The organism is Sphingomonas melonis DAPP-PG 224, assembly GCF_000379045.1.
Taxonomy (GTDB): Bacteria; Pseudomonadota; Alphaproteobacteria; order Sphingomonadales; family Sphingomonadaceae; genus Sphingomonas; species Sphingomonas aquatilis.
In genome coordinates this window covers 1-225945 of the sequence record NZ_KB900605.1, presented here as the reverse complement: position 1 = coordinate 225945, position 225945 = coordinate 1, and the positions used below count along the sequence as shown (strand labels likewise).

At 66.3% G+C, this 225945-nt stretch carries 221 protein-coding genes, 3 tRNA genes, 1 other RNA gene and 5 pseudogenes (1 of these 230 only partly in view); 119 read left to right on the top strand and 111 right to left on the bottom strand.

Features of this window, described 5'->3' with window-relative positions; all coding sequences use genetic code 11:
* Window positions 1-863: the 5' portion of an AI-2E family transporter gene (locus tag SPHME3_RS0101180; protein WP_017977684.1), read on the bottom strand. It extends 250 nt beyond the left edge of the window; the window shows 863 of its 1113 coding nt (coding positions 1-863); it begins with the start codon at window positions 861-863; its stop codon lies off the left edge, out of view.
* A gap of 235 nt (window positions 864-1098) precedes the next feature.
* Here SPHME3_RS0101180 and SPHME3_RS0101175 point away from each other — a divergent pair, with 235 nt between their 5' ends.
* Window positions 1099-1773: a response regulator transcription factor gene (locus tag SPHME3_RS0101175; protein ID WP_017977685.1), complete on the top strand. Its 675-nt coding sequence runs from the start codon at window positions 1099-1101 to the stop codon at window positions 1771-1773.
* A gap of 3 nt (window positions 1774-1776) precedes the next feature.
* The gene (locus SPHME3_RS0101170; RefSeq protein ID WP_017977686.1) at window positions 1777-3141 is read left to right on the top strand and encodes a HAMP domain-containing sensor histidine kinase; all 1365 of its coding nucleotides are present in this window, start codon (window positions 1777-1779) and stop codon (window positions 3139-3141) included.
* Window positions 3142-3313: 172 nt separating this feature from the next.
* On the opposite strand, the gene SPHME3_RS0101165 is transcribed toward SPHME3_RS0101170, so the two are convergent.
* Window positions 3314-5815 (bottom strand): TonB-dependent receptor, encoded by a 2502-nt coding sequence (locus tag SPHME3_RS0101165; RefSeq protein ID WP_017977687.1) that lies wholly within the window; start codon window positions 5813-5815, stop codon window positions 3314-3316.
* Between the two features lie 265 nt (window positions 5816-6080).
* On the opposite strand from SPHME3_RS0101165, the gene SPHME3_RS0101160 reads away from it, so the two are divergent.
* Complete coding sequence (locus SPHME3_RS0101160; RefSeq protein WP_017977688.1) at window positions 6081-6665, top strand: pyridoxamine 5'-phosphate oxidase family protein; 585 nt, start codon at window positions 6081-6083, stop codon at window positions 6663-6665.
* 30 nt (window positions 6666-6695) lie between these two features.
* Here SPHME3_RS0101160 and SPHME3_RS0101155 read toward each other — a convergent pair whose 3' ends face one another.
* The 13 genes from SPHME3_RS0101155 to rimP form a co-directional block, all read right to left on the bottom strand.
* Complete coding sequence (locus tag SPHME3_RS0101155) at window positions 6696-6878, bottom strand: hypothetical protein (RefSeq protein WP_017977689.1); 183 nt, start codon at window positions 6876-6878, stop codon at window positions 6696-6698.
* A 219-nt stretch (window positions 6879-7097) separates the two neighbouring features.
* Window positions 7098-9467 carry a polyribonucleotide nucleotidyltransferase gene (pnp, locus tag SPHME3_RS0101150; RefSeq protein ID WP_017977690.1) on the bottom strand — a complete coding sequence of 790 codons (2370 nt, stop codon included), beginning with the start codon at window positions 9465-9467 and terminating at the stop codon, window positions 7098-7100.
* 226 nt (window positions 9468-9693) lie between these two features.
* Window positions 9694-9963, bottom strand: coding sequence for a 30S ribosomal protein S15 (rpsO, locus tag SPHME3_RS0101145; protein WP_017977691.1), 270 nt, complete (start codon window positions 9961-9963; stop codon window positions 9694-9696).
* A gap of 16 nt (window positions 9964-9979) precedes the next feature.
* Entirely contained in the window at window positions 9980-10987 is a 1008-nt protein-coding gene (truB, locus tag SPHME3_RS0101140) for a tRNA pseudouridine(55) synthase TruB (protein WP_017977692.1), read from the bottom strand.
* Window positions 10987-11676 carry a site-2 protease family protein gene (locus tag SPHME3_RS0101135; protein ID WP_017977693.1) on the bottom strand — a complete coding sequence of 230 codons (690 nt, stop codon included), beginning with the start codon at window positions 11674-11676 and terminating at the stop codon, window positions 10987-10989. The genes truB and SPHME3_RS0101135 overlap by 1 nt, the downstream gene beginning before the upstream one ends.
* A gap of 156 nt (window positions 11677-11832) precedes the next feature.
* Window positions 11833-12411, bottom strand: coding sequence for a thymidine kinase (locus SPHME3_RS0101130; protein WP_017977694.1), 579 nt, complete (start codon window positions 12409-12411; stop codon window positions 11833-11835).
* Entirely contained in the window at window positions 12411-13163 is a 753-nt protein-coding gene (locus SPHME3_RS0101125) for a hypothetical protein (protein WP_017977695.1), read from the bottom strand. The genes SPHME3_RS0101130 and SPHME3_RS0101125 overlap by 1 nt, the downstream gene beginning before the upstream one ends.
* A gap of 105 nt (window positions 13164-13268) precedes the next feature.
* Window positions 13269-13667: a 30S ribosome-binding factor RbfA gene (gene rbfA / locus SPHME3_RS0101120; RefSeq protein WP_017977696.1), complete on the bottom strand. Its 399-nt coding sequence runs from the start codon at window positions 13665-13667 to the stop codon at window positions 13269-13271.
* Window positions 13668-13822: 155 nt separating this feature from the next.
* Window positions 13823-16672: a translation initiation factor IF-2 gene (gene infB / locus SPHME3_RS0101115; protein ID WP_017977697.1), complete on the bottom strand. Its 2850-nt coding sequence runs from the start codon at window positions 16670-16672 to the stop codon at window positions 13823-13825.
* Window positions 16669-17391, bottom strand: coding sequence for a DUF448 domain-containing protein (locus tag SPHME3_RS0101110; RefSeq protein ID WP_017977698.1), 723 nt, complete (start codon window positions 17389-17391; stop codon window positions 16669-16671). The genes infB and SPHME3_RS0101110 overlap by 4 nt, the downstream gene beginning before the upstream one ends.
* A gap of 213 nt (window positions 17392-17604) precedes the next feature.
* Window positions 17605-17835, bottom strand: coding sequence for a tautomerase family protein (locus SPHME3_RS0101105; protein WP_017977699.1), 231 nt, complete (start codon window positions 17833-17835; stop codon window positions 17605-17607).
* Window positions 17835-19466 (bottom strand): transcription termination factor NusA, encoded by a 1632-nt coding sequence (gene nusA / locus SPHME3_RS0101100; RefSeq protein WP_017977700.1) that lies wholly within the window; start codon window positions 19464-19466, stop codon window positions 17835-17837. Before nusA ends, SPHME3_RS0101105 begins: the two co-directional genes overlap by 1 nt.
* A 1-nt stretch (window position 19467) precedes the next feature.
* Window positions 19468-20037, bottom strand: a complete 570-nt coding sequence (rimP, locus tag SPHME3_RS0101095) for a ribosome maturation protein RimP (RefSeq protein ID WP_017977701.1) — start codon at window positions 20035-20037, stop codon at window positions 19468-19470.
* A gap of 173 nt (window positions 20038-20210) precedes the next feature.
* On the opposite strand from rimP, the gene SPHME3_RS0101090 reads away from it, so the two are divergent.
* Entirely contained in the window at window positions 20211-21350 is a 1140-nt protein-coding gene (locus tag SPHME3_RS0101090) for a PQQ-dependent sugar dehydrogenase (RefSeq protein WP_017977702.1), read from the top strand.
* Between the two features lie 160 nt (window positions 21351-21510).
* Here the strand turns inward: SPHME3_RS0101090 and SPHME3_RS0101085 are convergent, their stop codons facing one another.
* Both SPHME3_RS0101085 and SPHME3_RS0101080 read right to left on the bottom strand, forming a co-directional pair.
* Complete coding sequence (locus SPHME3_RS0101085; protein WP_017977703.1) at window positions 21511-21906, bottom strand: PaaI family thioesterase; 396 nt, start codon at window positions 21904-21906, stop codon at window positions 21511-21513.
* The gene (locus tag SPHME3_RS0101080; protein WP_017977704.1) at window positions 21903-22328 is read right to left on the bottom strand and encodes a PaaI family thioesterase; all 426 of its coding nucleotides are present in this window, start codon (window positions 22326-22328) and stop codon (window positions 21903-21905) included. Before SPHME3_RS0101080 ends, SPHME3_RS0101085 begins: the two co-directional genes overlap by 4 nt.
* Window positions 22329-22498: 170 nt before the next feature.
* Between SPHME3_RS0101080 and SPHME3_RS0101075 the strand changes: the two genes are divergently transcribed.
* On the top strand, window positions 22499-23278 hold the full coding sequence (locus SPHME3_RS0101075) for a crotonase/enoyl-CoA hydratase family protein (RefSeq protein WP_017977705.1): 780 nt from the start codon (window positions 22499-22501) through the stop codon (window positions 23276-23278).
* A gap of 130 nt (window positions 23279-23408) precedes the next feature.
* Here SPHME3_RS0101075 and SPHME3_RS0101070 read toward each other — a convergent pair whose 3' ends face one another.
* Together SPHME3_RS0101070 and SPHME3_RS0101065 are read right to left on the bottom strand one after the other, a co-directional pair.
* Window positions 23409-24191, bottom strand: coding sequence for an SDR family NAD(P)-dependent oxidoreductase (locus tag SPHME3_RS0101070; RefSeq protein ID WP_017977706.1), 783 nt, complete (start codon window positions 24189-24191; stop codon window positions 23409-23411).
* Between the two features lie 227 nt (window positions 24192-24418).
* The gene (locus SPHME3_RS0101065; RefSeq protein WP_024310448.1) at window positions 24419-25588 is read right to left on the bottom strand and encodes an acetyl-CoA C-acetyltransferase; all 1170 of its coding nucleotides are present in this window, start codon (window positions 25586-25588) and stop codon (window positions 24419-24421) included.
* Window positions 25589-25662: 74 nt separating this feature from the next.
* On the opposite strand from SPHME3_RS0101065, the gene SPHME3_RS0101060 reads away from it, so the two are divergent.
* Window positions 25663-26328, top strand: coding sequence for a nitroreductase (locus tag SPHME3_RS0101060; RefSeq protein ID WP_020486370.1), 666 nt, complete (start codon window positions 25663-25665; stop codon window positions 26326-26328).
* 351 nt (window positions 26329-26679) lie between these two features.
* Here the strand turns inward: SPHME3_RS0101060 and SPHME3_RS0101055 are convergent, their stop codons facing one another.
* From SPHME3_RS0101055 to SPHME3_RS0101045, 3 genes are all read right to left on the bottom strand, one after another.
* Window positions 26680-26946 carry a hypothetical protein gene (locus SPHME3_RS0101055; protein WP_017977709.1) on the bottom strand — a complete coding sequence of 89 codons (267 nt, stop codon included), beginning with the start codon at window positions 26944-26946 and terminating at the stop codon, window positions 26680-26682.
* A gap of 116 nt (window positions 26947-27062) precedes the next feature.
* Window positions 27063-28418, bottom strand: coding sequence for a DEAD/DEAH box helicase (locus SPHME3_RS0101050; RefSeq protein ID WP_017977710.1), 1356 nt, complete (start codon window positions 28416-28418; stop codon window positions 27063-27065).
* 354 nt (window positions 28419-28772) lie between these two features.
* Entirely contained in the window at window positions 28773-29927 is a 1155-nt protein-coding gene (locus tag SPHME3_RS0101045; protein WP_017977711.1) for an acyl-CoA dehydrogenase family protein, read from the bottom strand.
* 270 nt (window positions 29928-30197) lie between these two features.
* Here SPHME3_RS0101045 and SPHME3_RS0101040 point away from each other — a divergent pair, with 270 nt between their 5' ends.
* The 6 genes from SPHME3_RS0101040 to SPHME3_RS0101015 all read left to right on the top strand — a co-directional run bounded on the left by SPHME3_RS0101040 (window position 30198) and on the right by SPHME3_RS0101015 (window position 36726).
* Window positions 30198-31199: a fumarylacetoacetate hydrolase family protein gene (locus tag SPHME3_RS0101040; protein ID WP_017977712.1), complete on the top strand. Its 1002-nt coding sequence runs from the start codon at window positions 30198-30200 to the stop codon at window positions 31197-31199.
* Window positions 31200-31496: 297 nt separating this feature from the next.
* Window positions 31497-32783 (top strand): 3-methyl-2-oxobutanoate dehydrogenase (2-methylpropanoyl-transferring) subunit alpha, encoded by a 1287-nt coding sequence (locus tag SPHME3_RS0101035; protein WP_020486371.1) that lies wholly within the window; start codon window positions 31497-31499, stop codon window positions 32781-32783.
* 187 nt (window positions 32784-32970) lie between these two features.
* A complete protein-coding gene (locus tag SPHME3_RS0101030) occupies window positions 32971-33978 on the top strand; it encodes an alpha-ketoacid dehydrogenase subunit beta (RefSeq protein ID WP_026189055.1) in 1008 nt (335 codons plus the stop codon).
* A 1-nt stretch (window position 33979) separates the two neighbouring features.
* Complete coding sequence (locus SPHME3_RS0101025) at window positions 33980-35350, top strand: dihydrolipoamide acetyltransferase family protein (protein ID WP_017977715.1); 1371 nt, start codon at window positions 33980-33982, stop codon at window positions 35348-35350.
* Window positions 35350-35781 (top strand): c-type cytochrome, encoded by a 432-nt coding sequence (locus tag SPHME3_RS0101020; RefSeq protein WP_017977716.1) that lies wholly within the window; start codon window positions 35350-35352, stop codon window positions 35779-35781. The genes SPHME3_RS0101025 and SPHME3_RS0101020 overlap by 1 nt, the downstream gene beginning before the upstream one ends.
* A gap of 168 nt (window positions 35782-35949) precedes the next feature.
* Window positions 35950-36726, top strand: coding sequence for an enoyl-CoA hydratase/isomerase family protein (locus SPHME3_RS0101015; protein WP_017977717.1), 777 nt, complete (start codon window positions 35950-35952; stop codon window positions 36724-36726).
* Window positions 36727-36777: 51 nt separating this feature from the next.
* On the opposite strand, the gene gorA is transcribed toward SPHME3_RS0101015, so the two are convergent.
* The 4 genes from gorA to pgi are packed head-to-tail and all read right to left on the bottom strand — an operon-like array spanning window position 36778 to window position 40280.
* Complete coding sequence (gorA, locus tag SPHME3_RS0101010; RefSeq protein WP_017977718.1) at window positions 36778-38124, bottom strand: glutathione-disulfide reductase; 1347 nt, start codon at window positions 38122-38124, stop codon at window positions 36778-36780.
* A gap of 4 nt (window positions 38125-38128) precedes the next feature.
* Window positions 38129-38542 (bottom strand): type II toxin-antitoxin system VapC family toxin, encoded by a 414-nt coding sequence (gene vapC, locus SPHME3_RS0101005; RefSeq protein WP_017977719.1) that lies wholly within the window; start codon window positions 38540-38542, stop codon window positions 38129-38131.
* Window positions 38533-38745: a type II toxin-antitoxin system VapB family antitoxin gene (locus SPHME3_RS0101000; RefSeq protein WP_017977720.1), complete on the bottom strand. Its 213-nt coding sequence runs from the start codon at window positions 38743-38745 to the stop codon at window positions 38533-38535. The genes vapC and SPHME3_RS0101000 overlap by 10 nt, the downstream gene beginning before the upstream one ends.
* Window positions 38746-38789: 44 nt before the next feature.
* Complete coding sequence (gene pgi / locus SPHME3_RS0100995; RefSeq protein ID WP_020486372.1) at window positions 38790-40280, bottom strand: glucose-6-phosphate isomerase; 1491 nt, start codon at window positions 40278-40280, stop codon at window positions 38790-38792.
* Window positions 40281-40411: 131 nt separating this feature from the next.
* On the opposite strand from pgi, the gene lepB reads away from it, so the two are divergent.
* The 3 genes from lepB to era all read left to right on the top strand — a co-directional run bounded on the left by lepB (window position 40412) and on the right by era (window position 43015).
* The gene (lepB, locus tag SPHME3_RS0100990) at window positions 40412-41266 is read left to right on the top strand and encodes a signal peptidase I (protein ID WP_020486373.1); all 855 of its coding nucleotides are present in this window, start codon (window positions 40412-40414) and stop codon (window positions 41264-41266) included.
* Entirely contained in the window at window positions 41263-41931 is a 669-nt protein-coding gene (rnc, locus tag SPHME3_RS0100985) for a ribonuclease III (protein ID WP_024310451.1), read from the top strand. Before lepB ends, rnc begins: the two co-directional genes overlap by 4 nt.
* A 184-nt stretch (window positions 41932-42115) precedes the next feature.
* Window positions 42116-43015: a GTPase Era gene (gene era, locus SPHME3_RS0100980; RefSeq protein WP_017977724.1), complete on the top strand. Its 900-nt coding sequence runs from the start codon at window positions 42116-42118 to the stop codon at window positions 43013-43015.
* Between the two features lie 122 nt (window positions 43016-43137).
* Here era and SPHME3_RS0100975 read toward each other — a convergent pair whose 3' ends face one another.
* The 3 genes from SPHME3_RS0100975 to SPHME3_RS0100965 all read right to left on the bottom strand — a co-directional run bounded on the left by SPHME3_RS0100975 (window position 43138) and on the right by SPHME3_RS0100965 (window position 46160).
* Window positions 43138-43860, bottom strand: coding sequence for an NAD-dependent deacylase (locus SPHME3_RS0100975; RefSeq protein ID WP_017977725.1), 723 nt, complete (start codon window positions 43858-43860; stop codon window positions 43138-43140).
* A 76-nt stretch (window positions 43861-43936) separates the two neighbouring features.
* On the bottom strand, window positions 43937-45778 hold the full coding sequence (locus tag SPHME3_RS0100970) for a methyl-accepting chemotaxis protein (RefSeq protein WP_017977726.1): 1842 nt from the start codon (window positions 45776-45778) through the stop codon (window positions 43937-43939).
* Window positions 45779-45968: 190 nt separating this feature from the next.
* Window positions 45969-46160, bottom strand: coding sequence for a hypothetical protein (locus tag SPHME3_RS0100965; RefSeq protein WP_017977727.1), 192 nt, complete (start codon window positions 46158-46160; stop codon window positions 45969-45971).
* Window positions 46161-46298: 138 nt separating this feature from the next.
* On the opposite strand from SPHME3_RS0100965, the gene SPHME3_RS0100960 reads away from it, so the two are divergent.
* From SPHME3_RS0100960 to SPHME3_RS0100945, 4 genes are all read left to right on the top strand, one after another.
* The gene (locus tag SPHME3_RS0100960) at window positions 46299-47648 is read left to right on the top strand and encodes a methyl-accepting chemotaxis protein (protein WP_017977728.1); all 1350 of its coding nucleotides are present in this window, start codon (window positions 46299-46301) and stop codon (window positions 47646-47648) included.
* A 192-nt stretch (window positions 47649-47840) separates the two neighbouring features.
* A complete protein-coding gene (gene dapB / locus SPHME3_RS0100955; RefSeq protein WP_017977729.1) occupies window positions 47841-48569 on the top strand; it encodes a 4-hydroxy-tetrahydrodipicolinate reductase in 729 nt (242 codons plus the stop codon).
* 13 nt (window positions 48570-48582) lie between these two features.
* A complete protein-coding gene (nth, locus tag SPHME3_RS0100950) occupies window positions 48583-49239 on the top strand; it encodes an endonuclease III (protein WP_017977730.1) in 657 nt (218 codons plus the stop codon).
* 44 nt (window positions 49240-49283) lie between these two features.
* A tRNA-Arg gene (locus SPHME3_RS0100945) sits at window positions 49284-49360 on the top strand.
* 232 nt (window positions 49361-49592) lie between these two features.
* Here SPHME3_RS0100945 and SPHME3_RS0100940 read toward each other — a convergent pair.
* The 3 genes from SPHME3_RS0100940 to SPHME3_RS20580 all read right to left on the bottom strand — a co-directional run bounded on the left by SPHME3_RS0100940 (window position 49593) and on the right by SPHME3_RS20580 (window position 52446).
* On the bottom strand, window positions 49593-50939 hold the full coding sequence (locus SPHME3_RS0100940) for a glycoside hydrolase family 3 C-terminal domain-containing protein (protein ID WP_018250500.1): 1347 nt from the start codon (window positions 50937-50939) through the stop codon (window positions 49593-49595).
* Between the two features lie 49 nt (window positions 50940-50988).
* Window positions 50989-52160 (bottom strand): IS3 family transposase gene (locus SPHME3_RS0100935; RefSeq protein WP_156002604.1). Its coding sequence is split into 2 segments (ribosomal slippage): window positions 50989-51896 and window positions 51896-52160, totalling 1173 coding nucleotides; the frame shifts between segments, so codons are not numbered across the junction.
* Window positions 52111-52446: an SRPBCC domain-containing protein gene (locus SPHME3_RS20580; RefSeq protein WP_081614851.1), complete on the bottom strand. Its 336-nt coding sequence runs from the start codon at window positions 52444-52446 to the stop codon at window positions 52111-52113. The genes SPHME3_RS0100935 and SPHME3_RS20580 overlap by 50 nt, the downstream gene beginning before the upstream one ends.
* Window positions 52447-52811: 365 nt before the next feature.
* Here SPHME3_RS20580 and SPHME3_RS20575 point away from each other — a divergent pair.
* Window positions 52812-53093, top strand: a pseudogene (locus tag SPHME3_RS20575) (transposase); the annotation flags it as partial.
* Window positions 53094-53366: 273 nt separating this feature from the next.
* Here SPHME3_RS20575 and prpB read toward each other — a convergent pair.
* From prpB to SPHME3_RS0100895, 5 genes are read right to left on the bottom strand one after another with little or no spacing between them, the layout of a single operon-like run.
* Window positions 53367-54287 carry a methylisocitrate lyase gene (gene prpB / locus SPHME3_RS0100915; protein WP_017977772.1) on the bottom strand — a complete coding sequence of 307 codons (921 nt, stop codon included), beginning with the start codon at window positions 54285-54287 and terminating at the stop codon, window positions 53367-53369.
* A 14-nt stretch (window positions 54288-54301) separates the two neighbouring features.
* Window positions 54302-55465, bottom strand: coding sequence for a bifunctional 2-methylcitrate synthase/citrate synthase (prpC, locus tag SPHME3_RS0100910; RefSeq protein WP_017977773.1), 1164 nt, complete (start codon window positions 55463-55465; stop codon window positions 54302-54304).
* A gap of 16 nt (window positions 55466-55481) precedes the next feature.
* Window positions 55482-56642, bottom strand: coding sequence for a 2-methylaconitate cis-trans isomerase PrpF (gene prpF / locus SPHME3_RS0100905; protein ID WP_017977774.1), 1161 nt, complete (start codon window positions 56640-56642; stop codon window positions 55482-55484).
* Window positions 56639-59263 (bottom strand): Fe/S-dependent 2-methylisocitrate dehydratase AcnD, encoded by a 2625-nt coding sequence (acnD, locus tag SPHME3_RS0100900; RefSeq protein WP_018250499.1) that lies wholly within the window; start codon window positions 59261-59263, stop codon window positions 56639-56641. Before acnD ends, prpF begins: the two co-directional genes overlap by 4 nt.
* Entirely contained in the window at window positions 59260-59592 is a 333-nt protein-coding gene (locus tag SPHME3_RS0100895) for a hypothetical protein (RefSeq protein WP_231291979.1), read from the bottom strand. The genes acnD and SPHME3_RS0100895 overlap by 4 nt, the downstream gene beginning before the upstream one ends.
* Window positions 59593-59686: 94 nt before the next feature.
* On the opposite strand from SPHME3_RS0100895, the gene SPHME3_RS0100890 reads away from it, so the two are divergent.
* From SPHME3_RS0100890 to SPHME3_RS0100870, 4 genes are all read left to right on the top strand, one after another.
* Window positions 59687-61090: a short-chain fatty acyl-CoA regulator family protein gene (locus SPHME3_RS0100890; RefSeq protein WP_017977777.1), complete on the top strand. Its 1404-nt coding sequence runs from the start codon at window positions 59687-59689 to the stop codon at window positions 61088-61090.
* Between the two features lie 567 nt (window positions 61091-61657).
* Window positions 61658-62089: a DUF4383 domain-containing protein gene (locus tag SPHME3_RS0100880; protein WP_024310458.1), complete on the top strand. Its 432-nt coding sequence runs from the start codon at window positions 61658-61660 to the stop codon at window positions 62087-62089.
* Entirely contained in the window at window positions 62086-63156 is a 1071-nt protein-coding gene (locus tag SPHME3_RS0100875; RefSeq protein ID WP_017977779.1) for a hypothetical protein, read from the top strand. Before SPHME3_RS0100880 ends, SPHME3_RS0100875 begins: the two co-directional genes overlap by 4 nt.
* Window positions 63140-63451, top strand: a complete 312-nt coding sequence (locus SPHME3_RS0100870) for a hypothetical protein (protein ID WP_231291980.1) — start codon at window positions 63140-63142, stop codon at window positions 63449-63451. Before SPHME3_RS0100875 ends, SPHME3_RS0100870 begins: the two co-directional genes overlap by 17 nt.
* Here the strand turns inward: SPHME3_RS0100870 and SPHME3_RS0100865 are convergent.
* From SPHME3_RS0100865 to SPHME3_RS0100845, 5 genes are all read right to left on the bottom strand, one after another.
* Entirely contained in the window at window positions 63379-65001 is a 1623-nt protein-coding gene (locus SPHME3_RS0100865) for an FAD-binding oxidoreductase (protein WP_017977781.1), read from the bottom strand. The two genes, SPHME3_RS0100870 and SPHME3_RS0100865, sit on opposite strands and share 73 nt — an antisense overlap.
* On the bottom strand, window positions 64998-65954 hold the full coding sequence (locus SPHME3_RS0100860; RefSeq protein ID WP_070240672.1) for an alpha/beta fold hydrolase: 957 nt from the start codon (window positions 65952-65954) through the stop codon (window positions 64998-65000). Before SPHME3_RS0100860 ends, SPHME3_RS0100865 begins: the two co-directional genes overlap by 4 nt.
* Before the next feature lie 232 nt (window positions 65955-66186).
* Window positions 66187-67347: a tyrosine-type recombinase/integrase gene (locus tag SPHME3_RS0100855; protein WP_017977783.1), complete on the bottom strand. Its 1161-nt coding sequence runs from the start codon at window positions 67345-67347 to the stop codon at window positions 66187-66189.
* Window positions 67348-67637: 290 nt separating this feature from the next.
* A complete protein-coding gene (locus tag SPHME3_RS0100850; protein ID WP_020486385.1) occupies window positions 67638-68228 on the bottom strand; it encodes a DUF1826 domain-containing protein in 591 nt (196 codons plus the stop codon).
* A complete protein-coding gene (locus SPHME3_RS0100845) occupies window positions 68225-69460 on the bottom strand; it encodes a GTP-binding protein (RefSeq protein WP_172436188.1) in 1236 nt (411 codons plus the stop codon). The genes SPHME3_RS0100850 and SPHME3_RS0100845 overlap by 4 nt, the downstream gene beginning before the upstream one ends.
* 140 nt (window positions 69461-69600) lie before the next feature.
* Between SPHME3_RS0100845 and SPHME3_RS0100840 the strand changes: the two genes are divergently transcribed.
* Window positions 69601-70686 (top strand): CobW family GTP-binding protein, encoded by a 1086-nt coding sequence (locus SPHME3_RS0100840; protein ID WP_026189054.1) that lies wholly within the window; start codon window positions 69601-69603, stop codon window positions 70684-70686.
* 116 nt (window positions 70687-70802) lie between these two features.
* On the top strand, window positions 70803-71267 hold the full coding sequence (locus SPHME3_RS0100835) for a hypothetical protein (protein ID WP_020486387.1): 465 nt from the start codon (window positions 70803-70805) through the stop codon (window positions 71265-71267).
* Window positions 71268-71321: 54 nt separating this feature from the next.
* Here SPHME3_RS0100835 and SPHME3_RS0100830 read toward each other — a convergent pair whose 3' ends face one another.
* The 5 genes from SPHME3_RS0100830 to SPHME3_RS0100810 all read right to left on the bottom strand — a co-directional run bounded on the left by SPHME3_RS0100830 (window position 71322) and on the right by SPHME3_RS0100810 (window position 74961).
* Window positions 71322-72800: a PepSY-associated TM helix domain-containing protein gene (locus SPHME3_RS0100830; RefSeq protein WP_017977788.1), complete on the bottom strand. Its 1479-nt coding sequence runs from the start codon at window positions 72798-72800 to the stop codon at window positions 71322-71324.
* Complete coding sequence (locus SPHME3_RS0100825) at window positions 72797-73357, bottom strand: hypothetical protein (RefSeq protein ID WP_017977789.1); 561 nt, start codon at window positions 73355-73357, stop codon at window positions 72797-72799. The genes SPHME3_RS0100830 and SPHME3_RS0100825 overlap by 4 nt, the downstream gene beginning before the upstream one ends.
* A 202-nt stretch (window positions 73358-73559) precedes the next feature.
* A complete protein-coding gene (gene tmk, locus SPHME3_RS0100820) occupies window positions 73560-74219 on the bottom strand; it encodes a dTMP kinase (protein ID WP_017977790.1) in 660 nt (219 codons plus the stop codon).
* Complete coding sequence (locus tag SPHME3_RS0100815; protein ID WP_017977791.1) at window positions 74216-74623, bottom strand: DUF2147 domain-containing protein; 408 nt, start codon at window positions 74621-74623, stop codon at window positions 74216-74218. The genes tmk and SPHME3_RS0100815 overlap by 4 nt, the downstream gene beginning before the upstream one ends.
* 23 nt (window positions 74624-74646) lie before the next feature.
* Window positions 74647-74961: a chorismate mutase gene (locus tag SPHME3_RS0100810; protein ID WP_043060426.1), complete on the bottom strand. Its 315-nt coding sequence runs from the start codon at window positions 74959-74961 to the stop codon at window positions 74647-74649.
* 66 nt (window positions 74962-75027) lie between these two features.
* Here SPHME3_RS0100810 and SPHME3_RS0100805 point away from each other — a divergent pair, with 66 nt between their 5' ends.
* Window positions 75028-76038: a polyprenyl synthetase family protein gene (locus SPHME3_RS0100805; RefSeq protein ID WP_017977793.1), complete on the top strand. Its 1011-nt coding sequence runs from the start codon at window positions 75028-75030 to the stop codon at window positions 76036-76038.
* A 403-nt stretch (window positions 76039-76441) separates the two neighbouring features.
* Here SPHME3_RS0100805 and SPHME3_RS0100795 read toward each other — a convergent pair whose 3' ends face one another.
* Complete coding sequence (locus tag SPHME3_RS0100795; protein ID WP_017977794.1) at window positions 76442-77380, bottom strand: cation diffusion facilitator family transporter; 939 nt, start codon at window positions 77378-77380, stop codon at window positions 76442-76444.
* A gap of 615 nt (window positions 77381-77995) precedes the next feature.
* Window positions 77996-78316 carry a hypothetical protein gene (locus SPHME3_RS0100790; RefSeq protein WP_018250495.1) on the bottom strand — a complete coding sequence of 107 codons (321 nt, stop codon included), beginning with the start codon at window positions 78314-78316 and terminating at the stop codon, window positions 77996-77998.
* A gap of 94 nt (window positions 78317-78410) precedes the next feature.
* On the opposite strand from SPHME3_RS0100790, the gene hrpB reads away from it, so the two are divergent.
* Both hrpB and SPHME3_RS0100780 read left to right on the top strand, forming a co-directional pair.
* Entirely contained in the window at window positions 78411-80876 is a 2466-nt protein-coding gene (gene hrpB / locus SPHME3_RS0100785; protein ID WP_017977796.1) for an ATP-dependent helicase HrpB, read from the top strand.
* A gap of 10 nt (window positions 80877-80886) precedes the next feature.
* Window positions 80887-81168, top strand: a complete 282-nt coding sequence (locus SPHME3_RS0100780; RefSeq protein ID WP_017977797.1) for an ETC complex I subunit — start codon at window positions 80887-80889, stop codon at window positions 81166-81168.
* Between the two features lie 305 nt (window positions 81169-81473).
* On the opposite strand, the gene SPHME3_RS0100775 is transcribed toward SPHME3_RS0100780, so the two are convergent.
* Genes SPHME3_RS0100775 through SPHME3_RS0100760 form a run of 4 tightly spaced genes read right to left on the bottom strand, consistent with a single transcriptional unit; the run spans window position 81474 to window position 84175 of the window.
* Complete coding sequence (locus tag SPHME3_RS0100775; RefSeq protein WP_018250494.1) at window positions 81474-82001, bottom strand: NUDIX hydrolase; 528 nt, start codon at window positions 81999-82001, stop codon at window positions 81474-81476.
* On the bottom strand, window positions 81998-82669 hold the full coding sequence (locus SPHME3_RS0100770) for a TPM domain-containing protein (protein ID WP_017977799.1): 672 nt from the start codon (window positions 82667-82669) through the stop codon (window positions 81998-82000). Before SPHME3_RS0100770 ends, SPHME3_RS0100775 begins: the two co-directional genes overlap by 4 nt.
* 1 nt (window position 82670) lies before the next feature.
* Complete coding sequence (locus SPHME3_RS0100765; protein ID WP_018250493.1) at window positions 82671-83564, bottom strand: TPM domain-containing protein; 894 nt, start codon at window positions 83562-83564, stop codon at window positions 82671-82673.
* A gap of 5 nt (window positions 83565-83569) precedes the next feature.
* The gene (locus SPHME3_RS0100760; protein WP_017977801.1) at window positions 83570-84175 is read right to left on the bottom strand and encodes a LemA family protein; all 606 of its coding nucleotides are present in this window, start codon (window positions 84173-84175) and stop codon (window positions 83570-83572) included.
* 112 nt (window positions 84176-84287) lie between these two features.
* Between SPHME3_RS0100760 and mscL the strand changes: the two genes are divergently transcribed.
* Window positions 84288-84728 carry a large conductance mechanosensitive channel protein MscL gene (mscL, locus tag SPHME3_RS0100755; protein WP_017977802.1) on the top strand — a complete coding sequence of 147 codons (441 nt, stop codon included), beginning with the start codon at window positions 84288-84290 and terminating at the stop codon, window positions 84726-84728.
* A gap of 624 nt (window positions 84729-85352) precedes the next feature.
* Here the strand turns inward: mscL and SPHME3_RS0100750 are convergent.
* A complete protein-coding gene (locus SPHME3_RS0100750; protein WP_024310459.1) occupies window positions 85353-85784 on the bottom strand; it encodes an RrF2 family transcriptional regulator in 432 nt (143 codons plus the stop codon).
* Window positions 85785-85826: 42 nt separating this feature from the next.
* Here SPHME3_RS0100750 and ssrA point away from each other — a divergent pair.
* Both ssrA and SPHME3_RS0100745 read left to right on the top strand, forming a co-directional pair.
* Window positions 85827-86205: a transfer-messenger RNA gene (gene ssrA, locus SPHME3_RS20570) on the top strand.
* Window positions 86206-86339: 134 nt separating this feature from the next.
* Window positions 86340-87212, top strand: a complete 873-nt coding sequence (locus SPHME3_RS0100745; RefSeq protein ID WP_017977804.1) for a pirin family protein — start codon at window positions 86340-86342, stop codon at window positions 87210-87212.
* A gap of 16 nt (window positions 87213-87228) precedes the next feature.
* On the opposite strand, the gene SPHME3_RS0100740 is transcribed toward SPHME3_RS0100745, so the two are convergent.
* The 15 genes from SPHME3_RS0100740 to hisG all read right to left on the bottom strand — a co-directional run bounded on the left by SPHME3_RS0100740 (window position 87229) and on the right by hisG (window position 103250).
* A tRNA-Phe gene (locus SPHME3_RS0100740) sits at window positions 87229-87304 on the bottom strand.
* Between the two features lie 41 nt (window positions 87305-87345).
* A complete protein-coding gene (locus SPHME3_RS20565) occupies window positions 87346-87519 on the bottom strand; it encodes a DNA gyrase inhibitor YacG (RefSeq protein ID WP_017977805.1) in 174 nt (57 codons plus the stop codon).
* Complete coding sequence (locus SPHME3_RS0100730) at window positions 87516-88457, bottom strand: hypothetical protein (RefSeq protein ID WP_017977806.1); 942 nt, start codon at window positions 88455-88457, stop codon at window positions 87516-87518. The genes SPHME3_RS20565 and SPHME3_RS0100730 overlap by 4 nt, the downstream gene beginning before the upstream one ends.
* Window positions 88450-89019: a Maf family protein gene (locus SPHME3_RS0100725; protein ID WP_017977807.1), complete on the bottom strand. Its 570-nt coding sequence runs from the start codon at window positions 89017-89019 to the stop codon at window positions 88450-88452. The genes SPHME3_RS0100730 and SPHME3_RS0100725 overlap by 8 nt, the downstream gene beginning before the upstream one ends.
* A gap of 32 nt (window positions 89020-89051) precedes the next feature.
* The gene (infA, locus tag SPHME3_RS0100720; RefSeq protein ID WP_017977808.1) at window positions 89052-89297 is read right to left on the bottom strand and encodes a translation initiation factor IF-1; all 246 of its coding nucleotides are present in this window, start codon (window positions 89295-89297) and stop codon (window positions 89052-89054) included.
* A 308-nt stretch (window positions 89298-89605) separates the two neighbouring features.
* Window positions 89606-91054, bottom strand: coding sequence for a DNA methyltransferase (locus SPHME3_RS0100715; RefSeq protein ID WP_018250492.1), 1449 nt, complete (start codon window positions 91052-91054; stop codon window positions 89606-89608).
* 137 nt (window positions 91055-91191) lie between these two features.
* Window positions 91192-92622 (bottom strand): sensor domain-containing diguanylate cyclase, encoded by a 1431-nt coding sequence (locus tag SPHME3_RS0100710; protein WP_017977809.1) that lies wholly within the window; start codon window positions 92620-92622, stop codon window positions 91192-91194.
* 163 nt (window positions 92623-92785) lie between these two features.
* Window positions 92786-94732, bottom strand: coding sequence for an alpha/beta hydrolase family protein (locus SPHME3_RS0100705; protein ID WP_017977810.1), 1947 nt, complete (start codon window positions 94730-94732; stop codon window positions 92786-92788).
* Window positions 94733-94796: 64 nt separating this feature from the next.
* Window positions 94797-95993: a TraB/GumN family protein gene (locus SPHME3_RS0100700; RefSeq protein ID WP_017977811.1), complete on the bottom strand. Its 1197-nt coding sequence runs from the start codon at window positions 95991-95993 to the stop codon at window positions 94797-94799.
* Between the two features lie 219 nt (window positions 95994-96212).
* Complete coding sequence (locus SPHME3_RS0100695; RefSeq protein WP_017977812.1) at window positions 96213-98399, bottom strand: sodium-translocating pyrophosphatase; 2187 nt, start codon at window positions 98397-98399, stop codon at window positions 96213-96215.
* A 317-nt stretch (window positions 98400-98716) separates the two neighbouring features.
* Window positions 98717-99616 carry a thiamine-phosphate kinase gene (gene thiL / locus SPHME3_RS0100690; protein ID WP_017977813.1) on the bottom strand — a complete coding sequence of 300 codons (900 nt, stop codon included), beginning with the start codon at window positions 99614-99616 and terminating at the stop codon, window positions 98717-98719.
* A gap of 178 nt (window positions 99617-99794) precedes the next feature.
* Window positions 99795-100247 carry a transcription antitermination factor NusB gene (nusB, locus tag SPHME3_RS0100685; protein ID WP_017977814.1) on the bottom strand — a complete coding sequence of 151 codons (453 nt, stop codon included), beginning with the start codon at window positions 100245-100247 and terminating at the stop codon, window positions 99795-99797.
* 95 nt (window positions 100248-100342) lie between these two features.
* On the bottom strand, window positions 100343-100897 hold the full coding sequence (locus tag SPHME3_RS0100680; protein WP_017977815.1) for a fasciclin domain-containing protein: 555 nt from the start codon (window positions 100895-100897) through the stop codon (window positions 100343-100345).
* 401 nt (window positions 100898-101298) lie between these two features.
* Window positions 101299-102594 carry a histidinol dehydrogenase gene (hisD, locus tag SPHME3_RS0100670; protein ID WP_017977817.1) on the bottom strand — a complete coding sequence of 432 codons (1296 nt, stop codon included), beginning with the start codon at window positions 102592-102594 and terminating at the stop codon, window positions 101299-101301.
* Window positions 102591-103250 (bottom strand): ATP phosphoribosyltransferase, encoded by a 660-nt coding sequence (gene hisG, locus SPHME3_RS0100665; RefSeq protein WP_024310460.1) that lies wholly within the window; start codon window positions 103248-103250, stop codon window positions 102591-102593. Before hisG ends, hisD begins: the two co-directional genes overlap by 4 nt.
* 61 nt (window positions 103251-103311) lie before the next feature.
* Here hisG and SPHME3_RS0100660 point away from each other — a divergent pair, with 61 nt between their 5' ends.
* Entirely contained in the window at window positions 103312-104424 is a 1113-nt protein-coding gene (locus tag SPHME3_RS0100660) for a DUF2332 domain-containing protein (RefSeq protein WP_017977819.1), read from the top strand.
* A 122-nt stretch (window positions 104425-104546) separates the two neighbouring features.
* Here the strand turns inward: SPHME3_RS0100660 and SPHME3_RS0100655 are convergent, their stop codons facing one another.
* Window positions 104547-105029 (bottom strand): RcnB family protein, encoded by a 483-nt coding sequence (locus tag SPHME3_RS0100655; protein WP_018250490.1) that lies wholly within the window; start codon window positions 105027-105029, stop codon window positions 104547-104549.
* A gap of 274 nt (window positions 105030-105303) precedes the next feature.
* Window positions 105304-106188 carry an alpha/beta fold hydrolase gene (locus tag SPHME3_RS0100650; RefSeq protein ID WP_017977821.1) on the bottom strand — a complete coding sequence of 295 codons (885 nt, stop codon included), beginning with the start codon at window positions 106186-106188 and terminating at the stop codon, window positions 105304-105306.
* 161 nt (window positions 106189-106349) lie between these two features.
* Between SPHME3_RS0100650 and SPHME3_RS21230 the strand changes: the two genes are divergently transcribed.
* From SPHME3_RS21230 to SPHME3_RS0100600, 10 genes are all read left to right on the top strand, one after another.
* On the top strand, window positions 106350-106544 hold the full coding sequence (locus SPHME3_RS21230) for a hypothetical protein (RefSeq protein WP_172436189.1): 195 nt from the start codon (window positions 106350-106352) through the stop codon (window positions 106542-106544).
* A 96-nt stretch (window positions 106545-106640) separates the two neighbouring features.
* Window positions 106641-106970, top strand: a complete 330-nt coding sequence (locus SPHME3_RS0100640; protein WP_017977823.1) for a hypothetical protein — start codon at window positions 106641-106643, stop codon at window positions 106968-106970.
* 34 nt (window positions 106971-107004) lie between these two features.
* Entirely contained in the window at window positions 107005-107436 is a 432-nt protein-coding gene (locus SPHME3_RS0100635) for a CsbD family protein (RefSeq protein ID WP_017977824.1), read from the top strand.
* A gap of 10 nt (window positions 107437-107446) precedes the next feature.
* Window positions 107447-108958 (top strand): PAS domain S-box protein, encoded by a 1512-nt coding sequence (locus SPHME3_RS0100630; protein ID WP_017977825.1) that lies wholly within the window; start codon window positions 107447-107449, stop codon window positions 108956-108958.
* On the top strand, window positions 108955-109122 hold the full coding sequence (locus SPHME3_RS21225) for a hypothetical protein (protein WP_017977826.1): 168 nt from the start codon (window positions 108955-108957) through the stop codon (window positions 109120-109122). The genes SPHME3_RS0100630 and SPHME3_RS21225 overlap by 4 nt, the downstream gene beginning before the upstream one ends.
* A gap of 33 nt (window positions 109123-109155) precedes the next feature.
* A complete protein-coding gene (locus tag SPHME3_RS0100620) occupies window positions 109156-110037 on the top strand; it encodes a hypothetical protein (RefSeq protein ID WP_017977827.1) in 882 nt (293 codons plus the stop codon).
* A gap of 70 nt (window positions 110038-110107) precedes the next feature.
* Window positions 110108-110251 (top strand): entericidin A/B family lipoprotein, encoded by a 144-nt coding sequence (locus SPHME3_RS20560; RefSeq protein WP_018250489.1) that lies wholly within the window; start codon window positions 110108-110110, stop codon window positions 110249-110251.
* Window positions 110252-110586: 335 nt separating this feature from the next.
* The gene (locus tag SPHME3_RS21220; protein ID WP_017977829.1) at window positions 110587-110751 is read left to right on the top strand and encodes a hypothetical protein; all 165 of its coding nucleotides are present in this window, start codon (window positions 110587-110589) and stop codon (window positions 110749-110751) included.
* 160 nt (window positions 110752-110911) lie between these two features.
* Entirely contained in the window at window positions 110912-112378 is a 1467-nt protein-coding gene (locus SPHME3_RS0100605; RefSeq protein ID WP_026189053.1) for an HWE histidine kinase domain-containing protein, read from the top strand.
* Window positions 112379-112395: 17 nt separating this feature from the next.
* Entirely contained in the window at window positions 112396-112701 is a 306-nt protein-coding gene (locus SPHME3_RS0100600) for a hypothetical protein (protein ID WP_017977831.1), read from the top strand.
* A 190-nt stretch (window positions 112702-112891) separates the two neighbouring features.
* Here SPHME3_RS0100600 and SPHME3_RS0100595 read toward each other — a convergent pair whose 3' ends face one another.
* The 6 genes from SPHME3_RS0100595 to SPHME3_RS0100570 form a co-directional block, all read right to left on the bottom strand.
* Window positions 112892-113080, bottom strand: a complete 189-nt coding sequence (locus SPHME3_RS0100595; protein WP_017977832.1) for a ComEA family DNA-binding protein — start codon at window positions 113078-113080, stop codon at window positions 112892-112894.
* Entirely contained in the window at window positions 113077-113571 is a 495-nt protein-coding gene (locus SPHME3_RS0100590; protein WP_017977833.1) for a nucleoside deaminase, read from the bottom strand. The genes SPHME3_RS0100595 and SPHME3_RS0100590 overlap by 4 nt, the downstream gene beginning before the upstream one ends.
* 50 nt (window positions 113572-113621) lie before the next feature.
* Window positions 113622-114521 carry a pirin family protein gene (locus tag SPHME3_RS0100585; RefSeq protein WP_017977834.1) on the bottom strand — a complete coding sequence of 300 codons (900 nt, stop codon included), beginning with the start codon at window positions 114519-114521 and terminating at the stop codon, window positions 113622-113624.
* Window positions 114514-114972, bottom strand: a complete 459-nt coding sequence (locus tag SPHME3_RS0100580) for an NUDIX hydrolase (RefSeq protein WP_017977835.1) — start codon at window positions 114970-114972, stop codon at window positions 114514-114516. The genes SPHME3_RS0100585 and SPHME3_RS0100580 overlap by 8 nt, the downstream gene beginning before the upstream one ends.
* Before the next feature lie 137 nt (window positions 114973-115109).
* Complete coding sequence (locus SPHME3_RS0100575) at window positions 115110-115835, bottom strand: glutathione S-transferase (RefSeq protein WP_017977836.1); 726 nt, start codon at window positions 115833-115835, stop codon at window positions 115110-115112.
* 13 nt (window positions 115836-115848) lie between these two features.
* On the bottom strand, window positions 115849-116139 hold the full coding sequence (locus SPHME3_RS0100570; RefSeq protein ID WP_017977837.1) for a BolA family protein: 291 nt from the start codon (window positions 116137-116139) through the stop codon (window positions 115849-115851).
* Window positions 116140-116252: 113 nt separating this feature from the next.
* Between SPHME3_RS0100570 and SPHME3_RS0100565 the strand changes: the two genes are divergently transcribed.
* The 8 genes from SPHME3_RS0100565 (at window position 116253) to SPHME3_RS0100530 (ending at window position 124034) form a co-directional block, all read left to right on the top strand.
* A complete protein-coding gene (locus SPHME3_RS0100565; protein ID WP_017977838.1) occupies window positions 116253-116792 on the top strand; it encodes a J domain-containing protein in 540 nt (179 codons plus the stop codon).
* 95 nt (window positions 116793-116887) lie between these two features.
* Complete coding sequence (locus SPHME3_RS0100560; protein WP_017977839.1) at window positions 116888-117502, top strand: TadE/TadG family type IV pilus assembly protein; 615 nt, start codon at window positions 116888-116890, stop codon at window positions 117500-117502.
* Window positions 117499-118059 (top strand): TadE/TadG family type IV pilus assembly protein, encoded by a 561-nt coding sequence (locus tag SPHME3_RS0100555; RefSeq protein ID WP_017977840.1) that lies wholly within the window; start codon window positions 117499-117501, stop codon window positions 118057-118059. The genes SPHME3_RS0100560 and SPHME3_RS0100555 overlap by 4 nt, the downstream gene beginning before the upstream one ends.
* Before the next feature lie 4 nt (window positions 118060-118063).
* A complete protein-coding gene (locus SPHME3_RS0100550) occupies window positions 118064-119383 on the top strand; it encodes a pilus assembly protein TadG-related protein (RefSeq protein ID WP_017977841.1) in 1320 nt (439 codons plus the stop codon).
* Between the two features lie 111 nt (window positions 119384-119494).
* A complete protein-coding gene (locus tag SPHME3_RS0100545) occupies window positions 119495-121939 on the top strand; it encodes a TonB-dependent receptor (protein ID WP_017977842.1) in 2445 nt (814 codons plus the stop codon).
* Between the two features lie 64 nt (window positions 121940-122003).
* Window positions 122004-122687, top strand: coding sequence for a Fe2+-dependent dioxygenase (locus SPHME3_RS0100540; protein WP_017977843.1), 684 nt, complete (start codon window positions 122004-122006; stop codon window positions 122685-122687).
* The gene (locus SPHME3_RS0100535; RefSeq protein WP_017977844.1) at window positions 122680-122931 is read left to right on the top strand and encodes a ribbon-helix-helix domain-containing protein; all 252 of its coding nucleotides are present in this window, start codon (window positions 122680-122682) and stop codon (window positions 122929-122931) included. The genes SPHME3_RS0100540 and SPHME3_RS0100535 overlap by 8 nt, the downstream gene beginning before the upstream one ends.
* Window positions 122932-122978: 47 nt before the next feature.
* Entirely contained in the window at window positions 122979-124034 is a 1056-nt protein-coding gene (locus SPHME3_RS0100530) for a PepSY-associated TM helix domain-containing protein (RefSeq protein WP_017977845.1), read from the top strand.
* A gap of 352 nt (window positions 124035-124386) precedes the next feature.
* Here SPHME3_RS0100530 and SPHME3_RS0100525 read toward each other — a convergent pair whose 3' ends face one another.
* Together SPHME3_RS0100525 and SPHME3_RS0100520 are read right to left on the bottom strand one after the other, a co-directional pair.
* The gene (locus tag SPHME3_RS0100525) at window positions 124387-128991 is read right to left on the bottom strand and encodes an NAD-glutamate dehydrogenase (RefSeq protein WP_017977846.1); all 4605 of its coding nucleotides are present in this window, start codon (window positions 128989-128991) and stop codon (window positions 124387-124389) included.
* Window positions 128992-129117: 126 nt separating this feature from the next.
* Window positions 129118-130464 (bottom strand): PAS domain-containing protein, encoded by a 1347-nt coding sequence (locus tag SPHME3_RS0100520; protein ID WP_017977847.1) that lies wholly within the window; start codon window positions 130462-130464, stop codon window positions 129118-129120.
* Between the two features lie 191 nt (window positions 130465-130655).
* Between SPHME3_RS0100520 and SPHME3_RS0100515 the strand changes: the two genes are divergently transcribed.
* Window positions 130656-130731: transfer RNA gene (locus SPHME3_RS0100515), tRNA-Thr, on the top strand.
* Between the two features lie 15 nt (window positions 130732-130746).
* On the opposite strand, the gene SPHME3_RS0100510 is transcribed toward SPHME3_RS0100515, so the two are convergent.
* The 6 genes from SPHME3_RS0100510 to SPHME3_RS20555 form a co-directional block, all read right to left on the bottom strand.
* The gene (locus tag SPHME3_RS0100510) at window positions 130747-132090 is read right to left on the bottom strand and encodes a site-specific integrase (RefSeq protein ID WP_017977848.1); all 1344 of its coding nucleotides are present in this window, start codon (window positions 132088-132090) and stop codon (window positions 130747-130749) included.
* A gap of 160 nt (window positions 132091-132250) precedes the next feature.
* Window positions 132251-132427, bottom strand: coding sequence for a hypothetical protein (locus SPHME3_RS21215; RefSeq protein ID WP_017977849.1), 177 nt, complete (start codon window positions 132425-132427; stop codon window positions 132251-132253).
* Window positions 132424-132633, bottom strand: coding sequence for a hypothetical protein (locus SPHME3_RS0100500; RefSeq protein WP_017977850.1), 210 nt, complete (start codon window positions 132631-132633; stop codon window positions 132424-132426). The genes SPHME3_RS21215 and SPHME3_RS0100500 overlap by 4 nt, the downstream gene beginning before the upstream one ends.
* A complete protein-coding gene (locus SPHME3_RS0100495) occupies window positions 132630-133061 on the bottom strand; it encodes a hypothetical protein (protein ID WP_017977851.1) in 432 nt (143 codons plus the stop codon). Before SPHME3_RS0100495 ends, SPHME3_RS0100500 begins: the two co-directional genes overlap by 4 nt.
* Window positions 133062-133153: 92 nt before the next feature.
* Window positions 133154-133630 carry a hypothetical protein gene (locus SPHME3_RS0100490; protein WP_017977852.1) on the bottom strand — a complete coding sequence of 159 codons (477 nt, stop codon included), beginning with the start codon at window positions 133628-133630 and terminating at the stop codon, window positions 133154-133156.
* 160 nt (window positions 133631-133790) lie between these two features.
* Window positions 133791-134021, bottom strand: coding sequence for a hypothetical protein (locus tag SPHME3_RS20555; RefSeq protein ID WP_081609116.1), 231 nt, complete (start codon window positions 134019-134021; stop codon window positions 133791-133793).
* Window positions 134022-134107: 86 nt separating this feature from the next.
* Between SPHME3_RS20555 and SPHME3_RS21495 the strand changes: the two genes are divergently transcribed.
* The 5 genes from SPHME3_RS21495 (at window position 134108) to SPHME3_RS0100465 (ending at window position 139566) form a co-directional block, all read left to right on the top strand.
* Window positions 134108-134887, top strand: coding sequence for a S24 family peptidase (locus SPHME3_RS21495; protein ID WP_231291984.1), 780 nt, complete (start codon window positions 134108-134110; stop codon window positions 134885-134887).
* 57 nt (window positions 134888-134944) lie between these two features.
* Entirely contained in the window at window positions 134945-135364 is a 420-nt protein-coding gene (locus SPHME3_RS0100480; RefSeq protein WP_017977854.1) for an HIRAN domain-containing protein, read from the top strand.
* A 21-nt stretch (window positions 135365-135385) separates the two neighbouring features.
* The gene (locus tag SPHME3_RS20930; protein ID WP_145957896.1) at window positions 135386-136042 is read left to right on the top strand and encodes a hypothetical protein; all 657 of its coding nucleotides are present in this window, start codon (window positions 135386-135388) and stop codon (window positions 136040-136042) included.
* 286 nt (window positions 136043-136328) lie between these two features.
* The gene (locus SPHME3_RS0100475; protein ID WP_017977855.1) at window positions 136329-136994 is read left to right on the top strand and encodes a helix-turn-helix domain-containing protein; all 666 of its coding nucleotides are present in this window, start codon (window positions 136329-136331) and stop codon (window positions 136992-136994) included.
* 526 nt (window positions 136995-137520) lie between these two features.
* Window positions 137521-139566, top strand: a complete 2046-nt coding sequence (locus tag SPHME3_RS0100465) for an ATP-binding protein (protein WP_018250486.1) — start codon at window positions 137521-137523, stop codon at window positions 139564-139566.
* A gap of 440 nt (window positions 139567-140006) precedes the next feature.
* Here the strand turns inward: SPHME3_RS0100465 and SPHME3_RS0100460 are convergent.
* Window positions 140007-141178, bottom strand: a protein-coding gene (locus SPHME3_RS0100460; RefSeq protein WP_156002604.1) for an IS3 family transposase whose coding sequence is annotated in 2 segments (ribosomal slippage) — window positions 140007-140914 and window positions 140914-141178 — 1173 coding nt in all. Because the reading frame shifts where the segments join, the coding sequence is not laid out codon by codon here.
* 247 nt (window positions 141179-141425) lie between these two features.
* Here SPHME3_RS0100460 and SPHME3_RS0100450 point away from each other — a divergent pair.
* Window positions 141426-141677 carry a hypothetical protein gene (locus SPHME3_RS0100450; protein WP_097352035.1) on the top strand — a complete coding sequence of 84 codons (252 nt, stop codon included), beginning with the start codon at window positions 141426-141428 and terminating at the stop codon, window positions 141675-141677.
* Between the two features lie 24 nt (window positions 141678-141701).
* Window positions 141702-142181 (top strand): annotated as a pseudogene (locus tag SPHME3_RS19925) (DUF7146 domain-containing protein); the annotation flags it as partial.
* A 147-nt stretch (window positions 142182-142328) separates the two neighbouring features.
* On the opposite strand, the gene SPHME3_RS20925 reads toward SPHME3_RS19925, so the two are convergent.
* A complete protein-coding gene (locus tag SPHME3_RS20925; protein WP_126014483.1) occupies window positions 142329-143153 on the bottom strand; it encodes a hypothetical protein in 825 nt (274 codons plus the stop codon).
* Window positions 143154-143173: 20 nt separating this feature from the next.
* Entirely contained in the window at window positions 143174-143755 is a 582-nt protein-coding gene (locus SPHME3_RS0100440; RefSeq protein WP_007406331.1) for a recombinase family protein, read from the bottom strand.
* 164 nt (window positions 143756-143919) lie between these two features.
* Here SPHME3_RS0100440 and SPHME3_RS0100435 point away from each other — a divergent pair, with 164 nt between their 5' ends.
* Window positions 143920-146886 carry a Tn3 family transposase gene (locus tag SPHME3_RS0100435; RefSeq protein ID WP_018250482.1) on the top strand — a complete coding sequence of 989 codons (2967 nt, stop codon included), beginning with the start codon at window positions 143920-143922 and terminating at the stop codon, window positions 146884-146886.
* Between the two features lie 107 nt (window positions 146887-146993).
* Here SPHME3_RS0100435 and SPHME3_RS0100430 read toward each other — a convergent pair whose 3' ends face one another.
* The 5 genes from SPHME3_RS0100430 to SPHME3_RS0100410 all read right to left on the bottom strand — a co-directional run bounded on the left by SPHME3_RS0100430 (window position 146994) and on the right by SPHME3_RS0100410 (window position 150884).
* Window positions 146994-147257 (bottom strand): DksA/TraR family C4-type zinc finger protein, encoded by a 264-nt coding sequence (locus tag SPHME3_RS0100430; protein ID WP_024310576.1) that lies wholly within the window; start codon window positions 147255-147257, stop codon window positions 146994-146996.
* Between the two features lie 127 nt (window positions 147258-147384).
* Entirely contained in the window at window positions 147385-148281 is an 897-nt protein-coding gene (locus SPHME3_RS0100425) for a bestrophin family protein (protein WP_017980832.1), read from the bottom strand.
* A 67-nt stretch (window positions 148282-148348) separates the two neighbouring features.
* On the bottom strand, window positions 148349-148465 hold the full coding sequence (locus SPHME3_RS20550; RefSeq protein ID WP_017980833.1) for a DUF2474 domain-containing protein: 117 nt from the start codon (window positions 148463-148465) through the stop codon (window positions 148349-148351).
* A complete protein-coding gene (gene cydB / locus SPHME3_RS0100415) occupies window positions 148465-149475 on the bottom strand; it encodes a cytochrome d ubiquinol oxidase subunit II (protein ID WP_017980834.1) in 1011 nt (336 codons plus the stop codon). Before cydB ends, SPHME3_RS20550 begins: the two co-directional genes overlap by 1 nt.
* The gene (locus SPHME3_RS0100410; RefSeq protein ID WP_169863546.1) at window positions 149472-150884 is read right to left on the bottom strand and encodes a cytochrome ubiquinol oxidase subunit I; all 1413 of its coding nucleotides are present in this window, start codon (window positions 150882-150884) and stop codon (window positions 149472-149474) included. Before SPHME3_RS0100410 ends, cydB begins: the two co-directional genes overlap by 4 nt.
* Before the next feature lie 324 nt (window positions 150885-151208).
* On the opposite strand from SPHME3_RS0100410, the gene SPHME3_RS0100405 reads away from it, so the two are divergent.
* Both SPHME3_RS0100405 and SPHME3_RS0100400 read left to right on the top strand, forming a co-directional pair.
* Window positions 151209-151499, top strand: a complete 291-nt coding sequence (locus tag SPHME3_RS0100405; RefSeq protein ID WP_017980836.1) for a metal/formaldehyde-sensitive transcriptional repressor — start codon at window positions 151209-151211, stop codon at window positions 151497-151499.
* Window positions 151500-151764: 265 nt separating this feature from the next.
* On the top strand, window positions 151765-152685 hold the full coding sequence (locus tag SPHME3_RS0100400) for a LysR family transcriptional regulator (protein ID WP_017980837.1): 921 nt from the start codon (window positions 151765-151767) through the stop codon (window positions 152683-152685).
* 44 nt (window positions 152686-152729) lie between these two features.
* Here the strand turns inward: SPHME3_RS0100400 and SPHME3_RS0100395 are convergent, their stop codons facing one another.
* Window positions 152730-153404, bottom strand: a complete 675-nt coding sequence (locus SPHME3_RS0100395; protein ID WP_024310570.1) for an SDR family NAD(P)-dependent oxidoreductase — start codon at window positions 153402-153404, stop codon at window positions 152730-152732.
* A gap of 402 nt (window positions 153405-153806) precedes the next feature.
* On the opposite strand from SPHME3_RS0100395, the gene SPHME3_RS0100390 reads away from it, so the two are divergent.
* From SPHME3_RS0100390 to SPHME3_RS0100340, 11 genes are all read left to right on the top strand, one after another.
* Window positions 153807-155018 (top strand): glutathione-independent formaldehyde dehydrogenase, encoded by a 1212-nt coding sequence (locus SPHME3_RS0100390; RefSeq protein WP_020486678.1) that lies wholly within the window; start codon window positions 153807-153809, stop codon window positions 155016-155018.
* A gap of 344 nt (window positions 155019-155362) precedes the next feature.
* Window positions 155363-156472: an S-(hydroxymethyl)glutathione dehydrogenase/class III alcohol dehydrogenase gene (locus SPHME3_RS0100385; protein ID WP_017980840.1), complete on the top strand. Its 1110-nt coding sequence runs from the start codon at window positions 155363-155365 to the stop codon at window positions 156470-156472.
* 51 nt (window positions 156473-156523) lie between these two features.
* On the top strand, window positions 156524-156922 hold the full coding sequence (locus SPHME3_RS0100380; RefSeq protein ID WP_017980841.1) for a VOC family protein: 399 nt from the start codon (window positions 156524-156526) through the stop codon (window positions 156920-156922).
* A gap of 147 nt (window positions 156923-157069) precedes the next feature.
* Window positions 157070-157900, top strand: a complete 831-nt coding sequence (gene fghA / locus SPHME3_RS0100375) for an S-formylglutathione hydrolase (protein WP_017980842.1) — start codon at window positions 157070-157072, stop codon at window positions 157898-157900.
* A complete protein-coding gene (locus SPHME3_RS0100370; RefSeq protein WP_017980843.1) occupies window positions 157897-159252 on the top strand; it encodes an NAD(P)/FAD-dependent oxidoreductase in 1356 nt (451 codons plus the stop codon). The genes fghA and SPHME3_RS0100370 overlap by 4 nt, the downstream gene beginning before the upstream one ends.
* Complete coding sequence (locus SPHME3_RS0100365) at window positions 159249-160571, top strand: DUF3422 family protein (protein ID WP_021233328.1); 1323 nt, start codon at window positions 159249-159251, stop codon at window positions 160569-160571. Before SPHME3_RS0100370 ends, SPHME3_RS0100365 begins: the two co-directional genes overlap by 4 nt.
* 62 nt (window positions 160572-160633) lie before the next feature.
* Window positions 160634-162610 (top strand): excinuclease ABC subunit UvrB, encoded by a 1977-nt coding sequence (uvrB, locus tag SPHME3_RS0100360; protein WP_017980845.1) that lies wholly within the window; start codon window positions 160634-160636, stop codon window positions 162608-162610.
* Window positions 162611-162893: 283 nt separating this feature from the next.
* Entirely contained in the window at window positions 162894-165287 is a 2394-nt protein-coding gene (locus tag SPHME3_RS21485; protein WP_269146960.1) for an excinuclease ABC subunit UvrA, read from the top strand.
* Window positions 165288-165431: 144 nt separating this feature from the next.
* Window positions 165432-166517, top strand: a complete 1086-nt coding sequence (locus SPHME3_RS0100350; RefSeq protein WP_026151879.1) for a Dyp-type peroxidase — start codon at window positions 165432-165434, stop codon at window positions 166515-166517.
* Window positions 166510-167331 (top strand): family 1 encapsulin nanocompartment shell protein, encoded by an 822-nt coding sequence (locus tag SPHME3_RS0100345; protein ID WP_017980848.1) that lies wholly within the window; start codon window positions 166510-166512, stop codon window positions 167329-167331. Before SPHME3_RS0100350 ends, SPHME3_RS0100345 begins: the two co-directional genes overlap by 8 nt.
* A 52-nt stretch (window positions 167332-167383) precedes the next feature.
* Window positions 167384-167965 (top strand): PRC-barrel domain-containing protein, encoded by a 582-nt coding sequence (locus SPHME3_RS0100340; protein WP_017980849.1) that lies wholly within the window; start codon window positions 167384-167386, stop codon window positions 167963-167965.
* Window positions 167966-168724: 759 nt separating this feature from the next.
* On the opposite strand, the gene SPHME3_RS21480 is transcribed toward SPHME3_RS0100340, so the two are convergent.
* From SPHME3_RS21480 to SPHME3_RS0100310, 4 genes are all read right to left on the bottom strand, one after another.
* Entirely contained in the window at window positions 168725-169204 is a 480-nt protein-coding gene (locus SPHME3_RS21480; RefSeq protein WP_231376736.1) for a hypothetical protein, read from the bottom strand.
* Window positions 169205-169687: 483 nt separating this feature from the next.
* On the bottom strand, window positions 169688-169834 hold the full coding sequence (locus tag SPHME3_RS20920) for a hypothetical protein (protein WP_018250478.1): 147 nt from the start codon (window positions 169832-169834) through the stop codon (window positions 169688-169690).
* Window positions 169834-170508 carry a putative quinol monooxygenase gene (locus SPHME3_RS0100320; RefSeq protein WP_010408781.1) on the bottom strand — a complete coding sequence of 225 codons (675 nt, stop codon included), beginning with the start codon at window positions 170506-170508 and terminating at the stop codon, window positions 169834-169836. Before SPHME3_RS0100320 ends, SPHME3_RS20920 begins: the two co-directional genes overlap by 1 nt.
* A 365-nt stretch (window positions 170509-170873) precedes the next feature.
* The gene (locus SPHME3_RS0100310; protein ID WP_018250476.1) at window positions 170874-172049 is read right to left on the bottom strand and encodes a zinc-dependent alcohol dehydrogenase; all 1176 of its coding nucleotides are present in this window, start codon (window positions 172047-172049) and stop codon (window positions 170874-170876) included.
* Between the two features lie 673 nt (window positions 172050-172722).
* On the opposite strand from SPHME3_RS0100310, the gene SPHME3_RS0100300 reads away from it, so the two are divergent.
* On the top strand, window positions 172723-174891 hold the full coding sequence (locus SPHME3_RS0100300; protein WP_018250473.1) for a catalase: 2169 nt from the start codon (window positions 172723-172725) through the stop codon (window positions 174889-174891).
* Window positions 174892-174986: 95 nt separating this feature from the next.
* On the opposite strand, the gene SPHME3_RS0100295 is transcribed toward SPHME3_RS0100300, so the two are convergent.
* The 4 genes from SPHME3_RS0100295 to SPHME3_RS20535 are packed head-to-tail and all read right to left on the bottom strand — an operon-like array spanning window position 174987 to window position 178175.
* The gene (locus tag SPHME3_RS0100295; protein ID WP_018250472.1) at window positions 174987-175583 is read right to left on the bottom strand and encodes an SAM-dependent methyltransferase; all 597 of its coding nucleotides are present in this window, start codon (window positions 175581-175583) and stop codon (window positions 174987-174989) included.
* The gene (locus SPHME3_RS20540; RefSeq protein ID WP_081614850.1) at window positions 175580-176233 is read right to left on the bottom strand and encodes a PIG-L deacetylase family protein; all 654 of its coding nucleotides are present in this window, start codon (window positions 176231-176233) and stop codon (window positions 175580-175582) included. The genes SPHME3_RS0100295 and SPHME3_RS20540 overlap by 4 nt, the downstream gene beginning before the upstream one ends.
* A complete protein-coding gene (locus tag SPHME3_RS0100285; RefSeq protein WP_018250470.1) occupies window positions 176230-177216 on the bottom strand; it encodes an acyl-CoA dehydrogenase family protein in 987 nt (328 codons plus the stop codon). Before SPHME3_RS0100285 ends, SPHME3_RS20540 begins: the two co-directional genes overlap by 4 nt.
* On the bottom strand, window positions 177213-178175 hold the full coding sequence (locus SPHME3_RS20535) for a glycosyltransferase (protein WP_231376735.1): 963 nt from the start codon (window positions 178173-178175) through the stop codon (window positions 177213-177215). The genes SPHME3_RS0100285 and SPHME3_RS20535 overlap by 4 nt, the downstream gene beginning before the upstream one ends.
* Before the next feature lie 248 nt (window positions 178176-178423).
* Here SPHME3_RS20535 and SPHME3_RS0100275 point away from each other — a divergent pair.
* From SPHME3_RS0100275 to SPHME3_RS19915, 4 genes and pseudogenes are all read left to right on the top strand, one after another.
* Window positions 178424-178549: pseudogene (locus SPHME3_RS0100275) on the top strand (hydroxyisourate hydrolase); the annotation flags it as partial.
* Window positions 178550-178669: 120 nt separating this feature from the next.
* A pseudogene (locus SPHME3_RS0100270) lies at window positions 178670-178828 on the top strand (IS3 family transposase); the annotation flags it as partial.
* 67 nt (window positions 178829-178895) lie between these two features.
* Window positions 178896-179924, top strand: a complete 1029-nt coding sequence (locus tag SPHME3_RS0100265; protein ID WP_020493465.1) for an IS110 family RNA-guided transposase — start codon at window positions 178896-178898, stop codon at window positions 179922-179924.
* A 204-nt stretch (window positions 179925-180128) separates the two neighbouring features.
* A pseudogene (locus SPHME3_RS19915) lies at window positions 180129-180794 on the top strand (IS3 family transposase); the annotation flags it as partial.
* A gap of 126 nt (window positions 180795-180920) precedes the next feature.
* Here the strand turns inward: SPHME3_RS19915 and SPHME3_RS0100255 are convergent.
* From SPHME3_RS0100255 to SPHME3_RS0100245, 3 genes are all read right to left on the bottom strand, one after another.
* Complete coding sequence (locus SPHME3_RS0100255) at window positions 180921-181292, bottom strand: response regulator (RefSeq protein ID WP_018250464.1); 372 nt, start codon at window positions 181290-181292, stop codon at window positions 180921-180923.
* Window positions 181292-184051, bottom strand: coding sequence for a PAS domain S-box protein (locus SPHME3_RS20440; RefSeq protein ID WP_018250463.1), 2760 nt, complete (start codon window positions 184049-184051; stop codon window positions 181292-181294). The genes SPHME3_RS0100255 and SPHME3_RS20440 overlap by 1 nt, the downstream gene beginning before the upstream one ends.
* Window positions 184052-184526: 475 nt before the next feature.
* Window positions 184527-184709 carry a CsbD family protein gene (locus SPHME3_RS0100245; protein WP_018250462.1) on the bottom strand — a complete coding sequence of 61 codons (183 nt, stop codon included), beginning with the start codon at window positions 184707-184709 and terminating at the stop codon, window positions 184527-184529.
* A gap of 164 nt (window positions 184710-184873) precedes the next feature.
* On the opposite strand from SPHME3_RS0100245, the gene SPHME3_RS0100240 reads away from it, so the two are divergent.
* The 16 genes from SPHME3_RS0100240 (at window position 184874) to SPHME3_RS0100165 (ending at window position 200039) form a co-directional block, all read left to right on the top strand.
* Window positions 184874-189109: a strawberry notch family protein gene (locus tag SPHME3_RS0100240; RefSeq protein ID WP_018250461.1), complete on the top strand. Its 4236-nt coding sequence runs from the start codon at window positions 184874-184876 to the stop codon at window positions 189107-189109.
* 69 nt (window positions 189110-189178) lie between these two features.
* Window positions 189179-189538, top strand: coding sequence for a hypothetical protein (locus SPHME3_RS0100235; RefSeq protein ID WP_018250460.1), 360 nt, complete (start codon window positions 189179-189181; stop codon window positions 189536-189538).
* 114 nt (window positions 189539-189652) lie between these two features.
* A complete protein-coding gene (locus SPHME3_RS0100230) occupies window positions 189653-191884 on the top strand; it encodes a ParB/RepB/Spo0J family partition protein (RefSeq protein WP_018250459.1) in 2232 nt (743 codons plus the stop codon).
* A 141-nt stretch (window positions 191885-192025) separates the two neighbouring features.
* Window positions 192026-192976 (top strand): ArdC family protein, encoded by a 951-nt coding sequence (locus SPHME3_RS0100225; RefSeq protein WP_018250458.1) that lies wholly within the window; start codon window positions 192026-192028, stop codon window positions 192974-192976.
* 30 nt (window positions 192977-193006) lie between these two features.
* Window positions 193007-193618 (top strand): DUF6927 domain-containing protein, encoded by a 612-nt coding sequence (locus tag SPHME3_RS0100220; protein WP_020493463.1) that lies wholly within the window; start codon window positions 193007-193009, stop codon window positions 193616-193618.
* Window positions 193619-193662: 44 nt separating this feature from the next.
* Window positions 193663-193854 (top strand): hypothetical protein, encoded by a 192-nt coding sequence (locus tag SPHME3_RS0100215; RefSeq protein ID WP_018250456.1) that lies wholly within the window; start codon window positions 193663-193665, stop codon window positions 193852-193854.
* Entirely contained in the window at window positions 193845-194378 is a 534-nt protein-coding gene (locus SPHME3_RS0100210) for a thermonuclease family protein (RefSeq protein WP_018250455.1), read from the top strand. The genes SPHME3_RS0100215 and SPHME3_RS0100210 overlap by 10 nt, the downstream gene beginning before the upstream one ends.
* 106 nt (window positions 194379-194484) lie before the next feature.
* The gene (locus SPHME3_RS0100205) at window positions 194485-195129 is read left to right on the top strand and encodes a DUF7007 domain-containing protein (protein ID WP_051076120.1); all 645 of its coding nucleotides are present in this window, start codon (window positions 194485-194487) and stop codon (window positions 195127-195129) included.
* 68 nt (window positions 195130-195197) lie between these two features.
* Window positions 195198-195677, top strand: coding sequence for a hypothetical protein (locus SPHME3_RS0100200; protein WP_018250453.1), 480 nt, complete (start codon window positions 195198-195200; stop codon window positions 195675-195677).
* 59 nt (window positions 195678-195736) lie between these two features.
* Window positions 195737-196036 (top strand): CCDC90 family protein, encoded by a 300-nt coding sequence (locus tag SPHME3_RS0100195; RefSeq protein WP_018250452.1) that lies wholly within the window; start codon window positions 195737-195739, stop codon window positions 196034-196036.
* A gap of 83 nt (window positions 196037-196119) precedes the next feature.
* Window positions 196120-196761 (top strand): hypothetical protein, encoded by a 642-nt coding sequence (locus tag SPHME3_RS0100190; RefSeq protein WP_018250451.1) that lies wholly within the window; start codon window positions 196120-196122, stop codon window positions 196759-196761.
* Between the two features lie 13 nt (window positions 196762-196774).
* Complete coding sequence (locus SPHME3_RS0100185) at window positions 196775-197071, top strand: hypothetical protein (RefSeq protein ID WP_018250450.1); 297 nt, start codon at window positions 196775-196777, stop codon at window positions 197069-197071.
* A 16-nt stretch (window positions 197072-197087) separates the two neighbouring features.
* A complete protein-coding gene (locus SPHME3_RS0100180) occupies window positions 197088-197399 on the top strand; it encodes a hypothetical protein (RefSeq protein WP_018250449.1) in 312 nt (103 codons plus the stop codon).
* Between the two features lie 78 nt (window positions 197400-197477).
* Window positions 197478-197981: a hypothetical protein gene (locus SPHME3_RS0100175; protein ID WP_018250448.1), complete on the top strand. Its 504-nt coding sequence runs from the start codon at window positions 197478-197480 to the stop codon at window positions 197979-197981.
* A 52-nt stretch (window positions 197982-198033) separates the two neighbouring features.
* On the top strand, window positions 198034-198732 hold the full coding sequence (locus tag SPHME3_RS0100170) for a hypothetical protein (RefSeq protein ID WP_018250447.1): 699 nt from the start codon (window positions 198034-198036) through the stop codon (window positions 198730-198732).
* Window positions 198729-200039, top strand: a complete 1311-nt coding sequence (locus SPHME3_RS0100165) for a hypothetical protein (RefSeq protein WP_018250446.1) — start codon at window positions 198729-198731, stop codon at window positions 200037-200039. The genes SPHME3_RS0100170 and SPHME3_RS0100165 overlap by 4 nt, the downstream gene beginning before the upstream one ends.
* Here the strand turns inward: SPHME3_RS0100165 and SPHME3_RS0100160 are convergent.
* A complete protein-coding gene (locus SPHME3_RS0100160) occupies window positions 200036-200329 on the bottom strand; it encodes a hypothetical protein (protein WP_097352038.1) in 294 nt (97 codons plus the stop codon). The two genes, SPHME3_RS0100165 and SPHME3_RS0100160, sit on opposite strands and share 4 nt — an antisense overlap.
* A 125-nt stretch (window positions 200330-200454) precedes the next feature.
* On the opposite strand from SPHME3_RS0100160, the gene SPHME3_RS0100155 reads away from it, so the two are divergent.
* The 5 genes from SPHME3_RS0100155 (at window position 200455) to SPHME3_RS0100135 (ending at window position 204451) form a co-directional block, all read left to right on the top strand.
* A complete protein-coding gene (locus SPHME3_RS0100155) occupies window positions 200455-200994 on the top strand; it encodes a hypothetical protein (RefSeq protein ID WP_018250444.1) in 540 nt (179 codons plus the stop codon).
* Between the two features lie 91 nt (window positions 200995-201085).
* Window positions 201086-201370, top strand: a complete 285-nt coding sequence (locus tag SPHME3_RS0100150; RefSeq protein ID WP_018250443.1) for a hypothetical protein — start codon at window positions 201086-201088, stop codon at window positions 201368-201370.
* A 42-nt stretch (window positions 201371-201412) separates the two neighbouring features.
* Window positions 201413-201931, top strand: coding sequence for a hypothetical protein (locus SPHME3_RS0100145; protein ID WP_018250442.1), 519 nt, complete (start codon window positions 201413-201415; stop codon window positions 201929-201931).
* A gap of 22 nt (window positions 201932-201953) precedes the next feature.
* Window positions 201954-203180, top strand: coding sequence for a helicase HerA domain-containing protein (locus SPHME3_RS0100140; RefSeq protein WP_018250441.1), 1227 nt, complete (start codon window positions 201954-201956; stop codon window positions 203178-203180).
* Window positions 203177-204451, top strand: coding sequence for a hypothetical protein (locus SPHME3_RS0100135; protein ID WP_018250440.1), 1275 nt, complete (start codon window positions 203177-203179; stop codon window positions 204449-204451). The genes SPHME3_RS0100140 and SPHME3_RS0100135 overlap by 4 nt, the downstream gene beginning before the upstream one ends.
* Here SPHME3_RS0100135 and SPHME3_RS0100130 read toward each other — a convergent pair.
* Window positions 204433-204786: a hypothetical protein gene (locus SPHME3_RS0100130; RefSeq protein ID WP_156021344.1), complete on the bottom strand. Its 354-nt coding sequence runs from the start codon at window positions 204784-204786 to the stop codon at window positions 204433-204435. The two genes, SPHME3_RS0100135 and SPHME3_RS0100130, sit on opposite strands and share 19 nt — an antisense overlap.
* A gap of 83 nt (window positions 204787-204869) precedes the next feature.
* Here SPHME3_RS0100130 and SPHME3_RS0100125 point away from each other — a divergent pair, with 83 nt between their 5' ends.
* The 8 genes from SPHME3_RS0100125 to SPHME3_RS20915 all read left to right on the top strand — a co-directional run bounded on the left by SPHME3_RS0100125 (window position 204870) and on the right by SPHME3_RS20915 (window position 210298).
* The gene (locus SPHME3_RS0100125) at window positions 204870-206546 is read left to right on the top strand and encodes an ATP-binding protein (protein ID WP_018250438.1); all 1677 of its coding nucleotides are present in this window, start codon (window positions 204870-204872) and stop codon (window positions 206544-206546) included.
* Between the two features lies 1 nt (window position 206547).
* Window positions 206548-206742, top strand: coding sequence for a hypothetical protein (locus SPHME3_RS0100120; protein WP_018250437.1), 195 nt, complete (start codon window positions 206548-206550; stop codon window positions 206740-206742).
* Window positions 206739-207701 carry a hypothetical protein gene (locus SPHME3_RS0100115; protein ID WP_026189049.1) on the top strand — a complete coding sequence of 321 codons (963 nt, stop codon included), beginning with the start codon at window positions 206739-206741 and terminating at the stop codon, window positions 207699-207701. Before SPHME3_RS0100120 ends, SPHME3_RS0100115 begins: the two co-directional genes overlap by 4 nt.
* A 41-nt stretch (window positions 207702-207742) precedes the next feature.
* On the top strand, window positions 207743-208102 hold the full coding sequence (locus SPHME3_RS0100110) for a DUF3768 domain-containing protein (protein ID WP_018250435.1): 360 nt from the start codon (window positions 207743-207745) through the stop codon (window positions 208100-208102).
* A complete protein-coding gene (locus tag SPHME3_RS0100105) occupies window positions 208099-208923 on the top strand; it encodes a Mom family adenine methylcarbamoylation protein (RefSeq protein ID WP_018250434.1) in 825 nt (274 codons plus the stop codon). Before SPHME3_RS0100110 ends, SPHME3_RS0100105 begins: the two co-directional genes overlap by 4 nt.
* A gap of 18 nt (window positions 208924-208941) precedes the next feature.
* Complete coding sequence (locus SPHME3_RS0100100; RefSeq protein WP_018250433.1) at window positions 208942-209349, top strand: response regulator; 408 nt, start codon at window positions 208942-208944, stop codon at window positions 209347-209349.
* Window positions 209350-209539: 190 nt separating this feature from the next.
* A complete protein-coding gene (locus SPHME3_RS0100095; protein WP_018250432.1) occupies window positions 209540-209734 on the top strand; it encodes a hypothetical protein in 195 nt (64 codons plus the stop codon).
* Window positions 209735-210097: 363 nt separating this feature from the next.
* The gene (locus tag SPHME3_RS20915; RefSeq protein WP_097352040.1) at window positions 210098-210298 is read left to right on the top strand and encodes a hypothetical protein; all 201 of its coding nucleotides are present in this window, start codon (window positions 210098-210100) and stop codon (window positions 210296-210298) included.
* A 122-nt stretch (window positions 210299-210420) separates the two neighbouring features.
* Here SPHME3_RS20915 and SPHME3_RS0100080 read toward each other — a convergent pair whose 3' ends face one another.
* Complete coding sequence (locus SPHME3_RS0100080) at window positions 210421-210915, bottom strand: hypothetical protein (protein ID WP_018250429.1); 495 nt, start codon at window positions 210913-210915, stop codon at window positions 210421-210423.
* Here SPHME3_RS0100080 and SPHME3_RS20435 point away from each other — a divergent pair.
* Window positions 210886-211392: a hypothetical protein gene (locus SPHME3_RS20435; protein ID WP_196801615.1), complete on the top strand. Its 507-nt coding sequence runs from the start codon at window positions 210886-210888 to the stop codon at window positions 211390-211392. The two genes, SPHME3_RS0100080 and SPHME3_RS20435, sit on opposite strands and share 30 nt — an antisense overlap.
* A 9-nt stretch (window positions 211393-211401) precedes the next feature.
* Here the strand turns inward: SPHME3_RS20435 and SPHME3_RS0100070 are convergent, their stop codons facing one another.
* Window positions 211402-211977: a MucR family transcriptional regulator gene (locus tag SPHME3_RS0100070; RefSeq protein WP_018250427.1), complete on the bottom strand. Its 576-nt coding sequence runs from the start codon at window positions 211975-211977 to the stop codon at window positions 211402-211404.
* A complete protein-coding gene (locus SPHME3_RS0100065; RefSeq protein ID WP_145957898.1) occupies window positions 211967-212899 on the bottom strand; it encodes a hypothetical protein in 933 nt (310 codons plus the stop codon). The genes SPHME3_RS0100070 and SPHME3_RS0100065 overlap by 11 nt, the downstream gene beginning before the upstream one ends.
* Before the next feature lie 55 nt (window positions 212900-212954).
* Between SPHME3_RS0100065 and SPHME3_RS0100060 the strand changes: the two genes are divergently transcribed.
* The 5 genes from SPHME3_RS0100060 (at window position 212955) to SPHME3_RS0100040 (ending at window position 217653) form a co-directional block, all read left to right on the top strand.
* Window positions 212955-213530 (top strand): competence protein CoiA family protein, encoded by a 576-nt coding sequence (locus SPHME3_RS0100060; RefSeq protein ID WP_018250425.1) that lies wholly within the window; start codon window positions 212955-212957, stop codon window positions 213528-213530.
* Window positions 213531-213548: 18 nt separating this feature from the next.
* Complete coding sequence (locus SPHME3_RS0100055; RefSeq protein ID WP_018250424.1) at window positions 213549-214031, top strand: hypothetical protein; 483 nt, start codon at window positions 213549-213551, stop codon at window positions 214029-214031.
* A gap of 789 nt (window positions 214032-214820) precedes the next feature.
* Window positions 214821-215339, top strand: coding sequence for a DUF736 domain-containing protein (locus tag SPHME3_RS19900; RefSeq protein WP_018250423.1), 519 nt, complete (start codon window positions 214821-214823; stop codon window positions 215337-215339).
* An 81-nt stretch (window positions 215340-215420) separates the two neighbouring features.
* Window positions 215421-216485, top strand: a complete 1065-nt coding sequence (locus SPHME3_RS0100045) for a DUF2493 domain-containing protein (RefSeq protein ID WP_018250422.1) — start codon at window positions 215421-215423, stop codon at window positions 216483-216485.
* 586 nt (window positions 216486-217071) lie between these two features.
* A complete protein-coding gene (locus SPHME3_RS0100040; protein WP_018250421.1) occupies window positions 217072-217653 on the top strand; it encodes a hypothetical protein in 582 nt (193 codons plus the stop codon).
* A 135-nt stretch (window positions 217654-217788) separates the two neighbouring features.
* Here the strand turns inward: SPHME3_RS0100040 and SPHME3_RS0100035 are convergent, their stop codons facing one another.
* Window positions 217789-218013 carry a hypothetical protein gene (locus SPHME3_RS0100035; protein WP_018250420.1) on the bottom strand — a complete coding sequence of 75 codons (225 nt, stop codon included), beginning with the start codon at window positions 218011-218013 and terminating at the stop codon, window positions 217789-217791.
* A gap of 597 nt (window positions 218014-218610) precedes the next feature.
* Here SPHME3_RS0100035 and SPHME3_RS0100030 point away from each other — a divergent pair.
* From SPHME3_RS0100030 to SPHME3_RS19895, 6 genes are all read left to right on the top strand, one after another.
* Window positions 218611-218871, top strand: a complete 261-nt coding sequence (locus SPHME3_RS0100030; RefSeq protein ID WP_018250419.1) for a hypothetical protein — start codon at window positions 218611-218613, stop codon at window positions 218869-218871.
* Window positions 218858-221251, top strand: coding sequence for a type IV secretion system DNA-binding domain-containing protein (locus SPHME3_RS0100025; protein ID WP_018250418.1), 2394 nt, complete (start codon window positions 218858-218860; stop codon window positions 221249-221251). The genes SPHME3_RS0100030 and SPHME3_RS0100025 overlap by 14 nt, the downstream gene beginning before the upstream one ends.
* Window positions 221252-221255: 4 nt before the next feature.
* A complete protein-coding gene (mobF, locus tag SPHME3_RS0100020; protein ID WP_018250417.1) occupies window positions 221256-224738 on the top strand; it encodes a MobF family relaxase in 3483 nt (1160 codons plus the stop codon).
* Window positions 224738-225058: a hypothetical protein gene (locus SPHME3_RS0100015; RefSeq protein ID WP_018250416.1), complete on the top strand. Its 321-nt coding sequence runs from the start codon at window positions 224738-224740 to the stop codon at window positions 225056-225058. The genes mobF and SPHME3_RS0100015 overlap by 1 nt, the downstream gene beginning before the upstream one ends.
* Window positions 225018-225749: a type IV secretion protein gene (locus SPHME3_RS0100010; RefSeq protein WP_051076119.1), complete on the top strand. Its 732-nt coding sequence runs from the start codon at window positions 225018-225020 to the stop codon at window positions 225747-225749. Before SPHME3_RS0100015 ends, SPHME3_RS0100010 begins: the two co-directional genes overlap by 41 nt.
* Window positions 225746-225945 (top strand): hypothetical protein (locus SPHME3_RS19895; RefSeq protein ID WP_037476419.1); only part of this gene is annotated, 200 nt, incomplete at its 3' end. The genes SPHME3_RS0100010 and SPHME3_RS19895, both read left to right, overlap by 4 nt.

Sequence of the window (225945 nt, the reverse complement as noted above, 5' to 3'; positions counted from 1 at the left end):
GCCTGGACGTAGGGGGTGATGAAATTGGTCTGAATCAGACGCACGATCGCATAGGTGGCGAGCGCGCCGATCAGCGCGCCATCGCCCTGCGTCGCGGCGAGGCCCAGCGCCGGGATCATCGCAGCGGTCGGGCCGACATAGGGAATGAATTCCGACAGGCCGGCGAGCAGGCCGAGCGCCGCGGCGGAGGGCACACCCGATATCCATAAGCCGATGCCGATCAGCAGCCCCATCGTCGTCATCAGGATCAATGACGAGCGCAGCCACAGCCGCAGCGTCGAGCCGACGTCGAACAACGCATCCTCGATCGCCGGGCGCTTCGAGGGCGGGATCAGGAACAGGAAGCCGCGCTGGTAGATGCCGGGATCGGCGGCGAAAAAGGCCGCGCCGACGAGCAGCAGGATGCTGTTGAGAATGAGTTCGCCCGCGCCCTGCACCAGCCCGCCGACGTCCTGCGCCGCCTTCGACCCGGCATAGGCCTGTTGCACCGCATCGACGATCTTGGCGCCGACCGGGCTTTGCGAGGCCCAGGCGGCGAGCTGGTCGAGCAGGTTGGGCAATTGCGTGACGAGCACGTTGACCTGCTCGCGGAACTGCACCCCGAACAGCCAGACGAGGAACGCGACGACGCCATAGGCGGTCGCCATGCCGAGGCAGAAGGCGGTCCGGTCCGACACGCGCAGGTGATCGCGGTAGAGGTCGGCGAGCGCGTGAATGGCGATCGCGCCCAGCATCGACCCGAAGGCGAGGATCAGCAGATTGCCCGCGCGCAGCAGCGCCGCGGCGACCGCCGCGATGATGAGGACGTAAAAGATGCGCCGGATGAAGCGCGCATCGTCGGGATCGGGGGCGAGACGGTTCACGCGGGTCGGGGGGTGCTGGACATGGGCTATCCTGACAGGATCGGGGGGCAATGGACAAGAGGTGGGGGCAGTACTGCCGTGGGGCCGGATCGGTTCCGGTTGCAGGGTAGCGGAGGTGGGGGATGCGGGGCATCGCGAATGCCGCCCGCGCGCACCTTACACCTTTGTCATTTGATCTTTATCCGCCGACACGGCAGCCCTTTGGACGTAACAGCGTCGAGCGGACCCGAGCCCCATGAAGATCCTCCTGGTTGATGACGACCCCGTCCTGGCCGATTCGCTGGCGGATGAACTGACCGGCTTCGGCCACGCGCTGTCGACCGCGAGCGACGGGCGGGCGGCGCTGGCGGCGATCGATCAGGATGCGTTCGATGCGGTGGTGCTCGACCGGATGATGCCGCGGGTGGACGGCATCGCGCTGCTCGAGCGGCTGCGCGGCGACGCGCGATCGGTGCCCGTCATCATGCTCAGCGCGCGCGGCCAGTCCGACGACAAGATCAGTGGCCTAGCCGCCGGCGCCGACGATTATGTCGTCAAGCCGGTCGAGGCGGCCGAACTGCACGCGCGGCTGCAGGCGGTGGTGCGCGGCCGGCAGTGGACGCGCGAGGCGAGCGATACGCTGCGCGCGGGCGATATCGTGGTCAGCCCGTCGCGCTTCCGGGCGTGGCGCGACGAAAAGCCGCTCGACCTCGCCAAGCTGGAGCTGAAGCTGCTCGCCGAACTGGTGCGCAATGCCGATACGGTGCTGACGCGTGCGATGCTGATCGAGCGGGTGTGGGGGTACGATTTCGAGCCCGACACCAATCTGGTCGACGTCTACATCCGCCGCCTGCGCCAGAAGCTGACCGCGCATGGCGGCGACGATCCGATCCAGACGATGCGCGGCGTCGGCTACCTGTTGCGCAGCTGACGCATGCCGCGGGGCCGGCGGCTGCGTGCGCCGCGATCGCTGCGGGCGCTGACCTGGATCTTCGTCGCGGCGATGATCGCGGCGACGCTGGGCACGGGCGTCGCCATCTATACCGCGCAGCGCCGGGCGATCGTTCAGCTGGTCGACCAGCGGATCGCCACGGCGGTCGACGCGATCGCGCACGAGGGCGAGCGGCCGATGCCGACGCCGGTGCTGGTCAAGCGGCTGCGCATGCTGGCGAGCGATCGCGACACGGGCGATATCGGCGCGATGCTGGTCGATGCGCAGGGGCGGCAGATCGGCGGCAACATCCGGTTGCGCCAGGTGCCGCCGCGCGGCTTCAGCTCGCTGCACAGCGACGACGGGATCAAGGGGCTGACCGCGGGGCGCGCCTATACGGGTGACGTCGGCGATGGGCGGCGGCTAACGATGATCGCCGAGACCGAGCCGTTCGACGATTCGGGCACGGCACGGCTGCGCAGCTACCTTGCCGGTTTCGGGTCGATCCTGCTGGTCGTCGGGCTGGGGCTCGTGATGTTTTCGCGGCTCGTCGAGCGGCGGATCGGTGCGATGCGCGCGACCGCGGCGGCGATCGTCGATGGCGACATGCAGCGCCGCGTGCCGACCGAGGGCGATGGCGGCGCCTTCGACGCGCAGGCGCACGCCTTCAACGCGATGCTCGACCGGATTGCCGAGCTGATGCGCGGGATCGCCGAAGTGTCGAGCGATATCGCGCACGACCTGCGCAGTCCGCTCGCGCGGTTGCGCGGCCAGCTCGTCCAGCTCGAACGCCGTGCCGAGACGCCGGCGATGCGCGATGGCCTGTCCGCGGCGATCGCGCAGAGCGACACGATCCTCGGCATGTTCGCCGCGATCCTGCGCATTGCCGAAGTGGAGGGCGGCGCGCGGCGGGCGGGCTTCGCGCGCTTCGACCTGGGCGAACTCGTCGCGGAGGTCGGCGAGATGATGGCGCCGGTGGTCGAGGACGATGCGCACATCCTCGTCTGCGATCCCGTCGCCGCGCTGCCCGTCCACGCCGATCGCCAGTTGCTGACGCAGGTGCTGGTCAATCTGATCGTCAATGCCGTGCGCCATACGCCGCCGGGCACGCGCATCACGTTGTCGGCCGTGGCGGCGCGGGGGCAGGCGATCGTCCGTGTGGCCGATAACGGGCCCGGCATCGCCGCGGCGGATCGCGCCACCGCGCTGCGGCGCTTCGGCCGGCTGGATGCGAGCCGGTCGACCGGCGGGTTCGGCCTGGGCCTGCCACTCGCCGCGGCGATCGCGCGGCTGCATCATGGCGAGCTGTCGCTGGAGGATGCGGCGCCGGGCCTGCGCGTGGTGTTGAGCGTGCCGCTGATTGGGTGATCGATCCCGACAGTTCCGTCGCCCCGGCGGAGGCTGGGGGCCCTCGCGTTTTCTGCTGTGCCCGTCACTTGAAGATCCCAGCGTCCGCTGGGATGACGTTTGTGTAAGGGGCAAACGAAAGGGGCGGCGCCGTCGCCGGCACCGCCCCTACGCAGTCGGACCTGTCGCCCGCTTAGAAGTTCACCGATCCTTCCAGACCGATCGTGCGGGGCGGGTTGAAGTTCGCATACGAGCCCAGCACCGCGATGTTCGCGTCCGAACGGCGATAGATATGCTGTTCGTTCAGAAGGTTGCGCGACCAGAGCGACAGCGTCGCCTTCTGGCCCTGTGCGCTCAGCGGGATGTCCGCCAGCGCGATGCGGCCGTTCACGATGAAGCTCGAGTCGGTCTTCACGCTTTCCGACTGGAAGCTGTACTGCGGCGCCGCATAATTGGCGTCGAGGTGGAAGCGCGCATGCGTGCTGCCCGTGCCGACCGGCAGATCGTAATCGATCGCTGCCGATGCCGCGTGCGGCGGCGTGTAGACGGTGTAGACCTGCGTGAGCACGCCGAAGGTCGGACCCGGGTTCGGGTTCGCCGTCGCCGGCACCTTGGTGTAGGTGTAAGCGTAGGAGGCGGTCAGCGTCAGGCTGTCGATCGGGCGCGCGCTGACGTCCAGTTCGATACCGCGGATCTTCGACGTGCCCGGCGCATTCGCCGTATTTTCGGTGTGCAGGTTGAAGTTCGGGTTGGCGATCGTGGTGCCCGGCAGGAACTGGTTGGTATCGACGTTGTCGAAGTCGATCTGCGTGTTCTTGCGGTCCATGATGTAACCCGCGACGTTCACGCGCACCTTGTGGTTCAGGAAGTCGGTCTTCGCGCCGATTTCATACGCCTTCACCGATTCCGGCCCGAACGCGCCGAAGTTCGACGAGCGGTCGTTGGCGCCACCGGCGCGGAAGCCGCTCGAATATTTGGCGTACAGGTTGATGCCGGGCGCCGCGTCGGCGGCCAGCGTCACCATCGGGTCGAACCGGCCGCGATCGTAGTTGAGTACGTAATTGGTGGGGACGCCCGACACGAGGTACAGCGTGCCGTCACGCTTGTCCTTCGAATAGCGGCCACCGACGGTCAGGTGCAGCATCTCCGCCGCGGCGGGGGTCCAGGTCGCCTGGCCGTACGCGGCATAGCTGCGGGTGCGGGCGACGCTGGCGCGCTGCAGGAAGCGGGAGTTATAGTCCCAGCCCTGGTTGGACGAGCTGATCGTGCCGAACACCTGCGAGGGCAGGATGGTGTAGGCGGTGCCGTCGGCGTTCCACTGGTTCGACGAGGGCGTCGCGGCGGATTCGCGGGCCTGTTCGTTGAAATAATAGAGGCCGGCGACCCAGTCGAGCTGGTCGACGCTGCCGATCGCCTGGAATTCCTGGCTGAACTGGCTCTGGTACAGATCCGACAGGCTGTAGCGGCTGAACTTGCCGTTGGGGGCGTAGGCGACGCGCTCAGGACCGCCCGAATTGTCCCACTGGTTGGTCGCCACGCGGCGCCATGCGGTGATCGACTTCAGCGTGATAGCCGGATCGACCTTGTACGACAGCGTCGCGCTGACGCCCTGCGTCTTGTCGACGCTGTACTGCTGCGGCACGCCGACGTCGGCGACGCTCTGGCGGTTCGGATGGACGCCGACCAGCGCGGGCAGCGGCGCGATGCAGGTGGTGGCCGAGATCGTGCTCGACAGGCAGGTCGGTGCGCCGGCCGCGCTGCCCGGCAGGACGATGCGGTTGGTGGTTCGGTCCAGCACACCGACGGTGCGGCCCAGCGGGTTGTAGTTGATCAGCTGGCTGAAGAACGGCGTGTTCTCGTCACGCGCCTTGTCGAAGGCGACGTCGGCGGTGAAGCTGTCGGTCGGCTTCCAGCGCGCGGCGATGCGGCCGCCGACGCGGTCATAGGCGTTCCAGCCGAGCTGGCCGGCGAGCGGGTTGCGCGTCGTCGCATCCTGATGCTGGTACACGCCGTCCAGCTTGATCGAGATGTTCTGATATTCGGGCAGGTCGATATGCGCTTCGCCGTTGCGCGCCCCGTAATTGCCGAAGCCTGCGGTGACGCGGCCACCGAATTCCCCGGTGGGCGCCTTGGTGACGATGCTGAGCGCGCCGCCTTCGGTGTTGCGGCCGAACAGCGTACCCTGCGGACCACGCAGCACTTCGATGCGCTGCACGTCGAACAGCGCGGCGTTCAGGCCCTGCGAGCGGCCGAGGTAGACGCCGTCGATATAGACGCCGACGCCCGAATCGCGCGCGGTCTGGTTCTGGTCGAACGGCACGATGCCGCGGATGCCGATCGTCAACGCCGATTGGCGCGCTTCGAAGGTCGCGACGCGCAAGCTGGGCACCGCGCCGTCACCCAGGTCGAGCAGGCTCTGGACGTGGCGGTCCTTGATCGCTTCGGGATCGAGCACGCTGATCGCGATCGGCGTCTTCTGCAGGTTGGTTTCGCGCTTGGTCGCGGTGACGACGATGTCCTGCAGCTGGTCCGGCTCGGCCGCGGGGGTCGGGTCCGTGGCGGGCGTGGGATCGGCGGCCGGCGCGGTGGTGGCCGTCGCCTTGGCGGCATCGGCGGCGAACGCCGGTGCAGCGGCGAGGGCGGATGCGGCGACGCCGATCATCAGCAGCGCGCGGCTGCCGGACATCTTCATCATGACGAAATATTCCCCTTCGAGGCAATGTGCCTTCCTGGGGCGCGCCTACCGCCGGGCTGTGGCGGGCGTGTTGCGATTCGATGACGCCGCCGGCGAGCGGGACTTCATCTTGGCGTCATGTTTCTCATACGCAGCATTGAACTAGCCTAGCCAACGCTGGTAGCCGCGATCAGATTGCGTCTGCCGACCAAGTGGGGCAGGTATGGACTCATTCTGCAGGGGGCATCAACGCACGAAGGCGGGGCGTGTCGGCACGATAGAGGACTTGGCTGCGCTGTATGGCGAGGTCGCCGCGCCTTCGATCGTCAAGGAGGTGGATCACATTCACCCGGTTTACCGTCCTTTCATCGAAGCGGCCCCCTTTGCCGTGCTGGCGACGGCGGGACCGGGCGGGCTAGACGCGACCCCGCGTGGCGACCCGGCCGGTTTCGTTCATATAGAAGACGACCGCACATTGCTGTTGCCCGATCGGCGCGGCAACAACCGTATCGACAGTTTGCGAAACATCATCGCCGATCCGCGTGTAGCCTTGCTGTTCCTAATACCCGGCGTCGGTGAAACCCTGCGTGTCCACGGCACTGCCGAAATCCGCGCCGATGACGACCTGCTTTCCCGCTTCGCGGTCGCGGGACAGCGCCCCCGCACGGTGTTGCGGATTACCGTCAGCAGCGTTTTCTTCCAGTGTAGCCGGGCGGTCATCCGCGCCGGGCTTTGGAATCCGGACAGCCGGATCGATAGGTCGCACTTGCCGAGCGTCGGCACCGTGTTCCGCGCCTTGTCCGAAGCGGCGATCGATGGCGAGGCTTATGATCAGGCCTTGCCCGACCGTGTGGCCAATACGCTGTATTGAAAAGACATCGTAAGGACGGGCAGGACAGACTCAGCCGTCTGTGTAGGACGCTTCGCTACCGTTCTGCGCTTCTCCCTCGGCGATCAGCTTGGCGTAGCGTCGGGCCATGTCGAGGTGGACGCGGCGGCCGTCGCTGTTTGGCGTGCGATCGGCGAGTGCGCGTTCCTGGCGCTCGCGGTGGATATAGAATTGGGTTTCGGCATGAGTCGGCATGAAGGCCTCCCTCATTGGGGTGATGCTTGTCGCCAACGGGCAACACGTCACAAGCCATGACCCTTTAGCACGATAGGGCGCGTTTGGCCTTCATCTGCATCAATCCGCCTCGGGCCGGCGCCGCGGCTCTCGAACGGCAAAAAGCCGATCGGTCTCCAAACGAAAAAGGGGCCCGGCATCGCTGCCGAACCCCCCATTTCATCAGCCGTTGGCCGATGATCAGTCGCGATCACCGGTCAGGAAGGCCGGCGCGAATTCCGGCGCGGGGCCGTCATCGTTGCCGCCGCCGTTACGCGGGCCACGGTCGCCGCCTTCGCCGCGGGGGCCACGGTCACGGCGCGGGCCGCGATCGCCGCGGTCGCCGCCACGATCGCCGCCGTCGCGACGGGGACCACGGTCGCCGCGATCGCCACGGTCGCCGCGCGGGCCACGGCTGCCACGGTCGCCGCCTTCACGCGGTTCGCGCGCCGGACGCGTATCTTCCAGCTCGGCGCCGGTTTCCTGGTCGACGACGCGCATCGACAGGCGAACCTTGCCGCGCGGATCGATCTCGAGGACCTTCACCTTGACTTGCTGGCCTTCCGACAGGACGTCCGAGACCTTCTCGACGCGCTCGTTCTTGATCTCGCTGACGTGGACGAGACCGTCCTTGCCGCCCATGAAGTTCACGAACGCACCGAAATCGACCAGGTTGACGACCTTGCCGTCGTAGATCTTGCCGACCTCGGCCTCTTCGACCAGGCCCTTGATCCACTTGATCGCGGCTTCGATCTGCGACGAATCCGACGACGACACCTTGATGACGCCCTCGTCGTCGATGTCGACCTTGGCGCCGGTGGTGGCGACGATCTCGCGGATCACCTTGCCGCCCGTGCCGATCACTTCGCGGATCTTCGACTTGTCGATCGTGAAGGTTTCGATGCGCGGCGCATGCGCCGACAGCTCCGAACGGGTCTCGCCCAGCGCCTTGGCCATTTCATTGAGGATGTGCGCGCGGCCTTCGTGGGCCTGCTTCAGGGCGACCTTCATGATCTCTTCGGTGATGCCCGAGATCTTGATGTCCATCTGCAGCGCGGTGATGCCCTCGCTGGTGCCGGCGACCTTGAAGTCCATGTCGCCGAGGTGATCCTCGTCGCCCAGGATGTCCGACAGGACGGCGAAGTCCTTGCCTTCCAGGATCAGGCCCATCGCGATGCCCGACACCGGGCGCTTCAGCGGCACGCCCGCGTCCATCATCGACAGCGAACCGCCGCAGACGGTGGCCATCGACGACGAGCCGTTCGACTCGGTGATGTCCGACGTGACGCGGATCGTGTAGGGAAATTCCTCCTTCGACGGCAGCACCGGGTGCAGCGCGCGCCAGGCGAGCTTGCCGTGGCCGACTTCGCGACGACCCGGCGCACCGAAGCGGCCGACTTCACCGACCGAATAGGGCGGGAAGTTATAGTGGAGCATGAAGTTCTGGTACGACAGGCCGTTGAGGCCGTCGATCATCTGCTCCGCGTCGCGGGTGCCGAGCGTGGTGGTCGCGATCGTCTGGGTTTCGCCACGCGTGAACAGCGCCGAACCATGGGCACGCGGCAGGAAGTGAACTTCCGATTCGATCGGACGGATCTGCGTCGTGGTACGGCCGTCGATGCGGCGACCGGTCTTCAGGATCGCGGTGCGGACGATGTCGGCTTCCAGCTTCTTCACCAGCTTGAGGCTGGCGAGATACGCCTGCGGATCGCTGTCCTTCAGGTCGGCCATGCCGTCGCGGGCCTTGGCGCGCGCGTCGTTGATCGCGGTCTGGCGGGCCTGCTTGTCGGTCAGCTTGTAGGCCGCCTCCAAGTCCTTGCCGATCAGCTTCTTCAGCTTCGCCTTCACACCTGCGCTGTCGGCCTGGACCTTGAGTTCCCAAGGCTCCTTGGCGGCCTGTTCGGCAAGGTCGATGATCGCGTCGATCACCTGCTGCGACGCCTTGTGCGCGAACATCACCGCGCCGAGCATGACGTCCTCCGACAGCTCCTTGGCTTCGGATTCGACCATCATGACGGCGTCATGCGTCGCGGCGACCATCAGGTCGAGCTCGCCGGTCAGCACCTCGGCGTCCGACGGGTTGAGGACGTATTCGCCGTCCTTGTAGCCGACGCGCGCCGCGCCGATCGGGCCCATGAAGGGCACGCCCGACAGCGTCATCGCGGCCGAGGCGGCGATCATCGCCAGCAGATCGGGCTCGTTCTCGCCGTCATACGACAGAACCTGCGCGATGCAGTTGATCTCGTTGTAGAAGCCTTCGGGGAACAGCGGGCGGATCGGACGGTCGATCAGGCGGCTGACCAGCGTCTCACGCTCGGTCGCGCCACGCTCGCGCTTGAAGAAGCCACCGGGGATGCGGCCCGAAGCCGAAAACTTTTCCTGGTAGTGGACGGTGAGCGGGAAGAAATCCTGCCCTTCCTTCACCGACTTGGCGGCGGTCACGGCGCAGAGCACCACCGTCTCGCCGAGCGTCGCGATCACCGCGCCGTCGGCCTGGCGGGCGACCTTGCCCGTTTCGAGGGTGAGCGTCTGGCCGCCCCACTCGATCGATACCTTCTTGGCATTGAACATGTATTTTCCTTCACTCCCCACGCCAAATGCGTCGGGGGGCCTATCTGCGAGCTAAGCCGGCTCGCGCGGTGTGGAGCGTCTTGTCGCTCCGATGGATCGGGGCCGAATTGCCCGTCTTCCGCTTACCCGGCTCGTGCCGGTATTCGTGAAACGTATGGCGCGCCCATAGCACGGATATACGAAAAGGGCGACCCGAAGGCCGCCCTCTCGTTTCACCCGCTGGGGGTTACTTGCGAAGACCCAGCTTCGCGATCAGGTCCAGATACCGCTGGCCATCGGTCTTGCGCAGATAGTCGAGCAGCGAGCGCCGCTTGTTGACCATCATCAGCAGCCCGCGGCGCGAATGGTTGTCCTTCTTGTGACCCTTGAAGTGCTCGGTCAGGTTCTTGATGCGCTCCGACAGGATCGCGACCTGGACTTCCGGCGAACCCGTGTCGCCTTCCTGGCGGGCGTGAGCCTTGACGAGTTCGTTCTTGCGCTCGGCGGTAATGGTCATGTGTTCATCCTCGACATCACAGATTGAAACCGCGGACGACGCGGACCTGTTGGTCCTCGACCGATACCAGCGCGACCGGCGTGTCGCCGTCGCATGCGAAGTATGGGCCATCGTCCGTGGCGATCCCGGTCAGAACACGCCCCTGGCGGAGCGCCCCTGCCTGATCGGGGGTGAGGGGTAGAGCCGGGATGTCGTCCAGCCCCGCCCTCAACGGCAGGAGTATCTGTTCAAGGGTGCGCCCCATACCGGCTTCCGCCAGATTGTCCAGCGTTATCGCCGGCGCGAGAGTGAAGGGGCCGGCCTTGGTACGGCGAAGCATGGTGACGTGCCCGACCGTGCCGAGCGCGAGCGCGATGTCGCGGGCGAGGGAGCGGATATAGGTGCCCTTGGAGACGTGGGCGGTGAGGGTGATGTCCTGCAATTCCTCCCTCGCGTCAGCGGGGGAGGGGGACCGCTCGCCGCAGGCGAGTGGTGGAGGGGGCGTGTCCGCAGACGGGACGTTCGCCGTATCCGCCCCCTCCGTCAGCGCGTCGCGCTGCCACCTCCCCCTGGCGGGGGAGGAATGGAGGGCATGCACCGTCACGTCCCGGCTCGCCAGCACCACCTCCTCGCCGGCGCGCGCCAGATCATAGGCCCGCTCGCCGTCGACCTTCAGCGCCGAATACGCCGGCGGCACCTGGGTGATCGGGCCGGTGAAGCGCGGCAGCACCGCCTCCACGTCGCTGAGCGTCGGCCGCACGTCCGACGTCGCTACACTCACGCCTTCCGCATCCAGCGTATCGGTCTGCTCGCCAAAGCGGATGGTGAAGTCGTACACCTTGTCGCTGTCGAGCATCCGCCCGGCGAGCTTCGTCGCCTCGCCGAGCGCGACCGGCAGCACGCCCGTCGCCAGCGGATCGAGCGTGCCGCCGTGGCCGACCTTGAACTTGCCGTATCCGCCCTGCCGCAGCGCGCGCTTTACCGCAGAGACGACCTGTGTGCTGCCGAGCCCCAGCGGCTTGTCGACGATGATCCAGCCGTGCATCAGCCGATCGCCTGCGCCAGTTTCAGGAACAGGCCGATCACCGCATCGGCCGGTGGGCCGACCAGCCGCCCGACGACATCCGCCTTGGGCGCGATCATCGGCAGCACGACGAGGACAAAGAGCAGCAGCAGGAAGCCGAACCGCCCGATCTTCGCCCATTGCGCCGCGAGCGGGCGGGGCAGGATACCCTCGACGACATGCCCGCCATCGAACGGCGGCATCGGGAGCAGGTTGAAGATCGCGAGGAAGACGTTGACCAGCAGGAAGTTGACGAGGTTCGCGAAGACGAACGCCGCGACACCGGTCGGCTGTGCGCCATGCAGTAGCGCAACCGCGGTGCCGATCAGGATCGCGGCGATCGTGGCGAGGATCAGGTTCATGCCCGGTCCGGCGAGCGCCACCGCGACCATGCCCCATCGGGGGTTGCGCAGGCGCTGCGCGACGACCGGCACCGGCTTCGCCCAGCCGAACACCGGCGCGCCCGCGATGGCGAGGCCGAGCGGCAGGATCAGCGTGCCGACCGGATCAACGTGGCGGAGCGGGTTGAAGCTCAGCCGTTTCCGCTCCGCGGCGGTCGGATCGCCGAGCCATTTCGCCATCCAGCCGTGCGCAACTTCGTGAAAGACGATCGCGATGACGAGCGGGATGATCCACACGGCCGTGCGGTAGACGATGTTATCGGGGTTCATGGCGCGCGATATGGCGCGGGGAAGGGGAGAGCGCCACTCCCTGTTCGTCATCCCGGCGTACGCCGGGATCCATGGACGCGTGACGCCGATGGCAGCTCGCCCTCGTTTGCGGCCCCGGAACCATGGATCCCGGCGTGCGCCGGGATGACGACGATATCAGCCGGCCAGTGCCTCCGAAAAATGCCGCCGGCACAGTGCGATATAGCGATCGTTGCCGCCGATCTCAGTCTGCGCGCCCTCGGCGATGGCGCGACCCTCGCCATCGACACGCAGGTTCATCGTCGCCTTACGCCCGCATACGCACACCGATTTGATCTCGATGAGCGCATCCGCGATCGCGAGCAGCCGCGCCGATCCTTCAAACAACCGTCCCTGGAAATCGGTGCGCAGGCCATAAGCGAGCACCGGCACGTTCAGCACATCGCAGATATGCGCCAGCTGCGCGACCTGTGCGGCGGAGAGGAATTGCGCCTCGTCAACCAGTACGCAGGCGAGCGGGCCGCGCGCCTGCCGATCCGCGACACAGGCCGCGAGATCGGTCGTGCCCTCGAACGGCGTCGCCGGTGCCTCCAGTCCGATCCGGCTGGTGATTGTGCCGTGCGCAAAGCGATCGTCCACCGCCGCGGTGAACAGCATCGTCTCCATCCCCCGCTCACGATAGTTGAAGTCCGCCTGCAACAGCGTGGTCGACTTCCCCGCATTCATCGAGGCGTAGTAGAAATAGAGCTTGGCCATCAGAAGCGGCGGTACAGGGGATCGCGGGGTTCCTGTAAAGCGCCTTCTGCCTTATCGACCCTCACCGACTTGGCGTCGATCCGCCCCGTAGCGACGTCGCCGATCATCCACAGCGGCCACCAGTCGCCGGCCTTCGCGTTCTCGCTACAGGCGTAGGGCGAACTGATCGTAACGATCATGAGATGCCGGCTGTCCTTCGACCAGCGCATCGCCGATGGTAGGACGGCGTCCGGAGTAAGGCAGCGGAACCGACTAACTGCCTGCCGTTTCGCTGCTGTGACAAGCTGACGGCGCCGCACGACCCGGCGGTCGACGATTTCGAAGAGCTCAAGCTCATCCATGAACGAACCGACATGATGGTTCACCGCAAGCCAGTGGGCATCAGGCGACCAGAGCACCGTGAACGGCATATCATCGGACAGAGAGCTCAGACGGGCGAGTATCTTGCCGTGCGAATCCTGAAGCTCGATCGGCGGCTGGCGATCTCGATATGCCCGTTGGACAATAATCAAGCTGCCATCCGGGGATGGCGCCCGACCGCGGCATGTCGCAACGAATTGATAGACGGTCTTGGTGCGATTGAACCCGCTGGATTTGCAGTTGGTGGTCAGCGCACCGATCTGCGCTTGGACGAACGACGCCTGGCTGAGTGCCGTTACGATGGTGAGCGCACAAAGCCATAGACCATGGCGCCTAACGGTCGTGCGAACCCGATACGCTTTGCCCTTCCGTCCCACCGACACCTCGAGCATTGAACCACTGGCGCATGTAGGGCGATCCGGCGGTAGCATTCGGCCGTCCGCCTACGTGATGACGGTCGCCGTCGTGCACCAACGTGACCTGCCGCCGTCCAGCCGTCAATCCTCGCCCGCGTCGCCCAGATCGCGTGCCACTTCCGGCCGGCGGAGCAACTGGTCGATGTGGCTGCCCTCGTCAAAGCTTTCGTCGGCCAGGAACTTCAGCTTGGCGGCGTATTTGTTCTGGATGCGATGCGCCACTTCGCGTTGCAGATAGGCGGTGTTGGTGCGCAGGGCCTTCAGCACAGCCTCCTCGTCACGCCCAAGCAGCGGCTTCACGAAGACGGTTGCGTGGCGCAGGTCGGGGGACATGCGCACTTCGGTGATGCTGACCATGTGTTTGGCCAGCGTTTCGTCATGCACGTCGCCGCGCTGGAGGATTTCCGACAGCACGTGGCGCACCTGTTCGCCGACGCGCAGCGTGCGAACCGATTTTTCCTGGGGGTCTTTGTTCATCATGCCTCCAACCCCTCTCCCGCCGGGAGAGGGAGGGGCCCGCCGCCGTCAGGCGGTGGGAGGGTGAGGGTGGGGGTGACGGACGGCGCCCTCACTCTCACCCCTCCGCTGCCTGCGGCAGCTCCCTCCCTCTCCCAAAGGGGAGAGGGACGTCAGGATTAGAGGGTCCGTTCGCGCATCTCGACTTCGAACGTTTCGAGGAAGTCGCCGGCCTTGATGTCGGTGAAGTTCTGCGTGAACGTCACACCGCATTCCAGACCCGCGCGAACCTCAGCGACATCGTCCTTGAAGCGACGCAGTGACGCGATCTCACCCTGGTAGATGATGACGTCGTTGCGCGTGATGCGGGCCTTGAGCGCCTTGCGGATGACGCCTTCGACGACCAGCAGACCGGCGGCCTTGCCATGCTTGCCCGCCGAGAAGACCTCGCGGATTTCCGCACGACCGACGACGGTTTCGAACGCTTCCGGCCCGAGCTCGCCCGCCATGCCCGCCCGGATCTCGTCGATCAGGTCGTAGATGACGTCGTAATACTTGAGCGCCACCTTCTGCCGATCGGCGATCTCGCGCGCCTTGGCATTGGCACGGACGTTGAAGCCGATGATCGGCGCGCCGCTGGCACCCGCCAGCGTCACGTCGCTTTCGGTGATGCCGCCGACGCCCGAATGCAGCACGCGCGCCTTGATGAGGTCGGTCGAGATCTTGTTGATCGACGCGACGATCGCCTCGACGGTGCCCTGCGTATCGGCCTTGACGACGAGCGGATATTCCTTCGCCGCATTGGCCTTCAGTGCCGAGAACATGCTCTCGAGGCTCGCCGGCGCGGTCGTGGTGCGCTTCTGCGTCAGCACGCCCTGGCGATATTCGGCGACCTCGCGGGCGCGCGCCTCGTTCTCGACGACCTGCAACGGATCGCCCGCCGACGGCACGCCCGAGATGCCGAGCACCTCGACCGGCATCGCCGGACCGGCCTGCTTTACCTGACGGCCCTTGTCGTCGACGAGGGCGCGGACCTTGCCGCTTTCCGCGCCGATGACGAAGACGTCGCCGACCTTCAGCGTGCCGCGGTTGACCAGGATCGTCGCGACCGGGCCGCGGCCCTTGTCGAGCTTCGCCTCGATCACCGTGCCCTCGGCCGGACGGTCGGGGTTGGCGCGCAGTTCGAGCAGTTCGGCCTGCAGCTGGATCTTCTCGATCAGCTCGTCGAGGCCGGTCTTCTTGAGCGCGGAGACTTCGACGTCCTGGACGTCGCCGCCCATTTCCTCGACCACCACCTCATGCTCCAGCAGGCGCTCGCGCACGCGCTGGGCATTGGCCTCGTACTTGTCGATCTTGTTGATCGCCACGATCATCGGCACGCCGGCCGCCTTGGTGTGGTTGATCGCCTCGATCGTCTGCGGCATCAGCCCGTCGTCGGCCGCGACCACCAGCACCACGATATCCGTGACGTCGGCACCGCGCGCACGCATCTGCGTGAACGCCTCGTGGCCCGGCGTGTCGAGGAAGGTGATCTTCGACTTGTCCTTCAGCGTGACCTGATAGGCGCCGATATGCTGCGTGATGCCGCCGGCCTCGCCGCGCACCACGTCGGTGCCGCGCAGCGCGTCGAGCAGGCTGGTCTTGCCGTGATCGACGTGACCCATGATCGTGACGACCGGGGGACGCGGCTTCATCGCCTCTTCGGCGTCCTCGACCGTGTCGATCGCCAGATCGATGTCGCTGTCGGAGACGCGGACGATGTTGTGGCCGAATTCGGTCACGAGCAGCTCGGCCGTATCCTGGTCGATCGTCTGCGTCATCGTGACGGGCATGCCCATCTTGAACAGCGTCTTGACGAGGTCGGCGCCCTTTTCGGCCATACGGTTGGCGAGTTCCTGGACGGTGATCGCCTCGGGCACCTGCACGTCGCGGACCTGCTTGGGCTGCGCTTCACGCGGGCCGCCGAAGTGACGCTTTTCCTTTTCGCGCGCACGCTTCAGCGCGGCGAGGCTGCGGCTGCGCGCACCATCGTCGCCCAGCGCGCGGTTGACGGTCAGCTTGCCGCCGCGACGCTCGTCGCCCTTGCGGTCGCGCTGAGTCGGACGGCTCGGCGGCGCGTTGCGCGGCGTGGCCTGGCCCGAGGGCAGGTTGCGGTTGACGCCACCCGAGGCGCTGCTGCCCGACGCACTCGCGGCCGGAGCCGCCGCAGGGGCGGGCGCCGGCGCCGGCTTGGGCTGCGGCTTGGGGATTTCGGGACGCGCGACTGGCGAGAAGCGACGCGGCGCGGGCAGCGACGGGTCGCGACCCAATTCCACCGTCGGCGCAGGCGCCGGAGCGGGTGCCGCCGGACGCGGCGCAGGCTGGGCGACCACTGGAGCCGGGGCCTGAGCGGGCGCCGGTGCAGGCGTGGGGGCCGGCGTCGGTTCGGGGGCGGCAACGGGTTCCTCGACCGGCGTCGGCGGCACGGGCCGCTCGACCGGGCGGAAGCCACGGCCGGCCGGGGTCGGCACGGTCACGGTCGGCGCGGCAGGCGCTGCCGGGGCGGCTGCGGCAGGCGCAACCGGCTCGGGCGCGGGCGTGGGCTCGGGCGCAGCCGGGGGAGCGGCAGCGGCTGCCGCAGCAGCGGCGGCCTTTTCGGCGGCGCGACGGCGCTCGTCCTCGGCGGCTTGCGCACGCGCAGCTTCCTCACGGCGACGGATGTCCTCCGATGCCTGGATGCGCTGCTCCTCGGCCTCGCGCAGCATGCGGGCCTGGCGCTCCTGCGGCGTCTCGTTCGACGGCGCCGGGCGCGGGGCAGGGGCCGCCGGAGCCGGCGTCGGCGCGGCGACGGGCGCCTGCACCGGCTGCTCGGGTGCGGCCTGCGCCTCGCCCGGGCGGCCCAGCACGCGCCGCTTCTTCGTTTCCACGATCACCGTATTGGACCGGCCATGGCTGAAGCTCTGCTTCACCTGGCCGGTCTCGACCGTGCGCTTCAGCCCCAGGGGCGCGCGCATGCCAAGTTTCGGCTTATCGTTGTCGGTGTCGCTCACTCAAATTCCTCGTTCACGTCTACGGCCGGTCGCGTCCCGCCGGGTTCGGCGCCGGATAACCGGTGCGCCGATGCGCCTTGCGGGGCCGTTTCGCAAGGCACGGGAGTGGGTTCAGGTCCGATAAAATGCAGCCAGCGGTCGAGCGCGTCGCTCACCCGCGCGGCGGCAGCGCGGTCGGTCAGGGCGATGTGTACCACATTTTCGCGGCCCAGCGCCAACGACAATATGGTGCGCGAGACCGGCAATACCAAGCCCCGGATGTCCGATCCTTCGCGATCCGATCCGATCCGCCACGCCTGATCGAGCTTGCGGTTGCCGTCGGTGCCGGCGTCGGCAGCATGATAGAGCGCGTGGAGCTGTCCCGATCGTGCCGCCGTCTCGATCTTTTCGGAGCCGGTCAGCAGCAGGCCGGAGCGCGATTCGAGGCCGAGCCGGTCGAGCGCATTGCGTTCGAGTGCCGCGGCGATGCGCGCGGGCAGGTCGTCGGGGATCACGAGTTCCGCGCCCTTGAATGCGCGGGCGAGCGCGCCGCGCAGGCGCTTCTTCGCGATCGCTTCGTCCAGTTCGGCGCGGGTGACGCCGATCCACGCGCCGCGGCCGGGGGCCTTGGCACGCACGTCGGGCAGCACCTGTCCGTCCGGCGCGATCGCGAGTCGCACGAGGTTGTCGCGGACGTCGCGGTCCTGCGTCAGAATGCATTTGCGGATGGGGTCGGTCATGCGGCGACCTCCGCCAGACCCACTCCGTCATTCCCGCGCAGGCGGGAATCCAGACGCGCTACCGCCAACGACGAAATCGCCAGGTCAGCCAGTCTGGATCCCCGCCTAGGGTCCCATCGAAGTAATACTTCGATGGGGGCCCTGCGCGGGGATGACGGATAGGGAAGGGCGAACGAGTCGCCCCTCACAAAGCGTCGTTGAACCGTCAGCGTCTCATTGCGAGGGAACCGCATCAGCGTCCTCCCGCACTTGGGGCGCATCGCGGTCGGCGATCAGCTGACCGCCGGCGCCGTAATTCTCCGTCGACACTTCCTCGATCACGATCTGGACCGCGGCGGGGTTCTTGCCGAGGCGCGTGACGAGGCTGGCCGTCACGTCCGCGACGACCCCTGCCTTCTGCTCCTTGGTCGCGGAGCCGGCCAGTCGGATCGAGACGAAAGGCATCAGGCCTCCTCACCCTCCGACGCGTCGGTCGAGGCGGGGGCATCGGCGGCTGCCGGCGCTTCGTCCTCGAACCAATGCTGGCGCGCGGCCATGATGATCTCGTTGCCCTGCTCGTCGCTGAGACCGTATTCGGCGAGGATACCGCCCTTCGGTTCGGGGCGCTTGGGCGCGTCCTCGTTGCGGCGACGCGGCTCGGCGCGCTTCTTCTCGACCAGTTCGTCGGTGGCGAGGTCGGCGAGGTCATCGAGCGTCTTGATGCCCGCCTTGCCGAGCGTGACCAGCATCGCTTCGGTCAGGTACGGCATGTCGGCGAGCGCGTCCTCGACACCCAGCGCACGACGTTCGTCACGCGCGGCGGCCTCGCGGCGGTCGAGCGCTTCCTGCGCACGGCTCTGCAGTTCCTGCGCCAGGTCCTCGTCGAAGCCCTCGATGCCGGCCAGTTCGTCCAGCTCGACATAGGCGACCTCTTCCAGCGCGCCGAAGCCTTCGGCGACCAGCAGCTGCGCCAGCGTCTCGTCGACGTCCAGTTCGTTCTGGAACATCTCGGAATTCTGGACGAACTCCTTCTGGCGCTTTTCGCTCGCATCGGCTTCGGTCAGGATGTCGATCGCCTTGCCGGTCAGCTGGCTGGCGAGGCGGACGTTCTGGCCGCGGCGACCGATGGCGAGGCTGAGCTGGTCGTCGGGCACGACCACCTCGATCCGGTCCTCTTCCTCGTCGATCACGACGCGGCTGACCGAAGCAGGCTGCAACGCGTTGACGACGAAGGTCGCGGTGTCGGGCGACCAGGGGATGATGTCGATCTTTTCGCCCTGCATTTCCTGCACGACGGCCTGGACGCGGCTGCCCTTCATGCCGACGCAGGCGCCGACCGGATCGATCGACGAATCGCGGCTGATGACGCCGATCTTGGCGCGGCTGCCCGGATCGCGCGCGGCGGCCTGGATGGTGATGATGCCGTCGTAGATTTCGGGCACTTCCTGCGCAAACAGCTTCTTCATGAAGTCGGGGTGCGCGCGGCTGAGGAAGATCTGCGGTCCGCGGTTCTCGCGGCGGACGTTGAGGATCAGCGACCGGATGCGGTCGTTGACGCGGACGACTTCGCGCGGGATCTGCTGGTCGCGGCGGATGACGCCTTCGGCGCGGCCCAGATCGACGACGATGTGGCCGAACTCGACGCGCTTGACGACGCCGGTGATGATCTCGCCCTGACGATCCTTGAACTCTTCATACTGGCGCTCGCGCTCGGCGTCGCGGACCTTCTGGAAGATGATCTGCTTGGACGCCTGCGCCTGGATGCGGCCGAATTCGATCGGGGGCAGCGGATCGACGATATAGTCGCCGACGGTCGCGCCCTTTTGCAGCTTCTGCGCCTGGTTGACGTCGACCTGCTTGAAATAATCGTCGACCGCCTCGACCACCTCGACGACGCGCCACAGGCGCAGGTCGCCGGTCTGCGGGTCGAGCTTTGCACGGATGTCGTTCTCGATGCCGTAGCGGGTCTTGGCCGCACGCTGGATCGCTTCCTCAAGAGCCTCGATCACGATGCTCTTGTCGATCATCTTTTCCGATGCGACCGAATTGGCGATCGCGATCAGTTCCGCGCGGTTGGCGGTGGCGACGGTGGCCATCTTACTGCTGTCCTTCGTTGGATGCGTCGGTGTCGTCTGTTTCTTCGAATTCGTCCGCGCCTTCGCTGGAAAGCGGCGCGGTGGCGGCGAGCAGGCGATCGGTGATCGTCAGCTTCGCGTCATGGATCTGGTCGAGGCCGACGGTCATCGGCTGATAGCCGCGCACGTCGATCGTCACCTTGTCGCCCTCGATCCCGACCAGATCGCCGGTCAGGATCTTGCGGTTGTCGATCTTCTCGACCAGCGTCACCTTCGCCTCATGCCCCGCCCAATTGACGTAATCCTGCGGGCGGGTGAGCGGGCGGTCGATGCCGGGCGACGACACTTCGAGGCGATAGGCGTCCTCGATCGGATCCTTGCCCTCGGCCTCCAGCGCGTCGAGCACGTCCGAGATGCGGCGCGACAGATCGGCGCAATCGTCGATCGTCAGCTGGCCGGTGTCGGGCCGTTCGGCCATGATCTGGAGCGTGGGGTCGGATTTGCCGCCGAACATCTTCACGCGCACGAGGTCGAAACCCAGCGCTTTGGCTTCGGGTTCGATCAATGCGGTCAGAAGGGCGATGTCCGCCATGCGGGCTCCAAAACAGATATGCGTGTTCGCCGCCGCGGAAGGGGTCCCCCGCAGCCTCTTTCACCTGACGATGTTAGAGAAGGCAGCGGCTATATACGCCGGCCCCCGCATAGAAACAAGCATCCATCGTGCGGGCCCGTGCGTTCGCTGCACCGATAAAAAGGGAGACTTTCATGCGCCTGCACCTGCTCGCCGCCCTGCCAGTGGTCCTGATCGCCTGTTCGGGCAACGCCCCCGCGACCGGGGAGGGCGCGCAGGCCGGTGAGACGCCGCCCAGTGCCAAGCCGTTCCGCGAGACGGTGGTCGCCGATTTCGTCTCCCCCTGGGCGCTGGCGTTCCTGCCGGACAATCGCATCCTCGTCACCGAAAAGGCCGGGCAGATGATCCTGCTGTCGGCCGACGGCAAGCGCCGCCAGACGATCGCGACGCTGCCCGTCGATTCGGCGGGGCAGGGCGGGTTGATGGACGTGGTGCCCGCGCCCGATTTCGCGACCAGCAAGCGCATCTATTTCAGCTATTCGACCGCCGGTCAGGGCGGCAAGGGCGTGGTGCTCGCGCGCGGCCGGCTGCGCGGCGAAGGGGCGAGCGAACGGCTGGGCGAGATCGAGGCGCTGTTCCAGGCGCGGCCCTTCGTCGAGGGTAACGGCCATTATTCGGGCCGCATCGCCTTCGCGCCCGATGGCCAGAGCCTGTTCTTCACCAATGGCGAGCGGCAGAAGTTCACGCCGGCGCAGGACCCGCAGGCGACGCTGGGCAAGGTGCTGCGCCTGACGCTCGACGGCAAGCCCGCGCCGGGCAATCCGCTGGTGGCGAAGGGCTTTGCGCCGGAGGTGTGGAGCTATGGCCACCGCAACCTGCTCGGCATCGCGTTCGACGCGCAGGGGCGGTTGTGGGAGCAGGAGATGGGGCCGAAGGGCGGCGACGAGTTGAACCTCATCATGCCCGGGCGCAACTACGGCTGGCCCAATGCATCGAACGGCAGCCATTACGACGGCCGCGACATTCCCGATCACCGCCCCGGCGACGGCTACGAACCGCCCAAGGTGTGGTGGAACCCGGTGATCTCGCCGGGCGGGCTGATGATCTATTCGGGCAACCTCTTCCCGGCGTGGAAGGGCGATGCCTTCATCGGTGGCCTGTCGTCCAAGTCGCTGGTCCGCGTCGACCTCGACGGGCAGACTGCGAAGAAGGCCGACCAATGGCCGATGGGCGCACGGATCCGTGACGTGGAGCAGGGGCCGGATGGCGCGATCTGGGTGATCGAGGACGGCGGCGAATCGCAGGGGCGGCTGATCCGGCTGACGCCGCGGTAAGGGGCGTAGATAATTCCTCCCCCGCCAGGGGGAGGTGGCGCCGCGAAGCGGTGACGGAGGGGGAGGATACGGTGAGCGTGGCGTTCGCGGAAACGCCCCCTCCACCACGGCCTGACGGCCGCGGTCCCCCTCCCCCGGCTGCGCCGAGGGAGGAATTGGCTCAGTCCCGCACCACCAGATAGTTCATCCGCGCGTGCGCGATCGGCTTGTCGCGGTCGTCCTGCCAGGCGATCGCTTCGACGTTCGCGACGCGCGTGCCGAGCCGCGTCACGATCCCCTCAGCATGCGTCGGCTTGTCGCGGCCGCCGCGCATGAAGTCGACGGTGACGTTGACCGGCTTGATCCGCCCGCCACCCTCTTCGGCCAGCGCATGCTGCAACGATACGATCGCCGCGACCTCCAGCAGGCCCGAAATCGCACCGCCGTGCAGGAAGCCGGGCCGCCCCAGCACCTCGTTGCGGAAGGGCATCACCAGCAGGGGTGCGGCGCCGTCGCGTGGCTCCAGCGTTACGCCGAGCATCTCGGCATAGGGCGGCAAAGCGTGCTGCGTGTTCATGCCATCTGGTCCATCAGCATGAAGGTGCCGGCGACATGCGCCAGCGGATCGTCGGGCGTTTCATCATACGCGATGCCGCGGACGAAGGCGATCGAGCGGGTCAGCTTCAGGCATTCGCCGCGCCCGATCACGGTCCGCCCCGGCACCGCGGGCCGCAGATAATCGACGCGCAGGTCCAGCGTCGCCTGGGGCGCGAACTTGTCGCGCTTGATCCAGACCGCGACGCTGGTCGCCATGTCCATCAGCGCGATGATCGGGCCGGACGCGAGGACGCCGCTGTCGACATCGCCGATCAGCCGCGCATCGTAGGGCAAGGCCAGTTCGACCCAATCGTCGTCCCTGCCGTGATAGGTGATACCCACTGCGCCGCCATGGCCGCCGAAGCGATGCGCCATGAACGCCTCTAAGTTGAAACCGCTCATGCCCCGTCTCTACACGCCGCGCCCGGTGGCGCAACGCGGGGCGAGCAGGTAGCGTGCGGTAAAGCATGAACGCATCTGCACGCCGTTCGTGCTGAGCCTGTCGAAGCACGGTGGCCGCCACCTGCCCTTCGACAGGCTCAGGGCGAACGGGCAGGATTTGGGAGAGAGCCATGAACGACCGCGTCACCACGACCATCACCGACGGCATTGCCGACGTCCGCCTGACGCGGGCCGACAAGATGAATGCGATCGATCCTGCGATGTTCGAATCCATCGGCGCGGCGATCGACGCGCTGCACGATCGCACCGACGTGCGCTGCGTCGTGCTGTCGGGTGAGGGGCGGGGGTTCTGCGCCGGCCTCGACATGGCGAGCATGGCGCGCGGCGGGTCCGGCACGGGGATCGCACGCAACGACCAGGGCAGCATCCTGCCGCAGCATGTCACCTGGGGCTGGCGCCAGCTGCCGATGCCCGTGATCGCCGCGGTGCATGGCGTCGCCTTCGGCGGAGGGTTCCAGATCATGTCGGGCGCCTGCATCCGCATCGCTGCACCGGACACGCGCTTTGCGATCCGCGAGACGCATTGGGGGCTGGTGCCCGATATGGCGGGCTTCCCGATCTGGCGCGGGCTGGTGCGCGACGACGTGCTACGCGAGCTGGTCTATACCGCGCGCGAATTCGATGCGGCGGAGGCGCTGCACCACGGCTTCGTCACGCGGCTGGCGGACGACCCTTACGAGGCCGCCATGGCGTTGGCGCGCGAGATCGCCGGTCGCAGTCCGCATGCGATCCGCGGGGCGAAGCGCCTGCTCAACATGGCGCACGACGCCGACCCGCGCGCGATGCTGGAGGCAGAGACGGCCGAACAGCTGAAGGTGATCGGCAAGCCCAATATGATGGAGGCGGTCGCGGCGAACATGGGCAAGCGGGCGCCGGTGTTCGTGGATTGAGGGGCGACGTCCCGCAGCCGCCCTCACCCTTCCGGCGCTGCGCGCCTCCCTCCCTCTCCCGGCGGGAGAGGGAAGGGGCCCGCGGCCGTCAGGTCGTGGGAAGGGTGAGGGTGGGTGCGGGACGGCCGCCTTACCGCGGCGCCATGCGGATACCGCCGTCGAGCCGGATATCCTCGCCGTTGAAATAGCCGTTCTCGATCAACGTCATGGCGAGGTGTGCATATTCCGCTGGATCGCCCAGCCGCTTCGGGAACGGCACGCTGGCCGCCAGTGCACTCTTCACCGGCTGCGGCGCGCCCTGCAGCAGCGGCGTGTCGAAGATCCCGGGCAGGATCGTGTTCACGCGGATGCCTTCGCCCATCAGGTCACGTGCGATGGGGAGCGTCATGCCGACGACGCCGCCCTTCGATGCGGAATAGGCCGCCTGGCCGATCTGGCCGTCCTCCGCCGCGACGCTGGCGGTCATCACGATCGCGCCGCGTTCGTTATGCTCGCCCGGATCCAGCGTCAGCATGCCGGCCGCGGACTTGGCGACGCAGCGGAACGTGCCGACGAGGTTGATCTGGATGAGCCAGTCGAACGCCTGGAGCGGGAAGTGCTTGATGCTGCCGTCTTCCTTCGATCGGCTGGCGGTCTTCACCGCATTGCCCGTGCCGGCGCAGCAGACCAGCACCGATTCCTGCCCATGTGCCTCGCGCGCCTTGGCGAAGCCGGCGTCGACGCTGTCGTCGCTGGTGACGTTCACTTCGCAGAAGATGCCGCCGATCTCCGCGGCGAGCGCCTCGCCCTTGTCGCGTTGCAGGTCGAAGATCGCGACCTTCGCGCCCTTTGCCGCCAGCGCGCGTGCGGTGGCGGCACCGAGGCCGGATGCGCCACCGGTGACGACCGCGGCGGTGGTGTTCGTGATATGCATAGACCCTGTCCTTCTTTCAGTCCTTCCCCGCCAGGGCGTGTGAGGATGAACGGCCCCCGGCCGTTCAAGATCATGCCGGGGGCATGATCGACCTCGCACGGTGGCAGCGCAGCTGACGGAGGGGGAGGGTGACGGCGCCTTTCGTTTCGGAACGTACCGCCGTCCGCCCCCTCCACCATTCGGCTGACGCCGAACGGTCCCCCTCCCCCTGGCGGGGGAGGACTGGGTTACAGTCGCTCGACGATCGTGACGTTGGCGATGCCGCCGCCTTCGCACATCGTCTGCAAGCCGTACCGCCCGCCGCGCGAGTGCAGCGCATGGACCAGCGTCGCCATCAGCTTCGTGCCCGACGCGCCGAGCGGATGGCCGAGAGCGATCGCCCCGCCATTGACGTTGAGCTTCGCCGGATCGCCGCCGGTATGCTGCAACCAGGCGAGTGGCACCGGCGCGAACGCCTCGTTCACCTCGTACAGGTCGATGTCATCGATCCGCATGCCGGCGCGCTGCAAGGCGCGATCCGTGGCGAACAACGGCTCTTCCAGCATCACGACGGGATCGCCGCCGGTGACGGTCAAATTGTGGATGCGGGCCAGGGGCGTCAGGCCATGCGCCTTCAGCGCTGCCTCGCTCACAACCATCACCGCACTCGCGCCGTCGCAGATCTGGCTGGCGTTGGCCGCGGTGATCGAGCCGCCCTCCTGCAACAGCTTCACCGCGCCGATGCTTTCCGGCGTCGCGTCGTAGCGGATGCCCTCGTCGCGGTCGTGGATCACCGTTCCCTCAGGCGTCTCCACCTCCAGCCCGACGATCTCGTCGGCAAAGGCGCCAGCCTCGGTCGCCGCAGCAGCGCGGCGATGGCTTTCGAGCGCATAGGCGTCGAGCTGCGCCCGGTCGAAACCGTATTTGCGCGCGATCATCTCCGCGCCCATGAACTGGCTGAACTGCACGCCGGGAAAGCGCGCCTCCTGTCGCGGGCTCTTCGCCTTGCCGAGGCCGGCTTGCGCGAACAGCGCGCCGGTCGATCCCATCGGCACGCGCGTCATGCTTTCGACGCCCGCGGCGATCACGACGTCCTGCGTCCCGCTCATCACCGCCTGCGCGGCGAACTGGATCGCCTGTTGCGACGATCCGCACTGGCGGTCGATCGTGACGGCGGGCACGCTGGTCGGCAGCGACGAGGCGAGCACCGCGCCACGCCCGACCTGGAAGCTCTGCTCGCCGCCCTGGCTGACGCAGCCCATGATGACGTCTTCGATCGCGGCGGGATCGATGCCGCTCCGTCCGACGATCGCGTCGAGCGTCGCCCCCGCCATGTCTGCCGGGTGCCAGCCTGCCAGCCGCCCGCCGCGCCGTCCGCCCGCGGTCCGCACCGCCTGGACGATATAGGCCTCCGCCATCGCTTCGCTCTCCATAACTCTTGTTATTGTGGCGATGTGTCGCGTAATCCATGGCAAAGCGCAAGAGGGTGACGATGGACGTTCGACAAGCGGTGGCGGCACGACGATCGGTGCGCGGATTCCTCGATACGCCGGTGCCGCTGGCGCAGTTGCGGGACCTTGCGGAGGCCGCAGCACGGGCGCCCTCGGGCGGCAACCTTCAGCCATGGCACGTGCAGATCGTGCAGGGCGACGCGATGGCGCGGCTGAAAGCCCTCATGGCCGATCGACTGGCGAGCGGGGCGAGCGAGGCACCGCAATACGCCATCTATCCGCCGGAGCTCGACGACCCGTGGCGCGGCCGGCGCTTTGCGGTGGGGGAGGCGCTGTACGATCGGCTCGGCATTCCGCGGGAGGATAAGGCAGGGCGCCGGCGCTGGTTCGCCGCCAATTATCGCTTTTTCGGGGCACCGGCGGCGTATTTCTGCTCGGTGGACCGGCGCATGGGGCCGCCGCAATGGTCAGACCTCGGCATGTATCTGCAAACGCTGATGCTGCTCGCCGTCGAGGCGGGGCTGGCGACCTGCCCGCAGGAATGCTGGGCCATGTATCCCGAGACGGTGGGGCGGTTTCTGGACTTGCCCGAGGGCCGGATGCTGTTCTGCGGCGTGGCGATCGGATTCGAGGATACGGAGGCGCTGGCCAATGCGCTACGCAGCGAGCGGGCGCCGGCGGACGAGTGGCTGAGCGTGGTGGCGTAAGGGGATTTTTGTCGCCCCGGACTCGATCCGGGGTGACGTTCCTTACCGGCTTTCTTAGGACCGATCGACATTCACTGACGCCAAGATACGAAGAGGTGAAGACAAGACGGTTCGCGCGGAGGCGCGGAGGACGCGGAGGTGTCGCGCGCGTGGCAACGCTCCGCCTTGACCTCGACCGAGATAGACAGGCCGCTCGCGCGGCAAACGCGACACCTCTGCGTCCTCCGCGCCTCCGCGCGAACAAAACTCCCTTTTCTTCATGTCTTTCCGCTCGTCGAAAACTTCATCACGACGGTGAATGTCGATCGGCCCTAGAAGCGGGACCCCGGATCAAGTCCGGGGTGACGGGGGCTACAGGACCACTCGCTCCGGCTTCGACTCCTTGATCGCCGCCAGCACCATCCGTTCCCACACCGCCGGGTCGCCTGCCGCGGCCATGCGCTGGTCCGGCTCGCGTAATGTGCGCAGCACCGCCAGCGCATCGGGCAGGTAATCGCGCCACGCGCTATCCACCTGATCGCTCGCGCTTTCGGTATCGCCGCCGGCATTCACGCTGATCCGCTGCCCCGCCAGCACGCGGGCGATCCGTTCGGCGACGGGAGTGGTCGACACGTCCATGGCTGCTCTCCTTTGACATGGACAATGCGCGAACGGCCGCGGCGGTTGCCGGATACGACAACGGCCCGGCGAGGGATGCTCGCCGGGCCGTCATTAAAATCGCGAAGGGAGGGGGATCAACGCGCGGCGCCGGCACCCTGTCCACGGCCACCGCCGCCCGAGCGGCCGCGGCCGCCACCGCCGCCACGACGGCTGGCGTTGGCGTAATTGCGCGTCGCGGTCGGCGCATGCGTCGCGCGCGGGCGGGCCGGCTGGCGCTGGCCGCGCGGCAGGTCGGCGCGCGGTGCGGGGTCCGCACCGATCGCCTTGACGCGCGTCGCCTTGATCTCGTTGGCGAGGCCGGTGAAATTGTCCGGCAGCGGACGCACGGTCACCTTCTGGCGCGTGATCTTCTCAATGTCCTTCAGGTACGGCCGCTCGTCATCGGCGCAGAAGGCGATGGCGATACCGCTGTTGCCCGCGCGCGCAGTGCGGCCGATGCGGTGGACGTACTGTTCCGCGACGTTCGGCAGCTCGAAGTTGACGACATGGCTGACACCCGACACGTCGATGCCGCGCGCGGCGATATCGGTGGCGACCAGTACCTTGGTCTTGCCGTCCTTGAACTCACCCAAGGCCCGTTCGCGCTGGCCCTGGCTCTTGTTGCCGTGGATAGCGTTGGCCGCGATACCGTTGCCGGCGAGCAGCTTCACGACACGGTCGGCGCCATGCTTGGTGCGCGTGAAGACGAGCGCGCGGTCGATCGCCGGGTCCTGCAGCACCAGCGTCAGCAGCGCCTGCTTCTCCGTCTGGTTGACGAAGGTGACATATTGGTCGACGCGCTCGGCGGTGGTCGATTCCGGCACCACCGACACGGTCTTCGGGTTGGTGAGGAACTGGCCGGCGAGATCGCGGATCGCTGTCGGCATCGTCGCCGAGAAGAACAACGTCTGGCGCTTGCGCGGGATCATCCGCACGATCTTCTTGAGCGCGTGGATGAAGCCGAGGTCCATCATCTGATCGGCTTCGTCGAGGACCAGGATCTCGATCATCGACAGGTTGCACATGCCCTGCTCGACCAGGTCGATCAGGCGGCCCGGCGTCGCGACGAGAATGTCGACGCCGCGGCTCAGGTCCTGGCGGTTCTTATTGATGCTGGTGCCGCCGAACACGGTCGCGACGCTGAGCTTGGAAAACTGGCCATAGCCGCGCGCATTGTCGGCGATCTGGCTGGCGAGTTCGCGCGTGGGCGCGAGGACGAGCATGCGGACATGCGTCGGCAGAACGCGCTTCTGCGCGGCGACTAGGCGCTGGATCGACGGCAGCACGAACGCCGCGGTCTTGCCGGTGCCGGTCTGCGCGATACCGAGCAGATCATTGCCTTCCAGCAGGATCGGAATCGACTGCGCCTGGATCGGCGTGGGGGTGGCATAGCCCTTGGCCTCGAGCGCACGGACGAGCGGCTCGGCGAGGCCGAGATGAGCGAATGACATGGATTAACAACCTTCAAAAACGGCCTCGCCAGCGCGCCGTCCGAAGGAGAGGGCACGCCGGTGCGGCGGGGGAAACCGACACCCCGCGTGAAAAGGGAAGCCTTCAGCTAACGACCGAGGCGGAGCCGGGGGTGGCAGGGCCAACCCGTTCACGCTGCATGACGCCTCGATGGCCCGGCATGTGCGCTGCACTGCCGCAAAAGTCAAGATGGCTGGCCTTGGTTTGCGCGCCACGTCGCACCACAGACCGCGTCATTGCGAGGAGCGAAGCGACGCGGCAATCCAGAGCGTATCGCGCGCGGCTCTGGATTGCTTCGCTGCGCTCGCAATGACGGGCAGGCTATCGGGACGACATTACAATGCCCGCCCGATCACCTCTTTCATGATCTCGTTCGTGCCGCCGTAGATTCGCGTCACGCGCGCCGACCGCCACGCCCGCGCGATCGGATATTCGTTCATATAGCCCGCGCCGCCGTGCAGCTGGAGGCAGGCGTCGAGCACCTCCCATTGCAATTCGGTGTGCCACAGCTTCGCCGCTGCACCTTCCTCGTTGGTCAGCTCGCCCGCAAGATGCCGGCGGATCGCCCAGTCGAGATGCGCCCAGCCGACCTGCAACTTCGTCTTGATGCCCGCCAGCACGAAGCGCGTGTTCTGGAAGTCGAACACCACGCCGGCGAACGCCTTGCGGTCCTTGGTGAAGGCGACGGTATCGTCGAACGCCTTCTGTGCCGACGCCTGCGCGCCGACCGCGATCGACAGCCGTTCCTGCGGCAGCTGGCTCATCAGATAGACGAAGCCCTTGCCCTCTTCCCCTAAGCAATTGGTGATCGGCACGCGCACGTCGTCGAAGAACAATTCGGACGTGTCGGCCGCTTCCTGCCCGATCTTGTCGAGCTTGCGGCCGCGCCGAAAGCCCTCGCGTTCCGCCTCGACCAGGATGATCGACATGCCGCGCCACGCGGGCTTGGCGTCGGGATCGGTCTTGGCGACCACCAGCACCAGATCGGCGTTCTGCCCGTTGGTAATATAGGTCTTGCTGCCGTTGAGGACGTAGTGGTTGCCGTCGCGCTTCGCGGTGGTGCGGATTGACTGGAGGTCGCTGCCCGTGCCCGGCTCGGTCATCGCGATCGCGGTGATCGTCTCGCCCGACACCATGCGCGGCAGCCAATGGCGTTTCTGCTCCTCCGATCCGTAATGCTCCAGATAGCCGACGACGATGTCCGATTGCAGCGTGAAGCCCGCGGGCACGCCATTGTAGGTCAGCTCTTCGTTGACGATCGCGTTATAGCCGAAATCGAGGCCCAGCCCGCCATATTCCTCCGGCACCGTCGGGCACAGCATCCCGACCGCCCCCGCCGCGCGCCAGAAAGCGGGCGGCACCAGCCGGTTCGCTTCCCACTCGGCGACATGGGGTACGCCTTCCTTGCGCAGGAACTGGCGTACGCTCTGCCGGAACGCCTCGTGATCCCCATCATAGGCGCTGCGGCCCGCGACATCGTCCAGCGTCATGATCCTCTCCTTGTGTTTGGGTTGAGGCTGCGGGCGAGAGGCGCCCCCGTCAAGTCAAAATAACAAATGTTACGGACAGCCTCGGAAACCCCTGCCGTTCGCCCTGAGCCTGTCGAAGGGCGGGTTTCCCCTAGCGCAGCGCCTGGGGCCACCCGTGCTTCGACAGGCTCAGCACGAACGGATGGAGGAGATCGTAACGCCTGAGACTTTTTCGGTGCATCCCGTCACCGCCGACGATAGCATGGGCGCCCAACCAAAAGAGGATGCCCGATGAAACTCGCCAGTCTGAAGCACAAGCGTGACGGCAGGCTCGTCGTCGTCTCGAACGACCTCGCCTGGTGCGCGGACGCGGGCCATATCGTGCCGACCTTGCAGGCGGCGCTCGACGATTGGGATCGGTATCTGCCCGATCTGCAGAATCTGGCGACCGACCTGGAGCATGCGGTGATCCCGCGCGAACGCTTCCACGAACATGACGCCGCCTCGCCGCTGCCGCGCGCTTATCAGTGGGCGGACGGGTCGGCCTATGTGAACCACGTCGCATTGGTGCGGCAGGCGCGCGGGGCCGAGATGCCGGACAGCTTCTGGCACGATCCGCTGATGTATCAGGGCGGATCGGACGGCTTCCTCGCCCCCCGCGATCCTATTCCGCTCGGCGACGAGAGCTGGGGCTGCGACATGGAGGCGGAGGTCGTCGTCGTGACCGGCGACGTACCCCTGGGCGCCAGCCGCGAAGAAGCACTCGCGGCGATCCGCCTCGTCGGCCTGACCAACGACGTGTCGCTGCGCGGGCTGATCCCCGGCGAGTTGGCGAAGGGCTTCGGCTTCTTCCAGTCCAAGCCGGCCAGCGCGTTCTCGCCTGTGTTCGTGACACCCGATGCGCTGGGCGACTGGTGGCGGGACGGCAAGCTCCACCGCAAGCTCAACGTCGACCTCAACGGCCAGCCCTTCGGCCGGGTCGAGGCGGGCGAGGACATGACCTTCGACTTCGGCACGCTGGTCGCGCACGCCGCCAAGACGCGCGCGCTGGGGGCGGGGACGATCGTCGGATCGGGCACCGTCAGCAACCGCGGTGCCGACGGTGGCCCCGGCAAGACGATCGCCGATGGCGGCGTCGGCTATTGCTGCCTCGCCGAGCTGCGCACCGTCGAAACGATCGCGACCGGCAAGGCGACGACGCCGTTCCTCAAGGCGGGCGACACGGTGCGCATCTGGGCGGAGGACGACAAGCACCACCCGATCTTCGGCGTCATCGAACAGACCGTGGGGTGATAACTCCTCCCCGGCACGGAGCATCGGGTTGCGCATGCCCCGCATGCTCAAGGATCGTCCTGGGGACGATCCGACCCGATGCTGGGACCCCCACGCGCCAGCGTGGGGGTGGAGGACAGGGTGAATCCCGATTAGCAGGACCACCGCCGTCCACCCCTCCGTCACGGCTTCGCCGCGCCACCTCCCCCTGGCGGGGGAGGACTGAGCCAAAATCTCGCTTGAAATCTAATTACAACGGCGCGAAAGTATCGATCAACGGTGCCGGCGACTCCCGCGGGGCACGGACAGGAGAGAAACGTGGCCGGCGAGCATCCTCGCGCCAATTTGCAGCCCCTGCGGCTGCACGTGCCGGAACCCAAGTTCCGCCCCGGCGATCCCGTCGATTTCGTCGGCGTGGACATCCCCCCGGCCGGTGCCGCACGACGGCCCGACACCGCCGAATCGGCGCACGATTTCACCGACCTCGCCTATACGATGGTCCGCGTCCTCGACGAGGACGGCCGCGCGGTCGGCCCGTGGGACCCCAAGCTGTCGCCCGACATGCTGCGCCGCATGCTGCGCAACATGGCGCTGCTGCGCGCGTTCGACGAGCGGATGTTCCGTGCGCAGCGCCAGGGCAAGACCAGCTTCTACATGAAGGCGACCGGCGAAGAGGCGGTGGCGATCGCCGCGGCGCAGGCGCTGGACGCCGACGACATGTGCTTCCCGTCCTATCGCCAGCAGGGGCTGCTCATCGCGCGCGGCTATCCGTTGGTCGAGATGATGAACCAGATCTACTCGAACACTGGTGACAAGCTGCAGGGCAAGCAGCTGCCGATCATGTATTCGGCGAAGGATTTCGGTTTCTTCTCGATCTCCGGCAACCTCACCACGCAATATCCGCAGGCCGTCGGCTGGGCGATGGCCTCGGCGGCGAAGGGCGACACGCGCATCGCGGCGACGTGGTGCGGCGAGGGGTCTACCGCGGAGGGCGACTTCCATTCCGCCTGCACCTTCGCATCCGTCTATCGCGCGCCGGTGATCTTCAACGTCGTCAACAATCAGTGGGCGATTTCGAGCTTTTCCGGCTTCGCGGGCGCCGAATCGACGACCTTCGCGGCGCGTGCGATCGGCTATGGCATCGCCGGCCTGCGCGTCGACGGCAATGACGCGCTCGCGGTCTATGCCGCGACATTGTGGGCGGCGGAGCGCGCGCGCACCAACGCCGGTCCGACGTTGATCGAGCATTTCACCTATCGCGCGGAGGGCCATTCGACCTCTGACGATCCGACGCAATATCGCAGCGCGGGCGAACCGACCGCATGGCCGCTCGGCGATCCGATCGCGCGGCTGAAGCAGCACCTCATCGTCATCGGCGAATGGGACGAAGAGCGCCACGCCGCGCAGGACCGCGAGCTGGCCGAATATGTCCGCGCGCAGCAGAAGGACGCCGAGAAGAACGGCATCCTCGGCCACGGCCTGCACCAGCCGTTGGACAGTCTGTTCGACGGCGTGTTCGAAGAGATGCCGTGGCATCTGCGCGAGCAACAGGCGCAGATGATCGCCGAGGAAGAAGCGAGCGGGCGGCCATGGGCGCGCAAGTGATGTATCGCCCTCTCCCAGCGGGAGAGGGAAGGGGCCCGCTGCCGGAGGCAGTGGGAAGGGTGAGGGCAGCCTGCCTTTCGACCCTCACCCTTCCGCCGCTTCGCGGCTCCCTCCCTCTCCCGCCGGGAGAGGGATTATGAGTGACGCCATGACCGACACCACGATCGACACGCCTGCCACCACCCGCATGAACATGATCCAGGCGATCAATTCCGCGCTCGACGTCTGCATGGGGCGCGACGCGGACGTGATGGTGATGGGCGAGGACGTCGGCTATTTCGGCGGGGTGTTCCGCGCGACCGCGGGGCTCCAGGCGAAATACGGCAAGACCCGCGTGTTCGACACGCCGATCACCGAAATCGGCATCATGGGCGTCGCGATCGGCATGGGCGCCTATGGCCTGCGTCCCGTCCCCGAAATCCAGTTCGCGGATTACATCTATCCCGCGCTCGACCAGCTGGTCAGCGAGGCGGCGCGGCTGCGCTATCGATCGGCGGGCGAGTTCACCTCGCCGATCACGATCCGCTCGCCCTATGGCGGCGGCATCTTCGGCGGCCAGACGCACTCGCAGAGCCCTGAGGGTATCTTCACGCACGTATCGGGCATGAAGACGGTGATCCCGTCGACGCCCTATGACGCCAAGGGCCTGCTGATCGCGGCGATCGAGGACAACGACCCCGTCCTGTTCCTCGAACCCAAGCGCATCTACAACGGCCCGTTCAACGGCCATTGGGATCGGCCGGCCGAAAATTGGTCGAAGCACCCCGGTGGCGAGGTGCCGACCGGCTATTACCGCGTCGACCTGGGCAGGGCGAAGGTCGTGCGTGCGGGTGAGGCGCTGACGATCCTCGCTTATGGCACGATGGTCCACGTCTGTGCGCAGGTGGTCGCTGACGAAGGCGTCGATGCCGAGATCATCGACCTGCGCACGCTCGTGCCGCTCGACATCGAGACGATCGAGGCGTCGGTGAAGAAGACCGGCCGCTGCATGATCGTCCATGAAGCCACGCGCACGTCTGGCTTTGGCGCCGAACTGTCCGCGCTGGTGCAGGAACGCTGCTTCTACCACCTCGAAGCCCCGATCGAGCGCGTGACCGGCTTCGACACGCCATACCCGCACAGCCTGGAATGGGCGTATTTCCCGGGTCCGGTCCGCATCGGCCAGGCGCTCAAGAAGATCATGAAGGACGCATAAGATGGGCCGCTTCACCTTCCGCCTGCCCGATATCGGCGAAGGCATCGCCGAGGCCGAGATCGTCGCCTGGCACGTCGCCGTCGGCGACCGCGTCGAGGAAGACCAGAACATCGCCGACATGATGACCGACAAGGCGACCGTCGAGATGGAATCGCCGGTGTCGGGCGTCGTGGTCGAACTGGCGGGCGAGGTCGGCGATCAGGTCGCGATCGGCGCGGCGCTGGTCGTGATCGAAACCGAGGATGCGGGCGCCGAAGATGCGGGGGGCGAGGTCGTCGCCGCGCCCGCGACCGCGGAACAGGCCGAAGTCGCGCAGCAATATGAGGCCGAGAACCCCGGCGTCGAGGCGGTCGACGCGGTGGCCGTGACGCCGCCGGCGGGATCGGGCGATACGCCATCCCCCGTTGGTGCTGAGCCTGTCGAAGCACAGGCCGCAAGCGCACCGCCCGCGGCGACCAGCCCTTCGACAGGATCAGGGCGAACGGCGGAGAAGGCACCCGTCGCCGCCCACGTCCTCGCCTCGCCCGCGGTGCGCGCTCGTGCCCGCGATCTCGGCATCAATCTCGCCCAGGTGAAGACCGACGCCGATCGCGTCCGCCACGCCGACCTCGACGCCTTCCTCCGCTACAATGCCGGCCAGGGCTATCACGCCCCCGGCGCGTCGCGTGCGCGCGAGGACGAACAGGTCCGCGTCATCGGCATGCGCCGCCGCATCGCTGAGAATATGGCCGCCGCCAAGCGCCACATCCCGCACTTCACCTATGTCGACGAAGTCGACGTGACGGCGCTTGAGTCTATGCGCGCCGATCTCAACGCGCACCGCGGTCCGCGGCCCAAGCTTACCATGCTGCCGCTGCTGATCGTCGCGATCTGCCGCACGCTGCCGCAATTCCCGATGCTCAACGCGCGCTATGACGACGAGGCAGGCGTGGTGACGCGGTCCGGCCGGGTCCACCTCGGTATGGCGGCGCAGACCGACGCCGGGCTGACCGTGCCGGTCATCCGCGACGCGCAGGACAAGAACGTCTGGCAGCTCGCTGCCGAGATATCGCGCCTTGCGGAAGCCGCCCGCGCCAACAAGCTGAAGCCAGAGGAACTCGGCAACGGCACGATCACCGTCACGTCGCTCGGGCCGCTCGGCGGCATCGCGACGACGCCGGTCATCAACCGGCCGGAGGTCGCAATCATCGGGCCGAACAAGATCGTCGAGCGCCCCGTCTTCACCGGCCGCGGCGACGAAATCCGTCGGGCGAAGCTGATGAACGTGTCGATCAGCTGCGACCATCGCGTCGTCGATGGCTGGGACGCCGCAAGCTATATCCAGGCGCTCAAAACGCAGCTCGAGACGCCGGTCCTGCTGTTCGCCGACTGATGCGCGGGGCCGCCGCCGTCGTGCTGCTGCTGCTCGCCGGCTGCGGCGATGGCGGTGCGGACCGCGCGGCCCGGCTGCGCGCGGCAGGGACGAATCCCGATGTGGCCGCCCTGCTGCGGGTGGCGGATGCCGGGACGGGCGAGCGGTTGTTCAACGCCTGCGCGGCCTGCCACGCGATCCGCAAGGGCGCGCCCGATCGCAACGGCCCCAATCTGTTCGGCGCGATGGGCGCGCCGGTTGCCGGCGTCAGCCCGCGCTTCGGCTACACCGCCGCGCTTCAGCGCATCGGCGGCCGCTGGACGCCGGAGCGGATGGATGCGTGGCTCACCAACCCGCGCCGCTTCGCCCCCGGCACGTCGATGGGCTATCCCGGCCTTGCCGACCCGCTCGCCCGTGCGGACCTGATCGCCTATCTCAGCGCGCAACATTGAGCGCGTGAACCTCGTCACCCCAGCGCAGGCTGGGGTCTTCCTGTAACCGGCTGTGGCGTCCGGCAAGCGAAAGCTCCCAGCCTGCGTTGGGATGGCGGATATAGCTGCAAAGGCTACCCGGTAAGCCACCCACTGGCGCGCAAACCCGATCCGCGCCACTGTCGCGCCATGACCCAGCCCCTCGTCCACACCGCCCGCGACGGCCATGTCGCCATTCTCACCTTCGCGCGCCCGCCGCACAATTTCGCCGATCTTGCGCTGATCGAGGCGATCGGGAGCGCCTTTGCCGCGGCGGATGCCGATCCGCAGGTGCGCGCGATCGTGCTGCAATCGGACGGCCGCATCTTTTGCGCCGGTGCCGACCTTGCCCGCGACAATCCGGTCGAAAAGGACCAGCCCGCGGGCACGCGCAACCCCTTCTACGTCGCCGCCGCGCGGCTCTATGCGGTGAAGACGCCCGTCGTTGCCGCAATCCAGGGCGCGGCGGTGGGAGCAGGCCTCGGCCTCGCGCTCGTCGCCGATTTCCGCGTGGCGGCGCCGGAGGCGCGCTTCGTCGCCAATTTCGTCGCGCTGGGTTTCCACCCCGGCTTCGGCATTTCGGCGGTGCTGGAGCGGGTGATCGGGGGGCAGCGCGCGCTGCTGATGAATCTCACCGCGCGTCGCATCAAGGCGGAGCAGGCGGCGGACTGGGGTCTTGTCGATCTGCTGGTGCCCGCCGACCGCCTGCGCGCCGACGCACTGGCGCTGGCGCAGGAGATCGCGGCGGGAGCGCCGCTCGCGGTGCAATCGACGCGGGCGACGATGCGCGGCGATCTGTTCGCGCTGGTCGAGGCGCAGACCGACCACGAACTCGCCGAACAGGCCTGGTTGCAGAAAACGGCCGACTTTGCCGAAGGCGTGCGCGCCGTGAACGAACGCCGTCCGGGACGGTTCGTCGGCGCCTGACCCCGCCCCATACACACCGTCACCCCGGAACGAGTCCGGGGTGACGGGCGCTTACTTCATCAGCACCAGCTCTTCCGCCATCGTCGGATGCAGCGCGACCGTGTCGTCGAACTGCGCCTTGGTCAGCCCCGCCTTCACCGCGATCGCCGCGGCCTGCAGGATCTCCGGCACGTCCGGCCCGATCATGTGCAGCCCGACGATCTTCCCCGACACGCCATCGCACACCATCTTGTACAGCGCGCGCTCATTGCGCCCGGCGAGCACGTTCTTCATCGGCCGGAAGTCGGACGAATAGACCGCGACCGACCCCAGCTTCTGCTTCGCCTCGCTCTCGGTCATGCCGACGCCCGCCATCGGCGGATGGCTGAAGACGGCCGACGGGATGTTGGCGTAATCGACCGTGGTGGGCTTGTTGCCGAAGAAGGTGTCGGCGAACGCCTGGCCCTCTCGGATTGCCACGGGGGTCAGTTGGATGCGATTGGTGACGTCGCCGATCGCGAAGATGCTATCGACGCTCGAACGGTTCTGCTCGTCGACGACGACCGCGCCCTTTTCCAGCGCGACGCCAGCCTCTTCGAGCCCGAGACCTTCGGTGTTGGGCACGCGACCGGTCGCGAACATCACCATGTCGACGGTCACGGGCTCGTGGTTTGACATATGGACGGTCAGGCAGCCGTCTTCGCCCTTCTCGAGGCGTTCGAAATTGGCGTCGAATTTGAACTCCAGCCCCTTCATCATGCTGATCTGGAGCAGGCGATCGCGGATCGACAGGTCGTAACCGCGCAGGATGTCCTGCGTGCGGTTCATGATGATCACGTGCGCGCCGAACTGGTGGAAGATGCCGGCGAATTCATTGGCAATATAGCCCGCGCCCGCGATCAGGATGCGCTTGGGGATCGCATCGAGGTGGAACGCCTCGTTGCTGGTGATGCCGTGTTCGGCGCCGGGGCAGGCGGGGACGGCCGGATGCGCGCCGACCGCGATCAGGATGCGCTCGGCGGTCTTCTCGGTGCCGTCGGCCAGCCGCACGCTGTGCGGGCCACTGACGGTGGCGCGCTGGTGGATGATCTCGACGCCATGTGTTTCCAGCGTCTGCGTATAGGCACCGTTGATCCGGTCGACCTCCTCCAGCACATTGTCGCGCAGCGTCTTCCAGTCGAAGTCGCACTGGTCGGGCACCTGCCAGCCGAAGCGCTTGGCGTCCTTCAGATCCTCGGCAAAGTGCGCGCCATAGACGAGCAGCTTCTTGGGCACGCAGCCGCGGATCACGCATGTGCCGCCGACGCGATACTCTTCGGCCACTGCCACGCGCGCGCCATGCGCCGCTGCGACGCGGCTCGCGCGCGTGCCACCGGACCCTGCGCCGATGACGAAGAGGTCGTAGTCATATTGGGGCATGGTGTTACTCCGGGGTGGCGAGCGCCGGGCGAAGGCCCAGATGCTGCACGAAAGGGTCGAAATCGCGATCGCTGTATAACAAGGGAAGCCGGTCGAGGATGCACCGCGTCGCGATCAATGTATCGATCGTCTTGCGGATGGTGATGCCGAGGCTGCGCAGGTGCCGGTAATTGCGGGCGGCCTGTACGGCGACGCGGTGGTCGGCGATTTGGACTTTGTTGAACTTGGCGAAGAAGCGGATTGCATCATCGGCGCTCCGTTCGCTGCGGGCGCCCTGCAATACCTCCATCAACACCAGGTCGCCGATCGCGAGTGGGTCGCCACGATCAAGGCACTGCGTCAGCGCGCGGGTCTGTACAGTTGAGCGGTTGGCCAACAGGTCGATCCATACGCTCGAGTCGACGAGCGTCAGCCCCATTCGCGCACCGGGTCGTCGGTCCGCATGGCGTCGAGATCACCGTCCCAGCCCAAGCCACGTAAACCTTCGAGCGCTTCACGCTGCCGCTCGATGTTAACGTAGCGGTTCAGCACGAACTGCACGACGTCACGCTTGGTCTTCAAGCCGCTGCGCTGGATGGCCTCCGCCATCAGAGCATCGTCAATCTCGATATTCGTCCGCATGTGTATGGCTCCGCAGAGCCATACACATAGCGTTTACGCCCGGCTCAATCCAGACCGGCGCGGCGGATCAGGTCTTCGGTGGAGGGGTCGAACTCCTGCCCGCCCTGGTCGGCGGCCTTGGCCATTTCCTTGCCCAGCTCGACGCCGAACTGGTCGAAGCTGTTGATGCCGAGCAGCACGCCGTTCACGAACACGCGGTGTTCGTAGAAGGCGATCAGCGCGCCCAGCGTGCGCGGGTCGAGCACGTCGAGCAGGATCGTCGAGGACGGGCGGTCGCCGCTGTAAGACCGCGCGGGATCGTCCACCTGCTTGCCCTTCATCAGCGCCGCGCCCTGCGCGAAGGCATTGAGCAGCAGCTGGCGATGGTGATCCTCCGCCAGCGTATCGCCCGGCTCGATCACCGCGATGAATTCGACGGGGACGAGGTGCGTGCCCTGGTGGAGCAGCTGGAACACCGCATGCTGCGCATCGGTGCCGACGCCGCCCCAGGTAATCGCCGCGGTCGGCCGCCCGACCGGCTGGCCGTCCACCGTCACGCCCTTGCCGTTCGACTCCATCTCCAGCTGCTGGAGATAGCTCGGCAGCAGTCGCAGCCGCTCGTCATAGGCGAAGGGTGCGCGCGTTTCGGCGTGGCGGACCTGCGTGTAATAGAGGTCGGCGAAGGCGGCGAGCGCCGGCGCATTTTCGTGCAGCGCGGTCAGGCGGAAATGGCGGTCCATCTCGGCGGCGCCTTCCAGCAGTTCCTCGAACGCGCCCCAGCCGAGCGCCACCGCCGCCGGGAAGCCGATCGACGACCACAGCGAATAGCGGCCGCCGACGCCCTCGCTGAACGGCAGGATGCGGGTTTCGTCGACGCCCCATTCCATCGCCTTGTCGGGGGCGGCGGTCAGGGCGATCACCTTGCCGTACGGATCTTCGACGCCATGCTCGCGGAACCACTGCATCGCCGATTCGGCGTTGAGCATGGTTTCCTTGGTGGTGAAGGTCTTGCTGGCAATGACGAGCAGCGTCGCCGACGGATCGAAATCCTTGATCGCCTCTTCCAGCGCGACGCCATCGACGTTGGAGACGATCGCGACGTCGTAGCGCTTGTCTTCGCGCCCCAGCGCATCGACCAGCAGGTCCGGCCCCAGCGCCGATCCGCCGATGCCGATGTGGAGGACGTGGCGGATGTCGCCCAGCGCGCCCGCCTCGATCGCGTCGATCAGCGCGCGCATCCGCTCGTGGAAGCGGCGGGCGCGGGCGACGCTGTCGGGGTTGCCCTCGCCGCGTTCGGCGGTGTGCTCGACCGGGCGATCCTCGGTGACATTGACGTGTTGGCCGCCGAACATCGCGTCGCGCTTGCCGGCAAGGTCCTTGGCCTTGGCCAGCGCTTCGAACGCCGCGACCGCGTCGCGCGTCAGATGCGTCTTCGACCAGTCGAAATGGATGCCGGAGACGTCCAGGCTGAACGTCTTCAGCCGGTCGCCGTCCTTGGCGAACAAGTCCATCAGCTTGGGGGAGGGCAGGGCTTCGATCGCAGACCAGTCGCTCATATGTCCGTCCTTCATGGGGAGGGGTAAGTCGTGACCGTCCCGTATCGATCCTGCGCCGGGCGACAAGCCCGTTTCCGCCGACACCGGAACGACTGGTGAGGACGCACGGGGGCGGCTAAAGCTCCGCTCCTATGGCCGATACTCCTGCCCCCGCGACACCCAAGCCGGTACAGCCCCGCTCGGAAACCAGCGAGACGATCCGCTTCCTCGTGAAGCTGGCAGTCGCCGTGTTCATCCTGCGCAGCTTCATCTTCGCGCCCTTCTCGATTCCCAGCGAATCGATGCTGCCGCGGTTGCTGATCGGCGACTATCTGTTCGTCACGAAATGGAATTACGGCTATTCGCGCTGGTCGCTGCCCTACGGCTTCCCACCAATCCCGGGCCGCCTGCTCGGCCGCAATCCGGCGCGTGGCGACGTCGTCGTGTTCCGCTCGCCCGATCCCGCCCCCGGCGACACCGATCCGGAACACGCCGATCATGACGTCATCAAGCGCGTCATCGGCCTGCCCGGCGATACGATCCAGATGCGCCGCGGCCAGGTGATCCTGAACGGCGTGCCCGTCCCCAAGCAGCGCGTCGCCGACTTCGTCCTGCCGCTGACCGCCAATTTCAACGAGCAGAAGTGCGGCGCGACCTTCGTCGACGTCGATGCGAAGGGGCAGCCGATCTGCCGCTACCCCCAGTTCCGCGAGACCCTGCCCAACGGCAAAAGCTATATGGTGCTCGACCAGGCGGACATCCCGCAGGCGGACGACACCGGCCTCTACACCGTGCCCGCCGGCAGCGTGTTCCTGATGGGCGACAATCGCGACGACAGCGCCGACAGCCGTTTCCCCGCGCCGATCGGCATGGGTTACATCCCGATGGAGCGGATCGAGGGCAAGGCGGTCGTCACCTTCTTCTCGACCAACGGCAACTATCGCTGGTTCAATCCCGTCAGCTGGTTCACCGCCGCACGCTGGAACCGGATCGGAGAAGGCTTCTGACCCCCGATCTCGCCAGCTGGATCGCGCAGACCTTCGGCCGGGCACCCGCCGACCTCGCTCCCTTCGCGCGTGCGCTGACGCATGGCAGCCAGGCGGCGGAGAATTACGAGCGGCTCGAATTTCTCGGCGACCGCGTGCTGGGCCTCATCATGGCGGAATGGTTGTGGGAGCTGTTCCCCCGGGAGACCGAAGGCAGCCTGTCGAAGCGCCTGAACGCGCTGGTGACCGGCGCGGTCTGCGCCGACGTCGCCCGGTCGATCGGCGTGCGCGCGCATCTGAAGCTCGGCAAGCAGGCGCGCGATGACGGCGCGTACGAAAGCGACAATATCCTGGGCGACGTGATGGAGGCGCTGATCGGCGCCTGGTATCGCGAGGCCGGCCTGGACGCGGCGCGCACCTTCGTCCGCATCGCCTGGGGCGACCGCGTCCGCCGCAGCGACAAGGCGCCGCAGCACCCCAAGTCGGCGTTGCAGGAATGGGCCGCCGCGCACGGCCGCCGCACGCCCGAATATGTCGTGGTCGACCGCTCCGGCCCCCACCATGCGCCACGGTTCACGGTGCAGGCGAAGATCGGGACGTTCGCGGAAGCCACTGCGACGGGGGCGAACAAGCAGATCGCCGAAACCGCGGCGGCGAAGGCCCTGCTGGCAAAGGTGGCGTCGTAAATTCCTCCCTCGGCGCAGCCGGGGGAGGGGGACCGTTCGCGCCAGCGAATGGTGGAGGGGGCGGTTCCACAAACGACACCGGTGCCGTATCCTCCCCCTCCGTCGGCGCAGCAGCGCCGCCACCTCCCCCTGGCGGGGGAGGAGTGACTTGCCCAACGCCCGCCACCCAACCAAAAGAAGCCCCATGACCCAAACCCAACATTGCGGCCTCGTCGCCGTCGTCGGCGCGCCCAACGCGGGCAAGTCCACGCTCGTCAACGCGCTCGTCGGCCAGAAGGTCGCCATCGTCAGTCCCAAGGCGCAGACAACGCGCACCAAGCTGCTCGGCGTCGCGATCCAGGACGCGGCGCAGATCCTGCTGGTCGACACGCCCGGTATCTTCGAACCGCAGCGCCGTCTCGACCGCGCGATGGTGTCGGCCGCGTGGAGCGGCACCGAGGGCGCAGACATGATCGCGCTCGTGGTGGACGGCAAGGGCGGCATCGGTCCCAAGGTGGAGCGTATCGCCGAGGCGCTGAAGGACCGGCCCGAGCCTAAGATCCTGATCCTCAACAAGGTCGACGTCGCGGACAAGCCCAAGCTGCTGCTCCACGCCGAAAAGCTCAATGCGCTGATGCATTTCGCCGACACGTGGTTCGTCTCGGCGCAGACCGGCGATGGCCTTGCCGAGCTCAAGTCGGCGCTTGCCGCGGCGATGCCGGAGGGGCCGTGGCATTATCCGGAGGATCAGGTCTCCGACGCCACCGAACGCGCGCTCGCCAGCGAGGTGACGCGCGAACAGCTCTACCTTCAGCTCCACGCCGAACTGCCCTACGCCAGCACGGTCGAGACGGAAAAGTATAGCGAGCGAGAGGACGGATCGGTCGAAATCCACCAGCAGATCCTGGTCGAACGCCCGACGCAGCGCGCGATCGTGCTGGGCAAGGGCGGCGTCCGCATCCGCGACATCGGCGCGCGCGCGCGCACCGAACTCGCCGGCATCCTGGGCGTGCCGGTCCACCTCTACCTGCACGTCAAGGTCAAGCCCGGCTGGGACGAAGACCGCGAGATCTACCGCGACATCGGCCTCGACTGGGTGGAGTAAAGGCTTCCGTTCGCGCTGCCGGGGACGCGCCCGTATGGTGCGGCGGAGGGCGCCCTATGCTCTCCGTCACCGCCGCGTGGTGCCACCTCCCCCGGCCGGGGAGGCATGAGGAGGGCGCTGGGCTATCCCTCCGCTGGGCTGCCAGCCTCCGCCAGCAGCGCATCCACCCATGCCGGCACCAACTCCCCCGCCGGCCCCAGCCGCGTCTCGGCAAAGAAGCCGCTGCCCGCCGATCGCTCCAGGTTCAGCTCCAGCGTGTCGGCGCCATAGGCCTCCGCCATCTGCACGAAGCCGGCGGCAGGATAGACCGCGCCCGACGTGCCGATCGACACGAACAGATCGCACGCCGCCAGCGCCGCCTCGATCCGGTCCATGTGATAGGGCATCTCGCCGAAGAACACGATGTCGGGCCGCAGCGCCCGCTCGCCGCAATTGGGGCATTCGGTGTCGGGCGGCAGCGCGCCGTCCCAATCCTCGCGGATGCCGCATACCGCGCACAGCGCCGATCGGAGCTCGCCGTGCATGTGCAGCAACCGCGTCGCACCGGCACGCTCGTGCAGGTCGTCGACATTCTGCGTCACGATCAGCAATTCGCCCGTCCACGCGCGATCCAGTCGCGCCAGCGCGATATGCGCGACATTGGGCGCGACCGCGGCTAATGCCGCCCGCCGCAGGTCGTAGAAGCGATGCACCAGCGCCGGGTCCGCCGCCAGCGCCTCCGGCGTACAGACGTCCTCGACCCGATGTCCCTCCCACAGCCCACCCGGCCCGCGGAAGGTGGCGATGCCGGATTCGGCGGAGATGCCGGCGCCGGTCAGGACGACGATGTTGCGGATGGCGGTCATGATCCGCGACGATAGGGCCGGAACCGGGTGGCGGGAAGGTGGTGGCCGGCGATCGGCGCACCACCTCCCCCCGCGGTCAGAATTCCGACCAGTCGTCGTTGCTCACCGCCAGCGCGGTATTGCCGACCGCGCGCGGCGGCGCGGGGCGGGCGATACGCTGTGCGGCCGGAGGGGCGCGGTGGTGCAGCATGGCCACGGGCGCGACGGTTCCCACCGGGGCCTCGCCCACCCGGAACCGAGCGATCTGGCGGCTCATCTCCTCGACTTCGGATGCCAGGCTGCGTGCGGCGGCGGTCGCCTCCTCCACCATCGCGGCATTCTGCTGGGTCACGCCGTCCATCTCGGACACGGCGGTGTTGATCTGCTGCAAGCCGGTTGCTTGCTGCTCGGCCGACGCCGCGATCGCGGAGACCAGGCCGTTGATCTCGCCGATCTTGCCGATGATGCGGCCGAGCGCGTCGCCCGTCTCGCCGACCAGTTGGACGCCCGCCGTCACCTGGACCGAGGACGCGGTGATCCGCGCCTTCACATCCTTCGCCGCTTCGGCGGAGCGCTGCGCCAGCGCGCGCACTTCGGATGCGACCACGGCGAAGCCCTTGCCGGCATCGCCGGCGCGTGCGGCCTCGACGCCGGCGTTCAGCGCCAGCAGGTTGGTCTGGAAGGCGATGCCGTCGATGACGCTGATGATCTCGGAGATTTCGTGCGAGGTGCGTTCGATGCCGCCCATCGCATCGACCGCGCGCTGCACGACCTCGCCCGAACGCTCGGCTTCGACGCGGGCGTCGCGCATCGCGGCGTCGGCGCGACCGGCACGCTCCGCCGTCGATCGGACGGTCGCGGTGATCTCGTCCATCGCGGCCGCGGTTTCCTCCAGGGATGCCGCCTGTTGCTCGGTCCGCTGCGACAGATCGTCCGAAGCCTGGCGAATGTCGTTGGCGCCGCTGTTGATGCCGCTCGCCGACTCCGTGACCTGCGACAGGGCGCTGCGTAGCGATGCGGCCGCGTCGTTGAAGTCCGACTGGAGCTTGGCATAGGCGGGCGGGAAGCTGCCGTTCAGCTGGCAGGTGAGATCGCCGTCGGCCAGGGCGGCCAGCCCGGTCGCCAGCGCCTCGGTCGCCTGCGCGGCGGCCGCGGCCTTGTCCTGCTCGGCCCTGACGACGGAGTCGCGGAAGATGTCGACCGCCCGCGCGATGTCGCCGATCTCGTCCTGCTGATCCAGATGCGGCACGGTGGCCGTGCCATTCTGTGCGGCCAGCCCGCGGATCGTTCCGGACAGGCGTTTGACCGGCGCGACGACCTTCGACGCGATGATGAACAGCGACACGGCAAGCACCGCGATTCCGGCGAGCACCAGTGCGATCATGATCGTGCGGTTCGTTTGCGCGGTGACGGTGGCGTTGGTGCCGGTTTGCTCCGCGATCTTCAGTTGCAGGTCGACGAGCTTGCCGATCGAGTCGGACACCGGATCGATGGCTCGATACAGAGAGGTGACGACGAAATGGTCGAGCGCGGCGCGATCGCCGCTATCCAAAATCGTCTGGAGTTCGGCGACGCGCTCGTCCGCGACGCGCATGCGCGCCTCCGCCTCGTCGGCCAGCGCGGCTTCGTCGCCGGTGATGCGGGTGGCGCGATAGGCCTTCCAATGCTCATGCAAGGTGCGCAATCCGGCGCGCACTTTTGCCGACGATTGGGCGAAGCTGAGATTGCCGTTGCGCGCCTTGTGCGACGCATCGACGATATCGACGGCATATTTGTCTGCGACCATCTTCAGATCGCGCATCGGCACCACCCGATCCTTCAGGATCGAATCGAGCGCCGTCTTACTGTTGTGCATGCTCCACAGCGACACGCCTGCGAGCAGCACGATCGCCACGGCGAGGGATGCGAGGCAAGAAAAGAGCTTGTTGCGGATAGTCATGCGATCCTCCTAAGAGGACCCGATAAGCAACATGGGTTAATAAAACGGTTCACTATGGCCATAAACCAGATGTCGGAAAGCGGCCTGCAAAACCTCCTTAGAGCAGTGACTTATTGGAGTAGGGCGCCGAGCGGACGTAACTGAGCACTTGAAAAGACTGAAAAATATCGGCCGTTGCAAACCGATGTGATCACTGTCCGGCGAACAGTAAGTCTACCTTGATGGCGTTAGTCGGAATCGGAATAAGGAACAGCAGTACAGCACTGAACACTCCGATCAGGCCCCAGCCATAACGGCGGGCGCGCAGATCGACGATCCCTCTCGCAAGACAGTAGAGCACGGGGATGGTGATCGCGATGATCGTCAGGACGGTGGTCCACATCAGGGCGGATTAGCTTGCGCGACTTTCGCAGGCAACGGTTGCGGGGGGCGAGGCCGTCATGTCCGCGCGTCACGGATGAAGCGATAGTGCCGATCCGGGTCAACCGCATGTTAAGAAACGGTCGATATCGGTTTAACCATGCTGTTCAAACGCCCTTCCGACACGCTCGAAGCGCGCACTGCGCTCGCCGTCTTCCGCCATTCGCCCGACGCGATGATGCTGTTGCGTGATAACCGGTTCGTCGCCTGCAACGCGGCGGCCGAGCAGGTGTATGGCGCGCCGACCGCCGCGATCCTCGGGCAGAATCCCGTGGTCTTCTCGGCGCCGGAACAGGGCGACGGGCGTCCGACGATCGAACATGTCAACGAACGCGTCTCGCAGGCCATCCGTGACGGCCATGCCCGGTTCGAATGGCTCAACATGCGTAACGGCCAGATCGTGCGCATGCTGGTCACGCTGATCCCGGTGGCGATCGACGGCGGGGCGGAGGTTCTGGTGCTGGTGCAGGACATGACCGCGACGTCGCAGGTGGTCGATGCGATTGGCGAGGGCCTGGAACGCCTGGCGGGGGGCGACCTCACCGTGCGGATCGACGCCGCATTCACTCCGGAATTCGAACCGCTGCGCGCCAGCTTTAACAGCGCCGCCGCGACGATGCAGGATTCGCTCCAGACGGTGGTCGCGGTCGGCAACGGCCTTGCGTCGGGTTGCGGCGACATCCGCACCGCGGCGGACGACCTGTCGCTGCGCACCGAGCGTCAGGCGGCAAGCCTCGAAGAAACCGCCGCGGCGATGGACGAGATCACCAGCAACGTCCGCGTGACCGCCGACACCGCCGGCCGGGCGGAGACGATCGTCGCCGGCGCGCACCGCGCGGCGGAGGAATCGAGCGTTGTCGTCGAGCGCGCCATGCAGGCGATGGCGGGAATCGAACGCGCGTCGAACGAGATTTCCGAAATCATCAGCGTCATCGACGGCATCGCCTTCCAGACGAACCTGCTCGCGCTCAACGCCGGGGTCGAGGCGGCGCGCGCGGGCGATGCGGGCAAGGGCTTCGCCGTCGTCGCCTCCGAAGTGCGCGCGCTGGCGCAGCGCTCGGCCGATGCGGCGCGAGACGTTAAGGCGCGGATCACCGCCTCGACGCTACAGGTCGACAATGGCGTCGGCCTCGTCTCCGAAACCGGCGCTGCGCTCCAGCGGATCATCACGCAGATGGCCGACATCAGCAGCTCTGTCGCCAGCATCGCATCCGCCGCGCGCCAGCAGGCCGGCGGGCTCAGCCAGATCAACACGGCGGTCGGCGAGATGGACGCGATGACGCAGCAGAATGCCGCGATGGTCGAGGAAACCACCGCCGCCGCCCGCAATCTGGCGGCGGATGCGGAGCGCCTTGCCGATGCAGTCTGCCGCTTCCGCGTCGGCGAGGCGCGGCACGAGCCGGCGATGACCGGCCGGGTCGTAGCCCTCGCCGGCCGCGCCCGCCGCTGACGCTCGGCGCGCGGGGCTGACCCCGGTCGCGCGCGGGTGGCGTCGGGCGCCGATCAATAATTCCGGCCAAAGCTCCCACCTGTCCTGCGCGCTCGACTTGTGCCAGACGGGCGGCATGACCTGTGACCTGCGCCGCCGTCGCTCTGCGAACCTTGCGTGTTCGTGCGCCCCTCGTGACCTGTCGGGGGCGCTATGACCGCGATCGGCATCTACGGCAGCAGCGGTCGTATGGGCCGCGCGATCGCCGAACAGATCGAGGCTGCGGGCGCGCGGCTGGCGGGCGGCGTCGATGCCGGCGGCGATCCGCGCGCGCTCGCGCAGATATCCGACGTTCTGGTCGATTTCTCCACCCCCGCCGCGCTGGAGGCGCATGTCGCCGCCGCCCGAGCGACGCGCACGCCGATCGTCATCGGCACCACCGGCCTCAGCATCGACCAGCATGCCATGATCGACGCCGCCGCCACCGACATTGCGGTGCTCCAGACCGGCAACACGTCATTGGGCGTCACGTTGCTCGCACAATTGGTCCGCGAGGCGGCAACTCGGCTCGGCACCGACTGGGATATCGAAATCGTCGAGGCGCATCACCGCCACAAGGTCGATGCGCCGTCCGGCACCGCGATCCTGCTTGGCGAAGCCGCGGCGAGCGGACGGGGGACGACGCTGTCCGAATTGCGCGTCGATGGCCGCGCGGGGCTGACGGGCGCGCGGACCGAGGGCACGATCGGGCTGGCCAGCATCCGCGGCGGTTCGATCGTCGGCGATCACAATGTCGTCTTCGCCAGCGAGGGCGAGCGGATCGAACTCGCCCATCTGGCCCAGGATCGCGGCATCTTCGCCAAGGGCGCGGTGCGGGCCGCGCTGTGGCTGGCGGGCCAGCCCGCCGGCCGCTATCGCATGGGCGACGTGCTCGGCCTGTGATCACGAGGGGCCTGTGAAAAAGGCAGACGTCTTCGAATTCTACCGCCGGCTGGCCGAAGCGAACCCGCATCCGGAAACCGAGCTAGAGTCGGGCAACGTCTTCCAGCTGCTGGTCGCGGTAGTGCTGTCCGCCCAAGCGACCGACGCCGGCGTCAACAAGGCGACGCGCGCGCTCTTCGCCGCGGTGAAGACGCCGGAACAGATGGTCGCGCTGGGAGAGGACGGCCTGAAGCAGCACATTAAGACGATCGGCCTGTTCAATACCAAGGCGAAGAACGTCATCGCGCTGTCGGAAGCCTTGATCGCGCAGCACGACAGCGAGGTGCCGAACGATCGCGCGGCGCTGGAAGCGCTGCCCGGCGTGGGCCGCAAGACCGCCAATGTCGTCCTGAACGTCGCTTTCGACGCCGAAACCTTCGCGGTGGACACGCATATCTTCCGCGTCGGCAACCGCACCGGCCTGGCCCGGGGCAAGACACCGCTCGCGGTCGAGCTGAAGCTCGACAAGGCGACGCCGCAGCCATTTCGCCTGCACGCGCATCACTGGCTGATCCTGCACGGCCGCTACATCTGCAAGGCGCGCACGCCCGAATGCTGGCGCTGCCCCGTCGCCGACCTGTGCGCCTACAAGCCCAAGACCCCGCCACCCAAGCGTGCCAAGGCTCCATAAACCACTGGCGCAACCCCGACGCCTTTGCTAGGCGAGCCACCTAGGCACCCGTAGCTCAGCTGGATAGAGCGCTGCCCTCCGAAGGCAGAGGCCACAGGTTCGAATCCTGTCGGGTGCGCCAGCTTTTCCGCCACTTCTGGCGGTTCGCACCAGCCTCACGCTCGCAGAACCGCGCAAGAACATGCGCGTTCAAAACAGGAGCGCGCGTACAATGCGCGTACAGAGGCCGAGCCCGACCCCCGCGACCGAATCATCATGTGCAATGACCGCGGTCGGACGACATGGATGTCGTTGCGGTTTTCAGGCGAAAGCGCATTGGCAACGCCGATTGAGGCACCTAGGCGCCCATGAGCTCACCTCGTTGCATTCGGGAGAAAGCCTCGGCCTGTCCGGGGGGCGCCGCCAACCGAAAACTGACCATGGTTCTGTGCGTTGGAGCTGGATCCGACCCAGATATCGAACGTGCCTGGATCGATCACCCAGCCGCGCTCGGCGGCATTCCAATATTGTACGCTGCTCTCGTCGAGCGTGAACGACACCGTGCGCGTCTCGCCCGGCTTTAGTGTTACGCGCTGAAAGCCCTTGAGCTCGCGGACGGGGCGTGAGGCGCGGCCAGCCTGCTGGTGGATGTAGAGCTGTACGACCTCGTCTCCCGCGCGGTCGCCGCTGTTCGTGACGGTGGTCGACACCGTCACCCGACCGCCCGGTTGCAGCACTGGTGTATCGAGCTTGGGCGCTCCGATGGTGAACCGGGTATAGCTGAGGCCGTACCCGAATTCGAATTGCGGGGTCGAGGGGATGTCCCAATAGCGCTTGCCCTGGTCCTGGGGCATGTGCGTGGTGTTGTGGGCATAATAGATCGGGACTTGGCCGACGCTGCGCGGCCAGGTGACCGGCAGCTTGCCGCCGGGGTTCACGTCGCCGAACAGGGTACGCGCGATCGCGGTGCCGCCGCGCGTGCCGCCGAACCAGGTGTGGAGGACCGCAGGCGCGCGCTCCAGCACGGCTCCCAGCGCCAGCGGCCGCCCGCTCATCGTCACGACGACCACCGGTTTGCCGAGCGCCATCACCGCATCGAACAGCTTCATCTGGTCGCCGGGCAACGTCAGGTCGGATCGCGATGCGCCTTCGCCGCTCATGTCTTCGGACTCACCCAGCGTTAGGATGATGAGGTCGGAGCGTTTGGCGAGCGCCAACGCGGCGTCGAATTCGCGCGTGGTGCGGGCCGCGTCCCACCGTGGCTCTGGCTTGGCTTGGCCCGGGATCGTGATGCTTTCGAACATCGAGGGCACGTTGCGTTTCAGCTGGACACCCGGTGCCGTCTCCACGGTCGCCGCGCGGCCCAGCCGGTCGCGGACGCCTTCGAACACCGTCACCGTTTCGGGCAGGTCGTATTGGAACGCCCATGGTCCCAGCATGTCGCGCTTCGAATTGGCACTGGCGCCGATCACCGCGACATGCGCGTTCGCGCCCGCTCGCAATGGCAAGGCGCCATCGTTCTTGAGCAGCACGAACGAGCGTTCGGCCGCCTGTTGTGCAGCATCCCGATGACCAGGGTCTGCGAGCGTGCGTCGGGCCTGTGCTTCATCGACGAAGGGGCGCTCGAAAAGGCCCATCGTGAACTTGGCGATCAGGATGCGGCGTACCGCCTGATGCGAGATGAGGCCGCACCTACTATCCGAACGAGTCCGGGCCAGCATCTCAATCGCTACGCCTGAGCAGCCCCCACCGGGTGGTCCGGGTTGTTAGTTAGTGCATTGTCGTCTCCGCCGCCATTGCCGGTCGGAGGTGGAGCGAAGCGGAACCGGAGGCCGGCAATGGCGGTGTCGCCGCTTCTGGTGCGGGTGGGCGGTAGCCCAAGCTGCTGTGCGGCCGGACGGTGTTGTAGTGGCATCGCCACGCCTCGATCAGCACTCTTGCCTCGGCGAGGCTATAGAAGATCTCGCCGTTGAGCAGTTCGTCACGCAGCGAGCCGTTGAAGCTCTCGTTGTAGCCGTTCTCCCACGGCGAGCCTGGCGCGATGTAGAGCGTCTTCACGCCAACCTGCCCAAGCCATTTCTGAACCGCGGTAGCGATGAACTCGCTGCCGTTATCCGACCTGATGTGCGCGGGCGGACCCCGCGCGATGAACAGGTCGGCAAGCGCCGCCAGCACGTCTTCGTGGCGGAGCTGGCGCGCGACGATCAGCGCCAGGCACTCCCTGCTGGCCTCGTCGATGATGGTGAGGATGCGGAACTTGCGCCCGTCGTGCGTGCGCGCTTCGACGAAGTCGTACGCCCAGACATGCCCCGGATACTCCGGTCGTAGCCGAATACACGAGCCATCGTTCAACCACAGGCGACCACGTTTCGGCTGCCGCTGGGGCACCTTCAGCCCCTCGCGTCGCCAGATCCGCTCCACCCGTTTGTGGTTCACAAACCATCCCGCCGCATGCAGCAGCGCTGTCACCCGGCGGTAGCCGTAGCGCCCGTACTGCTTGGCCAGCGCGACGATGTCGTCGGTCAGTGCCTGCTCGTCATCTGCCCCGCACGGCACCTTGCGCTGTGTCGACCGGTGCTGCCCAAGCACGCGGCACACGCGCCGCTCGGATACGTCCAGCACCTCTTTCACCTGGTCGATGCAGCGCCGGCGTCGCGCGGGGCTCAGAAGTTTCCCCGTGCAGCCTCCTGCAGGATCAGCTTGTCCAGTGTCAGGTCGGAGATCGCGCGGCGCAGCCGCAGGTTCTCCTTCTCCAGATCCTTCATCCGGCGAGCCTGATCCGTCTTCAGCCCACCGTATTCCTTGCGCCAGCGGTAGTAGGTCTGCTCGCTGACCGCGATCCGCCGACATGCCTCGGCGGTCGTGCCACCCTGGCCCAGCACGATCTCCACTTCACGCAGCTTCCCGATGATCTCCTCGGGCTTGTGCTTCTTGGCAGGCATTCGTCGTCCCTTCCTTGATCCAGACTGTCATAGTCGATGGACCACTCAGAAGGGGGCAGCTCAGTTCCGGCTGAAAATCAAGAATGATGCCCTCGTTCAGAATCTCTTCTCCGTTCGGCCCGTGCATCACCACCAGGCTGCGACCACCCGGACGCCAGGCGATTTCGCGTGCCTCGGCACGCCAAGGGAGCGGACAGAACCACTCTTCAAAGCGGTCGATCATCGTCTTCCAGACGTGGGCGACGGGTGCCTCGATATGTCGTTCGACACTGAGTTCACGGCTCATATTTCTCTCCCTTACAAAGCAGGACGACGTAGCGTTTGAGATGCCGCACGCTGGCACGGGCGGGCTCGGGATCGCTGGCCGCCGAAGCCGTGTCAGCTAGTCGTGCGCATACGGCAGCCTTTTTCAACACAATCCCCCATTCCGTGCTCTTCAATCACCTCGGCCGATCCCTACACCATGCCGCTTCCCTGATGAACGAATGGCGGATGTTGAGAACGACGTCGCCGGTCCTGAATGGCCGAAACTGGGTCTTCGTGACGGAAGGGTAGGGTAGCCGCTTCCGCCCGATTGCGTTGAAGAAAGGCCGTCTTGCAGTCGTGTCGATGGTCTGATTCAATCTTCGCGCAGTGAGCGGAGACGGGCCGATGAGGGGCGAGCGGACGGTGGCGCAGGAGGCGCTGTCCTACAGCGTCAGCCTGAAGCGGCGCGTGCCGGCGGACCATCTGCTGCGCTCGATCGACCGGTTCGTCGACCTGTCTGGCATCCGCGAGGAGCTGAAGCCGTTCTACAGGGAGACGGGCCGCCCTTCGATCGATCCGGAGCTGATGATCCGGATGCTCATCATCGGCTATTGCATGGGCATCCGGTCCGAGCGGCGGCTGTGCGATGAGGTGCATTGGAACCTAGCCTATCGCTGGTTCTGCCGGTCGGCGCCCGCTTCAAGGGGCTTGGATACGAGGCGACCCCGGACGGCGCGTTGTTCCTGGCCGATGCCGGCGCCTGGCCGGAATGATCGGTGGAGCAGGAGATCGCGGCGGGCGGCCACGACATCATCCTCTTCCGGCTCCACCGCGCCGCGATCGCAGAAGGGATCATGCCGCTGGTGTTTCATTCCAGCGTTTTTTACACGCTGATACCGATCGGGTAGCGCCGGAGCGGGGATCGCGACCGGTTTCTCACCGGCCGCGATCTTCGATCGATCACGCTTGCGGCATGGCCTCGGGAACAATCGTCTTCACGATCGAGGCATCGAGAGCCTCGTAATCGTGCAGTCCGATCACATCGTAGAGTTCGGCCCGTGTCTGCATCCGCTCGACCACGTTGTGCGTGCCGCCATCGCGCTGGATCGCGGCATATAGCTCTCCTTGCGCCTTGTTGGCGACGCGTAAGGACGAGACCGGCCAGATCACCATCTTGTACCCCATCGCCTCGAACTCTTGTGCCGTAAAGAACGGGGTCTTGCCGAACTCCGTCATGTTAGCGAGCAGCGGCACGCCCGGCATCGCGGCCGCGAACGCCTCGAACATCTCGCGACTGGTCAACCCTTCCGGGAAGATCGCGTCTGCACCTGCCTCGACATAGGCCCGTGCGCGCTCGACCGCGGCATCGAAGCCATCGACCCCGACCGCATCGGTGCGGGCGACGATCACCAGATCCCGCGCCGCCTTCCTCGCGGCTGCGACTTTGGCCGCCATGTCGACGGTCGGGACCAGGCTCTTGCCGTTCAGGTGCCCGCATTTCTTGGGCAGGATCTGATCCTCGAGATGGACCGCACCGGCCCCGGCATCCTCGAACGTCCGCACCATGTGCATGACGTTCAGCGCCTCGCCATAGCCGGTGTCGCCATCGACCAGCAGCGGCAGCGCGGCCGAGCGGGCGATCTGGCGGATGAAAAAGGCGACTTCATCGATGGTGATAACGCCGAGATCGGGGAGGCCCATCGACGCGGTCATTGCCGCCCCCGACAGATAGAGCCCATCAAACCCGGCGTTGCGGGCCTGGATCGCGGAATGGCCGTTATGGGCGCCTGGCAGACGGTAGATCCCCGGTCGCGACAACGCGGCGCGGAAGCGCTTGCCCGCGGATTCGGTCGGCAGTTCGGCAGCAACGAGATACGGCAAGGTGAGATACTCCTTCAGGCAGCGAGATGGTCACCGCGGGCGGCGAGCGGCACCCAGGCGAGGTCTTCGGGGCCAGTGTAGTTGGCGGACGGGCGAATGATCTTGTTGTCCTGGCGCTGCTCGATGACATGCGCCGCCCAACCGCTGGTGCGCGCGATGACGAACAGCGGCGTGAACATCGCAGTCGGCACGCCCATCAGGTTGTAGGAAACGGCCGAGAACCAGTCTAGGTTCGGGAACATCCGCTTGGCGTCCCACATCACCTCCTCAATACGGGCGGCGACGGCGAACTGGCGCTGGGCGCCTGCCTCGTCGGCGAGCGCCTTGGCGACGCGCTTGATGACGACGTTGCGGGGGTCAGCCACGGTATAGACCGGGTGGCCGAAGCCGATCACGACTTCCTTGGCCTCGACGCGGCGACGGATGTCGGCTTCAGCCTCGTCAGGGGTCGCGTACCGCTTCTGGATTTCATAGGCGACCTCGTTCGCGCCGCCATGCTTGGGACCGCGCAGGGCGCCGATCGCGCCGGCGACGGCCGAATACATGTCCGAGCCGGTGCCGGCGATCACGCGGGCGGTGAAGGTCGAGGCGTTGAATTCATGCTCGGCGTAGAGGATGAGCGAGGTGTGCATGGCGCTCACGAAGCTGTCGGATGGTGCCTCGCCGTGCAACAGATGGAGGAAGTGACCACCGATGCTGTCGTCGTCGGTTTCCACCTCGATCCGGCGACCATGGTGCGCGAAATGATACCAGTAGAGCAGGATCGATCCGAGCGAGGCCATCAGCCGGTCGGCGATGTCGCGCGCGTCGGCGACATTGTGATCGTGCGTCTCGGGCAGGACGCAGCCCAGCGCCGACACGCCCGAGCGCATGACGTCCATCGGGTGCGCCGCGGCTGGGATCGCTTCCAGCGCCTCTTTGACCGAGCGCGGCAACCCACGAAGCGTCCGTAGCTTCTTCTTGTAGGACGCGAGCTGCGCCGCGGTCGGCAGCGCACCGTGGACCAGCAAATGGGCAATTTCCTCGAACTCGCTTGTCTCGGCGAAGTCGAGAATGTCATAGCCGCGATAATGCAGGTCGTTGCCGGTTCGGCCGACGGTGCACAGCGCGGTGTTTCCGGCCGTCACGCCCGAGAGCGCGACCGATTTCTTCGGCTTGAAGGTGGTTACGTCGTTCATCGGTCTGACTTTCCTCTCAGAAACTGTCGGCGGGGACGTGGACATGACCGTCCATCAGCACCCGCGCGCTGCGGCTCATGACGGCCCTGGTGATGATCCATTGTCCGTTCGCCTGGTGGGCCTCGGCACCGACACCCAAGCTGCCGGAAGGGTGGCCGAAACGGATCGATGTCCGCTCGCCGCCCCCGGCGGCCTTGTTGACCAGCGTGCCCGGTACAGCCGCCGCGGCGGCAATCGCGACGGAGGCGGTGCCCATCATCGCGTGGTGGAGCTTGCCCATCGACAGCGCGCGGACCAGCAGGTCGACCTCGTCGGCCACCACCTCCCGGCCGCTCGACGTCTGATGGTCGATGGGCGCGGCGACGAAGGCGATGGCCGGTGCCCGCGTCGTCTTGGTGATGCCCATCACCTCAGCGCCGGCGGTGCGCAGCGCCTCGAAGCGGGCGAGCGCGTCCGCGTCGCCATTGATGGCGTCGCGCAGCTCGGCGCCGGTATATCCCAGATCCTCCGCCGCGACGAAGACGGTCGGCACTCCGGCATTGATGAGGGTCGCCAGGATCACACCGCCCGGCACGACGTCGTCGTCTACCTTCAGCGTGTCGACCAGATGGCCGGTCGGGAACAGCGCGTCCGACGCATCGGCGGGGTCGACGAACTCCAGAACGATCTCGGCGGCCGGGAAGGCGACCCCGTCGAGCTCGAAATCACCCGTCTCGATGACTTGCCCATCGGCGACCGGCACATGGGCGACGATCGTCTTGCCGATATTCGCCTGCCAGATGCGAACCGTGCAGAGACCGTCAACTGCACGGGCGGCATCGACATAGCCGGCCGCAATCGCGAACGCCCCGACCGCCGTCGACAGATTTCCGCAATTGCTCGACCAGTCGAGCGCACCGCTGTCGATCGCGATCTGCCCATAGAGGTAATCGACGTCATGGCCCGCACGCGTCGCCGGGGAGACGATCACGCATTTCGACGTGCTGGACGTCGCGGCACCCATGCCGTCGATATGCGCGACATAAGGGTCGGGGCTGCCGATGACGCGGGCGAATAGCCGGTCGCGGGCGTCGCCCGGTGTCTGCGCGCGTTCGGGCAGGTCTTCGAGCCGGAAGAACACGCCCTTGCTGGTGCCGCCACGCATATAGGTGGCCGGGATGCGGAGCTGCGGCGTCATGCTGCCGCACTCGACGCGAGAAAGTCCTGCGCGAAGCGTTGCAGCACGCCGCCCGCCTCGTAGATCGACACCTCTTCGGCGGTGTCGAGACGGCACTGCACCGGCACCTCCGTCCGCAACCCATTTGCCCGATGGATGACGAGCGTCAGCTCGGCGCGCGCATTGGGCGTCCCCGCCACGTCGAAGGTCTCGGTGCCGTCCAGCTTCAGGTTGAGGCGGGTGGTGCCGGGCTGGAACTCCAGCGGCAGCACGCCCATGCCGATGAGGTTGGTGCGGTGAATGCGCTCGAACCCTTCGGCGACGATCGCCTCGACGCCTGCGAGCCGGACGCCCTTCGCGGCCCAATCGCGCGACGATCCCTGCCCGTAATCGGCACCGGCGATGATGATGAGCGGTTGCCGGCGACCGAGATAGGTTTCGATCGCCTCCCACATGCGAACGATTGTGCCATCGGGCTCGATCCGGGCGAGGCTGCCCTTCTTCACTACGCCGTCGACCACTGCCATTTCGTTGACGAGCTGCGGATTGGCGAAGGTCGCGCGCATCGCCGTCAGGTGATCGCCGCGATGGGTGGCGTAGGAGTTGTAGTCCTCCTCCGGCACCCCCATCGCGGTAAGATACTCGCCTGCCGCGCTGGTCGGCAGGATCGCGTTCGATGGCGACAGGTGGTCGGTGGTGATGTTGTCGGGCAGGATCGCGAGCGGGCGCATCTCCGTGAGCGTGCGCGGACTGGCGGCAAGCGCACCCAGACCATCGGTGTCCCAATAGGGCGGCCGGCGGATGTAGGTCGATTGCGGACGCCAGTCGTAGAGCGGGCTGACCGGCGCGCTGCCGTCGCCTGAGCGGGCGAACATCGGCTCGTACACGTCGCGGAACTGCTCTGCCTTCACATGGTCGCGCACGATCGCGTCGATCTCGGCATCGCTCGGCCACAGGTCGGCAAGCCTGACGTCGCGGCCATCCGGTGCGATGCCCAGCACGTCCTTCTCAATATCGAGCCGGATCGTGCCGGCGATGGCATAGGCGACGACCAGCGGCGGTGACGCGAGGAACGCCTGTTTGGCGTAAGGGTGAATGCGCCCGTCGAAGTTGCGATTTCCCGACAGGACGGCGGTCGTGTACAGATCACGCTCGACAATCTCGCGCTGGATGACCGGATCGAGCGCCCCCGACATGCCGTTGCAGGTCGTGCAGGCGAAGCCGACGATGCCGAAACCGAGTTGTTCCAACTCGCGCAGCAGATCGGCTTCTTCGAGATAGAGCGCCGGCACCCGCGATCCGGGCGCGAAGCTGGTCTTGACCCACGGCTTGCGCGTCAGGCCGAGCGCGTTCGCTTTCTGCGCCACGAGCCCCGCCGCCACGACGTTGCGGGGGTTCGAGGTATTGGTGCAGCTCGTGATCGCGGCGATGATGACGGCGCCGTCCGGGATTAGTCCTTCGCGCTCCTGCGCGACGGCACCTTCGAGATCCTTTGCAACGCCGCGGTCGTGGAGCGCGGCGGTCGGCAGGCGCCGATGCGGGTTCGACGGACCGGCAAGGTTGCGCTCGACGCCGCCCAGATCGAAGGTCAGCACCCGCTCATACTGTGCGGTCGCCAGCGCATCGCCCCATAGGCCGGTTGCCTTGGCATAGGTCTCGACCAGCGCGACCTGTTCGGGCGCGCGATTGGTCAGCAGCAGATAGTCGAGCGTTTGTCGGTCGATGTAGAACATCGCTGCGGTTGCGCCATATTCCGGGCACATGTTGGAAATGGTCGCGCGATCGCCGATCGACAGGCTGTCGGCACCGGGGCCGAAGAACTCCAGCCAGGCTCCGACGACGCGCTCCTTGCGCAGGAACTCGGTCAGCGCGAGGACGATGTCGGTCGCCGTGATCCCCTCCGGCCGCCGCCCCGTCAGCTTCACCCCGACGATATCGGGCAGCCGCATCATCGACGGGCGGCCGAGCATGACCGTCTCCGCCTCAAGGCCACCGACACCCACCGCGATCACGCCCAGCGCGTCGACATGCGGCGTGTGGCTGTCCGTGCCCACGCAAGTATCCGGGAAGGCGACGCCGTCACGCACCTGGATCACCGGTGACATCTTCTCCAGATTGATCTGGTGCATGATGCCGTTGCCCGCCGGCACCACGTCGACATTGTCGAACGCGCGCTTGGTCCACTCGATGAAGTCGAAGCGGTCTTCGTTGCGCCGATCCTCGATCGCGCGGTTCTTGGCGAAGGCGTCGGGATCGAAGCCGCCATGCTCGACCGCCAAGCTGTGGTCGACGATGAGCTGGGTCGGCACTACGGGATTGACCTTCGCGGGGTCGCCGCCCTGATCCGCGATGGCGTCGCGCAGACCCGCGAGATCGACCAGCGCGGTCTGGCCAAGGATGTCGTGGCAGACGACGCGGGCCGGATACCAAGGGAAATCAAGATCACGCCGACGATCGGCGATCTGGATCAGCGCGTCGTTCAACAGTGCGGGGTCGCACCGGCGGACCAGTTGCTCGGCCAGCACGCGCGCGACGTACGTAAGCGTGTCATAGGCGCCGGGGCGGATCGCCTCGATCGCGGCACGCGCATCGAAGTAGGTGAGAGCTGTTCCGTCGAGCGGCTTCTGGTAAACAGTGTTCATGGGGCTCCCGGGGTCCATTGGGTGAGCCGCGTGGCGATCGACGCGCTCGGTCGGGTAAAGGTCGAGAAGGTGAAGCGGCCAGCGGCGACCATGCAGTCGCATCCCGCTGCGTCGCGACCGCTGGCGAAGACGGCGACGACGAGGCCATCGTCGCTCTGGCTGACGCATGATGCCTCGAATGCGACCTTATCCAGCACAGTGCGCAGTTCGATATCGTGGCAGCGATGGAGCGAAACGCTTTCACCCAGGACATCCCGGGCGCGTGCCGTGGCTGCCCCGAGGACGCGGTGGAGAAGGTCGGCACCTTGCGGTTGGGCGGCAGCAAGCATATTCGCATAATCCGCAAACAGTCGCGCTTTCACAGAGCTGAAAGCGTGAAGTCCTGCGAAGGTCGATTAGCAAATCTGCGAAGGTTGCGAAGTTATGGTGGCGCGCAAGGCATTCATAGGGGTTCGGCTTCGGCGCTTGCGCGAGGAACGCAAGCTGAAGCAGGTCGAGCTTGCCCAGGCACTCGGCATCTCACCCAGCTATCTGAACCAGCTCGAACAGAACCAGCGTCCGCTGACCGTCCCGATCCTGCTGAAGCTGAACGCCGCCTTCGGTGTCGACGTTCAAGTTTTCTCAGAGGACGATGAGGCACGCCTGATGACCGACATCCGCGATGCGATCGCCGACGTCGAGGAGGCGGTGTCCGTTGCCGAACTGCGCGAGCTGGCGACGAACATGCCCGCAGTCGGCCGCACGCTGGTCGCGCTGCATCGGCGGTATCGCGATGCGGTCGAGCGCGGCGACGCGATGGCGGCCGAGCTGGGCGACGAATGGAGCATCGGGGGCCGCGCCCGCCAGCCCTTCGAGCAGGTCCGGGACTTCTTCTACGCGCGCCACAACCATGTCGAGTTGCTGGATGAAGCGGCCGAACGCCTCTATCGCGACGCGGGTCTGAGCCCGCGCACGCTTCACGACGGCCTGACGGCATGGTTGAAAGCGCGCCACGGGATCGCGGTGCTGACCGATATTACCACCGCGCCACGCCGCTTCGATCTCGCCGCACAAGCGCTAACGCTGTCCGCCTCGCTGACACCTGGCCAGCGCGTGTTCCAGATGGCGACCCAGCTCGCCTTTCTCGAATTGGGCGAAGTGATCGACGACCTTGCCGACGATCCCGTCCTTGCCGATGCGGAGGCGCGCCGCCTCGGGCGGATCGGCCTCGCCAACTATTTCGCAGGCGCGTTGGTCCTCCCCTACGCCGACTTCCTGACTGCCGCCGAAGCCGAGCGGTACGACATTGAGCGCCTTGGGCGGCGCTTCGGTGTGGGGTTCGAGACGATCTGTCACCGCCTGTCGACGCTCCAGCGGGCGGGTGCGCGGGGCGTGCCCTTCTTCTTCGTTCGCGTCGACCGTGCGGGCAACATTTCGAAGCGGCAATCGGCGACCGACTTCCACTTTTCGCGTGTCGGCGGGACCTGCCCGCTCTGGAACGTCTATGAGGCATTCACTCAGCCGGGCCGTGTGTTGCGTCAGGTTGCACAGATGCCCGATGGGCGCAGCTATCTATGGGTCGCGCGGACCGTGGCGAGCGGGTCCGCCGGGTTCGGCGACCCGGAGAAGGTGTTCGCGATTGGGCTCGGCTGCGACCTGCGCCATGCGGGGCAACTCGTCTATTCGCGTGGGCTCGATCTGGCCGATCCTTCCTTCGCGACACCCATCGGCGCCGGGTGCAAGGTGTGCGAGCGCCCAGCGTGCCCGCAGCGGGCGTTTCCGCCGATCGGGCGGGCGCTCACCATTGACGAGAACACTGCCGCTCCGGTGCCCTATCCCGTCGCCTGACGCTCGGCGCTGGCATCAGCGCGCCGCCATGCGGCGATGATCGACGGATCGGCCACCAGCTTGCCTCCAGAAGACGTCGAGGCGATGCTCGCTGCCGGGGATCATAGGGGCATCGTTCACGCCACTGAAGAGCGGCTGGGACAGCCAGTTCAAGCAGGAACTGCGCAACGCCTTCGCCCGCAACGGCACCATCCCGCCCGCCGACTATCGGGTTGCCGAGCTGTTTTCCCACACGCTCGTCACCCCCAATAGGCGACACACAGTCAGCCCAGCATTTGAGGCACTGCCTCGGTCTCGCGTGATGAACGACTGGCAGAAAGCGGGAAGCGGTCTGGCAGCTTCGAATGACCACTATTGGGTCCGGGCGGTCGGCCGTGCAACCGATCCTGCCTAGCCTACACCCCGACGGCGCGAGGTGAGACATAACAGGGGCGGGCGACTGACACACCCGTGATGCTCTTCCGGTTAGGCCACTGGGGTTGAGAACTGTCGCATGGTTTGTCCCGCATCCGCTCATTGTTTGCTAACTGCCTTCGTGACAAGCTGATAAAGTCAGAGGGGGTGACGATGAACCGAGTTCGGGTGTTCGGGGCCGCATATTGCATCGGTTTCATGCTCGTGGTGGCGATCGGCTATGTGCCGCCATTTCATGACGCCGATGGCAATCTGTTCGGGCTGTTCAAGCTCGACCTTTATGACGACAGCCTGCACTTTTTCTCCGGTCTGTGGGCGGGGATCGCCGCGTGGAGGTCCTATGGCGCGACACGCCGTTATTTCCGCCTGTTTGGGCCGCTCTATTTCGCAGACGGTGTGATGGGGCTGTTCCTGGGCAGCGGCTATTTGGATGGCGGTATCTTCCTGTACGGGCCAGTCCGGGAGTCACTGTATGCGCACGTCTTCGCCAACCTGCCGCACCTCGTGATCGGTGGCGTCGCGATCTGGGTCGGTTATCGGTTGGCGCGGGTGCCTGAGGGGGCAGCGCGGCCGGCGTTGGCGTGAGGCGCCGTTGGCGCCTGGCAGCGCTTGCCGGCGGGCTGATCGCCGCCATCGTGCTGGTGCCGATGGCGTATATCGAGGTGGGTTGCCAGGCGCCGCTGCCGGGCCTCGTCGCCGCGCCTGACCGTACTCCGCTTCTCCCCGCAGCCGATCGGCGGCCGGAGGCGCGCACATTTCTCACATATCCCGAATGGCACATCGTCTACGAAGCGGAAGCCTTTGCGCGGCACTTGGCCGCCGGCCAACCGCCGAGCAGCTTTGCCTATGGTGAGCAAATCGGACAATTCTGGACAAGCTATTGCGCCGTCAACCGGATCATCCACAACAGCCCAGAATCAGGCGCGGCCAAGGTGACGATCTACACGATCGGCATCAGCTACACGGTCGAACTGGCGGTCAAGGCCGCCTATGAGCGGACGATCGGGCGACTGTTCGAAGCGACGAGCGGGTGGGACAGCGCCGATGACCGCCACGGCGCGCACGTCCAGCAACGCTATGGCGCCTTCCTGCATGAAACGCCCTGGTACCGATTTCCTTTCCGCGAGGCGCTGAAAGGCGAATGGCAGACCCGGGAGCCGACGCTGCATGCCCGGCATTGGGAACGCCGGTTCGCCTTGTCGGCGGAATACGGGGTCAAGGCGCTCTACGCCAAGGCGATCGATGCTGCGACCGGCGCGACCGTCGGGCGTGACGAACCGACGCTACGGTTGGTGGTGCGCGGCGATCCTGCCGTCCTCCGCGGCGTTGACCCGCGGTTGCAGGTGGTCGGATCGCTGCCTGGTGGGCTGACGGTGGTGGAGGCGCCGCGTTATCAGCAGTTTAACGACCTGCTGGCGAAGTTGTCGGCTACGCAGGTTCAACTGGTCGAGATCGCAGGCAACCGCACGATCTTCGCCACCTTGATCCTGCCTGACCGCGTGCCTCCACCGGGACCCGCCGTGCTGGCGATGCCTATCGACCGGACGGGTTGGCGACGCGTCGGAGTCACTGTTCCGGTCGCCCGCTTGCTCCCCCTGATGACGCGCGTCCGCGCGCTCGGCGGCACGGTTGAGCATGTCTACGACTATTAGGGCGGTTGGCCGTGCCGTCGCCCAACTCGCCGTGGTGCTCGGCGCATGGGTCCTGATCCTGTTGGCAATGCCCTTCGTCGGGCCGGCCGGCCGGCAAGTGGCGGTGATCGGCGATGGACCGGCGGCCGTGCGGGTCATCGCCGCGGCGGGTGGGCGCGTCGTGGAGGTCCGCCGTGGCGCGACGCTGGCCCGCGGCGACGATGCCGGCTTCGTTCGCCGGCTTTACGCCAATGGCGCGCGCGCGGTGATCGAGGGTCGGATCGGCGCTGGCTGCTTCGCGACCAAGGGCGCGTAGCGGGCGTACCAAGTGTTACTGAAAAGCCCATTCGGATCCCAGTCGCGCTTGGCGGCGAAGAAGGTGCCGATCTCGGGATAGGCGCGCTCGAGCTGTGCGGGCGTGTAGTGCAGCTGATAGGGAAGGAAGAAGCGGCCGCCGTGGCTGGCGGTGAGGTCAATGAGTTCGCTGGTCAGCCGCCGCATCGCCGCCGTGCCTTGAGGCGTGGTCGGCTGGTTGAGGTAGAGCACTACCGAAAACGCTGGCGCGGGCGCGTAGCTCAGCGCGTTATCCTCCGCGCCCACCGCCCGGATCGACGCGTTGACGAGGTTGGCGTGCTTGCGTTCGAAAATCGCGCGCATGCCGTCAATGAACGGCACAATCTGCGCGCGCGGGACGAAATACTCGTGGAGGATGTCGGTCTCGCCCGGCAGGTCGTTGAACAGATAGGCGACCGAATCGTGCATGGGGTCGTTGCGCGCGACCAGGCACGCCTCGCCCGACCCCTGCGCCTGCGCTCGCGTTATCGTGCAGCTTTCGAACCGGTGCTCAAGATGCTTCTCGCTCCACCATTTCCAACGCTTGAACGTGTCGTTGCGCTTGGCGAGGTTGACTATCACGCGGCGGATTTTGGTGGAGGTCACTTCCGATAGGACCGCGCGGTTCAGCGCCTGATCTTCGGGATGCTTGGTGTAGGTGTACACCAACGCCTCGCGCAGCAGGCTGCCGGGCGAGGTCGACAGGTGGACATAGCTGAGCCCGACGCGGGGGTTGGCGGCAATCCGCTCGAAAGTGGCCGGGAAGGCGCGATAGTCGATGATCTCGCGGCCGGAGCGATAAACGTCGTTTGGGACCACATCGAGCGTTGCCGACAGGATCACGCCGAACAGTCCGTAGCCGCCGACCACATGCCGGAACAGCTCTGCATTCTCGTCGCGCGACGCGGTGACTACCCGGCCGTCTGCAAGCATCAGCCGGACGCTGCGCAGCGAGCCCATCACCGCGCCCGCCTGATGATCCATGCCGTGCGCGTTGACGCTGATCGACCCCCCGACGGAGAAGATGTCGGTGGACTGCATCGCCTTCACCGCGAACCGCGGATGCACGGCCAGCTGGATCGCGTGCCAGGTCGCGCCGCTGCCCACCGTGACAGTGCGTGCCGCTGGGTCGAGCCGGATCGCGTCCATGCCGCGCATGTCGAGCACCACGCCCCCGGAGCGGAACGCCTGGCCGCCCATCGAGTGCTTCACGCCCGCTGCAGAAACGGTAAGCCCGTGGGCGCTGGCATAACGCAGCGCCGTGGCGACATCGGCCTCGTTTCGCACGCGGACCACGCCGGCGACGGGCGTGCGGCTGAGGCAGCTCGCGTCATTGACATGGCCGCCGCGCTGCGCCCAGTTCGGTTCGCGCACGGCGGCAGCGCGGGGCCGCTCCTGCGGCAGCGGCGGCAGCACGGTGGCGCAATCCTTTGGGCCGGCGGGATCGGCAGCCAGCGGCGCGACATAGGCGGCAGCCCCGGCGGCGGCGAGCGCCAGGATAGAGGTTCCAACCAACAGGCGCTGATGCTTCATCGGACCGGCTCCGCGATGGCGGCGTCGAGCGCCGGCAGGAAATGAACGGCATCTTCGATATGAGGCACATGGCCGACGCCGGGCAAGCGGGTGATCGGCGCACCCAACAGCCGAGAAAGCTGCAGGCCCTGGGCGATCGGCGTCACCGTATCGGCCTCTCCCCAGATCAGCCGCACGGGTGGCTTCATCAGGCGCAACGCCGACGAGCGGCGGCTCGATGCGCCATCGTCGGCTGCCAGCAGCGACGGAAGCCAGGCCGCATAGGCGGCGGTAGTGCCGGGCCGGCGCATCGGCGCGCGTAGCGTCTCCCGCCAGCGTGCTGCCGCTTCCTTTTTGGCAAGCATCGATCGAGACAGGGCGCCGATCGCATGCGGGTTGGTAAGGGTCGCCGCAATCAACGGCTGCGACAGGACGGCTGACCGGAGTAGGGGCACGCCCCCATTCGAGGAGGGATCAAGCTCGCCCAGCGCACCATCGACGAGCACCAGCCGCGCGACCTGATCCGGATGACCGAGCGCGAATTCGGTCGCTGAGCCGCCACCGAAGCTATGCGCGACCACGATTGCAGGGCCGCGCGCCGTTGTCGCCAACACCGCAGACAGGCGGGCGGCCTGCGAGCGCCGGTCGTAGTGCGCGGCCGCATCATGTTCGGAATAGCCGAACGGCGGCAGGTCGACGGCGACCACATGATAGCCCCGTGCCGCCAAATGCGACGACACGTCGCGCCAGAAGCCGCTCCAGCCTGCAGTACCTGGCACGATCAGAACGGTTGGGCGGGTTGGCACGCCGTGTTCGTCCACTGTCACTCGGCCGAGCGGGGTGGCGACTGAACGAAGGTGGGCAGGCACCCGCCCGTCGCGCTCGCGCACCCATGCCGCACCACGAATGACAGCAAGCACTGCTGCCGCCGCCAGCAGCACCAGAAAGCAGCGAAAGCAGGCGCGGGGGAGCATGCGCTCGGTAATAGCCCAGAACCCTTACGGAGCGGCTACCAATCGCGCTGCCGAAGAAGACGCGACGTTGTGGAAAACCCGGCTCGGCTTGCGCATCGTCAGCGTCCGCTTGAAGAACGCGGACCGACCACCAACGGCTGTTCCGATCGCTCGGCCCAGGATGAACTAACGGCCAGTTTTGGAGGTCGGCTTGGGTGGTCCGACTGACTGCAATTGGGTCTTCGGGTTTGTTTCACAACGCCAGTTTTGACAACGTCTCGCCAGTTTCGGTGCGACTGAGATGGCCGTAGTGCCGCTCGATCATCTCCGCGTTCGTGCCGCTGATCTGCGCGACGCTGAGGAGCGGCGACCGGGCGTCGACGAGGTCGGTGATGATACTGTGGCGGAGCGTGTAGGCGGTAGTTCCCACCGGCAGCTTTGCGGCGGCGACGGCGTCGGCAATCGGCCGCTTCCACGTTTCTTTCGCCCAAGGCTTGTCGTTCGCGCGGGCTAGGAGGGGAGCGGGGGGGGCTCTCCCTTCAGCGCGGGCGCCGAGAAGCTCCGCAGCCTTGCTCGGTATGAGGATGCGCCGCGGCTTACCGCCCTTGTCATGCCCTATACTCAATTCCGACGTTCGCGCGTCGAAGTCGGCGACGGTCAGGTGCGCCACAGCGCCCGGACGCAGCGGCAGTAGGCGGAGTGTCCGGACGAACGGCTTCGGTTCGGGATCGATCTTCTGCAACGGCAATCGCCGCTGATCCCGATCGAGATAAAGGGTGTGCTGGCGATCGGCATTTCGGATCGCGCGCAGGGCTTCCTGCCACGCGGCGTCCGTCCCAGGCGTTCCTGGCGCCGGCACCTTGTTGACGGCTGCCCGAAGAATGGCCAATTCATGATTAATCGATGACGGCGCGCGAGGGCGCGTGACCTGCGGTCCCTTCTTGCGACGTGTCACCAGCGCCGGCTTCTGCCGCGGGCGCTGGCGCCATGCCTGCAAGTGGCTGCGCCGACGTTTCGTCAGCTTTACGCTGGCGATAGGGTCGGAAAAAATGCCGCATGTGACGCGGCCCACGACGTCGGGGTGGGTTTCACGGTAGCGTCGGCAAGCATTCTCGACGGTGTCGATCCGCCCCGCAGGCTGGCCGCCTGACTCGACCAAAATCGCGAACGCTTCAGCCGCTTTATTTGCATCAGCGAACCGATCACGACCGGGGAGGGTGCCGAAGTCGCCGAGAGCCTTGAGCTGATAGCGGCGTTGTCCCTCATCGTAGGCGCGCGCGATCCATGTTCCCGCACCATCACGTGCGGACGGACGGTAACTAAGGAAGCACCCTGGCTGAATGCGTTGCCAAAACGGCTCGCGCTGCGCCCGCAGGGCATCATGCTCCTTGACCCTGCTCAAGTTGATCGCCATGATCCAACTTCGACTAATTCCCTACGGGAAAATCACGGAAAACATGGCCGGATAATGTTGTACGCCATGGTGCAACAAATCAAACAAATACAAGTCGGTTATATATTCGAATAATTCTCAAAAGAGTACCGCTTTTCGGTGCTTTGAAGGCATGTACCCCAGGTTCGAGTTCTGTCGGGTGTGCCAAAATCGGCAAGTGCCTTCTTCAATAGCTTTGATCGTCGTCCGACCATGACGGGCCGGGCTCGTCTGGCGTGCCAAGCGTCGCGCCTGTTCCTGACGCGCTATCGCTACATTCCATCGTTGCTACGAATAGGGTCGATCACGAGGATCAGGCGCTGTCCGCCCGTGGCGGCGATGGGTGGCGATCGGTGAAGGACGGTCGGGGGATCGAGCAGCATCCGGCCTTTGAAGACGCCGACTGCGCCGGTCGGCACCTCGTAGATCGCATCCGGCGCCGCGGCGCGGCACCATTGCGTTCCGGGCCCCGCATAGGTGCATAGCAGCCGCAGCGTGACATAGTCGGCATGGAAGCGCCGGCACGCATCGGTCTCGATCACCTCGAGCCGCAGCCGCAGGCGATCGTCACCGGTCAGCGCCGCCTGTCGCCGGAGCAGGAGGCCGATGTCCGCAGCAAGCGGGGTGGCGATATCGTCGGGGTAGCCGGCGTTGCGCAGTGCGTCATCGAGCGGCGCGTCCGCGTCGAGGTCCAGCGTGACGTCATCGACCGTGTCGAGGTCCAGCGCGGCCAGCCCGGCCTTCATTGCGTCGGGGAGCGGGCGCCACCAGATCGCCAGCGCTGTTTTCGGGCGGGCGATCGCGTCGAGCGACGTGCGATCATAACCGAAGGCGACGACGTCCTCCAGCATGGCGGGCGTCATACGGAGGTCTCCAGCTGGCGCTCACCCCAGGCCGGGAATGGGTCTGGCAGCGACGTCCACAGCGTCGGGGTAAAGGCAGAGGCGGCCACCAAGCATGCGTCGAGCCGGCGCCGAAGGGAGGGTTGGTTCATGGTTATGCCTATGAATACGATTTCCTGTCGGCGGTCGCCCCAGATGTCGTCCCAATGCTGGGCGACGAAGTCTTCGAAGCGGCCGTCGTCGGGCCAGTGATGCTTGGGCACCGCGGCCCACCAGCGGCCCATCCGCGAGGTGGTCGTCTGGCTGCCCGCCACCGCCAGTTCGCCGACCCAGTCGGGGCGCGTCGCGAGCCAGAAATGCCCCTTGGCCCGCACGACATTTTCGAGCCCGCCCTCGGTCAGGAACGCATAAAATCGCGCAGGATCGAACGGCGCGCGGGCGCGATAGACGAAGCTTTCGATCCCATATTCCTCGGTTTCGGGCTGATGGTGGGCATAGCCGTACAGCTCCTTGGCCCACAGCGGGTGGCGCGCCGCTTTCTCTTCGTCGAACATCCCGGTGGCGAGCACGAGGTCGAGGTCGACGCGCCCGTGATCGGCAGTCACGATCACCGCATCGGCATTCAGGCTGGCGACGAGCTTCTTGACCGTGGCCAACTGCTCCGCGGACACCGACGAGGCCTTGTTGACGATCACGACGTCGGCAAACTCGATCTGCTCGACCAGCAGGCCGACGAGGCTGCGCGTATCGTCTTCCCCCATGCTCTCGCCGCGATCGGCGAGGAAATCCTGGCTGGAATAATCGGCCAGCAGGTTGAGCGCGTCGACCACCGTCACCATCGTGTCGAGCCGCGCGACGTCGCCCAGCGACACGCCGTCCTCGTCACGGAAGGAGAAGGTGGTGGCGACCGGCAGGGGTTCGGAAATGCCGGTCGATTCGATCACCAGATGGTCGAACCGCCCGGCCTCGGCGAGCGTGCGCACCTCGGCGAGCAGATCGTCGCGCAAGGTGCAGCAGATGCAGCCGTTGGTCATTTCGACCAATGCCTCCTCCGACCGCGACAACGCCGCCTCTCCGCCGCGCACGAGATCGGCGTCGATGTTCACTTCCGACATGTCGTTGACGATCACCGCCACGCGCCGCCCTTCGCGATTGGCGAGGATATGGTTCAGCAGCGTCGTCTTGCCCGCGCCGAGGAAGCCGGACAGGACGGTCACGGGCAGACGGGTGTCGGATGGGGAGAGGGTTGCCATGATGACGGTCCAATGTGATATGTTACAACATGACCTATCCAGAGATGCGCAACGATGTCCAGTGACATCCTGATCATGAAACCGCGTGGACCGATGCAGGTGACGGCAAGCCGTGGTGGCACCGCGGCGAGGCGTGCGGCATGAGCAGCGTTCCAGAGGGGCCGGGCACGCATATTCCCGTATCGGTGCTGACCGGCTTTCTCGGCAGCGGCAAGACGACCGTCCTCAACCATCTGGTCCGGTCGCCCGGCATGGCGCGGGCATTGGTCGTCATCAACGAATTCGGTGCGGTGGGGCTGGATCACGAATTGATCGCCCGATCGAACGAGGATCTGGTCGTCGAGATGATGGGCGGCTGCCTGTGCTGCACCATCCGCGGCGACCTGTCGCGCACGCTGCGCGACGCGCCGTGGCGCTTCGCGCGCGACGGCGAGTGCTGGTTCGACCGGGTGGTGATCGAAACCACCGGGCTGGCCGATCCCGCACCGATTTTGCACACGCTGATGACCGATCCGCAGCTGGCGCCGCTCTATCGGCTCGATGCGGTCATCGCGACGGTCGATGCGGCGGCGGGCATGGCGACGCTGGACGCGCAGCCCGAAGCGGTGAAGCAGGCGGCCGTCGCCGACCGGCTGCTGCTGACCAAGACCGACCTTACCGATGCGACGTCACAGCAGGCGATCCGCGACCGGCTGGCCGCGCTGAACCCCGGCGCGCCGATCATCGCGGTGACCAATGGCGCGGTGGACCCGGCATCACTGTTCGACGTGGGGCTATGGGACCCGGCCAGCAAGAGCGAGGACGTCAATCGCTGGCTGGCGCACGAGGCCGCGCATGCCGGCCATCACCACCATCACCATCATGACGTGAACCGGCACGATGCCGGTATCCGCGCGACCTGCCTGACGTTCGATACGCCGCTGGAGCCGCTCGCCTTCGATCGCTGGCTGGGGCTGCTGACCATGTTCAAGGGCGCCGACCTGCTGCGCGTGAAGGGCATCGTGAACCTCGTCGGGCATGACGCGCCGGTGGTGAGTCACGGGGTGCAGCACGTCTTCCACCCGCCCATCGAACTCGATCGCTGGCCGTCGGCGGACCGGCGCACGCGGATGGTGTTCGTCACGCGCAACATCGATCCCGAAGAATTGCGGGGCACGTTGGCGCTGATGACGGTGGGCCTGAACGGCGTCGACCTGCAGGGACTGATCGAGAGCGTGACGCCGTAATGGTCGGCGTGATCCGTGGCGACGACGCGCCGGTCTCCGCGCAGGCGTAGCGATCGCGCGCCACCGGCGGCTGGCGGCGATCCGGCCGCCCATTTTTTTCAACGGGAGTGAATGCGATGTTTACCGAAGAGATGGTCCATACGGCCTTGCAGACGTGGTGCGACAATGTCGTGGCGGTCGGCAAGGCGCATGCCGAAGGTGGCGACCCGCGCGCGGTGGCGGAGCGGGTGCTGAGCGACAATTACGACTATGACCATGGCAAGGTGCTGTTCAAGCCGACGCTGACCTTCGGCACCCAGACCTACCGCCCGACGAAGGAGGGCGCGCTGGCCTATTTCACGGGCGGGAGCGAGGCTTTTCCCGACGACAAGGGGTTCAAGCTGAAGCCCTGGGTCAAGGTGTGGTACAGCAAGGAAGACTTCATCCTGCATGGCGATCTGGCGATCGTGCAGTGCAACGTGCATTTCATCGGCCAGGACGACAGCCACATCTTCGTGAACAAGAGCTTCGTGTTCAAGGCGTGCGAGGATGGCAAGGTGCGCATCGTTCTGCACCAATCGTCGCTGCCCTATCAGCCCTGATCGTTCGGAACGGCAGCGTTGCCCGCAGCGCTGCCGTTCCTTCGATGACGCGCGTCAGGCGATGCGATGCGTCGCGGGCCGCCGAAGCAGCAATGCGGCGCCGAGCAGCAGGGCGGCCTCCACCCCCAGACCCGACAGGTCGACGGGACGCACGAACAGGTAGAAGAGGGCAACCCCGAGGAGCGTACCGCCCACGGCCTGACGCGCGCGGATCGACCCGGCCGCCGCCCCGAATTGTCGGGACAGCCCCGCCGCGAGCAGCAGGGCGAGCGTCAGGGCAAGCCATAGCCATATCAGGGCGTCGCCGAAGGCCGGCAGAGCGAGGGACGCGGCGGCGGTGAGCGCCAGCGCGACGGGCTGGCCCCAGGCGACCGCCGTCCACAGCCGTTCCCACAGCGGCACGGCGCGGCCACGGTCGCGGCGGCGGGCGAGCCAGATCGTCACGCCGCTCGACGTGACGAGGCAGAGGGCGAGACCCAACAGACCGTAGAGCAGCCGCACCGGCAAGCCGCCGAACCAGCCGAAGTGGAGTTGGCCGATCCCGCCCAGCAGCGTCACGCCGGCGGGCAGATCGGCGGGATGGCGGTCCGTCACCATCCGGCCGCGCGCGTCGAACACCGTCGTGTCCTGCGGCACGAGCAGGCGGTCGCGGCGCGAGGTGATGGCGATGCGCGCATCGGCCCGGCCGGCGCGTTCGATCATCAGTTGCTGCGGGGCGGCGCCGTCGCTGCGGCGGCGGGCGTCCAGCAACAAGGGCGCGAGGGCGGGCAGCGGCTGGGCGGCGGCGTTTGCGGCGGGCGGTGGCTCGAAGAAGAAGCCGTACACGCGCGCGGTGTTGCCGCCGTAGAGCAGCATCGCAAGCACGCCGACGATCAGCGTGGTCAGCCCCAGGATCGCACCCGTCAGCGCGATGGTGACGTGGAACGGCAGCGCCCAGGTGCCGAGGCGGTTGTGCAGATCCGCCTCCTGCAAGCGCCGCGCGCCGCCCCGCCGCAGGCTGAAGGCGTCCTTGAAGACGCGCGGATGCGCGAGGATGCCCGAGATCAGGACGGATAGCAGCGCGACGCCGGTCAGCCCGACGAGCATCGCGCCCCATGTCCGCGGCAGGTGCAGCGCGATGTGGAGATCGATCAGAAATTCGCTGAACGGCGTGTGCTGTTCGGTCAGCGTGCCGTCGCGGGCGATTGCCCAGTCGTGGTGCTCGGTTGGCGTATAGGCGAGGATGCGGGCGCCGTCCTGGGCGGGGGAGGGCAGCGTCAGATAGAGCGTTGCCTGTGCCGGGCCGCCGGTCTGCGCCGCCTTGACCGCGCGATCGAGCGCGCCGGGGGCGAACTGGTTCGCCACGGGTGCGCCGGGCGCTTCCCACCGTGCGATGTCCCCGGCGAAGACGGCGAGCGTGCCGGTGAGGCAGACGAGATAGATGAGGGCGGCGAAGGCGAGGCCGAGGATGCCATGCCCGTTGAGCACGGCGCGCACCGTGCCCGGCGCCAGCGGCCAGCCGCGCGGCGCGTCCGTCTTGGCGGCTTTGGTCATACCGGTCCCTGCAAGGCGGCGAGCGCGAAGCCGGTCAGCGTCGTCGTGACGATCATGGCGAGCGACCGCATCAGACGGGGGTCGGCGAGCGTCCAGATCATCGCCAGCGCCCAGACGATGGGGATCGTGAGCCCGCCGATCAGCACACGGGTGGGCGGCGCGCCGGGCACCCAGGCGGCGGCGCAATAGGCGATGGCCACGGCGGCGGCCAGTCCGAGCGGCCCGGCCAGGATCGTCTTCAGCACGCCGCGCCACGCCCGGGACGGTTCGTCGGGCTCGGTCGGCGGGGTGGTGGCGCGGGCGGCGCGCGTGGCCTTTACGGTCCGGCCCCGGATGAGGACGATCAGCGCACCAATGCCGACCGCGACGACGGCAAGCGCGCCGCCCCGGATCCAGCCGATCCACGCGGCGTCGGCCAGGATCGTGCCGCCGATCACTGCCCAGCCCGCCGCGATGAGGTCGGGTCGCTCGCGCTGGCGCTCGGCCCAGGCGCGGCGCAGCAGCGTCGCACCGGCGATCCCGCCTGCGATGGCGAGGAGTGCGGGCAGCGCGATCATGCCGGTCGTCCCATCGGGGCTCGGCCCGACGGCCCGTCAGCCGGACGCGGCGTCAGGCCGTGCGGGACGGTGCGGGCAGGCGCATATACGGTCGGTGTCATCGGTCCCCCTTCCGGACGACGACCTAGTGCGAGCCGTAATGCGAACCAATATCAAATAGGCAGTGGTCGGGGGAGGCGGGTCGAAACGCTCTTCAGGCCGGTCAGGTGCGTGCGGCGCCGCGTGCCAGAAAGTCGCGCACCGTGTGCCATGCCGTGTCTTGTACCGCTTCTGGTGTGTCGTCGGCGTCGATGATCGCATGCCGGTCGGGCGCCGCGGCGGCCTGTGCCAGGAACGAGGCGCGGATGCGCTGGTGAAAGGGGAGGGCGAGGCTTTCGAAGCGGCCTTCGTCGAGCGCCTCGTCGGACAGGCGCTTGCGGCTGCGGGTGAGGCCGATCGCGGGGTCGAGGTCGAGGACAAGCGTCAGGTCGGGCCACAGATCGTCGAGCATCGTCGCGTGGAGGCCGCGGATCAGCGCCTCGTCCATGCCGCGGCCGGCGCCCTGATAGGCGAGCGTCGAGCCGGCGTAGCGATCCGAGACGACGATTCGTCCGGCGGCGACGCCGGGGCGGATGACGTGCGCGGCGTGCTGGACGCGCGCGGCGGTCATCAGCAGCAGTTCGGCGCGCGGTTCCCACGCCGCGTCGTCACCGGCGAGCAATAGCCCACGCAAGGCCTCGCCCTGCGGGGTGCCGCCGGGTTCGCGGGTGGCGACGACGTCATGCCCCGCGGCCTGCAACGCGGCGACGATCGCGCGGACGACGCCGCTCTTGCCCGATCCGTCGACGCCCTCGACCGCGATGAACGCGCCGCGCGGGGTCATGATTCCCGGCGCCAGATCTGCGATTTGCAGATGAAGCCGCCGATCAGGCAGCCCTTCACGTTCAGCGTGTCGGCGTCGATCATCGTGACGGTCGACCCGAAGGCGCGGCCCATGTCGGGGACGTAGATCTGCCCCGCCCAGCGGCCCTTGCCGTTGGTGCGATAGCCCCGCAGCAGCGCGGTGCCGATCAGCGGCGGATAGCCCTTGTTCGCGACGTCGGCCTTCGCCTTGTCCGAGGCGCGGATGACCCAGCCGCACAGGTTCGGGCCGCAGCGGCCGGTGCGCACCGCGACGGTGTTCTTGGGATTGTGCCAATTGCCGATGATCGGCGCATGCGGGTCCGCCGGCAGCGTGGCGGACTGGAGCGCGAGCGGCAGAGCGGCAAGGAACGAGAGGACGGACACGTCGATCAGATGGTTGGCGCGGGTCAGCCGCGCAACTGTTCGTGGTGGCGGATCACCTCGTCGATGATGAAGCGCAGGAATTTCTCGCTGAATTCGGGATCGAGTTCGGCGTCTTCGGCGAGGCGGCGCAGGCGGGCGATCTGGCGTTCCTCGCGGCCCGGATCGGCGGCGGGCAGGCCGCTGGTCGCCTTGTGCCGGCCGACCGCCTGCGTCACCTTGAACCGCTCGGCGAGCAGATGGACGAGTGCGGCATCGATATTGTCGATGCTCTTGCGATAGCCTTGCAGCACGTCGTCGCTCACCGGTCGCCCCCTTCGATGGTCAAGTCCGACCCCCATGAGCGTTGTTGCGGGCGCGAGCAAGACTTGCGTTCGGGGGCGCCAGCGGCCACAGCGCGTGGCGAGATGACCGCCACCATCCACCGCCTCGATCGTCCCGAACCGTCGCTGGAGCCGATGCTCCAACTGGTCGCGGCCGACATGAACGCCGTCAATGCGGTGATCCTGGATCGCATGCAGTCGCAGATCCCGCTGATCCCCGAGCTCGCCGGGCATCTGATCGCGGGCGGCGGCAAGCGCATGCGGCCGATGCTGACGCTCGCGAGCGCGCGGCTGATCGGCTACACCGGCACGCGCCACCACCGGCTGGCGGCATCGGTGGAGTTCATCCACACCGCGACGCTGCTCCACGACGATGTCGTCGACGGGTCCGACATGCGGCGCGGCAAGCGGGCGGCGAATTTGATCTGGGGCAATCCGGCGAGCGTGCTGGTCGGCGACTTCCTGTTCAGCCGCAGCTTCGAACTGATGGTCGAGGACGGCAGCCTGAAGGTGCTGAAAATCCTGTCCAACGCCAGCGCCGTCATCGCGGAGGGCGAGGTCAACCAGCTGACCGCGGCGCGGCGGATCGACCTGGGCGAGGATCGTTACCTCGACATCATCAACGCCAAGACCGCCGCGCTGTTCGCCGCCGCCTGCCGGATCGCGGCGGTGGTGGCGGAGCGCAGCGAGGCGGACGAGCTGGCGCTGGATGCGTACGGCCGATACCTGGGCATCGCATTCCAGCTGGTCGACGATGCGATCGATTACGTGTCGGACGCGGGCACGATGGGCAAGGACGCGGGCGACGACTTCCGCGAGGGCAAGATGACGCTGCCCGTCATCCTGGCCTATGCGCGCGGCGACGAGACCGACCGCAAATTCTGGAAGGACGCGGTCGAGGGACGACGCGCGTCGGACGAGGATTTCGCGTACGCCATCGACCTGGTGCGCAAGACGCGTGCGGTCGACGACACGCTGGCGCGCGCGCGGCATTACGGCCAGCGCGCGATCGATGCGATCGGGCATTTCCCGAACGGAAAGGCGAAGGACGCGATGATCGAGGCGGTCGAATTCGCGGTGGCCCGCGCGTACTGACGGGCGCAGGCGCGGCCACGCCCGCGCCGCTGCGAGCACAGCGAGCAGCGCCCGGCACGGCCGGCGGGTCGGCGCCAGCCGAACCCGTCCGACGTCAGGCCGGCGGCTTTGCCGTCGGCGGGCCGGATGCGCAACATGGACACCATGAACACCTCGGCCGAAACGATGTTGGGCTATCGTTTCGGAATGGGCGTTATTCAGGGCTGAGACAGAGTGCTGTCAGGGCGAGTTTACGTTGCTTGGTCAGCGGCTGGCGTGGCGTGTCGTCCAACACCGTCCCTCTCACGTCCTTCCCGCGCAGGCGGGAATCCGTAACCGCTACCGCTCCGATGGAGTCGACAGGCTAGCCAGTCTGGACCCCCGCCTTCGCGGGGATGACGATTGGGATGGGGCTGAGCGGCCCTCAACAGCTCGCGCAATCGCCGCCCGTTTCGACCTGCAGCGTCGTATGGCCGATGCCGAAGCGGTCGTGCAGCATCGCGCGCGCGTCCACGAGGAAGGCGTCGCCCGGATAGCGCCCGGACATGACGAGGTGCGCGGTGAGCACCGGCTCGGTGGTCGACATCGGCCAGATGTGGAGGTCGTGGACGCGCGCGACGCCGGGCAGCGCGGCGAGCGCGGCGGTGACCGCGTCATAGTCGATGTGGCGGGGCACGGCGGAGAGGCTCATTTCGACCGTCTCGCGCAGCAGGCCCCAGGTCTGCCAGAAGATCAGCGCGGCGATGACGAGGCTGACGACCGGATCGATCCAGCCGAGGCCGGTCGCCCAGATCGCGAGGCCGGCGAGGACGACGCCCGCGGACACCACTGCGTCGCTGAGCATGTGGAGATAGGCGCCGCGCACGTTGATGTCGTGCTTGCGCCCGCGCGCGAACAGCCAGGCGGTGAAGGCGTTGACGGCGATGCCGATGCCCGCGACGGTCGACACGGTGAGGCCGGCGAGCACCGGCGGGTCGCCGATCCGCTGCACCGCCTCCAGCACGATCGCCCCCAGCGCGACGAGCAGCAGCAGCGCATTGGCGAGCGCGGCGAGGATCGTCGAGCCTTTGAGGCCATAGGTGAAGCGCTTGCTGGGCGCGCTGCGGGCGAGCGCGGCGCCGCCCCAGGCGACGGCGAGGCCGAGGACGTCGGACAGATTGTGGCCCGCGTCGGCGAGCAGTGCGACCGATCCCGTCCACAGGCCGGCGCCACCCTCGGCCAGGACATAAGCGATGTTGAGCGCGATGCCGATCGCGAAGGCGCGGTCGAACGACGCGGGGGCGTGGCTGTGGCCGTGGCCGCCGTGGCTGTGGCTGTGTTTGCTATGGTCGTGCGCGTGGCCGTGGTGGTGATGGGCGCCCAATGATCTCGTCCGGGTGGTTGTGGGGTGGTCGTATCACTGCGGGGGTGCGTGATACTAGCGCATCGATGGTGACGTGCTCGTCGCGTGGGGTGGAGCGCGGGGTTTCGGTATTCGGGTCGCCTCGCAGAAGAAGCGGGACGCCCGGTTGAGCCCAGGGTGACGGGGTGTGTGGCAGTCGGGGTAGCTCCTCCGCTCCGTCACCCCGGACTTGGTCCGGGGTCTACCGGGCCGCGGGGGGAAGCTGGAGCCTCTGGCCGTCCCCCTCGCCGCGGAGTGGACCCCGGAACGAGTCCGGGGTGACGGGGGTGTTTGGGGCGTGGCTCGCGCTCCCAATCGTTTGGGGGATTTGGGTGGTGGGCCTTTCCCTCGTCACCCCGGCCGAAGAGCCGGGGTCCCGCTTTTTTTTCCAGCGACCGCGGAAGAAGCGGGACCCCGGGTCGAGCCCGGGGTGACGGGGTGTGGCTTCGGCAGGGTGCCTCCTCCACTCCGTCATCCCGGACTTGGTCCGGGTCCACCGGGCCGCGAGGGGAAGCTGGAGCCTCTAGCCGTCCCCCTCGCCGCGGAGTGGACCCCGGGTCGAGCCCGGGGTGACGAGGGGGGGGGGTGGCGCCCCCCTCAGGATTTGCCGAAGAGGCCGCCGAGCATGCCGCCCAGATTGCCGAGCGCGCCGTTGCCTTCGCCGCCGAGCAGGCCGCCGATGTTGGCGAGGGCGCCTTCGCCGCCGAGGTGGGCGAGGATCTGGTGCAGGACATCGGGGGACAGGCCGGTCGAATCGGCGGCGCCGGCCACCGTATCGCCGGGTTCGGCGTGCGCGGCACTTAACGCGGCGATCGCCTGGGCGACCTGTTCGGGGGAGAGGCCGATCTTTTCGGCGAGGTTGGTGAGAATCGGAGTGTCGCCCATCTGGCCAAGGATGCCGTCCAACAGACCCATCATATGTCTCCTGCGCGCGTCGGTTCGCGCGGGCTGGGAGCATAGCAGGCGGTGACGGTCGCGTCGCGGGGCGATCCGTGGCAAGAAGCCGCGCATCGTGACCGACCTGCCGATTTTCGCCGTCCTGCCCGACCTGCTCGCCGCGTTGCGGACCGGGAGCAACGCCGTGCTCGTCGCGCCGCCGGGGGCGGGCAAGACGACCGCGGTAGCCCCGGCGCTGCTGGGCGAGGCCTGGTGTACGGGCGAGGTGCTGCTGCTGTCGCCGCGGCGACTGGCGGCGCGCGCGGCGGCGGAGCGGATGGCGGCGCTGGCGGGGGAAAGCCCGGGCGGCACCTATGGCTATGCGACGCGGATGGACAGCAAGCGCTCCGCAGCGACGCGGGTGACGGTGGTGACGGAGGGGATCTTCGTCGCGCGTATCCAGGCCGATCCCGAGCTGACCGGTGTGTCGGCGGTGCTGTTCGACGAGGTGCATGAGCGCAGCCTGGATGGCGATTTCGGTCTGGCGCTGGCGCTGGAGGCGCAGGGCGCGCTGAGGCCCGATCTGCGGCTGGTCGCGATGTCGGCGACGCTGGACGGGGCGCGCTTTTCGCGCCTGCTGGGCGCCACGGAGCAGGGGGCGCCCGTGATCGAGAGCGAGGGGCGCAGCTATCCGCTCGCTCTGCGCTATCTGGGGCGCAGCGGCGACGGCCGGATCGAGGATGCGATGGCGAGCGCGATCCGGCAGGCGCTTCGCGAGGCGGAGGGTGGCGTGCTCGCGTTTCTGCCTGGCGTCGCCGAGATCGAGCGGACGGCGGAGCGGCTGGAGGGGCTGCCGGAGACGATCCGCGTGCATCACCTGCATGGCAGCATGGAGCCGGCGGCGCAGCGCGCGGCGATCCGCCCCGAGCCCGATGGCGCGCGCAAGCTGGTGCTGGCGACGGGGATCGCCGAGACCAGCCTGACGCTGGACGGCATCCGCATCGTCGTCGATTCGGGGCTGGCGCGGCGGCCGCGCTACGACCGGGCGGCGGGGATGACGCGGCTGGTGACCGAACGCGCGAGCCAGGCGGCGGTGACGCAGCGCGCCGGGCGTGCGGCGCGGCAGGGGCCGGGCGTCGCCTATCGCCTGTGGGAAGAGGCGGCGACGGGCGGCCTGCCGCGATTCGACCCGCCGGAGATCGTGGAAGCGGATCTGTCGGGTCTGGTGCTGGCGAGTGCGATCTGGGGCGTCGGCGATCCGCGCGACCTTGCGTGGCTCGATCCGCCGCCCGCCGCGGCGGTGGCGGAGGCGCGCGAGCGGCTGGCGGCGATCGACGCGGTCGATGGCGACGGGCGGCCGACCGCGCACGGGCGGCGCGTCGCGGCGATGCCGATGCCGCCGCGTCTGGCGCATATGCTGCTGCGCGCGGGGGCGATGGGGCAGGGCGCGCTCGCCGCCGAGGTGGCGGTGCTATTGTCCGAGCGCGGGCTGGGCGGCAACGACCCCGACCTCGACGTGCGGCTGCGGCGCTGGCGGAGCGACCGGGGGACGAAGGCGACCGCGGCGCGACGGCTGGCGGAGCGGTGGACGGCGCTGGCGGGCAAGCCGGTGGGCGAGCCGCTGCGCATCGACGGCGCGGGCGTGGAGGTGGCGATCGCGCTCGCCTTCCCCGATCGGATCGCGAAGGCGCGGGATGCGAGCGGCGAATTATGGGCGTCGGCGGGCGGGCGCGGCTTCCGGCTCGATCCGACGCTGCCGCTGGCGCGGCATGCGTGGCTGGCGGTGGCGGAGACGCAGGGGGCGGCATCCGGCGCGCGCATCCTAGCGGCGGCGCCGATCGCGCTGGCGACGATCGAGCGCCTGTTCGCCGACCGGATCGAGACGCGGCGGACGGTGACGTTCGATGCGGTGAGCGGCGGCGTGGTGACGCTGCGCGAGCGGCGGCTGGGCGCGCTGCGGCTGTCGTCGGGGCCGGATGCGGGGGCGGAGCCGGACGCGATCGCCGCGGCCTTGCTGGAGGGCGTGCGGACGCATGGGCTGGCGCTGCTGCCGTGGAGCGCGGGGGCGGCGGCGCTGCGGGCGCGGGCGGACTATGCGGGCGTGCCGCTGGAAGACATGCTGGTCGAGCGGCTCGACGAATGGCTGCCGGCGTTGCTCGTGGGGCGGCGGCGGCTCGACGCGATTCCGGCGGGGGCGCTGACCGACGCGGTGCGGACGCTGATCGGTTGGGATGCGATGCGGCAGATCGATCGGCTGGCGCCTGCCGACTTCACCAGCCCCGCAGGGAGCACGCACGCGATCGACTATGCGGCGGAGGGCGGGCCGAAGGTGGAGCTGCGCGTGCAGGCGCTGTTCGGGCTGGGCGAGCATCCCTGTATCGGGTCGGGGCGCGTGCCGCTGGTGCTCAGCCTGACCTCGCCCGCCGGGCGGCCGATCCAGACGACGCGCGATCTGCCGGGCTTCTGGGCGGGCAGCTGGAGCGCGGTCGCGAAGGAGATGCGCGGGCGCTATCCCAAACATCCCTGGCCCGACGATCCCGCCGCGGCGACCGCGACGCTGCGGACGAAAAAGGCGGATGCACGGGGCGGCGGGACGCGCTAAAGGAGCGTCTATGCCTACCGCCCGCATCTTCCAGCGCCCCAAGAACGCCATGCAATCGGGCAAGGCCCGCACGCACACCTGGGCCCTCGAGTTCGAACCGGCCGAGCCGAAGCAGCCCGATCCGCTGACCGGCTGGGCGGGCAGCGGCGATACGCGCGAACAGGTGCGGCTGAGCTTTCCGTCAGCCGAGGCGGCGATCGCCTATTGCGAGGCGCAGGGCTTCGATTACGAGCTGATCCCGGCGCCGGAGCGCAAGCTGAAGCTGCAGGCGTACGCGGATAATTTCCGGTAAGGGCGGGGCTCTTACCGACGCCGTCATTCCCGCGGAGGCGGGAATCCATAACCTATGACGTTGCGGCTTGAGCCGGGGCGGTAGCGTTTCTGGATTCCCGCCTTCGCGGGAATGACGATTGGGGGTGTGGGCGTGTGCCGGTCCCCCATCGTGCGTCGCCCCAGCGGAGGCTGGGAGGATCGATGCGAGCGCTTGCGGGCGTTTCTTTCCCGTTCGCCCTGAGCCTGTCGAAGGGCGCGCGCCACAAGCGGTGTGCTTGCGGATAGCCGCCCTTCGACAGGCTCAGGGCGAACGGGGAAGGGCTCTCAGCGCCCCATCATCTCCGCAACGATGCCGCTGCCGAGTAGCAGCAGCATCTTGGCGTCGATCGCCACGCCGGCGCGGCGTTTCTCTGCCACGAAGCCTTCGACGCCCGATAGTGGCACGCGGTGGACGGTGATGTTCTCGTCGGCGTCGCCGCCGCCGTCGCCGGTGCGGGTGAGACCGGTCGCCAGCACGAGCGTGAAGCTTTCCGACGTCATGCCGGGCGAGGAGAAATATTCGCCGCGCTCCTCGACGAATTGGGCGTGATAGCCGGTTTCCTCCTCCAGCTCGCGGCGGGCGGCCGAGGCGATGCTTTCGCCCGCGCTTTCGTCGCCGACCAGGCCGGCGGGGAGTTCGAGGCAGGTTCGGCCCAAAGGCACGCGATATTGCTCGAGGAGCAGCAACTGAACGTCGGCATCGATCGCGACGATCACCGCGGCGCCGATGCCGCCGTTGCGCTCGGCATATTCCCAGGTGCCCGCCTTGCGGACCGACAGGTATTTGCCCTGCCACATCGTCTCGGTCGTCATAGCTGAATCAGGCGGTCCGGCAGTTCGTTGGTGTCGTCGGCGCGCGGCGGGAAGTGTTCGGTGAGGACGATGCCGATCTGGCGGATCGCCTCTGCCATGCCGTCGCCGGGGCGGCCGTCGCGCGTCGCGGTGATGAGCGCGGCCATGGCGGCGCCCCAGACTTCGGGCGCGACGCGGGAATGGATCGCGGCATCGGCGATCAGCTCGGCGCGATGTTCGTCGAGCGAGAGGTACAGCAGCACGCCGGTCGCGTCGCGGGTGCGCGCTTCGGCGCTGGCGCGGAACAGCATCAGCGCGCGGGCGCGGACACGGCGGGCGGCGGTGCGCTTGGGCGTCAACGCGAGGCGGAGCGGCATCCAGGCAAGCGCGACGCGGACGATCAGGAAGGTCGCGGCGAGCAATACCAGCGCGACGGTGAACAATCCGCCGGGCGCGGGCGCGCCGTCCCAAGGGTCGGCGACGAGACCGTGGAGTGTCACCGCGATCCCCGGCCAGAGCGCGAGCAGCGCGAGGACGAGTAGCATCGCCAGCACCGCCCAATGCAGCGCGACGTCATGATATTTGTCGGATCGATGCGCGACGATCGTGACGATCTCGCCCGAAGTGGTGCGTTCGGCCTCTGCCACGGCTTCGGCGACGCGAGCGGCATCGGCTGGGGTCAGGCGCATGTCACCAATCCCCCGAGGCGCCGCCGCCCCCGAAATCGCCGCCGCCGCCGCCGGTGAAGCCGCCTCCACCCCAGCTGCCGTCGCTGCCGCCCGACGATCCGCCGCCGCCCCAGCCGCCGCCACGATCGCCGGAGGAGCGGCCGATCTCATTGGCGATGCCCCACAGCACGATGGGCAGCGCGCTGCCGCCGCCATCGTCATAGCGGCGACCCCACGGCCCGGCGCTGCGCCGGCGACCGATGATCAGGGGCACGAGGACGAACAACAGGATGACCGCCCAGATGATCAGGCCGAACGGCACGCCGCCACCGCCGCTGCGGCGTTCGGCGGAGCGCTGGTGGATCTGGTCGAACTGCTTCGCCGCCGCATCGAGCCGCGCCTGCTGTTCTTCCGGCGAGGCACGCAGCTGCTTGTCGAGCGCGTCGACGCCGGCGGTGATGCCACCCGGCATGTCGCCCGCCTTGAAGCGGGGAATGACGTCCTGATTGATGATGACGCTGGACAAAGCGTCGGTGATGAACGGCTCCAGCCCGCGGCCGACTTCGATGCGGACCTTGCGCTGGTTGGGCGCGACGATGAGGATCGCGCCGTTGTTGACGTCGCGCAGGCCAACGCCCCAGCTGCGGCCGAGCTTGTAGCCGTAATCCTCGATCGTATCGCCCTGCAGATCGGGGATCGTCGCGACGACCAGCTGGCGCTTGGTGTCCTTCTGCAACGCCTCCAGCTTCTGCGTCAGTGCGGCCTTCGTCTCCGGCGGCAGCACGTTGGCGGCGTCGACGACGAGGCCGGTGAACTTGGGGAAGGTCTGCGCGGTCGCGGGCGCGAGCATCAGGCTCGCGGCGAGCAGCAGCAAGGCCGCCCGCCACACGATCGCCGCCCGCGTCACGAGCGCCATCGCCGTCAGCTCGCATTCCCGAAGTTGACGGTCGGGGCCTGATCCGCCCCCGGCGTCGTCGCGGCGAAGGGGGTGAGCGGCTTGGCGCCGTAGAAGATCTTCGCGCCGACCGCGTCGGGGAAGGTGCGGATCTTGGTGTTATACGCCTGCACCGCATTGTTATAGTCGGTGCGCGCGATGGTGATGCGGTTCTCGGTGCCTTCCAGCTGGCTCATCAGCGTGGTGTAGTTGCTCTGGCTCTTCAGCTCGGGGTACGCCTCCTGCAAGCGCTGGAGCGACAGCGTGACGGCGCCCTGCGCGCGTTCGAACGCCTGCATCTTGGCCGGATCGGTCAGCTGGTCACCCGACAGCTTCACCTGGTTGGCACCGGCGCGCGCCTGCGTCACCTGCACCAGAATGTCCTTTTCCTGCGCGCCCGCGGCCTTCACCGTCGCGACGAGGTTGGGGATCAGGTCGGCGCGGCGCTGATACTGGTTCTGGACGTCGGCCCAGCGCGCCTTGGCGTTTTCCTCGGCCGTCGGCACGGAATTGATCCCGCATCCGGCGAGCGACAGGCTCGCGGTGGCAGCCAGCGCGAAGGCGGCAACGGGACGAAGCGACGACATGAACATCCTCCTGAGAGCGTATCTGTCCTATCCATATAGGACAGCGTGCGGGCTTGGCGAAGGGGTAATCGCAGCCTACCCTTTCGCCCGACGCCTGAACAACGGGGAGGACGTGAACATGTTCAAGGAATTCAAGACCTTCATCGCGCGAGGCAACGTGCTGGACCTCGCCGTGGCGGTCATCATCGGCGCGGCATTCGGCAAGATCGTGACGTCGCTGACCGAAGACATCATCATGCCGGTGGTGGGCAAGATCTTCGGCGGCTTGGATTTTTCGAGCTATTTCATTCGGTTGGGCGCAATCCCCGCGACCTATACCGGATCGCCGACGGATTATGCCGCGCTGAAGAAGGCGGGCGTGCCGCTGCTGGGCTATGGCGAGTTCGTGACGCAGGCGGCAAACTTCCTGATCCTCGCCTTCATCATTTTCCTGCTGGTGCGCAGCGTCAACCGCGTGATCGCCAAGCCCGAGGCGCCCGCCGCCCCGGCGCCCGAGCCGGCCGATGTCGCGCTGCTGCGTGAGATTCGCGACGAGCTGAAGGCGCGGCCGCGGGTGTAATAGATCCTCCCTCGCTTTAGCGGGGGAGGCGTTCGCGCAGCGAATGGTGGAGGGGGTGTCGCCGCGGGCGCGACGGGAGCCGTTGACCTCCCCCTCCGTCAGCTTCGCTGCCACCTCCCCCTGGCGGGGGAGGAATGGGGGCATGTCGCGACGCGCTGGTCGGTGGTGGGGTCGGGGTTGGGCCTTGCCACCATCGTCACTCCGGACGTGATCCGGGGTCCCGCTTTCGGCGCGACGAAGAAGCGGGATCCCGGCTCGAGGCCGGGATGACGGGGACGGCGGTGTGCTTGCACCGTGACGGGCCAAGAGGCGCGGCCGCGGGTGTGATGGATCCTCCCTCGCTTTGGCGGGGGAGGGGGACCGTTCGCGCAGCGAATGGTGGAGGGGGCGTCTCCGCGAGCGCGACGGGAGTCGTTGACCTCCCCCTCCGTCAGCTTCGCTGCCACCTCCCCCTGGCGGGGGAGGAATGGGGGCATGCCGCGACGGGTTGGTTGGTGGTGGGGTGGGGGTTGGGCCTTGCCACTATCGTCACCCCGGACTTGATCCGGGGTCCCGCTTACGGCGCGAAGGAGAAGCGGAATCCCGGATCAAGTCCGGGATGACGTAAATGGGGTAACGGCTGCCTTACGCCGCGACGAGTTGGTCGGCGGTGGCGTCGGCTAGGCTGGTGCCGTCGAGGATGCGGGCGGTTTCGTCGCGGACGCGCATCATCGCGTGGCGGATCGCGCAATCGGCCTCGCTCTTGCAGTCCTTGCACGGACGGTAGGCGGTGCGGCTGACGCAGGGGACGAGCGCGAGCGGCCCTTCGATCACGCGGATCACGTCGCCCAGCGAAATGAGGTGCGCGGGCCGCGCGAGGACGTAGCCGCCCATCTTGCCGCGCGTGCTCTGGATGAAGCCGGCATCGCGCAGATCGGCCAGGATCAGTTCCAGGAACTTGCGCGGCACGTTGGCGGCGACGGCGATCTTGCCCATCGGGATCGGCGGGCTGGCGGCGGGTGCTTCGGCAAGAAACAGCATCGCGCGCAACGCGTAACGGGAACGCTGGGTCAACATGATGGCGCCGCTATGGCCGGATATTGTGGCTAACGAAAGGCGTGGATTGCAGGGACGTGACGCTGCCCCTATATCGACCGGGCCGGCTTCCAGCCGGCTATGGCGATAAACGGTGGCGTTAAATAGGCGCAGCGGACCCGGGGGCAGTACCCGGCGGCTCCACCACCGACGCTGAGCCGCTCGGCGGCACGCTTCATGTGTGCAGGCGATCGGCACAGCGTCGATGACGGGGCCGAACTAGGATCGACGTGTGTTGAAAAGCGCTGTCTTTCGCTCGGAATGGGACCACCGCAACGGCCCATTACACAAGTGCCAACGATAACGAAGCACTCGCGATTGCGGCGTAACTGAGGGCCTCACGGCCTAAGGTTACTCCAAAATAGCGCGGTTGGACCCCACCGGGCAACAGAAGGGGATTCCAGCGGTACGGGGAGCACCGGGCAACAGAAGCTCCCCACTGTCCCTAATGATGGTCGTACGAAACGCAGCGTTCCCGCTGCGGGCGTTGTCGCTGCGCGGCGTTGCCGCCATCTTGGGCGGGAAGGAGCCATTTGCATGACCGCCCGCACGCTTGCCGCCATCCACCCCGCCCATCGCGACGATATCGGCGATCTCGTCACGCGGCGGCCGGTGCCGGGTCCGGGGCTGGAGCAGGTCGATCCGTTCCTGTTCCTCAACCATCATGGTCCGCAGACCTACGCCCCAGGCAACAAAGGCCTGCCGTTCGGCCCGCATCCGCATCGCGGGTTCGAGACGGTGACGTTCATCCTCGACGGCAGTCTGGCGCATCACGACACCGGCGGCCATGCCAGCATCATCGAAACAGGCGGCGTGCAGTGGATGACGGCGGGGGCGGGGCTGATCCATGCCGAAATCTCGCCGCCCGCGTTCAAGCGCGACGGCGGGCCGATGGAGATCCTGCAATTGTGGGTGAACCTGCCCGGCCGGCTGAAGATGACCGCGCCGGCCTATACCGGCTTGCAGGCGGATGCGATTCCGGTGGTGCCGCTGCCGGACGACGCGGGCAGCGTCGCATTGGTGTCGGGGCGGTTCGGCGACGTGGAGGGACCGATCCGGTCGCTGACCGGCGTGATGCTGTCGACCGTGCGGCTGCATAGCGGTGCGGTGGTGACGCTGCCGGCGCCAAAGGGGCGGTCGGTGTTCCTGTATGTCGTCGCCGGCACCGTGGCGATCGGCGGGCGGAGCGTGCCGCACTGGCATCTCGCGACGTTGCGCGACGACGGTGATTCGGTGGAGCTGACCGCGAGTGACGATGCCGTGCTGCTGTACGGCCATGCCGATCCGATCGGCGAGCCGGTGGTGGCGCATGGGCCGTTTGTGATGAACACGCGCGACGAGATCGGCCAGGCGATCCGTGATTATCAGGCGGGGCTGTTCAACGGCACGGGGCCACTGCCGGCGGTGTGATCATCGATGTGGGAAGTGGTGCCCGGGGACGGATTCGAACCGCCGACACTGCGATTTTCAGTCGCATGCTCTACCAACTGAGCTACCCGGGCAGGGCCGTCACGCGAAGGCTTCGCGTTCGGAAGTGGCGCCTCTAATGGTCCCCGCCGGTGCTGTCCAGCCCCTCATGCGCATCATTTTGCACCGGGATGCGATATCCTTCGCCCAGCCATTGCAGCAGGTCGCGATCGCGGCAGCCGCGCGAGCAGAAGGGCGTGTGGAGCGGATCGACGGCTTTGTCGCAGATCGGGCAGGTCGTGGCGGTCATAGGCTGTCGAACAGATGGGTGACGCCGGTGCGGCGTGCAAGCTCGGCCAGCCAGTCGGGGCGGCTGACGAGGCGGGCGTGGACGGGGGCGGGCAAGCGGTGATGCAGCGGACTGCCGGGGGGCTCGCGCTCCAGCCGGCGCAGCAGCGCCCGCGTCGCGGCGCCGACCGGATCGGTGCGGAGCAGTTCGGGCAGCGAGGCGCGGGGGCGGGGACGGACGATCTGCAGGAAACCGAAACCGTTGACCGCGGTGCGTTCGAACGGCGGCACCAGCGCGGCGTCGAGCGCTTCGGCGACCGCCTGTCGCGCGGCCTTGCCCTCCAGCGTCGGAAAATCGATGCCGATCGAGCCGCCGATACCGTGACGGCGGATCGCTGCGGCGACCGCTTTCGCGGCGGCGACGGCGAGCGGTTCGAGCGGGGGCGGGCCGTCGACGTCGAACAGCGTCATCGCCGGGGTGGGCGACAGGCGCAGCGCGCCGAGAGGGAAGGCGATCGCGCCGTCCATCGCCTCTTCGAGCAGTTCGGACCAGCCGGCCGCTTCCAGCGCGTCGGGTTCGTGGGGGCGGAGGGTGCGGACGGGGAGGCCGGTGGCGTGGAGGCGGGCGAGCAGATCCGGGCCGTCGGCGGGCGTAGCGTCGGTCGCCATGGCGCGGGGCGGCTTGGGGCGGCCGGGTTCGGGGATGGCTTCGCGGACGATCTCGACGGTGAGGGGCGCGCCCTTGGTCAGCCCTTTGGGGATGCGGGGGAGGACCGCGTCCTCGCTGGCGATCGACAGGCGGCCCATGCCGCCGGCGGTCAGCTCGACCAGCTGGGCCCTGGCGACGGTGCCGAGGCGGAGCGTATTCGGCAGTTCGATCGCGGCTTCGACGATGCGGTCGCCGTCGATCAGTGCGGCGCGGGCTTCGCCGATGCCGGCTTCATAGACCCATTCAGGCAAGGGGGAGCCCGGCGGCGCGGAGGAGGGCGCGGGTTTCGGTGAGCGGCAGGCCGATGACGCCCGAATGGCTGCCGTGGAGGAAGCGGACGAAGGCTTCGGCGCGGCCCTGAATGGCGTAACCGCCGGCTTTTCCAAGGCCTTCGCCGCACGCGATATAGGTATCGATTTCGGCGGGGGAGAGCGGGCGGAAGGCGACGATCGTGTCGGACAGGCGCGTGCGCTGCGTGCCGTCGGGGCCGATCACGCAGATCGCCGACAGCGCGTGGTGGCGGCGGCCGGAGAGGCGGAGCAGCAGGTCGCGCTGGATCGCCTCGGTCTCGGCGGGCGGCAGGATCGCGCGGCCGAGCGCGATCGTGGTGTCCCCGGCGATGACCGTCTCGTCCGGTGCGCGCTCCACCGCCAGCGCCTTTTCGACGGCGAGGCGCTGCGCATAGACGCGGGGCAGTTCGCGGGGGCGCGGGGTTTCGTCGATCGCGGGCGCGGCGATGCGATCGGGCACGACGCCGAGACGCGCCAGCAGATCGCGCCGGCGCGGCGAGGAAGAGGCGAGAACCAGTGGCATAAGGTCGGGCGGCACGCGGGTGCCGCCGCCGCTTATTGCGGGCCGGGGCCGCCGCGGCCGGGCATGAAGCGGTAGGTGATCCGCCCCTTGGTCAGGTCGTAGGGGGTCAGTTCGACCAGCACCTCGTCACCGACCAGCACGCGAATGCGGTTCTTGCGCATCTTGCCGGCGGTATGGCCGAGAATTTCGTGGTCGTTTTCGAGCTGTACGCGGAACATCGCGTTGGGGAGCAATTCCACCACGCGGCCGCGCATCTCGAGCAGTTCTTCCTTGGCCAAAAATCAACCTCTGTTCGCGTGTTCGGGCGCGCCCTTAGCGCAAGTCGCCGAAAAAGGGAAGCAAGGCGGACGGGCGGCGCCGGTCCAACAGGGGGCGGCGGGTCGCAAAGCCTTGCAGGATGCAAGATGGGGGTGGCGGGCGCGATTCGCAAGCCGCCGCACCCCTCGGAAGTGGACGAAGTGGACGGTACGTCATGTGTCGGAGACCCCCTCATGCGCAGGGAACGCAGGGGGTGGGGCCGGACGTGTCAAAGAACGTTCCGGGGATGATGCATATTCGGCGCATGTAGGACAGGGGAAAGATCGGATCAGAGCAGCCGGTCCTGCCGGCCTGTGTCTTCGCGGGCTGCCTTGCGGAAGGCGAGGTTGGGATCGGGATAGGGCAGATCGGGCTTTCGTCCGGCGAACAGATCGGCGACCGTCAGGATCTGAAGTCGCGGATAGGTGCGCTTGAATCCGTCCTCGAACCGGCCGACCGCCGCCGCCGCCTTCAGCATCGGTCCGGTCGGCGTAGCGAGCGTGACGAAGACGCCGATCGGCGCGTTTTCGCGCACCATCGCCGAATGCAGGTCGCGGATCATGCCGACACCGACATGGTCGCCGCCCTTGACCGAGACGATCGCCTTTTCGGTGCGTTTGCCGTCCGGCTTGAAATAGAGCAGGCCATCGACGCCGCCGTCCGCGCCCTTCTTCTTGCCGCCATAGGGTACGGCATCGACCATCGACACTGCCCACCATTGAAACTGATATTTGTCGCGCCTGGCGAGATCGGTGGCGGAGGCGAGGTCCTTGGGCGTGCCCTCTACCGTGAAGCTGGCATCCGGGAAGGCGGCCTGCATGCGCCGTTCGATCAGCGAGATGGCGAGGTGGGTGACGTCGATGCCGATCCAGTGCCGGCCGAGCTTTTGCGCGGCATGGACCGCGGTGCCGCAGCCGCAGAAGGGGTCGAGCACGACGTCGCCTTCGTTGGACGAGGCGGCGACGATGCGTTCGAGCAATTTGATCGGCTTTTGCGTGGGGTAGCCGAGATATTCCTTGCCGCGCGGTGCGATGGCGAAGTTCCAATAATCCTCTGGCACCTTGCCCTTGGCGTGGATCAGGTGATCGGCGCCGACGAAGCCCGATCCGACGAGGCCGGGTTTATAGTTTTCGCGCGTCTTGGCGCTGTGTTCGACGCGGACGGCGTCGGCGTTGAAGGTCCAGGTGTCGCCCTTGTTGAACCAGAAGATCGTGTCGTGCTTGCGCATGAACTGCCGCATGCCGGGCGACCCCGGCCCGGTGTAGCACCAGACGATTTCGTTGCGGTAGCGCTGAGCGCCGAACACCGCGTCGAGCAGCAGCTTGAGATAATGGCTGGCGGTCGGATCGCAGTGGAGGAACAGGCTGCCGGTCGGCTTGAGCTTACGATGCAATTCGACCAGGCGGATCGCCATCATGGCGAGATAGGCCATCATGTCGTTTTCGCCGAGGAACGCGCGCATCGCCCGCAGCAGTTCGAACGCGCGCGTGTTGCCGCTCTTGCAGACCTGGTCGAAGGCATCCTCCGCCGTGTCGTTCCAGTGCCACGTGTCTTCGAACGCCTCGATCTGGGCATCCGCGCCGGCGCCGGTCGGCGACTTGAACAGGATGTTGTAGTTGGCGTTCGAATTGTAGGGCGGGTCGAGATAGATCAGATCGACGCTGGCATCGGCGATATGGTCGCGCAGCACGTCCAGATTATCGCCATAATAGAGGTGATTGAGGGGTCTGTTCCGCATTGCCGGACTGTGCGGGGGGCAGCGGCGATCGTGGCATGACGATTGATCCGGATCGGCTGCGACGCATCCGATGTTGCGGGCCTGTTCCCGATCGTTTCATCCAAAGCGGATGGTTGGCGTCGGCAGGCCCGCCCCGCTCACCCCGCCGAGCGGAAGCCGTTCCGCCCGCCTGCCTTCGCCCGGTACAGCGCATCGTCGGCGCGGGCGATGACGTCGCGCAGGCGATCGGGGGGCGTGATGCTGGCGATGCCGCAGCTGATGCTGAGCAGGACGTGCGTCGCGGCGTCGGCGGCGATCGGCTGCTGGCGCAATGCGGCCTGGATGCGCGTGCAGATCGCTTCGCCCGTGTCGTGATCGCCGACCTGCAGGATCATCACGAACTCGTCGCCACCCAGCCGGCCGATCAGATCATCGGGACGGGTGTTGGCGCGCAGCGTCGCGGCGAGGTGGCGCAGCACGTGATCGCCGAAGGGATGGCCCCAGGAATCGTTGATGCCCTTGAAGTGATCGATGTCGATCGCGACGCAGCACAAGGGCGAAGCGGCGCGATCGAGCAGCGCGCCGGCGCGGCGTTCGAAGCCGCGGCGGTTGAGCAGCCCGGTGAGCGTGTCGGTGATCGCCTCGGCATGCGCTTCGGCGGCCTGTTCCTCAAGCTTGCGCGACAGGCGGGTGCGCGCAGCAATCTCCGCCGCGACGGGCAGGCAGGTGATCAGCATGATGGCGAGGAAGGACTGGAACAGATGCGCCTGGAGCACCGGGTCGCCGGTCGTCATCACGACCGGACCATGGCCCGACGCGGTGGCGCACGCGCCGATCACGGCAATGGCCATGACCGCCATCTTGGTGCCGAGCGGCCCGACGCGGAAGGTGACGAGCATGACCGGCGCGTACAGCAGGAACAGCGCAGGCAGCACCGCTACGTAGAAGACGAGATAGGCGGTGGCGACGACCAGCCCGAGATAGGCGAGCGATTCCAGCCGCTGCATCGGCGACTTGCTGCGGATACAGTCGGTCAGCTGGCCGCCGAGGATGGCCATGAACACCGGCGTGAAGACGAGCAGGCCGAGGCCGTCGCTGAGGAACCACGTCTTGAACGAGGAGACGAACGCCTGGTCGTAGACGAGGGTCGCGGTGGCGGCGCCCGCCGCGCCGCTGAGCGCAGGCGCGATCAGGCCGGCGGCAAGGATGAAGCGCAGCAGCGCGCCGGTGGAGCGGAGCAGGTCGATCGACCCCGAACCGCGGCGGATGAGGATCGTGGCAACCACCACCTCCAGTCCGTTCGAGACCGCATAGAGCAGCGGTCCGGCAATGCTGCCCCGCGTCAGCCAGTTGGCGGCGACATTGCCCACGAGGCCGGCGCTGAGCACCGTCCACCAGCGCGGGCGTCGATCGAGCAGCAAGAGCGCGACGAGGACGGCATTGGCGGGCCATACCGTCGCGATCGTGCGGCCGTCGCTGGTGAGGTGGATGGTCGAGGCGGCGCACAGGAAATAGAGCGATGCCGCGACCAGCCAGATGATGCCGGATGGCGACCCCGATGGGCGCGCGGTGCGGACTGTCTCTCCCATCCACCCAAATTGATCGAGATCAGTCAAAACGGGGTTAATATTTGCCGCGTCGCGCGAGCGAAGCCGCGGGAAGACGACGACAAATCACCCGCCGCGGGTTAATCGACCCTCGTCACACGCGCGGCGATGGCCGGGTGCAGCCGATCGGGTGCGGCAATCCCCCTCACGCCGGATTGTACTTCGCCAGGAACGCGCCCATTGCGGTCAGGAATTCCAGCCGGTCCTGGCTGCGGGTGAAATGGTGATCGCCCAGCGGCTGCTCGATATATTGATAGGGCTTGCCGGCGGATTTCAGCGCATCGGCCATCTGACGGGATTGTTTGACCGGCACGCGCTTGTCGGCCTTGCCGTGCAGCAGCAGGACGGGGATCGTCACCTGATCGGCGCCGAAGCGGGGGGAGACGGCGTGCAGGTCGGTCGCGCGCTTGGTCCAGTAGCGGCCCAGCGTCTTGCCGTTGAGGAATTGCGCATCGTATTTCTTGATGCCGGCAAGGTCCGATACGCCGGCATAGGAGATGGCGCAGCGATACAGCGCGCCGTCGCGCTGCGCGGCGCGGAGCGCGGCATAGCCGCCATACGACGCGCCGGCGATGCAGACGCGTTTGGGATCGGCAATGCCCTCTTTCGCCAGAAAGGTGATCGCATCGTTGAGGTCGTCCTGCATCTTGAGACCCCATTCGCCTTCGCCCGCCTTGACGAAGGCGGTGCCATAGCCGGACGAGCCGCGGTAATTGGGCTGGATGACGGCATAGCCCTGTTCGGCGAGATACTGGACCCACCAGTCCCAGCCTTCGCTGTCGCGTGCGATCGGGCCGCCGTGGGGCAGGACGACCAGCGGCAGGTTCTTCGCGTTCGGGCGATGGCGGGGGAGCGTCAGGATCGCCTCGATCGCCGTGCCGTCGCGCGCGGTGTAATGGACGGTCTTGACCGGCGACAGGCTGCGCCCGGCGAGCGTGTCGTTCTGGAAGGCGTAGCGCTGCATGCGGTCGCTGCCGAGATCCCAGTAATAGAGCGCGCCGGCCTGCGAGGGGCTGCCGACCTCGACCAGCATCTGCGAACCGCTGGCGCTGCGCGAGACGATGCGCGCGCGGCGATTGCCGACCGCGGCGTCGGCGGCGGCCTGGATCCGCTTCAGGGCGGGATCGAGCCAGACGATATGGTCGAACGTGTCGGTGACGCTGATCCCCAGCACGTCGTTGCCGTCGCGGTTTTCGACCACGCCGTCGATGTCGTAGCCGGGGTGGTCATACACCTTCTTGCCGAGCGTCAGATCGGGCAGCGAGACCTCGTACAGCGCGTCGCGGCCGCCGCTGTCGCTGGTTGCAAGCGCGGTGCCGTCGGCGCGGAAGGTGGTGGGGACGATGAAGCTCTGCTCCTTGCGCGAATCGCTGCGCGCAATGGTGCGGAAGGATTCGGCGTTGGAGCCGCGATACAGCAGCGCGCCGCGGCCGGTGTCGTCAATGTAGCGGATGCCCATGCGCAGCGTGCCCGCGCCGTCGGCATACCAGTCCCATACGTCGGGCTGGCTGGCGGCGACGCGACGGACCTTGCCGGTCGAGACGTCGGCGTCCCACACGGACGGATAGATATCCGCCATCGTGTCGATCCCGGTCGAGCGTGCGAACAGGATGCGCGGGCTGCCGTCCTTGGCCGACCAGAGCAGGTCGTCGGCGCGGATGCCCGAATTGCTCCAGTCGATCCGGTTGAGCGTCTTCAGATCGGCGCTGAGGCCGACCATGCGGGTGATGTAGATATCCTCCCCGCCGAGGTGCGACTGGCTGCCGATGCCGGCGACGAGCCACTTATCACCGACCCAGCGCCACCAGTTGATGTCCATATTCTCGCCGACCTTCAACGCGGCGGGCTTGCCGTCGAACAGCGGCATGACGACGAGGCTCTGGACGCCATCGATCGCCATCTTCGCGGCGATGCGCGTGCCGTCGGGCGACAGGCGGGGGGATTCGAACCTGGGCAGCTGGGCAAAAACCGCGGCGGGGATGGGGGCGTCTGCGGCGGGGGGTGCGGCGGGCGTCGTGGCGGGCGGCGTCTGCGCGATGGCGGTGGTGGCGAACAGAGCGGTGGCGAGCGACAGCGCGCAGGTACGAAGCATGGACATCCCCCCGGCGGCCTTCCCCAAGGCCAGTGACGGGAGACTAACGCAGGTTGGTGTCGCGTCAATCCGCGCGGGGCGCGGGCGCGTACGCCACGTCGACTGCGCGGATCCGGTAGCGGCCGGGGGGCAGCATCAGCGCGACGTCTTCGCCCGGCCGGATCGCGACGCGGTCCATCGGGACGGAGACGGGCGGTTCGCCGTCGGGACGGGCTTCGATGACGCGCCAGCCCGTGGTGGGGCGAAGCTGGGCGGGGATGCTGACGGGCGTGTCGCCGGCGGCGATCCGCCACGCCGGGCGGCCGCGGACGAAGCGGGCGGTGGGGTGATCCACGACGAGGTCGAAGGTGCCGGGCGGTTCGTCGGCGGGCAAGGCGGCGAGGCGGGTGGTGCTACCGCCGCCGTGGCAGGTGGTCTGCGAGATGGTGAGCGGGTCGATCCCGGTCTTGGCCTTGAGCCGCGTCGCCATCCAGCGCAGGCCGTCGGCAGTGGGGACCTCGATCGCATGGTGATAGCCGACATGGACGAGCAGCTTGGCGCCGGGATGCGCGGCGACCCAGGCGGCGAGCGTGTTCGCCTGCCCTTCCTCCCGGATGCCGATCCGTTCCTTTTGGGAGAGTTTGGCGGTGGCGGGATCGTAATGCGCTTCGTAGGGGACGAGCGCGTAGCCCAGCCGCTTCGCCGTGCGGCCCAGCCGGCCGAAGGCGGCTTCGCCCAGGTAAAAGCCATCGTCGTCCGTGAGATACGGAAGGCCGGGTTCGCGCAGGAAGGGCGAATAGAATTTCGGCGGCGTATCCGGTTGCGGGTTGGAGAGCGCCTCCATCGCCAGCGTCGTATAGCCCTCGGCATGCAAGGGGGTGAGTATTGCCGTCGTGAAGCCGCGATGCTCCGAGCGTTCGTGGCTTTCGTTGATGATGACGATCGATGTCTTGCGCGCGGCCTGGATGATCGCCTGAACCGGGTCGGTGGTGTCCTTGGCGGGCGTGCAATGGGTGGGGCGATAATCGTCGCTGCTGGCGGCGATCAGGTCTTCGCGGCCGAACAGGCTGAACGTTTGCGGGTTGGGGTCGCCGGCCAGTGGATGGGCGGGATCGATGCGGGCGAGCGATTTGAGCCGGATATCGGCGAGCGATCCTGCCTTCGGCGTCGCGGTTTCGTAGGGTGGTAGCAGGGTGATCGCGCCCGACTTGGGGGCGGTGTGGGCGGGGGTGGCGGTGGCGTACAGGACGATGGCGAGCGACAGGACGCGGCGATGGACCATGGCGTGACAACTCCCCCGGTAAGGTCGGGAGGGTAACAGGGCCGATGCGGCCGTCAATTGGTGGCAGGACGCGGGCGGACGTCACGGGAGAGTGGAAGGTCGATCATGCCCCCGGCATGATCTGAACGATGCGGGGCATCGTTCGCCTTCCACTCCCCGTGACGTAGGACGGATCGGGCGGGAGGTGCTCCCGCCCGTCCGCCGGCCGGTCGCGCTCTCTTAGCCGTTGCCGGCAGCCAGGGCTGCCAGCAACAAGAGCGCGACGATATTCGTGATCTTAATCATCGGGTTGACCGCGGGGCCGGCGGTGTCCTTGTACGGATCGCCGACGGTGTCGCCCGTGACGGCGGCCTTGTGGGCTTCGGAGCCTTTGCCGCCGTAATTGCCGTCTTCGATATACTTCTTGGCATTGTCCCACGCGCCGCCGCCGCTGGTCATCGACAGCGCGACGAACAGGCCGGAGACGATGACGCCGAGCAGCATCGCGCCCAGCGATGCGAAGCCCTGCGCCTGGCCGGCGACGGTGCGGATGATGAAGTAGAGCGCGACCGGGGACAGTACCGGGAGTAGGCTGGGGACGATCATTTCCTTGATCGCGGCTCTTGTGACGAGGTCGACGGTGCGGCCGTAGTTCGGGCGGCTGGTGCCTTCCATGATGCCGGGATTGTCGCGGAACTGGCCGCGGACTTCCTCCACCACGGCGCCCGCTGCGCGGCCGACCGCGGTCATGCCGAACGCGCCGAAGAGGTAGGGAAGCAGTGCGCCCAGCAGCAGCCCGACGATGACGTACGGGTTGGACAGGCTGAAATCGACGCTCACCTCGGGGAAGTAGGTGGCGAGGTCGGTGGTATAGGCGCCGAACAGCACCAGCGCGGCGAGGCCGGCGGAGCCGATCGCATAGCCCTTGGTCACCGCCTTGGTGGTGTTGCCGACCGCGTCGAGCGCGTCGGTGCGGGTGCGGACGTCGTCGGGCAGGCCCGCCATCTCGGCGATGCCGCCGGCATTGTCGGTGACGGGGCCATAGGCGTCCAAGGCCACGACCATGCCGGCGAGCGCGAGCATCGCGGTGGCGGCGAAGGCGATGCCGATGATGCCGGCGAGCTTGTAGGTGGCGATGACCGCGATGACGATGACGATCGTCGGCAGCGCGGTCGCCTCCAGGCTGATCGCGAGGCCCTGGATGACGTTGGTGCCGTGGCCGGTCTGGCTGGCGGCGGCGATCGATTTCACCGGGCGATAGTTGGTGCCGGTGTAATATTCAGTGATCCAGACGATCAGGCCGGTGACGGCGAGGCCGATGACCATGCACCAGACCAGGTCCATGCCGGTGAACGCCTGCGCGGTCGCGGCGGCGGCGCGGGGGGCGTCAAAGCCGGTGGTGAGGTCGTCGGACACGGCATCGAGGAAGCCGGCGCTGCCGATCGTGCGGTTGAGGTCGCCGAGCACATAGCGCGCGGCGAGGTAGATGGCGGGGATCGACAGCAGGGCGCTGGTCCAGAAGCCCTTGTACAGCGCGCCCATGATCGTGCCGCCCTTGCCGTTTCTCACTGGGCCGAGGCGGACCATGTACGTGCCGATGATCGAGGTGACGATGCACACGCCGCCGACGATGAGCGGGAGGCTCATCAGGCGCATCAGTTCGGCGGCGTCGGCGCGGATGAGCAGGGCGATCGAGATCATCGTGACGCCCAGCGTGACGACATAGGTTTCGAACAGATCGGCGGCCATGCCCGCGCAGTCGCCGACGTTATCACCGACGTTGTCGGCGATGACCGCGGGGTTGCGGGGATCGTCCTCCGGAATGCCGGCCTCGACCTTGCCGACGAGGTCGGCGCCGACGTCCGCCGCCTTGGTGAAGATGCCGCCGCCGAGGCGCGCGAAGATCGAGATGAGCGATGCGCCGAACGCGAGCGCGGTCAGCGCCTCGACGATGACGCGGTCGTTGGGGGCGTGGCCGGCGGGGCCGGTGAGATACCAGAAGAAGGTGCTGATCGCGAGCAGGCCGAGCCCTGCGACGAGCATGCCGGTGACCGCGCCCGAGCGGAACGCCATGGTGAGGCCGCCCTGCAGCGAGGTACGCGCGGCCTCTGCGGTGCGGACGTTGGCGCGCACCGAGATGTTCATGCCGACATAGCCCGCGACGCCCGACAGCACCGCGCCGACGACGAAGCCGATGGTGGAGACCGCGTTGAGCGTCAGGAACAGGATCGCGGCGACGATGACGCCGACGATCGCGATGGTGGTGTACTGGCGGCCGAGATAGGCCTTAGCGCCTTCCTGGATGGCGGCGGCGATGTCCTGCATCCGGGCGTCGCCCGGAGAGGCGTGGAGCACCTGTTGGCTGGTGACGAAGCCATAGACCACGGCGATGACGCCGCAGAGGATGGCGAGGGCGACCGTGGTCATTCGCGCAAATCCTTCTCCTGTTGACGTCGCCGGCCGATGTCCCCCGGTCTGGCGCGCTGCGGGTGAGGCTATGGCGGCGGCGGGGGGAGTGCAAGCGGTTGTGGGTTGCGGTGGGTTGGGGTGTGTGGGGCGGGTGCCGCTTCCGCTTGCGCGCCGTCACCCCGGACTTGGTCCGGGGTCCACTCTGCGGCGAGGGGGTTGGCTGGAGCCTCTTGCCGTTCCCTGGCGGCTTGGTGGACCCCGGAACGAGTCCGGGGTGACGGAGTGGGTGGGGCGGGCGTTTCGAGCCTCGCGGCGTGGAGGACGGGGTGTTCGGGTTAGTGTTGGAAACCTAGGCGAGCGGGGAGGGGGATCGCGTCCGCCCCGTCGAACAGGTGCAGGCCTTCGCCGCTGGCGAAGCGGCCGATGTGGGTGGCGGCCACGGGGGGCACGACGTTGGCCGGCATGGCGAAGAGGAGTTCGTAGTCGTCGCCGGCGCTGGCGGCCGTCAGGCGGGCGGCGCGGTCATCGCCGGCGTGGGCGATGTAGGCGGGCGACAGTGGGATGGCGGCGAGGTCGAGGATCACGGCGAGGTTGCTCGCCGCACCCATGCGCGTGGCGTCGATCAGCAGGCCGTCGCTGACGTCCATCATCGCATGCGCGAGGCGCGCGAGGATGCGGCCTTCCGCCAGGCGCGGCGTCGGGCGGCGGTAGCGGGCGGCGAGCGCGGCGGGGCCGGGCTGGCCCTGCGCGATGGCGAGGCCGGCGCCGGCGTCGCCGATCGTGCCCGTCACCCAGAGCGCGTCATTCTCGCCGGCGCCGCCGCGCGGGGGGGCGGGGGTGTCGCAGCCGAAGGCGGTGACGGTGAGGACCCGCGGCGCGCCGGGCGGCAGGCGGACGGTGTCGCCGCCGAGGATCTGCGCGTCGCACGCGGTCAGCACGTCGGCGAGGCCTTCGAGGAAGGCGCGGTCCCACGCGTCGTCGGTGAGAGGGTAGTTCAAGAGGATGCCGTCGGGCTTGCCGCCCTTGCCCGCGATATCGGACAGGTTGGTCGCGACGAGCTTCCACGCGACGTCCTGGGGGGTGTCGGTGGGGAGGAAGTGGACGCCCTCGACCAAGGTGTCGGTGGTGACGACGAGGGGAGCGCGCGTCAGGCGGGCGCTGTCGTCGCGCAGCCCGCGCGCGGCGGGGTGGAGCGGGAGGGCGCGCAGGGCGGCGAGGAAGTCGGCTTCGGTCATACGGGGAAGAAAGAGCCTGCATCGGTCCTCCCCCGCAAGGGGGAGGGGGACCGTTCGGCGTCAGCCGAAGGGTGGAGGGGGAGGGCGGCGGCGCCGCGCGATGATCGGGCTTGCCGTGTCCTCCCCCTCCGTCACCGCTGCGCGGTGCCACCTCCCCCTGGTGGGGGAGGACTTTGGGTTAGCGGACGTCCTTGGCGATGGCGTCGAGCAGGCCGTTGACGAAGCCCGATTCGCGGCGTTCGTAAAAGGCGTGGGCGACGTCGACATATTCGCTGATCGTCGCGCCGACCGGCACGTCCTTGCGCGCCATCAGTTCGTAGGTGCCGGCGCGCAGCAGCGCCTTCATCGGCTTGTCGAGGCGGGCGAGCGTCCAGCCGCTGGCGAGCTTCTTTTCGATCGCGAGGTCGATCTCGCCCGCGCGCGCGGTGGTGCCCTTGACCAGATCGTCGAAGAAATCGACGTCGGCCTCGGCATATTCCGCGTCCTCGATCGTCGCGCCGAGGCGGTGGTTGTGGAATTCGTGGAGCAATGCGGGCACCGGCGTGCTCTCCATCTCATGCTGGTAGAGCGCCTGAACGGCGGCGAGACGGGCGGCGGCGCGCGCCTGGGTACGGTTGGTGGTACGGGACATCGTGCGGGCATGTAGTGGCGTACGCGGCGTCCGTCACCCCTTGGTGTGCGGGCGGATGTGGGGCCGACCCGGCACGGGCCGGCCCCGCCAGTCCTTTACGGCATCAACACGGTGTCGATGACGTGGACGACGCCGTTCGACTGCATCACGTCCTTGGTGCTGACGTGGCTCATGCCGCCCTTGGCGTCAGTGAGCGTGAGGCGGCCGCCCATCATCGTCGCGGTCAGCGGTTCGCCCTGCACGGTGGTGAGCGTCGCCTTGCCGCCGCCGGCCTTGATCGCGGCGGCGATCTGCTTCGACGTCATCGTGCCGGCGACGACATGATAGGTCAGGATGTTGGTCAGCTGCGCCTTGTTCTCGGGCTTCACCAGCGTGTCGACGGTGCCGGCGGGCAGTTTCTTGAATGCAGCGTCGGTCGGCGCGAAGACGGTGAAGGGGCCGGGGCCCGACAGCGTGTCAACGAGGCCGGCGGCCTTCACTGCGGCGACCAGCGTGGTCAGGTTGTTGGCAGTCGAGGCGTTTTCGACGATCGTCTTGGTCGGGTACATCGCGGCGCCGCCGACCATCGGGTTCTTGGCGGCGGACATCGCCGGACCGGCGGCGAGCAGGGCGACGGCGGCGATCGCGCCGCGGAACTGGAAGCGGGTCATCTGAGGCATCCTTTGTCTGGTCACCCTGGGGCGGGTGCGGCGGAGATACGTCCGTCGCGGCACAAAGATGCGTTGTTTCAGCAACTTAAATGTAAGTAGCTGAAATTGATGTATATTAAGTTTTGTTGCTGGGGGTGGTTGATGCCGTCGTAGGGCTTAGTCGTTTGAGCTCGCGATCAAATTCGCAGACGATGCCGGATGCCCCCTGGCGGGGAGGGATTGATTTAATGCGAATGTCGATTGGGCTTAGCCGAACAGGAGGTAGCCGACGGTCAGGGTGCCGACCGTCAACATCAGCACTCCGATGACCGCGGCGCACCAAGCTGCTCTCCGCCCGAAGCGATCGTCGATCCACTCAACGGCGTCGTTGACCACATCGGTGAGCAGGGCGTCCCCCCGCTCTACCGATTGAGCCGCAGCCGCAGCGCTACCGAGCGCGCGTGGGCGGGCAGGCCCTCGGCATGGGCGAGGGCGACCGTCGCGGGGCCGAGCGTGGCGAGTGCGGCTTCGTCCAGCCCCAGGAAGCTGGTGCGCTTCATGAAGTCGAGAACCGACAGGCCGCTGGCGAAGCGGGCGCGGCGGCCGGTGGGGAGGACGTGGTTGGGGCCGGCGACGTAATCGCCAATCGCTTCGGGCGTGTGGCGGCCGAGGAAGACGCTGCCGGCGTGGCGCACCTTATCGAACAGCGCCTGCGGGTTATCGACGGCGAGCTGGAGGTGTTCGGGGGCAAGGCGGTCGACCAGCGGGCAGGCGGCCTCGAGGCTGTCGACGACGATGATCGCGCCGTTGGCGTCCCATGCGGCGCGCGCGACCGCGGCGGTGGGGAGGATGGCCAGTTCCTCGTCCACTGCCCGCGCCACGGCCTGCGCATAGTCGGCGTCGTCGGTGAACAGGATCGACTGCGTGGTGGTGTCGTGCTCGGCCTGGCTCAACAGGTCGGCGGCGGTCCATTGCGGATCGTTCTTGGCGTCGGCGACGACGACGATCTCGCTGGGGCCGGCGACCATGTCGATGCCGACGACGCCATAGACCTGGCGCTTGGCCTCGGCGACCCAGGCGTTGCCGGGGCCGGTGACGACGTCGACCGGCGCGATGCGGCCTGCGCCATAAGCGAGCGCGGCGATCGCCTGCGCGCCGCCGATGCGCCACACTTCATCGACGCCGGCCAGGTGCGCGGCGGCGAGGACGAGCGGGTTGATCTCGCCATCGGGGGTGGGGGTGACCATCACCAGCCGCTCGACGCCGGCGACCTTGGCGGGGATGGCGTTCATCAGCAGCGACGAGGGGTACGCCGCGCGACCGCCGGGGACGTAGATGCCTGCGGCATCGACGCCGCGCCAGCGCGCGCCGAGGCGGACGCCGGCCTCGTCGACATAATCGGTGTCGGTCGGCTTCTGGCGTTCGTGATAGGCGCGGATGCGGGTCGCGGCGAGGTCGAGCGCGTCGCGCAGCTGCGGGTCGAGCGCCTCATACGCCGCGGCGCAGGTGGCGGGTTCGATGCGCCAGCCGGTCTCCGCCAAGTCGTGGCGGTCGAGCTTTTGCGTGAAGGCGCGGATCGCCGCTTCGCCATCGTCGCGGACAGCGCGGATGATCGTCGCAACGTCGCGGGCGACATCGGCGGCGGCTTCGCGGCGACCGTCGACCAAAGCAGTGAAAGCGTCGGCGAATCCGGCGTCGCGGGTGTCGAGGTGGATCACTTGGCGCCCTCCGCCACGGCGCGGCGAAATGCCTCGACCAGCGGCACGACTTCGGCGCGGGTCTTCATCGCGGCGCGGTTGACGATCAGGCGGCTGGTGACCTCGGCGATCACCTCCACTTCGACGAGGCCGTTTTCCTTGAGCGTGCGGCCCGAGGAGACGAGGTCGACGATGCGTGGGGCGAGACCCAGCGTCGGCGCCAGCTCCATCGCGCCGTTCAGCTTGACGCATTCCGCCTGCACGCCCCGATTGGCGAAATGGGCGGCGGTGATGTGCGGATATTTGGTCGCGACGCGCACGTGGCTCCAGCCGCGCGGATCGTCGGTCGCGGCCATGGCGGCGGGTTCGGCGACCGAGATGCGGCAATGGCCGATGCCGAGATCGACGGGGGCGTAAAGTTCGGAATAGTCGAACTCGGCCAGCACGTCCGACCCGACGATGCCGAGTTGCGCGGCGCCGTGCGCGACGAAGGTCGCGACGTCGAAAGCGCGGACGCGGATCAGCTCGATATGCGGCACATCGGTGGCGAAGCGCAGCGCGCGGCTGTTTTCGTCGCCGAATGCGGCTTCGGGATGGATACCGGCGCGGGCGAGCAGGGGAAGGGCCTCGGAGAGGATGCGCCCCTTGGGCACGGCGATGACTAAAGGTGTCGGCACGCGCGGGGCTTTACTGAGGGTGGGGGGCAGGCGCAACACGGCGCCGGCAGGAGGCGAGTCGATGGCGAGTGAGGCAGAGAATCTCAAGTCGTTCGAGGTGCAGGCGGGCTATTGCAAGGCGATGGATGCGCCGGTGACGACGCGGCTCGTCGAGGCGCTGCCCGTGGCGCTGGATCGATCGACGGAGACGGGGCGGACGGTGCTCGACTGGCCGGGCGAGCCGGTGGCGGATGCGCTGGTGCTGCGCCTCGTCGGCGGGCTGCATGCGCTGCATCGCGCGGGCGCGGACGCCGATCTGTCACGGGTATTCGCGGGCGAGACGATCGAGCCGGCGGCGATTGCCGACGTGTTGCGGGCGACGTTGGCGCGGCACGATGCGGCGATCCGGCCGTGGCTGGACGGGCCGCCGCAAACCAACGAGGTCGGGCGGTCGGCGGGGCTGATGACCGGGCTGCTGCATATCGCCGCACGCTACGGCCCGCGGGTCGAGCTGCTCGAGATCGGGTCGAGCGCGGGATTGAACCTGATGATCGGGCATTATGGCTTCGACCTTGGCGGCACGCGGGTGGGGCCGGCGGACGCGGCGTTGATGCTCACGCCCGACTGGCGCGGGCCGCCGCCGCCGGCGGTGCCGATCGCGGTAGGGCGGGTGAGGGGCGTCGATATCGCGCCGGTCGATCTGTCCGACGAACGCCAGGCGCGGCGGTTGCAGGCCTATGTCTGGGTCGAGGCGACCGATCGGCAGGAACGGCTGGCGCGGGCGATCGATCTGGTGCGCGCGCATGGCGTCGACCTAGTGCAGGGCGATGCGGCGGATTGGGTGGAGGCGCGGCTCGCCGAGCCGCAGGAGGCGGGCGTTACGCGCGTGCTGATGCATTCGGTGGTGTGGCAATATCTGCCGTCGGCGACGCGCGCGCGGATCGGCGACGCGATGGCGGCAGCGGGCGCGCGTGCCACGGCGGAGCGGCCGCTCGGCTGGGTGATGATGGAGCCCAATCGCGACCTGCACCGGCATGAGGTGCGCGTGCGCGGCTGGCCGGGGAGCACGCCGATGGAGCTGGTGGCGCTGACCCATGCGCATGGCGCCTGGGTGGAAGGGCTGTCGCCGCCGTACGAGACGCGCGACTATGTGATGCGGCGCGGGGCGTATGAGGCGGATGCCGGGACGGCGTGAGCCGCCCCGGCGCGTCGCGGCGCCGTCACCCCGGACCTGATCCGGGGTCCCGCTTTCAGCCGCAGAGGAAGAGGCGGGATCCCGGCTCGAGGCCGGGATGACGGAGAGGGGGTTACGTCCGCTTAGTAGAAGAAGCGGTTGTAGACCTGGACGACGCGGCCCGAGCGGGTGTCGACCAGCACGACGTCGTTGCCGTAGCGGACCCAGCGCTGATAGCCGTAGCCCGGGCGCGGCAGGCGATAGGTCGCGTAGTCGTTGATCCAATATTGGCGGCCGTAATAGCTCGGCGCGAAGCGATAGCCGTTGGTCACCGGGCGATAGCGATAGCCGCGCGGGCCGGCGTAGGTGCCGCGGCGATACACGTCGCCGTGCGTGCGGCGATAGTCGCGCCAATCCTCGCGCAGCTCCTGACGATCCTCGCGCACTTCGCGGCGCGCATCGCGGATGTCGCGGCGGTCGCCGTAGCGGCGCGCTTCGGCGAGATCGCGCTGGCTCTGGCGCAGCTCGCGTTCGCTCTGGCGGACTTCGCGGGCGCTCTGCGCATTGGCAACGCCAGCGGGCAGGATGGTGGCGGCGGCGAGGGCCGCGATCATGATCTTACGCATGTGTTTCACTCCTCGGTTCGCGTACCGCCCGCTTTGGTTGGGGCGTAACGCAGAACGGTCTTGTGACCGCGCGTCGCTGAACGCGTGAGGAATGCTTTGGTCATCTTGGGGAAAGGTGGCTGTCCTTTATTCCGGTTTCGCATCAACGCATTGCTGCCCCATCCACCCCGTTCGTGCCGAGCCTGTCGAAGCACGGGCGCCACGGGCGGTGGCGGTGTGTGTGGCGACCCGCCCTTCGACAGGCTCAGGGCGAACGGGGGTGGGTGTGGGGGCGTCAGATGTCCCAGCGCCGCATTGCCGCGACCACCGCCTCGGGCTTTTCCCAGGGCACGAAATGGCCGGCGTCGATCTTTTCGACGGTCAGCTGCGGGACATAAGGCGGCAGGCCGTCGACCAGCACCGGCAGCAGTGCCGAATCGCGCATGCCCCAGATGACCAGAGTGTCCTGCGTGATCGGCGGGAAGGGGGCGTCGAGGAAGGCGGGGCGGGGCGGGGTTTCGCCCATCGCGGGGACGATCACCTTCGACGCGCGATACCAGTTGAGCATCGCGGTCATCGCGCCCGGCTGCGACCATTCGTCCAGATAGGCGGCCTTGTCCGCGCCGGCGATGGCGTGCGTCACGTGATGCGCGAAGGTGGAGCCGAGGAATTTTTCGAGGCCGGCGCCGACGAGGCCCTGGTCGATGCCCGTGTCGCGGAAGCGGGTGATGTACTGGCTGGCCTTGCGCTGCTCCGGCTCGTCGAACAGCGCGCGCTGGAAGAGCAGGGGATGCGGGGCGTTGACGATGACGAGGCGCGCGACGCGATCGGGGCGGGTCAGCGCCGCCATCCACGCGATCGCGCCGCCCCAGTCGTGGCCGACCAAAGTGAAGCGATCGATGCCGAGATGGTCGGCGAGCGCGATCAGATCGGCGAGGATCTGCTCGGCGGCATAGGCCTCCACCCCTTCCGGTTTGGAGGAGCGGGCGAAGCCGCGCTGGTCGGGCGCGACGACATAATGGTCGCGGGCGAGATCGGGGATCACGCCGCGCCATGTGCGGTGCGATTCGGGAAAGCCATGCAGCAGGATGACCGGCGGATGCGCAGGGTCGCCGGCGATCGCGACGTCGAGCTCCACACCGGTGGGCAGCGCGATACGGGTCAGCGGCATGTCGGTCATCACTCTCTCCTGTCGCAAGCCCTGTGCGGGTCGTCGTGCAGCGAGCCTAGCGGCCTTTGATCCTGCCGTCATGCCCGTGCGCAATGGCATACCGATCTACCATGTCATGGGTGCATCCTGGCCGATAGGCACGGTGAAACAGCACGTTAGCGTGCCGCCCCATGACCGATACGCCTTCAGAGACACCCGTTTTCCGGTCCGGCCCCGAGGAGCTGGCCTATCTGCGGCGCCGGGCGGAGGAGCATCGGCAAGGTGCTGAAAAAGCAGCGGATATGGGATCGCGCGCGATCCATTTGCGGCTGGAGCAGCTGTATCGCGAGCAACTTGGGCTGCTGGAAATAGTGCTTCCTGACTAGGTATTTGCGCAAAGATACCAGGAACGGACCAGCCTAACATGGGTTGATGCGACCGAACCGGCCCTGCTGTGGGGCCGGCAAGGGCAAGGATCGACCATGGGTCGCACCCGGACGATAGCGACGGTGTTCTGCGGTGCGGTGGCGCTGGCCGCCTGTGCTGCACCCGCGACGCGGATTTCGACCGGGCTGCAGCGTTATGGCCTGGACGAAAGCCGCGCCGATTGCGTCGGTGGTCGGTTGCAGAGCGACCTGACGCTCGGCCAGCTGCAACAGCTGGGCCGCGCCGCTGCCGCCTACAAGCAGAACGATCCCAATCCGGGCGTGCTGACGGTGGGCGACCTGATCCGCGTCGCGGGCGAGCTGAAGGACCCGAAGATCGCTCTGTCGGTCGGCAAGGCCGCGGCGGGCTGCGGCGTCCTGCCCTGATCCTGCACTCCCTTATCCGCAAAGGAGATATTCCATGAACAAGGACGAATTCCACGGCGGCGTGCGCTATGCGACCGGCAAGGTCGAAAAGGCGGTCGGCGATACGGTGAACAGCCGCGACTGGCAGGTCGACGGCGTCGTCGATCAGGTCGCCGGCGGTGCCCAGCACACCTATGGTCGCGCCAAGTCGATCATCGGCGAGGCGGTGGACAGCGCACCCGAGTTGCTCGACGAAGCGCGCGACCGGCTGAAGGATGCGGGCGAGCGCATCGCCGACGTGGCGGGCGACACTGCCGCGCGCGCCAAGGACGCGGCGGGCAAGCACGGCAAGGTCGCCGCGGATGCCGCGCGCGAGCATGGCAAGGCGGCGGCGAAGACCGTGCAGGACACGCCCGCTCTGTGGGCGGTGGCCGCGCTGGTCGGCGGCTATGCGCTCGGCTGGCTGATCCACGGGCGTCGCGCCTGAGGGGCACGCGATGACGGCCGCCCTGCTCAAATCCCTGCGTGATACCGTCGATCTGCGCCATCTGCGCCAGATCATCGTCGGCCTCGACGAGGGGGTGATCCTGATCGATCCCGACCAGAGCCTGCTCTGGGCGAACGACGCCGCGCTGGCGATGCACGGCGTCGGATCGGTCGAGGAGCTGGGCGCGACCGTCGACGAATATCGGTCCCGCTTCCAGCTGCGCTATCGCAACAACCACCGGCTGGAAGCGGACGATTACCCGATCGAACGCGTCGTCGCGGGCGACAGCTTTTCCGAAGTGGTCGTCGAGGTGACGGTGGCGGGCGAGGATGCCCCCCGCTGGGTGCATCAGGTGCGCAGCCTGGTGCTCAACGACGCGGACGATGGCGAGCCGGCGTGTTTGGTGCTGATCGTCCAGGACGTGTCGGCGCGCTACGAGGCGGAGGATCGCTTCGAACAGTCGTTCAACGCCAATCCGGCGCCGGCGGTGATCTGCCGGCTCAGCGACCTGCGCTTCGTCAAGGTCAACCAGGGATTCCTGGAGATGACCGGGCATCAGCGCGACCAGGTGCTGTGCAAGACAGTGTACGACATTGACGTGCTGCGCGAGGCGGAACGCCGCGATCTGGCCAAGGAACGGCTCGCCGAAGGGCGGACGATCCCGCAGATGGAGGCGGAATTGGAGCTGCCGGGTGGCGGCACCAAGCTGGTGATCGTGGCCGGGCAGCCGATCGACATGGGCGACCAGCCCTGCATGCTGTTCACCTTCGCCGACCTGGAACCGCGCCGGAAGGCGGAGGGTGCGCTGCGCCACAGCGAGGAACGGTTCACCCGCACCTTCCAGATGGCGCCGGTGCCGATGGCGATCGGCGCGCGCGACGGACATCTGCTGTGCGAGGTGAATGCCAGCTTCACGCAGATGACCGGCTATGCCTCGACCGAGATCATCGGCCGCCCGCTGGGCGAGGTGGAATTGTGGGAACATTCCACGATGCGCGAAGAGATCGAGGCGCTGATCGAGGACGGGCATGCGCTGCGCGGCCATGAGGCGCGCATCCATGCCAAGGACGGCGCAGGGATCGACTGTCTGGTGTCGACCGAGGCGATCCGGCTGGGCGACGACGCCTGCGTGCTGTGGGCGTTCCAGGACATCACGCAGCGCAAGGCGACCGAGCTGGAGCTGGTCGAGGCGATCGAGGCGGTGATGAAGGACACCAGCTGGTTCAGCCGGTCGATCATGGACAAGCTGGCCCGGCTGCGCGCGCCCGAGCGGCAGGCGGACGGGCCGGGCCTGGACGATCTGACGCGGCGCGAACGCGACGTGCTGGCGCTGATCTGCCGCGGCTATGACGACAAGCGGATCGCGCGGGCGCTCGACGTATCGGGCAATACGGTGCGCAACCATGTCGCGCGCATCTACGCCAAGATCGGCGTCAACCGGCGCATCGCCGCCGTCGCCTGGGCCCGCGCGCGCGGCTTCGACGGCGAAGGCGTCGTCATCGAAACGGAGGCGGCGGCATGAGCAAGACCTCGAAAGCCGATGCCGCCAAGCGCGCGACCAAGGGGTCCGTGCAGGAAGCGATCGGCAAGTTGATCGGCGACGATGCGGCGCGCGAGCGCGGTCGTGCCGAAAAGGACGCGGGCACCGCTGCGGCGACCCGCCGGACCAAGGACTCCCGGGACTGATCCCGGACACGCATTTTTCCAACAGGAGTGATTATGGCTACCCATGCTTATACCGGCCCGGTGCCGGGCGATGACCTGCGCACGGCGAAGACGCCGACCCGATTGTCGTGGGGCGCGGTGTTCGCCGGCGTCGTCATCGCCGTGGCGGTGCAGCTGGTGCTGGGCATCCTGGGCGCGGGCATCGGCCTGACCATGGTCGATCCGGTCGAGGGCACGACGCCGGGCGCGGCGGGCTTCGGCATCGGCGCGGGCATCTTCTGGCTGATCACCACCGTCATCGCGCTGGGCGCGGGCGGCTATGCCGCGGCGCGCGTCGCGGGCGTGCATGACCGGTTCGACGCGCTGGTCCACGGCCTGGTCGTGTGGGGCGTCACGCTGATCCTGACGCTATACCTGCTGACCTCGGTCGTCGGCGGCATCATCGGCGGCGCGTTCCGCACGGTGGGTGCGGTCGCCGGCGCGGCGGGCAGCACGGTGGGCGCGGCGGCACCGGCCGCAGCCTCGGTCGCGGGCATCGACAAGCAGGACGTGCGCAGCGAGGCCGCGGCCTATCTGTCGGACGCGCCGAACGATCCCGCGCAGATGACGCCCGAACAGGCGCAGACCGCGATCGCCAAGGAGCTGCCGGCGATGGCCCGTGGCGGCGCCGACGGTCAGCAGGCGGAAGCCCGCGTTGTCGACATCGTCGCCGCGCAGCGCAAGATCAGCCGCGAACAGGCGCAGGCCCAGGTGACGCGCGCCAAGCAGCAGTTCGTCCAGGCCAAGGACAAGACGGTCGAAACCGCGAAGGTCGCGACCGACAAGGCGGCGGGCGCTGCCGCTGGCACCTCGTTCATGCTCGTGCTCGCGCTGCTGATCGGCGCTGGCGCGGCCGGTTTCGGTGCAACTGCGGCGACCCGTCGCAAGCTGCGCTGAGTGTGCGCGGCGGGCCGGCGTATTCGGGCCCGCCGCATCCCTTTACCGACTGTCTGGAAAGGACACGATGATGACCACCAAGACCATCGGCGCCGCGCTGGCGCTCGCCACCGTGCTGTCGCTGTCGGCGTGCAACACGGTCAACGGCGCGGGCAAGGACCTGAAGTCGGCCGGTTCCGCCATCTCCGACGCCTCGGGCGAAAAGAAGAAGTGACGCCGGGCGGGGCGGGCCGAAGGGTCCGCCCCGTTTCGCATCGCGGGCCCGTCATGGCGCGGGAACCGCCGAGCGGATCGCGCGTTGTAGGTCAAACGGGCCGGTCTCATCCGATTGCGCCCGCATCGTTTGATCTGCCGGACCTGCCCTGACCAACAGTCTCCCCATCGCGAGGCCCCATGCACGGCCTGAGCAGCGCCATCCGGACCGGATGCGCGGATGCGGGTCCTTCGTTTTCCTAAGCCATTGCGATGGCCCGCGCCGCTGTGCGCGCCGGCGCTGTTGCGTGGCGTATCGACCATCTCGATCGACCATGCAGAAAGGGGCCTGACGCCATGGAAAGCTATTATCGGGAGCAGGCGGCGTCCTGCGCGCGCGAGGCCGCGGCCACCCAGCTGTCGCAGGTGCGCGATCGCTATCGCCGGTCGGAAGAGGCATGGCTGGCGATGGCGGATCGCATCGCCCGGACCGCCGCGTTCAAGGCGACCAACGGCACGTAACAAGACCGTCGTTAAACCGCGGCGGATCAACGACATGATGGTTCACCGCCGATGCCTTTTGACGCCAATCCGATTGCATCCGTAACGGTAGCGTCTCTTGTCCGGGCATCCGCTTTAGCCTAAGACTGTTCCTGCTTTGGACCGACAGCCGCTGCCCCCCGTGCCGCACACGCCATTCGTCGCGCCGCCCGCCGTGCGCGCGGCGATCGACGCGTTCCTGCACGGGCTCGACCCCAGCGACCCGTTCCTGGCGGTGGTCCAGCATTCGATCACCGCGATCGTGGTCAGCGATCCCACGCTGCCCGACAATCCGCTCATCTATGTGAACGACGCGTTTACCGCACTGACGGGGTTCGATGCGGCCGAAGTGCTGGGCCGCAATTGCCGGTTCATGCAGGGGCCGCTGACCGCTTCCGCGGATGTCGAGCGGCTGCGCGCCGCGATCCGACGGCGCGAGCGGATCGAAGTCGACCTGCTCAACCACCGGCGCGACGGCACGCCCTTCTGGAACCGGCTGATGGTGGCGCCGGTGTTCGATGCCGCGGGCGAGCTGCGCTATTTCGTCGCATCGCAGCTGGACGTGACGATCGAGCGGCACCGGCTGCAGCAATTGCAGCAGGATCGCGACTCGCTGAATGCCGAACTGGAAAAGCGCGAGGCGTTGCTCGCCGAGCGCGAGGCGCGGCTGGCGATGGCGCTCAACGCGGGTGGCCTTGGCACCTGGACGCTGGCGCTGCCGAGCAACGTGCTGACCGCATCGGAATCGTGCCTGGCGAATTTCGGCTTTCCGGCGGGCGCGCATTTCGGCGAGCAGAACCTCGCTGAAAGCCTGCACCCGGATGATGCCGCGCGCGTGCTCGCCGCGATCAGGGACACGATCGTCAACGACGCGCCCTATGACATCGAATATCGCATCCTGACGCCGGCGGGCGAGCAGCGCTGGATCCATGCGCGCGGCGCGGTGCAGCGGCGCGCCGATGGGACGCCGCTGGAAATGTCGGGCTTCACCAGCAACATCACGGCGCGCAAATTCGCCGAGGAGCATCGCGCGGTGCTGGCGCGCGAGCTGACGCACCGGGTGAAGAACACGCTGGCGACCGTCGGCGCGGTGGTCAGCCAGACGTTGCGCGACGCGCCGTCGCTCGGCGAGGCACGGGCGGCGGTGGCGGGACGGATCGCGAGCCTGGGCGCGGCGCACGAGCTGCTGGTGCGCGACGAGGTGGAGGGCGCGGCGATCGGCGAGATCGTCGAGCGCGTACTGGCGCCGTTCCTCGACAGCAACGGCCGGCGCTTCACGATCGAAGGGCCGGATATTCGCCTGAGCCCCGAAATCACGCTGGCGCTGTCGATGGCGCTGCACGAACTGGCGACCAACGCGATCAAATATGGCGCGCTGTCGGTGCCCGAGGGGCAGGTCGCGATCCGCTGGGCGCTGGTCGGCGCGGTCGGCGCGCGGCGCTTCGCCTTCAGCTGGGCCGAACAGGGCGGCCCGCCGGTGACCGCGCCGATGCACACCGGCTTCGGCACGCGCATGATCCAGCGCGTCTTCGCCCAGCATGTCGAGGGGGAGGCGGGCATCACCTATGCGCCCGAGGGCGTGCGCTTCGCGATCGAGGCCCCGGTCTGAGCGGGACGGCCCCGCCGGTGACGCCGGACCTGCGCTATATCGTGGTGCGTGGACGGCTGTGGCGACGCGCCAACCCTGCGCTGGCAGAGGACGAGCGGCAACGGCTGGTAGCGCAGCTGATGGCGGCGCGGCGGGCGGTGGCCGCGGCGAAACGGGCGGGTGACGCGGACGCGGAGGCGCAGGCGCATGCCGCGGTGGATGCGGCGAAGGTGGCGCTCGGCGAACGCGGACCGGTGTGGTGGGACGACGGGGCGCCGGATCTCAACCGGCGTATGGCGCGCAACACGGTGTATGCGGCGTGGTTTGCGGGGTTGGGGGCGTAGGGCGGTTTTTGGATGGCGGGTGTTGGTAGCGTGGCCGGTGTTGGTTGGCTGGCGGGTGTTGGTTGGCGCGCCCTTTAAGCCTGGCCGTCATCCCCGCGAAGGCGGGGATCCATAGCCGCTACCGACTGCGATGGAATCGCGACGGTAGCGCGTCTGGATTCCCGCCTTCGCGGGGATGACGGAGGGGGCTTTATTCCAGCGTTAGCGTGTCGTCGTCGGGGTCGACCTTGCCGGCGAGGCCGGGCACTTCGTCCAACTGGCGCAGCGCGGTGAAGCCGCCGCGGTCTTCGCGGTAGCGGACGATTTCGAAGCCGTGGCCGGCAAGTGCGGGCACGGCGTCGAGCTCGTCCGCGGTGGCGGTGTTGACGTTGACGCTCACAGGTTCGCCTGCTCCTCTTTCGGCAGATCGGCATCGGGGCCGTAATAGAGTTCGGCGCATTCGTCGGCGAGGCAGCCGCCCTCGATCTCGATATCGTCGCGATAGGCGTCGGCGATGAAGGCGAGCGTGTCGACGTGGCGCGCTTCGAAATACATCGGATGGACGTCGTCGCGGCCGGCGCCGAAGACGACGCGGCCGACCTTCGACCAGATCGACGCCATCGTACACATGCCGCAGGGTTGCAGCGTCGAATAGAGCGTCGCGCCGCGCAGTTCGAGTTCGCCGATCCCCTCACAGGCGCGGCGGATCGCCATCATTTCGGCGTGCGCGGTGGCGTCGGGCAGCTCGTGCGTCTGGTTGCGTTCGGCGGCGAGCACCTTGCCGTCGCGCACGATCACGCAGCCGAGCGGCGAGGTCGACGGATCGGACCCCTTCGATCGCGCGACGTCGATCGCCATCCGCATCCAATATTCGTCGTCACCTGCGCACATATTTGCCCCGCTTCCGAAGGACCTAACGCACGGGCGCGCCGAAAGACGCCTCAGGGATAGCTGACCGTGTTGGGCACCTGCGGGATGGGGATCCATTCCTTGTCGTCGCCGGGGACGAGCGGAAATTCGCCGGCGGTCCAGGCGCGGCGCGCCTCCTCGATCCGTTCGCGGCGCGACGAGACGAAGTTCCACCAGACGTGGCGCGGGGTCTTGAAGGCGTCGCCGCCCGCCAGCATTGCGCGGCCGCCGGTCTCCGAACGCAGCGTCGCGGCGATACCGGGGCGCAGGACGTAGAGCTTCATCGGTTCCAGCGGCACGCCCTCCAGCGTCGCCTCACCGAAGGCGAGATAGATGGCGCGCTCGTCCGCCGCGGCGTCGATGGGGACGGCGGCACCGGGATCGAGCAGGATGTCGGCGTAGATCGTGCCGGCATAGGTGGTGGTCGGCGCACGCTGGCCCCACAATTCGCCCATGATGATGCGCGCGCGGGCGCCGTTCGCCTCCAGCGTCGGCAGCGCATCGCGCGCGACATGTTCGAAATCGGGCGCCATTTCCTCTTGGGCGTCGGGCAAGGCGAGCCAGGTCTGGATGCCGGACAGCACCGGACCGTGCGCGCGCTCGTCGCCGGGCGAGCGCTCCGAATGGACGATGCCATGGCCGGCGGTCATCAGGTTCACGGCGCCGGGTTCGATCCGGAGCTGCGTGCCGAGCGAGTCGCGATGTTCGATCGCGCCATCGAACAGATAGGTGACGGTGGCGAGGTTGATGTGCGGGTGCGGGCGCACGTCGATGCCGCCGCCCGCGGCGAGCTGTGCCGGGCCCATCTGGTCGAAGAACAGGAACGGCCCCACCATCGTGCGGGCGCGGCCGGGCAGCGTGCGGTGGACCTTGAACCCGCCCAGGTCGTGGGTGACGGGGGTGATGGTCTGGAGGACGAAATCGTCAAGCACGGGCAGGCTCCGTTTCGCGAAGAAGCTGTTCGAGATCAGCAGGGTAGATGACTTCCGGCCAGTCGGCGAGTTCGGACACGTCGAACCAGCGCGATCCCGCCAACACGCGCTGTTCCAGCGCGGTCAGCGCGCCGGCCTGCACGTCGTGGCGATCGATATCGACGCGGAAATAGCGTTCGTCGGCGATCACCTCGACGCCTTCGAAGGTCAGGAATTCGCAGGTGCGCTGCGCGACCTCCGGCCCGCAGTCGATGTCCAGCCCCACCTCTTCCCACAATTCGCGGCGCGCTGCCTGTGGGTAGGTTTCGCCGGGATCGACTGCTCCGCCGGGTGTACACCACAGGGGCGGGCGGTCGCCGGGAGTGAAGCGCATCAGCAGCACGCGGCCGGCGCCATCGACCAGCAGGATGCGGGCGGCGGGGCGGGGAACACGGGTCACGGGCGACGACATCGGGCTTCCTTCCACTCCCGTTCGGTGTCAGCCGTACGGGGACGACTCCCGCCGACGCGGCTGGAGGCCAGCGGGCTGGGGCGTGTCTTACCGGTCCGGCGCGATTGCGACAGCCCGCAATCCGGAAACGCTGCGGTTCAGTGCAGGCGCGATCCGCAGTCGAGTTCGGGATAGTGGCGGAAGATTCCCTCGGTGGTGAAGGGCAGGCGCCGGTCACTCTTCAGATAGGCGCGGATACCGGGCAAATCCGCCACCGCGTCACGCAGGCGGAGCAAGGCGGGATAGCGCGATTCCAGCGCCGCCATCCGCTGCGGGAACATGTAGCGCAACCCCTCGACCAGCTGGAACAGCGAGGTGTCGGCATAGGTCCAGCGATGGTCGACCAGCCATTCGGTCGGGCCATGCCGTGCCGCCGCCTCGAAATGGTCGAGATATTTGGGCAGGCGTTCCCTGCGGAACTGGTCGGCGGCGCGTGCGGCCTCGTCCTTCTGATCGTCGTAATAGGCCATCATGGCGACGGGATGGTGGACGCTGTGAACCTCGGCGATGCAATCGGCGATGGTCAATTGCAGCTGGTTGATCCACTGCCGATCGGCAAGGTTCGACGGCGCCAGATCGTGCTGCTGGCCGAGGAATTGCAGGATGTTGGCGACCTGCGCCACGGCGTGATTGTCGAGCGCGAGATAGGGCGGGGCGAACGGGCCGCGGCCGGCCTTCGCCCGCGTTTCCATATCGGCCATCATCGCCTCGACGCCCTCCAGCCGGGCGCAGTCGAGATAGTCGATGCCGGCCGCCTCCAGCGCCAGGCGCACGAACTCGCCGCGCCCCTGGATCGTCGGCCAATACCACAAGCGATAGGGCATCAGGCTCTCCCGTTCACTCGCCCGGCGCGCGTGCCTTGATCGCGAGGGCATGGATGCGCGTCGACAACAGATCGGCGAGCGCTTTGTTCACGCGGCGCTGGCGTGCGACGCGGGTTTCGCCGGCGAACAGCGGGCTTTCGACGGACACGCTGAAATGCGACTCGCCGGTGCCGTCGTCCCCCATATGGCCGGCATGATGATGGCTGTCGTTGACGACCTCAAGATGGGTCGGTTGCAGCGCGTCGCGCAGGCGCTCCGCGATGATGTCGGCGAGGGGACGGGCGGCGGTGGCGGTGTCGGTCATCGCGCCTATATAGCCAGACTTGCGCAGATTAGGGAGCGTTCGTGGCGCGCGGAAGTGACAGGAAAGACCGGCCGCACACGCGGTTTCATGGCCGGGTGGAAGCGAATGGCCGGATGTGTGCCGAGCCGGGCTGCGAGGAGCCGGGCGAATTTCGCGCGCCGCCGCTGGAAGGCGCGAGCGATGGCGGCGGCGGGCCGGGCGCGTTCCGCTGGATGTGCCTGGAGCATGTCCGCGCGTTCAACAGCCGGTACAATTATTTCGACGGGATGACCGCGGACGAGATCCATCGCGCGCAGCGGCCGCTGGCGGGCTGGGAGAGTGAGACGCGGGCGTTCGCGCGCGCCGGCACGGGCGACCAGGGGCCGCGCTGGGCTGATTTCCGCGATCCGCTCGACGCGATCGGTGCCCGCTATCGCCGCGAGGTCGCGCCCGAGCGCCGCGACGGCAAGCCGCTGTCGGGTCAGGACCGGGCGAGCCTGAAGGTGCTGGGGCTGGCCCCGGACGCCGATCGGACCGCGCTGCGCAAGCGCTATTCGGAACTCGTCCGCACCTATCACCCCGATCGCAACGGCGGCGATCGCAGCCACGAAGCGATGCTGCAAAAGGTGATCGCGGCCTATCAGCAGCTGCGGCAGGCGCCCGCCTTCCTGTGATCGCCGACACGGCCCGCGTATAGAACCATTGCGCTGGAAAGCCCGAAGCGGACCAGTTTGGATTTTTGTTTACTTTTGTCCGGTAGGATGGCCGCATGAGGCCTCCGACCATCCCACGCGCCCGTGCCGGGCGCCCGGCGCATCGCGCGCCCGCGGCGCACCGCGGCGCCGCGCGCCTGTTGCGCGATGCGCGGGGTGCGACGATCGTCGAATTTGCGATCGTCGCGGTGCCCTTCGTCGCGCTGATGCTGGCGGTGGCCGTGACGAGCCTGGCCTATTTCGTCCAGGAAACGCTGGAAACCGCGGTCGAGCGCGCCGCGCGCGGGATCGTGACCGGCCGGACGCAGGCCGCCGACGATAAAGGCACCATGTCGGGCATGACGCGGGCGCAACTCGCCGAACGGTTCCGTCAGGCGGGCTGCGCATCGCTGCCGGCTTTCCTGCCGTGTTCGCGCCTATACGTGGAGGTGAAGAGCGCGGTCGACTGGACGTTGCTCGATAATTCGCCGCCGGCGATCACCATGGGGCCCGACGGCCGCATCGCCAACGTCTTCGCCTACGACCTGGGGAACCAGGGGTCGATCGTCGCCGTCCGCTTCATGTACGTGTGGCCGATCCAGACGTCGCCGCTGTTCGATTTCAGCAATATCGGCAAGGGCCGGCGGCTGCTGATGGCGACCTCGGTCGCCAAGTCGGAGACCTATCAATGACCGGGCGCCGCATCCGATGGCCGCGCCCGCTGCGGGCATTGCGGCGCGATCGACGCGGGCTGGCGCTGATCGAATTCGCGATGATCCTGCCGATCCTGTTGATCCTGTACCTGGGCAGCGTCCAGTTGCAGGACGGCATTTCGTGCAATCGCAAGGTGACGATCGCGACGCGCGGCGTCGCCGACCTGATTGCCCAGAATGCCACTGGCTCGACGACGCAGCGCGAGATCGACAACAGCTTGGCCGCCGCGACGCAGGTGATGGCGCCCTATCCCGCCGCCCGCGCGATGATCCGGCTGACGCATGTCACGATCGACAACAATTACCAGGCGCGCGTCGACTGGAGCCGGGCCCTGAACGGCATTCCCGACGTGAAGGGCACCGTGGCGACGATCCCCACCCAGATGCGGGTGCGCGGCGTGTCGTTCCTGATCGCCCGCGTGACCTATGCCTATCAGCCGCCGACCAATTTCGGCTTCATCGGGCCGATCAAGCTGGGCGATTCGCTGATCATGCTGCCGCGCAATTCCTCTGCCGTCACCTGTGTGGATTGTTGATCCCATGACCTTTTCCCTGCTCTCCCGCCTGCGTGACGTCCGCCGCGACCGCCGCGGTAACGTGCTGATGATGTTCGGCTTTGCCGTGATGCCGATGACCTTCGCGGTCGGCATGGGCATCGATTACGCGCGCGCGATGAAGTCGCAGACCAAGCTGAACGGCGTCGCGGATGCGGCGGCGCTGGTGGCGGTCAGCAAGATCGCCATGCCGCTGGACGACAAGACCGCCGCCGATCAGGCGCGGCAGATGTTCCTGATCCAGGCGCAGTCGGTGCTCGGGCCCGGCGCGGTGCAGCTGACCAACGTGACCGCGACCGCAGTGAAGGACAGCACCGGGCGGCGCACCGCGTCGGTCACCTATACTGCGACGTCGGGGAACGTCTTTGCGCGCGTGCTGGGCCTTCGGGTGCTCAACATCAGTGGTGCGTCGTCGACGACCAACGCCATCGCGCCGAACATGAATTTTTACATGCTGCTCGACGTGTCGGGATCGATGGCGCTGCCGACGACGAGCGCAGGCCTGTTGAAGATCGCCCAGAGCAACAGCAAGGGCTGCAAATTCGCCTGCCATTCGGTCAACGACCTGACCGGCACCGACGCCAACGGCAATCAGACGAGCCTGTACAACGTCGCCCGGTCGTACAATCTGACCTTGCGGGTCGATGAAGAGGCGACCGCCGTGCGCAGCCTGATTAGCACGGCGACGACGACCGCCAGTCGCAACGGCGCGGCCTATCAGTTCGCGATGGCGGGGTTCCGGGGGAAGGGCGGCTTTTCGACGCTCCAGAGCCTGACCGGCACCGTCCAGAAGATCATCGATGCGACCGGCCTGATCGGGCCATCGAAATTCTACAGCAATGGCTGCCCGACCTCCGCGTGCAAAAGCACCGAGGTCGGCTTCAACGACCAGGACAGCGGCACCAGCGATGCCATGGACAACATCAACGCGATGATGACCGATCCGGGATCGGGGCTGAACGGCGAGGCGCCCAAGGCGGTGATGTTCATGATCACCGACGGCATGCGCGACGAAGCGCGTTCTGGCGGCAAGCCCGAAATCGCGATTGACACCGCCAAATGCGACGCGATCAAGGCACGCGGCATCCGCATCGCGGTGCTCTACACGGAATATCTGCGCGAATCGCTCGACAACGACAATTGGTCGCAGGTCAACGTCGCACCCAATCTTTACAAGGTCGAACCCGCGCTGCAGGCCTGCGCGTCGACCGGTCTGTACACCAAGGTGACGACCGATGGGGACATTGCGGCCGCTTTGTCGGCCTTGTTCCAGAATGCGGTGGCGACGGCGCGGATCACGCAATGAGGGCGCGCCATCGCGACGTATAACGAGTAAATATATGCGAGTAGCTCGCATTAGCGTTGACGGTGATAATAACTCGCATTAACGGACGCCCCATAAAGGGGACCGTTTTTGATGACCAAACCACCGTTTCTGGCGCTGTCGTGCATCGGCTTCCTCGCGTCCGCGCCAGCCTTTGCCGCTGATCCGGTTGCGGCGACCCCGAAGACCGGCGTCGCCGCCGATCCGCAGGCGCAGGATGCCCGGCGCGAGGGCGAGCGCGACGACATCATCGTCAACGGCAAGGGGCAGGTGGCGCCTGCGGTGGTCGAAAGCCCGAAGGCGACGTCGGCGCTGATCGACACGCCGCAGACGATCACCGTCATTTCCGACCAAGTGCTGCGCAAGCAGAACCTCCAGACGCTGCGCGATGCGTTGCAGACGATCCCCGGCATCACCTTCGGTGCGGGCGAGGGCGGCGGCGGTTATGGCGACAGCATCAACCTGCGCGGCTATTCGGCCAACACCGACATCACGATCGACGGCATCCGCGACAGCGCGCAATACAGCCGCACCGATCCGTTCAATCTGCAGCAGATCGAAGTCTATAATGGTGCGAATTCGGTGTTCAACGGATCGGGCAGCGTCGGCGGCACGATCAACCTCGTCACCAAGGAGCCGCGCGCCGAAGACCTGACGATCGTGCAGGGATCGGTCGGCACCGACAATTACTGGCGGGGCACGGTGGATGCCAATCATCGCGTCGGCGACGATGTCGCGGTGCGCCTCAACGCCGTCTATCATCACAATGACGTGCCCGGCCGCGACGTCGAGAAGTACGAACGCTGGGGCGTCGCGCCTGCGGTGACGATCGGGATCGGCGGGCCGACCAGCCTGACGCTCGCCTATGTCCACCAGCGCGACGACAACACGCCGCTGTACGGCGTGCCCTATTTCAACAACGCGCTGGTCGGCGGCCTGATCACCGGCGCGGATCGCAGCGACTATTACGGCTACAGCAACCTCGATCGCCAGCAGATCACGGTCGATCGCTTCACCGCGACCTTCCGCCATCAGGCGGATGCGCATGTCTCGATCCGCAACCTGACGCGCTGGCAGCGCGTCGGCCAGTATAGCGTGACGAGCGCGCCGCAGGGCACCTTCTGCCTCGCCGGGACGGGCCGCCAGCCGGTGGCGACGAGTGCGACCAATCCGGTCGGCGCGGCATGCCCGACGGGATTGCAGCCCGGCCAATGGATCCCGTCCGGCCCGCGCGGGCTGTTGCGCGACCAGGAGAACCAGTTGCTCGCCAACCAGACCGACCTGCGGCTGGAGCATGGTGAGAAAGGCGGGCTCCGCAACGTCGCCAACATCGGCATGTCGGCAATCGTCGAGGATTATCGGATCACCAGCGGGTCGCTGCTGCGCAATGCGGACGGATCGGCGGTGTCGCCACTGCCGACGCTGTCGATCACCAACCCGGACAGCGTCTATCGCGGGCCGATCAATTACGTCACTACGGCGCAGTCGCGGTCGACCCAGACCAACGTCGCGGTCTATGCCTTCGACACGCTGGAGCTGAACCGCTTCTTCGAACTGAACGGCGGCGTGCGCTGGGAAATGCAGCGCAGCAACTTCCGCGCGTTGCCGCTGCAAACGCTGGCACCCGGCGTCAGCCAGCCGGTCGCCGCGTTGCAGGCGCCGCAGATCAACAACGAGCGGCTGTTCTCGTATCGCGTCGGCGCGGTGTTCCACCCGGTGCGCGACGTCAGCGTCTATGCCGGCTACGGCAACGCGAAGACGCCCTCGTCGCCGAGCGTGCGCGCCGGCTGCGTCAGCGTGTCGAATAATATCGTCACCAACACCTGCGGGGTCGCGCCCGAAACCGCACGCAATTACGAGGCGGGCGTGAAGGCGGGGCTGTTCAACCGCCGGCTCGAGCTGACCGCGGCGGTGTTCCGCAACGAGCGCACCAATTATCGCGTGCCCTCGAACGACCCCGCTCTGCCGACGGTGCAGGTGCTGGGCGGCAAGAGCCGTGTCGACGGCATCGCGCTGGGTGCATCGGGCAATATTACCAAGGCGTGGACGATCTTCGCCAATTACACCTATCTCGACAGCAAGGTGTTGCAGTCGGTGTCCGATTACTGCCTCGCCAATCCGGGCAGCACGGGCACACCCAATTGCGGCAATTCGGTCGCCAACCCCGACCCGCAGCGTGGCAGCCCACTGGTGCAGACGCCGACCCATTCGGGCAGCCTGTTCACCACGTACAAGCTGCCGTTCGGGCTCGAGATCGGCTATGGCCTGACCTATCAGGGGTCGTTCACCACCTATGTCCCGGTGCTGACCAACGGCGTGCAGCTGCGCGCGCCCGACTATCTGATCCACCGCGCCTATCTCGCCTACAGCTTCGGCAACGGCTGGACCGCGCAGCTCAACATCCAGAACCTGACGGACGAAAAGTACCTGACCAACGTCCGCAACAACATCAACGCGACCAGCGGCGTCGTGACCGGCGGCTGGGCGATGCCCGGCGATCGGCGCCAGACGGTGCTCAGCCTGTTCCGCAGCTTCTGATCTTTGCTACTCTTCCCCGCCACATCAGCCCCCGGCGGGGAAGAGACCTGAGGAACCACCAGTCATGCTGATTGCCATCCCCGATATTCTGGATGCGGCGGGCGTGGCGCGGTTGCGGGAGATTATCGACGTGGGCGAATGGGTAGACGGCAACGTCACCTCGGGCCCGCAGGCGGCGCTCGCCAAGCGCAATCGGCAGCTGGCCGAAGGATCGGAGGCGGCGCGCGCCGGCGCGGCGTTCGTACTCGAGGCGCTGGGGCGGTCGCCCCTGTTCTTCGCTGCGGCGCTGCCGCTCAAGGTGTTTCCGCCGCTGTTCAACCGCTACGAGGGCGGCGAGGATTTCGGGCTGCACGTCGACAATGCCATCCGCCTGCAACGCGGCAGCGATTTCCGCATCCGGTCCGACCTGTCGGCGACCTTGTTCCTCGACGATCCGGACACATACGACGGCGGCGAACTGGTGATCGAGGATCGCTTCGGCCCGCAGGTGGTGAAACTGCCCGCCGGACATCTGGCCCTCTATCCCGCCTCTAGCCTGCATCGCGTGACGCCGGTGACGCGGGGCGCGCGCACCGCGAGTTTCATGTGGCTGCAATCGATGGTGCGCGACGATGGCGAGCGGCGCACGCTGTTCGAGCTGGACGAGGCGATCCAGTCGGTCGCGGCCAGCAACGGCCAGGGCGATCCCGCGGTCGTCAAACTGACCGGCATCTATCACAATCTGCTACGGCGCTGGGCCGATGCCTGACATTGCGGCGCCCGCCTGCGGCTTCGTCGGCCCGGTGAAGCGGTCGATCACGATCGCCGGTCACCAGACGTCGATCAGCCTGGAGCCCGTGTTCTGGCGCGCGCTGGAAGAGGCGGCGCAGGGCTGCGGCCTGCCGCTGTCCGCGCTGGTCGCCGAAATCGACGTGCTGCGTATCGCGGCGGACGATCCGCCCAACCTTGCCAGTGCGTTACGAAGCTGGTTGTTCGCGCGGACGTTGACCTGACGCCCGCCGCCATGCGACCGCCGGGGCACAGTCGGGGATATGCAGCGATGAACGCGGTCAAATGGCGAAAGACCTGGTTTCAGGTCCATAAATGGATCGGGCTGACGCTCGCCATCCTCATCATCCCCCTGTCGCTGTCGGGCGCGGCGCTCGTCTGGCGCGAGCCGCTGGACCGGCTGATCCATGCCGAACGCTATTCCACCAGCGGCACCGCGTTGCTGGCACCCGAAACCTATGTGGCGGCGGCGCAGCGCGTGCTGGCGCCGGGCGAGCGGATCAGCGACCTCGGTCTGCCGGAAGGGGACGGCCCCGTGACGGTCAGCGCCGTGGGTGCGCAGGCGCCGCGGCGCGGACCGCCAGCGCGCACGACGGTCTATCTCGACCCGCCCACCGCGCGCGTGCTGGCCGTGGCGCCGCGCAGCGGCGGCGTCATGCGCTTCCTGCATGTGCTGCACGGCAGCCTGCAGGTGCCGGGAATCGGGCGGACGATCGTGGGGTGGATCGGCGTCGCGATGCTGCTGTCGAGCATGACCGGGCTGTGGCTATGGTGGCCGAGCGTCGGTCGCTGGACGAAGGGGTTTCGCTGGCGCCGGCATCGCAACACCGACAGCAACCTGCATTACCAGATGGGCTTCTGGATCGCGCTGCCGCTGTTCGTCCTGTCGCTGACGGGCGTGTGGATCAGCTTCCCCGGCGTGTTCGGCGGACGGGAGGGCGGCGGTCGCCCAGCCTTCGCGCCGCCGGTGGCTGAGCCGGCGCAGTCGGTGGATACCGTCGTCGTGCGTGCCGCGGGGGTGGCGAAGGGGCCGCTACGCAGCGTCGGCTGGCCGACCGAGCGGTCGGCGGATTGGACGGTCAGCCTGGCCAACGGGCGCCGGATCAAGGTGGCGGACGACGGCGGCGTGGCAGTGGCTGCGGCGGCGCGCAAGCCGGGCGGCGCGGCGCGCTGGATGCGGCGGATTCACGATGGCGACGATATGGGGATCGTCTGGCAGGTGGTGATTTTCCTCGGCGGGCTGCTGCCGGCGGGACTGGCGGTGACCGGTGTGATCATGTGGTGGCGCGCCCGTGGCTGGCGCGCGAAGGTGGCGGCGCGGGGGTAGGGGCTTCCTCCGCCGTCACCCCGGACTTGGTCCGGGGTCCACTTTGCGGCTGGGGGGGATGGCTGGAGGCTCTTGCCGTTCCCTCGTGGCCCGGTGGACCCCGGAACAAGTCCGGGGTGACGGGGTGGGTGGGGCTGCCGTGGTGGAATATGGCGCGTGCTGGACGCGCCCGTCGTCGGACTGAGCGACACATCAAGTCCTCCCCCGCCAGGGGGAGGGGGACCGCCCGGCTTTAGCCGGGTGGTGGAGGGGGTGGGCGGCGGTGTCCGTCCGGACGGCGCTCCACCCTTACCGCCCCCTCCGTCACCGCTTCGCGGCGCCACCTCCCCCTGGCGGGGGAGGAATTATGGGCTTACCGTCCCAGCAGCACGCGGGCCTGGCCGGCGATCTGCGCGAGCATGGCCGCATTGGGCTGCGCGGCATGGCGGGCGCGGTCGACCAGCGCCTTGAACTGCGCGACGCGGGCGCCGTTCGCGGCCAGCCACGCCTGCACCGCGCTGCGCGGATCGCCGTCACCGGTGCGGCCGAGGAACTCCAGCCGCTGCTGCTGGAAATCGCGCGCCAGGCCAGCGAGCAGCAGGCGCTCCCACGGATCGCCAGACACGATGCGTGCCGCCGCCGCCTGCGCCCAGTCGAGGCCGAGATCCTGGCCGAGGTGGGTATAGGCCCGCGTCAGCTCGATCTCGTCGATCCCGAGGCGCTGGCCCAGCGCGGCGAGGCCGACGACGCCGTCCATGTCGAACAGGCGGACGACGCGACGTGCCAACTCGGCGGGCGCACCCGCGGCTTCCAGCTCGGCCGCGATGCGGGCGCTCTGCGCGCTCGCTTCTTCGAGCAGCAGCGACTGCGTCTGGCGTTCCAGCGCGGCGATGCCCTGGCCCAGCCGCTCGATCACCGCGCCGGGCAGCGTACCCGGCGCATTGGCGCGCAGCAGGTCGGCGATGTGCGACCGCGTCGCCACCGCCACCTCGTTGAACAGCGCGATGCGCGCGCCCTCGGCGATGTCGGCGCGCTCGATCTCCGCCCACAGGCTATCGAGGCCGAAGACGCGTTCCGCCACGACGAACATCGCGGCGATGTCGGCGACCGCGGCGCCTTCCTCTTCGGCCAGCTCGAACGGGCGCAGCACGCCGAGGCGGTTGACGATACGGTTGGCGAGCTTGGTCGCGACGATCTCGCCCCGCAGGCGATGCTCGTCGATCGCCTTGGCGAAGTCGCGCTGCATCGCCGGCGGGAAGGCGGCGTGCAGGTCCGGTGCGAGTTCGGGGGCGAGCGCTAGGGGTGCCTGCTCGATCCCGTCCTGCAACGACAGCTTCGCGGTGGCGAGCAGCACGGCGAGTTCGGGGCGGGTGAGGCCATTGCCCTCCTGCCCGCGGCGCAGCAGGTCGTCATTGCCGGCGAGCCCCTCGACCGCGCGGTCGAGCCGCCCGGCGCCTTCGAAGATTTCGATGACGCGGACGTAGCTGGGGATGGCGCTTGCGCCGTCGGCCTCGGCGATCGACAGCGCGAGCGTCTGGAGGCGGTTGTCCTCCAGCACCAGATGCGCGACGTCGTCGGTCATGCTGGCGAGCAGCGCGTTGCGCTCCTCGTAGCCGAGGCGGCCTTCGTTCATCTCGCGGTTGAGCGCGATCTTGATGTTCACCTCATTGTCCGAACAATCGACGCCCGCCGAATTGTCGATGAAGTCGGTGTTGATCCGGCCGCCGCGTTCCGAGAAGGCGATGCGCGCCGCCTGCGTGACGCCCAGGTTCGCGCCCTCGCCGATCGCGGTGACGCGCAATTGCTCGGCATCGACGCGCAGACGGTCGTTGGCGGGATCGCCGACCGCGGCATTGTTCTCGCGCGCCGCCTTCACGTACGTGCCGATGCCGCCGAACCACAGCAGGTCCGCGGGCGCCTTCAGGATCGCGGAGATGAGCGATGCGGGGTCGAGCTGCGTCGCGGTGATGCCGAGCGCGGCCTGTGCCTGCGGCGACAGCGGAATGACCTTCTCACTGCGCGCCCACACGCCGCCGCCTTCGCTGATGAGGCCCGCGTCGTAATCCGCCCAGCTGGAGCGGGGCAGAGCGAACATGCGCGCGCGCTCATCCCAGCTCGCGGCGGGATCGGGATTGGGGTCGATGAAGATGTGGCGGTGATCGAACGCCGCGACGATCTTCAGCGCCTTGCTGAGCAGCATGCCGTTGCCGAAGACGTCGCCCGACATGTCGCCGCAGCCGACGACGGTGATCGGCTGGGTCTGCACGTCGACGCCGCGCTCGGCGAAGTGGCGCTGCACCGACACCCAGGCGCCCTTGGCGGTGATGCCCATCGCCTTGTGGTCGTAGCCGACGCTGCCGCCCGATGCGAAGGCGTCGCCCAGCCAGAAGTCGCGCTCCAGCGCCAGCGCATTGGCGACGTCGCTGAACGTCGCGGTGCCCTTGTCGGCGGCGACGACGAAATAGGGGTCCTCGCCATCGAGCACCGCAACGTCCGCCGGATGCACGACGCGGCCATCGACAATGTTATCGGTGATCGACAGCAGCGAGCGGATGAAGATCCGGTAGCTTTCGGTGCCTTCCGCCAGCCACGCGTCGCGATCGACCGCGGGGGAGGGAAGCTGCTTGGGGTAGAAGCCGCCCTTGGCGCCGGTCGGCACGATCACGGCGTTCTTGACGCGCTGCGCCTTCATCAGCCCGAGGATTTCGGTGCGGAAGTCGTCGCGCCGATCCGACCAGCGCAGGCCCCCGCGTGCGACCGGGCCGGCGCGCAGGTGGATGCCCTCGACCCGCGGCGAATAGACCCAGATCTCGCGCCACGGCACGGGCGCGGGCAGGCCGGGGATCAGGTGGCTGTCGAGCTTGAACGCTAGCGCCTCGTTCGCCGCGGGGGCGAAGGCGTTGGTGCGCAGGCAGGCGCCGATCAGGTCGCGATAGGCGCGCAGGATACGGTCGTCGTCGATCGCCGACACCGCGTCGAGGCCGCGCGCGATCGCTTCGTCGCTGGCGGCCAGGTCGCCGCTGCCCTTGGGATCGTGTGCGGCCGCGAAGCGCGCGATCAGCGCCTTGGTCAGCTTGGGCGCACGGCGCAGCGCGTCGACGACGGTGGTCAGGCCATAGGGCAGGCCTGCCTGACGCAGATAGCGGAACCAGGCGCGCAGCAGCACGACCGACTGCGGCGACAGGCCGACGTCGATGATCAGGCGGTTGAACGCATCGTTTTCCGCCGCGCCTTCCAGCACCGCGGCGATCGCGCCTTCCAGCACCGCGGCGTCATTGGCATCGTCGGTCGCATCGGTTTCGACGACGAAGTCGTGAACGAAGGTGTCCGCTTCGTCCTGCAACCGCGTCGGCAGTTCGCCGATCACGCGGAAGCCAAAATTCTCCAGCACCGGCACCGCATCCGACAGCGCGAGCGCGCCGTGCAGCTTGTAGATCTTGAGCTGGCGATCCTCGCCCGCGACGACCGGGAAGATGCGGACCGAGCGGTCGTCGGCGCTTTCCAGTCCCGCAACCCGCAGGATGTCCTGCGCCGCTTCGGCGGGGCTGCTGACGTTGCGGTAATTGGCCGGGAAGGCATTGGCCCAGCGCAACGCCAGCCGTGCCGCGCGCTGTGCGGGCACCTGTTCGGCCAGTGCCGCCTCGACGTCCGACATCCAGCCGCGCACCATCTTGCGCAAGCGCTCGGCGAGCGGTTCGCTCTCGGGCATGCGGCCCGACCCGCGAAGGTCGATCGTGTAACGCAGCAGCGCGACGACGCCGTCGTCGAGGCTGATCGACCAGTTGAGCACGTTGCCGTTCGACGCGTCGGCCAGCATCTGGCCGATCGCGACGCGGCGCGCGGTGGTCAGGTCGTCGCGCGGCAGCCAGGCGAAGGCGAACAGATGCCGCCCGAGCGCCGACTTCACCAGCACCAGCGCCGGCCGCGGCCGGTCGGCGAGGCTCATCGCGGTCAGCACCACCTCTTCCAGCGCATCGGGGGCGAAGGCGACGACGAGGTCGTGGGGAAGGGCGGTCAGCGCATGTGTCAGCGCCTTGCCGGTATGGCCCTTGGGATCGAAGCCGAACTTCGCCTCCAGCGCCGACAGGCGCGCGCGGAGTACGGGGATGTCGCGCGGCTTGGCGCTGAGCGCGGCGCTGGTCCACAAGCCGGCATGGATCGACAGGCCGACGACCTCGCCCGCTTCCATCACGGGCACCAGCACGAGGTCGAGCGGCACGGCGCGGTGGACGGTCGAGATCAGGCTGGATTTCAGAAGCAGCGGTGCGTCATTGCCCTCTTCGAACCAGCGGATCGCGAGCGCGCGGTTCGCTTCGGCGAGCACCGGCGTTTCGTGCGGGTGGCGGACGATGCCGAGCGCTTCGCCCGCGCTGCCGTCGCGCCGCCAGATCTGGTGGCCGAGCAACGTGAACTGGCCGTCGAGGAACCATTGCAGCAGCGCGGCGCCCTCGCCCTGCGGCAGCGCGGCTTCGTCGCGCGCCATCGCGCGTTGCAGCGCGGGCCAGTCGGTGACGGCGGCGCGCACGTCGGCGAGCACGGCGGTCAGATCCTCGACCAGCCCGCGCCGGTCGCGCGCGTCGGCGCGTTCCAGCTCGATGTAGATCATCGATTCGGGCGTGCCGGCGCCGCCGATGTCGGTCAGCGCTCCCGATGCGTCGCGCGTCACGCGGACGACGGGGTGGATCAAGCGGTCGATGTCGAGATCCTGCGCGCCGATCGCAGCGGCGATCGAATCGACCAGGAAGGGCATGTCGTCGTTGACGATGGCGAGGCGCATGCGGCGGCGCACGTCGTCCGACGCGATCGGCTCCAGCCGGATTGCGGGTTTCCCGGGCTCACGGCGCGCGGCGGTCTCCGCGACGAACGCCGCGGCGGCGGCCCGCTCGGCATCGCCGAAGCCGGTCAGCTCCCCCGGTAGCGCGCCCTTGGTCAGCCGGGCGGCAAGCGCCTCGGCCATGCTCTGGTTCTGGTCGGCCATGGCAGCCGCCTACGCCCGTCTCTTCCGGGCTTCAAGCTTTGCTGCAGTGCGAAAATTACGTGTTAGCGCAATAAAGTGTTGCGTTGGTCGGGCGCCTTCCGGTCGTCGCCGAAAGGTGCCTCGCGTTCAGGCCGCGGCCTTGCGCAGCACGCTTTCCAGCAGTGCCTTGTCGTCGACGCATTTGATGACGTCGACCAGGCCATCCTCGCGGGCGCGCGCCAGCAGCACGACGAATTCGTCCGCCACCGCGGGCAAGGCGACGCGGCCCAGCACGGGTAGCGCGCGCAGTTCGGCGGCGGCGCGATCGAACAGGTCGACGCGCTCGTCGGGGCGACGCGTGGCGCGTTCGGCAGCGACCACCGCCTTGATGCCGCCCTGCGCGGTTTCCAGCACATTGGTGAGGCCGCCTGCGGGCACCTCGGTGCGGTGGGCGTAGGCCAGCACCGCGGCATATTCGGCAAGGCGCGTCTTGTCGTAATCCGATCCGAACACGAGCTTGACGATCGCGGTCAGCGGCGCGCGCGGCTGTACCGTCAGTCCGGCCTGCGACAGGAGCGCGGCATAGCCCTCGGCATCCCGCTCGCACGCCAGCGCGAAGTCATGGGCGCGGCCCAGCGCGCGATACAGCGCGGCGCGCCCGCGTGCATCGGCGGCGCGCACCGCCGCCGCGCTTTCGCGCGCCATCGCCAGCCGGTCGCGCAGCGATGCGTCGGTCGCGGACTCGGCGATCGGTTCCTCTGCGGTCTCGAACCCGCCGCTCGGCCCGTCCGCCCACACCGGCGTCGCGGCGAGCGCGCGCGGAGCGCTGCGCACCGCGGCGTCCAGCTCGGCGGCGAGCGTCGCCTGCGTGTCGGCGTCGGCCAGTTCCTTCCAGTTGATGACGCCGTAGATGAAGTCGATCGTACTGTCGTCGGACGTGAAGGGCATCAAAATGCCGCGATACAGGGTCGTGCGCCCGCGGATGCCGACGAACTCCGCCTCGAACCCGATCGGCGCCCGATTCGCGATGATCTGCAGATAATGGTCGGTCAGGCGCGACAGCAGCGACCGGCCCGGCACGTCCGCGACGCGCACGACATGCGCGTCCAGCCCGCATTCCTCGCGCAGCGTGCGCCCCAGATAGGCGATGGTCGGATCGTCGATGCCGCGGGTGAAATCGATCAATACGCTGTGCGGGCCGAAGTCGGCGATATTGGCGGGATCGAGGTCGTCGATGCCGGGGCAGGGGCGGCCCTTCAGCAGCGACACCCAGTGGTTATAGGCGCGCACGTGCATGCGCCGCTCGTCGCCGCCGAGCGAGAAGGCGGCATCGTCCACGCCGCCACCGTCGATGTCGCCGCCCCCGTCGATATCGCCGCCATCATCCGGCGGGCTCGCCAGCGCCGCGTCGAGCACGTCATGGCCGCCGCCATCGGCGCGCAGGCCCTCGCCATCCCCGACTCGCCCGTCATCGAAGCCGCGCGCCGTATCCATGCCCAAACCCTTCTCGCATCAGGACATGACGGTCCTGGTCCTAGGCTGCTTCTGCACCGTCCGTGGTAAACGGAGCGTAAAGCCGCGAGGCGAACAATTGGCATGTTCCGACACAAAGGCCGCTTGTCAGCCGCGATCCGACCTGTTAGGCGCACCCCCGAACGGCCCCTCAGCGGGCCGGTCCACCCCGGGCCGCTTTAGCTCAGCTGGTAGAGCATCGCATTCGTAATGCGGGGGTCACAGGTTCGAGTCCTGTAAGCGGCACCATCGACTTTTTGGCGATTATCCTGACATTTTCACCTCCCCTCGCAGCGCGGCGGGAGATATGGCTCCGGTGCGTTTCCGGTGCAGGGAGCCCGGAGCCAGCGTCTCGATATCGTCTAGGATGGACTGCAGCGCGCGTTGAACGCTCGGAAACTCGCCGATTGCGTAGACCTCGGTCTGGCTGCCGGCGCGGTGGCCCATGAAGCCTTCGAGGTCCCAGCGCTCGGCACCGCGATTGCGGCACAAGGTCGCTATGCTATGCCGCAGAACGTAGCTGCGCCATTCGCGCCCCATCGGCAGTTCCAGCTTTCCCAGCATGGTGTCCCACGCCCGGTCAACGTCCTGAACCGGCCGGCCGTGGTAGTTGACCAGCCAGCCGCGTCCGATTCGAGCTTCTGGCTTCAGTGCGAGATAGTCGTCGAGCTCGGCCTGCAGCCATGTGGCGAGCAGGGGTAGCACCGGCACCATCGCGCGGTGCTTCTTGTTTTGGGTTCGACCCTGTGGGTTGAGGTCGATCGTCGGTGCGCCAGGCCACCATTGCTCCCGATCGGGAGCGACGTTGATGTCGACCACGGCGCCTGGTCGCGCAATTGTGCAAAGCGAGCCTATCAGGAACGCATGGAGTGATCCGCGTTGCTTGCCCGGCTCGGCCGCGTAAGCGACCATCTTCGCCAATTCTTCGACACCAACGCGAGTCCGGCGTTTGCGCTGGACCTGCGCGGCCGGCAGCGGCCGATAGATCGGACGTTTGTCCGACCGCGGCGGCTCAGCGTTCGCCGCATGGTTCAGCACCGCGATAACCTGTGCGATCGACGCCTCGGTAGCCGAGGGCGAGCGCGGGCGGCTGACCGTCACTTCTCCCTTCTTGTTCTTCCAAACCACCGGCTGCAGTCGTGACCAGGCGCGCAGCGCGTTGGCGAACACCGTCGTGCAGGCGGCCGCGCAGCTTGTCGCGATCCCGAACCTGCTGTCAGCTCCCCGCGCTTCCTCCGCATCGAGGAAGTCGATCACGTGGTTGAGGCGCGATTCGATGGTATCCGCGGATGCGCGGGTGCTTCCCCACTCCAACTTGTAGTCGGCGATCGCGTCTGTGAGCAGATAGGCCTGCGCCTGGGCGAGCGGCTGACCGCATGCGCCGCAGAACGCTGGAGCCTCGTCTGCATCCGACAAGTAGCGCCGATCAAGCGCTACAATTGCTGCTCCCTCTTCGGCCGCACCCGTGCTCGCGCTGCGCTCGCGTCGCGCGTCGGGATCGTACCAGAAGATGGTGAGGAAGGGACTGCGACGGGTCCCGTCCGCCCGCTCGTCCCATCCGAGCCAGTATTTCCCCCGCCGATAGATCGGCGCCGTGCGTCGCGACATGTAGACTGTTCCCTGATGTACTGTGCTTTTGCTTCACCCGTGATGGTGAAGAGACCGAGGCTGCTGAGTAGGTCCAGATCGCCGGGTTCGAGGCGGACGCCTTTCCCAATTTCAGCAGCGCGGCTCAGCTTCTGGTCAAGCTTCACGATCGACGGCGCGTTCATCGGCGAAGCTCCCCTGCAGGCGTCGCGCTGATGGCGCGGTTCGCACGCTGGCGGCGGAGGATCAGGTTCTCCGCTTCGGCGCGGTACCAAGCCACGGCAAAGCAGAAGCAGCCGAGCGCGAGGATGATGATGATCGCGACGATCACAACCACAACGAGCGTGGAAACGATCATGGTATCACCGTCGAACGCAGTGCCTCGGCCGCGCCAACCGGATCAATCAGGAAGGCGATCGCGGTGCCGACGATCGCCGCAGCGATCGCCAGCCTTGCCTTGATCTGCTCGGGGAGGTGCTGCCGAACGCCGGGGGCGTACGGCTCGCACGCGGAGCAGCTGCACTCCATCGGATGGATGTCAGGCGCGTCAAATATGCGGTTCATGCCGCATCGCTTTCCGGCACGCAGCGCGAACACGACGACGCCGATGACCAGGCGCACGGGCCGTTGCCGTCATCGTCGCACGGATCCCAATGGCTGCAGCCGCAGCCACGGCAGATCTGCGGGTGGCGATCGGCAGGCTCGTCAATCAGCTGACCGTACACCGCAGGATCGAATGGGAAGATGGCCTGCAGGCGCAGCAGCGTGTCATGGCGACTGACGCGGGCGCCCGGCGTCTCGATCAGGCGGAGGAAGGCTGCGGCCTGGCCGCGATCGGCGCTGGTGCTGACCAACACTGCCGCGACGGCTGGGATGGACAGCTTGGCAGCTTCGCGGCGCAGGCGGAGGTAATCGGCCGCGGTCAACGGCGGCAGTAGCTGCTCAACAGGGGCGGGGGCCTCTTGGCAGTGCGTGATCGGCGAATGGAACATGGGTGCGATCCTTCCGGGCAAGCCGGTGGCGTCGCCGGAAGCGGATGCTTTCGGAACGCGGTCGATTGATGAAAGCGCGGTAGGTCCGTCGATCAGCTGGTGTCGGGCGCGCGCGGGGCGCGAAGCAGCGCAATCGACGAGGTGACCTCGCGGATCACGTCCTCCAGCTCCCGGATCGCCTTGTCGCGATCAGCAGCCGTGGCCGAGGGCAAGGTCGCGTTGACCATTGCTTCGTGCGCCTGGCCGCTTTCGCGGATGACGGCACAGGTGCGGCGGGCGAGTTCGATCTCGCTGGCAAACGCCTGCTCGCGGGCGACCTCGACCTGCAAGGCATAGGTTTCGAAGAGCGGTCGGCCATCGCCGCCGGCACGCTGATAGGCAATGTCGAGCGCGATCGCGCGCTCGAGAGAAAGCTGTCGATCCGGCTTGTCTGGATCACCCCAGGCCCGAACGGTGTTCGGACTCTCGACCGCGCATATCTCGGCCATGTCCTGCCAACTGTTGGGTAGGAAGCCGGCGATGCGATCAAGCGCCTGGCCGATATGGAGCGGTGGGCGCAGCTTCGTCACGCCGCCACCCCGCCAAAATGCGGCGCCGAAAGTCGCAGACGATCGGCGCCGAAGGTTGCATCTTGGGAGTAAGGCAGACGCGCGTAACCCGCGGCACGGATGTGCTGCGTGTATCGGCCGGTCTGCCAGCGGCCGATTCGGAAGAGGGTTGAAACATGGCTCATCGAGCGACCTCCAAAGCGTCATCAGATCCATCATCGTCGGATCCACGGACGTAGGACGCCATGAAAGCGCGGACCTTGGCCTCGGTAGCGCGACGAAGTTCTCGTCCGGCGCGAAGGTCATCGATCAGGTTCGCGTCGCCCACTGCACGGCGGCCAAACGTTGTTGGCCGCACGCGATGCTCGGCAAGGAAGCGTTCTGTTTCTGCGAGGATGCCCGTGTCGCTCATCAGTCGGATTTAGTCGGACGTTTCCGACAAGTCCAGTCGGAAACTTCGGGCTTTGCGGAAAATCACGCTTGTGGGAAATATCCGACGTGCCGAAGCCCGATTATCTAAAAGGTCGTGTGCTCTACGACGCGCTGATGGCGATGAAGCCCGACGAGCTTTTGGAAGGCGATTGGGCGACGGGTGCCGGCCTCAATCGTGGCTTTTTTACTGACCTGAAGAAGGCGGCAGGTGGAGCCCCTCGTTCAGACACTTTGCGCAAGCTACTCTCGTTCATTGGCAGCGATGAGGCGGCGCTTTACCGGTCAGCTTCGCAAGCCCGACTAGCTGAGCCGTTGCCTGCTACAAGTCATGAGATACTAGTCCGCAGACTGCTGGAGCGAGCCACACCCGAGCAGCTCGTACAGATTTCGGGGCTACTGAATGGCACTGCGAAGGCGGAGGAGTTGGCCGCGGAGCAGCTCGACCTCGTCGGTATCCAGCAGATTGACCTGGCTTACGGCATGGGCGCGACGTTTGCCGATGGCCCCGTCGAATCGGAATTGCTGAGGTTTCCGCGGTCATGGGTGCAGGCGATCACATCGTCACCGCCGGCGCTGCTCACCTGGGCGAGCGGGCGCGGCGATTCGATGGCGCCGACGATCCACGATGGCGACATCGTCCTGCTTGATCGATCGCAGCGTCAAATTCTGGAACAGGATGCGCTCTGGGCGTTCACGGTCGGCGATCTCGGGGCGATCAAGCGGCTTCGTGTCAAAGGCGATCGCGTGGTGATCCTGTCGGACAATCCGTCGGTACCACCCGATGAGGAGCCGGCGAACGAGGTCAATATCGTGGCGCGTGTCATATTCATCGGGCGCCGGACATGACTGTAGGCGGGTCGACGCATTGCGATAATCGTCGAATGCACGCTATTTGTTCCGTCTATGTTCCAAGCGCCTATTCGCAAGCTAACGTCGCCGCGCGAGCTGAGTCTTGCAGTCGTCGGGCTCGACTTCCCCAACGTCGACAAGAGCAACCGGCGGTTCGAGATGGCCATGTGTACGTACGGCGAGCCGGTTCACCTAGTGCGGGAGCCCAAGCATCAGGCCGACGAGAATGCGATCGCCGTCGTCAGCGCCCGTGGGATCCAGCTGGGCTACATCACGTCGCAGCGGGCCGCGATAATCGCGCGGTGGCTCGATGCCGGCGAACGGTACGAGGCCTTGTTCCAAGACCGAGGCCGCTCGGCCGCCATCATTCGGGCGCGCTTCGGCGGTGGCAAGCTTTGCCTGCCGCCGGAGCGGGACGATCTGACCACGGATTGGGCCGAGGAGGGCGGCGACGCTTTTGATTGGGGATGTTGAGTTTAAAGAGGGGGAAAACACATGCGTCTTTTGATTGCTGGATTGATTGGAATGATCGCGTTGCCCAACGTAGCTCAAGGGCAGGCGGTTAAAAGTACGGTCGCCGCGGCAAACGGCGTGGTAGTTGACGTGTATTCGGATGATTTTGCGGCGAGAAAGGAGTTTACCTCTCCAGAGGTGAAGGCCGGTGATGGCCAGATAATGGTTGCAACCATTAGTAAGGGAGGGGTGGCTAGTCCGATAGAGTTGAGTGGCTTTTTCGTCTATAGTGGCGAATGGAGACGCTATAGTAACGCCGTATTCAAAGGTGGTGACGTAGCCAACTTCATTAGCACCGGTCGGGACGTTGGTAGATGCTCTTCTTCACGCTACTCTCGTCCGTCGTGCACACTGTCGGAGTCATTTAAAATTGCGCTAACGCCGGCTGACATTCGCTCGCACAACATTGATGGTGTTGTCGCCATCCAAATCCGAGCCGATGATACGAGTGCCGTGATATTCGAGGTGCCCATGGCCTATTTTACCGCCGTTGCTGACGTAGCGAAGATTAACATCGATTCTCCTGCTGCAGCGGCGAAATCATTACCTTCTGCGAACGTGGTGCCGGCGGGTGGCCCTAAGCCAGCAGCGCCTGTTGCACGCCACACCAGCAAATCGTCGAGGCACCGTTCGAAATAGCGGGTACTGAGCGGGTAATCTGATAAACGCCCGCTCAAAAACTTCGCGTTTTTGCACCGCTGGCAGTCATGCGGCGGAGGGTTCCTCCGCTCGGAATATCGCTCGCATTTTTGAGGACTCAGCCGAACATAAGATTTTTTTCAGGTGGAATGCGAACCGGACGCTTCTGTCGACGGCAGGGTAGGTCAAAGGTCCTATCGCACTACGGTTGCCGTTATACAGAATGCAACTTGCGGCCTCTGGACCCGGATGTATGTTAGCGTCGAACGCCTTAGACGAGTTGTGAATGCCGGCTGCACATTGCGTGTCTTCAATCGAAGGCGTTATCCTGCAGGCGGATCAAGCCTTCTGCGATCTTCTGCAACGGCGCGAGCGCGATGTGATCGGTCTTTCCTTCCGAGACATCACTGATCCACGCGATTTGAAGCGTAGCATCGATATGCTATCGATACTCGAAGATAGTGCTGCGCCCGTGCGACTACAGAAGCGATACGTGCGGCCGAATGGTACATCGATCGCCGCGAATCTCCTCGTGACGCGCTTTTCCGACCCTGCCCGCCTCATCAGTACACTGTTTTGGCGTGATAGTGGCCGCCCGTTGCCGCCGGCAGAATTGTGGGCGGCTGCCCTCCGCATTCGTCAGGTTCACGAAGCTCGCGTCAGGCTGTTCGGAGCAGACCTTAGTACGGATTCGGTTGGCGCTTTCCTGATCGGCGTCTACCTGGCCGAGGCGGAGGGCCGCAGCATCGGCATCGGCGAAATCGCCACCTATGCGGGCATGACCAACGCGACCGCCGGTCGGTGGATCACCTTACTGCAAGAGCGCGGAATAATCGAACGGGACGGCGATCCGACGATCGACCTCCTTTTGACGCGATCGGGTCTGGAGCGGGTCGAGGCGATACTCGCAACGGCCTACGACGGTTCTGACGCTGCCGCACTGCTCACCTGAACCAGCTCGATCACTTGGCAGAGCTTCGCAGCCGCGAGGGCGTTCCCCTCTGCGTCGATAATCGCCAAGGCTGCCTTCAGATGCTCCAGCGCCTTTTCCATCTTAACCCGTTCCATCGCCCACCTCGACCTGAATGACCCACGGAACGGGTACGACCCTATGACTGTCCGAAACATGACGAACCATTGTCGTTTTTTTCAGAACGCCCGTCTCAATTTTCTGGCTGCATAGTAAGTTACGGCGTTGAGCGAAGGGTGCGTGGTTCAGCGGTCCATGATCCGTATCGATCCCGTAGGTCCAATCTCGAACTATCGAGCGGGTATCGCGCGGGTACATTTTGAATGGATGGTCCCCATCCGCGAGGCCTTGTTTAGCGTATCGACGGAGGGCATCTCCGCCGCGTCCACCGAGAGGTGCGCATCATCTATCGGATTAGCTATAACACTTTGGTTGTTGAACGAGGCCAGGGAACCTACACCGCGTTAACGGGACGCCGTTAGGGTATGTCGTCAGCGGGGGAGAAGGCATGGCGGTCGAGCAGTTTTCAGTGGCGGTGCAAGGCGACTTTGTCGCCGCTCAAACGCGCGCTAAGCCTATTGCAGCTCTCGCCGAATTAATTTGGAACGGGCTCGACGCCGACGCGACTTCAATAGACGTGGAGCTGGTGCACGATAACCTTGTTGGGGGGCTCTCGAGCATTGTCGTGTACGACAATGGCGACGGGTTCACGCGTGAAGATGCGCGCAAGCTGTTCGGCAGCTTGGGCGGCTCTTGGAAACGTGCCACTCGGCGAACCAAGCGCGACGGCCGCATGATACATGGCCAGGAAGGTCGCGGGCGGTACAAGGCCTTCGCGCTGGGCGGTCATGTCCGATGGAAGGTCTGTTTCTCCACCCCGGAAGGCAATCGAGCGTTCGAGATCGCAATGGCTGATGCCAAGCTTACGAACGTGACAATCAGCGAGGACGTGCCGGCACCCGATCGCCACACCGGGGTAATCGTTCAGATTGACAATGTCCGCAAAGATTTCCGGGCGTTCGAAACGGCAGAAGGACACCAAGAGCTCGCAGAAATTTTCGCGCTCTACATGATCAACTACCGGAACGTGACTATCCGCATCGCTGGCGAAAAGCTCGACCCAGAACGAGCGATTGCGAGCCAAAGCAAGGTGGCATTGCCCCCGATCGCTGCACCTGGTGAGCCAGCCGTTCCCGCGGAATTGCACGTGATCGAGTGGCGTGCTGATACCAAGCGAACGCTATACCTTTGCTCGGCTGACGGCTTCCCGCTCGACCAATTTGAGACGAAGTTCCATGTGCCCGGCTTCTCGTTTTCAGCGTACCTCAAATCGCAATATGTCGAGCATCTTCATAACGACGATCGGCTTGGTCTAGCTGAAATGGACCCGCCGCTAGCGGGTTCGATTGAAAAGGCCCGCGAGACCATCAAGACTTATTTCAAAGATCGGGCGTCCGAGCGAGGCCGGAACGTCGTCGAGGAATGGAAGGCCGCCGACGTTTACCCGTACCGCGGTGAGCCGCAATCTGACGTCGAAAAGGCGGAGAGGCAGGTCTTCGACATCGTGGCCGTTCATGTGCACGAGATTGCGCCCGAGATCGGTATAGGGACTGATAAGGCGCGTGCGCTGCACCTCCGCATGCTCCGCAACGCCATCGAGAGCGGACCGGCCGAGCTGCAAACCATCCTGAAAGAGGTCTTGGATCTACCAGTACGTCAGCAAAAGGAGCTTGCGTCTCTGCTGCAGGAGACGTCACTTACATCGCTTATAACGGCTGCAAAAACCGTAGCCGATCGCTTAAAATTTATCTCTGCTCTTGAGTCCATCGTGTTTGATCCAGAGACACGAGGCCGGCTGAAAGAGCGCACTCAGCTTCACAAGATCCTGGCGGACAATACCTGGGTGCTGGGTGAGGAATACAATTTGTGGGTCAATGACAAAGACCTCAAAAACGTGTTGGTCAAGCATAAGGAGTTGCTTGACGCCGACATCTCCATCGACGAGCCGGTTAAGGTAATCGGACAGAAGCGCGGTATCATAGACCTCATGCTTTCGCGCGCCACCCGTCGGCATCGCGCCGACGAGTTCGAGCATCTGGTTGTCGAATTGAAGGCGCCGAAGGTCAAAATCGGCGCGAAAGAGATTAACCAGATACGCAAGTATGCGCTTGCAGTCCGTAACGACGAGCGGTTTGGCGCGGTCAAGGGCATCCGCTGGCATTTTTGGGTAATCTCTAACGATCTCGACGAAATCGGGCGCGACACGGTGGAGAATGGCGTTGATCCGGAGCGTCGCCTGATTGCGCGTGGCGCTAACTTCACCGTCGGCGTAAAAACTTGGGGCGAGATCATCGACGAAAACCGGGCTCGCCTGCAGTTTTTTCAGGAGCAGATGCAACACACGGTCAGCGAAAGTGACGCGATCGCGCACCTGCAGGAACGATACAGTAAGTTCCTAGAGGGAGTGGTCGTGGAAGCGCCTGAAAACTCCACCTCTACTGATAACCCAGCGGAAGACGGCGAAGCTTCGGGGGCAGAACCGACCAACATCTAGAGCCGTCAGCCTAAGCCACCGCCTTCCAAGCTCGGGTATCACCAGCAACTGAGCGGGTACAACAGTACACGTGAGGGGCTGGAAAGCGTCGCCTTGGCGGAGGGTATCTCCGCCGTTCGAATGTCTGCGTGAGTGCCGATACGAACCTCACGACAATCTGGCCCTGCGAGACGAATGGATCAAAGGCTTTTCGACTGGCCGAAAAATGGCTGCCGAAACCCGCCCGAGGCCATCGTTTCATCGTGAACCTAGAGCTGCCCCGTGTTGCCGATCACCTGCGCCAGTCCATCCAGCGACCCGCGCTGACATTGGTCGCATTTAATCACGCCAGATCATCCACAAACCGCCTGCCTTGAAAAAGAAGGCGGTGGCACCCATTTCAACTGCACTGCGTACTCTCCTGAGCTGAGCAGCCCCCACCGGGTGGTCCGGGTTGTTAGTTAGTGCATTGTCGTCTCCGCCGCCATTGCCGGTCGGAGGTGGAGCGAAGCGGAACCGGAGGCCGGCAATGGCGGTGTCGCCGCTTCTGGTGCGGGTGGGCGGTAGCCCAAGCTGCTGTGCGGCCGGACGGTGTTGTAGTGGCATCGCCACGCCTCGATCAGCACTCTTGCCTCGGCGAGGCTATAGAAGATCTCGCCGTTGAGCAGTTCGTCACGCAGCGAGCCGTTGAAGCTCTCGTTGTAGCCGTTCTCCCACGGCGAGCCTGGCGCGATGTAGAGCGTCTTCACGCCAACCTGCCCAAGCCATTTCTGAACCGCGGTAGCGATGAACTCGCTGCCGTTATCCGACCTGATGTGCGCGGGCGGACCCCGCGCGATGAACAGGTCGGCAAGCGCCGCCAGCACGTCTTCGTGGCGGAGCTGGCGCGCGACGATCAGCGCCAGGCACTCCCTGCTGGCCTCGTCGATGATGGTGAGGATGCGGAACTTGCGCCCGTCGTGCGTGCGCGCTTCGACGAAGTCGTACGCCCAGACATGCCCCGGATACTCCGGTCGTAGCCGAATACACGAGCCATCGTTCAACCACAGGCGACCACGTTTCGGCTGCCGCTGGGGCACCTTCAGCCCCTCGCGTCGCCAGATCCGCTCCACCCGTTTGTGGTTCACAAACCATCCCGCCGCATGCAGCAGCGCTGTCACCCGGCGGTAGCCGTAGCGCCCGTACTGCTTGGCCAGCGCGACGATGTCGTCGGTCAGTGCCTGCTCGTCATCTGCCCCGCACGGCACCTTGCGCTGTGTCGACCGGTGCTGCCCAAGCACGCGGCACACGCGCCGCTCGGATACGTCCAGCACCTCTTTCACCTGGTCGATGCAGCGCCGGCGTCGCGCGGGGCTCAGAAGTTTCCCCGTGCAGCCTCCTGCAGGATCAGCTTGTCCAGTGTCAGGTCGGAGATCGCGCGGCGCAGCCGCAGGTTCTCCTTCTCCAGATCCTTCATCCGGCGAGCCTGATCCGTCTTCAGCCCACCGTATTCCTTGCGCCAGCGGTAGTAGGTCTGCTCGCTGACCGCGATCCGCCGACATGCCTCGGCGGTCGTGCCACCCTGGCCCAGCACGATCTCCACTTCACGCAGCTTCCCGATGATCTCCTCGGGCTTGTGCTTCTTGGCAGGCATTCGTCGTCCCTTCCTTGATCCAGACTGTCATAGTCGATGGACCACTCAGAAGGGGGCAGCTCACTGAGATGAGCCATGGTCAGCAACAATCCTAGTGAGCGACTTTTACCTTGAACCTGCAGACCAATCGCCGGTTCCGGCAACCGTCATAATGGAAAGTCCTTGAGCCTCCGTAAATGCCCCAGGGATAGGAGCGGAGAGAGTGGGGGAGGGCGGTCGCGGGAATAGTCCCGCGGCAGGACCGCCGGTGACGATCGTCACCGTCCAGCTTCGGACACATTCCATGCACGCATTGTATCTGCGCGATCTAGCGGGGAGCGAAGCCGTAACCCTGCACGACACGCGCGAAGAAGCCCGCTCGAGCATGATCGAGCATATCAGAACGCATTGGCCGACGTCGCTCGGCGAGCGACCACTTGACGATACCGGGTTGATCGAGCGCTATTTCGGCTCAGGCACAGCGGTTTACGCAATCGCGTCGGTGAAAGTGGATCGCTGATCCCGGTGGCATAGGAGAAGTATCATGCCGATCACCGCACATCGGCCGGAACAACGCCTGGTCGACCTTGTCGGCGCGCTTCGCGGCACATGGCATGGCAATATCGCGATGTGCCGTTGCCCGGCGCATGCGGATACTACGCCAAGCCTGTCGCTGCGCCAAGGCGACAAGGGCATCCTCGTGACCTGCTTTGCCGGGTGCGATGCGGTCGACGTGCTGCGCGAACTCGATCGCATCGTCCTGACCGGCCATTACCGCGCGCCAGATCCCGCACCGACCCCGGCTACGCGTTCGGCAAACGTCGCCCGTCTATGGGACGAGGCGCGCCCCGTTGAAGGTACACTGGCGGAACGCTATCTCGCCGGCCGCTTCCTGCTGCCGGTTACGAACGACCTGCGCTTCCATCCGCGTTGCCCGTTCGGCCGCAAACCGCTGACAGTCTTCAAACCCGCGCTATTGGTAGGGGTCCGTGAGGGCAAATCGCTGGTCGCGGTGCAGCGGATTGGGGGCACCTCAAGGTTTGTCATATGGACAGCGGCAGTCGGAACAAATGGTCAACAAAAGCCTGAGCGTTGCCGCAAAGTATATTAAGTTTCGTGGGTTTGTGAGGTTGGACGAGTTGGAAGTTACCGGATCACCTCTCGTGATGTTTCACCCGCGGAGCTCGTAGTAGACGATCTGCCATCCATTCTTGGGACCGCGCCACTGGGTGATCTGAAAGCTATGGGCTTGTGCAGACCCGTCCAGGACGCGGCTACTCCACCGTAGCGTTTCATCGTAACTGCTTCCGGACGATAACGCACCCGCTATGCGCCGAATGGGCAGCTTGGCGGGGAGCCTGCGGATGCGTCGGCCATCGTTGCCGACAAAGATAACGTCTTCGGCCACGCTTCGTCTTGGAACAGCCAACCAGTCGACCTGTTTGCCGGCCTGCTCCTGTCGCAAAACAGACGCGATCTCTTTCGCATCGCTAACGGCTTGGATTTGGAGCTGTTCATTGGTGAGTTTTGCCGAGCACTCAGGTTCGATCGCTTGTAAACTTTCTGCCGCTAATGCCTTCGATCCATCCCGACGATAGTCGTCGATTTCCCAGCGCCACCCCTCAGCACTGTTCCGCCAAAGCGTCTTATATGATCCAACTCGATTTCCGCCATCGTACAGCCCGCCGATAACAACTGCCGACCCGCTCGGATCACAGGACGGAAAGACAAGTTCGGGTCTGCGCTCGGCATGGCTCTCGACACTCATCATTGTGAGCCACCACCTTCGGCTACTCTCGGCTGCTTGCAACATGCTGGCCACAGATGGAGAGCGCGCGGTTTCGGGCGCATGTTGTATTGGCCAGGGGTCGCTTTGTGGACCGAAACTGCGTGCCGCTGCCTGACGGCCACTGGCAAGTACAGCTTCCGAGTAGGCCCGCTCCGCCTCCAGCGCGGAATTCGGCGAACTTGCCGCTAGTAGAAGCGCGAAGATCATGGCGAAATCCTACTCCTCAATCAACGTGTCGAGCGATGTACGGGCATCTGCGCCGGATGGTTGAGCGCCCGATAGAGCGTGGCATGATGACACTTCAGCAGCTTCGCCGCTTCGCGCACCGATGTGCCTTCGCCGACGAGACGCTGTCCGAGCGCGATCTGGTCCGGAGTGAGCTTGGGCTTACGCCCGAACTTCACGCCGCGCGCCATGGCTGCCGCGCGGCCGGAACTGGTACGCTGGTGGATCAGCTCGCGCTCGAACTCCGCGATGCCGGCGAACACGGTGAGCACCATGCGTCCCGCAGGCGTGGTCGTGTCGGCCCAGGGCTCGGCGAGCGAGCGCAGCCCCGCTCCCGCCTCGTTCAGCTTCTCGGCGATGTCGAGCAGGTCGCGCGTCGAACGCGCTAGGCGATCGAGCCGGGTGACCACAACCACGTCGTCGTCGCGCAGCTGCTCCAGCATCCGGTCGAGTTCCGGTCGGGCGCGCTTGGCGCCGGACACCTTCTCCTCGAATGTCCGCCGGCATCCGGCCGCCTTCAGTGCCGTCTTTTGAAGCGTGAGATCCTGATCGTCGGTAGATACGCGCGCATAGCCGAGGAGCATGTCGCAGATGTGCATTGGAACACGGCTGATTAGCAACAGACATTTGCGACAGCGTCCGCCCTCGTGGCGTGACCGGTCAGGGCCGCTGTCGCGAAACTTGAGAGTTACGCGACACCTCGCACGTGTCGGCCATAAACTATACGCTCCCGGACAGGGGGTGATCGATGGCCAGACGCGATCTGTTAACGGGCGACGAACGCCGCGCGTTGTTCGGCGTGCCCCTCGACCATGCCTCGCTCGCCAAGCATTACACGGTTGCCGATGAGGACCGGCCACTGATCGAAGCGAAGCGCGGCGACGCCAACCGGCTCGGCTTCGCGCTGCACCTCGCCCTGCTGCGTCATCCCGGCTTCGGCATACGCCACGACGATGTCGTCCCCGATTTTCTGATCCGGCACCTGGCCGCGCAACTCGACATCGCGCCCACAGCGTTCGAGGGCTACGCGCATCGCGCCCAGACCCGGCTCGAACACGCCTGGGAGGCGATGGAGCGTTTGCGCCTGCGCGCGTTCGAGGCGGCCGACGTCCCCGGCGCGCTCGGCGCAGCCACCCGCGCGGCGGAAGCGACCGAACGGGGCAAGCCGATCGCCGCGGCAGTGCTGGGCCATTTGCGTGCTGCCCGGATCGTTCTGCCCGCGCCCGCCCGTATCGAGCGGATCGGGGTGGCGGGGCGCGCCATGGCGCGCCGCCTCGCGGCCGACACGCTGGTCGATGCGCTTGCTCCGGAGCAGGTGACGGGGCTGGATGCGTTGCTGATCGTGGACCAGGATCGCAGCACGACGCCGCTCGCGTGGCTGCGCGACACGTCGGACAGCCCGACCGCGCGCAATCTCGCCGGCATTCTCGCCCGGCTCGCGCACGTGCGCCGGCTCGGGCTCGACCCGGGCATGGCCGGCCGCATCCACGAGCACCGCTTCGAGCAGCTCGTGCGCGAAGGCCACGTCGCGCCCGCGTTCCTCCTGTCCGACTACTCGCTCCGCAGAAGGCGCGCGACACTCGCCGCAGCCGTCATCGACCTGGAAGCGCGGCTCGCGGACGCCGCGATCGAGATGTTCGGCAAGCAGACCGGCCTCCTGTTCGCCAGGGCCAGGGCCGCGCAGAAGCGCGGCATCGAGGCGACCACACGCGACGTGAACCGGCTCATGCGGCTGCTGGGCGCCACGGTCGGCGCACTCCGGGTCGCGCGCGAGGACGGGTTGGACGTCTGGGCGGCGCTCGACGACGGGGTGGGCTGGACGAGGCTTCTGGACGCCGAGAGCGAGGCGACCGCGATCGCCGACCTGACTCGCGACGAGCCGCTGATCCGCGCGGCGGGGCGCTACATGACGATGCGGCGCTACGCGCCCGCGTTTTTTGACGCGTTCCGGTTCAAGGCGGCAGGCTCGCGCGACGGCGTGCTCGGCGCGATCAAGGTCGTGCGCGCGCTGAACGCGACCGGGCGGCGAGACGTACCGGCCGATGCGCCCATGCCGTTTTCCAGAAAATGGAAGGCGGCGATCACCGAGGGCGGCGTCATCGACCGCCGTCGCTACGAAACCGCCACGGTCGCGACCGTGCGCGAGCGGCTCCAATCGGGCGACCTGTGGGTGGAGGGTACGCGCGAACACCTGCGCTTCGACAGCTATATGCTCCCGCCCGGCAAAGCGGCCGAGATCGCGCTCACGCTGCCGTTCGACACCGACGTCGGCCGCTACTTGGAGGGGCGCGCCAGGCTGCTCGACTGGCGGTTGCGCCGGTTCGCAGGCTCGCTGAAGCGCGGCACGCTCGACGGCGTGGAGCTGCGGGGCGGTAACCTCAGGGTCAGCCCGCTCGCGGCCGTAACGCCCGCTGCGGCCGACAGGCTGGACGCGGCCGTCGACCGGCTCATGCCCCGCGTGCGCATCACCGAGCTGCTCGCCGAGGTGGAAGCCCGCACCGGGTTCCTGTGCGCATTTCCGGAACTGCGCTCGGGCCGCGCCCACTCCAACCCGCAGGCCGTGCTCGCCGCGATCCTGGCAGACGCGACGAACCTCGGCATCGAGCGCATGGCCAACGCCAGCCAGGGCGTCACCTACGCCCAGCTCGCCTGGACGCATGGCTGGTACGTATCGGAAGAGAATTACGCGGCAGGGCTGCGCCATCTGGTGGACGCGCAAGCCGCGCTGCCGCTCACGCGCGTGTGGGGCGACGGCACCGCGTCGAGCTCGGACGGGCAGTTCTTCCGCTCGGGCAGGCGGGGCGCGGCCGGCAGCACCAACGCGCGCTACGACCGGGAGCCGGGGCAGAAGATCTACGCCCATGTCGCCGATACCTACGCGCCCTACCATGTCCGGCTGATCTCGGCGACCGCGGCGGAGGCGCCCTATGTGCTGGACGGGCTGGTCGCGCACGGCTGCGGCATCGAACCCGCGACCCACTATGCCGATACGGGCGGCGCGTCCGACCACGTGTTCGCGCTCGCGCACCTACTCGGCTTCCGGTTCGTGCCCCGCCTGCGCGATCTAGCCGATCGCCGGCTCGGCCTGTTCCCGGGCACGGCCCGCCCCGAGGCGCTCGCGAAGCTGATCGGGCGCCCGTTCAACATCGCTGCCATCCGCGAAAGCTGGGACGAGATCGTCCGGCTCGCCGCGTCCGTGAAGGCCGGCGTGGTGCTACCGTCGGTCATGCTGAAGAAGCTGGCCGCGTACCGTCGCCAGAACCGGCTCGACTTCGCGCTCCAGGAGCTGGGCCGGATCGAGCGCACCCTGTTCACGCTCGACTGGCTAGAATCCAGGGCGCTCCGCCAGCAGTGTCAGGCTGGGCTCAACAAGGGCGAGGCGCGTCACACGCTCGCCCAAGCCGTGTTCGTCCACAAACAGGGCCGCCTGCGCGATCCGCAGTTCGAGAACCAGGCGCTGAAAGCGTCCGGGCTGACGCTGGTCACCGCCGCGATCGTGTACTGGAACACGCTTTACATGGGCCGCGCCGTCGAGCATCTGCGCGCCAGCGGCGAGCCCGCGCCCGACGAGCTGCTCGCCCATGTAGCCCCGCTAGGCTGGCGACACATCAGCCTGACCGGCGATTACCTCTGGCAAAACGCCGCTGCCGAGCTCGATCAAGACGGCTACCGCGCACTCAACATCGCCGGCGGACCCGGAGCCAAGGTGGCCTGAGCCGCCCTGTTCGCTACCTGTTCAGCTTACCGCTGTCCGTGTCACAAACCTTGAGGTGCTCCCTAAAGCGGCGCTCGAATAACGTGGTTGGCCGCCCCCTAGCGCAATTAGCGCAACTGGCTGTCCTTGCTGCCCCGGCGATTGATGCCGGTGAAGGTCGGGCGCTTATCGCGTTCGCTTTGACAGGCGACACAGGTTCTTACGCCGGGTATGGCCGTGCGGCGTTTCGCCGGGATTTCGTCGCCGCACACCTCGCAGTCGGTGCTACCCTCGCCGGAAGGCAGACGCGATCGGGCGGCGAAAACCGCGTCCATGATCGTTGCATCAATCTGGTCCTGCACCGCACTATCGGGTGCCCATCCATTTGCCATCGCCACAAGCTCCTCGATTTTGACCTTGGGGGTCAGATAGTCGGGGGCGCATGGGCCAAGCACGCGACTATCCAGCACAGCACCCGAATATAGGGTACTCCCTACCAGTATCAAGGAGTGTGCAAATTTAGCTCAGGACAGATTTATGGGGTTCCAGTGGCGGGGGTAGATCCTCTTCGCCAAGCAGCGACAACATATCCCGCTCGATTGTCCGCTTCATCGCATACAGCGGCAGACAGTTTGGCTCGACGCCGAACGGGTCTTCCAGCTCGTGACCCAGCGCATCGAGGCCGAAAAAGGTATAGGCGGTGAGGAGCACCGGCAGGAGCGTCCACCAGTCGAGTGATCCTGCGAGCGCGAAGGGAAGCATCACGCAAAAGATAAGTGCGGTGCGATGGAGCAGCAGAGAATAGGCGAACGGCACGGGCGTCGTGGATATCCGCTCACAAGCGCCCTGAACCTTGCCGAAGGATCGCATGTCTTCTGCCACGACGGCATAGTGAATCGGCGTAATGACGCCAGTCTGCTTTAGCTCGAGCAGCCTGCGCCCCATACGATCGAGCACGAGGTTCGTGACGTTCGGGCTCTTTGTCGCCGGGCCGATATCGACCCACGGCGCAATGGCGGCGATTTCATCCTCGCCGCGAAGGCGTGCGGTGAGGCCGCAGGCAAAGCCACATATGCTATGGAGCAACGCGCGCCGATCCTCGTCAGGGAGAAGCGATGTCTCGCGCGCGAACGAACGGGCCGAGATAATTAGCTCGCCCCAAAGCTGCCGCCCCTCCCACCATCGCGCATAGCAGGCATTGTTGCGGAAGCTCATGAAGATCGAGAGCGCGATACCGATCAGGGTGAAAGGGATCGTCGAAATCCGCGCGAAAATGCCGGGATGGGCTTGGGCGGCCAGGATGGCGATCACACTGACGACCGCGATCGCCGCCAGCCTCCGTGCGATGCGCGGCAGGATCGAGCCATGCACGGTGAAAATGATATCTTGGAAGCTCGGTTGCGATCGAACGATCATATTCCGTGGAATGTCCTTCGCCTGTTTGCCAGCATTTCCATCGGCAGCTCGTCGAAACGAGCTGCCGTCAGGGTTTGAGGATGAAGCGAATGACCTGCGCGACAGCCCCCAGCGCCAAAACGCTGGCCGCCCAGATTAAGACCATCCAGGCGAGCCGTCGACCGAGAGGTTTAGGCTCGTCCATCAATGATACCCATGCGTGCCGACCTTACCGCGGAACACCCAATAGGCCCACGCGGTATAGCCGAGAATGATCGGAATGATGACGGCCGCACCCGCCAGCATGAAGAGCTGGCTTTGCGGGGGAGCGGCTGCATCCCAGATCGTGACGGCGCGGGGAACAACATAGGGGTAGATACTGATCCCCAGCCCAACGAAACCGAGAAAGAACAGGCCAAGCGCCATAATGAAGGGCAGGCGCTCCGCGCCGCGCTTCAGGCTCCAGAAGAAGGTTGCAGCGCAGATCGCCACCAGCAGAGGAACCTGCGCGGTGAGAAGCACGCCGGGCATCGCAAACCAGCGTCGCCAATAGTCATAGGTCAGGAACGGCGTCGCCGCACTGACGGCGAAAAGCGCGAGTAGCGTCGCCCCGCCGAGCCAAAATGCCAGTCGACGGGCGCGTTCCTGGCCCGGCCCTTCGGTTTTCCAGACCAGCCAGGCCGCGCCTAGAAGCGCATATCCGATCACGACTGCCGCGCCGGTCAAGAGGCTGAACGCGCTCAACCAATCCAGCCATCCCCCTGCATAGGCATCGGCCTCGACCCGCACGCCTTGCAGGATCGCGCCCAGCGTGATCCCCTGCGAGAACGCCGCGAGAACGGACCCAAAGCTGAAGGCGACATCCCAGAAGGGACGATGGCGCGGATCTCGCCAGCGAAACTCGAATGCGACCCCGCGAAACACGAGACCGAGCAACATCGCGATGATGAGCGGGTAGGTCGCGGGAAGGATGATGGCGTAGGCAAGAGGAAAGGCCGCGAAGAGACCGCCTCCGCCCAGCACGAGCCATGTTTCATTGCCATCCCAGACCGGCGCGATCGAGTTCATTGCCTGATCGCGCTCTCCTCCGACCGAAAGGTTCGGAAAGAGGATGCCGATCCCCAGATCGAACCCGTCCATCACGACATAGGCGAAGACAGCAAAGCCGATGATACCGGCCCAGATTATGGTGAGATCGAGGTGCTCCACGTTCATGCCTCCCGTCCGGTTGATGCCACGACGCCGCTTGCCGGCGTGATGCCCGCCGCGCGTTGCGGCACCTTGGACGGTTCCGGTTCACCGGCTGCGGGCGGCTTTGCCATCATCCGGAGCAAATAATAGGTGCCGGCCCCGAACGCGCCGAAATAGACGAGGATGAAAGCGACGAGGGACGCCGCGACAGCCGGAGCGGCCAGGGGGGAGTGGGACTCCGCGGTTCGCAGCAGGCCGTATACGGTGAAGGGCTGTCGGCCTACTTCCGTCGTCACCCATCCTGCTATGACCGCGACAAAGCCTGACGGACCAAGCGCGAGAGCGGCGCGGTGCAGCCAGCGCCAGTCATAGAGCTTGCCGCGCCAGCGGGCGAGCAGGCTCCAGAGGCCCAACCCAAGCATGGCGAGGCCCATCGCCACCATGATCCGAAACGACCAGAAGACGATCGGCGTGGGCGGCCAGCGATCGCGCGGGAAGTCGTTGAGGCCGGGGAGGGGCGCTTTGGGATCGTGCTTGAGGATCAGCGATCCCAGATAGGGGATTTCGATCTTGCCGTGGACCACCGCATCCTTGTTGCTCGGGAGGCCGAAAAGGATGAGCGAAGCGCCCTCGGGGCTGGCCTCATAATGACCTTCCATCGCGAGAACTTTTGTCGGCTGATGCTCAAGCGTGTTGAGGCCGTGCTGATCGCCCGCGAGAATCTGGATCGGCGCCACAAGCGCCGCCATCCACATCGCCATGGAGAACATCTTGCGCGCGCCGGGATTCGCGCGGTCGCGCAGAAGGTGCCATGCTCCTACGGCCCCGACGACCATTGCCGTGGTCAGGTAGGCGCCGATGACGGTATGGACGAGGCGATAGGGAAAGCTCGCGTTGAAGATGATCGGAAGCCACGAACCTGCGGGCACGAACTGGCCCTTGGCATTGATCGCATAGCCTGCCGGCGTCTGCATCCAGCTATTCACGGAAATGATCCAGGTCGCCGAGATGAGCGTCCCGACGGCGACCATGCAGGTCGCGAAAAAATGCGGGCCCCTGCCTACCTTGTTGATGCCGAACAGCATCACGCCAAGGAAACCGGCTTCAAGGAAGAACGCGGTCAGAACCTCATAGGCCATGAGCGGGCCGATGACCGGACCGGCCTTGGCCGAAAATACCGACCAGTTCGTCCCGAACTGGTAGGACATCACCACGCCCGAGACCACACCCATGCCGAACGCGACGGCGAAGATCTTGAGCCAGTAGCGATAGAGGTTCGCATACACACCGCTGCCGGTCTTCAACCACAACCCTTCAAGCACCATGAGATAGCTTGCCGTGCCGATGGAGAAGGCCGGGAAGATGAAGTGGAATGAGACCGTGAACGCGAATTGCGCCCGGGCCAGGATTACCGGATCGAGATTCTCAATCACCAACATTCCTCCCTGTTTTGTCCCGCCGATGTTCGTCCGATTGTCCTCTGCAGAGGCTTTGCGATTCGAACACAGGGCTTGGGGGCCGGACGCGCGCCATTTCCTTTGGTGCAGCGATCCGATCGGGCCGGCAATATATCATACTCCCCACCAGCATCAAGGGGGTAGGAACCCAGGTCTGGCGTTCGATGTTTCTGGAGGCGTAGGGGAAGGTTCAGGCTCGCTTCGGCCGAAATTTGAGGTGTCAGCGCGGCGCAAGGCACAGGATAGGGTTGAAACTCCCCCCCTGTATAGTATGTGCATATCAACAGTCAGGAAAGCGCGATGCCACATTCACCAGAAGAGAAGAAGCGGGCCATAACACGCCTGCGTCGCATCAAGGGGCAGGCGGAAGCGCTTGAACGCGCGATCGAGGCCGGAACGGATTGCGCCCCTTTGCTCCAACAGATTGTGGCGATGCGGGGCGCCACCAACGGGTTGATGGCAGAAGTGATGGAAGGCCATCTCCGTGAGACCTTCGGCCCCGCCAACGGCGCGCATGGGGAAAATGGAGCCAGCCCATTCGACGACGACATGGAGGGTATAATGCGGATATTGCGAACCTATCTTAAGTAGGTCTTAGAAACCGCAGTACCTGTATATAGATTTATAAGAACAATTTTTTACCGATCGGCAATATAATGACGGTGCGCCCAATTTTCGCGTGGTACGACTTATGGGTTGGTATTTTCATAGATCGCCCTAAGCGGCGTATCTACATTTTTCCAGTTCCATGCTTTGGTATTTTCATTCAGCTTCGCGTGCCACCGGCATCATAACTTGATTGCGGGACTGCAATTTGTGGTTCCACTGGAAAATCGCAACTGGATGAGAACACGTTATGATCGTCAAGAATTTCGGATATCTGATTGCGCTCGATCAGGAAGGCCATTTCGGTAGGGCAGCCAAGAGCTGCAACGTGTCGCAGCCCACGCTTTCCGCCGGCATCAAGCAGCTCGAACAGGACTTGGGTGTGGAGATCGTGCGGCATGGCCGGCGTTATGACGGACTCACATCGGAAGGTGAGACTGTGCTGGCCTGGGCGAAGAAGATCGAGAGCAACTGCGAGGGGCTGGAGCGCGACCTTTCGGCCCAGAAACGTGGGCTGGAAGGTCAAATTCGCCTGGGCGTGCTGTCGGCCACGTCGATCATGGCATCGATCCTCAGCCTTGCCCTCGCTGAAAGGATGCCGCTCCTCGAACAGTGCATTTGCACAGCGCAAACCTCGTCGCTGACCAAAGCCTTGCTGACGCATGAAATGGACATGGCGCTGGTCTATCTCGAAGACATATCTGAGGAGGACTTTGACACGCACCTTCTCTACCGGGAGCGGATCGTCGTTTTCCAGGCATCCGGCGACCCGCTCCCGCGACAGGTTTCATGGGATCATGTCGCCGAGCTGCCTTTGTGCATCTTGGACTGCGCGCTACCCAAAGCCGCGCGTTCTAGACTCGGGCACCGTGCCGCAAAGTCGATCAGGACCAACAATGTCGATGTTCTCGCTGCCCATATCGCAAGTGGGCGATATGCCACCGTCCTTCCGCAATCTCTCGCAACCTATTTTGCTCGGATTTCCGACATTCGGGCGGTTGAAGTCGCAGGTGAGGGCGCAGATGCCGCTGTTGGATTGGCCATGCCCAGAAATGGGGTGAAATCGACACCCACAGCCGCGCTGTTCGAAATAGTCCGCGCACCCGAGACAATGGCCTCGATAGAGGCCGCTCTGGACCTGTACCGCCAGTTCCAACCCGAAGGGGGCTGACCGTTCATGCCGTGCTATCGCAGCATGAACGGTCGCGCGACCCACTATTCGACGTAGATCATTTTCTTGGTCATCCCGCCGTCGACCACAAGCGTTTGCCCGGTAACAAAGCCGGCGGACGCCAGATATAGCACGGCCTCGGCAATGTCCTGGGGGCGACCGACCCGGCCAACCGGATGCTGCGCCTCGTCCTCGGCGCGCAGATTCGTGTCATTGGTGATCCAACCAGGTGCGATTGTATTGACCCGGATTTTGGCGCCAAGTTGCACCGCCAGCGCCTGCGCGAGTGCCACCATGCCACCTTTCGCAGCGGCATAGGCAAAGTCGATGCCTTGGGACATCAACGCGCGGGTGGAAGCCATCATGACAATCGAACTGCCATCGGTGAGCAGGGGCAATGCCGCTCGCGACATCAGAAAGGCCCCGGTCAGATGGCTGCCAATGGTGCTGTTCCACTGGTCGAGCGAGGTGTCACCGAGCTGCATGAATGTGTCGTAAACAAGCCCACCATTGTTGACGAGCAAGTCCAGTCGATCCCAGCCAAGGGCACGAAAAGCCTCGGCTACGGACTCTTCGCTGGCAAGATCGCAATGGATCTGTTGACCGATCGCTCCTTCCTTCAAATCGAAGGATGCCACCTCCCAACCTTCATCCAATAAGGCGGAACATATAGCCTGACCGATTAGCCCCGATCCTCCTGTTACAATAGCGCGTTTCATAAGAACTCCTTTCTGTCAGAGGATGATAGAGAGACCGGCACCATTGCGCCAACACAACTCAAGTCCAGAGAACGGGCGCATAGGGCGTCACCCTGATAGACTTCAACTGCGCCTTGTCTTCCAGAAACATTATGCTTGCTGCAATGGAATATGATATATCATCTTGTTGCATTGCGGCAGTCATTCTCCTGTAGCTTGGTCATAGGAATTTCCGATCTTGGGATAGAATCTTCGAGTTTGCTCCGAAGGAGAAGCGCCGCCATTCTGCCAAGACGGTAATGATGAGACTGGCAACGACACTACTATGCTGCGCTGAATTAATTCGGTGCGGCATGTTGATCCGTGTCAAGTCCTACTCTCGTCAATACTTGGGGGGGCGTGAAAAAACGCAGGAGATATCTGATGGCTACAGGCAACCGGATCGTAACCTTCGAGAAACCGATGGAAATGAAGGTCAACACCTTCAAATTCCCGGAGCTGATTACTCCACAGGGCAAAAAAGCTCCCCACGGCGCCATTCTCAAGATCGTCACCACGAACATCTGCGGCAGCGACCTTCACATCTACCGAGGTTCGTTTGAAGTCCCCAAGGGGATGACGATGGGCCACGAAATGACCGGCGAGGTGATCGAGGTCGGCTCCGACGTCGAATATATCAAGGTCGGCGATATCGTGTCCGTTCCCTTTAACGTCGGCTGCGGACGCTGCTACAACTGCAAGCACATGCGCTCGGACGTGTGCGAGCACACCAACCCCGAAGTCGACTGCGGCGCCTATGGCTTTAACCTGGGTGGATGGACCGGGGGGCAGGGGGATTACCTGTTCGTGCCCTATGCAGACTTCAATCTGCTGGCTTTCCCCGACAAGGACGCGGCCATGGCGAAGATCCGTGATCTGACGCTCCTTTCGGACGTGTTGCCGACCGCGTTCCACGGGTTCGCCGCTCCCGACTGGCCGGCGCAACCGGCCTATATCGTCGGCGAGAATGTGCTGATCTTCGGCGCGGGGCCTGTCGGCCGCGCGGGCGCCGCCTGTGCGAAGCTCCTCGGTGCCGGCGCCATCATCGTCGCCGACTTCATTCAGGAGCGGCTCGATCTGCTCAAGCCGCACGGCGTCGAGACCATCAACCTGTCGGACGGCATTCCGATCGAAGATCATCTGGAGCGGATCACCGGCAAGCGCGAGGCCGATCGCGTCATCGACTATGTGGGCCTCGACTGTCGCGGGTTCGGGGCGGAGTCCGACCAGATCGTCGAGAACGCCGTCACCAACGCCCTGCTGAAATATGTCCGCTTCGGCGGGATGACCAGCACGGTCGGCGTATATTGCCCCAATCCGATCTCCAAGAATCGGGACAACAAGAAGGGCAGCATGGAAGTCGATTGGGCCAGTGGCTGGATCAAGTCGCCGCGGATGTCGGCAGGCCAGTCGCCGACGGCCAATTACAACCACGCCCTCATGCGGGCCATCCTGAACGATCGGATGCCCTATCTGACTCCGATGATGAACACGAAGATCATCAAGCTGGAGGACGCGCCGGCGGCCTACAAGGAGTTCGATGACGGATCGGCGTTCAAGTACGTCATCGATCCGCACGGCTCTGTGGCGGCCTGACCATCTAACCCGGAATGCCCCCCGGTCATGTCGGGGGGCATTCTGAGCCGTTGGGGGCGGACTGCTTGCCGCACGCACACCCCCTTCCGGCTTGTCGATCTAACACCCCCCCGGATCGGCAAGCCGCCCCCTTCTGGAACGCAGCATCAGCCATGGCGCTGCGCTTTTCCGAAGCCGTAACGCCCTGTCGGGCGCTTTCACCACCCTCAGACATTATCCCTCTTGCATACTGGCTAGGAGTATCTTATACATACTCCCAGCCAGTATGCTTGGCTCCGAATCGAGATATCGAAACGGGGACTCGCAACCGGCGGTCCGGTTCTAGAAAAGAGGGAGATCCAAACATGAAATCTCGCGCCGCCGTAGCCTTCGAGGCAGGCAAGCCGCTCGAAATCGTCGAGATCGATGTCGCACCGCCCCAGAAAGGTGAAGTGCTCATCAAAGTCACGCATACCGGGGTATGCCACACCGACGCTTTCACGCTGTCCGGCAACGATCCGGAGGGCATTTTCCCGGTCGTTCTCGGCCATGAGGGCGCGGGCATCGTCGTCGAGGTCGGCGAGGGCGTCACCAGCGTCAAGCCGGGCGATCACGTCATTCCGCTCTACACCGCCGAGTGCGGCAAGTGCGAGTTCTGCCTGTCCGGCAAGACCAACCTGTGCGTCGCGGTTCGCGAAACGCAGGGCAAGGGCCTGATGCCCGACGGCACCACGCGCTTCTCCTACAACGGCCAGCCCCTCTATCACTATATGGGCTGCTCGACGTTCAGCGAATACACCGTCGTCGCCGAAGTCTCGCTCGCCAAGATCAACCCCGAAGCGAACCCCGAGCATGTCTGCCTTCTGGGCTGCGGCGTCACCACCGGCATCGGCGCGGTCCACAACACCGCCAAGGTGCAGCCGGGTGACTCGGTTGCCGTGTTCGGTCTGGGCGGCATCGGTCTCGCCGCGATCCAGGGCGCGCGTCAGGCCAAGGCAGGACGCATCATCGCGATCGACACCAACCCGACGAAGTTCGAGCTGGCGCGTCAGTTCGGCGCGACCGACTGCATCAACCCCAAGGACTATGACAAGCCGATCCAGCAAGTGCTGATCGAGATGACCGGGTGGGGCATCGACCACACGTTCGAGTGCATCGGTAACGTCCATGTCATGCGGGCCGCGCTGGAATCCGCGCATCGTGGCTGGGGCCAGTCGATCGTCATCGGCGTCGCTGGCGCGGGCCAGGAAATCTCCACCCGTCCGTTCCAGCTCGTCACGGGCCGGGTCTGGAAGGGGTCGGCCTTTGGCGGTGTCAAGGGACGGACCCAGCTTCCCGGCATGGTCGAGGACGCCATGAAGGGTGAAATCGATCTGGCGCCCTTCGTCACCCACACCATGGGTCTCGATGAGATCAACGAAGCCTTCGATCTGATGCACGAAGGCAAGTCGATCCGCACCGTGATCCACTACTGATCCCTCAACTCTAACCTTCAATTTCAATAGTTAACCTCAAGGAAGAATATCATGGCTGATCCCGTTATCTCCGGCAACGGCGTGTTCTCGCACGTCTTCATCGGCGCGGCCGATGTCGAGCAGTCGGCAGCGTTCTACGACGCCGCTCTGGGCGCCCTGGGCGTCAAGAACCTCGGCCCCTTCGGCAATGGTTGGGTGCTCTACGGCCGCGAAAAGCCTGCTTTCATCATTGCCCGTCCCGGCAATGGCGAAGCGCCCTCCAGCAACGGCGTGACGGTCGGCTTCGCCGCCGCGACGCCCGCCGAAGTGGACGCTTTCCACGCGGCCGGCCTCGCCGCTGGTGGCACCGACGAGGGCCAGCCCGGCCCGCGGGGCCACCTGCCGGGTGCCTATGCGGCCTATCTGCGCGATCCGGCGGGCAACAAGGTCTGCTCGTACACCTTCATCTAAAGCCGGAAGGTGAGGGCGATACCGGCAACCCTATGACTGGCTGTCGCCGGCGCTGGAACAGGCGCCGGCGCTTCCCCCCGCACCACAGCCAGGAAAAGGGCGCCTATCACCACACCGTCCACCAACCGTCGAAGCAAGGAAACAAAAATGGAACGTGTCGAACATCACGCCAGCTTCGGCGGTTGGCAGGACGTCTATCAGCATGACTCGATCAGCCTGGGTTGCCCGATGAAGGTCGGCGTCTATCTGCCTCCCCAGGTGAAGGACGGTCGCGTGCCGGTGCTGTATTGGCTGTCCGGCCTGACTTGCACCGAACAGAATTTCATTACGAAGGCTGTCGCGCAGCGTTTCGCTGCCGAGCACGGGATCATCCTCGTCGCGCCGGACACGAGCCCGCGAGGCGAAGGCGTGGCCGACGATCCCAGCTATGATCTGGGACAGGGCGCCGGCTTCTACGTCAACGCGACTGAGGAACCTTGGGCTGCCCACTACCGCATGTACGATTATGTCGTCGAGGAATTGCCGGCGCTGATCGAAGCCACATTTCCGGCCGATGATCGCCGGGCGATTGCCGGTCATTCGATGGGCGGGCACGGCGCACTCGTTGCCGCTCTGCGCAATCCGGGGCGCTATCGCAGCGTATCGGCCTTTTCGCCGATCGTCGCGCCGAGCCAGGTGCCTTGGGGCGAGCGCGCTCTGACGGCCTATCTCGGAGACGATCGCGCCGGGTGGAAGCATTACGACACCATCGAACTCATCAAGTCCGCCAGCGAGCGCCTGCCGTTGCTCGTCGATCAGGGCATGGATGATGAGTTTCTGGATCGCGAGCTGCGCCCGGATCTGCTGAAGGCGGCCTGCGAGGCTGCGGGGCACCCGCTGATCCTCAACCTGCGACCCGGCTACGATCACAGCTATTATTTCATCGCTAGCTTCATCGGCGAGCATATCGGCCATCATGCCAAGGCGCTGTTCCAATGAGCGCGGCGGCATCCTCGGCCATGCGCGAAATCGCGTCCAGCAATGACCCCGCCTCCGGTCGCCATCGCGTGGTGGTCGTGGGCGCGGGCTTCGGCGGCCTCGAAACCGTCCAGCGGCTCGCGGGGAGCGGCGTTGACATCACCCTTGTCGATCGCCGCAACCACCATCTTTTTCAGCCGCTGCTCTATCAGGTCGCGGGCGCGTCGCTGTCGCCATCGGAGATCGCCTGGCCGATCCGCTCGCTCTTCGCCAAGCGCAAGGACGTTCGGACTCTGCTCGGTGAGGTCGAAGGCGTGGACACGGGCAACCGGCGCGTCGTTCTCGAAGACGGCTCGACGCTTGGCTATGACACACTCGTCATCGCGACGGGCGCGCGGCATTCCTATTTCGGGCATGACCAATGGGAGCCTTATGCTCCGGGCCTCAAATCGCTCGAAGATGCGACCACCATTCGCCGGCGCCTTCTCGTCGCGTTCGAAGAAGCCGAGCGCGAGAGCGATCCCGCGCGCCGTGCGGCCTTGCAGACCTTCGTTATCATCGGCGGCGGGCCTACCGGCGTCGAACTGGCCGGCACGATCGCGGAGCTTGCCCGTCTGACACTGGTGCGCGATTTCCGGTCGATCGATCCGCGCGCGACGCGGGTGGTGCTGGTCGAAGCCGGGCAGCGGCTCCTGCAGGTCTTCCCGGAAGATCTGTCGGCCTATACCGCTCAGGCGCTTGAAAAGCTCGGTGTCGAAATCAAGCTCGGCAAGCCGGTCACGGAATGTTCCGAGCATGGGGTCGTGGTCGACGGTGTGCCTATTCCCGCTGAAACGATTTTGTGGGCAGCAGGCGTTCAGGCCTCGCCCGCCGCGCGCTGGCTGAACGCTGAAGCCGATCGCGCGGGCCGCGTGGTCGTCGGGCCGGACCTGACAGTGCCAGGACACCCCGACATTTTCGTGATCGGCGATACCGCAGCCTCGAACGGGTATGACGGCAAGCCGGTGCCCGGTCTCGCGCCGGCTGCAAAGCAGGCCGGACAATATGTGGCCCGGCTGATCCGCCAGCGCTTTAAGGGGCAGAATGCTTCGGAACCGTTCCGTTACCGGCATCAAGGCAATCTGGCGACGATCGGCCGCAGCCTTGCGGTCGTCGATATGGGCGGGTTCAAATTGCGCGGTGTTCTGGCGTGGTGGATGTGGAAACTGATCCACATCTACTTCCTGATCGGGACGCAAAATCGGATGAGTGTTGCACTAAGCTGGATGTGGACCCACGGCATAGGATATCGTGGCTCGCGTCTGATTACTTACAGCGATCTCGCTCAGCACGATGCCGGGCAGGACCATGACAAGGGGAGGGAAGGCGATTGAGTGAAGAGGGCAGCGCCGAGAACAGCGGTTCAACTGTCTATGGAATGCCCACCTATGAGAATAGGCGGGTTGCCATCGACGAGGTTCATGCGCGCCCTTATTTGCTGATAGATGCGCCGCGTGCCCTGGTGCAGCTCGCCTTCATGAACGAGGGCAATCTGACGAAGGACAAGGCGACCCTCGCGGAAATATCGAGCCGGATGGGCGCCCCGCTGCCGGATCAGGACACACCTCTTCATGGCCTGACCTGGGATCAGGGTAAATTGCACTGTGAGAAGCACACCGAGTTCTCGACCTACTTGTGGAGTGCGCCCCTCGATCCGGGCACCGGGGAGCTGGCGGGTGAAGATCCGTTCAAGCACGGCTTTACGCCGCCCGGGCCGGTCATTTGCGGCGTCCGCCTGGACGTTGTTACGTGGACCGAAGAGACCGCGACCTATATCGATCGCTTCGACCCGATCAGCCGGTGTCATTCGCTCGTCGAGGATGGCATGGCCGATATCGTCACCGATTTCCGTCAGGACGCCGATGGGCTAACCCGCATCCTCATCCTCGATCGCGGTTTGACGCCGATCCGGCTTGGCGCGCTGGCACAGCGGCTCCTCGAAATCGAGACCTATCGGACGCTGGCCCTGCTCGGCATCCCACTGACCCAATCGCTGGGGCCGCATCTGCGCAGCATAGAGAAGCGCCTTGCCGCCATCACCAACGAGATGCGCAAATCTGCACGCCGCGACAGCGAGGGGCTACTTTCCCGGCTGACCGACCTTTCGGCCGAGCTGGAGGCGGACACGGCGTCCAGCCTCTACCGCTTCGGTGCGAGCCGTGCCTATTATGAAATCGTCGAGGAGCGGCTTGCAGCGCTCGGCGAAACCTTCGTCCCGGGCTGCTATCGCTGGCGCAACTTCCTCCATCGCAGGATCGCGCCCGCCATGCGGACCTGTCGCGTGATCGAGGAACGGCAAGCCAATCTCTCCGACAAGCTGGCGCGCGCGACCACGCTGCTGCGGTCGTGGATCGATGTGCAACTCGAACGCCAGAACAGCGATCTGCTGGCCTCGATGGACAATCGGGCGAAGCTGCAATTGCAGCTTCAACAGACCGTGGAAGGCCTGTCTGTCGCGGCGATCTCCTATTATGTGATCGGCCTGCTCTCCTATCTCATCAAGGGCATACCGGGGATTCACGACATGGTGGCGCCCGAGCTGGTGATCGCCGCTCTGGTTCCCCTTGCCGTCCTTGGTGTCTGGTGGACCGTTCGACAGATCAGGAACGCGCACAGCGACCATGGACCGCCGCCCGCAAAAAAGCAGATATGATCCCTTTATCGCCTCCGTGCGTCTAGCGCGCGCCGGGGGCGAAACCGGCAGGAGGATTTCCAGTGTCGACCGATGTTTTCATACTGCACTCGCAATACACGCCGGCAGGCGATCAGCCCGAAGCGATCGCGCGCCTGATCGCCGGCGTCGAAGAGGGGGCACATCACCAGACCCTCAAGGGCATCACGGGCTCGGGCAAGACCTTCACGATGGCGAACATCATCCATCGTCTGAAGCGCCCCACCTTGATCCTTGCCCCCAACAAGACGCTGACATCGCAGCTCTATGACGAGATGCGGCGATTTTTCCCTGAAAACGCCGTGGAGTATTTCGTCTCCTATTACGACTATTTCCAACCGGAAGTGTATCTGCCGGGCCGCGATGAGTTCATTCCGAAGGATTCCTCGATCAACGAGCATCTGGAACGGTTGCGCCTGTCGACGACAAAATCGCTGATCGAGCGCCGCGATACGATCGTCGTCGCCTCGGTATCGTCGATCTACGGCATGGGCGATCCCGACAATTATCGCGCGCTCCAGGTTCCGCTGACCGAGGGCGCGCGGTTGGGACAGGAAGAGCTTTTCCGCAGCCTGGCGCGCCTGCAATATGATCGGGCCGAGCATAAGCTGAAGCGCGGCACTTATCGCGCTGATGGCGACGCTGTTGAGATTTACCCGGCGGATTCGGAATATAAGGCGCTGCGCGTCGGTTTGGCAAACGGCGTGATCGCGTCGCTCCAATGGTTCGATGCGGCGACCGGCAAGCCGATGGAAAGCGCCGATCACTATCTTGTCTCGCCCAAGACTGTTCTGGCGGCGACCGCAGATCAGGCCCGCAAGGCCGCCACGGCGATCCTCGAAGAGTTGGAAACGCAGGTCGAACGGCTGACCAGCGAAAACCGCCTGACGGAAGCGGCGCGCCTCTATGATCGCATCACCAACGATGCCGAGATGTTGCGCGAGGTCGGATATTGCTCGGGCATGGAAAATTACGCCTGCTATCTGAGCGGTCGTGACCCTGCGCTCCCGCCCATAACCCTGCTCGACTATCTGCCCAAGGACGGGCTGCTGTTCGTCGACGAATCGCATGTGATGATCCCACAGATCTCGGCGATGTTCCGGGGCGACCAGGCCCGCAAGGATACGCTGATCGATTATGGCTTCCGCCTGCCGTCTTCGAAGGACAGCCACCCCCTGAGCTTCCACGAGTTCGAACAGGTCAAGCCGCAGACGATCTTCGTGTCCGCCACCCCCGGCGCTTATGAGGTAAAGGCCTCGCAAGGCAGGGTGGTTGAACAGATCGTGCGGCCGACCGGCCTGCTCGATCCGAAGGTGGAAGTCCGCCCGTCCCAAGGCGCGCGTGACGATTTGCTACGCGAGATCGCGCAGCGCACGCAGCGCGATGAGCGCGTGCTGGTTACGACGCTGACCAAGGTTGCGACCGAGGAGCTGCACGCTTTCCTCGAAAGCGAAGGCATTCGCGCGCGTTACATGCACTCTGACATCAAGGTCGAGGATAGGGTCGCGATCATCGAGGGCCTGCGCGTGGGCGAGTTCGACGTGCTGATCGGGATCAGTTTGCTGCGCGAAGGGCTCGACATCCCAGAAGCGTCGCTGATTGCGATCTTCGATGCAGACCGCGCGGGCTTCCTGCGCTCGGCCCAGGCGCTGATCCAGATGATCGGCCGCGTCGCGCGCAATGTGAACGGCACCGCTGTCCTCTACGCCGATATGGTGACGCCGGCGATGCGGGCCGCGATCGATGAGACCGAGAGCCGGCGACAGCGCCAGATCGCCTTCAACGAGGAGAACGACGTCACACCGCTCTCGTCGGTTCGCGGCCTGGCGTCGGCGCAGCCCTACGGGCAAGAGCCGTCGGTCCATTCGGAAGCCTTCTGCGAGAACCTGTACGAGCTTTGCGACCGGATCACGGAGAAGGAACAGGCGCTGCTCGCGGCGGTGGATCACGGCCAAGAGGATCGGGCCGAGACGATCCGGGGCGAGCTGGACGGCCTCTACCGTCAGTTCATTTATCTGTGACGCGCCGGGTGAAAGTGACCGAATGAGCAAGGATCAGGAGCCTCAAACCACCCCCGGCAAGGAACGCGCGCCGCGATCCGGCTTCGTACAAGTGCGCGGCGCGCGGCAGAACAACCTCAAGAATGTTGATGTGGACGTTCCGCGCGATGCCTTCGTGGTGTTCACCGGCATATCGGGATCGGGCAAGTCGAGCCTCGCCTTCGGCACCCTCTATGCCGAGGCACAGCGCCGCTATCTGGAATCGGTCGCGCCCTACGCCCGCCGCCTGATCGATCAGGCCGGCGTGCCGGAGGTTGACGCCATCGACGGGTTGCCGCCCGCGGTCGCGTTGCAGCAGCAGCGCGGCTCGGCCAATGCGCGGTCTTCGGTTGGCAGCGTGACGACGCTCTCCAGCCTGGTGCGGATGCTCTATTCGCGCGTCGGAGAATATCCGCGCAATCAGCCGATGCTCTATGCGGAGGACTTCTCCCCCAACACCGTGGCCGGGGCCTGCCCGACCTGCCACGGCATCGGGCGCGTCTATGACGCGACCGAAGAGACGATGGTGCCCGACGACAGTCTCACCATTCGCGATCGGGCGATCGCGGCATGGCCGCCGGCGTGGCACGGCCAGAACCTGCGCGATATCCTTGTGTCGCTCGGCTATGATGTCGACACGCCATGGCGCGATCTTCCGAAGAAGGATCGTGACTGGATACTCTTCACCGACGAGACGCCGACGGTGCCGGTCTATGCGGGTCTGACGCCCGAACAGACGCGCGTTGCCCTCAAGCGTCGTATGGAGCCGAGCTATCAGGGCACCTTCACCGGCGCCCGTCGCTACGTGCTGGAGACCTTCGCCAACACCAAAAGCGCGCTGATGAAGAAGCGTGTCTCGCAATATATCATCGGCCGCGATTGCCCGACCTGCGACGGCAAGCGCCTGAAGCGCGAGGCCCTGTCGGTGAAGTTTGCCGGCCTGGACATCGCCGAGTTTGGCGACCTGACGGTGCTGAAGCTCCGGGACTTGCTCACGCCCGTCGCCCATGGCGAGTATGGTAGCGCCTCGACGACCCTGAAGGGCCATGTTCTCGGCAAGGCGGCCCGCGATGCGGCGGTTGAACGTAGGGTCGCGGCGGGAGGCTCGGCACACAAGGCAGCGCCTGACGTGCGCCGCACGCCCAATCTTTCCGATGAGAAGCGGGTCGCCGCGCAGCGTCTCGCATCCGAGCTGCTCGAACGGCTAGGCCCGCTGATCGACCTTGGCCTTGGCTACATCTCGCTCGACCGCAGCACGCCGACGCTTTCCTCCGGCGAGCTGCAACGCCTGCGCCTTGCCACTCAATTGTCGTCACAGCTTTTCGGCGTGGTCTATGTGCTGGACGAGCCATCGGCGGGGCTGCACCCGGCAGACGGCGAAGCGTTGCTGACCATCCTTGAGCGGCTGAAGGCGGCGGGCAACTCGCTGTTCGTTGTCGAGCATGATCTTGACGTGATCCGCCATGCCGAATGGCTGGTCGATGTGGGGCCAGGTGCCGGCGAAAAGGGCGGCGAAGTGCTCTACAGCGGCCCGATCGCAGGGCTTGCCGGCGTCGAGGCGTCGATCACCCGTCGCTATCTGTTCGCAGAACCTGACGCCCATGACCGGACCCCGCGCGAAGCAAAAGCATGGCTCCGTCTTGAAGGTGTGACCCGCAACAATCTTCACGGGCTCGACGTCGCGCTACCGATTGGCTGCTTCACCGCCGTCACCGGGGTTTCAGGATCGGGCAAGTCCAGTCTTGTCAGCCAGGCACTTCCGGAGCTTGTGACGGAACAACTCGGCGGCACGCCGGCTGCCGAGGAGGAGGATACCGATCCGCTGCTCGATGTTGCGCGGGAAGAGACCGAAGGCCGCATCGTTGCGGGCATGGAGCATGTGCGCAGGCTGGTGCGGGTCGATCAGAAGCCGATCGGCCGCACTCCACGCTCGAACCTCTCCACCTACAGCGGCCTGTTCGATCATGTGCGCAAGATCTTCGCGAACACCCCACTGGCGCGCCGGCGCCACTACAGCCCGGGCAGGTTCTCCTTCAACGTCGCACAGGGCCGCTGCCCGGTGTGCGAGGGTGAGGGCTTCGTCATGGTGGAGCTGTTGTTCCTGCCCAGCGTCTATGCGCCCTGCTCGACCTGCCATGGCAGCCGCTACAATCCGCAGACGCTCGAAGTCGAATGGAACGGCCGCAACATCGCCCAGGTGCTTGAGCTGACGGTGGACGAGGCGTGCGACTTCTTCGCGAGCGAACCGTCCGTCATGCGCTCGCTCGATGTGCTGCGGGAGATTGGCCTCGGCTATCTGAGGCTTGGACAGCCGGCGACGGAACTGTCGGGCGGCGAGGCCCAGCGCATCAAGCTCGCGACCGAGCTGCAACGCGCCCAGCGTGGCAACACCATCTACATCCTCGACGAGCCGACTTCGGGGCTTCACCCTTCCGACGCTGATCGGCTGATGCGGCACCTGCAGGGCCTTGTCGATGTCGGCAATACGGTCGTCGTCGTCGAGCATGACATGCGAGCTATTTCACAGGTGGATTGGGTGATCGATCTGGGGCCTGGCGCTGGCGAAGATGGTGGCCGGATCATCGCGAGCGGCGTCCCTCACGATGTTGCCGAAGCGCAAGGCAGCCTGACCGCGCCTTATCTAAAGGCGGCGCTTTAGCCGCTTGGACGCCGGCGACAGGGGGGAGTGGGACTATGGTGAGTCTTGTCGATTGGGGTGTGGCGATCCCGATGATCGAGCACCGGCCATGTCTTGCTGGGATGTGATAGCGATGGTCCTGCCCGACCATTCAGGGAGTTGAACGTGCCTTCTACCGTCTCTCAAGATGTTACCGCTCGTTCCCAGGCCGTCGATGCCCGGCTTACCCGCGCTGCGATCTTTCTGGTCGTCTCGATGGGCGCCGGGGAGAAGCCGGAAGCGGGGGTGCGGGGTCTTTGCGCCATCCTGTCGTCGCTGGTTCGTGGCGTGGGCTTCCGGGCGGCAGACGGCGGACTTTCCTGCATCATGGGGATCGGCTCCGATGCTTGGGACCGGCTATTCGGAGCGCCGCGGCCGAAGGAACTGCATCCGTTCCGGGAAATCCGCGGCGTCCATCATGCGCCTTCGACGCCCGGCGACCTGCTGTTTCACATTCGCGCCGCGCGTCAGGATTTGTGTTTCGAGATGGCGGCGCAGATCGTGAAGCGTCTCGCCGGCTTCGCCTCGGTGACGGACGAGGTGCATGGCTTCCGCTACTTCGACGATCGCGACCTGCTGGGATTTGTCGACGGGACGGAAAACCCCGTCGAGCAGGGAGCCAGAGATGCCACGGTGATCGGGGCGGCGGACGATCCGGTCTTCGCTGGCGGCAGCTATGTGATCGTCCAGAAATACCTCCACGACCTCGACAAGTGGAACGCGATTCCCGTGGAGCAGCAGGAGAAGATCGTAGGGCGCGAGAAGCTGTCGGACATCGAGCTGGACGAGGCGGCCAAGCCGAGCTTCGCGCATAACGTGCTCACCAACATCGAGGAGGACGGCGAGCAACTCCAGATCCTGCGCGATAACATGCCGTTCGGCGATGTTGGTAAGGGCGAGTTCGGCACCTATTTCATCGGTTACGCCCGCTCGCCGACCCGCATCGAGCGGATGCTCGACAATATGTTCATCGGTTTGCCACCCGGCAATTACGATCGCTTGCTCGATGTTAGCCGGGCCGTGACCGGCTCGCTTTATTTCGTGCCGTCGGCTGATTTTCTGGACGAGGTAACGCCGGAGCCAGCCACGGCCGATGGCGATGAGGCGGTAGCCGAGGCGCCCGCATCCACGGCGCCGGCACCGGAGCCCTCGTCAGCATCGGATGGATCGCTGCGCATTGGATCACTCAAAGATGAGGCAGGACATGAATAACCTCCATCGCGAACTCGCCCCCATCTCCGACGCCGCTTGGGCGCAAATCGACCAAGAAGCGACCCGAACTCTCAAGCGCTATCTGGCCGCGCGCCGCGTCGTGGACGTGCCGGAACCGAAGGGGGCCACGCTCGCGGCCGTGGGAACGGGCCACACCAAGCCGATCGATGCGCCCAGCGATGGCGTCCAAGCCGTGCGGCGTGCGGTCAACGCCGTGGTCGAACTGCGCGTGCCCTTCACGCTGACCCGCGCGGCGATCGACGATGTGGAGCGCGGCTCCGAGGATTCGGACTGGCAACCGCTCAAGGAAGCCGCCCGCACGATCGCCTTTGCCGAAAATCGCGCGATCTTTGATGGCTATGCCGCTGCCGATATCGGCGGCATCCGTCCCGGCGCGAGCAACGAGCCGGTGCCGCTGCCCACGGCCGTCGCCGGATATCCCGCCATCGTCGCCCAAGCCGTCGATCGGTTGCGCCTTGCCGGGGTCGAGGGGCCTTATCGACTGGTGCTGGGCGATGATCCGTTCACCGCGATCAGCGGCGGCAGCGAGGAGGGCTATCCGGTGCTCCAGCACATCAATCGTCTGGTGGACGGCGATATCATCTGGGCGCCGGGCATCATGGGCGGCGTCGTCCTGACAACGCGGGGCGGCGATTTCGAACTCGATCTCGGACAGGATTTGTCGATCGGCTATCTCAGCCACACCGCCGAGGCGGTCGAGCTGTACCTGCAAGAGAGCTTCACCTTCCGGCTGTTGACGAGCGAGGCGGCTGTTTCGCTCCCGACAACGGAAGCGTCGGCGCAGCCGGCGTGAAGGCGTTGCCGGTTGCGCCGCCCGCACGCGGGCCGCAGCGAGGGGTGGGACAATGATAAGTCTCGTCGGTTGGATCGCCACGATCGCGACGATGATCGCGGCGATGATGACGGCTTCCAACCTGGGCGCGCGCGTGACGGGCTGGGGCTTCGTGGTGTTCAGCATCAGCTCGGTTTGCTGGACCACATTGGGCTACGCCACAGGACAGACAGCCTTGGTTGCCACCAATGGATTCCTGATGCTGACGAACCTAGTTGGTATCTGGCGATGGTTGGGGCAGCAGACCAAATATGAGGATGGCGGCCGATCGGCCGAAACAGCCAGCCAAAGATCCGATACGCCGAACCTGTTCACCGCGACCGGCCTGATCGGCATGGCGGTTGATGACAAGAGCGGGATGAATCTGGGCCGGGTTGTCGAGGCCCTTATCGAATGTTCGACCGGCAGGATAAACTATGTGGTGATCTCGGACGAGCGATATGCCGGTCTTGAAGAGACATTGCGAGCGGTGCCGCTCGAATCCCTCAGGATCGGCTACACGCGCATGACGCTGTTGCTGGACGGCCCGAGCTTCCTGTCACAGCCCGGCCTCAAAAGTCGTGACTGGCCCGCCTTCGCTCCGATCAATCCCTAGCAAGCGATCGCTCACACCAATTGGAGCGCGCGATCATGATCTTGACCGGGGCCAAGAAAGCGCAGGATCAGGATACGGTGGGCTTCTGGCCGGTAGATGTAGGCGCTTGCAATCGTAGCGGCGTCTGCTCGCAAACAGCCGGTTTTTCTGCTCACGCTCTCTGCCACTGGCAGGTGGCATCCTGCTCGAATTATCTGCCAATGTGCTCGCCATCATCCGGCGCTGCTTGCAAACGGGGCGTCGTGCTCACGCTTCCTGCCAATGGGTTCTCCAAACCCGTCGCCGGCAGCCGCTTTTGCGAAGAAGGTTTTCAGAACAGTTTTGACAAGCAGCAGGCCGCAGAAATGCGTTGCGGTCATGGCCCGCCGGCAAGGTCGTCAGAAAGGAAGGTTTTCGCGAACAGAGGACGGCGCATAGAATGGGCACAGATATACGTTTATGACCGAACCCGTCGAACTGCGCTGGCCGCGATCGTCCCGTTTGGGATCAATGGTCGGGATAGGATTCTCTTCATGCCCCAGCCGGTATAAAGGAACCGCCCCGATCGTAGCGGCTGCGTCGTTATCCCGCCTACCCAACCCGTGGGCTCGACCTTCGGCCCAGCCGGGCCCGCCTCAACGTGGCCCGTCGACTGCGATGACCGCGGCGTCGTCTAGCTGGAACCGGCCAAAGTCGTCGTCGCCCCATAACGAACGCTCCAGCCGGCCGACAAGCCGGATCGGCTTCCCGGTCGGCATTGACCCATAAGGCAGCGAGTATTCATGGTTTTGCGTCGAGGGAGCCGATCATAGGCAGGAATACGGCACAACCCGTTTCCTTGCAGGAAAGATCAAGCACCAGGTTCTTCCCCGATCCGTCGTTCCGCCCAGCAAACGTCCACAGAAGGCTGCGGCGCTCGGGATAGTTCGGGTCGGCGACACGGTAGGAAGCTACGCCTGCGGGGCGGCCGTCGAGCGTGAGCTGATCCGCTTTGTAGTTGGTCCCGGAGCTCGCGATCGGCAGCGCCGATCCTCGGCCTGTCACTGTGAACATGCCTTCGTAGCCCGGCCCGCGCAGCAGGAACACCGGATCGTCTACCGGGTCCTTTCCCGCCTTCAGAGTCGCATCTGATGGAATGGCGACCGTGCAGCACGAAGGGATCCCGACCGACTTCCAGCCGGCCGGGACCTCGGGTTGCGGTGCGTTCGGCGAGCAGGACACTAGCAGCAATCCCGCTACCGACCACACCGCGACCCTCATATCACCGCACTCCGTAGGCGTTGCGAAGCGCTGTCGTCTCCGTCGAGCACGGGGTGCGACGCACCACGCCCGCCGGCTGACTATAGTGCATGACGCACGCCGTGTTGTTGGCTTCTGAAGCGCGTCAGCCCTGAGCGCTACGGCTCCCTATTGGGGCGATCGAGCTTCGCCCAAATTGCGGGTGCCCGCAGCTTGGAGAAGGATCTTGCGACCAAGCACCTAGTCGCCCTCTACACCGCTTGTGGCGGTAGAGAGCGCTTTTCCGATCAGCACGTCCGTGAGCGGACGGAACTGACCATACCCGATGTTCAATGGTTTGCCGCTAACGACAATCGACCCCAGGGAGCTGTGCATCCCTCAAATCCACGGTTCACTACCCGCTCTGCTGAGGCCTTGGCGGGCGATTTTACATTGGAGGATCTGGGCTTCATCTTCGTTCCTTCGTCACTACGACGAAGCCCAGATCCTCCTTAAATCACAACCTCAAATCTGTGCCATTGGTGCTGACGGCGGACACGCGACCTTGGTGAGCTTCGAATCCGTGCCCGCGGACTTGAACGCGAACGCGGCCCCGGCTGCCGCGGTGCTGGCGACGGCCGCTCCAACGAGCACCTTCTGCTTCGTGTCCATCAGACTGTCCCTCTCTCAAGGGGCCGCGCGACCGACGTGTTCCTGCTCGTCCTCTCCTCATCACCAGCGGATGCAATCTTGAACGCCAAGATTTGTGCGCGGTGGATCTGGGGAGGCTCGGCGAACAGCGAAGCAGCGCTTCCGGATAGCGCCGTGCCGATTTCGCCCGACAGATGCGTCTCGCGCCCTGCCTCGTCGGCGAAGGTATCGAGGATGGCGAACCGAGTCTTTCCGAGACGCAGAGCGTACCACGACAGGGTGCCAGGCTCCCGCTCCACGGCCGATCGGGCTCCTTGGAGGAAGCGGGCAACCTCTTCCTCCGCACCGTCCCGTGCTTCAAGCGGAACATGCAGGGCCAAGCGCGGCAGGGCGTCCGCCGCCGGCACCTTGAGGGCGAGGATGTCGGCCGGCTCGATCTCCGGCAATCCGTTGAGGATGGTGAAGGTCTTCACGACCAGCGCCCGGCCGACCGTGCCGAACAGATGCTTCAGCCGGCCGGCATTGCCGGGGAAGGTATCGAAGATGGCGAAGTCGGCGGGGCCAAAGCGCAGCGCGTACCAGTGCCGCGTGTCCTGCTCATGCTCGACCGGCTCCAGCGCACCCCGGAGGAATTCAGCGGCATCTTCCTGGTGGGTCGGCCCGGCTTCAATGCCTACGAACAGTGCCTTGTGCATCTTTTCTCTCCTTGTTCCGATGGTAGCGCCTCGAGCTCCACGGAAGGCGTCCTGGGCCTAAATCATGGGAAGTTCGCGCGGCCGGGCGCCGACAGCCCGTTCGGCCAGGGCGACTTCCCCGGCCCGCGCACCCCTGGCGGGCGCGTGCTGGAGGAGATCGCGGCCAGCCACGGCACGACCGCACGCCAAGTGGCGCTTCGCTTCCTGGTGCGTCGGCCATCGCTGTTCGCTATGGTCAACGAGTCCTGACCCTAGGTCTGCCGACATACTTGGTCGCAAGCTGATCGACACCGCCGCTACACGTGCTCCAAAGCGGCGGTGTCGATCGGCATCGATAAGCGTCCTGTTCCCGGTTATTCCGCCAATCAACCGTGCGGGCGCATAACAACCTTGATCACACCTTCTTCCTTGTCGCGGAATTTAGCGTACATTTCTGGCGCGTCTTCAAGACTGGCCGGGTGGGTGATCACGAAGCTGGGGTCGATCGCGCCCGCGACGATTTTTTCCAGCAACGGTCTAGTATAGCGCTGCACGTGGGTTTGGCCGAGCTTGATCGTTAGTCCTTTGTTCATCGCTGCACCGATCGGAAGCTTGTCACCCATCCCGACGTAGACGCCGGGCACGGAGACCGTGCCGCCCTTGCGGCAGCTCATGATCGCCTGCCGCAGGACGTGGACGCGATCAGTGGCGAGCATCATGCTTGCCTTCACCTTGTCCATGACCGCGTTCGCCGCCCCGTGCGCGGCCGCCTCGCAGCCGACAGCATCGATGCAGCTGTCGGGGCCCCGGCCCTTGGTTCGCGCCTGCAGCTCGTCGTAGACATCGGTTTCGGCGAAGTTAATCGTCTCAGCGCCACCGGCCTCCGCCATGGCGAGTCGCTCGGGCACCTCGTCGATCGCGATCACGCGGCCGGCGCCCATCATCAGCGCGGAGCGGATGGCGAACTGGCCGACCGGACCGCAGCCCCAGATCGCGACGGTGTCGCCATGCTCGATCTGCGCATTCTCGGCGGCCATGTAGCCGGTCGGGAAGATATCCGATAGGAAGAGGGCCTGCTCGTCGGTAACGTTGTCGGGAATCTTGATCGGACCGACATCCGCCATCGGCACGCGGAGATACTCCGCCTGACCGCCGCAGTAGCCGCCCAGCATGTGGCTGAAGCCGAACAGCCCGGCGGGCGAATGGCCCATCGCCTTGGCGGCCATCTCGGCGTTCGGATTGGTCCGATCGCAGGCCGCAAACAGACCCTTCTTGCAGAACCAGCAATCGCCGCAGCTGATCGTGAACGGCACCACCACCCGGTCCCCGATCTTGAGGTTGGTGACCTCGGACCCGAGCGCCACGACCTCGCCCATGTTCTCGTGGCCGAGGATGTCGCCGGCCTCCATGGTGGGCTGGTAGCCATCCAGCAGGTGAAGGTCCGACCCGCAGATCGCGCAGGCGGTTACTTTGATGATCGCATCGCGCGGGTGCTTGATCTCGGGATCCGCAACGGTGTCGACGCGGACATCGCCTTTACCGTGCCAGCATAGTGCGCGCATGTCGTTTCCTCATCTGAGTGCATGTCCCTGTCGTCAGGGCCATGTCTATGACGCTCAACGCCTTGAGCCGCGGCATGGGTCCCTGTCCATTTGATTCGTTTACATCAACGAGCGGCCGTAAAACGGCCGTACGGCCAGCGGGTTGAACGCAGACGGCATGCCCGGCTTGAAAGCCAGCAAGATAATGAAGTGGGTCGCCCAGGCCGTGCAGCCGGCCGACACGATGGTGATAGGTTCTCACAGGCTGCGCGTCTTCCGCCCTGAGCGTATGGCATGGTCGGCCAGGGCAAAGGACGCATAGATTCCGCAGAGGCAAACCAGGCCGGCGAGCAGCACCAACCACAGATCGTGGTCGTGCCGGACGCAGTCGAAAACCTGTACGACCTGGGAGTACATCATGCTCGGCTAACGGCAAGGCGTTAAGACATCTCCAACCGGCTCATATCGGCTTTCCCTGGCTGTGATCCAGGACCAAGGAAGCCGCAGTCGGGTTCCGCGCAGCCATGAACACTTACGTTGCCGAGCCCGCGCCTGTCGTCCGAACCGGCGACCATGCTCGACTGACATAACTTGATTTCGGTCCTCCGGGTCGGTTCCCAGTCGCTACAAAGATTTATGCCTCGCATCGCCGTGGCGCTGGTGGCATTAAGGGCATGATCGGAGGATTACGTCCATGGCACGCAAGAGCATCAAAAGCGACGCGGTGAAACTCAAGGGCGAGACGGCCAAGAAGGCACCGCCGCTGCCGGCGGGTGCCGACCAGCCGACGAACTATGCCGAGCAGCAGGGCCATGGCGGCGAAACCCGCCAGACGACCTCGGACGCGGCACTTACCATGACCACGCAGCAGGGCATCCCGATCGCGGACGCCCAGAACAGTCTCAAGGCGGGTCTGCGGGGCCCCACGCTGCTCGAGGACTTCATCCTCCGCGAAAAGATCTTCCATTTCGATCACGAGCGCATCCCGGAGCGCGTCGTCCACGCACGCGGCTATGGCGCGCACGGCGTGTTCGAGCTGACCGACAGTCTGGCCGACTACACCCGCGCCGACGTGCTGAGCACGGTCGGGCAGCAGACGGAGGTGTTCGTCCGCTTCTCAACGGTAGCGGGCAACAAGGGCTCGCGCGATCTGGCGCGCGACGTGCGCGGCTTCGCCGTCAAGATGTACACGAAGCAGGGCAACTGGGACATCGTCGGCAACAACATCCCGGTGTTCTTCATCCAGGATGCCATCAAGTTCCCCGATCTGGTCCATGCGGCTAAGCAGGAGCCCGACCGGGCGTTCCCCCAGGCGCAAACCGCACACGACAATTTCTGGGATTTCGCCAGCCTCACCCCGGAAGCCTGGCACATGATCATGTGGATCATGTCCGATCGCACGATCCCCCGCTCCTTCCGCACGATGGAGGGCTTCGGCGTCCACAGCTTCCGCCTGGTGAACGCGGAAGGCAGGTCGACCTTCGTCAAGTTCCACTGGAAGCCGCGCCAGGGGCTCCAGTCGGTGCTGTGGAACGAAGCGGTCAAGATCAGCGGCGCCGATCCCGACTATCATCGCCGCGATCTCTGGGAGGCGATCGAGAGCGGTGACTTCCCGCAATGGGATCTCGGCGTCCAGCTGTTCGATCAGGAAACCGCCGACAAGCTTCCCTTCGACCATCTCGACTCGACCAAGCTCATCCCCGAGGAGGACGTGCCGGTCCGCATCGTCGGTACGCTCACGCTTAATCGCAACGTCGACAACTTCTTCGCCGAAACCGAGCAGGTCGCCTACTGCACGCAGAACATCGTGCCGGGCATCGACTTCAGTGACGACCCGCTGCTGCACGGCCGCAACTTCTCCTATCTCGATACCCAGCTGAAGCGGCTCGGCAGCCCGAACTTCACCCACCTGCCGATCAATGCCCCGCGCTGTCCGGTGATGAACTTCCAGCAGGACGGCCACATGGCGATGCGCAATCCGAAGGGGCGCGTGAACTATGAGCCGAACAGCTGGGGCGCGGAAGGCGGTCCGCGCGAGAACGCGGAGATCGGCTTCACCAGCTTCCCCGCCGAGGTTCAGGGGACTAAGCAGCGGGTTCGGTCCGAAACCTTTGCCGATCATTACAGCCAGGCGCGGCAGTTCTATCTCAGCCAGCAGCCGATCGAGCAGAAGCACATCGGCGACGCGCTGGTGTTCGAGCTGTCGAAGGTAGATCGTGTCGACATCCGGGCCCGGGCGGTCAGCCACCTGCGCAACATCGACGAGGATCTCGCCGCTACCGTCGCGGACGGGCTCGGCCTTGACCTGCCGGACGCCGCCAAGGCGGCCAAGCCGACGCTAGACCTGCCGACATCGTCGGCGCTCTCGATCGTCGCCAACGGCCCGGCGAATTTCGCCGGGCGAAAGATGGGCCTGCTGCTGACCGATGGGTCGAGCGCCGAGCTGTTCAATGCGCTGACGAAGGCGCTGGAAGCCGAAGGCGCGGTCTGGGAGGTGGTCGCGCCGAAGATCGGCGGGGTCACGCTCGACGACGGCACCAAGGTCGCGGCCAAGCAGAAGATCGACGGCGGACCTTCGGTCCTGTTCGATGCCGTCGCGGTGCTCCCGTCCGAGGAGGGGGTTGCGATGCTCGCCAAGGATGCGGCCTCCAAGGACTTCGTGGCGGACGCGTTCGGCCACTGCAAGTTCATCGGCTACACCGATGCAGCCGCCACGTTGTTCGACGCTTCTCGGGTGCCGGAGCTTGACGATGGCTTCGTAGCCCTAAGCAAGAGCAAGGACGTCAAGGCGTTCGTCACGACCTGTCGTGACCTCAGGTTCTGGGCTCGGGAGATGAAGGTCGATCTCGACGCGGCGGCCTGACGACCCTGGCGGGAGCGGCAGGTGGACGTCCTGCCGCTCCACTTAACGGCAAGCCTCATATCGCACGGACGTGGGACGTGCTGCCTCGCTCGCGTTCAAGGGGATCGGGGCACACCGTCGGCGCGGGCCGCGGTGACGACCCAGCGGCGGGTGCGGCGCACGGTGCGAACCGTCCAACGACGCCCGGTCTCTGCGAGGAACCGGGCGTGGATTCCTGCCGCGTGCTGGGCGAAGTCGTAGTAGTCGATCCTGTGGTGCGCGAGCACGATGGTGCCGTCTCCCCGCAGGCGAGCGGCCATCTCACGCGCAACCCGGGCCATCTCTCGCGCTGAGAGGTAATACAGGATCTCGGCGATCACGATCACGTCATAGACGAGACGTGGCGGTCGACCGGGGAGCACGAGCAGCGATGCGCACGCACGAGGCCAGGCCGCGACGGCGCGTGCCGTCAGGTCGACCCCCTCCCTCGTGCCCTCGGTCGCATCGAGGCACAACGCCATCCTCGCGATCGCGGCACTGTTGGATCCGTTGCCGCTGGCCAGCTCCAGCACCCGTCCGACCGGTCGGTCACCTATTGCGTGCAGGATCGCGGTACGCTTCACCGCCTCGTCACGGGCGGTGAAGGTGCGCCAGGGATCGTCGTCGCCGGCGAACTTGGCGGCGAACCCCGCAAGATCGATCGGGTTCGTCACCTCGAACCCGGCCGGTAGCGCTCGACCGGACGAGCAAAGGCCGCAAGCTCGTGTCTCGCGATCGTGAAGCCTGCTGGATCATCGGAAACGGCGCCGAGCTGCGTCCGGTAGACGCGGATCAGCGACCGCTTAACCGGAACTCCTCCAGGCACAGCGATGCGCCATGTCGGTCCGGACCGGTCCGGGCGAGGCGGCCACACGCGGTAGGTCAGCCGACCGGCGCCACCCGGACACCGGGCGACGGCCGCGGCTACGGCGCGGTGATCGGGATGGTCGTCATTGCAGGCCGGTCCGACGATGAGATCGAGATCCCGGCATCGTGCGACCTGGCGGCGCAGCGCGCGATAACAGCGCCCCGGGATCGAGGGCAACTGGCCATCGGGCAAATTGAGGAACGAGACGTCGCCAGCAACGATGCCGAGACGACGTAGCGCATGAAGGCTCTCACGCTGGCGAGCCGCAACCAGTCGCGCTCTCGGCCATTGTCGGCTGCCCCGGTGAGACGCGGCACCATCGGTCACGACCGCAACCCGGACCCGAGCTCCATGGCGGCGAAGCCGCGCAATGAGGCCTGCTGCGCCGATGACCTCGTCATCCGGGTGCGGGGCGATCACCAGCGCGACACGCACGTTTCGCAGCGCGATCTTCACAGGATGGGGTCGAGGATGTGCTCGGCGACAGCTTGGCCGACGCGAAGGCGATGCGCATCGGGCGCAGGCTGGCGCAGGTACACCATGAGATCGGCGATCTTTGCCGCCAGCGGATGCGACAGGAACAATCCCTGCAGCCCCACCGCCTCCTGCGCGATCGTGAGGGCGCGCTCGGCAGAGCCGGCGATCGATAGCCGCGCAGCGGACACCCGGGCGAGGCGTTCCGCATCCGTCCCGCTGAACCAGGCGCCCGCCGTGTCGCGGATGCTCGCCGCTGCACCCTGGGCAAGCAGGAACAGGTCGGCGAGGCGCGATGCCTGGAACGGATCGGAAGCGCGCTCGTGGGTGGTCAGGTGGTCACGCACTGCATCGAGCAGGCCGGCGATGCCGCCGGCATGAACCGCGGCGAAGCGCAGCGCGCCTCCGCTGAAGAACGGCTCCCGCGCATAGCTGCCGGGCTCGCCGATACGGCCGTCTTCACCGATCACAGAGCCGGACCAGCGCACCAGATGTGTCTCCGAGCGCTGCATGCCGATCGTCTGCCACCACTCCCGATCGATGGCAGGCGGATCGGCCTCGAGGTCGAGCAGGAGCAGCTGCGGTCCGCGTTCGCTATCCGCGGTTACCAGCGCGTGAGTCAGTATCCCCGCCCCCGATGCATAGCCCTTGCCGCCGGTCAGCCGTCCGCCGGTAAGCACCAGCGGCTCACCCGGCAGGCCCGCATTCCAAACACCCAACGTCGCTCCCGCAGCGATGCGCGCCCGCAACGCAGCGACCTGGGACGACGTGCCGTATCGAAACACGATCTGCACCGCATCGACATGCCCCTCAAGCAGGCGCCCGATGGGGAGATCCCGGCGTCCCGCAGCGTAAAGAGGGCGGAGCAGGTCCAAATATGCCTTGGGCGTCGTCGGATCGCCGGCGGGATCGGTCGCCCACCCCGCCGCGACGATCCCATGACGCAGAGCTCCGGCCGTCGTCATACCGCCTGCTCGCAAAGCTGGTTCTCGAGCGTTGCCAGGGCATGCTCGGCCTCGACGAGGGTGACGTCGGGTATATCGGGCAGTGCCGGCACGACACGCATGGCGAACGCCTCTGCGTTGGGGCAGTCGCGCGCGACGCCGATCACATGGTCACCGGTCAATCCGATACGATCGCCGAAGCGAGCTGCGACAAAGGAGTCGGGGAGCCCGGCCCAGATGCGGCGCGCCTCCGCCTGCTGTCGGTATTGCCATGCCGCCCCTCGCGGATGCGGCATTGAGGGTGCCCCATGATGGTCGATGGCACTGAGCGCAGCGGCCATGCCGCCCGGCGCCCGGCCGAGCCGCCGTGAGGAGGTCGCAACCACCATGCCGGGATCGCGGCGCACGCGCAACCCGGCGCGCCCGGCATCGTCGAGCAGGGCGGCGTCCTCGCCGCATGGCACCGGCTGGAAGCCGCCCAGCGCCTGATAGGCTCCGGGTCGGAAGGCCATGTTGGCGCCTCCTGAGCAGTGGGAGCCGGTCGGACTGTCCCACGGAACGGGGTCGACCGATCGTCGGTAGGCGTGAAGCCGATCGAGGTAGCGCTCGACCCTCCCCTGCACCGGATCCCGCTCCGCTGCGATCCGGACGATTCGCCCGGCGACAAGGTCGGCCGAGGCCAGGCCCTGCAGTGCCGCCCTGACCCAATCGGCACGGGGCTGGCTGTCGGCGTCGGTCGTCAGGAGAATACCGTGGGGCGTGCTCGCCGCATGATGCAGGCCGAGGGCGATGGCGGCCCGGCGTGCACGACCGGCATTGGCATCAGGGGACGGGTCTCCCTGAGCCACCGTGAACGGAAGGGCCATGCGACCAGCATGCTCGAGTATTACCTGCTCGCTCGCATCCGAGCAATTATCAAGGAGGAAGAACACGGCAGCCTCGACGTCGCCCAGGTCCAGTCGCTCGATCGCCTCCAGCAACTTCGGTAACGCAGTCTCCTCGTTGCGGACCGGAACACAGATCGCAGCTGACACAGGTCGCAACGGCACCCCCACCATCGGTTTCGCAGGACCGGCGACCCTGCCTTGCAGGACTGTAGGTGATAAACGCCGGTTTCGATAGCTGCTCGCGGTGATGCAAGATGCCAGATCGTCATGCAGGACTATAGGTTTGCCCGGTTTCAACCGAGATATCGGCGTCGGGTAGGTAGCCGTCGAAGTTCGCGCCGCGCACCTACAAGCTGCTGTTCGACATGGCAGGCTACCCGGATGCGAAGGCGGTGCCATTCTTCCCCGAGATCGATCCCGTGTTCCGCGTCACCGACCCTGCCGCGCACTACCATGTGCCGGTCTGAGCTGCCCCCTTCTGAGTGGTCCATCGACTATTACAGTCTGGACCAAGGAAGGGACGACGAATGCCTGCGAAGAAGCACAAGCCCGAGGAGATTATCGGGAAGCTACGTGAGGTTGAGATCATGCTGGGTCAGCACCGGTCGACGCAGCGCAAGGTGCCGTTCGGGGCAGATGACGAAGAGGCGCTGACCGAGGATATCATCGCCCTTGCCAGGCAGTACGGGCGCTACGGCTATCGCCGGGTGACGGCGCTGCTGCATGCGGCGGGTTGGTCGGTGAACCACATGGCGTAATCAGGAGCGGTGCTCGTTGGGATAGCCTGTCGTCCCCTGAAGAGGAGGACGGAAGATGACCTGCTATGTTGGCCTAGATGTGTCGATGAAGGAGACCGCGATCTGCGTCGTGGACGAAACGGGCGATCGCATATGGGACGGTAAGTCGCGAACGGACCCGGACGCTATTGCGGCCGTGCTGGCGCGGAGGGCCGCAGGAGCCGTGAGGATCGGTATCGAGACGGGCCCGATGACCGTGTGGTTGTGGCACGCATTGACCGAGCGAGAGCTGCCGGTGGTGTGTCTTCATGCCAGGCATGCTGCGGCAGCGCTGAAGCTGCAGATGAACAAGACGGACCGCAACGACGCGTTTGGGTTGGCACGGCTGGTCCGCTCGGGCTGGTACCGGCCGGTCGCTGTTCGCTCGATGGATACGCACCGGTTGCGTGCGCTCCTGATCACGCGAGACCAGCTGGTCGGCATGAGCACCGCGCTCATCAACAAGATACGCGGCCTGGCGAAGACTTTCGGCATTCTGGTCGGACCCGGGAAGGGTGGCACCTTCGAACGTCAGGTCCGGGCAACGCTGCCGGACGATCCGGTGGTCGCCGCACTGTTCGAGAGCCTACTGGCGATGCTGAGCACATTGCGGGAGCAACAGCTTGCCATTGCCAAGCAGCTCGCCCGGGTTGCCCGGCAAAGCGGCGCCTGCCGCTTGATGATGACGATGCCCGGCGTCGGACCGCTGACGGCCGTCAGCTTCATGACCACCATCGAGGATCCTCACCGGTTCCGACGCTCGCAGGATGTCGGCGCCTATCTCGGTCTCACTCCGCGTCGCTACCAGTCGGGCGAGGTCGACATCAACGGCCGCATCTCCAAGTGCGGAGATCGTCTCACCCGCAAGCTGCTGTTCGAAGCGGCCAATGTCATGCTGTCGCGGACCTCGCAGGCGTCGGCGCTGAAGGACTGGGCTGCCGCCATCGGCCGGAGATCGGGCTTCTGGAAGGCGCGCGTTGCGCTGGCCCGCAAGCTGGCGGTGATCCTCCACCGGATGTGGATCGACGGGCGAGGCTTTGACCCAAAGGTGACTGCCATGGCCTGATATCTGCTTTCCGAGCTGCCGCCCCGCCAGGGTGCGGCCACGGCCATCTCGTGACCCGCTTCGTGACCATCTGGAACACGGGAACCACATCGAGAGGCCGGCGATCTGGCGCCATGCTGAGGCTGGACCCGTCCTGACCTCGAAGACGACAACGATGCGCAAAAGAAGATCGACTACGAGCACCTTGGCAAACGGCTTGACCGATTAGACGATAAACGGGTGGAACGGATCTGGCGACGCGAGGGGCTGAAGGTGCCGCAGCGCCAGCCGAAACGCGGCCGGTTATGGCTGAACGATGGCTCGTGCATCCGGTTGCGGCCGGAGTATCCGGGGCATGTCTGGGCTTACGACTTCGTCGAGGAACGCACCCATGACGGACGCAAGTTCCGCATCCTTACCATTATCGACGAGGCGAGCAGGGAGTGCCTGGCACTCGTCGTCGCGCGCCAGCTCAAACACGAAGACGTACTGGCAGCGCTGGCCGAGTTGTTCATCGAGCGTGGTCCGCCCGCGCATATCAGGTCGGACAATGGCAGCGAGTTCATCGCCGCCGCCGTCCAGACCTGGCTCAGGCAGATCGGCGTGAAGACGCTCTACATCGCCCCGGGCTCGCCATGGGAGAACGGCTACAACGAGAGCTTCAACGGCTCGCTGCGGGATGAGCTGCTGAACGGCGAGATCTTCTACACCCTCGCTGAAGCCAGGGTGCTGATCGAGGCGTGGCGGCGTCACTACAACACTGTCCGACCGCACAGCAGCCTCGGCTATCGACCACCCGCCCCGGAAGCGGCGACACCGCCATTGCCGGCCTCCGGTTCCGCTTCGCTCCACCTCCGACCGGCAATGGCGGCGGAGACGACAATGCACTAACTATCAACCCGGACCACCCGGTGGGGGCTGCTCATAATCACCACTCCTCGGCGGTCACCCCCTTTCCCTCAAACGATGGTATTCCGGGATAGGAGCGTTCTCCCAGGTACCCCTCGCCTGCGGAAATCAGGAACTAAGCCGATCAATCTCTGACAGCACGTATCGAGGGTCAAAAGGTTTGGCGACGAAGAAAGAGTGTTCCGGCAGGTCAGCTTGTGAAGGACGGACGTTACCGGAGACAACCGCGATCAGCATTGGCGGGTACCTATCACGAACGTAGCGTGCAAGTCGCAGACCATCCATCGATCCCTTCATCTGGATGTCTGTCAGGACAATTCCAATCTCGGGATGATCGGCTATGATCTTGATCGCTTCGTCGCCGTCCTCAGCTTCAAACGCAATAAAACCACGGTCGCTGAAAAAATCCATCAGATCGTGACGTATAAACACCTCATCTTCAACGATGAGGATTGCCCGTGGCGGAATTGCCTGACCCATTACGCGGTTACCAATTCGCCTGCACCGACTAACGGCGCTTTGATCCGAAATTCGACACCTTCAGGCGGGTAGCTCAACACCGTCTCGCCCCTGAAGTACGATCGCAGCGAACGTTCGATTAGCCGCGTTCCAAAGCCCCTGCGTGTGGGGGGCGAGACGGTCGGACCGTCGCGCTCCTGCCATAGCAAGGTGAACTCTGGGTTTGCGTCATATCCACTCACCTCCCACGTCAACGTCACGGTGCCGGTATGGTTGCTCAGGGCACCGTATTTCAGCGCGTTGGTGACCAGCTCGTGGATTGCGAGCGTGAGGGCGAGTGCCGACTGCGGATTGAGACGCACCGCGGGGCCATTGATCGCGATCCGGTCCCGCTTATCGGCAACGGCCGCCAAGCCGGCTTCCAAGACCGTATCAAGGTCCGACGCTTCCCACGATGTCGCGGTCAGCACATCCGTCGCCCGGCCCAAGGATGCCAGACGTGATGAGAAGGCAGCAGAGGCATCCTCCAGTGTCACCGCATCACGCAGCGTCTGGTTGGCAATCGACTGGATGATGGACAAGACGTTTTTCAATCGATGGCTCAATTCGCCATTGAGCAGGAGCTGCTGCTCACGCGCCTCCTGCAAAGTCGTGTGATCACGCGATACGGACAGGATGCGCACCACCTCGCCGTTCTCGCCGAAGATGGGCGAAACCGACACCGACCAGAATTTCGGGGTGCCCAGGAATGTGTCAGCTGCGATCTCGAAATGGGCCGATCGACCCGCTCTTGCCGCTGCAAGCGCCTCTTTGCCCAGACCAACGCCGTCATTCTTCAGAAAACTCGGCCAGAAGCAGCCTTTGACCGCGTTGAAGTCGCTGATCTCCATCACCTTCATGCCGCCATCGCTCATGAAGGTGAGATCGCCGTTAAGGTCGAGCACCTTGATACAATCGGTCGAGGCAGCAAGAACGCTGCGCATAAAGCTTTCGCTTTCGCGCAGGTCCTGTTCTGCCCGGCGGCGCTCAATCGCAACCCGGATACGACTGGCCGCCTCTGCGACGAATGCCACCTGCTGCGTCGTCCATTGGCGCGGAACGTTATCGTTCACGAAGAAGATCGCGACGGTTCGACCATTCCCCACCACCGGAAGATTGATCATCGTTCGAACGGCGAGGCTTTCGAAAATGTCCGCTCGAGGCGATGTTCGTGGATCATACCGCACATCGGGAATGACGACGGGACGACCAGCCCGGAGGTCGATAGCGTAGTCACCATAATCATCGACGCGGTACTGACCGACAAGCCGGGGACAGCCATCCGCCGTCCAGTGCTCCGGCACGGTAATCATTTCCCCGTCTGCATCCAGCGTACCGTACCCAGCCCGAACCACGCCGAGCGTCTTGGCCACGATCTCCGTCGCCTGATCGATCGCATGTTCCATATCGGATGACTCCGACAGAACGTGCCCGATGTCGGTGAGCGCCTCGCGCTTTTTCTCGGCGCGGATGCGATCCGTCACTTCGAGGAAAATGACGGTGAACCGATCCTCCCCAATGGGTTGGCACACCCCGTCATACCAACGATCCAGCCCTCCGAACTGACGGGTAAAGCGCTTGGCTTCGCCGGTATCGACAACCTCGGCGAACTCGTTGACCCATACGTCCTCAATTCCCGGGAAGAGGTCGCGCATCGTCTTTCCGATCGCCGTGCCCCGCTCGATACCCACCAGGCTATACCAGGCGTCGTTCACTTCCTCATACCGCCAGTCGCAGATCCTGCCGTCTGCATCGCGCACGACTCTGGCGAGGATGAAACCCTCTTCGAGCGTCTTGAACAGGGTGCGCCATTTCTCCTCATTGGCCTGCAACCTGCCGGTGGCGCGGGCTTCCACCTCCCGCAGGGCTTCGCTCGCGGCATGCGCTTCGGTGCGATCACGCAGCACCTTCACATAGCCGACATGTTGGCCGTGCTGGTCCATCAATGGGGACGTCACATCGACGGCCAGTATGCGTCTCCCGTCTTTGCGAACCATCCAATGCTCAACAGACGCTCGGCCTTCGTCGTGAGCTTGCGCCAGATCCAATGCCAGCCTGCCGGCGCTGATATCTACGTCGGTGAACAGGATCGAAGCGCTCTTTCCAATCACTTCGTCCCTTGACCAGCCAAGCACGTTCTTCGCGCCGGAAGTCCATTCAACGATATGGCCATCGAGATCGGTCGTGACGATCGCGAAATCCTGAGCGCTGTCCATGATGGCGCGCTGCCGCGCCTCGGATGCGGCGACCTGCCGTGCCGCAAGACGTTGTTCGAGTTGCGCCATGACCTGTCGAGCCAGGACGCGGATCGAGCGTATCTGTACGTCCGACAATTGCCTCGGCTGGTAGTCGAGCACACACAGCGTCCCGATTGGAAGTCCGTCGTCCGTCTTTAGCAGTGCACCGGCATAGAAGCGGATGTGAGGCTCGCCGGTAACCAGGGGGTTGCACGCAAACCGCGGATCGGCCGTCGCGTCGGGAACAAGGAGGAAATCCTGCTCCAAAAGCGCGTGCGCGCAGAACGACGTATCCAGCGGCGTTTCGCGAACCCCCAGACCCACCTCTGCCTTAAAGAACTGGCGGCACTCCCCGATCAGATTCACGACCCCGATCGGCGCCTCGCAAATCGCGGCGACCAGCTCGGCCAGCTCGTCGAAAGCCGACTCTCGCGGGGTGTCCATTACCTCGAATTTTGCGAGCGCCGCCAAACGCCGCTGCTCACGCGCTCCAAGATCAGTCATTGTTTACCACGATTTGCCCTTCCGCGGCACGCTAGCATCCAGATCGGCGCCTCGCCACTATCGAGAACATCATAGAAACAACCTCCAGTTCTGTAGATTGAAATGCTGGCGCGAGGAGCCAGCGAAACGGCACCGTCTCGTTTGGGAAGGTTCAGGGAGACGGCTGACGGTCGCAAGGCGCACCGGACGGTAGGGAAATAGCCGTTTTCCCAAAATATGTTCCCGATTGCTCCTTCCCGAAATGGCCGGTTGGAGACGGAGAAATGGGACGATCCCGCCCGTGCAATGAACCCGCCTTTAGCATCCGCCCGGAGCGGATAATGTGAGCAGCCATGTCCGATTGCGAGCAGCCCCGGATGATGGCGAGCACGCTGGCAGATAATTCGAGCAGGATGCCACCCGCCAGTGGCAGAGAGCGTGAGCAGAAAACCGGCTGTTTGCGAGCAGACGCCGCTACGATTGCAAGCGCCTACAACTAGATATCGTCGCCGAGCGCGCCCTTCACCGAGCCCTTGACGTCCTGCCCGGTGCCCTTGGTCTGCTGCGCCTCGCCCTCATCCGCCAGCTGCTCGTTATCGGTCGCGTTGCCGATCGCTTCCTTGGCGCTGCCCACGAGCTTGTTGCCCGCCGCTTTCGCCTTGTCAGTGAACTCGCCCATCGTGTGACTCCTCTTCAACACAACATCAGACAATCGCGCAGAGGCGTCGCCAGGTTCCGGTTTCAGCCACCGGCGCTGCCGGACGGCCCTGGGTGCAATGGAGAGGAGCGAGAGGGGGGAGGCTGAGCTGCCGGACGGGCAGCGATCCTGACGGAGTTTCCTCGATGACCGACCTTCTCGATCTGGCCGCACGGCCTGCCGTCATCCCTGCGCATGTCGCCGCGCACCGGCTGCTCCCCGTCGTCGCGGGCAATGCTCCCGTTACGCGCCGCGACCTCAATAGTGCGATGACGGCCGCATTTGGCGGCAGCGACGCCGAGGGGTGCTGGACCCAGCGCGACAGCTTCGAGATGCTGGAACATGCCGTCGCGCTGCATCTTGCGGCGGCGTCCTGGTCGATGACGTCGCTGATCGATGTCGCCCACGCATCGGCGCTGATGGAGCGGCTGCCCACCCAGACCGTCCGCAGCGAGGAACAGATCGACTTCCAGCAATTCTCGACGCCGGCCGATATCGCTGCGATCGTGGTGTTGCTGGCGGCGATCGACGCCGAAGACGTCGTGCTGGAACCCAGCGCCGGCAACGGCCTCCTCGCGGCGCAGATGCCGGCTTACGCGGCGTTGCAGCTCAATGAGATCGATCCGCGACGCCGCGCGCGGCTTGCCGACATCTTTCCTTCAGCCACCATCACCGGGCATGACGGCGCCGCGCTGGTCAGCCATCATGCGGATCTACCCCAACCCTCGGTCATCGTCATGAACCCGCCCTTTTCCCGCAGCGTCGGGCGGGGCGTCGACGACCTCGCAGCAGTGCGCCACCTCCAGGCCGCGCTGCGCCGCGTCCGCAAAGGCGGCCGCGTCGTCGCGATCATGCCTGACTGGTTCGCACCCTCGGCCAGGATGCAAAAGGCGTTCGATACCGTGCTGACCGGCGTGACGGTCCGCACCTCGATCCGGCTCGAGCATTGCTACAGGAAGCACGGCACCGATATCGCGGTCCGGCTCTACGTCATCGACAAGGCCGCAGGCGGCGCGCCTCCCGTCACCATCCAGCGCGCATCGGTTGCCGACCTGGTGCCGGCGCTGAGCGTGCCGCCACGGCTCGCACTCGCCGATACCCCGAAACTCACCTTTCGCGCGCCGGTCCCCGGCGTCTCGATGTTCGGCGCAGCGCGCGTCACCCGATCCGCGCCGCCACGCCCGGTCCACGCTCCGCGGCGCAACGACGTGCTGCCGGTCGGTTATGCCGCGCTGGACACACCGGCACCGCTTGGCGATCAGGCCGGCGTCTATCTGCCCTACCGCCCAAGCCGGATCGCCTTCACGGCCGCCGGCGAGCATCCGACCGCGCTGGTTGAATCTGTTGCGATGGGATCAATCCCGATGCCGGTCCCGACCCATGTTCCGTCCCTGCCCGAACGCACGGTCACCGAACGGCTGCTATCGGCCTCCCAGCTCGAGACCGTCGTCTATGCCGGCCACGCCTGGACCCGGATGCTGCCCGGCAGATTCCGCCCCGACAAGGAAGGCGTCGGCCTCGCGCTCGATACCGACGACGGCCGCCAGTACCGGCAGGGCTTCTTCCTCGGCGACGGCACCGGCGCCGGCAAGGGGCGGCAGGTCGCGGCGTGCATCCTCGACAATTGGCTGTCGGGCAGACGCCGCCACATCTGGGTCAGTAAGAACGAGCCGCTGCTCGATGACGCGCGGCGTGACTGGACCGCGCTTGGCGGTCTCACCGGCGACGTGCAGCCGCTCTCCAACTGGAAGATCGATCAGCCCATCACGCTCGACGAGGGCGTGTTGTTCGTCAGCTATCCGACGCTGCGCTCCGCTCGAGCCGACAGCACCCGCCTCCAGCAGATCCTCGATTGGGCCGGTCCCGACTTCGACGGGGTGATCGCCTTTGACGAGGCACATGAGATGGGCGGTGTCGCGGGCGGCGAAGGCGCGCTTGGCAAGACCGAAGGGTCGCAGCAGGGCATTTGCGGCGTCCTGCTCCAGAACCACCTACCGCTCGCCCGCGTCCTGTACGCCTCGGCGACGGGCGCGTCCGACGTCAACAACCTCGCCTATGCGGTGCGGCTCGGCCTGTGGGGACCCGAAACCGCCTTTGCCGACCGCACCGCGTTCATCAGCCAGATCCGACAGGGCGGCATCGCCGCGATGGAACTGGTGGCGCGCGACCTGAAGGCGCTCGGCCTCTACATCGCCCGCGCGCTGAGCTTCGCCGGGGTCGAATATGACGTGCTGCGCCATACGCTCACCCCCGAACAGATTGCGATCTACGACCAATATGCTCAGGGTTGGGAGATCATCCATCGGAACATGGAAGAGGCGCTGGCGCTGACCGGGGTGGTCGACAGTCTCGATGGCTCCACCCTCAACAGCGGCGCAAAGGCATCGGCACGCAGCCGTCTGGAATCGACCAAGCAGCGCTTCTTCGGCCAGGTGCTGCTCGCGATGAAGCTGCCGACCGTCATCGCCGCGGTCGAGGAGCATCTGAAGGCCGGTCAGTCGGTCGTTCTCCAACTGGTCACCACGGCCGAAGCCATCCTCGACCGCCGGCTCTCGAGCCTGACGCCGGAAGAACGCGCCGACCTCGACATCTCGCTCAGCCCGGTCGAATATGTCGTCGACTATCTGATGCGCGCTTTCCCGACGCAGCAGCAGGAGAATTATTCCGACGATAGCGGAAATGTCCGGTCGCGGCCGATGCGCGACGAGCATGGCAATCCGGTTCACAACCCAGATGCGGAAGCCGCGCGCGATGCCCTGATCGAGCAATTGTGCGCGCTACCCCCGATCCAGTCGGGCCTCGATGCCGTCATCGACCGCTTCGGCACCGATGCGGTCGCCGAGGTGACCGGACGGACCCGACGGCTCGTGACCGGCGCCGACGGGCGCCAGAAGATCGAGAGCCGCACCGCGCGCTCAGGGCAGGCGGACAGCGCCGCCTTCATGGCCGGGGCCAAGCGCATCCTGATCTTCTCCGATGCCGGCGGCACCGGCCGCTCCTACCATGCAAGTCTCGACGCGGTGAACCGCGAGCAGCGCGTCCACTTCCTGCTGGAGCCGGGCTGGCGCGCCGATCGCGCGATCCAGGGGCTGGGACGCACCCACCGCACGCATCAGGCATCGACCCCGCTGTTCCGCCCCGTCACGACCGACTGCAAGGGCGAGCTGCGGTTCACCTCGACGATAGCGCGGCGGCTCGACAGCCTTGGCGCGCTCACCCGCGGTCAGCGGCAGACAGGTGGCCAGAACCTGTTCGATCCGGCCGACAATCTCGAGAGCGACTATGCCAAGGATGCGCTGGTTACCTGGTTCCACCTCCTGAACCGCGGCAAGCTGACCAGCATCTCGCTCGACGACTTCACCCGCCGCACGGGCCTCGAACTTCACGACAGCGACGGCGTGCTCAAGGATGATCTTCCTCCGATCCCGCGGTGGCTCAACCGCCTGCTGGCGCTGCCGATCGCGTTGCAGAACGCGATCTTTGAGGAGTTCCTGACGCTGGTCGAGACCCGCGTTGCCGCCGCCCGCCAGGCCGGTACGCTCGATGTCGGCGTCGAGACGATCATGGTCGAGCGCGCGGCGCTGATCGATGATGTCGTGCTGCGCACCGATCCGCGCAGCGGCGCGACCTCACACCTCCTCACCATCGAAACCGAGCGAAGGAAGAACCCGCTCACGCTCGAACGCGTTCTCGACTTCGCCCGCTGGGACGACACTGCCCGCTTCGTGCGCAACGCCAAGTCCGAACGCGTCGCGTTGATGAGCAAGGCACGCGCCTGGATGGACGATGACGGGCTGCCGATCGCGCGGCTCGAACTCCAGCGGCCGTGCCGGCGCGAGTATCTGCGCGAGGCCGAACTTGGCGAAACCGCATGGGAAGTGATCGACCACGATACGTTCGCGACGCTCTGGGAAATCGAAGTCGCCGAGGCGCTGGTTACCCCTGAGATCGAGACGATCCGGCTCGCAACGGGGCTACTGCTGCCGATCTGGTCGGCGCTGCCCTCCGACCATATGGCGGTCAATCGCATCGTCGATAATGCCGGCAATAGCTGGCTCGGCCGGCTCGTCTTCGACACCCATGTCGCACAACTCTATACCAAGCTGGGACTGGTGACCCCCGATGACCTCCCGGTCGATGCGATCGCGCGCTCGGTGCTGTCGGGTCGCAGCGTCGAGGTGACCCGCCCGTTCGCGATGACGCTCAAACGCTCGCTCGTGAACGGCAATTCGCGTGTCGAGATCGTGGATGCGCCGGCGACCCAGCTTCCCTGGCTGAAGTCGCTTGGCTGCTTCACCGAGATCATCTCGTACAAGACCCGCGTGTTCGTGCCCGCCAACGATGCCGAAACCGTGCTGGCCCGGATCCTCAAGGTTGCTTGAGCGGCACTGCCGGAGTCGTGCTGGGCGCAGGCGGGTGTTCGCCCTGGACCGCTATGATAGGACACCGCCATGGAACGGGAAATCACACACGCCTGCGGTCACGTCGCCACACACCAGGTCTATGGACTATCGACGTTCGACACCGAACGCGAGGCCACCAAACTTGCCCGCCGCAAATGCAAGGCATGCTACACGGAGGTGTCAGCCGCCAGGGCGGAGGCGGCCCTCGCAGGGGTCGCCGACCTTGGTCTCCCCGATCTTATCGGCAGCCAACGCCAAGTGGCATGGGCGACGACCATCCGGGCCGAGAAGCTCGCCGTGCTGCGCACGGCATCGCCGGACAGCATCGAGCGCCTGACAATGATGACGGATGCCAAATGGTGGATCGATCGTCGAGGGGAGAAGCCTGCCGCATTGGCAAAGGACTGACGACAGCCGGTGCCCTGATGCACGGGTTCCCGGGTCAATCCCGGGATCAGGGAGGGAAGGGGGAGGAGTTCTTGTGTCCGGGATTTGGTCCGGGCGCGAGAAGGAGTGTCCTCCATGACCATTCAGAGCGTGAAGCTGGCGAAGCTGGTGCTGTCGCCGATCAACGTCCGCCAGGCGGGCGAGGATTTTATCGAGCAACTGGCCGCTGACATTGCGGCGCGCGGGCTCATCCAGAACCTGATCGTGACGCCGGCGAAAAAGCCGCGCGGCACCTTCGCGGTCATCGCCGGCAGCCGGCGCCTGCGCGCGCTCGAACTGCTGGCACAACGCGGCGACATCGATGCCGCGTCCTATGACGTGCCTGTGCTGGTGTTGTCGGGCAGCGATGCCTTGCTGTCGGAAACCTCGCTTGCCGAGAACTTCCAGAAGCTGGCGATGAACCCGGCCGACGAATGCCGCGCGTTTCAGCATTTCATGGGCACGGGCGGGGATATCGACGGCGTGGCCAGGCGCTTCGGCATCACGCGCCGCTTCGTGGAAGGGCGGCTGCGCCTCGCCGATCTGGCCGAGCCGATCTTCACCGCGCTCGCCGAACGGCGGATCAGCCTCGATATCGCCAAGGCGTATGCCTCGACGGCGAGCCAGGACCGCCAGCTGATGGTGTGGCAGGCCTATGGCAACCAGAGCTACCAGAGCGCGGACTCGATCCGGCGGATTATCGCCAACGAGACGATGAAGTCGAGCGAACCTGTTGCGCGCTACGTCGGCGAGGCTGCCTATGTCGCGGCCGGGGGCAAGGTCGAGAACGATCTGTTCAGCGACGACGGCGATCGCTGGGTCGATCCCGGCATCGCGCAGACACTGGCGGCCGCGAAGCTGGAAGCCGAGGCGCTGCGCCTGGGCGAGGAACAGGGGCTGGCCTGGGTCCGCCCGATCGCCGGCACCAGCACCTGGGAAGCGGCGCGCGACCTGCATCGCATCCACCTCCCGACGCTCCCGCTGACGCTCGAGCAGGCCGAACGGCTCGATACGATCGCGACGCGGCTCGAGGAAATCGAGGACGCGATGCAGGGCGTCGAGGGTGACGAGGACGAGGCGACCTATGCCGCGCTCGAGGAAGAGCATGAGACGCTCTCGGACGAGGCGCAGGAGATCCACGACCGCCCGCAGATCCTGCCCGACGAACTGAAGCAGAAGGTCGGCACCTTCCTGCTGCTCGGCCGCGACGGCACCACCACGCTCGACACGACCTATTATAGCGAAACCCCGATCCGGGTCGTCGCGATCGAGCCCGACGCCGATGGCGATGAAGACAAAGCCGGCGAGGATGGCGGTGAACGCGCACCCCGGGGTTTCCACATCGAGGAGGGTCCGGTGACGACGGGGCGGTCGGCCGCGGCGCCGGTCGCGCCCGAGGCCGAGGCTCCCGGTGGCAAGGCGCTCAGCCAGGTACTGTACGACCAGCTCACGGTGCAGCGGCGCGACGTGCTGGCGGCCTCGATCCTCGCCAATCCCGCGCTGGCGCTCGACTATCTGCTGTTCGCGATGATCGACGGGCGGGTGAACATGCTCTCGCACAGCGGCACCACGATCCGGGCGAGCCACCCGCAGGATCCGATGCTGGCAAAGAGCGTGCCGGCGACCCGTGCGCGCGACTATCTGGCTGAAGCCTATGACGGGCTGGATGCGTCGTGGACGGAGGCTTGCGACAAGTCGAGCAGCGGAGCAGCGACGATCGGGCGGTTCGAGGCGTTCCGGGCACTTGGCGACGAGGCGAAGACCGCGTGGCTGGCGTGGATCGTGGCGGCATCCTTCGAGGCAAAGGACGGCTACACGGCGAAGCAGAACGCGCTGCAGAACCGGCTTGCCACGATCCTCGACATCGATGTGGCAACCTGGTGGCGGCCGACGGCGGAGAACTTCTTCGACCGGGTGTCGAAGGGCGTGCTCCTGTCGCTGCTCGATGAGGTTGGCGGACCGGCGCTGTCGGCTCGCCATGCCAGCCAGAAGAAGCCCGAGATCGCGGCAAGCTGCGAGAAGCTGTTCGCCGGCGAAGCGATCGTCGAGGCCGAGGTGAAGGCTGCGGCGCTTGCCTGGGTGCCGAACGCGATGCGCTTCCTCGACCAGGCCGACGATGCTGACACCGGGAACAACGACGACGCCGATGCGGGCTTTGCCGACCTGATCGTGTCGCAGGATCCCGGCATCGATGACGATGACGATGCCGGTGACGATATCGGGGACGACATCGATATCGCCGACCTCATCGGCAACGATCCCGACGATGACGCGGCGAACATCAACGACGCCGCCAATGACGAGATCGAGATCGTCGCGGCCGAATGACCGGCACACGGCATCGCCGGCAGTGCGCAACTGCCGGCGATGCTGTTTCGACACCTGCGCCCTTCGCAGCCCCCCGCCTTGCGGTGTCATTTCGGCCCGAGCCGGACCGCTGCCCTGCCGCACCCACCGGAGACCTGTCCCATGTCCCGCATCCCGTCCGTCCGCGACATCGCGGGCGAGGTCACCGCTACGATCCTGGCCCGGCTCGAGGCCGGCATCTTGCCATGGGCGCGGAGCTGGTCGCTGACCGGCGAGGGCGGACGGCCGCTGCGCCACGAAGGCACACCGTATTCGGGCATCAATACGCTCTGGTTGTGGGCGACTGCCGACATGCGCGGCTATCGCAGCCGCTACTGGATGACCGCGCGCCAGGCCGGGGAATTGGGAGGGTGCATCCGTCCGGGCGCCTGTCCCTCCATGTCGATCTACGCCTCGGTATTCAGGAAGCCCGGCCAACCCATGCTCACCGGCGAGAGCGCGGCGCGCTTCATCCGCTTCCTGCGCAGCTACGCCGTCTACAATGCAGACGAGATCGACGGCCTGCCGGCCTGGTATTATCCGCGTGACGTTCCCCCGACGCCGGCCCTGCTCTCGCAGCGGCAGGACGCGATCGATGCCTTCTTCACCGCGATCCCGGCCAGGGTACGCCACGGCGGGGACGAAGCATATTACTGCCCCGGCACCGACCGCATCCAGCTGCCGCATCCCGGCAGCTTTGCATCGGGCGACGCCTACGCCTCCACCAGGGGCCATGAGACGGCGCATTGGTCGGGCGCTCCGGCGCGGCTCGCGCGCACCTTCGGCAAACGCTTCGGCGACCGTGCGTACGCGATGGAAGAACTCACCGCCGAACTGACCGCGAGCATGATCTGCGCCGACCTCGGCCTGCCGACCTCGCTCCACGACAGCCACGCGAGCTACGTTTCGCACTGGATGACCGTGATGCGCGCCGACACGTCGGCGATCTTCACCGCCGCTGCCAGGGCCGAACAGGCGTTCGCCTATCTGCGCGGCTTTTCGACGCCCGCAGCAGGCGAGCAGAAAGCCCCCGCCGCAGGCGAACCGGAAATACCGGCCGCGATCGCGGCCTGACCCTTTCCACCCCCAACAAGGAGACCCGTCATGGGATGGTTGTTCATGAGCCGCTACGCGATGGGCGGACACGAGACACCCAAGGCCTATCTCGACGCGCAATTCACCTATGAGCGCGAACAGCCCGAGGGCACCGCCACCGGGCTGCGCATCCTCGACAGCGCGATCGTCGGCATGAACACCTATTACGCCGCGGCGCAGGTCATGACCGACGGCAAGGGTAGCGAGATCTTCGCGGTCGTCTGCCTGATACGCTGGAACCCGCGCAACAAGGATGGAGAACATTTCGGGTACAAGGACATGGAGGAATCGATGGGGCCGTGCGAGGACGATTGCCCCGAACGCATCCTGCGCCTGCTGACTTCGAGCGATAATGAAAACGCGCTCCAGTGGCGACGCCGCTGCCTTGCCAATCTGCGCCTGCGCGCCCGCAAGCTGACCGAGGGCATGCGCATCCGCCTCGCCGTACCGCTTACCTTTACCGATGGCCATCACGGCACCGACTTCACCGTGGTGAAGCACAGGCGCGGGATCGCCTTTCGTCCGGTCGAGGGCTTCGGCCTCTACCACATCCGAGGGGTCCGCACGCTGGCATGGCAGGCGTTGCCGCAAACCCGCGTTCACAAGACGCTGTTCGCGTGAGCGCGCCGTCATGCGACACCTGCACCGAAATCACGAGGTCCGCCATGTCCGAAGCCCTGTCCCCGCTACGCCGCCTGCTGTGCTGCCGTTCCAACGCGGTCCGCGTCGCAGTGCGCCTGACCGAGGCCGGCGAGCACGTCGCCGTCGTCGCCACGTCCGACCCGTTGCAACCCTGGCGGGTCATCGACGTCGCCCATCCCGGCATTGAGCCGCGAAAGCTCGACCGATGCGCCTGACCCTCTTTGGTGCGCTGGCGCTCGCCACCGCCTGTTCGGCAGCCGCCCCGAACGATGCCGCATCGCCTGCCTCTACCATCGCGGCACGCGGCCGCGCGCTCGATGGCGACACCGTCACGATCGATATCCGCCTGTCGGGCGCCGATGCCTTTGAGAGCCGGCAATGGTGCCAAGGCAACACGGGTTGCTGGCAATGCGGCAAGGCAGCGCAGGACCGTGCCGCCCGGATGCTCAAGGGGGGCGAGGCCACGATCCGGCTGACCGGGAGCGCCAGCTACGGTCGCCCGGTCGGCACGGTTACGGTCGATGGCCGCGACCTTGGCGAGACGATGATCGCCGCGGGCCTTGCCCTGCCGGTGACCGGGTATCTCAGGGCCGATCCCGCACGCGCGGCCCGCTACGTCGCCGCCTATGACCGCGCGGTCGCGGCTCGTATCGGCGCGCACGAGGGCAGCTTCATCGAGCCGGCTCGCTGGCGGCGCGGCGAGCGCCTGTCATGCGAGCCACGCGGATCCTCGCGGTAACCGCGAACACCGCGATTACGGCGAACATCGCGATTACCGCGATTACCGGGTCATGGGAGCGGAGGGGGGGGGAGACGGGCGTATCCGATCAAGGGAGCCGACCGCCATGACCCTCTTCGCTTCATCCCCACGTCCCGACCACAGCCCATGGGGACCGTTGCAGACCGCCGACCAGCGCCTTCCCGGCATCTGGCATGTCACCACCGCCAGCCATGGCGGTTTCCTGCTTTCCGACGAGCGCCAATCGGCGATGCCCGCGCTTTTACGGCGTGACGATGCCGCATATGAGGAGGATGTCGACTGGACCCGCGTGATGCTCGCCTTCGAGCCTGAATGGCGCGCTACCCGCGATCCGCTGCGTGATCTCGAACTGCCGCTCGCCCACGACATCGCGCGTAACTGGCTGCCTGACGCCTATGGTGCCTTCACCGGCAAGGCGGTGACCCCGCGCGACAGCAATGTCTCGCGCCGGCGCGCCGCGTATCAAGCCGTCATCGGGGGTTATGTCTCGACCGCCGCCTATGGCGATTGGGCCGACTGGGTGCCTACGGGCAAGGTCGGGGTGGTGTTCCGCCAGCTTGCCGGCGTCGATGCGCTGGGGTTCGCCAACTATACCGGCGAGGTACGCTACGGCCTGGTCGACAAGGCCCGCTATGCCGAGCGCACCGAGGTCGAAACCTTCGAGAGCCTCGGCGCGGTCCAGGTCGAGAGCATGGCTCCCATCACCAAGCAGGTCGCCGCGCTCGCCTGAACGCGTGTCGCCTTGCGCGCGAGCGGACAGTGCCGTCGCGCTTTACCCTGACTGAAAGGATTCCGACGATGAGCGTCTATCTCCACCTCTTCCACGGTCGCGATGCCCTCGAGCAGGACCTCGACACCTGGGGCCGCGAAGGCCCCACCATCGGCCCCCTCAGCTACGTCCACACCACCTATGGTAGTGACGTGAAGCTGCGCGGCGCGCGCGAGGTCATGGAAAAGCATTTTCCCGATGCCCAAATCCATTTCCACGACGGGTATGGTGAGCACGCCATCCAGCTCGACGGCGACTGCCTGCCGCATGGCGGTACACTTTATGGTGACTGGAGCATCTGCGGCGCCGAGCCGCTGCGCGCGCGCGGTACGCCATGCGTGACGCCGGTCTGCGACAAATGCGGCAGCGATGACCTGGTGAAGGATGCCGCCGCGGTGTGGGACCGCGAGACGCAGGCCTGGTCGCTTGCCTCGACCTATGATGCCACCACCTGCCAAGTCTGTCTGCGCCAGGGCGACGACATGGAAAAGTGGGTGCCGGCCGCCTGAGCACGCGAGACTTTGCGCATTCCCGACCGTTCACCCATATGATAGAAAGATCGACGACGATGGCGACCATGTTCAACAGCATCCGCGCTTCACGCGACCTCGAAACCGCCGGTGCGGCCAAGCCGCTCGCCGACGCCATTGCGACCATTCTTGGCGACACCATGGTCACCTCGCGCGAGGATCTGGTCACCAAGGATTATCTCAAGGCCGAGATCGCCACGGTGCATACCGAGATGGCCAAGGTGCGGACCGAGATCGCGTCGGCCAAGAACGATACGATCCGTTGGCTCATCGGCAGCCAGGTCGTACTGATCGCGGCACTTGGCGGCATGATGAGCCTGATGCGCGCCTTCGGCTGACGCCGAACGGCAGGGCGACCGGAGGGGAGAGGGGACGGGAGGGCGAGCGCGATGGTCGCGCTTCCGACCCGGAGACGCCCCCCATGTTCGACGTCGCATTCCGCCACCAGCAGGCGCTCGATCCCAGCGCGCTGACCACCATCCCGACCACGATCCACGCGATCGAAAAGGCGATCGAGGACTGCCGGCATGCCGGGCTCGATGCGAACAGCGATCCCGCGATCGTGCTGCTCGCCCGCCATCTCGCCGCCATCTGCGCCGCCCGCCCCGACGACACCGTGCTGCGCGGCACCTGCGCCGACCGCGTGGCGGCACTGCGACGCTTCCCCCCGCTGCTGTCGCTCGCGATCCGCGGCGTTGCCTATGATGCGGTCGCCAAGGAGCGTTTCCATATCGATGGCCGAAAGGCGCTGCGCCGGCTTGCCGCCGCGCTCGACGTCGCGCCCGATGCCTTCGATATCCATTCGCTGCCCGGCGAGGTCTCGATGGCGGGTGAGATCGTGCTGCGCACGTCCGATCTTCATCTCGAACTGACGATCGGGCGGCTGCGCGAAGGTCGCGAACTGCTCTACCGCCGTGCCGGCGTGACGCGCGATCCGGCGGGTCCGCCCAACCATTATGCCGCGATGCGCGAACTCATCGACCCCGAACGGCTTGCGCGCCGCATCCGCCGCGACCTCGAGCTGACGGCGCCTGTGGCGCTGCCGGCACTGATGACCGCCTGACGGGAGAGCGCCCATGGACATCGATCCCGCCATCGCCGCCGCGCGTGCCGAGGTCGCGCGGCTGACCCGCTACCTCGAGCGACGCAAGGACTTCCTCGACGCGCTCGACTGGCACGCGCTCCCGGACGAGATCGCCCGCCAGTCCGCGATGCTCGACGATCTGCTCGCCGGCGATCTTGCCGATGCCGTCCTTTACCGCGACTGGCTGGAGAAACGCGCGGCCGATGGTCATCACCTCGCCACCGGCATCCTACGCTTTGAGCCAAGGCCGCGTCCGTGGCACCCTGAATGGAACACGCTTGCAGCCTGACCAGGAGGTTATCACCATGAGCCGCCACCAGTTCCCCGGCCTCGATGGCGCGTCCACCGTCTTCATCGGATGGGACAGGCCGATGCAGACCTTCTTCGTACAGGTGCTGCGTCCGCATCCCCACCTCGCCGGCGAGGAAGAGACCGTGGCATGGCACGGCACCGCGATCGGCGAGCTTGCCAACGCCCGCGAGGCGGTGACGATCGCGTCGCGCTGGGCCAGCCTTCCATCCGACCTTGCCATCCGTCTCGAAACCGACCGGCTGAAGACGCTCGGGCAATCGGATGGCGAAGCGCAGCTTGCTGCCAGGCGGTTCATTACCCGCTGATCCAGCCTGCCCCGGGGTAGCGAAGGGGAGGGGGAAGGGATGGTCGATCCGGTACTGGATCGACGGAGAACCCCCCCCATGTCCTACACGATCGACCTTGGTGCCGGTCCGGCCGAAGAAGATTGCGCGCAACTCGGCCGGTCGCCCGACTTCGACACGCTGAATGCGCTCGAGATCGAGGCGTATCGCTGCGCGCTGATCGCGCGCCACGGCGCGCCGCCCGCAGGGTGCCGCTTCAGGACCATCGCCAACCACCACGACTTCGGCTGCTACCGCACGCTTGGGTTGCGCATCACCGATGAGGATGACGCCGCGGTGTCAGCCTATGCCGAAGCCGTTGAGGATGGGCTTGCCACCTGGATCGAGGCGGGTTTCCGCGCGCCGGTCAGCTACGCCGGACCTGTGCCGGTCGTCGATCATATCGACACCGCTGCCATCGTCATCGGCGCGCTGATGACGACGCGTCCTGCCTGCGACGGCACTTTCCCGGTAGCCGACTTCGCCGTCCTTCATGCCAACCTTGCCGCCGCCTTCCCCGCCGAGGCCGCGACTGCCCGCGCACGGCTCGCCGCATCCGCCTGAACGGCAGACTTACGGCGCATGGCGCCGATCCATCCGAAATGGAGAAATCCCCATGGCCAACAGCTACACCAAGGCCGCGTTCGCGCTCACCGTCACTGCCGGGGAGGCGAACATGCTGCGGCTCGCCGAGCGCGCGGTCGACATCCTCGACACCAATGGCGCCGACGAGGATCTCGCGCTCGGCTACGACAGTCTCGGCACCGCCTTCCATGCGCTGTTCCCGCCGAAAGGAACGAGCATGTTCGAGAGCTTCCTCGACCTGTTCGACGATTGGAGCTTCCCTTACCTGGACTGCCGGATCGACCTGTCCGAACCCGACGCGAACGGCCTGGTGCAGGCGCTGTTCTCCGGTGACCAGTTCGGTGTCGAGCCGGTCGCCAAACTGATCCGCATCGCCTGTCCCTCCGCGCTGCCGTGCGGCTTTGCGTGGTCGAGCGACTGCGACCGGCTTCATCCTGGCGAGTTCGGAGGCGGGTGCGTCGTCATCACCGCTGACGGTATCGACTGGCACAGCACGACCGGGATTCTCGAGCACGCGCTGCTGCGTGCCGAAAACCGCCACGACGGCATCGACGGCCATGTCCTCGCGGTGCGCAGTCCCGAGGGCGAGATCGCATTCTGGAACCGGACGGACGGTCTGGTCGGGCTTGACCGCGCCACGGTGTGCCGGGGCGACGAGGCGGCTGAGGTCGATCTGTCGGCGTTCGACGCGGCACAATGGATGGCGCTGCCCGCGCCCTTCCACGGATGAGCGCCACAGCGCAGCCGGTAGAACCACCGTTCGACCCGGCCGATCCTGCGTGCTGGCTCGAACGCGGCCGCACGCCTGCCCATGCCGATGCCATCGCGCGCGCGTGGCGCGACTTCCCCGATCTGCCGGCACAGGCGCCGGTGGAAGCGCGCATGGCGCGCGGCCGCGAGAGGATCGCCGCGATGCGCGTCGTCAACGACGCGATCGCGGCCGAAACCAGGGCACAGCGCGAGGCGACCAACTTCGCCTTCACGCAGGCCCAGGTCGAGCAGGGACGCGGTGACGATCGCGACATCGCACTCCTGCAGGGGCGCGACGACTATGGCTATGTCTGGGATTGTGCGTGCCGCTATGCCGATGGCTGGTATGCCGCACACGCGGGCTGGCCGCATCATTACCCGGACGGCATCCCCTCGGACGTACCGCTCGGCGAACGCCGTGCCGCCTATGACCGGGGCTTCACCGATGGCGGCGGGGACCGCACCGACCTGTTCGATGCCGCGAGGCGCGCCTTCACCGCCGACCTGCGCCGCCACAATCTGCCGCCCGCGCCGATCGCGACGGTGACCGGCAGGCCGCTTCCAGGAAGCTGGCCCAAGCCGAGCGACGAGCCGCGACCCGCGCGCTGGTCGCGCCGTCTCGTGGTCCTGTCGGCCAACGATATCGGCGGTGATCCGGCATGGGACTTTCTCGACCTGATCCACGCCCATCCCGGCTCCGAGGCCGCGACGATCGTGGTGCTTACCGAGGGCGGGTTCGTCGCGGCGGATCGCCTCGATAGCGGCGTGCACATCCATGCCGATCGCGAACACCTGCACCGGCAGCTCACCGGGCTTGTCGGCGAGCGTGACTATGACGACGTGCTGGTGACGCTACAGGGCCATGACCTCGACCTGCTCGACGGAATCGCCGGCGCGCTGCCGCTGACGCGCACGATGGAACGCACCCGCAACACGCGGCTCCAGCAGCGCAGCCACCTGCGCATCTGGCTGGCTCGCGGGCGCTGCGACCACGAAACGATGGCAGCGGGGCATATCCGCTGGGGCAAGGCGATTACCGGGCTGACCGGGCGGCTTGGCGAGTTCACCGCGCGCCATGTCGGTCCCGCACCGCACAAGGGGCATCTGATCCGCGTCACGACCGGCGACCTGACCGCGACCGGCTACGCCGCACCCGACGGGACACCGCTTGCACCCGAGATCACCGTGTCGAGCAAGGCAAAGCTTCGCCCGGCTATCGCCTCGACGTTGCGCACCTTCGCCGCGGCGACGCCGCTGATGGCGCAGGCGGTGCGCCGGGCCGCTTAATAGCCGGCCCGCCGGCAGGCAGCGGCGAGCTGCGCGACCCTGGGGTTCCGGGCGCCCAGATCGGCGCGTGCCATCGGCAACGAGCGCGTGCAGATCGTGCGTTCGTCATCATATTTCGCGCTGCGCTGCATCTCCCTTGCATGCGCCGACCTCGAGTTCGCCCGCCGTTCCTCGGATTGGGTGACCGCGTCCTGCGAGAGCGTGCCGGTCAGCCCGCCCATGTCAAATACCTGCGCCGCGGCCGGTGTCGCCGCCATCGCGCCGATAACGCTCAGAATTGCCAGTTTCATGCTCGGTCTCCCGTTCTGGTCGACCGGCTTCCTACCAGATTGCGCGGTCCGGGTCGAACGAGGCCCGGACGAGGCTCGCAAGTGCCGCGCCGCTGGCTCGTGTTTCCCAAGCTGAAAGGATCCCCATGGCTGACATCACCGACCTGCCCGTCATGACCCGCGACGATGCCGTCTCGATCGGTTTCGCGGGGTTCAACGACGTGCCCCACAAGCCCGTCGAGATACCCGACGGCGCGTTCACGATCACGGCGAAGACGAGCGAGGGACGCCGCATCACCTTCTCGTTCATGGGCAAGGGCTATGATGGCCCGGCGCGCTTCGTCGACATCCAGTTCCACGATCGCGGCACCGTCATCCCAAACGCCGATAACGGGGTATCACCCACCTTCAACGCCTTCGCGATCACGCGCGGCGGACGGCACATCATCGACAGCCGGCCGCTTGACGAAGACGAAAAGCCCTCGATCGTCGTCGTCCTGATGGACAAGGCGGGAGACGAGCCGTCGCGTCCGAACCGAACGAGCGCTCCCAACAAGGACCGTGTCCTTGCCGACCTGCTGGACCGCGCAGCGACCGTCATCTCCGATCCCCATGACAACATACTCGCCGACCACAGTGATCTGGTCGACACGCTGACCGCCGAGGCCGCACGGCGCCGTCGATGACCGGCCTCCCCTTCTGCACGGGGAGCGGAGGGGGAGGGCAGGGGAGAGCGGATGGAATCGACCGTGCGCTCGAACCCGAAAGCACCGTCCCATGCGCAGCATCCTCGCTTTCTACGAAATCGACCGCGAGTACGGAGGTCCAGAAGAGGGGGGCTGGTGGTACGACAGCGGCACCTTCGTCCGTGCCATCGCCCTCCACTTCGACGATGCCGCCGCGATCGCCGCGCAGCAGCGCGCCAACCGGCTTCTCGAACGCCTCCAGCGGCATCGCCCCACCATCGATTCCTGCCTCTATGCGGGCGGTCGATACCGGGCTTTGACCTTCACCGGCCTGCCGCCGGAGCGCTTCCCGGCCGAGCGCCCACGCTACGCCTGAGCCCGGCCACGGTCATTCACCACAGTCACGAAAGGATCGGTCATGCACCGCGTCCATTATTTCGCCACCAGCGCCGACGCATTCGATGCCTGCTTCGAGACACATCCGGGACTTGCCGAAGGCGATGTCATCGTCGCGCTCGCCGAAGGTGTCGTCGGCCTCGCCTCGGTCTATCCGATCGCGGTGACGCGCCAAGGCGGTGCGCTGCACCACATGCCGGCAATGACGCGCGAGGTGCTGCTCGGCGAGATCGTCCACGATGCCGCGCAAATAACCAACGCCGTCGAAACCGCGCTCGTGCACCGTCTGCCCGTCGAACCTCATTACCTCCCGTTCGCCAGCAGGCGGCATATCCTGCGCGCCGGCGAGGCCGCCGTCGCCTTGCGGCCCGATGACATCCTCGCGGTCGCCGACGCGATCGACCACCGCCTGCGCGCGCTGCGGACACGCCTCGATGGGGCCGTACCCGACAGCTCGCAGGCGCTGTTCCTCGAACGCGGCATCGCGCAGCTCGCCGAGGCTCGCGACCGCCTGGCGGCTTATGCCCGCGATCCGCGCTGACCGCTCGACCAGGGAGCCCGCCATGCTCGATACGCTCGACCCCACCGCGACCCGAACGGGCGAACCGCCGCGCACCGCGACGCGCGTGCCGATCGGCCGTCACGCGACCGGCACGCTCGATCTCGATCTCGACCGGCTGCTTGCCGGGCGGATGTTGCTCCAGGGCGGTTCGGGCGCCGGCAAGAGCCGCACCATGCGGCGCATCGTCGAGGAAGCGTTCGATTACGTCCAGACGATCATCGTCGATCCCGAAGGCGAGTTCGGCAACCTCGCCGCGCACATCGGTGCGACGACCCTGAAAGCGGTCGAGATCGCATCGGACGGTCTGACCGCCGCGGCACTGCGCGCCCGACGTCACCGGATCGCGCTCCACCTCGACCTTACCGACCTCGATCCCGAACAGCGCATCGTCAAGGCTTCGGCCTTCTTCGCCGGACTGATCGGGGCGCCACGCGAGGACTGGACGCATACCGTGCTGGTCGCGATCGACGAGGGGCATCTGCTTGCCCCGCATATCGCGGGCTCGGCGCGCGATGCCGAAACCCGCCGCCTCGGCGTTGCGACCCTCACCGATCTGTGCGCGCGAGGCCGCAAGCGGGGTATCGCGCCGGTGATCGCCACCCAGCGGCTCGCCAAACTGTCGGCCTCGGTCATCTCCGAGCTTCAAAACTTCCTGATCGGCATCAACGTCTTCGACCGCGATATCGCGCGCGCGGCCGACATCCTCGGCTTCGGCGCGCGCGAGGCAGACCGTCTGCGGCTGCTCGAACCAGGTGAGTTCTACGCCTTCGGCCCGGCGCTCACCGCCACGCCGACGCTCGCCCGGATCGATCCGACCATCACCAGCCATCTGGGGCAAACACCCGCCCTGCACGGTGCGGCCGACATCGAAGCGGCCGAGGCGGAACGGCTGCTCGACCTCGATGCCTTGCGCGAAGCACCGGCTCGCCGCGATACCGCGCTCGCCATTCGCGGCACCCGCGCGCTCGATACCTTCCTGCTTGACGATGCCGCGCCGGTCGCGGCCGCGATCTGTCTTGCGCTGCGCCGGATCGCGCCCAACGCGACGACCGCGACCGAGCTTGCCCGCCACCTCGCGCTGGACGCCGAGGCCGTGGATGCCGCGCTCGACCTTCTGGCACTTCTCTCCGCGATCGACACCATGCCGCGCGGCACCGACCGCATGGCGAGGCTTCATGCGCGGCTGCGCGCCCGCCTCGGCGACGTGCCCGTGGTCGGTCTGTCATGACCCGCATCGCCGCCTTTCCCGACGACGCGGAGGCCCACGCTCCCGTCATCGTCGAACTGGTCGCCTGCCCGGCGCCGGTGATACCGGCCGAGGGGACTGCCCTTGCCGAGGTGCCGTTCAGCCAGCACGCCTGGCTCCCGGGCGAGATCGACACGCTGCGCCATCTGTTCGCCGGGGATGCCACTATCCCCGATATCGCCGCTGCAACCAGGCGATCGATATGGGCGGTACGTGAGCGCCTGGCAGTGCTCGGGCTTCGCCGCGCCAGCAGCCGGCCTTGGGGCGAAATGGAGGACGATGAACTGGTCCGGCGCTACGGGCAGGATGCGACCGCGGACATCGCCTCGGACTTCGGGCGAAGCTGCGGGGCGGTCTATGCCCGTGCCGGATCGCTTGGCCTGACCGAGAGCCATCCGCCACCATGGACACCATGGGAAGATGCCCAACTGCGCACCGGGTATCTCGCCGGCGTCGCGCTGGTCGCGATCGGGGAGATCATCGGGCGTTCGACCGGCGCGGTGTCCGCGCGTGCCGGCGCGCTCGGCTGCAAGCATCCCGCGCGCAGTGCGCCGTGGCCGAGCGATGAACTCGCCCATGCCGTCACCCTGATCGTGGCGGGACACCGCTACGAGGCGGTGCGGGGAATGCTCACCGCCGAAGGCTATGCCGAACGATCACTATCCGCGATCAAGCAGCTTGCGGGTCGCCTCGGGATCGGGCGGGGCTGGGGCCGGAACTGGACCCGTGAGGAGGACGATCTGCTGCGCGAGGCGTACAGGGATGCGGCAAGCCTCCCGGCCGTCGCCGCTCGCCTCGGTCGCCCCCCCGGATCGGTGCGCTGGCGTGCCGGTCACCTCGGCCTGCGCGGCACCCATGCGAAGGCTGACGGCTTTCGCGCCGGCCCGGTATGGACCAAGACCGATATCGCCACCCTGCGCGCGCTCTACGGGACGATGCCGATGGATGCGCTCGCGCACCGGATGGGACGGACCAGGGCCGCGCTGTTCACCCGCGCCAACCTCCTTGGACTGGTACACGGTTACCACCGTGCCTTCACGCCTGACGAGCGGGCCGCGGTGCGCATCGCCCATGCCAATGGCATTGCGCTCGCCGACCTCGCGACTGCGCTCGGGCGCAAGGCGGCGACGCTCAGCAAATATACCGGGAGCCACGGGCTGTCGTTCGGTCGGCGGGAACGGCTTGTACCTCCGCCGACGCTTGCGACCATCCTCGCCCTTGGAGCATCGGGCGATCAGGACCCTGGCTCTTGACGCGTGCCGAACTGCATTGCCGCCAGATGTAGCTCCTCGCGCCACTTCTCCTCGTAACCTTCGCTCAGATCCTGTCCCGAAAGCCGTTCGAGGTTCCTCGTGACCTTCGCCGGATCGAAGGTTTCTCCGGTACGGTCGGCGAACACCATCCGCATCGTCTGAAGATGCTGTAGCTGCGCGGCGGTCCGCAACGCGGCGCGTATCGCTTCCTCGCCTGAATCCCGATCCGGCCCGAGCATAGCGTTCAGCCGGCCATAGTCCGACAACGTGAGCGGTTCGGGCATCGGCACCATGTCAAACTCCTTCGGGTTCATCACGGCAGCATCAACGATCACGCGCCGTCATCGGTGCACGAGGCAGCAAAGGGGAGCGGGATGGGGAAGGGCGGGCCGAGAGCCCGCCAGAACGGAGCATTCCCATGATCCCAGCCACCATCGCGACCGCGGTCGCCCCCGAGACGATCGCCAAGGTCACGCGCCTGTTCAACAACACCGCGTATGACGTGATCTGCGAGCTGCTCCAGAACGCGCGGCGTGCCGGCGCAAGTGTCGTGGCCATTGCGCTCAACAGTGCCGGCAGCGAGCACTTCCTGCACGTCACCGATGACGGTCACGGCATTGCCGATCCCGCCAGCATCGTGACGCTCGGCCGTTCGGGCTGGTCCGATGAGACTCGCCGCGCCGAAGATCCCGCCGGCATGGGCGTCTTCAGCCTCGCCGGGCGCGATGTCATCATCCGCTCCTTTTCCAAGCCCGACCGGCAAGGCTGGATGGCGCATATTCCGGCCTCCGCCTGGGAAACGAGCCGCCCGATCGCGATCTCGTCCGATCCGATCGCGCGCGGCACCGCCATCACCGTCCGCGTTCCCGACGAATGGCTGAAAACCCTCGAACGCGATGTCGAGAAGGCCGCCAAACACTATCCGGTGCCGGTCACCTGGAACGGCAATGACCTGGTGCAAGAGGACTGGCTGAAGGACGCCAATCATATCGAGGAATGGCAAGGCGTTCGCATCGGCGTGTTCCAGAAACACCCGTCGCATTATTCCTCGCGCGACGGCCGCCTCAATTTCCACGGCCTGACCATCCCATGCGACCTGCCCTACGTCCAGGAGGTCGATCGGGGCGGCCACTGGATCGCGCGGGTCGACATCTTCGACGCCCCGCAGATCCAGCTCGTGCTCCCGGCGCGCAAGGAAGTCGTCGAGAACGACGGCATCGCCCGCCTGCGCGATGCGGTCCGCGTCGCGATCTACCGCGCGATCGAGGCCGCGGGCACGCACCGGCTGTCGGCGCATGACTGGCGCGAGGCGTGCTCGCTCGGCATCGTGCTCCCCGAGGCCGCGGCCTATCTGCTGTCCTGGACGCCGAACGCGGCAGATTCCTCGCGCAACTACGAGAGCGGCCAGCATATCACCGATCCCGGCATGGTGCTGATGCCGGACTTCGACGCCTTGGTCGGCCAGCCCGCCAACGCAGCGATCGCGAAGCACAACCCGTTCGGCGGACCACTGGTCGAAGCGCAGGACGCGTTTCAGGGCTATGGCTGGTACGACATCCTCGCTCAGGTCGAGGATCTGCGCTTCCGCGTGACGCAAGGCGACCGCACCTTCGTCGTCTCCGATACCCAAGAGGCGCCCGCCGAGGCGGAGAGCGGATGGGTTGAGGCGATCACGCTGGAAGCGACGATGCGCCACGCCGGCGCGTTCATCGAGGTGTCGACCGAGGCCGACGTCGCCTTCGCACCCGATCAATGGTCGTGCAACTCGGTCGATGAGACGTCGGTGTTCGTCTTGCGCGGCAGCGACCAGACCGCACTCGGCGTCGTCGACCTCCTCGAAAGCGCGATTTTCTACGCAAGTGACGATAGCGACGCCGATAGCTACAGCACCCAGCTCGAACGCTTCCAGGCCGATGCCGCCGAGCGCATCATCGGCATGCTCGAAGGTGACGACGCCGCGCTGAAGAACCGGGTCCGTGACCTTCTGGCGAGCCACTATTTCGTGGTTCCCGAGGATCGCAGCGTGTCGATCGTGATGACGCGTCGCGGCGTCGAGATCACCGTGTCACCCATCGCCGCGCCCGAGGCCGCGTGACATGGCCCGTTACAACCACGCCTATACGCTCGCGTTCAGCCTGGTCTCGAACGACGACAAGGGGCATGACGTCGATGCCCGCCAGCTGCGCGCCGCGCTGCTGGCGCGCATCATCGATCTCGACAACGAAGGCACCTGGATCGAGGCGACCGGCGCGCCCTTCGACAGCTATCTCGAACCGGAGGAGCCGTCATGATCCTCCCAACAGCCCCGTCGACCGTCCTCCCGCCGCCCCCGGTGGTTCTCGCCTATGGCGTCGGCGTCGACAGCACCGCGCTCCTGATCGAGAAGCACGCCCGCGGCGAAGCGCCCGGCCTCGTGCTCACCGCCGATACCGGCGTCGAGAAGCCGGCGACCTATGAGTATCTCGACGTGATCCGGCCCTGGATGCGCGATCGCGGCATCCGGTTCGAGCTGGTCAGCTATGTGCCCAGGCGCTTCAAGCACTGGCCGCCCTATTTCGGCCTCCTCGAAATGTGCCTGACCAACGCCACGCTGCCGTCCAAGTCGCTTGGCGGCTCGTCGTGCAGCCTCAAATACAAGAAGGCACCACAGGACAGGTTCCTCAGCCTCTGGCAGCCGGCGATCGATGCGTGGGGCAGGGGTCAGCGGGTGACGCGGCTGATCGGTTACGACGCCGGCCCGCGCGACACCGCGCGCGCCAATCACGCCATGAGCATCGACGATCCGCTCTACCATTGCGAATATCCGCTTCGCGAATGGCGCTGGGACCGGCCCGCCTGCGTTACCCGGATCGAGGCCGAAGGCCTCCCCGTACCGCCCAAGTCGGCGTGCTGGATCTGTATCGCCAACCACCCGGACGAGATCCGCGGCCTGCCGCAATGGTGTCTGCGCCTGATCGTCCTGGTCGAGGCGCGCGCTGCGCCACGACTCCATACGGTCGAGGGACTGTGGCGACGCGGCACCCGTGCGCGGCCCGGATCGATGACCGCGTTCATCCGCGCCGAGCATCTCCTCCCCGGTGACGAGATCGACCGCATCATGCGCGACGCGCCGCTCGACCTGATCCGGTTCCAGGACGTCGCCGCTGTGATCCCGGTGACCGAACGGCCGACCATGGCAAGCTGGCTCGACCGCTTTCACGCGGCTTTCCCCGACCGCCGCCCGCGCGATGTGATCTCGCTCGCCGCCTGACCAACACGATCCATCATCGTATCGAACAAGGGAGCATCATCATGATCGCTGTCACCGACGAGACGCGCACCGAGATCATCGGCCGCCTCAACGACCGCTGCCGCCAGGGGCTCGACCGCACCGCCCGCATCGTTGTCACCCGGACCTGTCTCGCCACGCTGGCAGGCGACACGCTCGCCTCGCGGGCAATCGCCCAGGCCCACCTCATGCAGGCGCTACGCCGCTGCACCTTCGATCCGCGCGATACCGAACGCAACCGCGGCAGTTTCACGGTGCGCGACACCGAGGTGTTCTTCGCGATCGACTATTACGATGCCGCGCTCGAATATGGTTCGGAAGATCCCGCCGACGCCGGCGTCACCACCCGCGTCCTCACGCTCATGCTGCGCGAGGATCTGTGATAACCGCCCGCTCACAGCGCTGGCGTGACCGCCGCGCCTCGTTCGTCTCCGACGACACCGTTATCGACCCGCGCCGCTACGCCGTCGATGTCATCGACCATGCGACCGCGCGTGCCTTCATCGCCGACCACCATTATCTGCCCCGCTATCCCGCCGCTCAGCTCGCGGTTGGCCTGTTCGGACCCGGTGCGGGTGAGCGCGCATCGCTGGTCGGGGCTATCGTCTTCGGCGTTCCCGCGACAGGGGCGGTCATCACCCGCCACACCGGCTTCGCCGATCCGGCGCGCGGCTGCGTTCTGCAACGCCTGCTCTGCCTGCCAAGCGTCGCGGCCAACGGGGAAAGTTACTTCGCCTCACGCGCCTTCCGGCTGTTGCGGCAGGCTCGATCCCGCATCGAGGCCGTGGTCAGCTTCTCCGATCCGGGCTTTGGTCACTGCGGCTGTGTCTATGCCGCACTGTCAGGCGCCTATCGTGGTCGGACGCGCGCCCGCAACGTCCTTCGCATCGCCGGCGAGACGATCTCCGAGCGCACGCTGTCGAAGATCCGCAACCTCGAAACCGGCCATGCCGGTGCGATCGACCAGTTGGTCCGCCTCGGCGCCCGCCGGCCCGCGACCGGCGAGCATCCCCGCGCCTGGCTCGATACGCTCAAGGCAAACGGGGTGCTTGCGGCACAGCGCCAAAGCCCGCTGTTCACCTATTGCTTCGAACTTACCCGCCGCGCGCGCACGGCCGGGCAAAGCCTGCCACGGCTCGCCTACCCACGCCGCAGCGACGCCATCGCCCAATATCTTTTAGCGCCGCATCAATCACATCGCTGACCGGGGAGTTATATCACTATGACCCTTTCCACCGTCCCCTATGCCCTCGCCGTCGATGACGATCCCCTGATCCTCATGGATGCCCGCTCCATTCTCGAAGATGCCGGCTATCGCTGCCACGAAGCCGACGACGGCGATGGAGCCATCGATCTGCTTGGCCAGAAGGCCGAACAGATCATGCTCCTCTTCTCCGATGTCGAGATGCCCGGCAGCCTCGACGGCTTCGAGCTTGCCCGGAAGGTTTTCGCCACCTGGCCGTGGATTGATATCGTCATCGCCAGCGGCCGCATCACCCCCGAGCCTGGCGACATGCCCGAGAACGCCACCTTCATCTCCAAGCCGTTCACCGCCCGGCTCGTGCACGACCATCTCCGCCAGACCCTGCCCGACGGCAAGAAGCCCGAACCGCTCAAGGAAAAATCCTGAGCCGCCTTGGCGGCTGTATCAAAACGAAACGGGGCGGCACCCTTGCAGAGATGCCGCCCCGTTCCCGAAGGATCCTCCATCCGGACGGATCAACCACTCGAACGCCACAGCGCCCGTTCCGGTCCCGATCACTCTTATACGATCGCTTCCTGATTTTCCATGAACGAACCCGCTACCCAAGGATTACGCCATGACCGACACCGCTTTTTCCGCCCGCCGGGGTCGCCTAGCCTCGTTCGAGAACGCCTATGCCGTCGCCGTTCAGCGTCGCGAAGACACCGGCGCCGACCAATATGTCATCGCCACCGGCAATCCCGTCCAGCCCTTCCGCGTCTCCCGGCACGAACCAGCCCCGACCGACACCGTCTATGCGATGGTCGCCTGAACATTCGTCGGGCAACCTCGCTGCCGGAATCATGATCTTCGCCGATGCGGCCTCACATCGTCGCCATGAACAACCCGGCCGCCGGCCTATTCTCAAAATGTTCGATCTGAGCGTGCAACGATCCGCACCGTTCGCGTTATGAGACACTTACCCAAACCAGGGAGTATCATGATGCGATTTAGGTCAGGATTGTTGATCGCGTTTCTGGTCAGCAGCGCCGCGATGCCGGCCAATGCTCAAAGCCTGCTCGGCAAGCTTCGGGACGCCGTCAAGGCACCATAAAGTCAGAGCGACGACGACTATGATCCGGTTCGTGCCGACCGGGAGCGTCGCGAGCGCCAGGACGCCCAGTATGAGGCCGACATGCAGCGTCGTCGCGCCAACCCTTGCGTACCGGGCAACATGGCTGCCGATGACACCCGCGAGCTATGTCTCCGCCGCGAGCGCGCCAATGCAGAAACCGACCGCGCCAGCGCGGAATCCGACCGTATCTATCGCGCCAACATGGCCAAGCGTGATCGCGAAGCGGCGGCAGAGCGCGCACGGTACAAACGGCGCAAATAGAACCCGTCGTCATGTGATGACCGTTCGGGTCAGGCCGGTTTCCATGCCTGTATCAAAGGCTGGAAAACCGCCCTGACCCGCATCGGTCGCATCCTCATGTCAGGAGCCGGCATCGGGATCGGTCACAGCCAGACGCTGTTCACCCGATGATCCCGCGCGGTGCGATCCGTACACCCCATGATATCCGCCGCGTTCGGCTCCTCCAGCGCATCCTCATGCGCCCAATGGATCTGCGGCACGCCCGCCTCCCTCAGCGTCACCGACGCCCGGCCACGCGCATATAGCAGCCCCTTGAGCCACCCCAGCATCTCCACCGCCGCCTCGATCGACGTGTCGCTCAGCAGATACCACAACCGCATCTGGAACGGGTTCGCATCGGTGATGATCGCATCCAGCGCCGCATAACCCTCGCCACGCTTCACCCCGCGCGCCACATCACCCTGAAGCGCCTCGAACGCCTCCAGCAACTCGCCCGCCGACAACCACGCAAGGTCGATCTCGACCCCGACCGCCGCACCCGCCAGCACCCGGCGTTCAGGCGCAAGCTCCACGTCGTTCATCACATCGACCAGCGCCAGGTCATAGTCATGCCGCTTGATCGTATCTGTCCAGTGCATCGCCCTCACTCCCTTGCCCGAATATCCTTCAAGGACAACACCTTGAATGAGGCTGCCGTTGCCAGCAAACAAGTCGATGAAAACTTCTCCCCGGCGTCGCGCAGCCGCGCGCGCGCCGGGATCCGCGCAAGCTATCGCGAGGGGACGCCACGGCTCATGAACTGGAACAAGGGCGGCGACAGCCGCGACGAACGCCTCGCTGCCATCGACACCCGCGCGATCCTCGCCGCCGTCGGCGACCTCGAAGACCTTCGTGACCACCTCGCCGACGGTGACGATGACGAGCCGCCCGAAATGCGAACCGACATCCTCAACCTCCACCGCCTCGCCATGGCCGCCGCAAACGGCGCGAGCGACAACGCCGAACTCTTCGACCTCGCCATCGATCTCGCCGATCGCCTCGACGACATGGCCGATATCGTCGATCGGCTCTCCCGAACCGTCAACGCCATCGCCACCCTCGCGCCTGACGACTGAAGCCGCCGCCTACGACCCGAGGTGCGCCTTTGCCGCCGCGATCCCCAGCTTGCGCCCGCGACGCGGCCTCTCCGCCGATCCCTCCGGCCCGCCATCCGACACCTCTGCCGTCCCGACCGCTTCCGCTTCGGCCTGGCGCGGCTTGCGACCCAGCCCGATCTTCTTCGCCATGTCCCGGCGCGCCTCGCTATAATCCGGCGCCACCATCGGATAATCCGCCTTCAGCCCGTACCGCTGGCGATACTGCTCCGGCGTCAGACCATGACCCTTCAAATGACGACGCAGCGTCTTGTACGGCTTCCCGTCGATCATGCTGATGATCGCATCGCTCCGCGCCAGCGACTTGCGCACCGACACCGCCGGCGCATACGCCTGCGGCGCTTCTGTCGCATCGCCCGTTCCCGTCACGCTCCCCGATGCCTCCAGCGCGCTCACCGCCTCGTGCATCCGCTGCAGAAACACCGGCACATCCTCGCTCGACACCCGCGTGTTCGGGTTCGACAACCACGCAATCGTCAATTCCGTCGCCAGCTCGACCGGATCATTCTGCGCAACCATCGACATCTTCTCACCGCTATCGTTCATAAAGCCACCTGCCTTCCCCCGTTGTATGATCGAACGAGAACAGATGTTCCATCGGATTGGACCGGCACTCCCCGACAATCCGTCCCTTGAACCCATGACGTCCATGCTCGAGATCAACAAGATCCCCGCAGATCGGGCAACTCGCCTCATACCCATACAACCGGAACAACGGGCGACCGTCACTCCTTGCCCGGGTATGAATTACGCCAAACTTCCCGTCCCCCCTCACATACGGCCATTCCACTCGCCATGCCTGGTTCACCGGCAGGCTCAACCTGTGGAACACCACCCACACCAGATTGGCGAATATGGCCATTGACAGCACCACCAACCACGCGTTCGCCGTGAACAACCCATGGTAAAACCCATAGAGCGACAGGAAGAACGGCACCGTTACCAACAACGTCGGGTAAACACCCGGGGCCGACCACCGGCTACGCGACGGCAACCGACCGTAAATTAGCCGACCCAGCCACGTCATCTCGACCGGCCTCTCCGTATACACGATCCCACTGGCATCGGGTGCCGGTTCAGGCGGCACCTCGAACGACAGCCATAGCGCTGAGCGCCCGCTATGATGCACCTGCATCACCTGGTCCGCCCCATGCTGCTCCCGCAATCGGCCCGAAATCACCCGTAGCCGCTTCGCCAGATCCGTCATCGACCGAAACTCGGGCACGCCCGGCAACCGGCGGACCTCGTTCCACGAATACGTCCGACCGAAATCCTCCAGCAGATCGTTGAGCACCGCGCCCGCCGCGGCCTCGATCGCCACCACCGCCCTGCTCGACTGGTGATCCCGTACCCATGCCTCGATCGCTGACCGGGTCGCCTCGGACGGCTCGCGCGATGGCGCAACCAGCGCCGCTACGACGCTTCCCGGCTCCTGCATTCTCTCGTTGCAACTGTCGTCAATAGACACGGACCCACCCCCCGGCGCGGCTTCGATGGACCATCAAGCCCTATCGGAACCTGCAATGAAAGCCCTCCCGCAGCGCCAGCTCGCCATCCCCTTCGTGCTCGATCGACACCACCGCCATCACGACGTCGATACCCTCAACCTCCGCGACATCCACGCCTTGCCCGATGGCCGACACGCCTTCCGATGCGCAGCCTGCCTCGAACCCGTCGGCGTGCGCGCCGGCGTCATCCGCCAACCCTTCTTCGCCCACTTCCCCGATGACGACGCCACACCACCCTGCCCCTGGCGGACGAATATCACACCCGCCGCCTTCCACGGCCGCAACCCCACCGGAGACGACGGCAAATGGCACATCGATGCCCAATGCCAGATCATGACCATCCTCGAAGCCATGGGCTGCCACCCCGCTCGCAACGCTTCGGCTCATACACCATCGGGCCTCCGTAAACCCGACATCGCCGTCACCATCGATCGCCAGTTGGTCCACTTCGAGGTCCAGGCCTCTCCCACCAGCGCCTGGTGCGCGGAACGGCGGATCGACCGCGACCATGACCACCGCGCCGTCACGATCTGGATCGTCAGCGCCGATGCCTTCGACACCGCCGTCGATGCCGGTACGCTACCGACATAGGTCGACACCCTCGCCGCCATGGGCAACGGGCAGATCTGGCTCTGGAATGACGACTGCTACAACAAATCACGCAACGCCGGTCGGCTCAACATGCTCCGATCCACCATCGACAAACCCGGGACAATCGAACCCGCGTCGTTCCCGGATGATCTGCCGCGCCTCTTGCCCGTCGCCGTCCGACGATCGCACGCAGGTCGAACCCGCCTGCAATATCCCAACTGTGTCCCGATCGACGATCGCGGTCGCGATAACCTCTCCCATCTCCGTAGAATGCTTGCCGACGAGCTGAAGATAATCGCCGATCGGCTCGGCCAGTCATTCCGATTCAACTATGCGATAGCCTGCATCAACACCCCCGTCCCCTCCTACCGTATCGCCGACGGTGAACGTCATGATGATCTCCGGCGATGGTTCGACCGGCAACCGCGACTTCACCTCGCCACCATCAATGAACCGACAGCCTCGGGGCCACCCCGCCCGATGGGCGGGGCCGGGCTCTAGTCGGCTAAAGCCGACCGGAGCCACGCTGAAGCGCGTCTCCGCCCCTTGCGGGGTCACGATCCCTTGTCCGGGGTTTCCGCCCCCTACGGGCCTCCTGCGCGCCTCCACGGGCATGATGACGCACCAGCCTCTTCCACCCTGAACGTCACACCCAGATCCACGCGCATCGCCAGCAGCCTGCGGCTGTGGAATCATGCGCTGGCGCGCATGATGATTGTTCGTGGGGCCAATGATCTCATCGCACCCTTCGCCGCCTCTCAGTGTCTCCGCGTTGCAGACCCGCCCGCCGGGGTCGGCGTCGCGATGGTATTGCCAGCAAGGCTGGCAATGCTTTTGTTTGTTTGAAGACGCCTCAACAAGAATACCGGACCGCTGATGGATTGTCCGCGATGCGGACAATGCTTTTTGCTGATTGGTCCTACGGTTTCCACCGCTAAAGCGGCGGAGCCTCCGTCATTCATGTTGACCCCGCCGACCGTGCCTGCGCCTTGAGCCCCTGCGAGGACGGCTCCGGGTGCGATGAGATCACAGGCCGGGGCTACGCCCCCCGAACATCGTTCCTGTTCATCTGAATTGCTCGCTACCGCGATCAATGCTTCTTTGTTTGTTTGTTTACGCTTGCTGGACGCAAGCTCTTTAGATGCTCGGACTCACCGTGTACGATAACTTGGTGTCAAGAAATCAATGCGCTTCAATACTTGGGGGGGAGGGGGTAAAAGAAAGATGTCGGGAGGGGAAAGGCCCCAAGCCCTGGCAAAGAGGGGGAACGGCCCCCACGGAGTAAGTCACATGAACATCGGTTCCTTCAAGAGCACCAACGGCCAGCTTCTCGGTTCGATCGCCACCGCGCACATCGACCTTCCCCGCCTTGGCCTTCGCCCGGTCGAGAGCGACAGCGACAAGGCACCCGCGTTCGAAATCATGGCGCTGAACGTCGCGCGCCGCTGGGTGCAGATCGGCGCTTTGTGGGAGCAGACCAGCAATTCGAGCGGCGAGGTTTTCTATCAGGGACGTTTCGACGACCCCAGCCTCACCGCCCCGGTTCAAGTCATGCTTTTCCGCACCGACGACGAAACCGAAACCTACAACGTCGTATGGAACCGCCCGCTGCCCCGCCGCGAGAACCTCAACGGCAGCCGTCAGGGACGCGGACGCCGCACCATCGATGACGGTTTCGGCACCGGCAACGCCGACGCCAACGGCCAGATGGTCGAGGAAGGCGCAACCGACGCCGACGCCATCCCGCCGATGACGCCGACCCGCCGCCGCAAGAGCGAGACGACCGCCGACGAGACGGTCGCCGCCTAAGACCACCGAACGGACGGGGGGAAGCGACTGAAACGCTCCCCCCGGTCCTAAGACGCCAACCCTGCCAGAGAGTATGAACCAATGACCAAGCAAACGCCCTCCCGCCGCTATACCAGCCTTTCGCAGCTTGGCGAAGCCATGGGATCGACCCCGGGGGAAATCGCCGCGCAGGACCGCGCCGACGCCATCCGCGAGGAAATCGCCAACGACACCACCAGCGACAGTTTCAACGCCGCGTTCGGCGACGTCGGCGCATGGTCGATCATGGGTCCGGGCGAGATCGCCCAGCAACTCGACATGCCCGAACCCGCCGAAGCGCAATTCGATTGCCGCGCGATCATGGCGACCCTGTTCGACCTCTTTGCCGATACCCGGCTTGAGACGAGCGCCCAAGCCATCGCATGGGGTTTCGTCAATTCGTTCCACTACGAGGCGCAGAAACTGGCGCGCGAGGAAGACACGCTGGCCCGCGACTTGGGCGAGATGGCCCGCCGCCCCGATCCGTCAGAGATTTACGCCGTCGAACTGGAGGAAATGCAGCTACGCACCCAAACCAAGATGGAGCAGCGCGCCGCCATCGAATGTATGCGCGCCTATGCCGCCGATTGCTACCATGCCCACACCGGGCAACCGTGGAGCAGCGCGCGCGGCTCCGTCGTTTCCAGCGCCACCACCGCCAGCCAGATCGACAGCCTCGACTTTCTCAAGGCGCGCGCCGAGGCGATCCGCGAAAAGCGCAACCCGACCGGCCCCATCGTCGTCTTTTCGGGCGGTCAGGAATGGCACGACTTCCAGATGCTTTACGACCGCCTAGACGCGATCAAGGCGCGCGTTCCCCACATGACGCTTTGCACGTCCGGCCAGCGCAAGGGATGCGACCTTATCGCCGCCTCTTGGGCCGCGAGCCGCAAGGTTCCGCTAGTCGCCTTCGCGCCCAACGTCCGCCGCTACGCGGCAGCCGCAGGCTTTCGCCGCAACGACCAGCTTGTCGCCCTCGCGCCGGTCGAAGCCATCGTGTGTCAGGGAACCGGCATCCAGTCGGGCTTGCTGGACGAACTGAAAAAGGCAGGCGTTCCGACCCAAGCCTATCGCATTTCCGATCAGGGACCGGCCCCCGCCGCAACCAAGCGCGCGGCTTGGGGTTGACCCTCTAGGGACGGCGCACCCCCCCCTGCGTCGTCCCGCCCACCCGTTCCCTTGGCAGGGATGACTAGGCCAGCCCCGGACGCTCCCGCCGGGGCTGGCCGCTTGTCGCCACCGGCGCTTTGTGGGGGGAACCCTACAGGTTCCCCCCACGCCAGGCGAGCGGACGCGCGGCCGCCCTGGCGCGGCCCCGACGGGCCGCGCGCGGACACCCGCACGCCCGCTCGCCTTCCCCCTTCCGGTAATGCGCTGCCGCCGCCTTTCCCGGCCCGCCCGACCAGCTCGCCAGCGCCGGAGAATGCCGCGTGCCGGGAAAGCGCGGTCGCGGGCATCGAGCCCGCGCCCGCGCTGCTGCCGCGCGACTGTCCGATGCGGTATCGAGTACCGCTGAACAGGAACCCATTTTGTTGGCGGGGAAGCGCCGGGCCGGGCATCGAACCCGGCCCGGCGCTGCTGCCGCTGGCAGATCCTTGACGTCACCTCGCACGATGTCGGCCATGCCACCCCTGCCGACCAGCGACGTGCCCGTCGCACGGCATGTTGGAGAGGAGCGGGAACGGGAAGAGCGGTTCCAACGAAGGAGGTCGAGATGACCATCACGTTCCGCATCGATGACGGCCATGACGTACACGCCGTCCCGCCCGCCGAAATCACCCGCGACCAGCTATCCGTCCTGTGCGATTACCTGCGCGCCCAATCCGAGCGTCTCGGCTACCCGCTTATCGCCCACGAATGGGGCACGACCGATGAACCGGAGTTCGCGTTCGAGGCGCGCGTCTGCCCCCTTCCGCTCGCTTCGCTCAGCGCCATCCTCGACCACGGCGAAGCCGCGATCGCCGTCCTCGACGAAGCCCAATTCGCCGCGCGGCGCATCCGCGTGCGGCGCGAGGAGAATATCGGGCTGGTGATGATCGAGGTCGCATGGACCCATGACAGCGCACCAGCGCTCAACGTCGCCAATGGCAATGCCTATGCCCTGCTTGAAAGCCTCGGCCTCGATGCCGAGTCCTTCGGCGAAATCCCGCTTGCCGAACTGCGCCGGCGTCTCACCGATCCGGTGATCCACGACCGCCTTACCGCCGACCCCCATCTGTCGCGCTACCTGCCCTCGCTGGTCGCCATGGCCCGGACGAAAACCAATCCGCCTGACGCCAGTCTCGCATGGGCATGAACGCCCTGCCAAACCCCGACTAACCCGTCTTCATTCCGACCCGATACGGGGCGCGCGGCTTCGCCGACGCGCCCCTTTTTTTGCCTGACACCTTTGGAGAACCGACCGGCTACGCGCCGATGGTCCCGGCCGGCTTCAGGCTGACGCCTTCAGCCGCTTCTCGACTTCTTCGACGCCTAGCGTCTTCACCACCCTCATCAAGCCATCGAGCCGGTCGAGCGGCAGCTTGAGCAACCCCGCTTTCTCGACCGACTGGATCGCGGCCTCCCGCAACCTGCCCTGATGCGCCTTGCGACGCTCCGACAGCTTGCGTTCCTCGGCCTCGATCGCGGCCAGTTCGGCGTCCAGTGACTTTGCCATTTCCATCGTCCTTTTCGTCAGGCTGATCGGGCTCTGAACACAGCCACTCTACCCCCGACAATTCACAACGCCAAGCAGCCTCTCGGACCCCAGCGAAAGACCCCACGATGATATCGGCCGACGCCATAAACCCCGGCGTGCGAAGCACGCCATCCAGCACCCATTTCCGCCTCACGTCGGACCCGATCCTCGGTGAAACCGGGACACGGCCCGGAGCTACCCGGAGCACCAACCAGCACCGATACAGCACGGAGGATATGGGACTACAGTAGTGCACACCGTACGCACGTTGTGCCTAGTAAAAAGCCAACAAAAACAATGGCCTACACATTTTCGATGGTAGGCCACAGTGCGGCACGCACGTGCCGCGATGTGCTACATTTTGTGCCGCCTCGTGGCACATGGAAATAATGAAGCTGCTGCAATGGTTTATACGTGCCGCGATGCGGCACATTGAATATTTGCGGCACATTGCGGCACATAGCCGTTGCGCCACTCTAAGACGGATGATACAAACCATTCGCTCGCTTTGAATCCCACCAGCTCCCCTGCAAGGAGGCTGGTTTGCGGAACAGTTCTCACCACTGTACCATCAGAATGACGTCGGAGAAGTTCTCCGAGATTTCTGAGGTGGCCAGATCAAAGGAATGCACCCCTTCGGAAATTATCCGAAGGGCTGTCGACCTCTATCTCTATAGCCAGAGCTTAGTCACGGAGAGCCAGCTTCGGTTGGTGCGTGTGGGCGAGTATTCACAGCTCGCGCTCGACACGATCATCTGCGAACAATTCCCCGATTTCCGGGACAAGATCGTCGCCGCTACCGACAAGCGGATGAAGCGTTATCATGGCCAGGACTGACATCCGCAGCGATGGCCGTCCGGTCCATCTGGCGCATGCCTCTGCGCGCGGCGAACGCCCCCGCAACTCGGGCAACTTCACCCGCGGTTCGCAGCTTCTCGACGCCTCCGTCCGCATGTGGATGCAGGGCGCGAAGATGCCGTTCCTGATCTGGATCGGCACCTTCCTCATAGCCTACACCATCATCCTCTCGGTCCGGCTCAACGAGAACAATTTTCAGCTCATCTCGATGCGCATCCTGTCGTCGCTATGGGACTGGGTGGCGCTCGACAATCTCAAGAAGGTCAACCTGCGGATGCCCGATAATTCGGTGCATTCGACCGTCATGGGATATGTCCCCTACGTTCCCGAAGTGGCGCGTGCCTGGACCAAGGCGGTACGCGGCTTCATCGGCTCGGCGCTGCTCGCCACGTTCGTCGCGATCCCGCTGTCGATCTGGTACTTCTCCTTCTCCTCGCGTCGCGGCAAGGCGATGATGGAGGACCGCCATGAGCGCGGCGCGATGCTCGTACCCCGCGACATGCTCTACAAGGAGATATCCGCTTTCAACCTCGACGGCTTCCGCAAGGATGCCGCGACCTTCTTCCCCGACGTCGATCCGGGTGTCGTCCTGAAGAAGCCGTTCGCCGAGCGCAAAGCCGCCGGCATCCACCACCCCTATTCGATCGCCGGCATCCCCTATCCGCACCGGCTCGAACAATCGCACACGATGCTCATCGGCACGACCGGATCGGGCAAGACCACCGCGCTTAGGGCACTCCTCAAACAGATGCGTGAGCGCCAGGACAGCGCCGTCGTCTTCGACCTCACCGGCGCCTATGCAGAGGCGTTCTACGATGCCGACCGCGATACCATCCTCAACCCGCTCGACGCACGCTGCCCGTCGTGGTCGGTGTTCGATGATTGCCGCACGCAGAGCGAACTGACCGCAGCCGCTGCCGCACTCATTCCATCGGACGGCGGGTCGTCAGATCCCTTCTGGGTACTCGCCGCGCGTACCCTGTTCATCGAGATGTGCCTGAAGCTCATCGAGAACGGTCAGGCGACCAACCGGGCGCTCGCCGAGAACCTGATGACCGCCGACCTCAAGCACGTCCACCGTTACCTCAAAGAGACCATCGCCGACCCGCTCACCGCGCCCGAAGCCGCCCGCATGGCCGAGGCGATCCGCGCCGTCTACAACACCAACGCCAAGGCGCTCCTGCTGCTGCCCGAAGACGAGCAACGCTTCTCGATCAAGCAGTGGATCACGTCCGAAAAGAAGCCCGGTTCGATCCTCTTCATCACCTGCTCGTACACCGACCTCGAGATGAACCGGACGCTGCTGACGCTCTGGACCAACCTTGCCGTCCATTCGCTCATGACCATGCCGCACACGCGCTCGCTGCGCACCTGGTTCATGTTCGACGAGATCGGCGCGCTCCACCGCCTGCCCGCGATCGAACAGGGCTTGCAGACCGCGCGCAACTATGGCGGCGCGATCATCCTCGGTATCCACTCCTTCGACAAGCTGGTGCAGGTTTACGGCGAGGAAAATGCCCGCAACCTGTCCTCGCTGGCGCGCACCAAACTGATCCTCGCTGCCGCCGACCTCGACACCGCCGAGCAATGCGCGCGCTACATCGGCAACCGCGAGATCCGCCAGATGGATGAAGGCTATAGCTACGGCTATAATTCGACCCGCGATGCCTCGACGCTGACCCCGCGCACCCAGATCGAGGCGCTGGTCATCCCCGACGACATCACCAACCTTCCCGCCATGCACGGGTACATCAAGTTCCCCGAAGGCTTTCCCGCCGCGCGCATCCGTCTCGAATGGCAGCATTACCCGCGTGTCGCCGACGGCTTCGTGAAGCGCCGTCCGGCTGCGCCGGACGATGAGGCCAGACGCGGAAAGAAGGGGGGCGTGGGCAAACCGGCGCAAGAGGACGGGCGGGACAGCAACCCGCAGCCGGGTCAGGCGGAACCCAAACCACGCAACCCCAACGCGGCGCTGGCGGACGGCATCCTCTCCGCTCCGACCGAAGGCCAGATCGAGGCCCGCGAGCAGGCGCAGCGCGAAGCCGCCCAGCGGCTCGATCCGGGCGACCCCAATGCCACCCCAGACGCCAAGAGTGCGCAGGGTCAGACACAGGGGCAATCCGGTGGCAAGGTCGTCATGCTCCAAGACCTGCGCGATGCCCGTGAGCGCGCAGCCGGGGATGTTCGTGCCGACACGCCCCAAGCTACGCGCGATGCCTCATCCGGCGCGCCGACGCCCCCGCCGCAGCGCGAGGACCAGACCATCGTCGAGGTCCGCCAGGACTTCAGCGCCGGCGACCATCACCATCACCATCATCACCCCGATATCGATCGCGATGATGGGCTGAGCATGGACTGATCCCATGCACTCGATCGCATCCGTCCGCTCGGCGTCCGGCGCCTCCAACTATTTCGCGAAGGACGACTTCACCAACGGCGACTATTACGCGTCCGAGAACGGTGAGGTTAGCCAGTGGGGCGGCCAGGGCGCGGCCGACGCCGGCCTGTCGGGTCCGGTCGACAAGGCGGCCTTCGAGCGCGCGCTGAACGGTGAGCTGCCGTCTGGCGAAAAGGTCGGCCAGGTCGAGAACCGCCGCGCCGGCTTCGACCTCACCTTCTCGGCCCCCAAATCGGTGTCGTTGATGGCCTATGTCGCCGGCGACAAGCGGATCCTCGGGCCGGACGGCGTGCAGATGCAGGCGGTCCGCCAGACCATGGCGTGGATCGAGAAGAACCTCGCCGAGACCCGCAAGGACATCGGCGGCAAGAAGGTGCCCGTCCAGACCGGCAACCTCGTCTACGCCCTCTTCCAGCACGACACGAGCCGCGCCCTCGACCCGCAGGCGCACGTCCACGCGATCGTCGCCAACATGACCCGCATGGCCAACGGCAAGTGGCAGTCGCTCCACGCCGACCGCATCTGGGCCAACAACACCGTCATCGGCGCGGTCTATCACGCATACCTGCGCGCCGGCATGGAGAAGATCGGCTTCCAGGTCGAAACCGGCGGCAAGCACGGCACCTTCGAGATCACCGGCGTACCGCAAAAGGTCATCGACGCCTTCAGCCAGCGCCGCGCCGACATTCTCGCGGCTGCCGAGAAGCTCGGGATCAGGAGCACGCAAGGGTTGCGCGAGGTGACCGCGCGCACCCGCGATCCCAAACTCGGCCACGACAATCGCGACACCTTGCGCAAGGACTGGATCGACAAGGCGGCAGCCCTCGGCTTCGACGGCAAGGACCTGCTCTCGGCGGCCGAGCGCCTCGCGCGCGCGCAGGACCATGACGCAAGCCGCAGCCCGCTCGAGCGCGGCGCCGACGCGATCCGCGGCGCCGTCGCCTCCGCCCGCGAGATCCTCGGCCATTACCTCGCCACCCCCGATCCGCTGGTCGACGGGAGCATCGCCCGCATCGCCGGCACCCCCGCCGATGCCCGCGCGCAGTTCGCCGTCGCCTCGGCGGTGCGCATCCTCGCTACCCGCGAAGCCGCCTTCGACGTCCACCGCCTCGCCAAGCAGGCGCTCGACCTCGGCATGAAGGGCGTTACCATCGAGCATGTCGAGCGCCGCATCGAGCGGCTCGCCGCGACCGGCCGCCTCATCCCCGGCCAGGTCCGCGAGCATGACACCAGCTACCGCATGGTCACCACCCCGGAATCGCTCGCCACCGAGGAACGCATCCTCGCCGCAATCGACAAGGGCCGCGATACCATCGCCCCCATCGTCGCCCCCGATACCGCGCCGACGCTCCTCCAGGCGGCCTCGCCGCACGACCTCAACGCCGGCCAGCTCGCCGCCGCCACCCTCATCGTCTCGGGCACCGACCGTATCGCCTTCGTCCAGGGCGTCGCCGGCGCTGGCAAGTCGACCGTCCTCGAGGCGGCCGCCCGCACCCTCGAAGGCGAGGGCCGTCGCCTCCACGGCCTTGCCTTCCAGAACAAGATGGTCGCCGACATGAAGACCGGGGCGGGGATCGAGGCACAGACGATCGCCTCGTTCATCTGGCAGGGCGAACGCCACGTCGCCGCCCCCGACACGCCCGCCGCGCAAGCCAGGCGCGACGAGATGAAGAACACCGTCATCGTCATCGACGAGATGTCGATGGTTTCGAACGACGACCTCCTCAAACTCTTCCGCGTCGCCGATGCGCTCGGGGTCGAAGCGATCCGCGGCGTCGGCGACAAGCAGCAGCTCATGCCGATCAATGCCGGCAAGGCGTTCTCGGTCGTCCAGGCGGCCGGCGCGCCGGTCGCCTACATGAACGACAATCTGCGCCAGCGCACCGATACGCTCAAGACCGTCGCCGAACTCGCCAATGTGGGCAAGGCGAGCGCCGCGCTCCGCGTGCTCGGCGACAATGTCGTCGAGGTGCGCCCAGGCGCCGGGACCGACCCCGACAACACCCCCGGCCCCGCCGCGCACGCAGCCGACCTCTGGCTGGCGCTTCCCGCCGACGAGCGCGCCGTCACCGCCGTATTCGCCTCGGGCCGCGAGACACGCGGCGAAATCAACACCCGCATCCAGAACGGCCTCCTCGCCGAGGGGACGCTCAAAGGCCCCGGCCTCGACGTCACCGTCCACGACCGCGTCAGCATGACGCCTGAGGAACTGCGCCACGCGCAAACCTACAAGGTCGGCCAGCAGGTCACCGTCACCGGGCATATCCCGGAGATCGGGCTGCGACGGGGCGGCACCTTCGAGGTTTCGCGGGTCTTTGCGGGCAAGGTCGAGATGCGTCGCGGCAGCGAGCGTATCCGCTTCGTGCCCCAGAAGCTCAACCCGACGATCACCCTTGAACGCCTCCAGATATCCACCCTCGATACCGTGCACCTGCACGAGGGCGAGACGATCCGCTGGACCGACAACGACAAGGACCGCGGCATGCACAATGCCGCGCTCGCGACTGTCACGGCAATCGAGAACGGCCGCGTCACCGTCGAACTCGCCTCGAAAGACACGATCACGCTCGAGCCCGGCGACCCGATGCTCTCGCGCCTGTCGCTCGCCTACGCGCTCAACATGCACATGGCGCAGGGCATCACCGCCGATCGCGGAATCGGGGTCATGCTCTCCCACGAGACCAACCTCTCCAACCAGCGCCTCTTCAACGTCCTCGTCACCCGCGTGCGCGACGCGATCACGCTCGTCACCGACCATACGGAGAAACTGATGCGCCAGCTCGACCGTAACCCCGGCGACAAGACCTCCTCGCTCGAAAGCGTCGGCCGCCTCGTCGTCGACGGACCCGACGCCAGGGCCCGCGCGGCCGACGATGCGCTTACCGCCGCCTTCGATGCGCTCGGAGCGGGTGATGGTGCGGGGTTGCCCGACCATGCGCCCATCCTGCTCGCCGACCTCCCCGATCTGCCGGACCTCCCGCCGATGCCGGCATCCGACACCGACTGGTCGAAGGTCACCATCGACGATGCCGGCAAGAGCGAGCCGTCCGATGCGGGTCGCTCCGACACGGACCGCCAGCCCGCCGACCCCGATGCGGCCGGCATCGACAGGGTGCTGTCAGCGCAGGAGCGCGACGCCATCGCCGATCTGCCCGACCTCGCCGATCTGCCGCCGATGCCCGCTTCCGATACCGACTGGTCGAAGATGGCCATCGACGATGGCGGCCGCGATGCGCTGGATGAGCCGGCACCGGACGGCCTCGGACTGGATGACCTGGGGCTGGGCGACGCGCGCGATGCCGACCGCCACGCCGGACGCGATCCTCTCGCGCACGACGACCTCGGCCATCCGGCCGACGAGCGCGACGACCTCTCCTCGCTGCCACCCATGCCGCCGCGCGATCCCGACCTGCCCCTGCCGGAAAAACGCCTCGGGCTCGATCTGTGATGAAACGCCGCCTCTCCCGCCTCGATGCCCCGCCCCGCGATGCGATCGAGGGCACCTTCCACGCGGCATCATCGCCGTTCCGGCGCCCGCGGAAGGCATCGACGATCCGCCGACAGACCACCGGCCACCTCCATCGGTATCGTCGTCTCACCGGCATCCTGGCGGCGCTGGCCGGCATGTTCACCCTGGCCTGGGCCATCGGCTGCGCGATCATCGGTGCATCGCTTGCCACCCAGGGCGGCACCTTCACCCCTCCCAACCACGAAAGGTCGTCCCGTCATGGGGATCTGCTATCCATTTCGCTTCCGCCGCGATCCTGAACCCGCACGCGCGACGTTGACGATCGCCGCGGCGGACACACTCGATCCTGCAAGCCTCGTGGCGGTGCGCGAGGGCAGCGGGCAGCGGATCGCCATCGTCGGTAGCGGCGAGGCGTGCGCGATGCTTGCCGACCAGTCACGCGATCTCCTGATCGACCCCGCGCGCGGCAATTGGGACTTCTTTGCCGATCATGTCAGCGCCTATGCGCGCGCCTCCGCGATCGAGGCATTTCTGCCCGACGATCCGGCGATCTGCGCAAGCTATACCTGTGCCTCGCGCTTTGTGCTGCTGCGCGCCATCGAACATGCCGGCGACCTGCCCGGCAGCTCCCTTGCCGCCGCACGCGACCTCATCGGCGCTCTGCCCCCCGAAGCCGTCGCCGAGGTCGCCGGTCACGATCCCGCGAACGGCCATGCCTTGCGATGGGCGATGACCGTGCTTGCGGGCGCACGTCAGGCAACCCAGGCGCTCGCGGATCCTGATCCGTATCTCCCCCGGGTCTCGATCACGCGCTGGCTTGCCGGTCCCGCATCGATCGCGCTGTTCGTGCAGACTGACCCGAACCGATCGTGTCGCGAGGTCGATGCCATCGTCGCCGCGCTCCACGACCAGGCGATGCTGCGCCATTTCGAGGTGGCCGACACCGGCGCAGCCGTTCCAGCCCCCGCCAGCACGGCGGTTGCATCGTGAGCGACCATATCAACCTCCACCGCGGCGATCTCGAAAGCGCCCGGCTGTCGCGCGATCATGCCGACCGATTGCGCCGTTCGGTCACCGAACTGCGGCCCCTTGCTCATGCCTTCGCGCTCTATGACGGTCGCGCCTACGATCCGAACGCCGCGATCCCGACGCTGCGCTCGGTGCTCGATCGTTGGATCGCCGAGCA

Coding starts and splice junctions, on each gene's coding strand:
- SPHME3_RS0100640 (WP_017977823.1), top strand. CDS start 106,641: ATGGGTCGCACCCGGACGATAGCGACGGTGTTCTGCGGTGCGGTGGCG.
- SPHME3_RS20565 (WP_017977805.1), bottom strand. CDS start 87,519: ATGACCGCCACGACCTGCCCGATCTGCGACAAAGCCGTCGATCCGCTC.
- SPHME3_RS0100080 (WP_018250429.1), bottom strand. CDS start 210,915: ATGCACTGGACAGATACGATCAAGCGGCATGACTATGACCTGGCGCTG.
- SPHME3_RS21230 (WP_172436189.1), top strand. CDS start 106,350: ATGACCGATACGCCTTCAGAGACACCCGTTTTCCGGTCCGGCCCCGAG.
- SPHME3_RS0100655 (WP_018250490.1), bottom strand. CDS start 105,029: ATGCGTAAGATCATGATCGCGGCCCTCGCCGCCGCCACCATCCTGCCC.
- SPHME3_RS0100960 (WP_017977728.1), top strand. CDS start 46,299: ATGCTGTTCAAACGCCCTTCCGACACGCTCGAAGCGCGCACTGCGCTC.
- SPHME3_RS0100630 (WP_017977825.1), top strand. CDS start 107,447: ATGACGGCCGCCCTGCTCAAATCCCTGCGTGATACCGTCGATCTGCGC.
- SPHME3_RS0101165 (WP_017977687.1), bottom strand. CDS start 5,815: ATGATGAAGATGTCCGGCAGCCGCGCGCTGCTGATGATCGGCGTCGCC.
- SPHME3_RS0100975 (WP_017977725.1), bottom strand. CDS start 43,860: ATGACCGCCATCCGCAACATCGTCGTCCTGACCGGCGCCGGCATCTCC.
- SPHME3_RS0100480 (WP_017977854.1), top strand. CDS start 134,945: ATGTTCCAAGCGCCTATTCGCAAGCTAACGTCGCCGCGCGAGCTGAGT.
- SPHME3_RS0101060 (WP_020486370.1), top strand. CDS start 25,663: ATGGACGTTCGACAAGCGGTGGCGGCACGACGATCGGTGCGCGGATTC.
- SPHME3_RS0100015 (WP_018250416.1), top strand. CDS start 224,738: ATGAAACGCCGCCTCTCCCGCCTCGATGCCCCGCCCCGCGATGCGATC.
- nusB (WP_017977814.1), bottom strand. CDS start 100,247: ATGTCCCGTACCACCAACCGTACCCAGGCGCGCGCCGCCGCCCGTCTC.
- SPHME3_RS0100855 (WP_017977783.1), bottom strand. CDS start 67,347: ATGGCGATCAACTTGAGCAGGGTCAAGGAGCATGATGCCCTGCGGGCG.
- SPHME3_RS0100390 (WP_020486678.1), top strand. CDS start 153,807: ATGGCTACAGGCAACCGGATCGTAACCTTCGAGAAACCGATGGAAATG.
- SPHME3_RS0100680 (WP_017977815.1), bottom strand. CDS start 100,897: ATGACCCGCTTCCAGTTCCGCGGCGCGATCGCCGCCGTCGCCCTGCTC.
- SPHME3_RS0100140 (WP_018250441.1), top strand. CDS start 201,954: ATGCTCGATACGCTCGACCCCACCGCGACCCGAACGGGCGAACCGCCG.
- SPHME3_RS0100550 (WP_017977841.1), top strand. CDS start 118,064: ATGACCTTTTCCCTGCTCTCCCGCCTGCGTGACGTCCGCCGCGACCGC.
- SPHME3_RS0101170 (WP_017977686.1), top strand. CDS start 1,777: ATGCCGCGGGGCCGGCGGCTGCGTGCGCCGCGATCGCTGCGGGCGCTG.
- SPHME3_RS0100845 (WP_172436188.1), bottom strand. CDS start 69,460: ATGGCAACCCTCTCCCCATCCGACACCCGTCTGCCCGTGACCGTCCTG.
- SPHME3_RS20435 (WP_196801615.1), top strand. CDS start 210,886: ATGCCGCTTGATCGTATCTGTCCAGTGCATCGCCCTCACTCCCTTGCC.
- SPHME3_RS0100770 (WP_017977799.1), bottom strand. CDS start 82,669: ATGCGCCTGACCCCAGCCGATGCCGCTCGCGTCGCCGAAGCCGTGGCA.
- lepB (WP_020486373.1), top strand. CDS start 40,412: ATGGCCGATACTCCTGCCCCCGCGACACCCAAGCCGGTACAGCCCCGC.
- SPHME3_RS0101050 (WP_017977710.1), bottom strand. CDS start 28,418: ATGTCATTCGCTCATCTCGGCCTCGCCGAGCCGCTCGTCCGTGCGCTC.
- SPHME3_RS21480 (WP_231376736.1), bottom strand. CDS start 169,204: ATGAGGGTCGCGGTGTGGTCGGTAGCGGGATTGCTGCTAGTGTCCTGC.
- mscL (WP_017977802.1), top strand. CDS start 84,288: ATGTTCAAGGAATTCAAGACCTTCATCGCGCGAGGCAACGTGCTGGAC.
- dapB (WP_017977729.1), top strand. CDS start 47,841: ATGACCGCGATCGGCATCTACGGCAGCAGCGGTCGTATGGGCCGCGCG.
- SPHME3_RS0101020 (WP_017977716.1), top strand. CDS start 35,350: ATGCGCGGGGCCGCCGCCGTCGTGCTGCTGCTGCTCGCCGGCTGCGGC.
- SPHME3_RS0100580 (WP_017977835.1), bottom strand. CDS start 114,972: ATGTCGTCGCCCGTGACCCGTGTTCCCCGCCCCGCCGCCCGCATCCTG.
- SPHME3_RS0100435 (WP_018250482.1), top strand. CDS start 143,920: ATGGCCAGACGCGATCTGTTAACGGGCGACGAACGCCGCGCGTTGTTC.
- SPHME3_RS0100120 (WP_018250437.1), top strand. CDS start 206,548: ATGGCCCGTTACAACCACGCCTATACGCTCGCGTTCAGCCTGGTCTCG.
- SPHME3_RS0101045 (WP_017977711.1), bottom strand. CDS start 29,927: ATGACGCTGGACGATGTCGCGGGCCGCAGCGCCTATGATGGGGATCAC.
- SPHME3_RS0100555 (WP_017977840.1), top strand. CDS start 117,499: ATGACCGGGCGCCGCATCCGATGGCCGCGCCCGCTGCGGGCATTGCGG.
- SPHME3_RS0100200 (WP_018250453.1), top strand. CDS start 195,198: ATGAGCGTCTATCTCCACCTCTTCCACGGTCGCGATGCCCTCGAGCAG.
- SPHME3_RS0101105 (WP_017977699.1), bottom strand. CDS start 17,835: ATGCCTTTCGTCTCGATCCGACTGGCCGGCTCCGCGACCAAGGAGCAG.
- SPHME3_RS0100430 (WP_024310576.1), bottom strand. CDS start 147,257: ATGGCAAATGGATGGGCACCCGATAGTGCGGTGCAGGACCAGATTGAT.
- acnD (WP_018250499.1), bottom strand. CDS start 59,263: ATGAACACTGTTTACCAGAAGCCGCTCGACGGAACAGCTCTCACCTAC.
- SPHME3_RS21225 (WP_017977826.1), top strand. CDS start 108,955: ATGAGCAAGACCTCGAAAGCCGATGCCGCCAAGCGCGCGACCAAGGGG.
- SPHME3_RS0100810 (WP_043060426.1), bottom strand. CDS start 74,961: ATGGGGGTCGGACTTGACCATCGAAGGGGGCGACCGGTGAGCGACGAC.
- SPHME3_RS20560 (WP_018250489.1), top strand. CDS start 110,108: ATGACCACCAAGACCATCGGCGCCGCGCTGGCGCTCGCCACCGTGCTG.
- SPHME3_RS0100535 (WP_017977844.1), top strand. CDS start 122,680: ATGCCTGACATTGCGGCGCCCGCCTGCGGCTTCGTCGGCCCGGTGAAG.
- pgi (WP_020486372.1), bottom strand. CDS start 40,280: ATGAGCGACTGGTCTGCGATCGAAGCCCTGCCCTCCCCCAAGCTGATG.
- SPHME3_RS0100115 (WP_026189049.1), top strand. CDS start 206,739: ATGATCCTCCCAACAGCCCCGTCGACCGTCCTCCCGCCGCCCCCGGTG.
- SPHME3_RS0100030 (WP_018250419.1), top strand. CDS start 218,611: ATGACGTCGGAGAAGTTCTCCGAGATTTCTGAGGTGGCCAGATCAAAG.
- SPHME3_RS0101135 (WP_017977693.1), bottom strand. CDS start 11,676: ATGAACCCCGATAACATCGTCTACCGCACGGCCGTGTGGATCATCCCG.
- SPHME3_RS0101030 (WP_026189055.1), top strand. CDS start 32,971: ATGAACATGATCCAGGCGATCAATTCCGCGCTCGACGTCTGCATGGGG.
- SPHME3_RS0100495 (WP_017977851.1), bottom strand. CDS start 133,061: ATGTTCCATTCGCCGATCACGCACTGCCAAGAGGCCCCCGCCCCTGTT.
- SPHME3_RS0100170 (WP_018250447.1), top strand. CDS start 198,034: ATGGCCAACAGCTACACCAAGGCCGCGTTCGCGCTCACCGTCACTGCC.
- rimP (WP_017977701.1), bottom strand. CDS start 20,037: ATGGCGGACATCGCCCTTCTGACCGCATTGATCGAACCCGAAGCCAAA.
- SPHME3_RS0100880 (WP_024310458.1), top strand. CDS start 61,658: ATGAACCGAGTTCGGGTGTTCGGGGCCGCATATTGCATCGGTTTCATG.
- SPHME3_RS0100185 (WP_018250450.1), top strand. CDS start 196,775: ATGGACATCGATCCCGCCATCGCCGCCGCGCGTGCCGAGGTCGCGCGG.
- SPHME3_RS0101080 (WP_017977704.1), bottom strand. CDS start 22,328: ATGAGCGGTTTCAACTTAGAGGCGTTCATGGCGCATCGCTTCGGCGGC.
- SPHME3_RS20550 (WP_017980833.1), bottom strand. CDS start 148,465: ATGGACGAGCCTAAACCTCTCGGTCGACGGCTCGCCTGGATGGTCTTA.
- SPHME3_RS0100790 (WP_018250495.1), bottom strand. CDS start 78,316: ATGATGGGTCTGTTGGACGGCATCCTTGGCCAGATGGGCGACACTCCG.
- SPHME3_RS19900 (WP_018250423.1), top strand. CDS start 214,821: ATGAACATCGGTTCCTTCAAGAGCACCAACGGCCAGCTTCTCGGTTCG.
- SPHME3_RS0100700 (WP_017977811.1), bottom strand. CDS start 95,993: ATGGTCCATCGCCGCGTCCTGTCGCTCGCCATCGTCCTGTACGCCACC.
- SPHME3_RS0100940 (WP_018250500.1), bottom strand. CDS start 50,939: ATGCTGGCCCGGACTCGTTCGGATAGTAGGTGCGGCCTCATCTCGCAT.
- SPHME3_RS0100175 (WP_018250448.1), top strand. CDS start 197,478: ATGTCCTACACGATCGACCTTGGTGCCGGTCCGGCCGAAGAAGATTGC.
- SPHME3_RS0100575 (WP_017977836.1), bottom strand. CDS start 115,835: ATGCCCTATCGCTTGTGGTATTGGCCGACGATCCAGGGGCGCGGCGAG.
- SPHME3_RS0100125 (WP_018250438.1), top strand. CDS start 204,870: ATGATCCCAGCCACCATCGCGACCGCGGTCGCCCCCGAGACGATCGCC.
- SPHME3_RS0100160 (WP_097352038.1), bottom strand. CDS start 200,329: ATGAAACTGGCAATTCTGAGCGTTATCGGCGCGATGGCGGCGACACCG.
- SPHME3_RS0100395 (WP_024310570.1), bottom strand. CDS start 153,404: ATGAAACGCGCTATTGTAACAGGAGGATCGGGGCTAATCGGTCAGGCT.
- SPHME3_RS0100425 (WP_017980832.1), bottom strand. CDS start 148,281: ATGATCGTTCGATCGCAACCGAGCTTCCAAGATATCATTTTCACCGTG.
- SPHME3_RS0100380 (WP_017980841.1), top strand. CDS start 156,524: ATGGCTGATCCCGTTATCTCCGGCAACGGCGTGTTCTCGCACGTCTTC.
- SPHME3_RS0100040 (WP_018250421.1), top strand. CDS start 217,072: ATGACCATCACGTTCCGCATCGATGACGGCCATGACGTACACGCCGTC.
- SPHME3_RS0101090 (WP_017977702.1), top strand. CDS start 20,211: ATGCGCCTGCACCTGCTCGCCGCCCTGCCAGTGGTCCTGATCGCCTGT.
- prpC (WP_017977773.1), bottom strand. CDS start 55,465: ATGAACGACGTAACCACCTTCAAGCCGAAGAAATCGGTCGCGCTCTCG.
- thiL (WP_017977813.1), bottom strand. CDS start 99,616: ATGACCGAAGCCGACTTCCTCGCCGCCCTGCGCGCCCTCCCGCTCCAC.
- nusA (WP_017977700.1), bottom strand. CDS start 19,466: ATGGCCACCGTCGCCACCGCCAACCGCGCGGAACTGATCGCGATCGCC.
- SPHME3_RS0100895 (WP_231291979.1), bottom strand. CDS start 59,592: ATGCTTGCTGCCGCCCAACCGCAAGGTGCCGACCTTCTCCACCGCGTC.
- SPHME3_RS20930 (WP_145957896.1), top strand. CDS start 135,386: ATGCGTCTTTTGATTGCTGGATTGATTGGAATGATCGCGTTGCCCAAC.
- cydB (WP_017980834.1), bottom strand. CDS start 149,475: ATGAACGTGGAGCACCTCGATCTCACCATAATCTGGGCCGGTATCATC.
- SPHME3_RS0100775 (WP_018250494.1), bottom strand. CDS start 82,001: ATGACGACCGAGACGATGTGGCAGGGCAAATACCTGTCGGTCCGCAAG.
- SPHME3_RS0100805 (WP_017977793.1), top strand. CDS start 75,028: ATGACCGCCACCATCCACCGCCTCGATCGTCCCGAACCGTCGCTGGAG.
- SPHME3_RS0100195 (WP_018250452.1), top strand. CDS start 195,737: ATGGCGACCATGTTCAACAGCATCCGCGCTTCACGCGACCTCGAAACC.
- SPHME3_RS20925 (WP_126014483.1), bottom strand. CDS start 143,153: ATGATCTTCGCGCTTCTACTAGCGGCAAGTTCGCCGAATTCCGCGCTG.
- SPHME3_RS0100475 (WP_017977855.1), top strand. CDS start 136,329: ATGCCGGCTGCACATTGCGTGTCTTCAATCGAAGGCGTTATCCTGCAG.
- SPHME3_RS20555 (WP_081609116.1), bottom strand. CDS start 134,021: ATGAGCGACACGGGCATCCTCGCAGAAACAGAACGCTTCCTTGCCGAG.
- SPHME3_RS0101015 (WP_017977717.1), top strand. CDS start 35,950: ATGACCCAGCCCCTCGTCCACACCGCCCGCGACGGCCATGTCGCCATT.
- SPHME3_RS0101040 (WP_017977712.1), top strand. CDS start 30,198: ATGAAACTCGCCAGTCTGAAGCACAAGCGTGACGGCAGGCTCGTCGTC.
- SPHME3_RS0100150 (WP_018250443.1), top strand. CDS start 201,086: ATGCGCAGCATCCTCGCTTTCTACGAAATCGACCGCGAGTACGGAGGT.
- SPHME3_RS0100830 (WP_017977788.1), bottom strand. CDS start 72,800: ATGACCAAAGCCGCCAAGACGGACGCGCCGCGCGGCTGGCCGCTGGCG.
- rbfA (WP_017977696.1), bottom strand. CDS start 13,667: ATGATGAACAAAGACCCCCAGGAAAAATCGGTTCGCACGCTGCGCGTC.
- SPHME3_RS0100440 (WP_007406331.1), bottom strand. CDS start 143,755: ATGCTCCTCGGCTATGCGCGCGTATCTACCGACGATCAGGATCTCACG.
- SPHME3_RS0100110 (WP_018250435.1), top strand. CDS start 207,743: ATGATCGCTGTCACCGACGAGACGCGCACCGAGATCATCGGCCGCCTC.
- SPHME3_RS0100725 (WP_017977807.1), bottom strand. CDS start 89,019: ATGCCACTGGTTCTCGCCTCTTCCTCGCCGCGCCGGCGCGATCTGCTG.
- pnp (WP_017977690.1), bottom strand. CDS start 9,467: ATGTTCAATGCCAAGAAGGTATCGATCGAGTGGGGCGGCCAGACGCTC.
- SPHME3_RS0100100 (WP_018250433.1), top strand. CDS start 208,942: ATGACCCTTTCCACCGTCCCCTATGCCCTCGCCGTCGATGACGATCCC.
- SPHME3_RS0100865 (WP_017977781.1), bottom strand. CDS start 65,001: ATGAAGCATCAGCGCCTGTTGGTTGGAACCTCTATCCTGGCGCTCGCC.
- gorA (WP_017977718.1), bottom strand. CDS start 38,124: ATGCCCCAATATGACTACGACCTCTTCGTCATCGGCGCAGGGTCCGGT.
- SPHME3_RS0100135 (WP_018250440.1), top strand. CDS start 203,177: ATGACCCGCATCGCCGCCTTTCCCGACGACGCGGAGGCCCACGCTCCC.
- SPHME3_RS0100235 (WP_018250460.1), top strand. CDS start 189,179: ATGGAACGGGAAATCACACACGCCTGCGGTCACGTCGCCACACACCAG.
- SPHME3_RS0100385 (WP_017980840.1), top strand. CDS start 155,363: ATGAAATCTCGCGCCGCCGTAGCCTTCGAGGCAGGCAAGCCGCTCGAA.
- SPHME3_RS20580 (WP_081614851.1), bottom strand. CDS start 52,446: ATGAGCCGTGAACTCAGTGTCGAACGACATATCGAGGCACCCGTCGCC.
- SPHME3_RS0100745 (WP_017977804.1), top strand. CDS start 86,340: ATGACCGCCCGCACGCTTGCCGCCATCCACCCCGCCCATCGCGACGAT.
- SPHME3_RS0101075 (WP_017977705.1), top strand. CDS start 22,499: ATGAACGACCGCGTCACCACGACCATCACCGACGGCATTGCCGACGTC.
- truB (WP_017977692.1), bottom strand. CDS start 10,987: ATGCACGGCTGGATCATCGTCGACAAGCCGCTGGGGCTCGGCAGCACA.
- SPHME3_RS0100240 (WP_018250461.1), top strand. CDS start 184,874: ATGACCGACCTTCTCGATCTGGCCGCACGGCCTGCCGTCATCCCTGCG.
- SPHME3_RS21220 (WP_017977829.1), top strand. CDS start 110,587: ATGGAAAGCTATTATCGGGAGCAGGCGGCGTCCTGCGCGCGCGAGGCC.
- SPHME3_RS0100400 (WP_017980837.1), top strand. CDS start 151,765: ATGATCGTCAAGAATTTCGGATATCTGATTGCGCTCGATCAGGAAGGC.
- SPHME3_RS0100890 (WP_017977777.1), top strand. CDS start 59,687: ATGGTGGCGCGCAAGGCATTCATAGGGGTTCGGCTTCGGCGCTTGCGC.
- SPHME3_RS0100210 (WP_018250455.1), top strand. CDS start 193,845: ATGCGCCTGACCCTCTTTGGTGCGCTGGCGCTCGCCACCGCCTGTTCG.
- SPHME3_RS0100205 (WP_051076120.1), top strand. CDS start 194,485: ATGACCCTCTTCGCTTCATCCCCACGTCCCGACCACAGCCCATGGGGA.
- SPHME3_RS0100255 (WP_018250464.1), bottom strand. CDS start 181,292: ATGGGTCAGGCAATTCCGCCACGGGCAATCCTCATCGTTGAAGATGAG.
- SPHME3_RS0100965 (WP_017977727.1), bottom strand. CDS start 46,160: ATGTGGACCACCGTCCTGACGATCATCGCGATCACCATCCCCGTGCTC.
- SPHME3_RS0100010 (WP_051076119.1), top strand. CDS start 225,018: ATGGGGATCTGCTATCCATTTCGCTTCCGCCGCGATCCTGAACCCGCA.
- SPHME3_RS0101055 (WP_017977709.1), bottom strand. CDS start 26,946: ATGGACGTGTCGACCACTCCCGTCGCCGAACGGATCGCCCGCGTGCTG.
- SPHME3_RS0100850 (WP_020486385.1), bottom strand. CDS start 68,228: ATGACGCCCGCCATGCTGGAGGACGTCGTCGCCTTCGGTTATGATCGC.
- SPHME3_RS0100750 (WP_024310459.1), bottom strand. CDS start 85,784: ATGTTGACCCAGCGTTCCCGTTACGCGTTGCGCGCGATGCTGTTTCTT.
- SPHME3_RS20920 (WP_018250478.1), bottom strand. CDS start 169,834: ATGGACACGAAGCAGAAGGTGCTCGTTGGAGCGGCCGTCGCCAGCACC.
- SPHME3_RS0100300 (WP_018250473.1), top strand. CDS start 172,723: ATGGCACGCAAGAGCATCAAAAGCGACGCGGTGAAACTCAAGGGCGAG.
- SPHME3_RS0100320 (WP_010408781.1), bottom strand. CDS start 170,508: ATGCACAAGGCACTGTTCGTAGGCATTGAAGCCGGGCCGACCCACCAG.
- SPHME3_RS0101155 (WP_017977689.1), bottom strand. CDS start 6,878: ATGCCGACTCATGCCGAAACCCAATTCTATATCCACCGCGAGCGCCAG.
- SPHME3_RS0101070 (WP_017977706.1), bottom strand. CDS start 24,191: ATGCATATCACGAACACCACCGCCGCGGTCGTCACCGGTGGCGCATCC.
- SPHME3_RS0100565 (WP_017977838.1), top strand. CDS start 116,253: ATGTGTGCCGAGCCGGGCTGCGAGGAGCCGGGCGAATTTCGCGCGCCG.
- SPHME3_RS0100165 (WP_018250446.1), top strand. CDS start 198,729: ATGAGCGCCACAGCGCAGCCGGTAGAACCACCGTTCGACCCGGCCGAT.
- SPHME3_RS0100660 (WP_017977819.1), top strand. CDS start 103,312: ATGGCGAGTGAGGCAGAGAATCTCAAGTCGTTCGAGGTGCAGGCGGGC.
- SPHME3_RS0100520 (WP_017977847.1), bottom strand. CDS start 130,464: ATGGATACGGCGCGCGGCTTCGATGACGGGCGAGTCGGGGATGGCGAG.
- SPHME3_RS0100225 (WP_018250458.1), top strand. CDS start 192,026: ATGTCCCGCATCCCGTCCGTCCGCGACATCGCGGGCGAGGTCACCGCT.
- SPHME3_RS0100190 (WP_018250451.1), top strand. CDS start 196,120: ATGTTCGACGTCGCATTCCGCCACCAGCAGGCGCTCGATCCCAGCGCG.
- SPHME3_RS0100220 (WP_020493463.1), top strand. CDS start 193,007: ATGGGATGGTTGTTCATGAGCCGCTACGCGATGGGCGGACACGAGACA.
- prpF (WP_017977774.1), bottom strand. CDS start 56,642: ATGACGCCGCAGCTCCGCATCCCGGCCACCTATATGCGTGGCGGCACC.
- SPHME3_RS0100340 (WP_017980849.1), top strand. CDS start 167,384: ATGATAAGTCTCGTCGGTTGGATCGCCACGATCGCGACGATGATCGCG.
- SPHME3_RS0100500 (WP_017977850.1), bottom strand. CDS start 132,633: ATGAACCGCATATTTGACGCGCCTGACATCCATCCGATGGAGTGCAGC.
- SPHME3_RS21215 (WP_017977849.1), bottom strand. CDS start 132,427: ATGATCGTTTCCACGCTCGTTGTGGTTGTGATCGTCGCGATCATCATC.
- SPHME3_RS0100705 (WP_017977810.1), bottom strand. CDS start 94,732: ATGCTTCGTACCTGCGCGCTGTCGCTCGCCACCGCTCTGTTCGCCACC.
- SPHME3_RS0100545 (WP_017977842.1), top strand. CDS start 119,495: ATGACCAAACCACCGTTTCTGGCGCTGTCGTGCATCGGCTTCCTCGCG.
- SPHME3_RS20440 (WP_018250463.1), bottom strand. CDS start 184,051: ATGACTGATCTTGGAGCGCGTGAGCAGCGGCGTTTGGCGGCGCTCGCA.
- SPHME3_RS0100560 (WP_017977839.1), top strand. CDS start 116,888: ATGAGGCCTCCGACCATCCCACGCGCCCGTGCCGGGCGCCCGGCGCAT.
- SPHME3_RS0100025 (WP_018250418.1), top strand. CDS start 218,858: ATGGCCAGGACTGACATCCGCAGCGATGGCCGTCCGGTCCATCTGGCG.
- SPHME3_RS0100070 (WP_018250427.1), bottom strand. CDS start 211,977: ATGAACGATAGCGGTGAGAAGATGTCGATGGTTGCGCAGAATGATCCG.
- SPHME3_RS0101125 (WP_017977695.1), bottom strand. CDS start 13,163: ATGCTCGAGGTGTCGGTGGGACGGAAGGGCAAAGCGTATCGGGTTCGC.
- SPHME3_RS0100695 (WP_017977812.1), bottom strand. CDS start 98,399: ATGACCACGGTCGCCCTCGCCATCCTCTGCGGCGTCATCGCCGTGGTC.
- SPHME3_RS0100840 (WP_026189054.1), top strand. CDS start 69,601: ATGAGCAGCGTTCCAGAGGGGCCGGGCACGCATATTCCCGTATCGGTG.
- SPHME3_RS0101130 (WP_017977694.1), bottom strand. CDS start 12,411: ATGGCCAAGCTCTATTTCTACTACGCCTCGATGAATGCGGGGAAGTCG.
- SPHME3_RS0100570 (WP_017977837.1), bottom strand. CDS start 116,139: ATGACCGACACCGCCACCGCCGCCCGTCCCCTCGCCGACATCATCGCG.
- SPHME3_RS0100035 (WP_018250420.1), bottom strand. CDS start 218,013: ATGGCAAAGTCACTGGACGCCGAACTGGCCGCGATCGAGGCCGAGGAA.
- SPHME3_RS0100265 (WP_020493465.1), top strand. CDS start 178,896: ATGACCTGCTATGTTGGCCTAGATGTGTCGATGAAGGAGACCGCGATC.
- SPHME3_RS0100590 (WP_017977833.1), bottom strand. CDS start 113,571: ATGTGCGCAGGTGACGACGAATATTGGATGCGGATGGCGATCGACGTC.
- SPHME3_RS0100620 (WP_017977827.1), top strand. CDS start 109,156: ATGGCTACCCATGCTTATACCGGCCCGGTGCCGGGCGATGACCTGCGC.
- SPHME3_RS0100765 (WP_018250493.1), bottom strand. CDS start 83,564: ATGGCGCTCGTGACGCGGGCGGCGATCGTGTGGCGGGCGGCCTTGCTG.
- SPHME3_RS0100405 (WP_017980836.1), top strand. CDS start 151,209: ATGCCACATTCACCAGAAGAGAAGAAGCGGGCCATAACACGCCTGCGT.
- SPHME3_RS0100155 (WP_018250444.1), top strand. CDS start 200,455: ATGGCTGACATCACCGACCTGCCCGTCATGACCCGCGACGATGCCGTC.
- SPHME3_RS0100650 (WP_017977821.1), bottom strand. CDS start 106,188: ATGACCGACATGCCGCTGACCCGTATCGCGCTGCCCACCGGTGTGGAG.
- SPHME3_RS0101000 (WP_017977720.1), bottom strand. CDS start 38,745: ATGCGGACGAATATCGAGATTGACGATGCTCTGATGGCGGAGGCCATC.
- SPHME3_RS0100370 (WP_017980843.1), top strand. CDS start 157,897: ATGAGCGCGGCGGCATCCTCGGCCATGCGCGAAATCGCGTCCAGCAAT.
- SPHME3_RS0100095 (WP_018250432.1), top strand. CDS start 209,540: ATGACCGACACCGCTTTTTCCGCCCGCCGGGGTCGCCTAGCCTCGTTC.
- SPHME3_RS0100310 (WP_018250476.1), bottom strand. CDS start 172,049: ATGCGCGCACTATGCTGGCACGGTAAAGGCGATGTCCGCGTCGACACC.
- SPHME3_RS0100870 (WP_231291980.1), top strand. CDS start 63,140: ATGTCTACGACTATTAGGGCGGTTGGCCGTGCCGTCGCCCAACTCGCC.
- SPHME3_RS0101065 (WP_024310448.1), bottom strand. CDS start 25,588: ATGGCGGAGGCCTATATCGTCCAGGCGGTGCGGACCGCGGGCGGACGG.
- SPHME3_RS0100715 (WP_018250492.1), bottom strand. CDS start 91,054: ATGCGGAACAGACCCCTCAATCACCTCTATTATGGCGATAATCTGGAC.
- vapC (WP_017977719.1), bottom strand. CDS start 38,542: ATGGGGCTGACGCTCGTCGACTCGAGCGTATGGATCGACCTGTTGGCC.
- SPHME3_RS0100215 (WP_018250456.1), top strand. CDS start 193,663: ATGTCCGAAGCCCTGTCCCCGCTACGCCGCCTGCTGTGCTGCCGTTCC.
- SPHME3_RS0100145 (WP_018250442.1), top strand. CDS start 201,413: ATGCACCGCGTCCATTATTTCGCCACCAGCGCCGACGCATTCGATGCC.
- SPHME3_RS0100860 (WP_070240672.1), bottom strand. CDS start 65,954: ATGCTCCCCCGCGCCTGCTTTCGCTGCTTTCTGGTGCTGCTGGCGGCG.
- SPHME3_RS0100510 (WP_017977848.1), bottom strand. CDS start 132,090: ATGTCGCGACGCACGGCGCCGATCTATCGGCGGGGGAAATACTGGCTC.
- SPHME3_RS0100285 (WP_018250470.1), bottom strand. CDS start 177,216: ATGACGACGGCCGGAGCTCTGCGTCATGGGATCGTCGCGGCGGGGTGG.
- tmk (WP_017977790.1), bottom strand. CDS start 74,219: ATGACCCCGCGCGGCGCGTTCATCGCGGTCGAGGGCGTCGACGGATCG.
- SPHME3_RS0100465 (WP_018250486.1), top strand. CDS start 137,521: ATGGCGGTCGAGCAGTTTTCAGTGGCGGTGCAAGGCGACTTTGTCGCC.
- SPHME3_RS0100540 (WP_017977843.1), top strand. CDS start 122,004: ATGCTGATTGCCATCCCCGATATTCTGGATGCGGCGGGCGTGGCGCGG.
- fghA (WP_017980842.1), top strand. CDS start 157,070: ATGGAACGTGTCGAACATCACGCCAGCTTCGGCGGTTGGCAGGACGTC.
- SPHME3_RS0100635 (WP_017977824.1), top strand. CDS start 107,005: ATGAACAAGGACGAATTCCACGGCGGCGTGCGCTATGCGACCGGCAAG.
- mobF (WP_018250417.1), top strand. CDS start 221,256: ATGCACTCGATCGCATCCGTCCGCTCGGCGTCCGGCGCCTCCAACTAT.
- SPHME3_RS0100530 (WP_017977845.1), top strand. CDS start 122,979: ATGAACGCGGTCAAATGGCGAAAGACCTGGTTTCAGGTCCATAAATGG.
- SPHME3_RS0100055 (WP_018250424.1), top strand. CDS start 213,549: ATGGGCAACGGGCAGATCTGGCTCTGGAATGACGACTGCTACAACAAA.
- SPHME3_RS0100245 (WP_018250462.1), bottom strand. CDS start 184,709: ATGGGCGAGTTCACTGACAAGGCGAAAGCGGCGGGCAACAAGCTCGTG.
- SPHME3_RS0100760 (WP_017977801.1), bottom strand. CDS start 84,175: ATGTTCATGTCGTCGCTTCGTCCCGTTGCCGCCTTCGCGCTGGCTGCC.
- SPHME3_RS0100180 (WP_018250449.1), top strand. CDS start 197,088: ATGAGCCGCCACCAGTTCCCCGGCCTCGATGGCGCGTCCACCGTCTTC.
- SPHME3_RS0100060 (WP_018250425.1), top strand. CDS start 212,955: ATGAAAGCCCTCCCGCAGCGCCAGCTCGCCATCCCCTTCGTGCTCGAT.
- SPHME3_RS0100345 (WP_017980848.1), top strand. CDS start 166,510: ATGAATAACCTCCATCGCGAACTCGCCCCCATCTCCGACGCCGCTTGG.
- SPHME3_RS0101025 (WP_017977715.1), top strand. CDS start 33,980: ATGGGCCGCTTCACCTTCCGCCTGCCCGATATCGGCGAAGGCATCGCC.
- SPHME3_RS0100835 (WP_020486387.1), top strand. CDS start 70,803: ATGTTTACCGAAGAGATGGTCCATACGGCCTTGCAGACGTGGTGCGAC.
- SPHME3_RS0101110 (WP_017977698.1), bottom strand. CDS start 17,391: ATGACCGACCCCATCCGCAAATGCATTCTGACGCAGGACCGCGACGTC.
- SPHME3_RS0100780 (WP_017977797.1), top strand. CDS start 80,887: ATGCCTACCGCCCGCATCTTCCAGCGCCCCAAGAACGCCATGCAATCG.
- SPHME3_RS0100230 (WP_018250459.1), top strand. CDS start 189,653: ATGACCATTCAGAGCGTGAAGCTGGCGAAGCTGGTGCTGTCGCCGATC.
- SPHME3_RS0100525 (WP_017977846.1), bottom strand. CDS start 128,991: ATGGCCGACCAGAACCAGAGCATGGCCGAGGCGCTTGCCGCCCGGCTG.
- era (WP_017977724.1), top strand. CDS start 42,116: ATGACCCAAACCCAACATTGCGGCCTCGTCGCCGTCGTCGGCGCGCCC.
- SPHME3_RS0100710 (WP_017977809.1), bottom strand. CDS start 92,622: ATGGGAGAGACAGTCCGCACCGCGCGCCCATCGGGGTCGCCATCCGGC.
- SPHME3_RS0100045 (WP_018250422.1), top strand. CDS start 215,421: ATGACCAAGCAAACGCCCTCCCGCCGCTATACCAGCCTTTCGCAGCTT.
- SPHME3_RS0100825 (WP_017977789.1), bottom strand. CDS start 73,357: ATGATCGCGCTGCCCGCACTCCTCGCCATCGCAGGCGGGATCGCCGGT.
- SPHME3_RS0100970 (WP_017977726.1), bottom strand. CDS start 45,778: ATGACTATCCGCAACAAGCTCTTTTCTTGCCTCGCATCCCTCGCCGTG.
- SPHME3_RS0101085 (WP_017977703.1), bottom strand. CDS start 21,906: ATGAACACGCAGCACGCTTTGCCGCCCTATGCCGAGATGCTCGGCGTA.
- rpsO (WP_017977691.1), bottom strand. CDS start 9,963: ATGACCATTACCGCCGAGCGCAAGAACGAACTCGTCAAGGCTCACGCC.
- SPHME3_RS20915 (WP_097352040.1), top strand. CDS start 210,098: ATGCAGCGTCGTCGCGCCAACCCTTGCGTACCGGGCAACATGGCTGCC.
- SPHME3_RS0101175 (WP_017977685.1), top strand. CDS start 1,099: ATGAAGATCCTCCTGGTTGATGACGACCCCGTCCTGGCCGATTCGCTG.